The 230,686-nt window shown below is 52.2% G+C and carries 203 protein-coding genes, 2 tRNA genes, 2 other RNA genes and 7 pseudogenes (1 of these 214 running past the window's edge); 159 read left to right on the forward strand and 55 right to left on the reverse strand.

The annotated features are described in order from the left end of the window. The 22 genes and pseudogenes from nac to AAIE03_RS05400 all read left to right on the forward strand — a co-directional run. Nucleotides 1-252 carry the end of a nitrogen assimilation transcriptional regulator NAC gene (gene nac, locus AAIE03_RS05295; RefSeq protein ID WP_013026297.1) on the forward strand. It extends 666 nt beyond the left edge of the window, so the window shows 252 of its 918 coding nt (coding positions 667-918); its start codon lies beyond the left edge, outside the window; it ends in the stop codon at nt 250-252. A 210-nt stretch (nt 253-462) separates the two neighbouring features. Next, on the forward strand, nt 463-1,422 hold the full coding sequence (cbl, locus tag AAIE03_RS05300) for an HTH-type transcriptional regulator Cbl (RefSeq protein WP_013026296.1): 960 nt from the start codon (nt 463-465) through the stop codon (nt 1,420-1,422). 779 nt (nt 1,423-2,201) lie between these two features. Further along, nucleotides 2,202-4,295: an NUDIX hydrolase gene (locus AAIE03_RS05305; protein WP_498562850.1), complete on the forward strand. Its 2,094-nt coding sequence runs from the start codon at nt 2,202-2,204 to the stop codon at nt 4,293-4,295. Between the two features lie 1,499 nt (nt 4,296-5,794). Next, nucleotides 5,795-6,031 (forward strand): hypothetical protein, encoded by a 237-nt coding sequence (locus AAIE03_RS05310; RefSeq protein WP_145033552.1) that lies wholly within the window; start codon nt 5,795-5,797, stop codon nt 6,029-6,031. A gap of 104 nt (nt 6,032-6,135) precedes the next feature. Beyond that, complete coding sequence (locus AAIE03_RS05315; protein WP_194761342.1) at nt 6,136-7,416, forward strand: HlyD family secretion protein; 1,281 nt, start codon at nt 6,136-6,138, stop codon at nt 7,414-7,416. Then, entirely contained in the window at nt 7,403-9,508 is a 2,106-nt protein-coding gene (locus AAIE03_RS05320) for a peptidase domain-containing ABC transporter (RefSeq protein ID WP_410447985.1), read from the forward strand. Before AAIE03_RS05315 ends, AAIE03_RS05320 begins: the two co-directional genes overlap by 14 nt. Before the next feature lie 402 nt (nt 9,509-9,910). Continuing rightward, nucleotides 9,911-11,230: a PTS sugar transporter subunit IIC gene (locus tag AAIE03_RS05325; RefSeq protein ID WP_042677258.1), complete on the forward strand. Its 1,320-nt coding sequence runs from the start codon at nt 9,911-9,913 to the stop codon at nt 11,228-11,230. Nucleotides 11,231-11,401: 171 nt separating this feature from the next. Continuing rightward, a pseudogene (locus AAIE03_RS05330) lies at nt 11,402-12,223 on the forward strand (LysR substrate-binding domain-containing protein); the annotation flags it as partial. 151 nt (nt 12,224-12,374) lie between these two features. Further along, nucleotides 12,375-13,832: an NAD-dependent succinate-semialdehyde dehydrogenase gene (locus tag AAIE03_RS05335; protein ID WP_105076853.1), complete on the forward strand. Its 1,458-nt coding sequence runs from the start codon at nt 12,375-12,377 to the stop codon at nt 13,830-13,832. Between the two features lie 354 nt (nt 13,833-14,186). After that, on the forward strand, nt 14,187-15,656 hold the full coding sequence (locus AAIE03_RS05340) for an aldehyde dehydrogenase family protein (RefSeq protein ID WP_022623358.1): 1,470 nt from the start codon (nt 14,187-14,189) through the stop codon (nt 15,654-15,656). A gap of 32 nt (nt 15,657-15,688) precedes the next feature. Continuing rightward, complete coding sequence (locus AAIE03_RS05345) at nt 15,689-16,357, forward strand: haloacid dehalogenase type II (RefSeq protein WP_013026293.1); 669 nt, start codon at nt 15,689-15,691, stop codon at nt 16,355-16,357. A gap of 10 nt (nt 16,358-16,367) precedes the next feature. After that, nucleotides 16,368-17,645, forward strand: coding sequence for an NAD(P)/FAD-dependent oxidoreductase (locus AAIE03_RS05350; RefSeq protein ID WP_498562851.1), 1,278 nt, complete (start codon nt 16,368-16,370; stop codon nt 17,643-17,645). Nucleotides 17,646-17,790: 145 nt separating this feature from the next. Then, complete coding sequence (locus AAIE03_RS05355) at nt 17,791-19,398, forward strand: ABC transporter substrate-binding protein (RefSeq protein WP_022623356.1); 1,608 nt, start codon at nt 17,791-17,793, stop codon at nt 19,396-19,398. A 26-nt stretch (nt 19,399-19,424) separates the two neighbouring features. Further along, entirely contained in the window at nt 19,425-20,378 is a 954-nt protein-coding gene (locus AAIE03_RS05360; protein WP_014594019.1) for an ABC transporter permease, read from the forward strand. Further along, nucleotides 20,378-21,226, forward strand: coding sequence for an ABC transporter permease (locus AAIE03_RS05365; protein ID WP_014605501.1), 849 nt, complete (start codon nt 20,378-20,380; stop codon nt 21,224-21,226). The genes AAIE03_RS05360 and AAIE03_RS05365 overlap by 1 nt, the downstream gene beginning before the upstream one ends. Then, a complete protein-coding gene (locus AAIE03_RS05370) occupies nt 21,223-22,887 on the forward strand; it encodes an ABC transporter ATP-binding protein (protein WP_013026288.1) in 1,665 nt (554 codons plus the stop codon). The genes AAIE03_RS05365 and AAIE03_RS05370 overlap by 4 nt, the downstream gene beginning before the upstream one ends. Nucleotides 22,888-22,976: 89 nt before the next feature. Next, nucleotides 22,977-24,308, forward strand: a complete 1,332-nt coding sequence (locus AAIE03_RS05375) for an NAD(P)/FAD-dependent oxidoreductase (protein WP_498562852.1) — start codon at nt 22,977-22,979, stop codon at nt 24,306-24,308. Nucleotides 24,309-24,318: 10 nt separating this feature from the next. Then, on the forward strand, nt 24,319-25,161 hold the full coding sequence (locus AAIE03_RS05380) for a GNAT family N-acetyltransferase (RefSeq protein WP_014594017.1): 843 nt from the start codon (nt 24,319-24,321) through the stop codon (nt 25,159-25,161). Beyond that, nucleotides 25,161-26,087 carry a 2-hydroxyacid dehydrogenase gene (locus AAIE03_RS05385; RefSeq protein ID WP_498562853.1) on the forward strand — a complete coding sequence of 309 codons (927 nt, stop codon included), beginning with the start codon at nt 25,161-25,163 and terminating at the stop codon, nt 26,085-26,087. Before AAIE03_RS05380 ends, AAIE03_RS05385 begins: the two co-directional genes overlap by 1 nt. A gap of 1 nt (nt 26,088) precedes the next feature. After that, nucleotides 26,089-27,222 (forward strand): M20 aminoacylase family protein, encoded by a 1,134-nt coding sequence (locus AAIE03_RS05390; RefSeq protein WP_498562854.1) that lies wholly within the window; start codon nt 26,089-26,091, stop codon nt 27,220-27,222. Between the two features lie 113 nt (nt 27,223-27,335). Next, on the forward strand, nt 27,336-28,652 hold the full coding sequence (gene gabT, locus AAIE03_RS05395; protein ID WP_013026283.1) for a 4-aminobutyrate--2-oxoglutarate transaminase: 1,317 nt from the start codon (nt 27,336-27,338) through the stop codon (nt 28,650-28,652). A 251-nt stretch (nt 28,653-28,903) separates the two neighbouring features. After that, a complete protein-coding gene (locus AAIE03_RS05400; protein WP_014605506.1) occupies nt 28,904-29,416 on the forward strand; it encodes an Lrp/AsnC family transcriptional regulator in 513 nt (170 codons plus the stop codon). 69 nt (nt 29,417-29,485) lie between these two features. Here the strand turns inward: AAIE03_RS05400 and AAIE03_RS05405 are convergent, their stop codons facing one another. After that, nucleotides 29,486-31,411 (reverse strand): phosphatase PAP2 family protein, encoded by a 1,926-nt coding sequence (locus AAIE03_RS05405; protein ID WP_042676558.1) that lies wholly within the window; start codon nt 31,409-31,411, stop codon nt 29,486-29,488. Between the two features lie 492 nt (nt 31,412-31,903). Here AAIE03_RS05405 and AAIE03_RS05410 point away from each other — a divergent pair, with 492 nt between their 5' ends. The 16 genes from AAIE03_RS05410 to phnE (AAIE03_RS05485) all read left to right on the forward strand — a co-directional run bounded on the left by AAIE03_RS05410 (nt 31,904) and on the right by phnE (AAIE03_RS05485) (nt 45,443). Then, nucleotides 31,904-33,208: a purine-cytosine permease family protein gene (locus tag AAIE03_RS05410; RefSeq protein WP_014594013.1), complete on the forward strand. Its 1,305-nt coding sequence runs from the start codon at nt 31,904-31,906 to the stop codon at nt 33,206-33,208. Continuing rightward, nucleotides 33,201-33,890 (forward strand): biuret amidohydrolase, encoded by a 690-nt coding sequence (gene biuH / locus AAIE03_RS05415; RefSeq protein ID WP_014594012.1) that lies wholly within the window; start codon nt 33,201-33,203, stop codon nt 33,888-33,890. The genes AAIE03_RS05410 and biuH overlap by 8 nt, the downstream gene beginning before the upstream one ends. Nucleotides 33,891-34,054: 164 nt before the next feature. Then, nucleotides 34,055-34,768, forward strand: coding sequence for a phosphonate metabolism transcriptional regulator PhnF (phnF, locus tag AAIE03_RS05420; protein ID WP_015700005.1), 714 nt, complete (start codon nt 34,055-34,057; stop codon nt 34,766-34,768). Beyond that, nucleotides 34,768-35,217, forward strand: a complete 450-nt coding sequence (gene phnG / locus AAIE03_RS05425) for a phosphonate C-P lyase system protein PhnG (RefSeq protein ID WP_013026277.1) — start codon at nt 34,768-34,770, stop codon at nt 35,215-35,217. The genes phnF and phnG overlap by 1 nt, the downstream gene beginning before the upstream one ends. Further along, nucleotides 35,214-35,798 (forward strand): phosphonate C-P lyase system protein PhnH, encoded by a 585-nt coding sequence (gene phnH, locus AAIE03_RS05430; RefSeq protein WP_013026276.1) that lies wholly within the window; start codon nt 35,214-35,216, stop codon nt 35,796-35,798. Before phnG ends, phnH begins: the two co-directional genes overlap by 4 nt. Beyond that, nucleotides 35,789-36,865 (forward strand): carbon-phosphorus lyase complex subunit, encoded by a 1,077-nt coding sequence (locus tag AAIE03_RS05435; RefSeq protein WP_022623348.1) that lies wholly within the window; start codon nt 35,789-35,791, stop codon nt 36,863-36,865. Before phnH ends, AAIE03_RS05435 begins: the two co-directional genes overlap by 10 nt. Continuing rightward, nucleotides 36,858-37,706, forward strand: a complete 849-nt coding sequence (locus AAIE03_RS05440) for an alpha-D-ribose 1-methylphosphonate 5-phosphate C-P-lyase PhnJ (RefSeq protein ID WP_013026274.1) — start codon at nt 36,858-36,860, stop codon at nt 37,704-37,706. Before AAIE03_RS05435 ends, AAIE03_RS05440 begins: the two co-directional genes overlap by 8 nt. Then, nucleotides 37,696-38,457: a phosphonate C-P lyase system protein PhnK gene (phnK, locus tag AAIE03_RS05445; protein ID WP_014594006.1), complete on the forward strand. Its 762-nt coding sequence runs from the start codon at nt 37,696-37,698 to the stop codon at nt 38,455-38,457. Before AAIE03_RS05440 ends, phnK begins: the two co-directional genes overlap by 11 nt. After that, nucleotides 38,457-39,176 carry a phosphonate C-P lyase system protein PhnL gene (phnL, locus tag AAIE03_RS05450; protein ID WP_013026272.1) on the forward strand — a complete coding sequence of 240 codons (720 nt, stop codon included), beginning with the start codon at nt 38,457-38,459 and terminating at the stop codon, nt 39,174-39,176. Before phnK ends, phnL begins: the two co-directional genes overlap by 1 nt. Next, nucleotides 39,173-40,309, forward strand: coding sequence for an alpha-D-ribose 1-methylphosphonate 5-triphosphate diphosphatase (gene phnM / locus AAIE03_RS05455; protein WP_022623346.1), 1,137 nt, complete (start codon nt 39,173-39,175; stop codon nt 40,307-40,309). Before phnL ends, phnM begins: the two co-directional genes overlap by 4 nt. Next, entirely contained in the window at nt 40,309-40,845 is a 537-nt protein-coding gene (gene phnN / locus AAIE03_RS05460) for a ribose 1,5-bisphosphokinase (RefSeq protein ID WP_014594005.1), read from the forward strand. Before phnM ends, phnN begins: the two co-directional genes overlap by 1 nt. Beyond that, on the forward strand, nt 40,842-41,612 hold the full coding sequence (gene phnP / locus AAIE03_RS05465; RefSeq protein WP_498562855.1) for a phosphonate metabolism protein PhnP: 771 nt from the start codon (nt 40,842-40,844) through the stop codon (nt 41,610-41,612). The genes phnN and phnP overlap by 4 nt, the downstream gene beginning before the upstream one ends. Before the next feature lie 173 nt (nt 41,613-41,785). Then, nucleotides 41,786-42,616, forward strand: a complete 831-nt coding sequence (gene phnC / locus AAIE03_RS05470; RefSeq protein WP_498562856.1) for a phosphonate ABC transporter ATP-binding protein — start codon at nt 41,786-41,788, stop codon at nt 42,614-42,616. A gap of 25 nt (nt 42,617-42,641) precedes the next feature. Further along, a complete protein-coding gene (phnD, locus tag AAIE03_RS05475) occupies nt 42,642-43,571 on the forward strand; it encodes a phosphonate ABC transporter substrate-binding protein (RefSeq protein ID WP_013026267.1) in 930 nt (309 codons plus the stop codon). Between the two features lie 130 nt (nt 43,572-43,701). Then, complete coding sequence (gene phnE, locus AAIE03_RS05480; RefSeq protein WP_013026266.1) at nt 43,702-44,556, forward strand: phosphonate ABC transporter, permease protein PhnE; 855 nt, start codon at nt 43,702-43,704, stop codon at nt 44,554-44,556. A gap of 2 nt (nt 44,557-44,558) precedes the next feature. Then, nucleotides 44,559-45,443, forward strand: coding sequence for a phosphonate ABC transporter, permease protein PhnE (gene phnE / locus AAIE03_RS05485; RefSeq protein WP_498562857.1), 885 nt, complete (start codon nt 44,559-44,561; stop codon nt 45,441-45,443). Here phnE (AAIE03_RS05485) and AAIE03_RS05490 read toward each other — a convergent pair. After that, nucleotides 45,397-47,997, reverse strand: a complete 2,601-nt coding sequence (locus AAIE03_RS05490) for an ATP-binding protein (RefSeq protein ID WP_126843525.1) — start codon at nt 47,995-47,997, stop codon at nt 45,397-45,399. The two genes, phnE (AAIE03_RS05485) and AAIE03_RS05490, sit on opposite strands and share 47 nt — an antisense overlap. A 144-nt stretch (nt 47,998-48,141) precedes the next feature. On the opposite strand from AAIE03_RS05490, the gene AAIE03_RS05495 reads away from it, so the two are divergent. From AAIE03_RS05495 to AAIE03_RS05520, 6 genes are all read left to right on the forward strand, one after another. Further along, nucleotides 48,142-49,656 carry a sugar ABC transporter ATP-binding protein gene (locus tag AAIE03_RS05495; RefSeq protein WP_014605513.1) on the forward strand — a complete coding sequence of 505 codons (1,515 nt, stop codon included), beginning with the start codon at nt 48,142-48,144 and terminating at the stop codon, nt 49,654-49,656. Nucleotides 49,657-49,666: 10 nt separating this feature from the next. Next, entirely contained in the window at nt 49,667-50,647 is a 981-nt protein-coding gene (locus AAIE03_RS05500) for an ABC transporter permease subunit (RefSeq protein WP_028715287.1), read from the forward strand. Nucleotides 50,648-50,718: 71 nt separating this feature from the next. Then, nucleotides 50,719-51,657: an ABC transporter substrate-binding protein gene (locus AAIE03_RS05505; protein ID WP_013026261.1), complete on the forward strand. Its 939-nt coding sequence runs from the start codon at nt 50,719-50,721 to the stop codon at nt 51,655-51,657. A 48-nt stretch (nt 51,658-51,705) separates the two neighbouring features. Continuing rightward, entirely contained in the window at nt 51,706-52,398 is a 693-nt protein-coding gene (locus tag AAIE03_RS05510) for a D-lyxose/D-mannose isomerase (RefSeq protein WP_028715286.1), read from the forward strand. Further along, nucleotides 52,398-53,258, forward strand: a complete 861-nt coding sequence (locus AAIE03_RS05515) for a ketose 1,6-bisphosphate aldolase (protein WP_014593996.1) — start codon at nt 52,398-52,400, stop codon at nt 53,256-53,258. The genes AAIE03_RS05510 and AAIE03_RS05515 overlap by 1 nt, the downstream gene beginning before the upstream one ends. After that, entirely contained in the window at nt 53,259-54,311 is a 1,053-nt protein-coding gene (locus tag AAIE03_RS05520; protein ID WP_042676784.1) for a carbohydrate kinase family protein, read from the forward strand. Here the strand turns inward: AAIE03_RS05520 and AAIE03_RS05525 are convergent. Beyond that, on the reverse strand, nt 54,248-54,991 hold the full coding sequence (locus tag AAIE03_RS05525; protein WP_207806633.1) for a response regulator: 744 nt from the start codon (nt 54,989-54,991) through the stop codon (nt 54,248-54,250). The two genes, AAIE03_RS05520 and AAIE03_RS05525, sit on opposite strands and share 64 nt — an antisense overlap. A gap of 447 nt (nt 54,992-55,438) precedes the next feature. On the opposite strand from AAIE03_RS05525, the gene AAIE03_RS05530 reads away from it, so the two are divergent. Together AAIE03_RS05530 and AAIE03_RS05535 are read left to right on the forward strand one after the other, a co-directional pair. Further along, nucleotides 55,439-56,737, forward strand: coding sequence for an NCS2 family permease (locus AAIE03_RS05530; protein WP_014593993.1), 1,299 nt, complete (start codon nt 55,439-55,441; stop codon nt 56,735-56,737). Nucleotides 56,738-57,061: 324 nt separating this feature from the next. Further along, nucleotides 57,062-57,847 carry a hypothetical protein gene (locus AAIE03_RS05535; protein WP_498562858.1) on the forward strand — a complete coding sequence of 262 codons (786 nt, stop codon included), beginning with the start codon at nt 57,062-57,064 and terminating at the stop codon, nt 57,845-57,847. An 82-nt stretch (nt 57,848-57,929) separates the two neighbouring features. Here the strand turns inward: AAIE03_RS05535 and AAIE03_RS05540 are convergent, their stop codons facing one another. Further along, nucleotides 57,930-59,384 (reverse strand): AMP nucleosidase, encoded by a 1,455-nt coding sequence (locus AAIE03_RS05540; protein WP_014593991.1) that lies wholly within the window; start codon nt 59,382-59,384, stop codon nt 57,930-57,932. Between the two features lie 394 nt (nt 59,385-59,778). On the opposite strand from AAIE03_RS05540, the gene AAIE03_RS05545 reads away from it, so the two are divergent. The 10 genes from AAIE03_RS05545 (at nt 59,779) to tssC (ending at nt 73,553) form a co-directional block, all read left to right on the forward strand. Then, on the forward strand, nt 59,779-61,194 hold the full coding sequence (locus AAIE03_RS05545; protein WP_024470994.1) for an EmmdR/YeeO family multidrug/toxin efflux MATE transporter: 1,416 nt from the start codon (nt 59,779-59,781) through the stop codon (nt 61,192-61,194). Nucleotides 61,195-62,305: 1,111 nt separating this feature from the next. Then, nucleotides 62,306-62,905 carry a hypothetical protein gene (locus AAIE03_RS05550; RefSeq protein ID WP_105088259.1) on the forward strand — a complete coding sequence of 200 codons (600 nt, stop codon included), beginning with the start codon at nt 62,306-62,308 and terminating at the stop codon, nt 62,903-62,905. 23 nt (nt 62,906-62,928) lie between these two features. After that, nucleotides 62,929-63,432, forward strand: coding sequence for a type VI secretion system lipoprotein TssJ (gene tssJ, locus AAIE03_RS05555; protein WP_013026251.1), 504 nt, complete (start codon nt 62,929-62,931; stop codon nt 63,430-63,432). A 21-nt stretch (nt 63,433-63,453) separates the two neighbouring features. Continuing rightward, a complete protein-coding gene (tssK, locus tag AAIE03_RS05560; protein ID WP_110286603.1) occupies nt 63,454-64,794 on the forward strand; it encodes a type VI secretion system baseplate subunit TssK in 1,341 nt (446 codons plus the stop codon). Nucleotides 64,795-64,810: 16 nt separating this feature from the next. Beyond that, nucleotides 64,811-66,052, forward strand: a complete 1,242-nt coding sequence (locus AAIE03_RS05565) for a DotU family type VI secretion system protein (RefSeq protein WP_013026249.1) — start codon at nt 64,811-64,813, stop codon at nt 66,050-66,052. Nucleotides 66,053-66,055: 3 nt separating this feature from the next. After that, nucleotides 66,056-69,682: a type VI secretion system membrane subunit TssM gene (tssM, locus tag AAIE03_RS05570; protein WP_013026248.1), complete on the forward strand. Its 3,627-nt coding sequence runs from the start codon at nt 66,056-66,058 to the stop codon at nt 69,680-69,682. Between the two features lie 14 nt (nt 69,683-69,696). Then, nucleotides 69,697-70,410: a type VI secretion system-associated protein TagF gene (tagF, locus tag AAIE03_RS05575; RefSeq protein ID WP_029570221.1), complete on the forward strand. Its 714-nt coding sequence runs from the start codon at nt 69,697-69,699 to the stop codon at nt 70,408-70,410. A gap of 10 nt (nt 70,411-70,420) precedes the next feature. Continuing rightward, the gene (tssA, locus tag AAIE03_RS05580) at nt 70,421-71,443 is read left to right on the forward strand and encodes a type VI secretion system protein TssA (RefSeq protein ID WP_014593987.1); all 1,023 of its coding nucleotides are present in this window, start codon (nt 70,421-70,423) and stop codon (nt 71,441-71,443) included. A gap of 80 nt (nt 71,444-71,523) precedes the next feature. Beyond that, nucleotides 71,524-72,054, forward strand: a complete 531-nt coding sequence (tssB, locus tag AAIE03_RS05585) for a type VI secretion system contractile sheath small subunit (RefSeq protein WP_028715281.1) — start codon at nt 71,524-71,526, stop codon at nt 72,052-72,054. Continuing rightward, nucleotides 72,054-73,553, forward strand: a complete 1,500-nt coding sequence (tssC, locus tag AAIE03_RS05590; RefSeq protein WP_014593986.1) for a type VI secretion system contractile sheath large subunit — start codon at nt 72,054-72,056, stop codon at nt 73,551-73,553. Before tssB ends, tssC begins: the two co-directional genes overlap by 1 nt. Before the next feature lie 270 nt (nt 73,554-73,823). Here tssC and AAIE03_RS05595 read toward each other — a convergent pair whose 3' ends face one another. Continuing rightward, the gene (locus AAIE03_RS05595) at nt 73,824-74,063 is read right to left on the reverse strand and encodes a hypothetical protein (RefSeq protein ID WP_155270043.1); all 240 of its coding nucleotides are present in this window, start codon (nt 74,061-74,063) and stop codon (nt 73,824-73,826) included. Nucleotides 74,064-74,132: 69 nt separating this feature from the next. Here AAIE03_RS05595 and AAIE03_RS05600 point away from each other — a divergent pair, with 69 nt between their 5' ends. From AAIE03_RS05600 to AAIE03_RS05830, 47 genes and pseudogenes are all read left to right on the forward strand, one after another. After that, nucleotides 74,133-74,615, forward strand: coding sequence for an Hcp family type VI secretion system effector (locus tag AAIE03_RS05600; RefSeq protein ID WP_013026243.1), 483 nt, complete (start codon nt 74,133-74,135; stop codon nt 74,613-74,615). A 68-nt stretch (nt 74,616-74,683) separates the two neighbouring features. Then, nucleotides 74,684-75,514, forward strand: coding sequence for a glycoside hydrolase family protein (locus tag AAIE03_RS05605; RefSeq protein ID WP_145394086.1), 831 nt, complete (start codon nt 74,684-74,686; stop codon nt 75,512-75,514). Next, on the forward strand, nt 75,511-76,326 hold the full coding sequence (locus tag AAIE03_RS05610; RefSeq protein ID WP_194761350.1) for a lysozyme inhibitor LprI family protein: 816 nt from the start codon (nt 75,511-75,513) through the stop codon (nt 76,324-76,326). Before AAIE03_RS05605 ends, AAIE03_RS05610 begins: the two co-directional genes overlap by 4 nt. Nucleotides 76,327-76,890: 564 nt before the next feature. Continuing rightward, on the forward strand, nt 76,891-78,786 hold the full coding sequence (gene tagH, locus AAIE03_RS05615) for a type VI secretion system-associated FHA domain protein TagH (RefSeq protein ID WP_089517219.1): 1,896 nt from the start codon (nt 76,891-76,893) through the stop codon (nt 78,784-78,786). Further along, nucleotides 78,783-79,574 (forward strand): PP2C family protein-serine/threonine phosphatase, encoded by a 792-nt coding sequence (locus AAIE03_RS05620; protein ID WP_013026239.1) that lies wholly within the window; start codon nt 78,783-78,785, stop codon nt 79,572-79,574. The genes tagH and AAIE03_RS05620 overlap by 4 nt, the downstream gene beginning before the upstream one ends. A gap of 10 nt (nt 79,575-79,584) precedes the next feature. Continuing rightward, nucleotides 79,585-80,598: a hypothetical protein gene (locus tag AAIE03_RS05625; protein ID WP_033770454.1), complete on the forward strand. Its 1,014-nt coding sequence runs from the start codon at nt 79,585-79,587 to the stop codon at nt 80,596-80,598. Nucleotides 80,599-80,614: 16 nt separating this feature from the next. After that, nucleotides 80,615-81,442, forward strand: a complete 828-nt coding sequence (locus AAIE03_RS05630; RefSeq protein ID WP_019106469.1) for a type VI secretion system accessory protein TagJ — start codon at nt 80,615-80,617, stop codon at nt 81,440-81,442. Then, nucleotides 81,432-82,007: a type VI secretion system baseplate subunit TssE gene (gene tssE / locus AAIE03_RS05635; RefSeq protein WP_013026236.1), complete on the forward strand. Its 576-nt coding sequence runs from the start codon at nt 81,432-81,434 to the stop codon at nt 82,005-82,007. Before AAIE03_RS05630 ends, tssE begins: the two co-directional genes overlap by 11 nt. Before the next feature lie 2 nt (nt 82,008-82,009). Next, a complete protein-coding gene (gene tssF / locus AAIE03_RS05640) occupies nt 82,010-83,887 on the forward strand; it encodes a type VI secretion system baseplate subunit TssF (protein WP_498562859.1) in 1,878 nt (625 codons plus the stop codon). Then, entirely contained in the window at nt 83,884-84,933 is a 1,050-nt protein-coding gene (tssG, locus tag AAIE03_RS05645) for a type VI secretion system baseplate subunit TssG (protein ID WP_013026234.1), read from the forward strand. The genes tssF and tssG overlap by 4 nt, the downstream gene beginning before the upstream one ends. A gap of 53 nt (nt 84,934-84,986) precedes the next feature. Next, entirely contained in the window at nt 84,987-87,596 is a 2,610-nt protein-coding gene (tssH, locus tag AAIE03_RS05650) for a type VI secretion system ATPase TssH (protein WP_498562860.1), read from the forward strand. A gap of 29 nt (nt 87,597-87,625) precedes the next feature. After that, entirely contained in the window at nt 87,626-89,089 is a 1,464-nt protein-coding gene (locus tag AAIE03_RS05655) for a serine/threonine protein kinase (RefSeq protein WP_014605527.1), read from the forward strand. An 11-nt stretch (nt 89,090-89,100) separates the two neighbouring features. Continuing rightward, the gene (locus AAIE03_RS05660) at nt 89,101-91,308 is read left to right on the forward strand and encodes a type VI secretion system Vgr family protein (RefSeq protein WP_498562861.1); all 2,208 of its coding nucleotides are present in this window, start codon (nt 89,101-89,103) and stop codon (nt 91,306-91,308) included. A 9-nt stretch (nt 91,309-91,317) separates the two neighbouring features. Further along, nucleotides 91,318-91,692: a DUF3592 domain-containing protein gene (locus tag AAIE03_RS05665; protein WP_028722773.1), complete on the forward strand. Its 375-nt coding sequence runs from the start codon at nt 91,318-91,320 to the stop codon at nt 91,690-91,692. A 206-nt stretch (nt 91,693-91,898) separates the two neighbouring features. Further along, nucleotides 91,899-92,279 (forward strand): annotated as a pseudogene (locus tag AAIE03_RS05670) (DUF2169 domain-containing protein); the annotation flags it as partial. Between the two features lie 49 nt (nt 92,280-92,328). Continuing rightward, the gene (locus AAIE03_RS05675) at nt 92,329-92,706 is read left to right on the forward strand and encodes a hypothetical protein (protein WP_058707449.1); all 378 of its coding nucleotides are present in this window, start codon (nt 92,329-92,331) and stop codon (nt 92,704-92,706) included. Nucleotides 92,707-92,811: 105 nt separating this feature from the next. Further along, nucleotides 92,812-93,192, forward strand: a complete 381-nt coding sequence (locus tag AAIE03_RS05680; RefSeq protein ID WP_145033866.1) for a hypothetical protein — start codon at nt 92,812-92,814, stop codon at nt 93,190-93,192. A 201-nt stretch (nt 93,193-93,393) separates the two neighbouring features. After that, nucleotides 93,394-93,768 carry a hypothetical protein gene (locus AAIE03_RS05685; RefSeq protein WP_089529281.1) on the forward strand — a complete coding sequence of 125 codons (375 nt, stop codon included), beginning with the start codon at nt 93,394-93,396 and terminating at the stop codon, nt 93,766-93,768. A 94-nt stretch (nt 93,769-93,862) separates the two neighbouring features. Beyond that, nucleotides 93,863-94,255, forward strand: coding sequence for a DUF3592 domain-containing protein (locus tag AAIE03_RS05690; protein ID WP_058707276.1), 393 nt, complete (start codon nt 93,863-93,865; stop codon nt 94,253-94,255). Between the two features lie 365 nt (nt 94,256-94,620). Beyond that, complete coding sequence (locus AAIE03_RS05695) at nt 94,621-97,161, forward strand: DUF2169 family type VI secretion system accessory protein (RefSeq protein ID WP_058707448.1); 2,541 nt, start codon at nt 94,621-94,623, stop codon at nt 97,159-97,161. Further along, entirely contained in the window at nt 97,158-98,228 is a 1,071-nt protein-coding gene (locus AAIE03_RS05700; RefSeq protein ID WP_206116808.1) for a pentapeptide repeat-containing protein, read from the forward strand. The genes AAIE03_RS05695 and AAIE03_RS05700 overlap by 4 nt, the downstream gene beginning before the upstream one ends. Nucleotides 98,229-98,240: 12 nt before the next feature. Further along, complete coding sequence (locus tag AAIE03_RS05705; protein WP_498562862.1) at nt 98,241-98,846, forward strand: DUF3540 domain-containing protein; 606 nt, start codon at nt 98,241-98,243, stop codon at nt 98,844-98,846. 9 nt (nt 98,847-98,855) lie between these two features. Beyond that, entirely contained in the window at nt 98,856-99,248 is a 393-nt protein-coding gene (locus tag AAIE03_RS05710; RefSeq protein ID WP_014605535.1) for a DUF4150 domain-containing protein, read from the forward strand. A 47-nt stretch (nt 99,249-99,295) separates the two neighbouring features. After that, complete coding sequence (locus tag AAIE03_RS05715; protein ID WP_498562863.1) at nt 99,296-101,860, forward strand: type VI secretion system Vgr family protein; 2,565 nt, start codon at nt 99,296-99,298, stop codon at nt 101,858-101,860. Further along, a complete protein-coding gene (locus tag AAIE03_RS05720; RefSeq protein WP_227008708.1) occupies nt 101,835-102,353 on the forward strand; it encodes a hypothetical protein in 519 nt (172 codons plus the stop codon). Before AAIE03_RS05715 ends, AAIE03_RS05720 begins: the two co-directional genes overlap by 26 nt. Nucleotides 102,354-102,476: 123 nt before the next feature. After that, the gene (locus tag AAIE03_RS05725) at nt 102,477-103,292 is read left to right on the forward strand and encodes a hypothetical protein (protein ID WP_498562864.1); all 816 of its coding nucleotides are present in this window, start codon (nt 102,477-102,479) and stop codon (nt 103,290-103,292) included. A gap of 12 nt (nt 103,293-103,304) precedes the next feature. Further along, the gene (locus tag AAIE03_RS05730) at nt 103,305-103,745 is read left to right on the forward strand and encodes a DcrB-related protein (RefSeq protein WP_498562865.1); all 441 of its coding nucleotides are present in this window, start codon (nt 103,305-103,307) and stop codon (nt 103,743-103,745) included. Between the two features lie 3 nt (nt 103,746-103,748). Further along, entirely contained in the window at nt 103,749-108,188 is a 4,440-nt protein-coding gene (locus AAIE03_RS05735; protein WP_498562866.1) for an RHS repeat-associated core domain-containing protein, read from the forward strand. A 4-nt stretch (nt 108,189-108,192) separates the two neighbouring features. Continuing rightward, complete coding sequence (locus AAIE03_RS05740; protein WP_024472462.1) at nt 108,193-108,519, forward strand: hypothetical protein; 327 nt, start codon at nt 108,193-108,195, stop codon at nt 108,517-108,519. 102 nt (nt 108,520-108,621) lie between these two features. Further along, nucleotides 108,622-109,281: pseudogene (locus tag AAIE03_RS05745) on the forward strand (RHS repeat domain-containing protein); the annotation flags it as partial. 329 nt (nt 109,282-109,610) lie between these two features. Next, entirely contained in the window at nt 109,611-109,859 is a 249-nt protein-coding gene (locus tag AAIE03_RS05750; RefSeq protein ID WP_104933453.1) for a hypothetical protein, read from the forward strand. Nucleotides 109,860-109,933: 74 nt separating this feature from the next. Beyond that, nucleotides 109,934-110,026, forward strand: a pseudogene (locus tag AAIE03_RS05755) (RHS domain-containing protein); the annotation flags it as partial. A gap of 86 nt (nt 110,027-110,112) precedes the next feature. Continuing rightward, nucleotides 110,113-110,205, forward strand: a pseudogene (locus tag AAIE03_RS05760) (RHS repeat-associated core domain-containing protein); the annotation flags it as partial. A 198-nt stretch (nt 110,206-110,403) separates the two neighbouring features. After that, nucleotides 110,404-110,667, forward strand: a complete 264-nt coding sequence (locus AAIE03_RS05765; protein WP_024472304.1) for a hypothetical protein — start codon at nt 110,404-110,406, stop codon at nt 110,665-110,667. Between the two features lie 43 nt (nt 110,668-110,710). Continuing rightward, the gene (locus AAIE03_RS05770; protein ID WP_104933451.1) at nt 110,711-111,031 is read left to right on the forward strand and encodes a hypothetical protein; all 321 of its coding nucleotides are present in this window, start codon (nt 110,711-110,713) and stop codon (nt 111,029-111,031) included. Between the two features lie 635 nt (nt 111,032-111,666). Continuing rightward, nucleotides 111,667-112,128, forward strand: a complete 462-nt coding sequence (locus AAIE03_RS05775) for a PTS sugar transporter subunit IIA (protein ID WP_022623317.1) — start codon at nt 111,667-111,669, stop codon at nt 112,126-112,128. Next, nucleotides 112,125-112,448, forward strand: coding sequence for a PTS fructose transporter subunit IIB (locus AAIE03_RS05780; RefSeq protein WP_028722723.1), 324 nt, complete (start codon nt 112,125-112,127; stop codon nt 112,446-112,448). Before AAIE03_RS05775 ends, AAIE03_RS05780 begins: the two co-directional genes overlap by 4 nt. Before the next feature lie 13 nt (nt 112,449-112,461). Next, a complete protein-coding gene (locus AAIE03_RS05785; protein ID WP_047714092.1) occupies nt 112,462-113,565 on the forward strand; it encodes a PTS fructose transporter subunit IIC in 1,104 nt (367 codons plus the stop codon). Between the two features lie 25 nt (nt 113,566-113,590). Next, complete coding sequence (mngB, locus tag AAIE03_RS05790) at nt 113,591-116,224, forward strand: mannosylglycerate hydrolase (protein WP_498562867.1); 2,634 nt, start codon at nt 113,591-113,593, stop codon at nt 116,222-116,224. 41 nt (nt 116,225-116,265) lie between these two features. After that, nucleotides 116,266-118,134, forward strand: a complete 1,869-nt coding sequence (locus AAIE03_RS05795; protein ID WP_498562868.1) for a BglG family transcription antiterminator — start codon at nt 116,266-116,268, stop codon at nt 118,132-118,134. 42 nt (nt 118,135-118,176) lie between these two features. Beyond that, the gene (locus AAIE03_RS05800; protein ID WP_047714089.1) at nt 118,177-119,349 is read left to right on the forward strand and encodes a carbohydrate porin; all 1,173 of its coding nucleotides are present in this window, start codon (nt 118,177-118,179) and stop codon (nt 119,347-119,349) included. A gap of 218 nt (nt 119,350-119,567) precedes the next feature. Further along, complete coding sequence (locus AAIE03_RS05805; RefSeq protein ID WP_221611821.1) at nt 119,568-120,056, forward strand: Hsp20 family protein; 489 nt, start codon at nt 119,568-119,570, stop codon at nt 120,054-120,056. A gap of 79 nt (nt 120,057-120,135) precedes the next feature. Continuing rightward, nucleotides 120,136-120,432, forward strand: coding sequence for a hypothetical protein (locus AAIE03_RS05810; protein WP_028722729.1), 297 nt, complete (start codon nt 120,136-120,138; stop codon nt 120,430-120,432). A gap of 258 nt (nt 120,433-120,690) precedes the next feature. Beyond that, entirely contained in the window at nt 120,691-121,491 is an 801-nt protein-coding gene (locus tag AAIE03_RS05815; protein ID WP_480279627.1) for an ABC transporter ATP-binding protein, read from the forward strand. Between the two features lie 31 nt (nt 121,492-121,522). Further along, on the forward strand, nt 121,523-122,455 hold the full coding sequence (locus AAIE03_RS05820) for an ABC transporter substrate-binding protein (RefSeq protein ID WP_221611933.1): 933 nt from the start codon (nt 121,523-121,525) through the stop codon (nt 122,453-122,455). Further along, complete coding sequence (locus AAIE03_RS05825) at nt 122,452-123,462, forward strand: FecCD family ABC transporter permease (RefSeq protein WP_221611823.1); 1,011 nt, start codon at nt 122,452-122,454, stop codon at nt 123,460-123,462. The genes AAIE03_RS05820 and AAIE03_RS05825 overlap by 4 nt, the downstream gene beginning before the upstream one ends. Nucleotides 123,463-123,624: 162 nt before the next feature. Next, nucleotides 123,625-124,050, forward strand: coding sequence for a pentapeptide repeat-containing protein (locus tag AAIE03_RS05830; RefSeq protein WP_498562869.1), 426 nt, complete (start codon nt 123,625-123,627; stop codon nt 124,048-124,050). Nucleotides 124,051-124,336: 286 nt separating this feature from the next. Here the strand turns inward: AAIE03_RS05830 and AAIE03_RS05835 are convergent, their stop codons facing one another. Beyond that, nucleotides 124,337-125,575, reverse strand: coding sequence for an MFS transporter (locus AAIE03_RS05835; protein ID WP_498562870.1), 1,239 nt, complete (start codon nt 125,573-125,575; stop codon nt 124,337-124,339). Nucleotides 125,576-126,320: 745 nt separating this feature from the next. Between AAIE03_RS05835 and hemH the strand changes: the two genes are divergently transcribed. From hemH to AAIE03_RS05860, 5 genes and pseudogenes are all read left to right on the forward strand, one after another. Continuing rightward, the gene (gene hemH / locus AAIE03_RS05840; RefSeq protein WP_041930826.1) at nt 126,321-127,283 is read left to right on the forward strand and encodes a ferrochelatase; all 963 of its coding nucleotides are present in this window, start codon (nt 126,321-126,323) and stop codon (nt 127,281-127,283) included. A gap of 253 nt (nt 127,284-127,536) precedes the next feature. Next, nucleotides 127,537-127,788, forward strand: a pseudogene (locus tag AAIE03_RS05845) (hypothetical protein); the annotation flags it as partial. Further along, on the forward strand, nt 127,785-127,991 hold the full coding sequence (locus AAIE03_RS05850; RefSeq protein WP_210523690.1) for a helix-turn-helix domain-containing protein: 207 nt from the start codon (nt 127,785-127,787) through the stop codon (nt 127,989-127,991). The pseudogene AAIE03_RS05845 and the gene AAIE03_RS05850, both read left to right, overlap by 4 nt. Before the next feature lie 347 nt (nt 127,992-128,338). Further along, nucleotides 128,339-128,596 (forward strand): AbrB/MazE/SpoVT family DNA-binding domain-containing protein, encoded by a 258-nt coding sequence (locus AAIE03_RS05855; RefSeq protein ID WP_498562871.1) that lies wholly within the window; start codon nt 128,339-128,341, stop codon nt 128,594-128,596. Then, nucleotides 128,597-128,929: a type II toxin-antitoxin system PemK/MazF family toxin gene (locus AAIE03_RS05860; RefSeq protein ID WP_015700048.1), complete on the forward strand. Its 333-nt coding sequence runs from the start codon at nt 128,597-128,599 to the stop codon at nt 128,927-128,929. Between the two features lie 72 nt (nt 128,930-129,001). Here AAIE03_RS05860 and AAIE03_RS05865 read toward each other — a convergent pair. From AAIE03_RS05865 to AAIE03_RS05875, 3 genes are all read right to left on the reverse strand, one after another. Then, nucleotides 129,002-129,077, reverse strand: a tRNA-Asn gene (locus AAIE03_RS05865). Between the two features lie 112 nt (nt 129,078-129,189). Beyond that, nucleotides 129,190-129,957 carry a DgsA anti-repressor MtfA gene (mtfA, locus tag AAIE03_RS05870; protein ID WP_498562872.1) on the reverse strand — a complete coding sequence of 256 codons (768 nt, stop codon included), beginning with the start codon at nt 129,955-129,957 and terminating at the stop codon, nt 129,190-129,192. Nucleotides 129,958-130,128: 171 nt separating this feature from the next. Next, nucleotides 130,129-130,806, reverse strand: a complete 678-nt coding sequence (locus AAIE03_RS05875) for an ASCH domain-containing protein (protein ID WP_013026204.1) — start codon at nt 130,804-130,806, stop codon at nt 130,129-130,131. A 611-nt stretch (nt 130,807-131,417) separates the two neighbouring features. On the opposite strand from AAIE03_RS05875, the gene AAIE03_RS05880 reads away from it, so the two are divergent. Further along, nucleotides 131,418-132,122 (forward strand): phosphohydrolase, encoded by a 705-nt coding sequence (locus AAIE03_RS05880; RefSeq protein ID WP_022623305.1) that lies wholly within the window; start codon nt 131,418-131,420, stop codon nt 132,120-132,122. 73 nt (nt 132,123-132,195) lie between these two features. Beyond that, nucleotides 132,196-132,450, forward strand: coding sequence for an Arc family DNA-binding protein (locus tag AAIE03_RS05885; RefSeq protein ID WP_013026202.1), 255 nt, complete (start codon nt 132,196-132,198; stop codon nt 132,448-132,450). 78 nt (nt 132,451-132,528) lie between these two features. On the opposite strand, the gene AAIE03_RS05890 is transcribed toward AAIE03_RS05885, so the two are convergent. Next, the gene (locus AAIE03_RS05890; RefSeq protein ID WP_498562873.1) at nt 132,529-134,145 is read right to left on the reverse strand and encodes a methyl-accepting chemotaxis protein; all 1,617 of its coding nucleotides are present in this window, start codon (nt 134,143-134,145) and stop codon (nt 132,529-132,531) included. Between the two features lie 111 nt (nt 134,146-134,256). Beyond that, complete coding sequence (gene dcm, locus AAIE03_RS05895; RefSeq protein WP_014593957.1) at nt 134,257-135,636, reverse strand: DNA (cytosine-5-)-methyltransferase; 1,380 nt, start codon at nt 135,634-135,636, stop codon at nt 134,257-134,259. A gap of 237 nt (nt 135,637-135,873) precedes the next feature. Here dcm and AAIE03_RS05900 point away from each other — a divergent pair, with 237 nt between their 5' ends. The 5 genes from AAIE03_RS05900 to AAIE03_RS05920 all read left to right on the forward strand — a co-directional run bounded on the left by AAIE03_RS05900 (nt 135,874) and on the right by AAIE03_RS05920 (nt 138,224). After that, nucleotides 135,874-136,353 carry a very short patch repair endonuclease gene (locus AAIE03_RS05900; protein WP_014605558.1) on the forward strand — a complete coding sequence of 160 codons (480 nt, stop codon included), beginning with the start codon at nt 135,874-135,876 and terminating at the stop codon, nt 136,351-136,353. Between the two features lie 65 nt (nt 136,354-136,418). Continuing rightward, nucleotides 136,419-136,694, forward strand: coding sequence for a hypothetical protein (locus AAIE03_RS05905; protein WP_498562874.1), 276 nt, complete (start codon nt 136,419-136,421; stop codon nt 136,692-136,694). A 97-nt stretch (nt 136,695-136,791) separates the two neighbouring features. Beyond that, on the forward strand, nt 136,792-137,694 hold the full coding sequence (locus AAIE03_RS05910; RefSeq protein ID WP_013026196.1) for a DUF808 domain-containing protein: 903 nt from the start codon (nt 136,792-136,794) through the stop codon (nt 137,692-137,694). A gap of 44 nt (nt 137,695-137,738) precedes the next feature. Then, on the forward strand, nt 137,739-137,870 hold the full coding sequence (locus tag AAIE03_RS05915; protein ID WP_014605559.1) for a hypothetical protein: 132 nt from the start codon (nt 137,739-137,741) through the stop codon (nt 137,868-137,870). Nucleotides 137,871-138,041: 171 nt separating this feature from the next. Next, a complete protein-coding gene (locus tag AAIE03_RS05920; RefSeq protein WP_019106597.1) occupies nt 138,042-138,224 on the forward strand; it encodes a YodC family protein in 183 nt (60 codons plus the stop codon). Between the two features lie 83 nt (nt 138,225-138,307). Here AAIE03_RS05920 and AAIE03_RS05925 read toward each other — a convergent pair whose 3' ends face one another. From AAIE03_RS05925 to AAIE03_RS05935, 3 genes are all read right to left on the reverse strand, one after another. Then, a complete protein-coding gene (locus AAIE03_RS05925; RefSeq protein WP_014593955.1) occupies nt 138,308-139,528 on the reverse strand; it encodes a glycosyltransferase family protein in 1,221 nt (406 codons plus the stop codon). 40 nt (nt 139,529-139,568) lie between these two features. Next, complete coding sequence (locus tag AAIE03_RS05930) at nt 139,569-140,357, reverse strand: mannosyl-3-phosphoglycerate phosphatase-related protein (protein WP_064352462.1); 789 nt, start codon at nt 140,355-140,357, stop codon at nt 139,569-139,571. A 353-nt stretch (nt 140,358-140,710) separates the two neighbouring features. Beyond that, nucleotides 140,711-140,935 carry a DUF2525 domain-containing protein gene (locus tag AAIE03_RS05935; protein WP_064352463.1) on the reverse strand — a complete coding sequence of 75 codons (225 nt, stop codon included), beginning with the start codon at nt 140,933-140,935 and terminating at the stop codon, nt 140,711-140,713. A gap of 309 nt (nt 140,936-141,244) precedes the next feature. On the opposite strand from AAIE03_RS05935, the gene AAIE03_RS05940 reads away from it, so the two are divergent. Continuing rightward, the gene (locus AAIE03_RS05940) at nt 141,245-141,403 is read left to right on the forward strand and encodes a YqaE/Pmp3 family membrane protein (RefSeq protein ID WP_014605562.1); all 159 of its coding nucleotides are present in this window, start codon (nt 141,245-141,247) and stop codon (nt 141,401-141,403) included. A gap of 62 nt (nt 141,404-141,465) precedes the next feature. Further along, nucleotides 141,466-141,660: a protein DsrB gene (dsrB, locus tag AAIE03_RS05945; RefSeq protein WP_064352464.1), complete on the forward strand. Its 195-nt coding sequence runs from the start codon at nt 141,466-141,468 to the stop codon at nt 141,658-141,660. Nucleotides 141,661-141,790: 130 nt separating this feature from the next. On the opposite strand, the gene AAIE03_RS05950 is transcribed toward dsrB, so the two are convergent. The 15 genes from AAIE03_RS05950 to fliF form a co-directional block, all read right to left on the reverse strand. Then, nucleotides 141,791-143,497 carry a methyl-accepting chemotaxis protein gene (locus AAIE03_RS05950; protein WP_112900209.1) on the reverse strand — a complete coding sequence of 569 codons (1,707 nt, stop codon included), beginning with the start codon at nt 143,495-143,497 and terminating at the stop codon, nt 141,791-141,793. A gap of 135 nt (nt 143,498-143,632) precedes the next feature. After that, complete coding sequence (rcsA, locus tag AAIE03_RS05955) at nt 143,633-144,268, reverse strand: transcriptional regulator RcsA (protein WP_014593952.1); 636 nt, start codon at nt 144,266-144,268, stop codon at nt 143,633-143,635. 628 nt (nt 144,269-144,896) lie between these two features. After that, a complete protein-coding gene (gene fliR / locus AAIE03_RS05960) occupies nt 144,897-145,682 on the reverse strand; it encodes a flagellar biosynthetic protein FliR (RefSeq protein ID WP_015700054.1) in 786 nt (261 codons plus the stop codon). Further along, nucleotides 145,682-145,951: a flagellar biosynthesis protein FliQ gene (gene fliQ / locus AAIE03_RS05965; protein WP_014605563.1), complete on the reverse strand. Its 270-nt coding sequence runs from the start codon at nt 145,949-145,951 to the stop codon at nt 145,682-145,684. The genes fliR and fliQ overlap by 1 nt, the downstream gene beginning before the upstream one ends. A 25-nt stretch (nt 145,952-145,976) precedes the next feature. Beyond that, nucleotides 145,977-146,708: a flagellar type III secretion system pore protein FliP gene (gene fliP / locus AAIE03_RS05970; protein WP_033765984.1), complete on the reverse strand. Its 732-nt coding sequence runs from the start codon at nt 146,706-146,708 to the stop codon at nt 145,977-145,979. Then, nucleotides 146,708-147,106 carry a flagellar biosynthetic protein FliO gene (fliO, locus tag AAIE03_RS05975; protein WP_014593949.1) on the reverse strand — a complete coding sequence of 133 codons (399 nt, stop codon included), beginning with the start codon at nt 147,104-147,106 and terminating at the stop codon, nt 146,708-146,710. The genes fliP and fliO overlap by 1 nt, the downstream gene beginning before the upstream one ends. A gap of 1 nt (nt 147,107) precedes the next feature. Beyond that, nucleotides 147,108-147,521 carry a flagellar motor switch protein FliN gene (fliN, locus tag AAIE03_RS05980; protein WP_013026182.1) on the reverse strand — a complete coding sequence of 138 codons (414 nt, stop codon included), beginning with the start codon at nt 147,519-147,521 and terminating at the stop codon, nt 147,108-147,110. Beyond that, nucleotides 147,514-148,521: a flagellar motor switch protein FliM gene (gene fliM / locus AAIE03_RS05985; protein ID WP_013026181.1), complete on the reverse strand. Its 1,008-nt coding sequence runs from the start codon at nt 148,519-148,521 to the stop codon at nt 147,514-147,516. Before fliM ends, fliN begins: the two co-directional genes overlap by 8 nt. A 4-nt stretch (nt 148,522-148,525) precedes the next feature. Next, nucleotides 148,526-149,011 carry a flagellar basal body-associated protein FliL gene (gene fliL / locus AAIE03_RS05990; protein ID WP_013026180.1) on the reverse strand — a complete coding sequence of 162 codons (486 nt, stop codon included), beginning with the start codon at nt 149,009-149,011 and terminating at the stop codon, nt 148,526-148,528. Nucleotides 149,012-149,140: 129 nt separating this feature from the next. Next, nucleotides 149,141-150,409, reverse strand: a complete 1,269-nt coding sequence (locus AAIE03_RS05995; RefSeq protein ID WP_194761368.1) for a flagellar hook-length control protein FliK — start codon at nt 150,407-150,409, stop codon at nt 149,141-149,143. Next, a complete protein-coding gene (gene fliJ, locus AAIE03_RS06000) occupies nt 150,406-150,849 on the reverse strand; it encodes a flagellar export protein FliJ (protein ID WP_013026178.1) in 444 nt (147 codons plus the stop codon). The genes AAIE03_RS05995 and fliJ overlap by 4 nt, the downstream gene beginning before the upstream one ends. A gap of 28 nt (nt 150,850-150,877) precedes the next feature. Then, nucleotides 150,878-152,239: a flagellar protein export ATPase FliI gene (gene fliI / locus AAIE03_RS06005; protein ID WP_014593947.1), complete on the reverse strand. Its 1,362-nt coding sequence runs from the start codon at nt 152,237-152,239 to the stop codon at nt 150,878-150,880. Continuing rightward, nucleotides 152,239-152,937 carry a flagellar assembly protein FliH gene (fliH, locus tag AAIE03_RS06010; protein ID WP_014593946.1) on the reverse strand — a complete coding sequence of 233 codons (699 nt, stop codon included), beginning with the start codon at nt 152,935-152,937 and terminating at the stop codon, nt 152,239-152,241. Before fliH ends, fliI begins: the two co-directional genes overlap by 1 nt. After that, on the reverse strand, nt 152,930-153,922 hold the full coding sequence (gene fliG / locus AAIE03_RS06015; protein WP_013026175.1) for a flagellar motor switch protein FliG: 993 nt from the start codon (nt 153,920-153,922) through the stop codon (nt 152,930-152,932). The genes fliH and fliG overlap by 8 nt, the downstream gene beginning before the upstream one ends. Continuing rightward, nucleotides 153,919-155,637 carry a flagellar basal-body MS-ring/collar protein FliF gene (gene fliF, locus AAIE03_RS06020; RefSeq protein ID WP_014593944.1) on the reverse strand — a complete coding sequence of 573 codons (1,719 nt, stop codon included), beginning with the start codon at nt 155,635-155,637 and terminating at the stop codon, nt 153,919-153,921. The genes fliG and fliF overlap by 4 nt, the downstream gene beginning before the upstream one ends. 234 nt (nt 155,638-155,871) lie before the next feature. Between fliF and fliE the strand changes: the two genes are divergently transcribed. Both fliE and AAIE03_RS06030 read left to right on the forward strand, forming a co-directional pair. Then, nucleotides 155,872-156,183: a flagellar hook-basal body complex protein FliE gene (gene fliE, locus AAIE03_RS06025; protein WP_013026173.1), complete on the forward strand. Its 312-nt coding sequence runs from the start codon at nt 155,872-155,874 to the stop codon at nt 156,181-156,183. A 963-nt stretch (nt 156,184-157,146) separates the two neighbouring features. Then, the gene (locus AAIE03_RS06030) at nt 157,147-157,314 is read left to right on the forward strand and encodes a hypothetical protein (protein ID WP_019106601.1); all 168 of its coding nucleotides are present in this window, start codon (nt 157,147-157,149) and stop codon (nt 157,312-157,314) included. 291 nt (nt 157,315-157,605) lie between these two features. On the opposite strand, the gene AAIE03_RS06035 is transcribed toward AAIE03_RS06030, so the two are convergent. Next, entirely contained in the window at nt 157,606-157,806 is a 201-nt protein-coding gene (locus AAIE03_RS06035; protein ID WP_019106602.1) for a hypothetical protein, read from the reverse strand. A 285-nt stretch (nt 157,807-158,091) separates the two neighbouring features. Between AAIE03_RS06035 and AAIE03_RS06040 the strand changes: the two genes are divergently transcribed. Further along, a complete protein-coding gene (locus tag AAIE03_RS06040) occupies nt 158,092-158,358 on the forward strand; it encodes a hypothetical protein (RefSeq protein WP_013026170.1) in 267 nt (88 codons plus the stop codon). Nucleotides 158,359-158,396: 38 nt separating this feature from the next. Here the strand turns inward: AAIE03_RS06040 and AAIE03_RS06045 are convergent, their stop codons facing one another. Beyond that, on the reverse strand, nt 158,397-158,636 hold the full coding sequence (locus AAIE03_RS06045) for a DinI-like family protein (protein ID WP_013026169.1): 240 nt from the start codon (nt 158,634-158,636) through the stop codon (nt 158,397-158,399). Nucleotides 158,637-158,811: 175 nt separating this feature from the next. On the opposite strand from AAIE03_RS06045, the gene iraP reads away from it, so the two are divergent. Continuing rightward, complete coding sequence (iraP, locus tag AAIE03_RS06050) at nt 158,812-159,108, forward strand: anti-adapter protein IraP (protein ID WP_014605567.1); 297 nt, start codon at nt 158,812-158,814, stop codon at nt 159,106-159,108. Nucleotides 159,109-159,243: 135 nt separating this feature from the next. Here iraP and AAIE03_RS06055 read toward each other — a convergent pair whose 3' ends face one another. Further along, nucleotides 159,244-159,567: a DUF6388 family protein gene (locus AAIE03_RS06055; RefSeq protein WP_014605568.1), complete on the reverse strand. Its 324-nt coding sequence runs from the start codon at nt 159,565-159,567 to the stop codon at nt 159,244-159,246. A gap of 243 nt (nt 159,568-159,810) precedes the next feature. On the opposite strand from AAIE03_RS06055, the gene yedD reads away from it, so the two are divergent. Next, nucleotides 159,811-160,269, forward strand: coding sequence for a lipoprotein YedD (gene yedD / locus AAIE03_RS06060; protein WP_013026165.1), 459 nt, complete (start codon nt 159,811-159,813; stop codon nt 160,267-160,269). Between the two features lie 82 nt (nt 160,270-160,351). Here the strand turns inward: yedD and amyA are convergent, their stop codons facing one another. The 4 genes from amyA to fliD all read right to left on the reverse strand — a co-directional run bounded on the left by amyA (nt 160,352) and on the right by fliD (nt 164,119). Continuing rightward, nucleotides 160,352-161,833: an alpha-amylase gene (amyA, locus tag AAIE03_RS06065; protein WP_014593942.1), complete on the reverse strand. Its 1,482-nt coding sequence runs from the start codon at nt 161,831-161,833 to the stop codon at nt 160,352-160,354. Between the two features lie 104 nt (nt 161,834-161,937). Continuing rightward, a complete protein-coding gene (gene fliT, locus AAIE03_RS06070) occupies nt 161,938-162,297 on the reverse strand; it encodes a flagellar protein FliT (protein WP_013026163.1) in 360 nt (119 codons plus the stop codon). Further along, entirely contained in the window at nt 162,297-162,707 is a 411-nt protein-coding gene (gene fliS, locus AAIE03_RS06075) for a flagellar export chaperone FliS (RefSeq protein WP_014605569.1), read from the reverse strand. Before fliS ends, fliT begins: the two co-directional genes overlap by 1 nt. Nucleotides 162,708-162,721: 14 nt before the next feature. Then, nucleotides 162,722-164,119, reverse strand: a complete 1,398-nt coding sequence (gene fliD, locus AAIE03_RS06080) for a flagellar filament capping protein FliD (RefSeq protein WP_014605570.1) — start codon at nt 164,117-164,119, stop codon at nt 162,722-162,724. Nucleotides 164,120-164,372: 253 nt separating this feature from the next. Between fliD and AAIE03_RS06085 the strand changes: the two genes are divergently transcribed. The 17 genes from AAIE03_RS06085 (at nt 164,373) to AAIE03_RS06165 (ending at nt 187,706) form a co-directional block, all read left to right on the forward strand. Further along, the gene (locus AAIE03_RS06085; RefSeq protein WP_014593940.1) at nt 164,373-165,302 is read left to right on the forward strand and encodes a flagellin N-terminal helical domain-containing protein; all 930 of its coding nucleotides are present in this window, start codon (nt 164,373-164,375) and stop codon (nt 165,300-165,302) included. A 307-nt stretch (nt 165,303-165,609) separates the two neighbouring features. Next, a complete protein-coding gene (locus tag AAIE03_RS06090) occupies nt 165,610-166,542 on the forward strand; it encodes a flagellin N-terminal helical domain-containing protein (protein WP_072138847.1) in 933 nt (310 codons plus the stop codon). A 353-nt stretch (nt 166,543-166,895) separates the two neighbouring features. Further along, a complete protein-coding gene (locus tag AAIE03_RS06095) occupies nt 166,896-167,828 on the forward strand; it encodes a flagellin N-terminal helical domain-containing protein (protein WP_014593939.1) in 933 nt (310 codons plus the stop codon). A gap of 864 nt (nt 167,829-168,692) precedes the next feature. Next, on the forward strand, nt 168,693-169,598 hold the full coding sequence (locus tag AAIE03_RS06100; RefSeq protein ID WP_014593938.1) for a flagellin N-terminal helical domain-containing protein: 906 nt from the start codon (nt 168,693-168,695) through the stop codon (nt 169,596-169,598). 189 nt (nt 169,599-169,787) lie between these two features. Then, nucleotides 169,788-173,480 carry a glycosyltransferase gene (locus tag AAIE03_RS06105; RefSeq protein ID WP_013026156.1) on the forward strand — a complete coding sequence of 1,231 codons (3,693 nt, stop codon included), beginning with the start codon at nt 169,788-169,790 and terminating at the stop codon, nt 173,478-173,480. 125 nt (nt 173,481-173,605) lie between these two features. Next, a complete protein-coding gene (locus tag AAIE03_RS06110; protein WP_238494082.1) occupies nt 173,606-177,061 on the forward strand; it encodes a glycosyltransferase family 2 protein in 3,456 nt (1,151 codons plus the stop codon). Between the two features lie 85 nt (nt 177,062-177,146). Continuing rightward, complete coding sequence (locus AAIE03_RS06115; RefSeq protein WP_013026154.1) at nt 177,147-178,292, forward strand: DegT/DnrJ/EryC1/StrS family aminotransferase; 1,146 nt, start codon at nt 177,147-177,149, stop codon at nt 178,290-178,292. A 404-nt stretch (nt 178,293-178,696) separates the two neighbouring features. Further along, nucleotides 178,697-179,347 (forward strand): acetyltransferase, encoded by a 651-nt coding sequence (locus AAIE03_RS06120; RefSeq protein ID WP_019105013.1) that lies wholly within the window; start codon nt 178,697-178,699, stop codon nt 179,345-179,347. Between the two features lie 26 nt (nt 179,348-179,373). Continuing rightward, on the forward strand, nt 179,374-180,477 hold the full coding sequence (locus tag AAIE03_RS06125) for an FkbM family methyltransferase (protein WP_014593935.1): 1,104 nt from the start codon (nt 179,374-179,376) through the stop codon (nt 180,475-180,477). Nucleotides 180,478-180,511: 34 nt separating this feature from the next. Continuing rightward, nucleotides 180,512-180,748: a hypothetical protein gene (locus tag AAIE03_RS06130; RefSeq protein WP_013026151.1), complete on the forward strand. Its 237-nt coding sequence runs from the start codon at nt 180,512-180,514 to the stop codon at nt 180,746-180,748. Between the two features lie 8 nt (nt 180,749-180,756). After that, entirely contained in the window at nt 180,757-181,500 is a 744-nt protein-coding gene (locus AAIE03_RS06135) for an SDR family NAD(P)-dependent oxidoreductase (RefSeq protein ID WP_019105012.1), read from the forward strand. Between the two features lie 10 nt (nt 181,501-181,510). Next, entirely contained in the window at nt 181,511-182,254 is a 744-nt protein-coding gene (locus tag AAIE03_RS06140) for an SDR family NAD(P)-dependent oxidoreductase (protein WP_014593933.1), read from the forward strand. Beyond that, nucleotides 182,251-183,078 carry a transketolase gene (locus AAIE03_RS06145; protein WP_014593932.1) on the forward strand — a complete coding sequence of 276 codons (828 nt, stop codon included), beginning with the start codon at nt 182,251-182,253 and terminating at the stop codon, nt 183,076-183,078. The genes AAIE03_RS06140 and AAIE03_RS06145 overlap by 4 nt, the downstream gene beginning before the upstream one ends. Continuing rightward, complete coding sequence (locus AAIE03_RS06150; RefSeq protein ID WP_014593931.1) at nt 183,072-184,037, forward strand: transketolase family protein; 966 nt, start codon at nt 183,072-183,074, stop codon at nt 184,035-184,037. The genes AAIE03_RS06145 and AAIE03_RS06150 overlap by 7 nt, the downstream gene beginning before the upstream one ends. A gap of 4 nt (nt 184,038-184,041) precedes the next feature. Then, the gene (locus tag AAIE03_RS06155) at nt 184,042-185,451 is read left to right on the forward strand and encodes an AMP-binding protein (protein ID WP_013026148.1); all 1,410 of its coding nucleotides are present in this window, start codon (nt 184,042-184,044) and stop codon (nt 185,449-185,451) included. Beyond that, a complete protein-coding gene (locus AAIE03_RS06160; protein ID WP_013026147.1) occupies nt 185,435-186,514 on the forward strand; it encodes a LuxE/PaaK family acyltransferase in 1,080 nt (359 codons plus the stop codon). Before AAIE03_RS06155 ends, AAIE03_RS06160 begins: the two co-directional genes overlap by 17 nt. Continuing rightward, on the forward strand, nt 186,504-187,706 hold the full coding sequence (locus tag AAIE03_RS06165; protein ID WP_019105011.1) for an acyl-CoA reductase: 1,203 nt from the start codon (nt 186,504-186,506) through the stop codon (nt 187,704-187,706). Before AAIE03_RS06160 ends, AAIE03_RS06165 begins: the two co-directional genes overlap by 11 nt. Before the next feature lie 259 nt (nt 187,707-187,965). On the opposite strand, the gene AAIE03_RS06170 is transcribed toward AAIE03_RS06165, so the two are convergent. From AAIE03_RS06170 to rfbA, 4 genes are read right to left on the reverse strand one after another with little or no spacing between them, the layout of a single operon-like run. Further along, a complete protein-coding gene (locus AAIE03_RS06170; protein ID WP_014593929.1) occupies nt 187,966-188,808 on the reverse strand; it encodes a WcbI family polysaccharide biosynthesis putative acetyltransferase in 843 nt (280 codons plus the stop codon). Between the two features lie 12 nt (nt 188,809-188,820). Further along, nucleotides 188,821-189,687, reverse strand: a complete 867-nt coding sequence (gene rfbD, locus AAIE03_RS06175; RefSeq protein WP_019105010.1) for a dTDP-4-dehydrorhamnose reductase — start codon at nt 189,685-189,687, stop codon at nt 188,821-188,823. Continuing rightward, entirely contained in the window at nt 189,687-190,220 is a 534-nt protein-coding gene (rfbC, locus tag AAIE03_RS06180; RefSeq protein WP_014593928.1) for a dTDP-4-dehydrorhamnose 3,5-epimerase, read from the reverse strand. The genes rfbD and rfbC overlap by 1 nt, the downstream gene beginning before the upstream one ends. Before the next feature lies 1 nt (nt 190,221). Further along, a complete protein-coding gene (gene rfbA / locus AAIE03_RS06185; RefSeq protein ID WP_019105009.1) occupies nt 190,222-191,088 on the reverse strand; it encodes a glucose-1-phosphate thymidylyltransferase RfbA in 867 nt (288 codons plus the stop codon). Between the two features lie 334 nt (nt 191,089-191,422). Between rfbA and AAIE03_RS06190 the strand changes: the two genes are divergently transcribed. The 8 genes from AAIE03_RS06190 (at nt 191,423) to AAIE03_RS06225 (ending at nt 198,669) form a co-directional block, all read left to right on the forward strand. Next, nucleotides 191,423-192,391 carry an HNH endonuclease signature motif containing protein gene (locus tag AAIE03_RS06190; protein WP_014593927.1) on the forward strand — a complete coding sequence of 323 codons (969 nt, stop codon included), beginning with the start codon at nt 191,423-191,425 and terminating at the stop codon, nt 192,389-192,391. Between the two features lie 143 nt (nt 192,392-192,534). Then, nucleotides 192,535-193,257 (forward strand): RNA polymerase sigma factor FliA, encoded by a 723-nt coding sequence (locus AAIE03_RS06195; RefSeq protein WP_006118887.1) that lies wholly within the window; start codon nt 192,535-192,537, stop codon nt 193,255-193,257. Nucleotides 193,258-193,308: 51 nt separating this feature from the next. Beyond that, nucleotides 193,309-193,812: a flagella biosynthesis regulatory protein FliZ gene (gene fliZ / locus AAIE03_RS06200; RefSeq protein WP_013026139.1), complete on the forward strand. Its 504-nt coding sequence runs from the start codon at nt 193,309-193,311 to the stop codon at nt 193,810-193,812. A gap of 203 nt (nt 193,813-194,015) precedes the next feature. After that, complete coding sequence (locus AAIE03_RS06205; RefSeq protein ID WP_019105008.1) at nt 194,016-195,002, forward strand: D-cysteine desulfhydrase; 987 nt, start codon at nt 194,016-194,018, stop codon at nt 195,000-195,002. Nucleotides 195,003-195,135: 133 nt separating this feature from the next. Next, nucleotides 195,136-195,936 (forward strand): cystine ABC transporter substrate-binding protein, encoded by an 801-nt coding sequence (gene tcyJ / locus AAIE03_RS06210; protein WP_014605583.1) that lies wholly within the window; start codon nt 195,136-195,138, stop codon nt 195,934-195,936. Next, entirely contained in the window at nt 195,936-196,604 is a 669-nt protein-coding gene (gene tcyL, locus AAIE03_RS06215; RefSeq protein ID WP_013026136.1) for a cystine ABC transporter permease, read from the forward strand. Before tcyJ ends, tcyL begins: the two co-directional genes overlap by 1 nt. Continuing rightward, the gene (gene tcyN / locus AAIE03_RS06220; RefSeq protein ID WP_013026135.1) at nt 196,601-197,353 is read left to right on the forward strand and encodes an L-cystine ABC transporter ATP-binding protein TcyN; all 753 of its coding nucleotides are present in this window, start codon (nt 196,601-196,603) and stop codon (nt 197,351-197,353) included. The genes tcyL and tcyN overlap by 4 nt, the downstream gene beginning before the upstream one ends. 236 nt (nt 197,354-197,589) lie before the next feature. Further along, nucleotides 197,590-198,669 carry an acyltransferase family protein gene (locus tag AAIE03_RS06225; RefSeq protein ID WP_015700083.1) on the forward strand — a complete coding sequence of 360 codons (1,080 nt, stop codon included), beginning with the start codon at nt 197,590-197,592 and terminating at the stop codon, nt 198,667-198,669. Between the two features lie 184 nt (nt 198,670-198,853). On the opposite strand, the gene AAIE03_RS06230 is transcribed toward AAIE03_RS06225, so the two are convergent. Further along, the gene (locus AAIE03_RS06230; RefSeq protein ID WP_013026133.1) at nt 198,854-199,462 is read right to left on the reverse strand and encodes an NUDIX domain-containing protein; all 609 of its coding nucleotides are present in this window, start codon (nt 199,460-199,462) and stop codon (nt 198,854-198,856) included. Nucleotides 199,463-200,398: 936 nt separating this feature from the next. On the opposite strand from AAIE03_RS06230, the gene AAIE03_RS06235 reads away from it, so the two are divergent. After that, the gene (locus tag AAIE03_RS06235) at nt 200,399-201,478 is read left to right on the forward strand and encodes an acyltransferase family protein (protein ID WP_210511778.1); all 1,080 of its coding nucleotides are present in this window, start codon (nt 200,399-200,401) and stop codon (nt 201,476-201,478) included. A gap of 97 nt (nt 201,479-201,575) precedes the next feature. Here the strand turns inward: AAIE03_RS06235 and AAIE03_RS06240 are convergent. Continuing rightward, nucleotides 201,576-201,809 (reverse strand): annotated as a pseudogene (locus AAIE03_RS06240) (respiratory nitrate reductase subunit gamma); the annotation flags it as partial. Between the two features lie 74 nt (nt 201,810-201,883). Beyond that, on the reverse strand, nt 201,884-205,828 hold the full coding sequence (gene putA / locus AAIE03_RS06245; RefSeq protein WP_028715244.1) for a trifunctional transcriptional regulator/proline dehydrogenase/L-glutamate gamma-semialdehyde dehydrogenase: 3,945 nt from the start codon (nt 205,826-205,828) through the stop codon (nt 201,884-201,886). Nucleotides 205,829-206,271: 443 nt separating this feature from the next. Here putA and putP point away from each other — a divergent pair, with 443 nt between their 5' ends. The 5 genes from putP (at nt 206,272) to phoH (ending at nt 212,600) form a co-directional block, all read left to right on the forward strand. Continuing rightward, nucleotides 206,272-207,756, forward strand: a complete 1,485-nt coding sequence (gene putP, locus AAIE03_RS06250) for a sodium/proline symporter PutP (RefSeq protein WP_064373926.1) — start codon at nt 206,272-206,274, stop codon at nt 207,754-207,756. 190 nt (nt 207,757-207,946) lie between these two features. Next, nucleotides 207,947-208,774 (forward strand): iron uptake transporter permease EfeU, encoded by an 828-nt coding sequence (gene efeU, locus AAIE03_RS06255; protein WP_013026128.1) that lies wholly within the window; start codon nt 207,947-207,949, stop codon nt 208,772-208,774. 49 nt (nt 208,775-208,823) lie between these two features. Further along, nucleotides 208,824-209,945 carry an iron uptake system protein EfeO gene (gene efeO, locus AAIE03_RS06260; protein ID WP_210511776.1) on the forward strand — a complete coding sequence of 374 codons (1,122 nt, stop codon included), beginning with the start codon at nt 208,824-208,826 and terminating at the stop codon, nt 209,943-209,945. After that, nucleotides 209,945-211,234 carry an iron uptake transporter deferrochelatase/peroxidase subunit gene (efeB, locus tag AAIE03_RS06265; RefSeq protein WP_014605589.1) on the forward strand — a complete coding sequence of 430 codons (1,290 nt, stop codon included), beginning with the start codon at nt 209,945-209,947 and terminating at the stop codon, nt 211,232-211,234. The genes efeO and efeB overlap by 1 nt, the downstream gene beginning before the upstream one ends. A gap of 577 nt (nt 211,235-211,811) precedes the next feature. Beyond that, the gene (gene phoH / locus AAIE03_RS06270; RefSeq protein ID WP_013026125.1) at nt 211,812-212,600 is read left to right on the forward strand and encodes a phosphate starvation-inducible protein PhoH; all 789 of its coding nucleotides are present in this window, start codon (nt 211,812-211,814) and stop codon (nt 212,598-212,600) included. Nucleotides 212,601-212,668: 68 nt separating this feature from the next. Here the strand turns inward: phoH and AAIE03_RS06275 are convergent, their stop codons facing one another. From AAIE03_RS06275 to AAIE03_RS06300, 6 genes are all read right to left on the reverse strand, one after another. Further along, nucleotides 212,669-213,871 (reverse strand): acyl-CoA dehydrogenase family protein, encoded by a 1,203-nt coding sequence (locus AAIE03_RS06275; protein WP_498562875.1) that lies wholly within the window; start codon nt 213,869-213,871, stop codon nt 212,669-212,671. After that, complete coding sequence (locus AAIE03_RS06280) at nt 213,864-215,324, reverse strand: MFS transporter (RefSeq protein ID WP_498562876.1); 1,461 nt, start codon at nt 215,322-215,324, stop codon at nt 213,864-213,866. Before AAIE03_RS06280 ends, AAIE03_RS06275 begins: the two co-directional genes overlap by 8 nt. 233 nt (nt 215,325-215,557) lie before the next feature. Further along, the gene (locus AAIE03_RS06285; RefSeq protein ID WP_013026122.1) at nt 215,558-216,967 is read right to left on the reverse strand and encodes an LLM class flavin-dependent oxidoreductase; all 1,410 of its coding nucleotides are present in this window, start codon (nt 216,965-216,967) and stop codon (nt 215,558-215,560) included. Nucleotides 216,968-217,036: 69 nt separating this feature from the next. Further along, entirely contained in the window at nt 217,037-218,449 is a 1,413-nt protein-coding gene (locus tag AAIE03_RS06290) for an FAD/NAD(P)-binding protein (protein ID WP_498562877.1), read from the reverse strand. A gap of 15 nt (nt 218,450-218,464) precedes the next feature. Further along, nucleotides 218,465-219,637, reverse strand: coding sequence for an FMNH2-dependent alkanesulfonate monooxygenase (gene ssuD / locus AAIE03_RS06295; protein ID WP_013026120.1), 1,173 nt, complete (start codon nt 219,635-219,637; stop codon nt 218,465-218,467). Between the two features lie 101 nt (nt 219,638-219,738). Beyond that, nucleotides 219,739-219,891: a hypothetical protein gene (locus AAIE03_RS06300; RefSeq protein WP_370606670.1), complete on the reverse strand. Its 153-nt coding sequence runs from the start codon at nt 219,889-219,891 to the stop codon at nt 219,739-219,741. Nucleotides 219,892-219,911: 20 nt separating this feature from the next. Between AAIE03_RS06300 and AAIE03_RS06305 the strand changes: the two genes are divergently transcribed. The 4 genes from AAIE03_RS06305 (at nt 219,912) to AAIE03_RS06320 (ending at nt 223,900) form a co-directional block, all read left to right on the forward strand. After that, nucleotides 219,912-221,798, forward strand: a complete 1,887-nt coding sequence (locus AAIE03_RS06305) for an aliphatic sulfonate ABC transporter substrate-binding protein (RefSeq protein WP_072138116.1) — start codon at nt 219,912-219,914, stop codon at nt 221,796-221,798. 94 nt (nt 221,799-221,892) lie between these two features. Then, nucleotides 221,893-222,840: a sulfonate ABC transporter substrate-binding protein gene (locus AAIE03_RS06310; protein WP_015700094.1), complete on the forward strand. Its 948-nt coding sequence runs from the start codon at nt 221,893-221,895 to the stop codon at nt 222,838-222,840. A gap of 324 nt (nt 222,841-223,164) precedes the next feature. Further along, on the forward strand, nt 223,165-223,557 hold the full coding sequence (locus tag AAIE03_RS06315) for a type II toxin-antitoxin system RelE/ParE family toxin (protein WP_089517249.1): 393 nt from the start codon (nt 223,165-223,167) through the stop codon (nt 223,555-223,557). Next, entirely contained in the window at nt 223,547-223,900 is a 354-nt protein-coding gene (locus tag AAIE03_RS06320) for a helix-turn-helix domain-containing protein (protein WP_089517250.1), read from the forward strand. Before AAIE03_RS06315 ends, AAIE03_RS06320 begins: the two co-directional genes overlap by 11 nt. Nucleotides 223,901-223,990: 90 nt before the next feature. Here AAIE03_RS06320 and AAIE03_RS06325 read toward each other — a convergent pair. The 6 genes from AAIE03_RS06325 to pmrA form a co-directional block, all read right to left on the reverse strand. Beyond that, nucleotides 223,991-224,115, reverse strand: a non-coding RNA gene (locus AAIE03_RS06325) — RtT sRNA. A gap of 41 nt (nt 224,116-224,156) precedes the next feature. Further along, nucleotides 224,157-224,281: non-coding RNA, RtT sRNA (locus AAIE03_RS06330), on the reverse strand. Nucleotides 224,282-224,323: 42 nt separating this feature from the next. Continuing rightward, nucleotides 224,324-224,411 (reverse strand) — tRNA-Ser (locus AAIE03_RS06335). 206 nt (nt 224,412-224,617) lie between these two features. Next, entirely contained in the window at nt 224,618-225,157 is a 540-nt protein-coding gene (gene msrA, locus AAIE03_RS06340) for a peptide-methionine (S)-S-oxide reductase MsrA (protein WP_288494293.1), read from the reverse strand. Between the two features lie 362 nt (nt 225,158-225,519). Beyond that, on the reverse strand, nt 225,520-226,587 hold the full coding sequence (gene pmrB, locus AAIE03_RS06345; RefSeq protein WP_013026114.1) for a two-component system sensor histidine kinase PmrB: 1,068 nt from the start codon (nt 226,585-226,587) through the stop codon (nt 225,520-225,522). Then, nucleotides 226,584-227,270, reverse strand: coding sequence for a two-component system response regulator PmrA (pmrA, locus tag AAIE03_RS06350; protein ID WP_014593911.1), 687 nt, complete (start codon nt 227,268-227,270; stop codon nt 226,584-226,586). The genes pmrB and pmrA overlap by 4 nt, the downstream gene beginning before the upstream one ends. An 885-nt stretch (nt 227,271-228,155) precedes the next feature. On the opposite strand from pmrA, the gene otsB reads away from it, so the two are divergent. Together otsB and otsA are read left to right on the forward strand one after the other, a co-directional pair. Further along, entirely contained in the window at nt 228,156-228,944 is a 789-nt protein-coding gene (gene otsB, locus AAIE03_RS06355; RefSeq protein ID WP_089517295.1) for a trehalose-phosphatase, read from the forward strand. After that, complete coding sequence (otsA, locus tag AAIE03_RS06360) at nt 228,941-230,377, forward strand: alpha,alpha-trehalose-phosphate synthase (RefSeq protein ID WP_013026111.1); 1,437 nt, start codon at nt 228,941-228,943, stop codon at nt 230,375-230,377. The genes otsB and otsA overlap by 4 nt, the downstream gene beginning before the upstream one ends. The last annotated feature ends 309 nt before the right edge of the window (nt 230,378-230,686 follow it).

Here is a 230,686-nt window from a genome sequence, read left to right on the forward strand (position 1 = left end):
TCCACGCTGACCGCCGCGATATCCAGCGGGATGGGCGTCACTGTATTGCCGGAATCCGCCGCCCGGGCGCTGGTGGGTTCCACCCAGGCATGGATGGCGCGTATTACCAGCCCGACGATCAGCCTGCCGTTATCGCTCAACCTTTCACATCGGTTACCTTTATCGCCCCCGGCGCAGGCCGTTAAAAATATCCTGCTGTCGCTGCTGAACAAACCGCTGACGGAAAAACGGGAACTCACCCTGGTCAGCTAGAACGCCTGTCCTGACCCACTTTCTCTGAAGCAGGGCGCGTAGATATCGCGCCGCTGCCCTTTCTGTGACTGTCCATCAGAATGCAGCTCAACGTCTCCCGCCCTGTTCTATATGCTTCAAATGCATAAATAAAACTTTTTTAGTATTTCCAGTTATCGAAAATCCTTTTTACCCTCTGTTTATCAGATTGTGTAAAGAGAGGTAAATAGTGTGAATTTCCAGCAACTTAAAATTATCCGCGAAGCGGCACGACGGGAGTTCAACCTTACAGAGGTCGCAAGCACGCTATTTACTTCGCAATCGGGCGTCAGTCGCCATATTCGCGATCTTGAAGATGAGCTTGGGGTTGAAATCTTTATCCGGCGCGGCAAGCGGCTGCTTGGCATGACAGAGCCCGGGAAAGCGCTATTAACCATTGCGGAGCGCATTCTGGACGAAGCCGGTAAAGTCCGCCGTCTGGCTGACGTGTTTACCAATGAATCCAGCGGTATCCTTTCCATCGCCACCACGCATACGCAGGCGCGTTACAGTCTGCCGCCCGTCATCAAGGCGTTTCGCCAGCTTTATCCCAACGTCAGGCTTGAACTGAACCAGGGCTCGCCGCAGGAAATTGTGAACATGCTGCTGGCAGGCGAGGTGGATGTCGGAATTGCCAGTGAGATGCTGGTGAATAACAGCAGCCTGGCGGCGTTTCCGTGGTTTAGCTGGCATCATGCCCTGCTGGTGCCGCACGATCACGAACTGGTGCAGCAACAGCCGGTATCGCTCAATGCGCTCAGTCACCATCCGCTCATTACCTATCGCCAGGGGATCACCGGGCGTTCACGTGTGGATCGGGCCTTCCAGGGGGCAGGCTTAAAGCCGGACATCGTGCTCAGCGCACAGGATTCCGATGTGGTGAAAACCTATGTCAAACTTGGCCTTGGTGTCGGTATTCTGGCCGATCAGGCCTGTGAAACCGAACCGGGCGGTGAGCTGGTCAGGCTGGATGCCACGCATCTGTTTGAGGCTAATACGGTGTGGCTGGGGCTGAAACGGGGCCAACTGCAGCGCAACTATGTCTGGCAATTTCTGGAGCTGTGCAACGCCAACTTATCGCTTGAAGAGATTAAAGAGCAGGCACTGTCCTCCGCGGGTGACGATGAGCCGGTCATCGATTTTCAGATTTAGCGACCCTGGGCATCCTGCGCCCTGGCGCAACGGCATAAAAATTTTTTTGATCGTAATTTGCCGTAGTGAACCCTATCAGGCTCAAATAACATAATGAGCTGACAAACACCCTCATGAGTTAAAAAGTAACGGTGTGAGGACATAACGTCACCGTTAATAATCCAGTCACAGGCAAGACCGATCTCACTGACTACTTTAAAGTCGGTCAAGCTAGCCGAATAGGCTCGTATCACTGCAGGTATTTACTGGTATCAACAAATATTTCAACAGAATGCTCGAAGGGCATCTGGCGCTGTTTAATTTCTCTGACAGGTTCAACGCGCAGTGTGGCTGTTCAGTAAGCAGGCGCTGGCAGTATCGAATTCGGATGCAAACATGCAGTTAATTTTGTTTGAAGGCGCTATAATGGAAGTTGTTATCGATGGGGAACTGGCCAATTAATTCTGCGAAATTAAGGGTGGGTTCTAATATCAAGCACTCCCTGCATGACTTTATGCTTCCTTGTCTAATGTCTATTAAATAAACCCAAGCTTACTAAAGCTGAACGAGAGAAATAAATGATAAAATCGAGTTTTAAATATTTTTTACATCATAAAGAACGGGGGGGGGTTAACTTTATTTAGAATATAAAACATATCATTAAAATAAAAACAACCCTCCACATTGTGAGGGATGGGTTCCTTATTTTTTACAATTTAACTTATTAGTGTCAATAATTAAAATTATCTAAGATGGAACTAGTGTTAGTAATTTTCCACTTAATTAAAAAGGAGAATGCTATGTTTTCAACGTTCAAAAGTAACATGATTAATAATTTTAAAAGTTTAGGCAGAAGTAATGATGGCGGCTATCCGTTAGATAGATTCAATACTCGGGAAGAAGGAAGGTTGTGTAAAAAGCAATATGAAAAAGTTTTTAATTTAAAACATAAAAATCCAACAATAGTGGAAAATTTTTTAGACTTTATGGGGCGGGTTAGACTTTATCAGTCAGAAAATACGAGTCCCGAAGTTATGAGCGAACTCAGGAAAACAATACCCATTTATTCATGTGAAATTGCTGATATCTACAACAGCAAAGTGGTATTTCGGGGAATGCATTTATCGAAAGAATTTACTGATATCATTAAAACTGGACCACGTGGGCAGAAAAGTCAGTTTTTGGCACATAGCATAATGCATGGGTTCAAAAAAAAAGATGGGTCATATTTTGGTCGTGGCGTTACGAGTGTTTCAACATTAAAGGCGGTTGCATTGAAGTTTGCGACCAATCTCAAAGCGGGAGAGGAGGCTGTATTAATTAATTTAGAAATGCTGGGTGACAGACCGAAAGAATATAAGTCTGGTGCAAAAGGTATCGTTCCTGAGTATAGCACTCTCCCTCACGATATTCAGAACCCGCAAAGTGAGCATGAAATTATTCTCGATATAACAAACCGCTACGAAATAAGTAATGTCACCTACAGATATGGTGTTATGAACATCGATATGAAAGCTTTTGGGGCGGACAGAAGCGGTATAGACGACTTTTCTTCTTCGACCAACAGGTGGAGTCGCATCAGCAATACAATGGGTAGTACCCCGGGAGGAGTATTTAAAAATGAAAATAACAAACTAATTTATGTAAAAGTGGTCAGTAGTGAGAGTCGGGCGCGCAATGAAATTTTAGCCTCAAGGCTTTACGCTCTAGCTGGCGTTGATGCGGTTAGTTTGAGAGGGGTAATGCACAACTCTCAATATGCAGTGACGTCACTTTTCGATAGCAATTTAAAGAAAATTAATTTCGATTCGAATTATGCACATGTGAAAGGATTGCATGAAGGATTTATAACTGATGTGTGGTTGGCTAACTGGGACGTTGTAGGTGAAGAGAAAGATAATATCTTGATGAAAAATGGCTTGGCCAAGCGTATTGATGTAGGAGGAGCTCTTCTTTTCAGAGCGCAGAATGGGTTGAAAGGAACGGATTTTAATATTGTTCCAAATGAAATAACTACCATGCTAGATGCTAAAGTAAATTATGCGGCCGCTCAGGTTTTTTCCTCTGTATCCAGAAATAAAATCATCGAGGGCATTAAACGTCTCAGTCATATTGATAACGAAAAAATTATCAAAGAATGCTTGACTCATGGGCCGGGTAAGAGAAAAGACAGGTTTACATTGGCGAAAATTCTGATTGAAAGAAAAAATTGGCTGATAAAAGAATTAAATAACGACTTACCGCATATTCATATCAAGAAAAATGATAGTAATCGAATTGTCGGTATCAAATCTCCTTCAAAGCCAAGTCCTCTGCTTTTGTGGGAAGGAAAAAAAGATATACTTTTAGACACAATACTGACTATTACGCCTGGCACAATGCTGCCCCTTTCACTGAACCATGCTGTGTTTCGCCCTTGGCAGCCACCATCCACGAGTGAGGGTTGGAGTAAAATACAAACTTCTGATGTAAAAATTAAAGAGCCTAAATTTATCCCTACTGAAGGGAAGAGAATTGCTGCCGGCGCTGTCATCATTGAACCTGATCTGCGAATTTGGCTTTGTGAGCCCACTAACCATTTTGGCGGACAAACGTTAGTCATTCCTAAAGGAACTATTGATAAGGCCTTACCAGATTTGCAAGTGACAGCAGTAAAAGAAGCATTTGAAGAAACGGGTTTACATGTAAAACTCACTGAGTTTATCGGAGATTATGAAAGAACGACTACAAAGGTAAGATATTATCTTGCAAAGAGAATAAGTGGCACACCTGCAGATATGGGATGGGAATCACAAAGCGTAAAGCTGATGTCGCTTAAAAATGCGTATCTTAAGACTGATTCCGATGTCGAAAGAAAAATATTCAAAAAGTTATATGACTTGCTGTTAAAATAATGCTTGGATGAAAAAATAGAATGTTAATCTATAGCATTTTACTATACTTATCATACGCGAAATATCGTGTGGTTTTTTATTCCTTTGTATCTTGAATTAATACCTTGAACGCACTCTGTTAGTAATGCGTGATCATACAGATTGATAAATTACTTAAACCTGAATGCATAATTGTGTACATAATTTTTTTAATATTTGGAGTGTAATGAAATTCTACAAAAAGTAGAAATTCCTAATAGGGTAAATTCATCATCAAAAGGCCATGAGTTCCGCAAGATAAGAAATCATCTGGATAATAGGTTAATTAGGCTGCATACACAGCTGGTAAATCTAGACCACCTCGGTGTTCTTTATGTCAGCGGAACACTTATCGACAACATCTTTTTTATTTAACTGAAGAATTCACACTTTATTGCTGTTTTTTTTAAATTTTGCAATGACGTTTTTGAAGGCGATATTTTCAAAGTACAGACCGGCAGACATTTATTTGAGACAGCGATCCTCATCCCCAAGTCCTTTAATCTTTTTAATAGCAGAAGTATCCATCAGGCCATAGTTTAGTTGTGTAACGAGGTCTTATGGATCTTTGCTTCGCTGCAGCCATCTTTGTGGGTGTATCCAGCTTAGCCGGACATCTGAAGGGGAATTAGCGGATGTTCGGTTGACAGGGCTTCTCGCATGGCAATCTTCTCTCGGAAAATAATCAGTATGTAGGAAGATCTCTAAACGTAAATTACACGATTATACGGGATGCTCACGGCAACAATGTGCATGCATTCTTACTACGTGGTAAAAAGCAGCATCAAATACAATTTTGTTTGTGCTGTGCTGTGCTGTGCTGTGCTGTGCTGTGCTGTGCTGTGCTGTGATGTGCTGTGCTGCGTCAGCGCAAAAGCGAGCCTCACAGAGGAGATGACAGGATATTAAATAAATATTATCGTTTTTTTTGATAAAATTATTTTATAGATAGATGTGTTACATGAGGCGATAAATTACGTGCTGTCCTACATTAATTCAAAAAAAATTATTTGAACATTCGTTAAACACTGAACATTTCAAGCATGCGCATGAGTAGCAAGCTAATTATTAGTCTTTTATTTATATATTAAGAAATGATGCTTAAGATCTTTATAAGAATTTTCTTATCACAATGATTTATGATAATAGATTAATTATTTTTTTCTATGTGTAGTCTAATTCCTACAATATAATTCTCTTAATTCCCTGCTGTGTTTTTTAAATTTAACAGAGGAGGTATTGAATATTGAAAAAAAGGGATAAATCGCATTTACTCTATTATAAATATAGCTTTTGTTTTTTTTACTAAACGCAGTGGTAAGTAAAAGCATTAATTATTTTTCACCTGAAGTTTTTTCTATTAAGTCCAATAAAGTTGGACTTATCGATTTAAGTTATGTAGCTTTATTAAAGGTTGATGAATAAGTGTCAGCCTACTCAAGAAGTTATTAATCTACGTTATGGATAATAGGGGTATTAAAATGAAAGAACTTTCTAGTGTTGAAGTTGAAATGGTAAGTGGTGCTGGTGCTATCGCTGATACAGGCGCTTCAATTGGTTCTGCAATTGGGTCTATTGGCGAGCAGTTTGGTTTAAAAGGTTCAGCGAACTTTGGTAAAGAGATTGGCGCTCTTTGGGGTTCGATTGCTGAAAAAGGACTCCAGACTTTCACTGGTTTCCTGGGCGCTGGTACCGGTGCTAATAATACTGGTAAATAATTTCAATCGCTGTTAAGTCGATTGGATGATGACTGGCCCTTATTTTGGGGCCAGTCGAACTCACAATCATCTAATATTTTTAAATATAAAGTTAAGGATGGAAATTGTTCCGCCAGGAAGCATTAGAAAACAGGAAAAGAAAATGGACAGGAAGAGCGATGTTACTTAAAGGTGCACCTGTCTGGCTTTCTCTGACAGTTACCTTATTTTTTATCATCGCATTTTTCTCTCTTATTATTTGTGGGAGTTTTACTCGACGTATTAATGTTTCTGGTGAAGTCACAACCTTCCCAAGACCCGTCAATGTTTATTCTCCTGCTTCAGGATACGTCGCCAAACAATATGTTAATGCAGGTGATTTAGTTAAAAAAGGAGATTCAATATACTTGGTTGATACGACGAGATTTTCTCTAGATGGCACCGTTGATACACAAAAAAAAATTGAAATTAAAAGTCAGATTAATCGTATCAACGATATTGTCAATCATATGCATGAAAAGAAGATGATCGTATTACAAGAGCTTTCTAATCAAAAAAAACAGTATGAAAATGCACTAATTTACTCTTCCTCATTACTTAAAGATGCACAAGAGGGAATGAAGATATTTAAAAAAAACATGACCTCTTACGAACTCTATCAGCATAAAGGGCTCATTAATAAAGAACAGTTAAATAATCAAGTTGCTATGTATTATCAGCAACAAAGTAATGTGTTGTCTCTTAGCTCTCAAAACAAACAGAACATGATTGAGGTGGGTGAAATTGAAAGTAAGATGCACATTCAATCAGTTGAGGTTGATAATGAAATATATCAAATGGAACTCAAGCGTATCGAACTCCAGAAGGAATTAATCGGTGCTGAAGCTGATAACTCAACTTTGATAAAATCTGCTTCTGATGGAGTAATCGATTCTATGAACATCACCAGAGGACAAATGGTGCATTCTGGTGATAGTCTTCTTCAAATATTACCGTCTGACGCAAAGACATTTTATGTTGTCATTTGGGTCCCTAATAGCGCTATTCCTTATATTACATTGGGTATGAATGTTAATATCCGCTATGAAGCTTTTCCCGCACAAAAATTTGGTCAGTTCGCAGGTAAAATAATAACACTTTCTAAAACACCCGCTACTCAGCAAGAAATCCTGTCATATCATTCTGGACCCGATCGTTCTCAATTAGAAAATCTTCCTTATTATAAAGTTATCATCGAACCTTTAAATCAAAAAATATTTTTCGAAAAAAAAATGTTACCTCTTCAAAATGGAATGAAGGCGGTAATTACTCTTTTTCTTGAAAAAAGAAAGATTTATCAGTGGATGGCAACGCCATTTTATGACATGAAAAACAGTATTTCGGAACAGGTCAATAATGGAAAATAAACTTGAATTAATTTTAAGTAAATTAGGATTGCGGTTTTTTAGCGGAATTCCTGTGATTCATCAGGCAGAGTCATCAGAATGTGGAATTGCTTCCCTTGCGATGGTCTGTTCCCACTTTGGGAAAAATATTAGCATGCTCGACCTCCGACGTAGATTTAGCCCTTCAACACGCGGAGCGACATTAGCTCATATCAAACAAATTGCCCAACAACTCGGTTTAAATTCACGAGCGCTATCGCTTGACATTAATGAACTTACACAACTCAAAAAACCATGTATTCTTCACTGGAATTTTAATCACTTTGTTGTGCTTGTAAAAGTAAGAAAAAATCAGCTTATTATACATGATCCTGCAAAAGGCAGAGTCACATTATCGTATGGTGAGGTGAGTAAATTTTTTACAGGAGTGGCTTTGGAGTTATGGCCCGGAAATAACTTTGCACAGATAAAGAAAACAAAAAAAATTGATCTTGCTGTCTTTATTAGTGGTGTCGAAGGTATTAAAAAAGCAATAATAAAAATATTTTGCTTATCTTTAGTTATCGAAGCTATCACTCTCTTGCTTCCCATTGGTACCCAGATAGTTTTGGATCATGTCATTCCGTCGTTTGATAGCGGATTATTGGAACTTATTTGTCTTTCCTTGTTTTTACTAATTTTGTTAAGAACAACGTTAAGTATGATCAGAACCTGGTCGTCTTTGGTAATGAGCACACTGATTGAAATCCAATGGAAAACAGGCCTTTTTTCTCACTTGCTAAATCTGCCATTAGCTTTTTTTGAACGTCGTCGTATAGGGGATATTCAGTCAAGATTTAATTCACTAGATGATTTACGTAATAACTTTACTACAAATGTAGTAGGGGCCATTATGGATTTTATTCTGGTGCTTGGTGTCTCCGGTATGCTATGGCTTTATGGTGGTGGTCTTTTTTTTGTAGTAGTAGGTTTTTCCTTAATTTACATTGTAATTCGAGTGTTAAGCTATAATTATTACAGACAGCTTTCTGAAGAGTCTATGGTCAGTCAAGCTCGTGTAAATTCATATTTCGTAGAAACGCTTTACGGTATTGTTACGATAAAAACCCAAGGCATGGTTGATAACAGAACGAACAGCTTAACTAATGTTCTTATTGAGAAAGTTAATACTGGCATAAGGCTCAAAAAACTGGATATGCTTTTCAGTGGCATCAATACGTTTGTCACTACTTGTGAACAAGTTATTATATTATGGTTAGGTGCCAGTATGGTAATAGACAATCGACTAACTGTTGGAATGTTTATTGCATTTAGTTCATTCAGGGAGCAATTTTCTGATCGTATTGCATCATTGGTCAATGCGCTTTTGCAACTTAAAATGATGAGCTTGCACAATGAACGGGTTTCCGATATTGCGTTGAATGAGGTGGAGGCTAAGAAAACTGATTTTGACTATAATACACAAATGCAGCCTTTGTCGCTTGTCGCAACAGGTATTTCATACAGATATGACGTGTTTTCGAAATTTCTTTTTGAGAATGTAAATCTTTCTATTCGCAAAGGAGAATGTATCGCGATTATCGGCCCATCTGGATCAGGGAAGACTACTTTTCTTAAGATTTTGATGGGGTTGTTTTCACCAACGGAGGGTGTAGTAAAAATAAATGATAATGATATCGCTGCGATTGGTGTGAATAATTACAGGAAAATGATTGCGTGTGTAATGCAAGAAGATAAAATATTCGCTGGAACTATTAGAGAAAATATATGCGGATTCGCAGAGGAGATTGATTCAGATTGGATGGAAAGATGCGCACGAATCAGTTATATCCATGATGATATTATGGATTTTCCAATGGGATACGACACTTTATTAGGGGAATTAGGAGAGGGAATGTCAGGAGGGCAAAAGCAACGAATTTTTATCGCCAGGGCAATTTACCGAAAACCTGGAATTCTTTTTATGGATGAAGCGACTAGCCATCTGGATAGTGAATGTGAGGCTCAGGTGAGTAACGCGATTAAAAAGATGAAAATTACGCGTGTCATCGTTGCTCACAGAGAAACTACCATTTCCTCTGCCGATCGTATTGTCGATCTGTCTACGCTTTGAGTGTTCAGGTATCAAGTGATATAAAATTTCTCGATTGGAACAGCCCTGACAGTTAATGTTATTCAATCTTATATAGAAAAAACCATTTAGTGCATTTAGTTTAGATTTAAATGCTAACTAATTTTTTTTTCTGGTTTTTAAAACTACCAGTGACATACTTTAGTTCACAGTACATAAAATCGATTCTGCTATGATAACTTTTACATAAAAAGGCGAGAACGATTGGCGTGAGGCACGTCGATGAGTAAGAGTGTATGGCATTCTATAAAGCTTCATGAAAGATATGAAACTTTTTTGATGTTTTTTTTAGTTATTGATAAATTTGATGTTATTGTGATTGGTTGACTGTAGTGATTGTTTTTACCTCAGAATTTCTGATAATGTATTTAAGAGGAAAGGTGAATGTCTCTGCAAGAGAATGCGATTGATTTCATTGAAGGATGTGCCGTCCGTTTAGATAGCCTTCGTTATGTAAAAGCGATTAAAGCTTCTTTTGTTACATTAATGCCGGTAATTATCGTTGGCGCGTTTTCAGTACTTATTTCAGGCATGGTGCTTGAACCAAAAAATGGACTTACAAGTTATCCCGCACTTACGTTTTTAATAGATCTAAAGCCAGTCATGACAAGCATTTACTATGCTACACAAGGCTTTCTTAGTATTGGTGCGGTGTTCATGGTAGGCATTGAGCTGGCCCGGATTAATGGGAATCAAAAGTTGTTGCCTGGTTTGTTAGCCGTCGTATGTTTTATCTCTGTTATACAAACATCACTTCCTGTAACGCTTGACGGGCATTCAATTATTATACCTGATGTACTTGCAAAAGAGTTTTCTGGTAGTAAAAGTCTGTTTTTGGGTATACTTATCGCAATTTTTTCAGTTGAAATATACTGTAAGTTGGAAAGCTTTAGCTGGCTAAAAATTAAAATGCCAGATACTGTTCCTTCAAATATTTATGATTCCTTTACTGCGCTCATTCCTTCTGTCATCACAGTTTTAATCGTTGCATCGATTGGTGCTGTTTTCCATCGGCTGACGGGAGTTTATTTATATGATGCTATTTATTTACTTATGCAGAAACCCCTCGAATCCGTTACCCAAAGTCTATGGGGAGTAATGCTACTTGTCGTATTTGCGCAACTTTTTTGGTTAATTGGTGTACATGGCGATCAGATGATATTGGCAATCCGTGATCCACTTCTCCTTGGCGCGGTTATGGAGAATATGGACGCCTATGGACAGGGAAAAGACGCACCCAATGTCATTACTATGCCTTTTTGGGACGTATATATGGGTATTGGTGGCTCGGGCGCTACTATTGGTCTGATTATCGCAGTTCTTATGGTGACTAAAAGAAAGGATATGCGAGAAATTGCACGACTCTCACTTGGCCCGGCTATTTTTAATATCAATGAACCTGTTATTTTTGGTATGCCTATCATTCTCAACCCTGTTCTTGCTATTCCTTTTGTTATTACTCCTGTAGTTACAGGTACAATAGCCTATTTCGCTACTCTATATGGCTTTGCTGGCAAAGCAGTATTGATGGTGCCATGGACGACGCCTCCACTTATTAATGCCTGGGTTTCTACAGCGGGTTCCATGGGGGCCGTTATGACACAGTTAGTTTGTATAATTATTTCTGTTTTTATCTATCTTCCCTTCGTTAAGGCTACGGCCAGAAAAAACAACAGTGTTCACCTAAAGTTTAATTCTCAGTAATGATTTTTTTGACAAGGGAAACATCATTTTTAAGACATTTTATTATGGTTGTGAGTCTGTTTTCGTACTGATTATTAATATGTGATTATCGTAAACTCTACTGATTTATTAATCAGCTTGAGGTATGTTTTTTTATTTAGGTAAACTATTTACGCCTCGCACAAATTTTTTGAAATTTATGTTCGATACAGTAAACGTCTGCTCGACATGACGAAACCAGACAAGGTACTTCTCACCATTACCGAGCGCATTTTGGGCGAAGCTGGTAAAGTCCGCCGTCTGGCTGACGTGTTTACCAATGAATCCAGCGGTATCCTTTCCATCGCCACCACGCATACGCAGGCGCGTTACAGTCTGCCGCCCGTCATCAAGGCGTTTCGCCAGCTTTATCCCAACGTCAGGCTTGAACTGAACCAGGGCTCGCCGCAGGAAATTGTGAACATGCTGCTGGCAGGCGAGGTGGATGTCGGAATTGCCAGTGAGATGCTGGTGAATAACAGCAGCCTGGCGGCGTTTCCGTGGTTTAGCTGGCATCATGCCCTGCTGGTGCCGCACGATCACGAGCTGGTGCAGCAACAGCCGGTATCGCTCAATGCGCTCAGTCACCATCCGCTCATTACCTATCGCCAGGGGATTACCGGGCGTTCACGTGTGGACCGGGCCTTCCAGGGGGCAGGCTTAAAGCCGGACATCGTGCTCAGCGCACAGGATTCCGATGTGGTGAAAACCTATGTCAAACTTGGCCTTGGTGTCGGTATTCTGGCCGATCAGGCCTGTGAAACCGAACCGGGCGGTGAGCTGGTCAGGCTGGATGCCACGCATCTGTTTGAGGCTAATACCGTGTGGCTGGGGCTGAAACGGGGCCAACTGCAGCGCAACTATGTCTGGCAATTTCTGGAGCTGTGCAACGCCAACTTATCGCTTGAAGAGATTAAAGAGCAGGCACTGTCCTCCGCGGGTGACGATGAGCCGGTTATCGATTTTCAGATTTAGCGACCCTGGGCATCCTGTGCCCTGGCGCAACGGCATAAAATTTTTTTTCTGCCGTAAATCCTCACAGCGAACGCTTTCTGGCCGGCAATAACAACATCCTGCGCTTCTCCCCTCCCGATAAAGTGGAAAGATCTGAACAAAGGGGGATGCGATGTCACGTATACAACTAAAAGATCACACGCTGTTGCGTCAGCAGGCGCTGTTTGCGGGTCAATGGCAGAACGGTTATCAGGGCGAAACGCTGCCGGTTATCGATCCGGCAACCGGTGAGACGCTGGCGACGGTTCCGGCGCTGGGGCGGAAAGAAACCGAGGCGGCGATCGATCATGCGGAGTCGGTACGCCATGACTGGGCCAAAACACCCAACGCCACACGCGCCGCACTGCTGGAAAAGTGGTATCAGTTGATTGTCGATAACGCCGACGATCTTGCCATCATCATGACGGCCGAGCAGGGCAAACCGCTGGCGGAAGCCAGAGGCGAAGTCCTGTACGGAGCCAGTTTCGTTAAGTGGTTTGCCGAAGAGGCGCGTCGCATTTACGGCGATACCATTCCCGCGCCCACGTCCGACCGCAGAATCATCGTGTTAAAACAGCCGGTCGGCGTAGCGGCAGCCATTACGCCGTGGAATTTTCCCATTGCCATGATTACCCGCAAGGTGGCGCCTGCGCTGGCGGCGGGTTGTCCGATTATCGTTAAACCTTCTGACCTGACGCCGCTGTCTGCCCTGGCGCTGGCGGTTCTGGCAGAGCGCGCCGGTTTTCCGTCCGGTGTTTTGCAGGTGATAACCGGTATGCCAACGGAAATTGGCGCCGCACTGACCGAAAGCCGCCTGGTGCGTAAAATTTCATTCACCGGCTCAACCCGTGTGGGTCAGTTACTGATGAAACAATGTGCCGACAGCGTAAAACGGTTGAGTCTGGAACTGGGCGGCAACGCGCCGTTAATCGTTTTCGATGACGCCGATATTGAGATCGCGGTGGCTGGCGTCATGACCAGCAAATTCCGTAACGCCGGGCAAACCTGTGTCTGCGCCAACCGGATTCTGGTACAGCGCAACATCTATGAACGCTTTTCCGCCCGCTTACTGGAAGCCGTGGCCACCCTCAAGGTGGGCGACGGATTTGCGGCCGGTAGCACCCTCGGGCCCCTGATCAATACCGCCGCGGTTGAAAAGGTCAATGCACATATCGACGATGCCTTACAGAAAGGGGCGACGCTGTTAACGGGCGGCATCAGCAGCGGAGCGGGAACCTGGGTTCAGCCTACCATTCTGGGGCATGTGACGAGTGAGATGCGCATTGCGCAGGAAGAGACCTTTGGCCCGGTGGCACCACTGTTTGTGTTTGACGATGAGGCGCAGGCATTGGCGATGGCGAACGACACGCCTTATGGCCTGGGCGCGTATTTCTTTACGGAGAATATTCGACGCGCCTGGCGGGTAGCGGAAGCGCTGGAATTTGGCATGGTAGGATTTAATACAGGCGTGATCTCTTTAGAAGTGGCGCCCTTTGGCGGCGTTAAATTATCGGGAATCGGTCGTGAAGGTTCACGTTACGGAATTGATGAATATCTGGAACAAAAAACATTCCATCTCGGCAGTTTGTAATTTAAGACGTAATACCTGAATTCAGGCGCCAGCATAATCGTTATGCTGGCGCTTTTTTTTGTGCGTCAGATCTGGTTTTTGCGTCTTTTCTCCTTTTTAGTGCAAGTTTCATGCGCAATGCACCAAAGCAAGGCGGGTTTTTTGTGAGGTAAATCATCTGTTTAACGCTTCGGCAATTCCGCAATAAATCCGTCATTAATACGGCAGAAAAATTTTTTTGCGTCGTTTTAAACGCATTTTTATTTTTTTAACGGCTGGCATACTTTCTGCATTACCTAATTACTTATTCAGAAAAGCATTGCCGAAATTTAACCAATCCAGAGTGTGATGGGTGTAACAAATAAGGATTCTTCCATGTTGAGTTTCGACCCGGAAAGCGTGCCACTACCGTTAGGCCATTATATCGGCGGGAAACATGTGCAAACACAAGGCGAATCTTTTGCCGTTAAACGCCCCTCAGATGGTCGTGTTTTTGCCACCCTGCATGAAGCGCAGGCGGAGGATGTTGATCGTGCCGTGATGACGGCGCATCAGGCACTAAAAACCAGCGGCTGGTCAGGTTGTTCCCCCCGTGAACGCGGTCGGGTTTTGCGCCGCTGGGCGGACTTAATCGAACAGGATCTGCTGCTGGCCCAGCTTGAAGCACTTGGCTCAACGCGTCCGATCGCCGACGTGGTGCAGCATGAAATTCCCTTCACCGCCGAAGCCATTCGTTTCTATGCCGAATGTGCTGACAAATACAGCGGTGACCTGTTTCCCACGCGGGATAGCAGCCTGGGAATGCTGATTGCCGAACCCTATGGCGTGATCGGGGCGATTACGCCCTGGAATTTCCCCCTGTCGATGGCCTCGTGGAAATGCGGGCCGGCCCTGGCGGCAGGAAATGCGGTGGTGCTGAAACCCTCTGAACTCACGCCGCTTTCTACCGTGCGCATGGCAGAGCTGGCGGTTCAGGCTGGTTTACCCGCTGGCATCCTGAATATCGTGCAGGGCAGCGGGGCGGTAACGGGCAGCGCGCTCGTCAGACATCCGCGAGTGCGCAAAGTGTCTTTCACCGGTTCCACCCTGACCGGCGCGCGCATCATGAGCGATGCCGCACAGTTTGGCATGAAGCCCGTTACGCTGGAGCTGGGCGGTAAAAGCCCCCAACTGGTTTTCGATGATGCAGGGGATATTGAGGTGCTGGCGCAGCGTATTCTACGCGGCTTCACCGCAAATGGCGGCCAGGCCTGCGTTGCGGGTACGCGCTTAATCGTGCAGCGCGGCATTGCCGATGCGCTGACGGAACGGCTGGCGGCGTTATGTCGTGAGGCCAGGCCAGGGGTTACATGGCAGGACACCTCGCGTTATGCACCGCTGATTGATGCGCGCCAGGGCAATAAAGTGCGTTCGGTCATTGAAGATGCCAAAGCGCAGGGCGCTGAGGTGCTGGTGGGCGGCGAGCGCTTCGCGGACACCGAAGAGGGCTGGTTCTGGCAACCCACGCTGTTAAGCCAGGTGAAGCAGGATAATCCGGCGGTACAGCAGGAAATTTTTGGTCCGGTACTGACCATTCAGACCTTCGACGATGAAGAGCAGGGGCTGGCGCTGGCAGCACATGATACGTACGGCCTGTGTGCCGGTGTGCATACGCTGAGCCTGCCACGGGCCATGCGGGCGATACGGGCGATTGACGCCGGTACCGTGTGGGTCAATCGCTATGGACGCTCCGGCGATTTCATCATTCCAACCGGCGGTTTTCTGGGCTCGGGTATTGGTAAAGATTTGGGACGCCAGGCGTTCCAGGCCTGCCAGCGCCAGAAAAGCGTACTTATCGATTTTTAAGCACCACACCTGACAATAACGAGGTTAATTCCATGGCACTGTTTAAACCCAAATTCATCACTTTTGATTGTTACGGCACGCTGATCTTTTTTGATATGGCAGGTGCAGCAAAGCGCTGTTTTGCGGAGCGGGTGGACGCGAATGCCATGGATGCCTTTGTCGCTGACTTTTCGGGCTATCGTCTGGATGAGGTGCTGGGTGCCTGGAAGCCTTACTACGACGTGGTGAGCAATGCGATTCAGCGCACCTGCAAAAAATGGGGCGTGAAATGGGAGCAGGCAGACAGTGATTTTATCTACACCGACTGCGCCACCTGGGGACCGCATCCGGATGTGCCCGCCGGATTAGCCAAAGTGGCGAAAGAATTTCCGCTGGTGCTGCTGACCAACTCGATGAACGACCTGATTCCGCATCACATTCCTCGTCTTGGCGCGCCTGTGCATATGGCGATTACGGCGGAAGAGGCCGGTGCCTATAAACCGCAGATGAAAGGCTTTGAATACATGCTGGAAAAACTGGACTGCCGTCCGGACGAAATTCTGCATGTGTCATCCAGTTTCCGTTATGACCTGATGACCGCGCACGACCTGGGCATTAAGCATAAGGTCTGGGTCAATCGCGGGCATGAACCGGCCAATCCCTATTATCAATACACCGAAATTAAAGATATTGGCGGCCTGCCTGGCGTCGTCGGTCTTTGAGGACACCGTCATGAAACTGGAATCGTACTGGCAAGCCACCGCCCCGTCGTTCAGCGCCGCCGCTAAAGCCCCCTTACCTGCACAGGCCGATGTGGTCGTGATTGGGGCGGGTTTTACCGGTGTGTCCGCAGCGCTGACGCTGGCGCGTAGCGGAATTAATGTGGTGGTGCTGGACAGCGGAGAGGTGATGAGTCAGGCCTCGTCACGCAACGGCGGCCATTGCAACACCGGCGTGGCGCAAAACTTTGCCTCGCTGGTTGGCAGCCACGGACTTGACCAGGCCAGTCGCTTCTACAAGGCATTTGACGATGCGGTGACCTATGTTGAGCAGTTAATTAAGCAAGAGCAGATCGACTGCGATTTTCGTCTGTGCGGCAAGCTCAAACTGGCCAGCAAGGCATCCCACTTCTCCGGCCTGCAGGACGCCTGGACACTGATGCGCCGCACCGTGGATCCCGATATCCAGTTACTGAGCAAAGATGAGGTTCAGCGTGAAATTGGCGGTGGCGACTTCCATGGTGGACTCTTGCAACAGCATGGCGGCCAGATGCACATGGGCATGTTTGGTGTGGGCCTGGCCGAAGCTGCGGTGCGCAGTGGCGCAAAAATCTATACCCATCATCACGTCACTCAGCTGGTACGGCTCGACGGCTATCGTCACCGGGTGGTCACCAGCCAGGGCGAAATCCTGGCCGACAAAGTGCTGATGGCAACCGGCTGCTCCAGCGAAGGCCCGTTCCCGTGGTTTCAGCGTCGTATTGTGCCGGTGGGCAGTTTTATTGTCGTCACTGAGCCACTGGATAACACGCTGCTTCATGCGCTGCTGCCCGAAAACCGCAACTACGTGACCTCGATGAACATCGGTAACTACTTCCGTACCACGGCGGATAGCCGTCTGGTGTTTGGTGGCAGGGCGCGCTTCGCCATCAGCAATCCAACGTCGGATTCACGCAGCGGCGACATCCTGCATGCGGCAATGGCGAAAATGTTCCCCCAACTGGCTAACACGAAGATCGACTACTGCTGGGGCGGCATGGTGGATATGAGTGCCGATCGTCTGCCACATGCCGGTGAACAGGACGGGGTGTTTTATTCGCTGGGTTACAGCGGGCATGGCACCCAGATGTCGGTATGGATGGGCCGGGTGATGGCCGATCTGATAAGTGAGAAATCTCGCGATAACCCCTGGCAGCGCGAGGCATGGCCTGCACTACCGGGCTATCACGGAAAACCGTGGTTTTTGCCGCTCGCCGGGCTCTACTACAAAGCAAAGGATCGCCTTTCATAAATTCACACTGTTTTTCAGGCCGCTCTGGGCGCGCAGTGAATGACGACTCGCCAGCCCGGCAGCGGAACGGCCAGCCAGCATGCGCCGTCTGAATGACGCAGGGGATGTTTCCATGTTCTCTCGAACACGTAATGAGGGTGTACAGATGAGTAAAATTGATAATAAAGAATCTGACGTAACCAATCCTGCTCTGACGCGGATGATCACGGAGGGCACGCTGTCCCGTCGCAGTTTAATGAAGCTGCTTTCCGCCGGTGCAGTGATGAGCACCGGACTGATCGGCTTTCCCGGCGTGGCGCTGGCAGAAAGCAAACCGGTTCAGGGCGGAAAAATACGTGTTGGCATGTCTAACGCGTCTGCGACTGATACGCTTGATCCGGCAAAAGGCAGCAACAGCGCCGACTACACGCGCCAGTTTATGTTTTACAGCTGTCTGACAGAGGTCGACAAGTCAATGTCGGTTAAGCCCGGCCTGGCTGAGTCGGTGGATTCGGACGACGGTATCACCTGGAGCATCAAACTGCGCAAAGGCGTCACGTTCCACGACGGTAAGCCCTTTACCGCAAAAGACGTGATTTTCTCGCTTAACCGCCATAAAGATCCCGCCGTGGCCTCAAGTGCATTCAAGCTTGCCGAACAGTTCAAGACCCTTACAGCTGTCAACGACAATGAAGTTCAGCTTGTTCTCGTGGCACCTAACTTTGACCTTCCTTACATGCTGACGACATCTCCCTTCCTGATCGTTCAGGATGGCACCAAAGATTTCAGCAAAGGGATCGGCACCGGCCCCTTCGTGTGCAAAAGCTTTACGCCCGGGGTCAATACCGTGGGCACCAAAAACCCCAACTACTTTAAACCGGGGCTACCGCATCTGGATGAAGTGGAACTGCTGGGTGTGACCGATCAGGCCGCCCGCGTCAACGCGCTGCTGTCGGGCGATATCCAGGTGGCCTCGGGCCTGAAAGCGCCGGACAGTATGCGCATCAGCCGTACGCCGGACCATGCGGTGCTTGAAACCAAAGGTGGCATGTACACCAACCTGATTATCCGCACCGATATCAAACCCGGCAGCAACCCGGATTTCGTGCTGGCGATGAAATATCTGCAGCCCAGAGAAATCATCGTGAAAACCGTGCTGCAGGGCTTTGGCGACGTGAGTAATGACACGCCGGTTCCACCCTGGCATCCGCTGTTTAACGCCGACCTTAAACCGCGTCCGCTCGATCCCGAAAAAGCCAAATTTTATATCAACAAAGCGGGCATGACCGGGCAGACCATTGAGATTGTGACCTCTCCGCCGCTGGAAGGCGCAACGGAAGGGGCACAGCTGATTCAGCAGGTAGGACGCAATGCAGGCCTGAACGTCAACGTGCGTCGCGTGCCTTATGAAGGCTACTGGGGCACCCACTGGATGAAAGATCCGGTGGGCTACGGCTCGATCAACCCGCGCCCAACGCTCGATATGCTTTTCTCACAGTTCTACCTGTCAAGCTCATCCACCAACGAGAGCGGCTGGAAAAACCCTCAGTTCGATCAGTTGGTGATTGCGGCACGTGGCGAACGTGATAAAGCCAAACGCAAGCAGATGTACGGCGATATGCAAACCCTGATCTATGACCACTGCGGTACGCTCATCCCGGCATTTATCAGTTCCATGGACGGTTACAGCAAGAAGGTTAACGGACTTGAAGCCTGGCCATCGGGCATGCTGATGGGCTATCGCTTCCATGAGTTCGCCTGGCTTTCAGCCTGATAATCGTCTGAAGAAGGAGTTCGCCGATGAACCGATACATGATGTTCCTGATTGCCCGGCGCATTGGCGCTGGCATCCTGACCTTGCTTATCGTCTCGGCGGTGGTGTTTTTTATCACCAGCCTGCTGCCGGGCGATGCGGCGCAAATGATCCTGGGGCAAAACGCCACGCCGGAAACCGTGGCGGCCCTGCGCCAGCAGTTAGGCTTAGATCAGCCCCTGCTGGTGCGCTATTTCACCTGGCTTGGCGGTATGCTGACAGGGAATTTTGGCACCTCATTTGCCAGTCATCTGCCGGTAGCACAGCTGGTGGCGCAGCGCTTGCCTGCCACCTTTGAACTGGCTGCCACCACCACGGCGATTTGTGTCCCGCTGGCGCTGATTATTGGCATCGCGGCGGCCATGAATCGTGGCTCAAAACTCGATCGTGCCCTGGTGATTGGCACCATGGCAACGGTTGCGGTACCGGAGTTTCTGGTTGCAACCGTCGCGGTCCTGATTTTTGCAGTGAAGCTGCACTGGGTTTCGGCCATGTCGCTGGGCAGCCCCAATATGGACTTCGCCAGCTACCTTAAAGCCTATGCGCTGCCGGTGATGACGTTATGCTGCGGCCTGGTGGCACAAATGGCGCGCATGACCCGCGCGGCCATTATTAACCAGCTCGACAGCCCTTATCTGGAAATGGCCTTGCTGAAAGGCGTTTCCCCGATGCGGGCGGTGCTCCGTCATGCCTTACCGAATGCCGTTGGCCCTATCGCTAACGCCATTTCCCTCAGTCTTTCTTACCTGTTTGGTGGGGTCATCATTATCGAAACCATCTTCAGCTATCCCGGCCTGGCCAGTCAGATGGTCGATGCGGTCAGCAACCGCGATCTGCCGGTAGTTCAACTCTGTGTGATGCTGTTTGCCAGCTGCTATCTGCTTCTGCTGCTGGCGGCCGATATCCTGACTATCGCCTTTAACCCGAAATGGAGGAGCTGATGAAAATATTGCTTCCCTGGCGCATTTTTCAGTCACTGTCTTTATCGGGCCAGTTAGGCCTGGTGGTGACCTTGTTCTGGCTAATTATCGCGCTCTTCGGCACCTGGTGGGCGCCCCACAATCTCGACGACATTGGTGCGGGCCCGTTAATGGGGGGATTTACGCATGAAAACCTGCTGGGTACGGATTACCTGGGGCGGGATATGCTCAGCCGCATTATGTACGGGGCGAAATTTTCCCTTGGCCTGGCGCTGGGTGCTGCGGTGCTGGCCAGCCTGATTGGCACCCTGCTGGCGCTGTTAGCGGCGGTGACCGGACGCTGGCTGGAAGAGCTGCTGGGCCGTATCAACGACGCCATGCTGGTGTTACCGGGGAAAATCCTGGCGCTGATGATCGTGGCAGTGTTCGGATCTTCGTTGCCGATGCTGCTGATTACCGCGGTATTCACCTACTGGCCTGGCGCATTTCGTATCGCCTTTGCCCTGGCCAGCAACTTGCGCAATATGGATTATGTCCGCGCCTCCCGACTGCGGGGAGAAAGCCGCTGGTACATCGCCATCCACGATATTCTGCCCAATATGGTGCACCCGGTCCTGGCCGATTTTGGCCTGCGTTTTGTGTATATCGTTTTACTGCTGAGCGGGCTGAGCTTCCTTGGCCTGGGCGTTCAGCCACCTTATGCCGACTGGGGAACATTAGTGCGTGAAAATATTCAGGGGCTGTTTGATGGTTCACCGGCCGTGTTGATGCCCGCGGTGGCCATTGCCAGCCTGACCATCGCCGTTAACCTGTTTATTGACAGCTTGCAAAGCATGCGTCCGTTGACGCTGGCAAAGGAGGGGGCATGAACGTGACGCAACATACGGCAATGCCTGTGATATCTGTCGATAACCTGCGCGTAACGGCGCATAACGACAACGGGGATGAACTGGATATCGTGTCCGATATTCGCTTCACGGTGCAAAAGGGCGAAGTGCTGGCGCTGATTGGCGAATCCGGCTCGGGTAAAACCACCATTGCGATGGCGCTCATGGGCTATGCACGCCACGGATGTAAAATAGCCGAGGGCAATATTCATGTTGCGGGGACCAACATCATGAATCTTACCCCCGCACAGTTGCGCGTTTTTCGCGGCAACAAAGTCGCCTACATTGCCCAGAGTGCGGCTGCCTCTTTTAACCCCGGCATGAAAATTATCGATCAGGTCATTGAACCGGTCGTGATTCACGGCACCATGACGCGCAAGGCGGCGAAGGCCAAAGCGCTGGCGTTGTTTCGTGAGCTGGCGTTACCCAACCCGGATACGATTGGCGATCGCTTCCCCCATCAGGTCTCGGGCGGGCAGTTACAGCGTTTGATGACGGCGATGGCGCTGATCAGCGATCCGGACGTGGTGATTCTGGATGAACCCACGACGGCGCTGGATGTCACCACCCAGGTTGAAGTGTTGAAAGCCTTTCGTCGGGTGGTCAAACAGCGCGGCGTAACGGCAATTTATGTCAGTCATGACCTGGCCGTGGTGGCACAAATGGCCGATCGCATCCTTGTTCTGCTGCAAGGTAAAATCGCTGAGTACGGCACCACTGCGCACCTGATTGGCGCGCCGCAAGCGGACTATACGCGCCTGTTGATGGATGCGGCTCAGCAGAAAGAGCGCCCCAGCCACTGGTGCCCGGCGAAAGCCGGTGAACTGCCGCTACTGGAAGTGCGCGATCTGTCTGCCGGTTACGGCCCGAAAGGCAGCGATGGCTTACCCAAAGTGCGCATTCTGGAAAACATCAATCTGACGCTCTGGAAAGGTCAGGCCATCGGCATTATTGGTGAATCCGGCTCGGGCAAAACCACCCTGGCTCACGCTATCGCTGGCCTCAATCCGGCCTGCCAGGGGCAAATCTTGTTTAATGGCTACACGGTGGCCGATCAGATGCAAAAGCGCACGGATAACGAGCTGCGCCGTATTCAGTATGTTTTCCAGATGGCGGATACGGCGCTCAATCCGGCGCACAGTGTGGAGCGGATTCTGTCTCGTCCCCTGACGCTGTTTCATGGTCTGAGCGGCATCGCCCGGCAGAACCGGCTGTATCAACTTCTGGATCTGGTGAAGTTGCCGCGCACGGTACTCTCGCGCCGTCCCTGGTCGTTGTCCGGTGGGCAAAAGCAGCGTGTGAATCTGGCACGTGCCCTGGCGGCAGAACCGGATGTCATTCTCTGTGATGAGGTGACCTCGGCGCTCGATACCGTAGTGGCCTCGGCGGTGCTGGATCTGATCAGTGAACTGCGCCGTGAGCTGGGATTGTCGGTAATGTTTATCAGCCACGATATGCACGCCGTGCGTGCCGTGTGTGACGAGATCGTTGTGATGCGCAATGGTGCTATCGTGACCCAGCTGGCACGCGGTAACTACGATCAACCGACCAGTGAGCTCTATTTCGAACGCCTGAAACGTGCGGTTCCTGAGCTACGTCAGGGCTGGCTGGACGAGCATGAAGAGATTCTGAAAGCCGAATAACCGGCACCGCCATTTTGGCAAGCAAAACTCATTTTGGGGCAGCTGAACCAGGGTCATTCTGCCCCAATACACGACGAGGTTGTGACGTCATGCCTGCACCGATTCGTTATGTACAGGACAGCCCGGACTTCCCGGATGCCGCTGATGTGGTGGTGATTGGTGCCGGTATCGCCGGTGCCGCTGCCACCTGGTATCTGGCAAAGCAGGGCCTGAAGGTGGTGCTGATTGAGAAGGGCCTGGTCGGGGCTGAACAATCCAGTCGCAACTGGGGCTGGTGCCGTCAGCAGAATCGCGATGAACGTGAACTGCCGCTGGTGATTGAAGCCTTACGAGGCTGGGAAGAACTCAGTGTGGAAACCGGTGAAGAGCTGGGTTTTCGCCGCAGCGGACTGGTTTACGCCACCCGCAGTGAAGCGGACATCGCCGCCTGGGATACATGGGGCCAGATGGCCAAACAGTACGGCGTACGCAGCGACATATTAAATGCGCAGCAGGCGAAAGCCCTGACGCCGGGCAGCACTACAAACTGGCTGGGCGGCGTTTCGGCCCCCACCGACGGTGCAGCAGAGCCCAGACTGGCCGCGCCAGGTATAGTGATTGGCGCACAGAAAAAAGGGGCGCTGGTGTTTCAGCAATGTGCGGTGCGCGGGCTGGATATTTCAGCAGGACGCGTCAGCGGCGTGATAACCGAACGGGGAGTCGTCAAAGCCCCCCGCGTGATCTGCGCAGCGGGTGCATGGACCTCGATGTTTTGCCGTCGGCACGGCGTCGATCTGCCGCTGGGGAATGTGATTGGCACCGCCTTTCGGACTCAGCCCATCGAGCAGGCCATTGCCGTTCCTTTTTATACCGAAAGCTTCGCCTGTCGGCCGCAGCTGGATGGCAGCTATACCGTTTCCGTATCGGGCCGTGGACGGCTGGAGCCCGGTGCTCAGGGCTTGCGATATCTGCGTCAGTTTTATCCCACGTTCAAAAGCCGCCGTAAAAATCTTACCCTGAATCTGGGGGTGAAGCCGTTTTTTCACGGGCCTGAGGCGTTGGGGCGCTGGGATCTGGATGCCGTTTCGCCTTTCGAACGGATGCGTATTCTGGATCCGGCTGCCGATGCCTGGGTCGTGGAAAGCGGACTGGCCGCCATGCGCCGCGAATTTCCTGCCCTGGCGAATCTCAAAGTCGCCCAGGCCTGGGGGGGAATGATTGACAGTACGCCGGATGCCATTCCGGTTATTTCAACGGTGGCAAAACTGCCTGGCCTGGTGCTGTCGGCGGGGTTCAGCGCACACGGTTTTGGTATTGGCCCCGGCGCGGGCCGCCTCGCCGCTGAACTGGCGACGGACGCGACGCCGGTGGTGGATCCCACCCCTTATCGTTACAGCCGTTTTATTGACGGCAGCGAACTTGATGCACCTGGCATGATGTAAGGAAAGCAAAATGACATTTGATATTCGTAGCATGACGACCGAAGACATTCCGCAGGTTTATGCGATGAGCCAGGCGCTAAACTGGCCGCACCGCCATGAAGACTGGGCGATCGGCATTGAGCTTGGCGAAGGCGTGGTGATTGAAGATCAGGGTGAAGTGATTGGCAGCGCGATTCTCTGGCGCTGGGGCGACAAAGCCGCCACCATCGGTCTGGTCATTGTCGCAAACTCACATCAGGGGCGCGGGCTGGGCAAGCAGCTGATGCTGGCCTTGTTAGAGAAAGTTCCTGGCTACAATGTGCGTCTGCACGCCACCGAGATGGGGAAAGGCCTGTATGAAAAGCTCGGCTTCGTTGCCTGCGGTAAGATCCTTCAGTACCAGACGCCATCCCTGACGACGCTGCCCAGGGTCGCGATCCCGGCTGGGTTGACGTTGCGCAGCGCCACCCTTGACGACCGGGATGCGCTGGTAAACATGGACCAGGCCGCCCACGGGCTTTTCCGCCCGTCGCTGGTGGCGCATCTGATTACCGACAATCAGACCGTGATATTGCAGGATGATGAGCAACGCCTTAAGGGCTTTGCCAGCCTGCGCCGCTTTGGCCGTGGCTGGGTCATTGGCCCCGTTATTGCAGAAGATTTTCCGGTTGCGCAGGCCCTGACGGCTGCGCTGATGCAGGGCATGAAGGGCGAGTATTTGCGCATGGATACGGATGCGGCTTTACCGCTGGCTCCCTGGCTGGAGAGCCTGGGCCTCACGAATGTTGATGCGCCCGTCACGATGGTGCGCGGTGAGGTCTGGGTAGCGCAAGGTATGCAGGCGTTTGGTCTGACCACGCAGGCCATGGCCTGATGCACGTTGTCTATAAATCTGAACCCCAGCGCGGCCTTTACTGGCAGCGCTGGCTGGCTGAACAGGCGCCCGATATCCACTTACATCTCTGGCCGGAAACCGGTGATGCGGCTCAGGTTGATGCACTGGTCGCCTGGTTGCCGCCGGAGGATCTTGCGGCCTGTTTTCCCAATCTGAAAATCCTGTTTTCTGTGGGCGCAGGGGCTGAGCAGTTTGATCTGTCCACGCTGCCTGGCCACATCCCGCTGGTCAGAACGATTGAACCTGGCCTGACGCAGGGCATGGTGGAATACGTCACCTTTGCGGTGCTGGGGCTGCATCGCGACATGCCACGCTATTTCCAGCAGCAACGCCACCAGCAGTGGCAGGCGCATCTGGCGATGCCCGCCAGTCAGCGTCGCATCGGCATTATGGGCCTGGGTGAACTGGGCCGCGCGGCGCTGGCGCAGCTTCAGTCGATGGGATTTGACTGCGGCGGCTGGAGCCGTACGCCGCACCATATTGCGGGCGTGCCGTGCTGGCATGGTGACGATCAGCTGTCCGACTTTCTGGCGCGCAGCGATATTCTGGTGTGCCTGCTGCCGCTAACGTCCAGCACCCAGGGACGCCTGAATGCCGGGCTGTTCGGCCAGTTGCCTGCGGGAGCCGCACTGGTTCAGGTGGGACGCGGCCCTCAGCTAAATCATCAGGACCTGTTGGATGCGCTCGACAGCGGCCAGTTACGGGCTGCGGTGATCGATGTCACCGATCCCGAACCTTTGCCTGCCGGTCACGCATTTTGGACGCACCCGGCTGTGTGGTTGACGCCCCACATCGCCAGCCAGACGCAGAATGACAGCGCGATTAAGGCGCTTCTGGCTAACCTGCGTCGCTTTCAGCGCGGCGAGCCGCTGGTCGGCGTCGTTGATCGTTCACGAGGATATTGAAATGGACCCTTTAGTGGCATTGCGCCGTGATCTGCACCGTCATCCGGAGCTGGGCTTTCATGAAGCGCGGACCAGCGATATTGTCGCGCGGTTTTTAGAGGATCTCGGCATTGAGGTGCATCGCGGCATCGGTAAAACGGGCGTGGTGGGCGTACTGAAAAAAGGCAGCGGTTCACGCATGATTGGACTGCGGGCTGATATGGATGCGCTGCCCATGCAGGACAACGGCGAGGTGCCCTGGACCAGCCAGACGCCGAACTGCAGCCACGCCTGCGGTCACGATGGCCACACCATTATGCTGCTTGGCGCGGCAGCAAAGCTGGCGCGCGAGGTCGAGTTTACCGGCACGGTCTGCTTTATTTTTCAGCCAGCAGAAGAGGGCCTGGCGGGCGCGAAGGCCATGATTGACGACGGTCTGTTCCAGCGCTTCCCCTGCGATGCGGTGTTTGCCCTGCATAACTGGCCTGAATTACCCTTGGGTGAAATTCAGACTCGCCCCGGTGCCATCATGGCCGCGGCAGACCGATTTGATATCACCCTGAAAGGGCCTGGCGGCCATGCCGCACAGCCTCATCTCACGCACGATACGCTGCTTGCCCTCAGTGAACTGGTGGTGCAGTTAAACACCCTGGTGCCCCGGGCGCTTGATCCCTGCGAACCGGCGTTGCTGACCGTGACGCGCATGCAGGGCGGATTTTCTCACAATATGATCCCTGCGGAAGCCAATATCACCGGCACGGTACGCACGTTCAACCCGGCGGCACAGGACATCATCGAATCACGTCTGCGGCACATGGCCGGGCACATCGCGGCGGCGCATGGATTGGACGCCGAGGTGAATTATTCGCGTTATTACCCGGCCACCATCAACAGCGAGTCTGAGGCAAGTCAGGCCCTCGCGGCCTTGCAGGCGGCAGGCATGACAGCCCGGCTGGCCCCTCAGCCTGCGCTGACCTCAGAAGATTTTGCTTTTATGTTACAGGCAAAGCCTGGCGCTTATTTGTGGATAGGATCGGCACCCAGCAAGCCGCTCCATCACGCCGCCTATGATTTTAACGACGCGCTCATACCCTACGGAATCCAGGCCTTTGTCACGCTGGCCTGTTATGCAACAGGGGCAACATTTCCCGGCTGAAATCCGTGGGATTTTGACACGAAATGCCGCGGCTGACGGAATTACGGCAGCGTCATTGACCAACAGATTGCGATACTTAAGCCAACCGAACACGACGTGGATGAGGTATAAAAATGCAGAATGTCCTGGCAGAGCAGCAAACCTATGCGGACAACAGCCAGTTGCTGGATGTCCGAGATCACAATGTGCCGCGTGGCATTATTACCGCTCATCCGCTGGTGATTGAGCGAGCCAAAGGCAGCGAAGTATGGGATGTGGAAGGCAACCGCTATCTGGATTTTGTGGGCGGTATTGGCGTCCTTAACGTAGGCCACAACCATCCGGCCGTGGTTAACGCCGTCACCCGCCAACTGGGCATGGTGTCCCATGCCTGTTTTCAGGTGGCGGCCTATCCGGGATACATTGAGCTGGCCCAGCGCCTGAATAAGCTGGTGGGCGGTGACGAGCACTATAAAAGCGTGTTTTTCACCAGCGGTGCAGAAGCGGTAGAGAACGCGGTGAAAATCGCCCGTTCTTATACGCAACGGCCGGGCATCATTGCGTTTGACGGGGCTTTCCACGGACGTACCCTGCTTGGCGTGACGCTGACGGGCATGTCTGCGCCATACAAACAGAATTTTGGTCCGTTCCCGGGGGATGTTTATCGCCTGCCGTTCCCGAATCCGTTGCACGGAGTGACTGAGGCCGACTGTCTGAAGGCACTTGATCAGCTGTTTTCTGTGCAGATTCTGCCGGAGCGCGTTGCCGCGATTATCATTGAACCCGTTCAGGGCGATGGCGGCTTCTTACCTGCAGGCCCGGCATTTATGCAGGCGCTGCGTCGTATTACTACCCAGCACGGCATTATGCTGATCTGTGATGAAATTCAGAGCGGCTTTGGCCGTACCGGTACCATGTTTGCCTTCCAGCAACTCGGCATCAAACCCGACATGATCACCACGGCGAAGAGCCTGGCCGGTGGCTTGCCGATTTCCGGCGTGGTGGGCAAAGCCGAGATCATGGACAGTCCGGCCCCGGGCGGGTTGGGCGGCACCTATGGTGGTAATGCGCTGGCCTGTGCGGCGGCACTGGCTGTACTGGATATCTTTGAGCAGGAAAACCTGCTGGCGCGTTCCTGCCAGTTGGGCGAGCAGTTAAACCAGCGTCTGCGCCAGCTTGCGGATAAATATGCCTGCATCGGCGATGTACGCGGCGTGGGCTTTATGCAGGCAGTAGAAATTCTGGATGTGGATACCCATAAACCCGACAGCGCGCTGACACAAAAGATCCTCGACAGCGCCTGTCAGGAAGGCCTGCTGCTGATCAAATGTGGTTTGCATCGCAACACCATCCGCTTCCTTGCACCGTTAGTGACCACCGATTCGCAACTCGAAGAAGCGCTGCATATCTTTGATATTGCGCTGGCGCGTGCGACCGGACGCTTAGGATAGCCGCTCTCTCTCATTGGAAAGGCATCATCCCGGCAGTGCCGCCAGCGTGCGCGCAGCCGGGGTCAACGCTGGCGCATTTTTTGCAAAGCGTGACAGGCCGGGAATTTTTTGTGTTACAAAAAAGTGGCGTACTTGTTATTTTAAAGTGGCGTATTTTAAGTATTGCTAAAAGTGCGCTTTACGCTCGTGTACGCAGATTATCGCCGGGTAGGAGCGAACATCCAGTACAGCTGTAAACAATGAGGGGTGCTATGAACGGCTTAATGAAACTCGACCGCATCGATATCAATATTCTGGTGCAACTCCAAAAAGATGGCCGTATCAGCAACGTCAATCTCGCCGATGCAGTGGGGTTGTCCCCGAGTCCCTGCCTGCAGCGGGTAAAACGGCTGGAGCAGGCCGGCTTTATTACCGGCTACGAAGCGCACGTTAATATCACCAAAATTACCGATTCCGTCACCGTGTTTACCGAAGTCACCCTGAACGGACATCGTCGCGAAGACTTTATGAAGTTCGAAGCTGCGATGCGTGAAGTTGATGAACTGATGGAGTGCCACTTGATTACCGGCGGCTACGATTACCTGTTGCGCTTTATTACCCGCAGCATTGAGCATTATCAGGATGTGATTGAGAAGATGCTGGATGCGCAAATTGGTATCGATAAGTACTTCAGCTATATCGTGATTAAATCACCCGTCATGAAAAGCAGCGTGCCGCTGCGCTCACTGATTAGCAAGCATAACCCGATGGAGTTCGGCGTCTGACTTTTGGTTAAGCGCGCAGGAATCTGACAACCTCATTCCCTGCGCGCGCCTTGCCAGGGCTTATCAGGTTCAGAGCAGCTTAATACTGAGTCGTGTCGCGCTGCTGACAGGTCGAGCCTGATAGCCTTCGACAACGATGCGACTAAAGTGCGCCGCAAGTGAGCCTGCCTGCATCAACGGGATCAGATCGCCCGCTTCGGGACGATAGCCTTTGACAAACTTCACCAGCAGCGTCCCCCCCGCCACTAAAGGCCCGTTCACGATGAGACGGCCACCGCCCTGACCATCAATATCCAGTTCAAGACTGGCTTCGGGCAGCGCCGTGTAGCTTTTCACCTGTACCGGCGACAGGGCAGCAATGCGCACGCGGCCCTGATTGCCCACATAGAGATCACCCACGCCAAAGGCGCGGGCTGAACCGGCTTCCAGAACGCCACCCTGAACCTCCGTACCGCCGCTGTAGCGGTTCGCGCCAGTCAGCCTCAGGGTACCTGAACCCTGTAAGGTCAGCTTTCCCTGACCGTCGATCGCATTCCGCCAGCTGTCGGACTGATTAAAACCGCCTTTAGCGGCGTCCATTGCTACTTTAACGTTGCCGGTAAACTGACCATATCCGTCGGCGGCGGCCACAATGTTCAGGCGTCCCCAGCCCTCAGCATCGTCCATGATCGGGTAGCCTGAGGCCAATGCGGTAGTTTTTAATACCACGCGCCGTTGCAGGGCGCTCAGATAGGGAAACCGGGTTTCCAGCAAAATCTCGGCCCCTTTGGGCACCACGGGGGAACGGTGGCGAGGGCCGATGGGGGCGAAACCAAAGGTCATGCGCCGCAGCGCCTGAAGGCGGTTAAGGGTGGGATCGGCGAAGCGATCGGCGCTCGGCGGCGCGGCATGGGCATAGGCAAAGAAGGTGGCCGGTTGCGTCGCGGTGCGTTGCCATAATGCCTGATGCGCCTGGGTGAAGGCACGCCTGGCATCCTCATGATAAGCCGTTAGATTTGCGGTGGTCACCGCCAGCGCCAGCATGCGCCCGCCGATGACGTCCAGAGGCGAGTGCATTCCGGCCATGATCCGGTTTTCGCCCAGCTCCATACCGCGGCTGACCATCTCCTGATAGCGCTCCGGCACCAGCCACGCCATGGTAAGGGCATCTCTGACGGCTTCCGCCGTGTGGCCGCTGATAAATCCGCCGTCGGTGGCGGGCTGTGGATTCTCCGCAGGCACAAGGGCAGGAACAACCTCCACCGCCGAACGCCAGCGATACGGACGCGCATATTTATAGAAGCGCTTCACCGGTTCGGTCGAGGCGTTGTTGCCCATTTCATTGAGAAAATCCACCACCAGACCGAAGTCGCGATTGCCTTCCTGACTGCCCACGCCGGTATTGTTGCCCTTATCCACGTACAGCACGGTGGTGGCATCAGCCGGAATGCGTGTCAGGGTTGTGACCTGCTGGGCCGCACTGCGCCATGCGCCCGTCAGTGGCCCCATGCCATCTGTGACGCTGTAGCCTTTGCCACGACGGTCGTCGTAATAGGCCGCCTCAGCCTGGGCTGCCGTGCGGCGTCGTGTCGTTGTCACCACATACTGAACATTCGCGGCCAGGACATGAGAATTAAGGATTGTGCCGCATACGGGGGCTTTGTCAGGCAGTCCCGTACAGTCAGAAGGCGTAATGGCTGCAAAACCCTCACGGGCCGGCGCGGTAACTCCCGCATCGACCTTCAGCGTGCGTGGGCGCCACAGGGCAAGAAAGCCGGATACCACGCGCACGCCGGCATTGGTGTCGAGCGTCGCAAACCGGGCATCACCACGTTGGTTCGTGGCGATATTGTCGATAAAAGCGGGCACGTCTGCCGCAGGCGCGCTGTCGGTGAAGCCCGGATCCCTCGGCGGGACAGGCCGTGTGGTAGCGGGCCGATCCTGACCCAAAACAGGCGTCGAAACCATGCCAGAAAACAGCGCCAGATAAATGCCAAAACGAACAGCAGCAGACATGATGAAAACCTTCAGGGCGAATGATGGCCCGGTATTTTGGCCGCAAAGCGTTAATGACACATGACAATCCCGTGACGATCTGACGTGAAAATTGCTTTCCAGATGGTGTTATAAAGTTTCCCATTTGTTGTGCAGTCTGCCCCACAAGCGTGCCCTGAACCGCCGTGACGCTGCCGGGGGTTCAGCGCGTCTTATCATAAGAATTCGATCTTGTATCCAAGGCCGTATCCCGACAGGCATTCACGCCCCATGACGTCGCGGTGGCGATTCCTGGCATGCTTCATGCAGTTTCTGTCCTGTAAGCCCTATCCAGTAGAACACAGGCGTGGAAAACGGATTAACACCCCGGCAAGGCGGCACATCAACGCCACGCAATGCACACATGTCGGCGGCGATACGGCACGTTTTTCGTCATAACGATGGCGAGTACAGGATGAAAAACAGTGCCCCAACGCGGCTACCCGTGGACTGACATTGACCAGGAACTGACAAATGAAAAAACAGGCTTCCCCAACGTTAGAACAGGAGTTTGAGCACGAACCCGTGCCGCTCTCACATCGCCATCCGACCCGGTCGGTTTCGGCCGTCTGGTTTGGTTTTCCTATGATCCTCACGAATGCGCTGTTTGGCGGCATCATCACCTGGCACCTTGGCTTCTGGCCTGCGCTGCTGGCGATTGTGATGGGCAATCTGGTGCTGTTTGCCTACGTCGGTGCGCTGAGCTGGTTTGCCGGTAACACCGGTATGAACTTTGCCCTGCAGGCGAAAAGAACCTTTGGCAGCAAAGGTTACATCCTTGTGTCGGGCTTCCTCTCGACCGTGGTGATTGGCTGGTACGCCTTTCAGACCGGACTGACCGGTACGGTGATTCATGAGACCTTCGGCTGGAATGCCCTGTCGGTGACAGCATTTGCCATGGTGCTGTTTACGGCCGTGACCTTCCTGGGCGTGCGCGCCTTGTCGGTGTTGGGCATGATTGCTGCGCCGATGTTTGTGATTCTGGGGTTTGTCGCGCTGTACTTCGTGGGGCAGACGCATGAATTTTCCAGCATGTTTCACTGGAAAGGCAGCCCGGCGGTGGCGGGGGCCATGAGCATGGGCACGGCGGTCACCATGGTGGTGGCGGGTTTTGCCGATTCCGGCACCATGACCGCCGATTTCACCCGCTGGTCGAAGAGTGGACGTGCTGCGGTCATTGCCGCCTTTTCGGCCTTTCCGGTCGCGAATCTGATCGCCTATCTGTTTGGCGTGATTATCGTTTCGGTTGGCGCGGCGGTCGATCCGCTGACCAACGGCGGCAACTTTCTGCCCATGCTGATGGGCCATGGTGATGTCCTGACCCTGGTGGCTTTCCTGTTTGTGTTTATCAACCTTGGCTCGGTATGTACGCACTGTCTTTATAACGGTGCAGTCGGGTTTAGCCATCTTTTTAACAGCAAGATGCGCCGCTGGACCCTGATTCTTGGCGCCATCGGCGGTCTGCTGGCACTGGCAGGCGTCTGGTCATATTTTCTCGAGTGGCTGAGTCTGCTGGGCGTGGTGGTGCCGCCGTTTGGTGCGGTCATGATTGTTGATCTGATTTTTATGGCAAAGCTGAGTGAACAGCGCCCGGCGCAACGCTTCCATGGCGCGGCTTTTGCGGCCTGGGCGCTGGGAAGCCTGTGCGCGGTCGTCGCGCATCTGGCGTTCCCCCAGTTTGGCGAAGCGGTCATCGGTCTGGTGACGGCCGCACTCAGCTACACCCTGATTATTAAATTACGTTCCCCCACGCCGCGACTGGAGAAGAACAATGCCTGAGTACAGTGTGAATTCCACCCCTTATGCCTGGCCGTTTGATGGCCATTTTAGTCCGGCCGACACGGCTCTCCTCGTCATTGATATGCAAACCGATTTTTGCGGCCCGGGGGGCTACGTTGACAGGATGGGCTACGACATTGGCCTGACGCGTGCGCCTGTCGAACCCCTTAAAGTGTTACTGGCACGTATGCGTGCGCTTCAGTTTCCCATCATTCACACCCGGGAAGGGCATCGCGCGGACCTGAGTGACTTACCGGCAAACAAGCGCTGGCGTTCGGCCAGGATGCAGGCGGAGATCGGCAGTGCAGGGCCGTGCGGCCGTATCCTGGTGCGCGGTGAGCCGGGCTGGGAGATTATCCCCGAGCTCGCCCCCTTAGCAGGAGAAGTGATCATTGATAAGCCCGGTAAAGGATCCTTTTATGCCACAGACCTTGAGCTGGTCTTACGCAGTCGCGGCATTCGGAATTTAATTATTACCGGTATCACGACGGATGTATGTGTTCATACGACACTGAGAGAGGCCAACGATCGCGGATATGAGTGCCTGGTTTTGTCCGACTGTTGTGCCGCCACAGAGCAACGCCATCATGAAGCCGCGCTGAGCATGATCCACATGCAGGGCGGCATCTTTGGTGCCGTTGCCACCTCTGCCGCGCTGCTGGACACGCTCGGTCAGCCTTAACGGGCTGTTCTGCCAGCCTGTCGCCCTGCGCGGGACAGGCTGGCGCAAATTCATTTTTACGTCACCGTCTCGTCACCTCGCTGTCATCTGATCCCGTCACTCTGTTTCCATCCCGCAGCATCTTCGCTGTGAAATCCCTCTACTGATGTGAGGATTTAATTGTGATGGAGTTATCCAGACATCCGACCACTGTCTATCAGGCTGTTGCCGCGCAACTGGAGCAGGCTGTTCAGGAACGTTACCGCAGCGGTGACTATTTACCCTCTGAGCAGCAGCTGGCCGATCACTATGCGGTGAACCGCCACACGCTGCGTCGGGCGGTAGACGAATTGGTGAACAAGGGCCTGCTGCAGCGTCGCCATGGCGTCGGCATTTTAGTGCTGATGCGCCCCTACGACTATCCGTTACACGCTCAGGCTCGCTTCAGCCAGAACCTGATGGAGCAGGGCAGCGATCCCACCAGTGAACGTCTGCTGGCGGTGCTGCGCCCGGCCAGTGCCGACGTGGCCGCCGCGCTTGGCGTCAGTGAAGGCGATAACGTTATTCACCTGCGAACCCTTCGCCGTGTAAATGGCCTGCCGGTCTGCCTGATCAACCACTTCCTTGCCGATCTCAGCTGGTGGCCACAGCTGCAGCGCTTTAACAGCGGCTCACTTCATGACTATCTGCAGCAGCACACCGGTAAGCAGCTGGTACGCAGCCAGACGCGCATCAGCACCCGCCGGGCCCAGGCCAAAGAGTGTAAGCAACTGGAAATCGCGCTGCACTCTCCACTTTTGTGCGTGCGGACGCTGAATAAAACCACCGATGGCGCGATGGCGGAATACTCCGTCAGCCTCACGCGTGGCGACATGATCGAACTCACTCTGGAGCATTAATGAAACAGCAAACGGCCCGCCAGCACTGGCTTTCGGTGTTGGCACACAGCAGCGCAGCCGAGCTTGACGCGTACTGGCAGCCGCTCAACCTCAAGCCCGAATTTACCCTGATTCGCCCGGCCGAGATTGGCCTGACGCGTCTGCAGGCCCGCATGGGCGCCACCGGCAAACGCTTTGTGGTGGGCGATGCCACCGTGACGCGTGCGGTGGTGCGGCTGAACGACGGCACCCTGGGTTACAGCTATCTGCTCGGCCGGGATAAAGCCCATGCCGAACGCTGCGCCCTGATGGATGCCCTGTTGCAACAGGCCGACACCGCTGAACTGCTGCAGGAAAAAATGATTATCCCGCTGGCGGCCTCACGTGAAGAGCAGCGTCAGCTGCGCGCACGTGAAATCGCCAGCAGCAAAGTGGACTTCTTTACGCTGGTACGCGGAGACAATGAATGACTTTACTGGCAAGTTTTAATCACCCGGTTGCGGACGCGCAGCACGCCTTCCGCCGCATCCTGAAAGCCATGAGCGAGCCTGGCGTGATGGTTTCCCTGCCGCTGGAACAGGGCTGGGGCGCACTTTCGCCTGCCGCCACCGCCGTGCTGCTGACGCTGGTGGATCAGGAAAGCCCGCTGTGGCTGGATCCCCAGGTCGATAATCAGGAACTGCGCGATAACCTGCGTTTCCATACTGGTGCGCCCCTTACCGACAGCAATGACGCAGCCTTTGCGCTCAGCCACGCGACCGCTCAGCCCAATCCTGCAGACTTCGCCGCAGGCGACAATCTGGCACCGGAAAAAAGCACCACGTTGATTATTGAGGTGCCCGCACTGAACGGTGGGCTGGCGCTACGGCTGTCTGGCCCGGGCCTGCGTGAAGCGCGCGCCATTGCGCCCCAGTTGCCGGAAAGCGTGCTCGAATACCTGCGCGCCCGACCGCATCCGTTCCCTCAGGGCGTGGATCTCATCTTTACCTGTGGCGAAGCGATGATGGCGGTGCCACGGACAACCCATGTTGAGGTGTGCTCATGTACGTAGCGGTTAAAGGGGGCGAAAAAGCCATTGCCAATGCCCATCATCTTCAGGCCGATCTGCGTCGGGGCGACCGTGCGGTCGCGGAGTTATCCTGCGACCAGATCGCGCAGCAGCTTGGCCTGGCGGTAGATCGTGTGATGACCGAAGGCGGCATTTACGATCCCGCGCTGGCGGCGTTAGCCATTAAACAGGCCAGCGGCGATCTGGTTGAGGCCATTTTTTTACTGCGCGCCTATCGCACAACCCTGCCTCGCCTGGCGCAAAGCACGCCGCTGGACACCGGCAACATGCGGATCGAGCGGCGTATCTCCGCGGTTTATAAGGATTTGCCTGGCGGTCAGGTTTTAGGCCCAACCTATGACTACAGCCACCGGCTGCTGGACTTTACCCTGATGGCTAACGGGGAAACGCCTCTGCCGCCGCGCAGCGAGCAGGCGCTGCCCGAACACTGCCCGCACATGTTCAGCATGATGAGCGACGAAGGCTTAGCAGCGCGTGAAAGCGACGACGGCAGCGAACCCACCGACATCACCCGAGAGCCGATGGGCTTTCCCGCCTCCCGTGCCGCACGACTGCAACAGCTGGTGCGCGGCGATGAAGGTTTTCTGCTGTCGCTGGGCTATTCCACCCAGCGCGGCTATGGCCGAACCCATCCGTTTGCCGGAGAAATCCGGACCGGTTATGTCAGCGTCAGCGTTTGCCCGGAAGAACTGGGATTTGAGCTGGAGATTGGGGAAATGCTGCTGACCGAGTGTGAAATGGTCAACGGCTTTACCCACGATGGGGAAAGCGCCCCGCACTTCACGCGCGGCTATGGACTGGTCTTTGGTCGGGCAGAGCGTAAAGCCATGTCCATGGCGCTGGTGGATCGCGCCTTACAGACGCGCGAGCACAATGAACGTATCACCAGCCCGGCGCAGGATGAGGAATTTGTTCTGTCGCATGCGGATAACGTTGAAGCCGCGGGCTTTGTTTCCCACTTAAAACTGCCGCACTACGTCGATTTCCAGGCGGAACTGGAACTGCTGAAACGTCTGCGTCAGGACTATCAGGAGCAGCAAAATGGCTGAACTCAGCGGCTATAACAACGGCTACCTTGACGAGCAAACCAAACGCACGATCCGGCGCGCCATCTTAAAAGCGGTGGCGATTCCCGGCTATCAGGTGCCCTTTGCCGGACGCGAAATGCCGATGCCTTACGGCTGGGGCACCGGCGGGATTCAAATCACCGCCAGCGTCATTGGCGACAAAGACGTTTTGAAAGTCATCGACCAGGGCGCGGACGATACGACCAACGCCGTCTCCATCCGCCGTTTCTTCCAGCGAGTGAGCGGCGCGGCCACCACGGAACGCACGGTGGATGCCACGCTGATTCAGACGCGTCACCGTATTCCGGAAACCCCGCTGGAAGAAGATCAGATCCTGATTTTTCAGGTGCCAATTCCCGAGCCGCTGCGCTTTATTGAGCCGCGCGAGACGGAAACCCGCACCATGCATGCGCTGGAAGAGTACGGCATCATGCAGGTCAAACTGTACGAAGATATCGCCCGTTTCGGCCACATCGCCACCACCTATGCCTATCCGGTGAAGGTCAACGATCGCTATGTGATGGATCCGTCGCCGATTCCCAAATTCGATAACCCGAAGATGCACATGATGCCCGCCCTGCAGCTGTTTGGTGCCGGACGCGAGAAGCGCATCTATGCCTTGCCGCCTTACACCAAAGTTGAAAGCCTCGACTTCGACGATCATCCCTTCACCGTGCAGCAGTGGGACGAACCCTGTGCGCTGTGCGGATCGCGTCACAGCTATCTGGACGAGGTAGTGATGGACGATCAGGGAACGCGCATGTTTGTGTGCTCAGATACCGATTTTTGCCACCAGCAGCAGGAACAACAACATGCACAGTGAACAACCGCTGCTCGCGGTCAATAACCTCACGCACCTTTACGCACCGGGCAAAGGTTTCGAAGAGGTCAGCTTTGATCTCTACCCGGGCGAGGTGCTGGGGATTGTGGGAGAGTCCGGTTCGGGTAAAACCACGTTGCTGCGCAGCCTGTCTGCCCGGCTGGCCCCGCAGGCAGGCGCAATTCATTACCTGCAGCGCGATCTTTACCAGATGAGCGAAAGCGACCGTCGCCGCTTACTGCGCACGGAGTGGGGCGTGGTACACCAGCATCCGCTGGAAGGACTGCGTCCTCAGGTCACGGCGGGCGGCAATATCGGTGAACGTCTAATGGCCGTCGGCCACCGTCACTATGGCGAGATCCGCGCCGAGGCGAGTCACTGGCTGCAGGCGGTGGAAATCGCAGCGAACCGTATCGATGACCTGCCGACGACGTTTTCCGGCGGCATGCAGCAGCGTCTGCAAATCGCCCGCAATTTAGTGACCCAGCCGAAACTGGTGTTTATGGATGAACCCACAGGCGGGCTGGACGTCTCGGTGCAGGCGCGACTGCTGGACCTGCTGCGTACGCTGGTGCGCGAACTGAATCTGGCGGTGATCATTGTGACCCACGATCTGGGCGTGGCGCGCCTGCTGGCGCATCGGCTGCTGGTCATGAAGCAGGGCCGGGTCGTGGAAAGTGGTTTAACGGACCGCGTGCTGGATGATCCGCATCATCCTTATACGCAACTGCTGGTTTCATCGGTGCTTAACTAATGGCGACAGCGACTATGAAGACGCAACTGCGCGTGGAAAATTTGTGCAAAACCTTTGTGCTGCACAATCAGAACGGGGCGGCTCTGCCGGTGCTGCAGGATGCCAGCCTGGAAGTCAGTGAGGGCGAATGCGTGGTGCTGCACGGGCATTCGGGCAGCGGAAAATCGACTCTGCTCCGTGCCCTGTATGGCAACTATCAGGCCAACAGCGGCAGTATCTGGGTGCAGCATCTGGGCGAATGGGTCGATATGGCACAGGCACCCGCCCGCCAGATTATTGCCATTCGCCGGGATACCATCGGCTGGGTCAGTCAGTTTCTGCGGGTCATCCCGCGCGTGCCGACCCTGGAGATCGTCATGCAGCCGTTACTGGAACGCGGCGTTGAGCGCAGCTTCTGCGAAGCGCGCGCCAAAGATCTGCTGACCCGGCTCAATGTCCCGCAACGCCTCTGGTCCCTGGCACCCTCGACGTTCTCCGGTGGAGAGCAGCAGCGCGTCAACATCGCCCGTGGCTTTATTGCCGATTATCCCGTGCTGCTGCTGGATGAGCCTACGGCATCGCTCGACAGCGTTAACAGCGCCGCAGTCGTGAGTTTGATTGAACAGGCGCGCGCGCGTGGCGCGGCCATTGTCGGTATTTTTCATGATGAAGCGGTGCGGGAGCGTGTGGCCGATCGCCTGCACGTGATGCAGCCCTTCAAAACAGGGGCAGAAGCATGATCATCAATAATGTAAAGCTGGTGCTGGAAAACGAAGTGGTAGAGGGATCGCTGGAGTTTCGTGAAGACCGCATTACGAACTTTAGCGAAACCGCCAGCCAGCTCGCCGGCGCGCTGGACGGAGAGGGCGCGTTTCTGTTGCCCGGCCTGGTCGAGCTGCACACGGACAACCTGGATAAGTTCTTCACCCCGCGGCCTAAGGTTGACTGGCCGGCCCATTCCGCCATGAGCAGCCACGATGCGCTGATGGTGGCCAGCGGCATCACCACCGTGCTGGATGCCATCGGTGTAGGTGATGTACGCGATGGGGGGCACCGGCTGGAAAATCTCAGCAAAATGATTGGCGCGATTCGTGACAGTAACCGCAAGGGGCTCAACCGCGCCGAGCATTTATTACATCTGCGCTGCGAACTGCCGCATCACACCACGCTGCCGCTGTTTGAGGCGCTCATCTCCTCACCAGAATTGTCGCTGGTGTCGCTGATGGACCATTCACCGGGGCAGCGCCAGTACGCATCGCTAGAAAAGTATCGCGAGTACTATCAGGGAAAATATCAGCTCAATGACGAGCAGATGGACGAGTTTGAGCGCGATCAGCTGGCGCTGGCTAGAGAGTGGTCACAGCCCAACCGCCTGGCGATTGCCGCGCTGTGCCGGGATCATGGTATTGCGATTGCCAGCCACGATGATGCGACCGAAGCGCACGTGGAAGAGTCGCACGGCGTGGGCAGCGCCATAGCTGAATTCCCCACCACGCTGGAGGCGGCGAAGGCCTCACGTTATTGCAACATGCAGGTGTTAATGGGCGCACCGAATATTGTTCGCGGTGGTTCGCACTCTGGTAACGTAGCCGCCTGGGAGCTGGCATCACACGGAATGCTGGATATTCTGTCATCGGACTATTATCCCGGTAGCCTGTTGGATGCGGCCTTCCGCTTAGCGGCGGATGAGCGGAACACGCTGTCACTGTCCCAGTCTGTTGCGCTGGTCACCTGTAATCCGGCGCGCGCGTTGGGGCTAGAGGATCGTGGCGTGATTACGGAAGGCTGCCGCGCGGACCTGGTACTGGCGCATACCCAACATGGTCATCCCCACATCCGCCATGTCTGGAGCAAAGGCCGGCAGGTGTACTGATGGCCCGGCTTATCTGGCTCATCGGCCCGTCCGGCTCAGGAAAGGACAGCCTGCTGGACCTGCTGCGCGAGGCGCCGCCTGACGGCCTGCTGATTGCGCACCGCTATATCACCCGCCCTCACGATGTGGGGGGCGAAAACCACGTGGCTCTGACGGAAGCGGAGTTTATCCGGCGCAAGGCGCTGGGGTTATTTGCGGTCAGCTGGCAGGCCCACGGTTTTCATTACGGTATCGGGAGTGAAATCGATGGCTGGCTGGCGTGCGGGCAGAACGTGCTGGTAAACGGCTCCCGTCAGCATCTGGAACAGGTTCGTGCGCGTTACGGCGCACGGCTGTTGCCGCTGTGTATTGAGGTTTCGCCATTGGTGCTGGCCGCGCGTTTACGACAGCGGGGACGTGAGAGTGAAGAGGAGATCGTTCAACGACTGGCGCGCGCGGCACAACATCAGCCAGAGGGCTGCCTGCGGCTAAACAATGATGGTGCGCTGGTGGATACGGTACAACAGTTACGACAGTTGCTGGCGGAATTCCCATGAAACTGACCTTGCTTGGTACCGGCGGTGTGACAGGCGCGCCGGTGTTCGGTTGTGACTGTCATGCCTGTTTGCGCGCCCGCGACGCTTCCCGCTATCGCCGCGCGCCCACCAGCGCGTTAATTGAGGCCGGACGCGAACGTATTTTACTGGATGCCGGTTTGCCATTGCTGGCCGAGCGCTTTCAGCCTGGCGAAATTAACCGAATTTTGCTGACTCATTATCATATGGACCATGTGCAGGGGCTGTTCATTCTGCGCTGGGGCGAAGGCGAATCTATTCCTGTGTGGGGACCGCCGGACGACAAGGGCTGCGATGACCTGTTTAAGCATCCCGGACTGCTGGATTTCCGCCCCGCTTTAACGCCTTACGTGGCACATCAGTTCGGTGAATTACAGGTGACACCACTGCCGCTCCAACATTCACGACTGACCCACGGCTATCTGTTTGACTGGCATGGATCGCGTCTGGCCTGGCTGTGCGATACCTGCGGTCTGCCGCCGGACACCGCCGATTTCCTGCGTGGACAACGGCTGGATCACCTGCTGGTAGACTGTAACGATCCCCCCGGGCAGGGCGGACGCAATCATAACGATTTGACCGCCGCGCTAAACATCATTGATGAACTGAAACCGCACCAGGCCTGGCTGATTCATCTGAGCCATCACATGGATAACTGGCTGGCAGAGCACGCCTTACCCGATGGGGTTCGGGCAGCCTGTGACGGCTTGTCGCTGTCTCTGGGTGCCGATTTGCCTGTCACAGTTTAATCATCTAACCGTAATACAGCCTTCATCCCCCGTGTTCTTAATATAGCGGTCTCTCGTCAGGTTCCGGCGGCGTGAGCCACAAACGCAAGATAATGACTCTCGCCAGACAGTACCGACCAGATGGGTTAATGGGGCGCGGGTACAGAACGTAAACTGCAATAACGGAGAACATCATGGCACAGGCACTGCTTAAAACGGTGGTCGATAACGTCTCGTCATTGACCCAGTCAGGCGGGCAAAAAGTGTTATCTGTTCAGGGACTGAGCAAAGCTTACGGTAACAACAAAGTCCTCGATAATGTCAGTTTCGATTTGCATGCGGGTGAACTGGTGGCGGTAATCGGTCGCTCTGGCGCAGGCAAATCGACGCTGCTGCACATGCTGAATGGCACAATCTCCGCCTCACAGGGCGCCATCGTCAGCCTGCACCACAGCGAAGCCGATCGCGATGTGGTGAATCTCAGCAGCCGCCAGATGCGTGAATGGCGCACCCAGTGCGGCATGATCTTTCAGGATTTCTGCCTGGTGCCTCGCCTTGATGTGCTGACCAACGTGCTGTTGGGGCGTCTCAGCCAGACCTCTACGCTGAAATCGTTTTTCAAAGTGTTCTCTGACACCGATCGCGCCCGCGCCATTCAACTGCTTGAGTGGATGAACATGCTACCGCAGGCGTTACAGCGCGCCGAAAACCTCTCCGGCGGTCAAATGCAGCGCGTAGCGATTTGTCGGGCGCTGATGCAGAACCCCAAAATTCTGTTAGCGGATGAACCCGTTGCCTCGCTCGATCCTAAAAATACCACCCGTATTATGGATGTATTGCGTCAGGTCAGCGATCAGGGCATCAGCGTGATGGTGAATCTGCACTCGATTGAATTAGTAAAAAGTTACTGCACGCGCGTGATAGGTATTCAGCGCGGTGTGGTGCTGTTCGACGGTCATCCTTCCGCACTTACCGACGGCTTGCTGCATCAGCTGTACGGCGACGAATTTAACCAGATCCACTAACTATCACAGCAAGAGAACAAGGCTAATGAAAATGAAAGCTTTCGCGTTATTGACTACAGCATTGCTTACCTTTGGCGTTAACGCAGCGGACGCACCAAAAGAGCTGAATCTGGGTATTTTGGGCGGTCAGAACGCGACTCAGCAGATTGGTGATAACCAGTGTGTGAAAACGTTCTTTGATAAAGAACTGAACGTGGATACCAAAATCCGCAACTCTTCAGACTATTCCGGCGTGATTCAGGGGCTGCTGGGCGGTAAAGTGGATCTGGTATTGAGTATGTCTCCCTCCTCGTATGCGTCCGTGTATATTCAGGATCCTAAGGCCGTCGATTTAGTGGGCATTGTGGTGGATGACAAAGATCAGTCTCGCGGTTATCACTCCGTGGTGATTGTGAAAGCCGACAGCCCTTATAAGAAGCTGGAAGATCTCAAAGGCAAATCTTTTGGTATGGCGGATCCCGATTCCACGTCCGGTTTCCTCGTGCCAAACCAGGCGTTTAAGAAAATGTTTGGCGGCAACATCGACAATAAATACAACAACTTCTTTTCAAGCGTGACCTTTTCAGGTGGTCATGAGCAGGACATCCTGGGCGTGCTGAATAATCAGTTCGACGGCGCGGTGACCTGGACCTCTATGGTCGGTGATTACAACACGGGCTACACCTCGGGTGCCTTTGGCCGCCTGATCCGCATGGACCATCCGGACCTGATGAAACAGATTCGGATTATCTGGCAGTCGCCGTTAATTCCTAACGGTCCTATCCTGGTGAGCAATAAACTGCCAGCGGATTTCAAAGCGAAAGTCATCGCCGCGATCAAAAAACTGGATAAAGACGATCACGCCTGTTTCACCAAAGCCGTAGGGGGCCAGCAGCACATTGGCAAGACCTCGGTAGCGGACTTCCAGAACATCATCGATATGAAACGCGAGCTGATGAAAGGCGCGCGCGGCTAACGGCAGGGCAGTTTGCTTGCAGCCATCGTGCCGCCCTGAATAAGGGGGCGGCACGACCTCACCGGCGGGCTAGTCTGCGCGTCAACCTTGCCTGGATGGCTTTGTAACACATCAATCTGAGACACCTCACGTGACCGACTTCGAACGCTATTATCAACGTATCCGCCGCCAACAGAAGCGTGACTCGCTCATCTGGTCTTTGGTGCTGGTCGTGATTTATCTGGCGGCGGCCAATATGGCAGAGTTCAATCTGGTGACCATCTGGCAGTCGTTGCCGCACTTTTTTGATTATATCCGTGAAATCATGCCCGTTTTGCATCTGCCGCTCCTGTTTGCCGATGGCAAAACGGAAGGGTCGCTGGCCTACTGGGGCTATCGTCTGAATATTCAGCTGCCGCTGATCTGGGAAACCCTGCAGCTGGCGTTGGCCTCCACGCTGGTTGCCGTGGTGATTGCCGGTATCCTGGCGTTTTTTGCGGCCGATAATACGCAAACGCCCGCCAGCCTGCGCATGGGCATTCGCGCCTTTGTCGCATTTTTACGCACCATGCCTGAACTGGCATGGGCGGTAATGTTTGTGATGGCGTTTGGCATTGGGGCGATTCCCGGCTTTCTGGCCCTGGCCCTGCATACTATCGGTAGCCTGACCAAACTGTTTTATGAAGCCATCGAATCGGCGTCGGATAAGCCGGTACGCGGGCTGGCGGCCTGCGGAGCCAGCAAGCTGCAACGGATGCGCTTTGCGTTCTGGCCCCAGGTCAAACCCACCTTTTTGTCTTACAGCTTTATGCGCCTGGAGGTTAACTTCCGCTCATCGACCATTCTGGGGCTGGTCGGGGCAGGCGGGATCGGCCAGGAGTTAATGACCAACATTAAGCTGGATCGCTTCGATCAGGTCAGCATGACGCTGCTGTTGATTCTGATTGTCGTGTCGTTACTGGATACGGTTTCTGGCCGCCTGCGCCGCCGTGTCGTGGAGGAATAAATATGGTTACTCTCGCGCCGAATATCACGGCGATGAAGCAGCAGCATCATGAACTCTTCGCTGCGCAGCACCGCTATCTGCGCCGTCTGGCCATGCTGGCGCTGGCGCTGGTGCTTTATTACGTCTTTTTCTTTATGGTCTACGGTATCGAGTGGGGCCGCCTGCTGGTTGGCTGCCAGCAGCTGGGACGCTATTTTTTGCGTATGTTTGTCTGGCAAGACTTTGCCAACTGGCCCTTTGGCTACTATTTCTCTCAGGTCGGGATTACGCTGGCGATCGTGTTTGCCGGCACGATAACCGCCACGCTGCTGGCGCTGCCGCTGTCCTTTCTGGCGGCGCGTAATGTGATGCACGATAAAGTTGCCAGACCGATTGCTTTCCTGATGCGCCGCCTGTTCGACATGCTGCGCGGCATTGATATGGCGATCTGGGGCCTGATCTTTGTGCGTGCCGTCGGCATGGGGCCGTTAGCCGGGGTGCTGGCGATTATCCTGCAGGACGTTGGCCTGTTAGGTAAGCTCTATTCGGAAGGACATGAAGCGGTGGAGCGTTCCCCGAGTCGTGGGCTGGGTGCACTGGGGGCGAACAGCTTGCAGAAACACCGTTTCGGCATCTTCACCCAGTCGTTTCCGCAGTTTCTGGCGCTCAGCCTTTACCAAATCGAGTCGAATACTCGCTCAGCAGCGGTGCTCGGCTTTGTTGGCGCAGGCGGTGTCGGCCTGGTTTATGCTGAGAATATGCGTCTGTGGAACTGGGATGTGGTGATGTTCCTGACGTTGATTCTGGTGGTCGTGGTGATGATCATGGATGCCATCTCAAGCCGCCTGCGTAAGCGTTATATCATTGGGAAACCGGTGCCGTTGTGGCAGCCTGGCGGGCACGATTAAGCCTTGCACTCCGCTGCCAGGCGCGCTGCAGCGCCTCCACCAACTGTGCCGCCTGCCAGGGTTTCGCCAGCCGCTCACACAGCGGCAGCGTAACGGGCTGGTGGCGCAGGTCCTGGCCGCTGATCAGCAAGGTTGCCAGCTGTGGCCACTTTTGCTGCGCCTGACGAATGACCTCTGCGCCGTTTATCTCACCGGGCAACATCAAATCGCTGATTAACAGATCGATATCGGGTGTCTGGTGCAACAGCGCCAGCGCCTCTTCGCCGGTCGCGCACTCCAGCGTCAGATAGCCGAGTTGATGCAGGTGCTCGCACAGGGTTTGCCGCACCGCCGGTTCATCATCCAGTACCAGAATCAGACGATCGTCTGCAGCCGCGGGGTGAGACGGGGCAGGGACGGGGGGCCGGGCGGCTGCGGCATCGGGCGCGCGCGGCAGCAACAGCCGCACCGTTGTGCCCTGACCGGGGGCCGTTTCCAGCTCCACCTGTCCACCCGACTGGCGGACAAAGCCGTACACCATCGACAGTCCCAGCCCGCTCCCGGTTCCGGTGGTCTTAGTGGTGAAGAAGGGTTCGAACACCTGAGCACGCACCTCGTCGGACATGCCGCAGCCGTGATCGATCACTTCGATGGTCACCCGGTCACGTTTTTCCCCTTGCTCGCTTCGCCGCTGATTCCAGATGCGCAGGCGGATTTCGCCGCTTTGGCCACCCATCGCATCCCTGGCATTGACCACCAAATTCATCACCGCATTCTCCAGCTGGCTGGCATCTATCCAGGCCGGCCAGCCGGGGCGCTGGGCGTCAATGATCAGATGCTGACCGGGCAGCAGCGAATGCTGAAGCAGCCCCTGCAGATTCTCGATCAATGTCACCACGGAAACCGCGTGGGGATTCAGGGTTTGTTTGCGTGAAAAGGCCAGCAGCCGTTGGGTCAGAAGTGCCGCTCTGTCCGCCGCCTGGCGGGCTCGTTCAATCCGGCTGGCGACGGGGCCGGGTGCCAGTTGCCCCTCGGTTAACGCCAGGCTGCCGATGATAACGGCCAGCAGGTTATTAAAATCATGGGCGATGCCGCCGGTCAACTGGCCCACCGCTTTCATTTTCTGACTGTGCACCAGCGCCTCTTCCAGCACCTTACGCGAAGTGCGCTCCAGCACCGTATTGACCATTCCGCGCCGTGGTACAGGGCTGAAACGCAGTTCCAGCGTGCGGCCGTCTGCCAGCCTCACTTCCTGGGGTTCCGCTAAATCGTGCAACTGCACATTAAGCGGCGCCAGCAAGTGCTGATAGTGCAAACCGCGATGCAGATCGCGGGGAGCGATGCCCAGCAGCGTCGGATACTGCGCATTCCATACCACGAGTTCTCCGCTGTTATCAAACAGGGCAAAACCGTCACGCATGGCCAGGAAGGTTGACTCCAGTTGGGTGCTTTTTTCTTTTAGCAGGCGAGAAGTCTGGGCCAAAGAGGCGGTATTTCGCGCAAAAACGTTAAACGCGCGCGCCAGTTCACCCAGTTCGTCCCGACGCTGTAATCCCGGCACGCTGACGTTCTGCTCTCCCTGTGCCAGCCGGGTCATCGCACCGGCAATGGCGGTAAGACTGGAGCCCAGATTGCGGTAAATGTAGTACCCGGTATAGAGGGTGATGGCCAGCGCCAGCAGGGCAGACAGCATGATAAAGCCGCTAACCGAGTCGAGTTGATGATGGGTGGCGATGTTACGCCTTTCCGTTTGCTGCGCGACCTGCTGGACGTAAGCGGTAATGTCATCATTCAGCGCCGCCACCAGCGCCTTGATACGGTAAGTCGCATAGGCAATCGCCAGGTCACTCTCCTCCAGCTCTGCGGCCAACGGGACCAGGCCGCGCTGTGTTTCCAGCAACTGCTGTACATTGTCGCCCAGTGCACCTGGCGCGACCACGCTGCGCCATTGCATCATCACCTGTTGCAGGTGCTCGATGACCGCCGTCGATGACGGCGTGCGAATCGCGATATCCAGTAGCCTGCCGGTTTGCTGGCGCAGCGTTAAATCGGGTGCGTTGATGCCGTCGCGCTGTGTCAGATCATTAATGCGTTCAAGCAGCAGTTGTGACTGCCACAAGCCGCTTAGCACCCTGTTGCGCTGTAAATGGCGTTCATGGCCTTGACGCAACAGCATACTCACCGACTGCTCAAGCATCAGGCTACGCGCACGCAGGCGCGCCACGCGCTCAGGCTCACGCGCGGCAAGTGGCGTGCTCGCCAGTAAAGAGAGTGAGTGCTGCAGGGCCTGTTGGTTCTGCTGTAAACGTCGTGATTCGCTCTGATACTCAAGCGCACCGACCACCTGGGACAACCGCACTGCCGTGATGGCCACATTGGAGGTATCGCGCGCCAGGGCAAGGCTGCCGTTCATATCAGCCAGCGTCTGCGCCTGGGCCTGGGCCTGAATGGTGCCCGCATGGCGAAAACTGGTCACCGCCACCACGCTCACCATTAAGGTGACGCACACCACCAATAAATGAGACAGCAACAGGCGACCGCGCGCCCCGACCTGCCACGGTGAACTGCGTTGCATAAAGACTCTCCGCTCGTGCGACGATGAGCCGAGTATAGGAGTGAGGGCGAGGCGAAATATGACAAATATGAATGGCCTCTGACATTTTCCATTTATCTGACACTGCTTAACTCGCTGCTATCCATAACCAGCAGGAGCGGGTAGATGACAGCAAAGCCGATACTCGAAATGCGCGAGATCACCCGACGCTTTGGTAATTTTTACGCCTTGAAAGGGGTGGATCTCACGGTGTATCCCGGTGAGGTCCATGCCCTGATGGGCGAAAATGGCGCGGGTAAAAGCACCCTGATGAAGATCCTGGCGGGGGCCTATGCTGCCAGCAGCGGCGAGGTGCTAATTGATGGCAAACCCTGGCAGCTGAAAGGCCCTAAAGAGGCGTTAGCCGCCGGAATCACGCTGATCTATCAGGAAATCAATCTGGCGCCCAATCTTACCGTGGCGGAAAACATCTTTCTGGGCAGTGAAATTACCCGTGCAGGCATGGTGAAACGTCATCAGATGGCGGATGAGGCGCAGCAGGTGATCAACCGGTTGGGCGCGCAGTTTAGCGCCACCGACAAAGTCAGCAGGCTGAGTATTGCTGAGCAGCAGCAGGTGGAAATTGCGCGCGCCTTACACCGTAACAGCCGGATTCTGGTGATGGATGAGCCGACTGCCGCACTCTCGAACCGTGAAACCGAACAACTGTTTGCCCTGATCAAGCGCCTGCGTAGCGAAGGCATGGCCATTATTTACATCAGTCATCGTATGGCGGAAGTGTATGAGCTGTCAGATCGCGTCAGCGTGCTGCGTGACGGGCAGTATGTCGGCAGCCTGACGCGCGACAATCTGAATGCCAGCGAGCTGGTGCGCATGATGGTGGGGCGGCCGCTCAGCGACTTGTTCAATAAAGATCGCACGATCGCGCGCGGGGCCGTCCGGCTGGCTGTCAATCATCTGTCCGACGGCGACAAAGTGCATCCCAGCAGCCTTGAGGTTCGGGCGGGCGAAATCGTCGGCCTGGCCGGCCTGGTGGGCGCGGGACGGAGCGAGCTGGCGCAGCTGATCTTTGGCGTGCACCGGCTTAAACAGGGCGACGTCTGGATCGATGGTCAGAAGGTGGATATTCACTCGCCACGTGAGGCGATTGCGCACGGCATTGGTTTTCTTACCGAGAACCGTAAAGAGCAGGGGCTGTTTCTGGAGATGGCCGCGCAGGAAAACATCGTCATGGCCACGCTGGAGCGTGATGCCCGCTACGGCATGCTTAACCGCGGGAAATCGCGGAAAATTGCCAGCGAAGCGATCTCCTCGCTCAATATTCGCGTGCCCCACGCGCTGGTGCGTGCGGGGGGCCTGTCGGGGGGCAACCAGCAAAAGCTGCTGATTTCCCGCTGGATCGCCATCGGTCCCCGTATTTTGATTCTGGATGAGCCAACGCGCGGCGTTGACGTCGGCGCGAAAAGCGAAATTTATCGCATGATGCAGGAAATGGCGCGTCAGGGCGTAGCCATTCTCATGATCTCCAGCGAATTACCGGAGGTTGTTGGCATGAGCGATCGGGTTTATGTGATGCATGAGGGGGCCATCGCCGGAGAGCTGGCGGGCGATACGATCACTCAGGAAAACATCATGACGCTGGCAACCGGTGCGCACAGCGCATCACCGCTTGAAGTATGAGGATAAAACAATGACACAAACGGCACGTGTTAATCCACCGACGGCCAAACGCGCTCTGATGGGCGACATCATGCAGACCGTGGGCATTTTACCGATTTTGATTTTAATCGTGGCGGTCTTTGGTTTTGTCACGCCTAACTTCTTTACCGAAGCCAATTTGCTCAACATTACGCGTCAGGCCTCCATCAATATCGTGCTGGCCGCAGGCATGACCTTTGTCATCCTGACGGGCGGTATCGATTTGTCCGTGGGCTCGATGCTGGGCACCACGGCGGTGGTGGCGCTGCTGACGTCGCTGGACCCGATGCTGGCGTCGCTTACTATTCCGATGGCGCTGGGCGCCGGGCTGGTGATGGGATTGTTTAACGGCATTCTCGTGGCCTGGGCCGGACTGCCTCCGTTTATCGTCACGCTCGGCACCTATACCGCACTGCGCGGGGCGGCCTATCTGCTGGCCAACGGCACCACGGTGATCAATTCCGATATTAACTTTGAGTGGATAGGCAATGGCTACCTGGGGCCGGTGCCCTGGCTGATCGTCATCGCGTTCGCCGTTATCGCGATTTGCTGGTTCATTCTGCGTCGCACCACGCTGGGCGTTCATATCTATGCGGTGGGCGGCAATATTCAGGCCGCGCGACTGACCGGCATCAAAGTGGGCCTGGTGCTGATATTTGTGTACGGCATGAGCGGATTGCTGTCGGGGTTGGGCGGGCTGATGAGTGCTTCGCGCCTCTACAGCGCCAACGGCAATCTGGGCGTGGGTTATGAGCTGGATGCCATTGCCGCGGTGATTCTGGGCGGCACCAGTTTCGTCGGCGGCATCGGCACCATCACCGGCACGCTGATTGGGGCGTTGATTATCGCCACGCTGAATAACGGCATGACATTAATGGGCGTCTCCTACTTCTGGCAGTTGGTTATTAAAGGTGCGGTCATCATCATCGCCGTCCTGATCGATAAATATCGTACTCGTCATCATGTGGGCTGACAGCCCCCATGCGCAGAGCAAACAAAGCGCCATTCAGCAGTTGGCAGATAAATCACAGCAGGAGAAGATCTATGCGTTTTAATCCGATTGTAACCGGGCTGCTGGCGGCAACGCTGCTCAGTGCCGGTGTGGCTCAGGCAAAAGAACTGAAATCGATTGGCGTAACGGTAGGCGACCTCGCTAACCCATTCTTTGTGCAGATCACCAAAGGTGCAGAGATGAAGGCGCGTCAGCTGGCCGGGGATAACGTAAAAGTCACGTTGGTGTCGAGTGGCTACGATCTCGGGCAGCAGGTGGGACAGATTGATAACTTCATTGCGGCAAAAGTGGACATGATTATCCTGAATGCCGCCGACTCAAAAGGGATTGCCCCTGCGGTCAAGCGCGCGCGTGATGCGGGTATCGTTGTGGTTGCGGTCGACGTCGCCGCAGATGGCGCTAACGCCACCATCACCTCTGATAACACCCAGGCGGGTGAAATGGCCTGTAAATACATCGCCGATCGCCTGAAAGACAAAGGCAATGTGGTGATCATCAACGGCCCGCCGGTCTCTGCCGTACAAAACCGCGTGGAAGGCTGCATGACCGAATTGAAACGCCATCCGGACATTAAGCTGCTTTCCTCTAATCAGAACGCCAAAGGCAGCCGTGAAGGCGGGCTGGAAGTGATGACCGGCCTGCTGTCAGCCAATCCAAAAATCGACGCGGTATTTGCCATTAACGATCCGACCGCGATCGGTGCCGATTTGGCGGCAAAACAGGCCCAGCGTAACGAGTTCTTTATCGTCGGCGTGGATGGTTCGCCGGATGGTGAGGAAGCGCTGAAACGTAAGAACTCGCTGTTCGCCGCTACGCCAGCCCAGGATCCGCAGGTGATGGCAGCCAAAGCCGTCGAGATTGGTTACGACATCCTTCAGGGCAAACCGGCACCGGATAAACCCGTGCTGATCCCGGTTAAATTAATCGATCGCAATAACGTCAGCAGCTACAAGGGCTGGACAGTGAAATAAAACCGGCGCGCGGCATCGTCGGGTGCCGCTTTAACGGGAGAGCTGACGATGCAACGCTCCGAAGTGAATGTGTTTTTGCAAAACACGCGGGACTTTTTTACACGCCAGGATATCCATCTGCCGCCCTGGGCTGATTACGACCTCAGTCAGTGGCGTCAGCAGCAGGGCGACATTGAGGAAATTATCGCGTTACGGCTGGGCTGGGACCTCACAAGCTTTGGCGCCGATGATTTTCTGCAAACCGGCCTGACGCTCTTTACGCTGCGCAACGGCTCGCCGGGCGGCAAGCCCTGGCACAAACCTTATGCTGAAAAAGTCATGCACGTGCGTGAAGGGCAGGTCACGCCGATGCATTATCATCCCCGCAAAATGGAAGACATCATCAACCGCGGGGGCGGCAATCTGATCGTCGAACTGTATAACCGTGAAGGCAACGAGAAGGCGAACTCGCCGGTGACGGTATCGCTGGATGGCATCACACAAACCCATGCGGCCGGTTCGCAACTCAGGCTGTCTCCGGGCGAAAGCGTGACGTTAATCGCCGGCGTCTGGCACAGCTTCTGGGGCGAAAACGGCTTTGGCGATGTGCTGGTTGGCGAAGTCTCGATGCCTAACGATGATGACAACGATAACGTATTTTTAACGCCGCTGGCGCGCTTTAACGCCCTTGATGAGGATCAGGAACCGCACCGGCTGCTCTGTAACGACTATTCCCACTGGCTCAATCTGAGGAGTGAATAATGGCTTTGATCTCTCTGGCACAGGGGCTGGCCCATGCGCAGAAGCAGGGGTACGCGCTGGGCGCCTTTAACGTTCTGGACACGCATTTTCTGCGCGCGCTGTTTGCGGCCGCAGAGCAGCAACGCTCGCCTTTTATCATCAATATTGCGGAAGTGCATTTTAAATACGTCACGCTCGACCAGCTGGTTGAGGCGATAAAGTTTGAAGCGGCGAAGCACGCGATTCCGGTGGTGCTCAACCTGGATCACGGTTTGCACTTTGAGGCGGTGATGCAGGCGATTCGTCTGGGATTCACCTCGGTAATGTTCGATGGCTCAACGCTGAGTTATGAAGAGAATATTCGCCAGACGCGTGAAGTGGTCAAAGCGGCACATGCCGTCGGCGTGTCGGTTGAGGCAGAACTGGGCGCGGTGGGCGGAGACGAAGGGGGCGCGTTATTTGGCGAAGCCGACAGCGAAAAATTTACCGATCCACGGCTGGCTGCTGAGTTTGTGCGTGAAACCGGCATTGATACGCTGGCGGTGGCTATCGGTAACGCCCACGGGAAATACAAAGGGGAGCCTAAACTCGACTTTGACCGGCTGGCGGCTATTCGCGAGCAAACCGGCGTACCACTGGTGCTGCACGGTGGCTCAGGCATCAGCGACGCGGATTTCCGGCGGGCGATCTCACTCGGCATCCATAAAATCAACTTCTATACCGGCATGTCGCAGGCGGCACTCGACGCGGTGGAACGCAGTCTGGCCTCACGCAACACCCGCTATGACGAGTTTGCCGAACTGCTGATGGCGGTGGAGAACGCAATTTGTGAAACCGTGATGCAGCAGATGAAGATTTTCGGCAGCGTAGGGCAGGCGTAAATGGAGGCGCGGCGCGGCATTCTGGCCGCTGGCGTGATGCTGGTGGATTACGTTCATCGTATTAGCCACTGGCCGGAACAGGGCTGGCTGGCTGAGGTTCAGCATAGCGAAAAGGCGGCAGGCGGCGCACCGCTGAATGTTTTACTTACCCTTTCGCGCATGCAGTGTCAGCTTCCGCTGGTGGCGATTGGCCTGCTGGGCAATGACGCCGACGGTGATTACCTGCTGGCTATCATGCAGGCGTCGCAGATCGATCATCGCTGGGTTCAACGTACCTGCGATAAACCCACCGCGATGACGCAGGTGATGACCGCACCGGACGGGCAACGAACGTTTTTCTTTTCCCCTGGCGCAAATGCCCTGCTGGACAGAACGCATTTCGCCGCTGTAGACGATGCGCAGCGCATCTTTCATCTGGGCTATTTACTGTTGCTTGAAACGCTGGACGGCGCGGACAGCGAATTCGGCACGCGCAGCGCCCGTTTGCTGGCCCAGATGCAGCAGCGTGGTTATTTTACCTCGCTCGATCTGGCGTCCCGTGCCGGGGATTACCGACCACAGGTATTGCCTGCGTTGCGCTGGTTAGATTACCTGGTTATTAACGAACTGGAAGCCCAGGCGTTGTCTGGCGTCGTTTTGCGGGATGATAACGGTATTCAACCACCCGCAGCCTTTTCCCTGGCTGCGCAGTGGCTGGCCGGGCAGGGGGTACGTCAGCGCGTGGTGATACACGCGCCCGAAGGGGCATGGGGGCAGGAAGTCGGCGGCGAAGGCATCTGGCAGCCTGCGTGGCAGCTGGCACCCGACGAGATTGTGGGCAGCGTTGGCGCAGGTGATGCATTTTGTGCGGGCGTACTGTATGCCAGCCATGAAGGGGATGACATGCTGGCAACGCTGCAACTTGCGCACACCTGCGCCCGGTTTAATTTGCGCGCGGCCAATGCAATCGACGGTATTCGCCCGTTGACCGACATGCGGCAGTGGATGGCTCAGGCCGTTTGCGTCGAGAGCCGCAAACCTTCAGGTTTGACCACGTCCGCCGAGAAAACATAACCCAGCCCACGAATCGTGCGGATCAGGCCGGGCTGATGGGGATTTGCTTCGATTTTGCGCCGCAACCGCATAATCAGCACATCGATGGTGCGGTCAAACACGTCCATCGTTTCGCTATGGGTGAGTTCCAGCAACTGGTCACGCGTCAGGACCTTACGCGCGTGCCGCACCATCGCACGCAGCAAGGTATATTCACCCTGCGTTAACGGCACGGTTTCTCGCTGCGGATTAAGCAACTGGCAGCGCGTTTCATCAAGCAGCCAGCCATTAAAGCGCCATCCCTCATGGTCAGTTTCCGGCAACACCACGCGCCCGCTGCGCCGGAGAGCCGCCCGCGCCCGCGCAACCACAACGCGTGGATTAAAGGGCTTGGCAATATAATCATCCGCCCCCATCTCCAGGCCTACCACCATTTCCGATTCCGAACCCATACCCGTCAACATAATCACGAGAATATCAGGCCGCAGTCGCTGCAGCTGCTGCAAAACCAGTAAACCGTTGGTGTCGGGCAACATCATATCAAGCATAACCAGGGAAATATCCGGATGTTCGCGCACCCTCGTCAGGGCATCTTTCCCCTGATGGCAGCGATAAACCAACAACGCATGTTCACTGAGTGCGTCCTGCAACAAATCGCAGACGGCATGATCGTCATCCACCACCAAAATTGCTGGCTTCATCTTGTGACCTCAATGTTACTGAAGGGTTAAATGCGAGTTTACACATTCCAGCATGGCCTGCTGATTGATGCAGCTGAAACGTGACCAGCGTCGCCTGACAAATTGCTGAAGCGTGCGGAAACGCATAATTTTGCCGGGCAGGGAGGTAAAAGGAAAACGATTGCGCATTTAGGGGGCAATGCACCATAATCGCGCCCTGATCTGGTTCAGAATTATCTTAAGGCTCGCTGACGCGTATCCAGGTAATCGATTGCGTATCGGGCTGGCACAGCAATTGCTTTAGCCTTTGCAATTGCTCATGTGACAAAGGAAAGCGAAAACCGTATTTCGGGTGGTCGGGCTGGCATGCGACAGCACTGGCGGCCCCTCAGTATCACAACAAACAGCATGACCATAACCTTGGCAAGAGAACGCGCACCTGAGTGACGTCTCTATCATCGAGAGATAATGATGTTAGAAAAACTATTTAAATTAAAAGCGCACAACACAACTGTACGCACTGAAGTCATCGCCGGTATCACCACCTTCCTGGCGATGGCCTACATTCTGTTTGTTAACCCCAGTATTTTGGGTGCAACCGGCATGGATAAAGGGGCTGTTTTTGTCGCGACCTGTCTGGCAGCCGCAATTGGTTCGGTGTTAATGGGACTGATTGCCAACTACCCGATTGCGCTGGCACCGGGCATGGGGCTGAATGCTTTTTTCACCTATACCGTTGTCTTGCACATGGGCTACAGCTGGCAGATTGCGCTGGGCGCGGTATTCCTGTCCGCAGTGATTTTTTTCGCCTTATCGATATTTAAGATTCGCGAGTGGATTATCAAGAGCATTCCGCTGCCGCTGCGCGCCGGTATTGCCGCAGGGATCGGTCTCTTCCTGGCGATTATCGCGTTGGAAGGCGCGGGTATCGTTGTGGATAATCCGGCTACCCTGGTGGGGATTGGCGATCTGACGAAGCCGGGCCCCTTACTGGCGATGTTAGGGTTTATCATCATCGTGGTACTGGAAGCACGTCGCGTCACGGGCGCGGTCTTAATAGGCATTCTGATCATCACCTTTATCTCGATGGGCATTGGTCTGACGAAATTTGGCGGTGTATTTTCTGCACCGCCTTCAATCGCACCAACGTTCATGCAGTTGGATATTGCGGGTGCATTTAACGTCGGCTTAATTAGCGTGATTTTCGCGTTCTTGTTCGTGGATGTGTTTGATAACACCGGCACGCTATTGGGTGTAACCAAACGCGCCGGGCTGGCTGACGAGCAGGGCAATGTGCCCAAAATGGGACGCGCGCTGGTTGCGGACAGTGCGGCTGCGCTGTTTGGTTCGCTGCTGGGCACCTCTACGACCACCAGTTATGTCGAGTCTGCCGCCGGAGTGAGCGCAGGCGGTCGTACCGGCCTGACGGCGATTGTGGTTGCGGTGCTTTTCCTGCTTGCGCTGTTCTTTTCTCCTCTGGCGTCAAGCGTGCCGGTTTATGCCACCGCGCCAGCATTGCTGTTTGTTGCGGTTTTGATGACGTCCGGGCTGGCCGAAATTGACTGGAAAGACATCACCACTGCTGCCCCGGTAACCGTGACCGCGCTGACGATGCCGCTGACCTACTCCATTGCTAACGGTATTGCCTTTGGCTTTATTACCTGGACCGTGGTGAAGTTGCTCAGCGGACGCACCAAAGAGATTAATGCGGCACTGATTGTTCTGTCTGTATTATTTGTGATTAAGCTCGGCTGGCTGAGCGCCTGATTAATCCAACCGTTACAGCATATTGAATATGCTGTAACGGTTTTAACATTAGAACTTAAAAAGCGTTTGCGGTTGTTTTCTCTGTTATTTTCCATCATTGTGCGCACCCTTCCAGAATATCGATCTACGCCCTTTTCTTCGCGCGGCCGTGCTTTTATTCTTTGACTCAACATTGTGAATAAAGGAAAAGAACAATTCCCATTTTATTTTTCCTTTTTATTCAATCAGGTAATGTTTATTGCGCAAGACTTTGCTTCAATAATGCTGAAGCAGGTTGCGACTTACGTTAATGGATTAAGTTAATCCGCCTGTCAGGAAAAGCTCATGGGCAATCTGTATGGAAAACGGAATCGCGGTAATCCGCATTTGACCCTCAGTCATCGCTGGACAGGAGGCAAAAAAATGGAAAATTTTGAGACGCGCTTTGAGCGGCTTGAAGAAGACAACCATCAAATAAAAATCGACCTGGCGCTTTTTAGCGGGCAGGCTATGGCTTTTGCGACCAAAGCCGATCTTGAGCTTCTGCGTGCGGAACAGGCGGTGTTTCATGTTGAAATGGTTCAGCGATTCACGCTGCTGGAAGAGAAAGTCCAACAGTTTAGCATCCGGTTTGACGATGTTGATGGCAGGTTGGTTAGCATCGAAGGCAAACTTTCAGCAATCGATGGCATCTTATTCAATTTTACTAATAAATTTAATGCTATCGAGGTAAGTTTTAACATTATCAATGCGAAGTTTGATGATGTTTACAAAGAATTCGCTGCTAATGAAGTGAGATTTAACGGCATTGACGCTCGGCTCGACGCAATGGATATACGGTTTGATGGCATCGATAAGAGACTCGACGGCATCGACAAGAGACTGGACGGCATTGATATGAGACTGAATGGTATTGATCTCAGGCTTGATGGTATCGATCGGCGACTGGATGCGATGGACAGGAGAATGGATGCCATGGACCAGCGATTCGACAGGATTGATGAACGATTCGATAAACTGGATTTACGCTTTGAAAGCCTTAATAACCGCCTTATCTGGACGCTCATGGTACCGGCTATTCTTGCGGTGTTTGCCTGGTTCATCAATACCGCCGTTCTGAACGCGGCCTGATTCGTAATATCGTCTTAATTAACGAGACGGTATTAACGGGAAGGATTTTCGCATTAATACCGTCTTTTTCATTCATTATTGTTTAACGGAAAGGCGGTTCGTTAAACGTACGTAACTTACGTGAATGCAACTTATCACCTTCGGCGCGCAATAATTCAACCGCGCGAATACCAATCTGTAAATGCTCTGAAATCGCGCCGTCGTAAAAGCGGTTTGCCTGGCCCGGCAGTTTGATTTCACCGTGCAGCGGCTTGTCCGAAACACACAGCAATGTGCCATAAGGCACCCTGAAACGGTATCCCTGAGCAGCAATCGTTGCACTTTCCATATCGACAGCCACGGCCCGGCTCAGATTAAAACGCAGGGCAGAGGCTGAATAGCGCAGCTCCCAGTTACGATCGTCTGTTGTCACAACGGTTCCGGTGCGTAGCCGTTCTTTTACCTCCTCGCCTGGCATACCGCTCACGGACTTGGTTGCGTCATACAAAGCCCGCTGAACTTCGGCAATGCTTGGAATCGGAATGTCGGGCGGCAGAACGCTGTCCAGCACGTGGTCGTCGCGCAGGTATGCATGAGCCAGCACGTAGTCACCAATGCGCTGACTCTCGCGCAGGCCGCCACAGTGCCCTATCATCAGCCAGGCGTGAGGACGAATGACCGCCAGATGATCGCAGATTGTTTTAGCATTGGACGGGCCCACGCCGATATTGATCAATGTAATTCCCCGGCGATTGGGTGAGGTCAGGTGCCAGGCTGGCATCTGATGCTTTTTCCAGGCCAGATCAGACAGCATGGCTTCATTGTCTTCTGTACTCGCCGTCAGAACGACATCGCCCGCACACACAAGGCTGTCGAAAGGGGTTGAAGGATCGCGAACCTGTTCAATGGCCCAGCGTACGAATTCGTCTACGTAGCGCGTGTAGTTGGTAAACAGGACAAAGGGTTGAAAATGCTCAACCGCCGTGCCGGTATAGTGGCGCAGGCGGGCAAGCGAAAAATCTGTGCGCAACGCGTCAAAGTGAGACAGAGGAAAGGTCGCATCGGCATGAAATAAACCATCTGCCGTTTCATCACCAATCTGCGACAGTTCAGTCGTTGGAAAGTGACGCGCAATCCCCGCACTCATGGTGCGATCCAGCGACAGATCGGACCCGTCTATGACATAAGGATAGGGAATTTCCTGACGCGAAGGACCGACGTCGATCGTCACCTCGTACTCTTTTTCCAGCATGGCCAGCTGTTCAGAGATGTAATGGCGCAGCAGAGCAGGGCGCGTCACCGTGGTGCTGTAACTGCCAGTATGGGTAAAGCGGCCCCAGGCTCGGGTGCGATTCTGCTGAGGCCCGTCGCCCTGCCACGTAATGCGTAGTTCAGGGTAAACAAACAGACCTTGCGCGCGGGCAACGGGATCGGGTAGCGAGCCTTCTTCCGTATAGGCCTTAATTGATGCGCGCAGAGCGTTGACGGCTTCATCATACATCTGCTCAAGCGTATCAAGTGCCTGCTGGCGTGTCAGATTTTTCCGTTGGGCTGGCATAACCTCTCCTTTAACGTTCTTACGACAATTTCCCCAAGCTTAGCGGGTTTAACGCAGGATTTGGTGAAGAATCTATGATCAAGCGCATTTTGCTGCCGCCAGTTATAGGCGAGGCTTAGCGCTGGTGCGTGGGTTTACATCAAAATGCAGATAAACCTGACGCCTGCCTTCGCTTTTTGGTAAAGAAGAGGGCCGCTTCCGGGCATGATCGTGCGATGACATCGGCAACGCGATGATTCAACGAGGTGAGGAAAAAGGTAAAAAAAGTGTGTAACGATGATTTAACAGGAATGCAAAACGTTTTGCATATTTGCCCGCAGGCTACCATCATTAGAACTCTTTCCCCGACTTCTTCATATTTGGTACTCCTTTGCAAAATCCCGGCGTAGCAGTGGTGCAGGCGATTAAGCGCACGGCGTGGTATCCCAAACGTCGTTCTTACCGCACGCTGTACTGGCGTGAAATTTCGCCTCTTGCAGTCCCGATCTTTTTTGAAAATGCCTGCGTGCTGTTAATGGGCGTGCTCAGTACCTTCCTGGTCAGCTGGCTAGGTAAAGAGGCGATGGCAGGCGTTGGCCTGGCTGACAGTTTTAACATGGTCATCATCTCCTTTTTTGCCGCCATCGATCTGGGCACCACGGTGGTGGTCGCTTTCAGTCTGGCAAGGCGTAATGGTAAACGGGCGCGTGCCGCTACGCGGCAGTCGCTGGCGATGATGACCATTTTGGCGCTAATTCTGGTCATTGCGATTGAGTTCTGGGGCCATCTGATTATTGACGCCATTGCCGGCGCTGCCGAACCGAAAGTAAAAGCGCTGGCGCTGAGCTATCTCCAGGTTTCGGCATGGAGCTATCCGGCAGCGGCCATCACGCTAATCGGCAGTGGCGCGCTGCGTGGGGCAGGGAATACCAAGATCCCGATGCTGATTAATGGCGGGATGAATATCCTCAATATCATGATCAGTAGCGTACTTATTTACGGCTGCTTTTCATGGGATGGACTGGGGTTTGTCGGCGCTGGATTAGGGTTAACCATCACCCGCTACATCGGCGCTTTCGCCATTATTTATGTGTTAATGATTGGATTTAATGCTTCGCTTAAAATCACGCTGTCCAGCTATTTTCGTCGCTGGAACAGCAGCATACTCTATGAAGTACTGAGCATTGGCGTGCCTGCCAGTATCGAATCTGTGCTGTTTAACGGCGGTAAATTGCTGACCCAGGTGTTTGTGGCTGGCATGGGCACCAATGAGATCGCGGGTAACTTTATTGCGTTTTCTGTTGCCTCGCTGATTAACCTGCCGGGTAACGCGCTTGGATCGGCTTCAACCATCATCACCGGAAAGCGGCTGGGTAAATACCAGGTATTTCAGGCTGAACGACAGGCGAAGCATGTTTTTTGGCTGGCAACCATTTGCCTGTCGTGCGTTGCGGCCCTGACCGTTCCGCTGGCGGGCTTGTTGGCACGTTTCTATACCAGCGATCCTGAAGTGATAAATGTCACGAAACACCTCATCTGGCTCAATGCCTTGTTTATGCCGATTTGGGCAGCGTCGTGGGTTTTACCGGCTGGGCTGAAAGGCGCGCGTGACGCACGTTACACGATGTACGTCTCTATGTTTAGCATGTGGTGTGCAAGGGTCGTGGCTGGCTATTTGCTGGGCATTGAACTGGGAATGGGCGTCATCGGCGTCTGGCTTGGCATGTTCCTCGACTGGACAGTGAGAGGGCTGTTTTTCTGGGGAAGGTTCACCAGCGGTAAATGGCTGAATAATTACCGTAAAATGATCGCGAAAGCCGGGCCATCCTAATTCCTTTTCCTGATTTGTTATCTCTGTCGCCGCTTTAACCCAGGTGGCGACGATAAATACTGTGCCATTCAATGCCTGAGTGATTTCAGCCCATACCGCTGTTCACATCGGGCCATTGGCACGTCCTGCGCTTGTGCAATCCACCGCGGCTTAGTCTCTGGCTGTATTAAAATCACTCACATTGCCTTTTATTGATCCAGCTTGCGGCTAAAACCAACACTGCTCCCCGATATATTACTTAAGATAATTCTTAATTTAGCAATGCTTTAAATATTTAACCTGTTGTATTTATTGGTTTTTTAATAAATGACACGCTTCGTGTTTTCTAAAAATTTGACTTAATTACGATCTCAGACTTAAGAAAATCAGCTTCAGGGCGCTTCGCTGGCCGTTTTATCCCTTTTTACCATGATTAAATATTCATACTACTAATGTTTAATTATCTAAACGAAGCGGCTGGCAGGGCTAAATCGGGGTTTTTTATCGCGTCGATAGCATTTGGTTAACAAGTGCCTGAAGTTTGAGATAATACTATACATTAATATTTTTACTATTTAAGCTCGCTCGGGGCTGTGTTGAATTTTTTAAGGCATTATGTAAAGCTGTGTAAGATGTTAAGAAATGGAAAAGAACTTTACACAGGCGAGCAGGATGTTGAGGCTCGTGCGGTAGCTATGGTGCTGCAGTTTAATTTGTAAGCCATTGATTTATTGCTATTTGTGTGAGATCGACTGGAATTTAAGCAGGATGTTGCCATTCTCCCCACACTTATAACGATTAATCAGCCTTATTAAACTTAACGATTCAGCTTTGTGAATCGGTTTTGCGCAACGCTTAACCAGGCTGCCTTAATGACGTTTGCGTTTAGGAATTTGTCAGTTTGCTGAATGTTTAACCGCGAATTCAGCCGTCTTGTTCCGGTCATCAGGTTTCATGGGCAGTTTCACACCTGCTCACTCTCATCGAATAGAAAATTTTAAACTCACTACCTCATCTCATTCAGGCAAATTGTGTTGTTAATCAGTGTATTGGCTCCAGATGGCAGCCAGCATCGCTCGTTCTGCAACAGGGTTTGCTTAACACCGGCCAATGGCCACTTGTTTGGGTATTAATGGAACTAAATATGAAGAAAATGGTGAACTTTCGAATTGCATTAAGCCTGATGTTTGTCTTTGCTGTTGCAGGCTGTAAAACACCGCCAAAAATGACTGATGACACAATGGTGAGCAGCACCGTTGATGGCACAACCCTGATCCATCGTCATGCCGTTGCTGCGCCGGCGCAGTTCTCCGCATTAAATGAATCCTATCGCGCTTTATATCCTGCATCGGTGATGACGCGTCCGGACTTCGGCGGCAAAGTCGTCGAAACCCTGAAAACCGGCGAAACCTACACCGTTGTGGGTCAGGTTGAAAATAACTGGCTGGCATTAGGTGAAGAAGCGCAGGCTGAAGCGCCAGCAGCAGCCAGCGATGCCAAAGCCACAGACAGCAAAGCGGCACCGGCTCAGGCCACAACCAGCGCGATAAAAGTTGTTGGTTATGTGCCTTTCCGCGCCGTGGTGAAAAGCGATTTGTACGATCAGACCGTTAAAGCCGATCAGCCGAAACGTCGTGCGCGTGCCGCCGCCAAGAAAAAAACCTGTGTTTCTGTAGATGGAAACAGCCAGGCGTGCCAGAACAAGAATAACGGTACCTGGATCATTAACTAAGTCAGGGGCAGGGAGGGACAGAAATGGCACAAACTTACTTTCGCGTTGGCCTGGCAAAATGGATCTGGCCCTTCCTGCTGCTTCTGCTAACGGCATGCAGTAGCAGTAAGCCTGATATTGCGCGATACAACCTGCACTTTCAGGCACATCCTTCCATCAATTCGGGCGCACCACTCAAAGTCCGGGTGATGTTGCTGACGTCTGATGCAGAATTTATGTCCGCCGACTTCTTCACTTTGCAGAATCAGCCCGCTACCGCACTGGGAAATACGCTGCTCAACAATCAGCAGTTTTTCCTGATGTCCGGTCAGCTCAGTAAAACGCTGAGTGCCAAAAGCCTCCCCGACGCGCGCTTTATCGGCATCATGGCGGAATATCAAAAGCTGGATGGCAAGGTGTGGCGACTTGCGCTGCCTTTCCCAGACAGTGACAGCAGCTCGTTCTGGCAGTTCTGGAAAAGCAATGATGGTGAATTAAACGCCAACATTATCGTTGACGATGCCGGCATGCGTCCCGTTAAGCAATAAAACCGTCTTCAAAGGATGATTATGAACAGAGCCGAAAAGGTTGTTTGGGCGGAAGGGATGTTTTTACGTCCTCACCATTTCCAGCAGGCAGAAAACTTTCTGCAAAGCTCGCTGCGTGAATGGGGCCAGTCGCAACGCCCTTATGTTTGGGGATTTTTCGATCTCGAATTTGATGAAGCGCTGTTGCGGCAGGGTAAACTGGCACTGATCGCCGCCAGTGGATGCCTGCCGGATGGAACGTTTTTTGCCTTCAGTCAGCCACAACACGGCCCTGCGCCGCTGGACGTCCCCAGCAATACCGACCGCGCCAAAGTGGTTTTGGCCATTCCCGCTCGCCGCAATGGTCGCGAGGCGGTGACGTTTCAGGACGCGCCTGATTCGCTGGCTCGCTATCTGGCCTGGGAAGCGGAAGTTGAAGATGACAATGCGCAGGCTGTCGGAACGGCCACCGTTCAGTTTGGCAAGCTGCGCCTCCGCTTGATGCTGGAGCAGGATCTCACGGCGGAATGGACGGCGATGGGCGTTGCTCAGATCGTTGAAAAGCGCAGCGACAACCATATCCGTTTAGACAATGATTATATCCCTCCCACGTTAACCCTGGCTGGCAGTCGTCCGCTTCAGAGCATGATGACCGACCTGCACGGCATGATTCAACAACGTAGCCAGCAGCTGAGCCAGCGCGCACCCGGAACGGGCCGCTTTAACAGCGCGGATATGGTTGATTTTATGCTGCTGGCGTTGCTTAACCGCCAGTTGGGCCTTCATGCGCATCTGCAGCATCTGCCGCTATTACATCCCGAAACCCTCTACAGCCACTGGCTGCAGCTGGCTGCTGAGCTGGCAACGTGGACAGAGGCGCGCACGCCGGATGCTTTCCCTCTCTATGACCACGACGACCTGCAGGGCTGCTTCTCCCGCCTGACGCTATTACTCCGTCAGGGCCTGTCGCAGGTGATGGAAGAGAGCGCCATTCAGTTGCCGCTGACGCAACGCTCACACGGCCTGAATGTGGCGACCGTGCCGGATAACAGCATGGTGCGTGAATTCGGTTTTGTGCTGGCCGTAAAAGCAAACGTCCCGGCCGACGCGCTGAAAACGCATTTCCCGGCGCAGATGAAAGTCGCCCCCGTCACCAAAATTCGCGATCTCGTCCAACTGCAGCTACCGGGCCTTGCCCTGAAAGCCATGCCGGGTGCGCCACCGCAGATCCCATGGCACGCAGGATACAGCTATTTTGAGCTGGATAAGAACAGCGAGCTATGGCAGGAGATGGAGCGATCGGGTGCCTTCGCGCTGCACCTTGCCGGTGAGTTTCCGGGCCTGAACATGGAGTTCTGGGCCATTCGCAGTCAGTCAGAATAATTCAAACTGAGCAGGCATGATGCAGGAACAAAATAAACCGAACAGTGATGCTTTTCAGCAGGATCTTAGCCACCAGAATAGTTTGGTGGCTGCAGCGAATCCGCTGATTAACGCGATTCCACAGATTCGTCACTCCGTCTCCCATGACGATCCCGCACGTTTACGTCAACAGCTTATTGACCAGATCCGCCGTTTCGAGCTGGCCTGCCAGCAGTCCGGACTGAGCTATGAGGTGATCGTTGGCGCGCGCTATTGTCTGTGTACGGCGCTTGATGAAGCCGCAGCACTGACGCCCTGGGGAAGCCGTGGCGTGTGGACCAGTAATGGCTTACTGGTAACCTTCCACAACGAAACCTGGGGCGGGGAGAAATTCTTCCAGTTGCTGGCGAAACTGTCGCAGAACCCGCGTCAGCACATCCTGTTACTGGAGCTGATCTATTTCTGCTTACTGCTTGGTTTTGAAGGGCGCTATCGGGTTCTGGATAACGGACGCTCGCAACTGGATACGATTAAACAGCGTCTGTTGCAGATGATCAGGAGCGTCAGGGGCAGCTTTGCCGCCGCCTTGTCGCCGCATCCGACCGATCAGCCGGTTCTGCGTAAACTCTGGCGCCCCATGATTCCGCTGTGGGCCTGTGCGGCTCTGGCGGGCCTGGCTGCCTGCCTGTTCTATATCGTGCTGAACTGGCGTCTGGGGGATTACACCTCGCCCGTGCTGGCCAAAATCTACCAAACGACGCTGCCAGAAGTGCAGATTCGTAATCCGGCACCGCCGCCGCCGCCGTCACTGAACCTGAAGTCATTCCTGAAACCTGAAATCGACGAAGGCCTGGTGGCTGTGCGCGATGAGGCAGATCAAAGTGTGGTGACGCTGAAAGGCGATGGCTTGTTCGCATCCGGTTCGACAGAGGTTCGCGGACGTTATGATGCCGTTATCCAGCGCGTAGCTGAAGCCATGAATAACGTCAGCGGGAAAATCCTGGTGGTGGGCTACAGCGATAACGTACCGATTCGCAGTGCCCGATTTGCCTCCAACTATGAGCTGTCTCTGGCCCGTGCCCAGTCTGTTCAGACGCTGTTACAAAAACAGCTGGCAAAACCATCACGCGTTAAAGCGGAAGGGCGGGGTGAAACGCATCCGTTGGTGCCGAATACCAGTGCAGAAAATCGCGCGCGTAATCGTCGTGTTGAAATTACGCTGCAGGTTGCACCTGATACGACGCAAGCTGAAGTTAACGGCCTGGCGAGAGGGAACTAATCCATGCTGAATGTACTATTTGCGGTACTGACCAGCCGTCTGGCCTGGGGCTTTGTCGGTATCACCGCACTTTCGTTTATTATCTGGGTCATTGGCCCAGTGTTCTCGATTGTGGACTCCCGTCCGTTGGAGTCAGAACAGAACCGCGTAATCAGTATTGCGCTGCTCTATGTTGTCTGGGGCCTGAGCCAGGCGATTCCGCGTGTCTATAACTACTGGCTCAACCGTAAGCTGATGTCCAGCCTGGAAACCAGCAAATCGGATACGCCGGAAGAAGACCGCAAGCGACTGACCAGTGAAGATCAGGTGCTGGCCAGCCGCTTCTCTGAAGCGACTGAGATGCTGAAAAAAGCACACTTCCAGCGGCAGAGCAGCAAAGGTGCGCCTTTCTGGGCGCAGCGCTTCAGTCATCAATATCTCTATCAACTGCCCTGGTACATGATCATCGGCGCGCCAGGTGCCGGTAAAACCACCGCTCTGGTGAATTCCGGCTTGCAGTTCCCACTGGCGGACAAGTTCGGTAAGGCTGCGCTACGTGGGATCGGCGGGACGCGTAACTGTGACTGGTGGTTTACTAACGAAGCCGTGCTGCTGGATACGGCGGGGCGCTATACCACGCAGGAGAGCCAGCAGGAGCGCGATGCCGGCGAATGGCATCAGTTTCTCGACCTCCTGCGTAAATACCGTGGCCGTCAGCCGGTTAACGGCGTCATCGTCACCTTGAGCGTGGCAGACCTGTTATCACAGTCGCCCGAGGCCATGCGCAATCAGGCCGTGGCGCTGCGCCAGCGTCTGATGGAGTTACACGATCGGCTCGGTATTCGCTTTCCGGTGTATGTCCTGGTCACCAAAACCGACCTGTTAAAGGGGTTCCGCAGCTATTTTGCCAGCCTGGATAAGGCACAGCGCGAGCAGATTTGGGGTTTTACCTTTCCGTGGGCCAAAGCATCAACGGCTGAATTTGAACTCAGCAGCCAGTTTCAGCAGGAATATTCGCTGCTGCAGCAGCGCCTGGATGCCGGACTTGCCGATGTGCTGCTGGCGGAAAGTGATGCCCAGGCACGTGCCGAAAGCTACCTGTTTCCACAGGAGTTTGCGGCATTGCGCCCTCAGTTGGCTGAGGCGCTGGATATTCTGTTTGCGCGTTCCGATTTCGAAACGCAGTTCGCTCCGCGCGGCATCTACTTTGCCAGCGGTACGCAGGAAGGCTTACCCTTTGACCGCGTAATGGGTGAACTGACGCGCGCCCTGCATTTGCCAGGCCAGCAGCAGAGTGAGTCGGGCAGTTGGGACAAAGTGGATAAAGACGCGCCGATCCCTCAAAACAAAGGCCAGAGCTTTTTCCTTAAGGGCGTGCTGGAAAATGTCATCTTCCAGGAGTCCGGTCTGGCCGGCAGTAACCGCTGGTGGGAGCTACGTAACCGCGTGGGCCTGTGGTCGGGTTATCTGGCGTTACTGGTTATCGTACTCATTGCCGGTGCACTGTGGCTGGTGAGCTATAACAAAAACAAAACCTACCTGCAGGAGATGGCGGCGAAAAGCCCCCAGGTTGAGCAGCTCGGTGACAAGTTACAAAAAGAGGTGAACGGCAACCTCTTTGCACTGGTGCCTTACCTCAATACGCTGCTGCACCTGCCTGAAAGCGCCTCCTTTTCTCTGGAGCATCCGCCGCTCACGCGCCGGATGGGGCTATATCGCGGAACGGAAGTCAGTGATGCGACCCAGGCCTTGTACGAAAGGGCGCTGAAACAGCTGCTGATGCCGCAGGTTGCGCAGAATATCACCCGCTGGTTACGCAATGATACGGGAAGTGACGCTGACTACAGCTATGAGGCGCTTAAGGCTTATCAGATGCTGTACCAGCCAAAACACTATGACGGTAAGTTTCTTCAGGCGTGGATGATGTTAAACATCTCGCGTGAATTGCCGCAGGACGTGACTCAGGCTGAGGTGAAACAGCTGGCGTGGCACCTGCAACAGCTACTGGAAACGCAGATTCAGTCCTCGCCCTATGCGAAGGATGATGCGCTGGTAAAGCGCGAGCAGGCGCTGATTAGTCAGATGCCGCTTTCACAGCGCGTTTACGGACGCCTGAAACGCCTGCTGGAACGCGATGGCTCAATGTCACCGGTTACCTTGTCCGCGCTGGGTGGACCGCAAAGTGAACTGGTGTTTTCCCGTAAAAGCGGTAAGTCTGTCAATGAAGGTGTTTCCGGGCTCTTTACGCCAGACGGCTACTGGAACCATGTGGATAAACAGATCGCGCCGGTCACGGATGCGCTCTACAAAGACGATATCTGGGTGCTGGGTGCAGAGACGGCCCATGAAGACAGCAAACAAACCGACCTTGCGGTGCGCCAGCTCTATATTCAGGATTACATCCGCCAGTGGGAGCAGTTTCTCAGCGATATTCAACTCAACAGCAGCGCCGATTTGACCCAACGTATTAATACGGCGCGCCTGCTGTCAGGGAATCATTCGCCGCTGCGGCAGTTAGTGATTAACCTGAGCAAACAGCTCACGCTCACCCGGGCGCAGCCTGAAGACAAGAATGCCAAAGATACGGCCGCGTCATCGGATAACAGCGCCACACGAACGCTGCAGGCACTGTTTACCTCTCCGCGCGCAAACGGCGAGCAGGCGGTGGTGCAGCAAACGCCTGAGCAGGCGGTGACCGCGCACTTTGCACCTGTCATCGAGCTGGCACAGCCGTTACAGCAGGGCAGTAAGGTCCTGGCCGTTGATGATTTTCTTAAGCAGATCGACGATCTCTATCGCTATCTCACTGCCGTGCAGGATGCCGCGAATAGCGGTATGCCACCGCCGGCGAGTGATGCCATTAGCCGTTTGCAGGCCAGCGCCGGACGTTTGCCCGGTTCACTGCAAAATATGGTGTCAGGCATGGCAGTGGGCGCCAGCAGCGATGCACAGCGTCGCGACATGGATAACGTTCGCAAGCGCATCACCATGGAAGTCGGCAGCTTCTGCCGTCAGGCGATAGCAGGCCGTTACCCGCTGGTCCGGAATGCACGCAGCGAAGTCACGCCTGATGACCTGGCGCGCATGTTTGCGCCGGGCACCGGACTGATGGACAGCTTCTTCCGCGATAATCTGGCCAGCAAAGTGGATACCACCCGTGCGGCATGGCGCTTCACGCCCGGCATTGATGGCAAAACCTTGCCAGGTGGCGAAGCCTTGCTGCGTCCTTTCCAGCAGGCGCAGTCGATTCGCGACGCCTTCTTTGCCAATGGAGCCACTACGCCATCCTTCCGCGTCACGTTACGGACGGTGAAGATGGATAACGATATCCTGAATATGACGCTGGATGTCGATGGACAGATTTTGCGCTACAGTCATGGACCACAGGCAGTGCAGTTAGTGAGTTGGCCCGGACCAGGTGGAACCAGCCAGGTGCGCATGCAACTGGGGCTAACGAACGGCACGACCTCAACCCTGACCACCAGCGGCCCATGGGCGCTTAATCGCTTCTTTGATCGCGCCCGGGTGACGTCGGTAGGTGGACTGACTCGCGAAGCCAGCTTTAGTGTGGACGGCCATAATGTGACGCTGTCATTCACGCCAGGCAGCATTCGTAATCCTTTCCAGCTACCCGCATTTAGCTGTCCCTGAAACAGGACCTGACTATGACCCATTACGCAGCACCTGGCTGGTACGGCAAACTGCCTAGTTCGGGTGATTTTGTTAAACGACGCTTTCCCGATACCTTGCAGCGCCAGTGGTCTAACTGGTTTCAGGTGGGATTGCACCACTGGAAGACCAGTGCTGAAGGCGAAAATGCGCCTTCTCGGGCTTTTCTTAAAGCCCCGGTGTGGAATTTTGTGGTACCACCGATGTTGGGCACGCAACTGATTCAAATTGGCTGTCTGACGGCCGCACGCGATAGCGTGGGTCGCCATTATCCCCTCTGTGCCCTCCGCTATTTTACCCCAGCGGAGTGGATGCCTTTGTTGCTGACGCGTTCAGGCGACTGGTATCACCAGATGGGAAATACCTTATTGCGGGCGGTTCAGGATGGCGGTACGCCCGAACAGTTTGATCAGGCGTTGTTGAGCATTCCACTGCCGCAGCCTCAGCAGGATGAGGCGTCATCAGATATTCTGGCGGTGATCGGCAACGGTGAACAGGATTCAACACTGAGCTGGCATCTGCCGTCCCAAAGCTTTGATCCGCAGTTCCAGACCAGTTTCTGGTGGACGAATCAGAGCGACGGTTTTCCGCTTTATACCCATGTCCACAGTGGAAACTTAACCGCGCAGTTATTTTCCCTGTTGTTTGATCCGGCAGGCGGTGCGAAGCCGGGACGAAACGGACTTTATCCCCCGATGTTTGAATCCTGAGGCGAAGCGGATGAGTATTGATATTGACACGTTGCTGATACCGGTAAGCCACGATAATCCGTGCGGTGAAAACCTGGAGTACGACGCGGACTTTCAGGCGATGGAGCAGGCCAGCGTGGGAAAAGCCGAACAGCAGTTCGGTAACACCATTATTCCGGCTGAGCCAGCGGACTGGAACAAAGTTGAAAAGCTTGCGCTGGAACTGATGAGCCGCAGCAAAGACCTGCGTGTCATGCTGACCCTGACACATGCCTGGACGCGCCTGAAAGGGTTACCGGGCTATGCACAGGGCCTGCAACTGATTGAACAGGCGATGTTGCAGTTCTGGGAACCGCTCTGGCCTCGCCTTGAAGAAGACGGCGAGCACGATCCGTTTTACCGCATCAACGCGCTGGCTGTGCTGGGCGATCAGTCGGCACTTACGGCCGCCGTTCGTCAGTCATGGCTCATGCGCTATGCGTCCGACGGTATTACGCTGCGTGATGCTTCGGCGCTGTGTGACGGCAGTAAAACAGAGGTGCCAGATTATCCGGGTGGACTGCCGCGTCTGAATGACGAACTGGCACGAGGGGAACAACCGGGCATCGCAGCGATTCAAAACATTGCCGAGCGTTTGCAAAATATTCGCCGCATCGTGATTGAAAAGCTGGATGAAACGGCCTTGCCGGATATGAGTCAGCTGCAACGCAGCATGGCAATGCTGAATGAGCGCTGTCAGGCCACGGATATGGAATCGTTACACTCCCTGGCGGCGGCGATGCAATCCGCACCCGCAACGGAGCAGCAGCCCAGCGTCGCTGCACCACGTGCGGCTACCGACTGGCGCAGTGCCCAACTGAATTCGCGGGCAGAAGCCCAACTTATGCTGGAAAAAGTTAAACAGTACTTTAGTCAGCATGAGCCGAGCCACCCGGCACCGCTGATGATTGACAGGGTACAGCGCCTTATCGAACTCGATTTTATGGACATCATTCGCGATCTCGCGCCCGATGGTGTGCATCAGTTAGAAAACATTTTTGGACGCCGCGACTAAGCTAACAGTCAAGCCTTTACGCAGCGAGACCTGCGCGCCTCCTGCGAGCCTATACCCGCGCATTATTTATGGAGAGAACCATGCCAACAATGAAGTCCAGTGGGCAGAAATTTATCGCCCGCAATCGCGCGCCACGCGTTCAGATTGAATATGACGTGGAAGTCTATGGCGCAGAACGTAAAATTCAGCTGCCATTCATCATGGGTGTTTTAGCCGATTTAGCCGGTAAACCGCTGGAGCCGCAGGCCAGCGTTGACGACCGTAAATTCATGGAAATCGACATCGACAATTTCGATGAGCGTATGAAAGCCATGAAGCCACGTGCGGCATTCCAGGTAGACAATACGTTGAACGGTGACGGCAAACTGAACATCGATCTGACCTTCGAAAGCATGGACGATTTTTCTCCTGATGCCATTGCCCGCAAAGTCGATCCACTAAACAGCCTGCTTGAAGCACGTACCCAGCTCTCCAACCTGCTGACCTATATGGACGGCAAAAACGGCGCCGAAGAGCTGATCGGCAAGATTTTACAGGATCCGACACTGCTGCAGGCGCTGTCACACGTGCCTAAGCAAACGGATACCCCTGAAGGTAAGGAGGAGCAGTAATGAACCAGACTTCTCAACAACCACAATCGCAGGGCGGCGCCAGCTTTAGTCAGGATGAATTCAGCGCGTTACTGAACAAAGAATTTCGTCCTAAAAGCGACCAGGCACGCGAAGCTGTAGAAAGCGCGGTAAAAACCCTGGCGCAGCAGGCGCTGGAAAACACCGTGACCATGTCCAGCGATGCCTACCGCACCATTCAGGCACTGATCGCTGAGATTGACGAAAAGCTGTCTCAGCAGGTAAACCAGATTATTCACCACGATGACTTTCAGAAGCTGGAAAGCGCCTGGCGTGGTCTGAGCTATCTGGTGAATAACACCGAAACTGATGAGATGCTCAAGATTCGCTTTATGAGCATCTCCAAGCAGGAATTGAGCCGCACCCTGAAGCGCTATAAAGGCGTGGGCTGGGATCAGAGCCCGCTGTTCAAGAAAATCTACGAGCAGGAATATGGCCAGTTTGGTGGTGAACCTTTTGGCTGCCTGGTGGGCGACTACTATTTCGATCACAGCCCGCAGGATGTCGAGCTGCTGGGCGAAATGGCGCGTATCGGTGCTGCAGCACACTGTCCGTTTATCACCGGGACAGCACCAAGCGTAATGCAGATGGAATCCTGGCAGGAACTGGCAAACCCACGCGATCTGACCAAAATCTTCCAGAATACCGAATATGCTGCCTGGCGTAGCCTGCGCGAGTCTGAAGACGCGCGCTATCTGGGCCTGGTGATGCCGCGCTTCCTGTCTCGCTTGCCTTACGGTATTCGCACCAACCCCGTGGACAGCTTTGATTTTGAAGAGCAGACCGACGGTTCCGACCACAGCAACTATAGCTGGACCAACGCGGCTTATGCCATGGCGACTAACATCAACCGTTCCTTCAAGGAGTACGGCTGGTGTACATCCATTCGCGGCGTGGAGTCGGGTGGGGCGGTTGAAGATCTGCCTTGCCACACGTTCCCAAGCGATGACGGCGGCGTAGACATGAAATGCCCAACGGAAATCGCCATCAGCGATCGCCGCGAAGCCGAGCTCGCGAAGAATGGCTTTATGCCGTTAGTTCACCGCAAAAACTCTGACTTTGCCGCCTTTATCGGCGCCCAGTCGCTGCAAAAACCTGCGGAGTACCACGATGCTGACGCCACCGCCAATGCGCGTCTGGCAGCGCGGCTGCCTTATCTGTTCGCCTGCTGCCGTTTCGCTCACTATCTGAAGTGTATTGTGCGCGACAAGATTGGTTCCTTCCGCGAGCGCGACGAAATGGAACGCTGGTTGAACGACTGGGTGATGAACTATGTCGATGGTGACCCGGCTAACTCTTCTCAGGAAACCAAGTCTCGTAAGCCGCTGGCTGCTGCAGAGGTGAATGTGGAAGAGCAGGAAGACAACCCAGGTTATTACGCCGCGAAATTCTTCCTGCGTCCGCATTACCAGTTGGAAGGGTTAACCGTTTCGCTGCGTCTGGTATCGAAACTGCCTTCGCTGAAGTCGAACGAAAACTAATCGTTGAAACGCTAAGCACGCTCTTCGGAGCGTGCTTGTTGCGAGCAAATGCACTAAAGCATGAAAACATGCCGTATATAAAACAATGGCTGATGTATGTCGTCCCTCACACTTTGATTATGCTGATGAAGCGGAATAAACCTTTTCCTAAAGTGATGTCTTTGGCGAATGGCTGGAAGCTTTCATCATAGATTTATCAGTATAATGATCGACCTGTGTTTAAAATATAAAAACGTCGACTTTGGCGAGCTGAAAATTATTTGGGCTTCTTTAATCGTTTTTTTTGACTTTGTTCCAGCAGAGTAATTTTCTTGAAACAAAGTGCGCAACATAATCGGGTTGCCCCATAATTGTCATGGCTTTTTGCACAATGACATTAATTTGAAATACGAATACAGCAAAAAAATCTCCTGCTATAGCGGTTAATTGTGGTGGGATACTTCGGAGAGCCTGTAGCAACCTCCCGAGTCGAGGCAAAAGTAAAATATGGACTGTTTTATTCAGCCCCATGCTTTTCTCTTTGCCATATAGATGCTTTTTCGAAAGCGACAACTTTTTCCATAACGAAGAGTAAATATTATGGCTATTGATATGTATTTGAAGGTAGACGGTATTACTGGTGAATCTAAAGATTCAAACCATACCGGCTGGATTGATATTACCTCTTTCTCCTGGGGCGCTAATCAGCCGGGTAATATGAGCGTGGGCGGCGGCGGCGGTGCTGGTAAAGTAAACTTCAACGACCTGCACATTAATGCCAAAATCGACAAGGCTGTCACTGCGCTGTTGAAAAACTGTGCCAGTGGTAAGCACGTCACTAAGGTTGAAGTTTCAGTTTGCAAGGCTGGCGGTACGCAAATCGAGTATACCCGCATCACCCTGGAAGACGTGCTGGTCACCAACGTACAGTTCGTGGGCTCTGAGCACGACGATACGCTGGGCGTAACCTATGCATTCCAGGCTGCGAAAGTGAAACAGCAGTACTGGGAGCAGAGTTCTTCCGGTGGCAAAGGTGCAGAAAGCAGCGCTGGCTGGAATATCAAAGAGAATAAAGAAGCGTAATGATATGGCAGCCCTGAAAGGGGCTGCTTTTTTAAATAAACTCAATTGCATGCAAAAGGAATTTTGATATGACGCTCTTACGCTTAGGCGATCGAGGTGATGCTGTTGCAGTTTTACAAAAAATGCTTGGAGAGAAAAATTATAAAGTCTCAATAGATAAGGTTTTTGGTAAAAATACAGAGTTAGCCGTAAAAAAATTCCAAACTGATAATAAATTATATGCAGACGGCATTGTTGGAAGAAAAACCTGGGAAGCACTAGGAAAAAGAGTTGTAGCTCCCGTTCCTCCGCCTCCGTTAAAAGGTGTTCAGGGACGGCAGTATGTTAGCGGAATGAAACTGTCGGAAAGTGGGATTCAGGCACTTTTTAAATTAGAGTCTTTGCGCGGCGTCAGTAATCACTTGCATTGGCCTGGAGGTAAAAGCGGTGTGACTTTAGGTGCTGGCTACGACATGCTTGAAAGAACACAAAGTGAGATAAAGCAAAAACTTATTTCTATCGGCATTGATGCAACTTCTGCTGCTAAAGCGGCTGAGGGGGCAACTAAAAGTCATAAAGACGCGTCCGATTTTGCTGTGCAAAACAAAAATCTTATAGATTTAACAAGGCAGCAAGAAACTGATTTGTTGAGATTGACTGTTCCACATTATGAAACATTAATAAAAAACAGGATTACAGTCCCCTTAACACAATATGAGTTTGATGCACTGGTTTCGTTTGCATACAACTCTGGCGGTGTTTTAAATAAAGTGACCAATGACATTAACAACGGAAATGTTGGTGATGCAATGGCGATGATTAAAAAAATAATCTATAGCGGTGGTAAAGTCTTTAAAGGTCTGGTTAACAGACGTAACTCTGAAGTTAAACTTTATCTAGAAGGGATTTATGACGTATGAACAATAATAAAGGTTTGCTTGTATCTACCCTTTTAGGTGGTTTAGTGGTTATGACGTCTTGCCACGCCAACGGAAATATAGAAAGCGATACAAATGGGCAGTGGGTTGTTAAAAACGTCTATGTGAACAGTAATAACGCCTCACGACCTGATATTATTAGTGATGATCCAAATCTAGTTGGCCGAATCATAAATTTCGACAAAAAAGGTATTTCTGGATCAATTCTGGTGGCGAAGGGATGTGATTCACCTTCTTATAATAAAAAAGAATCTGTTACGGCAGGTCAGTTGCTTAATCTTACTGCAGGTGAGGATGAAAAGTCGAACAATAATCTTGCAAGTGATTACGGATTACCTTTATCGGCTAAAGATCCAGTAAGTGCTTATGAAGTCACCTGTAAATCAGGCATGTTTGGCCCTTCAGGTGAAAAAGTTGGTAACTGGATTATTGAGAAAAACAATAATGAACTTCTTACCAACTGGAATTCACAAACTTATTTGTTGTTAAAAAAACTGCCCTCTAATCCTAAACCAGCACCCTCATTCGACTGTGCGAAAACCTCATCAGATACAGAGAAGGCTATTTGTAGCAACGTTGAGCTTTCCGGCTGGGATAAGAGTGTTGCACAAGCCTATAGCATCGCTGTAAAACAAATAAAAAGTATTGATGTTGATGTCAAAGACAAACTCGCCACGCTTCGTTCTGCGCAAAGTAACTGGATCAAAAAGCGCAATGAATGTGGCGGTGACGCGTCGTGTCTCTCTGAAAAAATGCAGAGTCGGGTTTCTGAACTGGTTGAAGCCTCAAAATAAAGTATTAATCATTTCTTTACTCTCACATCATGCAATCATGATGACATTAAGGCTAAAATGATTTATTCATAAATGAAAAGGGTGTATTGCAAAGCTACATCCTTTTCATTTTTATTGCCGGTTTTTAAAGTAATAATCTTAATGTCTCATGATTGAATGTTTTGCTTATCAAAGAGCCTTTTCTTAAATAATGTCACGGCAAGATTTAAAAAAGAGCATGAGATGACAGGGTTTAATATTGACTTCCATTTGAAAAGTGAAAAATTGTAATGAAGTTTGAGGTGAAATATTCGGAATGTAGCTTCCATTTATCTGCTTTTTTTAATTTCATCTTATGCAGAAGTTATGCGCACACCGTATTTAATAACGAGTGCGTCGCCAGGCTTGATGAGTTACGCACGAAAGAATTATCAGAAATGCCCTACGATTAACTTTCACGGATGGCTATCTGCAACATTAGGGTTGCGTTTATCTTCCGTACCATTGACTACGCTTCTATATCCCGCCTTTCTCCCCGAGAGACGCGCGATATAGATGTCGAACAGCTAACCGCAGGAATCCGTGATGCGCTTTACGATAATAACCGCTAAACCCGGCCATGAACCGCCGCAAATCAGTTTCGATTTTCTTCCTCCAGGCGGCACTATCGGTCGAGGCGTGGATAATAATCTGATATTGCCCGACGACGATCGCACTATTTCTCGCCTGCAGGCTATCGTGCATATTACTGCAGAGGGCGAATGTCGCCTGACCAACCGCGGTAACGTTACGCGCGTGCTGCTGAATGACATCCCGCTTGAGCGTGGACGTCAGGTGGAGTTGCAGGACGGAGATATTCTCGGCATCGACGACTATCGCCTGCTGGTTAACGATCTTAATGGCGAGCAGCAATCGCAGCAGCCTCCGTTGACCGCTGCAGCCGCACCTAAGCCGCAGCCCGTACCCAATGCGGTCCCTGTACAGGCGCCGGCTGCCAGCACGGCTGCCATTCCCAGCGAGATCTGGGACAGCCTTGCCAAAGAGTTTTCAATTTCTGATGACTTATCGAAACGTAAAAGTGCTGCGCCAGAAATGCCGGAGGCAAATCCGTTAACCTCTACAGCGGCAAACCGTAATCCCGAAGATCCGCTGGCTCAGTTAATGAGCGATAAACCGCTGGATATCGGTCAGCAACCTAAGACAAGTAGCCTGTTTGATGAAGAGGATGCACTGTTTGCTCAGGAAAGCATTTTTGATGACCGCACGCCCAGCACCTTGTCGGCAAAACAAAATGCGCAAGGGCAGCCCAAAATAGAGGAAACCTCCACGGACGTGGACCCGTTAAATCTGTTTGGCAGCCAGGCCACGCCGGACCCGCGTCATCATGACGATCCGCTGGGGTTAATGATGAGCGGTGCAGTGCCGCTGGCTCAGCCAGATATGCCGGTTTCGCAACCTATGGCTGCGCCATCGCAGCCGAAAGAAAACCATCAGTCTGCACCCTTACAGCAGAAAGAGCCCCATCAAGCGGCGCCATTACAGCAGAAACCTCATCACCAGCCGATGCCTGATATCCTGGATACTGCACCGGTTGAGTTGGCTGATTTAAGCAGTTCACCGCTGTTTGATCACACGGAAACGCAGGTCACTCACGATCCCGCTTTCGATCCTCAACCGCAGCCTGCCCAGCCTGAAGGAGCGCAAAGCCCGATTGATTACGGCGGCATTACCTTGCCAACACCGCAGGCGGTGCAACGCACGCCTTCGCCCACGCCAAAAGGGCGGCTGCGCATCGATCCGGTTGCCTCGCACAATAACAGCGGTGGGACCGAGCAGAGTGGCAACGCCAGTAGCGGTGATGCCTTAAAGGGCGAGTTGCTGGATGCACTGCTGGAAGGTATGGGCCTGCAGGATCTGCAACCGACACCGCAGTTCGATCGTGAGCAGATGCGGCAGTTCGGCCAGATGCTCAGCATGTTCTCGCAGGGAACGGTGGCACTGCTGTCTTCCCGGTCGATTTTAAAACGCGGTGTAAAAGCCGACATGACCGTGATCCTGGATGATGCTAACAACCCGTTTAAGCTCCTGCCGTCGGGTAAAACCGTATTGATGCAGATGTTTGGCAGCCGTATGCCAGGTTTTATGCCGCCACGCCAGGCCGTGCGTGACGCGCTAATCGATCTTCAGGCGCACCAGCTGGGCATGATTGCCGGTATTCGCGCCATTATTGCTTCCATGCTGCAGTCCTTTAACCCCGATCAGCTCGAAGAAGAAGCGCGTCAAAACGGTTCCGTATCGCGCATTGGACTACCCGGCAGCCGTAAAGCCGCGCTGTGGGAGCATTTTATCCAGCGCTATGGCGAAACTGCCGGTGAAATTGAAGATGACTTCCATACCTTGTTTGGTGAAGCCTTCTTGCACGCGTACGACATGGAAGTAAATCAGTATAAAGACTCACAAACCCACACGGATGACGCATGAATATCTCTACTGCTTCCACGTCGAATCAGGGCGACCGCGCCAGCAATCAGGATCAAACCGGTGAGAGCATCGGCGAGCGTTCGGCTTGCTTTGTGGTGTGTGATGGTGTGGCAGGGTTTCCCGGCGGTGACGTTGCAGCAAAAATTGCACGCAGTAGCCTGATGGAAGCCTTTGATGGCAATGCGCATCTCGATGCGCAAACCATTCGCGATTACGTGAATTATGCCAATGGCGCCATTCGGCAACAGCAAAAGGCAAACAGTCAGCACAGCCGGATGGGCACCACGCTGGTGAGTTTGTTTATCGACAGAGACTATGAACTGGCCTACTGGGCGCATGCAGGCGACAGTCGGCTTTACCTGTTTCGTCGGGGCTATCTCTACCATGTGACCACCGACCACAGCCTGATTCAACAAATGAAAGATGCCGGGCACCAGACAGAAGGCATTAACAGTAACCTGCTCTATTTTGCATTAGGCATGGGCGATGAACAGCGGGATGCCAGTTACAGCGATGTGGTGCCTATTGAGGATGGGGATGCCTTTTTGCTGTGTACGGATGGTTTCTGGCATGGCGTGACGCTGGAACAAATGCAGCAATCATTGCATATGGTGAATACGCCAGAAGAGTGGCTGACCCTGATGCAACAAATTATCAAAAACAGCCAACCGCAGGGGGGTCAACAGGACAACTTCAGCGCCATGGCTGTGTGGGTAGGTTCACCAGAAGACACCACCTTATTGCACTCGCTGTCTGATGCGGCGCAGTTTTTCCCTCTTCGAGATTGAGAACGCCAACATGAAATATGGATTAGTGGGCCTGACTGCATTGCTGTTGAGTACACATGCCTTTGCAGAGAACTATCGCATTGTGCAGTCGCCAACTCAGAAACTGGATGTCTGGATTGATGATGTAAAAGATAACCAGCTGTCGAGCTGGTGTAAGAGCACCGTAAACCTGCGCATTGTGACGCATGGCGATAAAGATGCGTCGGTGCTGAGTGATTTCCTGCCGCGCGTTGCGGGCTTGATGGCCTCACAATGTAAGCCGTTACAGCAGCTGCACTGGCAATTAACCGATACCGAGGGCGCCGCACTGGCCAATGGTACGGCCGCGAAAGCGCAGCAGTGGAAATCGGTGGTGACTCCGCCTGCCGCTGCACAGCCCGTTCAACCGGTTCAGCCCGCCCAACAGGCGCCGGTGCAGCAGGCGCCCGTCAGCCCGCCCGCCGCGCCTGTCGTGCTGAATTCGCCAGCGGCGGATACCACACCGTGGCTCCAGTTTAGCTTGCTGGACGGTTGCCATTTCCGCACCTGGTGGCATCAGCCCTCGCAGGCCAGCGCCCTGTTTGTGCCGGCTAAGCAGGGCGTCACCTGCGGGAAAGATGGTTGGTTAAGCGGGCACAGCACACTGACCCAGACGGGCAAAGACGCGACCAAATCCGTTTCCGTGAGTTTTCTGCAGGGGTTCCCGGTTGCGGGCCTGAACGATAAACAGCAGGTTGATGAACTGACCATTACCACGGTTAACAGCGAACGCATGGTGCTGAGTGATGAAAAGTCACCCGACAGCTGGCTGGTGTTGCCATTTAGCCAGCAGTTTAACGGCTGGCAGGCGATAAACCAGGTGGTGGTTGAGATGCCCGCCAGTGAAGCGGCAGACGAAAATGCGCTGCGTGCGCGCCTGCAGGAAGTGCGTAAGATCTGGTCACCCTGGTTAAGCAGCCCTGCATCCATTAAGGTGCAGTTGGTGGAAAAACTGCATCCGGAACTCAAAGATCCGGCCGCAGCCGTGTATCGCACCATCAACTAAGGCATAAGGAGTTTGAATGGACTCATTACAACAGCGACTGGCCAATGCCACCCTGGCGGAAAACCTGTCCAGCATCACTGCACAAATCCAGGCGAATCCGGCTGATGCGGATTTACGGGCGGCGTTTGTGCAACTCCTTTGCCTTGACGGTAACTGGAGCAGGGCGCAGACACAGCTGAAATCCTGGCTGGCCATGCTGCCTCAGGCGCAGCCCACCGTGACCTTGCTGCAACAGGCCATTGAGGGCGAACAGAAACGTGCAGCGGTTTTGCGCGGTGAAGCCGAGCCGCAACTGCCGGGAAGCGCCTGGCCGTGGTGCCAGGTTTTACTGGCCGCGCTGAAAGCGGACATAGCGGGCGACAAGGCCGTCGGTGCGGCATTGCGTGCTCAGGCGCTGGAAAGCGCAGAGGCGAGTGCCGGTACGGCCACAACCCAGGAGGGGGAAAGCCAGTTCGCCTGGATAATGGACGGTGACAGTCGCTTCGGACCGGTCTGTGAGGCCATCGCCAATGGACACTATTACTGGATCCCGTTTGCTGCCATCAGTGAAATAGAGTTTCAGGCTCCGGCAAGCGTCACGGATCTGGTCTGGCGCCATACTCGCCTGCAGCTGGTGGACGGAAGTGAGCAAATTTGTCAGATTCCGGTGCGCTACCCGCTTCAGGACAAGGCTGATGAACGCTTCCTGCGGGCAAGCGTAACGGAGTGGCAGGAATCAGGCAGCGATGACGGTCAGTTTATCGGTCACGGGCAAAAGATGTGGCTCAGCGATGAAGCAGATTATCCCTTACTGACGCTGCAGCAGCTTATTTTCAACGAAACTGAGTTACCTCATGAGTCGTAATGACAATTCGTCCGGTGACGGCTATTCGCAGCTGCATGGCGGCTATCGTGCGCGCAAAAATCGCGACACGCTGACGGCGCGTGACAAACTGCAGTCGTCCCTGCTGGACAGGCTGACAGACGACGCGCCAGATAAAACCACCGAGTCAGGCAACAGTTCGATTATTACCCACAGTACGCTGCGACGTAATGTTCTGCGCGATCTCCAGTGGTTATTCAACACCATCAATAACGAGGCGCAGCACGATCTGAGCGACCTGACGGAGGTCCAGCGTTCCGTGCTGAATTTTGGCGTGGCCCCCCTGGCCGGACAGAATATCTCGGACATCGAATGGCAGGATATGCAACGGAAAATGACCGATGCCATTCTGCACTTTGAGCCACGCATTTTACCCCAGGGCTTACAGGTTCGCTGCGTAAGCGACCTGACCTCTCTGAGTCTGCACAACGTACTATCGATTGAGATTAAAGGCCGGTTATGGTGCGTGCCGTACCCGCTGGAGTTTCTGTTCCGCACTCAGGTTGATTTAGAGAGCGGCCATTTTGAACTACAGGATGCAGGTTAATCATGGACAGCAAGCTGCTTGATTACTACAACCGTGAACTGGCCTATCTGCGCGAGATGGGCGCGGAGTTTGCTGCCCAGTATCCCAAGGTCGCCGGGCGGCTTGGTATGCGCGGCATTGACGTCGCCGATCCTTATGTCGAAAGACTTATGGAGGGTTTCGCGTTTCTGACGTCACGCGTGCAGTTAAAGATGGATGCCGAGTTTCCACGCTTTTCTCAGCGGATGCTGGAAATGGTGGCACCGGGCTACCTTTCACCTACGCCGTCGATGGCCATCGCCCAGCTCACGCCGGACAGCCGCAAAGGCGATATCAGCAACGGTTTCTTAGTGCCGCGCGGCACAATGATGGAAAGCCAGAACCTGAAAAAAACGGGCGTCACCTGCAGCTATACCACCGCGCACGATGTGATGTTACAGCCCCTGCGTATCAGCGATGTGTCGTTAGGTGGCGTGCCAGCGGATATCCCGTTAGGCGAGTTGAAAGCGGGCGGCTCGACGGCGGCGTCCAGCGCCCTCCGTATCCGCATCACCTGCGAAGGCATTTCATCGTTAAGCCAGCTCAGTCTCGATGACGTGATGTTTTTCCTGAGCGGACCCGATATCCAGGCCCTGAAACTGATGGAGCTGCTGATGCAGCATCGTGTCGGAATCATCCTGCAGTCCGTGGAAGCAAAACCGCAACGTCAGGTTCTGCCGGATGACGCGCTTCAACAGGAAGGCTTTTCGACCGAGCAGGCCCTGCTGCCCGACGATCTGCGTAATTTTGACGGCTACCGCCTGCTGCAGGAGTATTTTGCATTCCCGGCACGCTTCCAGTTTATCAGCCTGCGTCAGCTGGCGCCTTTCCTGCAGCGCTGCGATAACGCCCTGTCGTTTGATATCGTCATCCTGCTGGATAAGGCCGATGCGGCGCTGGAAAGCGTTGTCGACAGCGCCCATCTGGCCCTGCACTGCACGCCGGTCATTAACCTGTTCCCGAAAACCGCCGAGCGGCTTAAGGTCAGTGACAGTCAGCACGAGTATCACCTGGTGGTCGATAACATTCGTCCGCTGGACTATGAGATCCATTCGGTGAAGCGCTTGTTTGCCTCTGTCGAAGGACAGCGCGAAGAGCAGATCTTCCGGCCGTTCTGGAGCACCTTCAGCCATGACGGCGGGGATTATGGCGCGTATTTCTCCCTGCGTCGTGAACAGCGCACGCTCTCTGAGCACGCGTTGCGCTATGGCACCCGAACAGGCTATATCGGTTCTGAAGTGTTTCTCTCCCTGGTGGATCAAAATCATACGCCGTGGAACAACGATATCCGCTATTTGTCTGCGGAAGTGATGTGCACCAGCCGTGACCTGCCTTTGATGCTGCTACAGCAAGAGCAGGCCAACTTTGTAATGCCGGATTCCATTCCTGTCGGGCTACTTAAATTGTGCAAAGGCCCGACGCCACCGCGTCCGGCGCTGGCTGAAGGGCTTTCAGCATGGCGACTCATCAGTCATCTGCAGATGAACTATCTGAGCCTGATGGACAGCAGCGATGGCGAAGGGGCTGCGGCACTGCGCCAGATGCTGAGCCTGTATGCCAGCCTGGCCGAAACGCCGCTAACGCGTCAGATTGACGGAATTCGGCACTGCAACCTCAAAGCCGTTCACCGCCGGGTGCCCGAGCCGGGCCCCGTGGTGTTTGCGCGCGGGGTCAGCATTGCGCTTGAGGTGGATGAGCAGGCGTTTTCAGGTGCCAGCCCCTGGCTGTTCGGCAGCGTGCTGGAGCGGGTCTTTTCTCGCCTTGTGGCGCTTAACAGCTTTACCGAATTCACCCTGAGCAGCCAGCAGCGCGGCGAAGTGGGCTACTGGCCGCCGCGCATGGGCAAAAAGGCGCTGCTATGAGTGAGACGGCGCACGTTATTCCCCTACAGCGGGCGGTGCGTCTGCCTGACGGTTTCTGGCAGGCCGTGATGGCCGCGCCCTGGCGCTATGATCTGTTTCAGCTGCTACGCAAGCTGGACGCCCAGAGTGGGCAGCGTTATGCCTTAGGTAAAGCGCCACTGCCCAAATTTGAGGCCGTGCGTCTTGGGCAAAAGCCATCCCTGGCCTTTGCACCGTCGACCGTATCACAGGTTAAAGCGCGTGAGCAGGACGAACGCTACGACGTCTCCATTTACAGCTTTGGGCTGTTTGGTCCCAACGGTCCTCTCCCTACGCACCTGACGGAATATGTACGCGGACGTATCGATCACCATCAGGATCACAGCCTGAGCGCTTTCGCCGATCTGTTTCATCATCGTGCCACGCTGCTGTTCTACCGTGCCTGGGCTAATTCACAGCCAACCAGCTCCCTGGATCGCCGCGACGATCGGCGGTTTCAGGATTATCTGGCCTGCGTGGCCGGTATTGGGTTACCGGCCCAGCAGAAAGCCAGTTCGCTGAGTCTGCATGCGCGCCTCATGCTGTCAGGGCATCTCAGCCGCCACGGTCACGATGCCGAAGGGCTGGTACGCATTTTGCGTCACTACTTTGCCGTTCCGGTTAAGCTGCAACAGAACGTGCCGCAGTGGTTATCCCTGGACAGCCGCGATCAGGCCCGTCTGTCGGCCGGTCGGCATATGCCGCGCCTGGGTGAATCGGCCTTTCTCGGTGTGGCCGTTCGTGATGTACAGCATCGTTTTCGTCTGCGTATCGGTCCACTGAGCGCCGAGCAGTACGAACGTTTTTTACCCAACGCGCAGGGCGCTTGCGAAGTGCGTGACTGGGTGCGCCACTATCTGGGTATTGAGATGCAGTGGGATCTCAGCCTGATTCTGGCAGCCGATGCCGTTAAGGGCGTAACCCTTGGCGGTCAGGCGCGGCTGGGCTACACCAGTTGGCTTGGACAGCAACCGCAGCCTGTCGATCGTGAAGATTTTGCCTTTGAGGTTGAAGCTACGCCGTCATAGCCCAACCGCTTTCCCCGATAGTTAGCCCGCTTCTTTCAATAAAGAGAACCGATATGTCAGAGATCAGCCGTGCCGTGCTATTCGGCAAACTGGATACGCTGTTATTTACCTCGCTTGAGAGTGCGACCGCCTTTTGTAAACTGCGTGGCAACCCCTATGTTGAACTGGTGCACTGGTTGCATCAGCTCATGCAGCAGCAGGATGGCGATCTTCAGCAGGTGATTAAGCATTTTTCACTGGATGAAAACGCGCTGACGCGGGATATCGTCGCTGCACTGGACCGCCTGCCGCGCGGTGCGGGTGCGGTGTCCGATCTCGCAGAACACATCGACAGCGCCGTTGAGCGCGCCTGGGTTTATGCATCACTCAAATACGGTGCGACCCGCATTCGCGGTGGTCACCTGCTGATAGGTATGCTGAAGACCTTTACGCTCGCCAGCGTCCTGAAAGGCATTTCACCCCAGTTTTCACGCGTGAACGCCGATGCTTTACTGGAGCAGTTCGATACCTTGCTGGCGAACAGTAAAGAAGTTCAGCAGGCGCTGGTTCAGCCCGCAGGCGATGCTGCCGCCACTCCGGCGGCGGGCGACAGCACGTTAGCGCAGTATGCGCAGGATCTGACCGCGCGAGCGCGCGACGGCAAAATCGACCCGGTTGCGGGCCGTGATGAAGAGATCCGCCAGATGGTGGATATCCTGATGCGCCGTCGCCAGAACAACCCGTTACTCACCGGTGAAGCTGGCGTGGGTAAAACGGCGGTGGTAGAAGGGCTGGCGCTGCGCATTGCCGCCGGTGATGTACCGGCACCGCTTCGTGACGTGCAACTGTGGCTGCTGGATATTGGTATGTTGCAGGCAGGCGCCGGCATGAAAGGCGAATTCGAAGCGCGTTTACAGGCCCTGATTAACGAAGTGCAATCCAGCCCTACGCCGATTGTGTTATTCATTGATGAAATTCATACCCTGGTCGGTGCAGGCGGTCAGCAGGGCACAGGCGATGCCGCCAACCTGTTAAAGCCGGCCCTGGCGCGCGGACAGTTGCGCACGATTGGCGCAACGACCTGGGCAGAATACAAGAAATACATCGAAAAAGATCCTGCATTGACCCGCCGCTTCCAGACCGTTCAGGTGCAGGAGCCGGATGAAGCAAAAGCGATCCTGATGCTGCGCAGCACCGTGAGCGCGCTGGAAAAACACCATCAGGTGCTGTTACTGGATGAAGCCGTCAGTGCCGCCGTTAAGCTCTCTCACCGTTACATTCCTGCCCGCCAGCTGCCGGATAAAGCCGTAGCCTTACTGGATACCGCCTGTGCACGCGTTGCCGTCAGCCAGGGCGCACAGCCTGCCGCGCTGGAAGACTGCCTGCACCGTCTGGCCGCGCTGGAAATCGAAGCGGAGATCGCCGAACGTGAAGTCAAAGTGGGGCTGGGTGATGAAACCCGCCAGGCCACGATTGCCGCCCAGCGCGCTGCCCTGGAAGCAGAGCGCGATGCGCTGGACGCCCGCTGGCAGCAGGAGCGTGAGCTGGTCGAACAGCTGATTGCCCTGCGCGCGCGTTGCGTGACCGAAGGCGAAACTTCCCTGCGCGAGCAGCTCGATGAAACCCGACAAAAGTTGCATGCGGTTCAGGGTGAAGCCCCGTTACTGTTTGCTGCCGTTGACGCCAGCGTCGTTGCCGCAGTGGTATCCGACTGGACCGGCATTCCGCTGGGCCGGATGGTGAAAAACGAAATTGACGCCGTGCTTAACCTCGCGGACACGCTGAATCAGCGCGTAATTGGGCAGCGTCATGGGCTGGATCTGATTGCCAAACGCGTTCGCACCTCACGCGCCCGACTGGACAATCCCAATAAACCGGTCGGTGTGTTTATGCTCTGTGGCCCGTCAGGCGTCGGGAAAACCGAAACCGCGCTGGCGCTGGCCGAATCGCTTTATGGTGGAGAGCAAAACATCATCACCATCAACATGAGCGAGTTCCAGGAAGCGCACACCGTTTCAACGCTGAAAGGTGCCCCTCCAGGCTATGTAGGTTACGGTGAAGGCGGTGTGCTGACGGAGGCCGTGCGTCGTCGTCCTTACAGCGTCGTGCTGCTGGATGAGATTGAAAAAGCGCATCCTGATGTGCATGAGCTGTTTTTCCAGGTATTCGACAAAGGCTGGATGGAGGATGGAGAAGGGCGCCACATTGATTTCCGCAATACCATTATCATCCTCACCTCTAACGTCGGTACGCAACTGATCAGTGCGCTCTGTGCCGATCCGGAACTGATGCCGGATCCTGACGCGCTCAGCACCGCTTTACGTAAACCCTTACTGGAGGTGTTCCCGCCTGCACTGCTGGGCCGTCTGCTGGTGGTGCCTTACTATCCCCTCAGTGACGAGATGCTGGCAGAGATTGTTAAGCTGCAACTGGGGCGCATTGTTCGCCGCCTGGAAGAGAACCACGGTATTGAAGCCATTATTGACGATTCGGTCGTTAGCCAGATCGTGCAGCGTTGTACGGAAGTGGAGTCTGGAGGTCGCATGGTCGATGCCATCCTGACAAATACCCTGTTGCCGCAGATGAGCCAGATACTGCTCAGCGCCCATGCTCGTGATGAACGTTATCGTCGCGTGCAGGTCAGCTGTGATCAGGGCGAGTTTGTTTGCCAGTTTGCTGTCTAAAGCCGTTTGTTATCAGAGAGCTTTCGAATATGTCGGAAAATGATAATCACCAGAATGTACCCAATGCCCTCCCGATTGGTTACCGGTTTAATGAGTTTGAAATCAAAGATGTCATCGGCGGTGGCGGTTTCGGCATTGTCTATCGTGCCTGGGATCACCAACTGGAGCGCGATATCGCGATTAAAGAGTTTATGCCCGCGTCGCTGGCCGTGCGCAGCGACGACCTGAACCTGGTATTGCGGAGTGAGCGATTCAGTAAAACTTTCCATGCGGGCCTGAACAGTTTTATTCAGGAAGCCCGTCTGCTGGCACGTTTTAATCATCCGAACCTGCTTCACGTTCTGCGCTTTTGGGTGCAAAACGATACGGCCTATATGGGCACGGTGTTTTACAGCGGCACCACGCTGTCTAACATGCGTGAACGCCATCCCCATCTGATTGATGAGAACTGGATACGTCGCCTGCTGCCACCGCTGCTGGGTGCCATCAAGACCATTCATGATGCGGGCTATCTGCACCGCGACATCTCGCTGGATAATATTCAAATCCAGAGCAATGGCGATCCGGTATTACTGGATTTCGGCTCCGCGCGCAAAACCATCGGTAACCTTTCTGATGAAAGTGAAACCATGCTGCGTCCGGGCTATGCGCCGATTGAACAGTACAGCGATAACGATGAAAGCGAACAGGGCGCGTGGACGGACATTTACGCGCTGGGGGCCGTGCTGCACACGTTAATCACCGGCGCACCGCCGCCGGTCAGCGTGGTGCGCAGTATTGAAGATAATTATCAACCGCTCGTGCAACGCGCACCTGCGGGTTACAGCGCAACGCTGCTGGCAGCGGTCGATAGCGCCTTGTCCCTTAAGCCGGAAGATCGCCCGCAGAGCATTGATGCCTTCGCGGCCTCAATGGTACTGCCAGAAAAAGCGCCTGAACCACTGCCTGAAATGAAGCAGAGCGGGCCGGGGACCATGTTGGTACCGGTTCAGGAAGAGGATGAGGCGGCTGCCACTCCGGCAACACCGCTGAAAAAGCTGATGCGTCACCGCTTTGCTCTGCCGGGCCTGGTGGCTGCAGGTGTGTTGGTGGGGGTTTGCGTCGGTGTCCTGATGGCGGGCGGCGACAAAGAAGGTGATCCACCTGCCAATGTCGCACAGACCGAAACGGCCCCAGCCACTCAGGCACCGGCTGAACAACCTGCTGCAACGCCTGTGCAAACCCAGACCGCCCAGGCCGAGCCGGAAAAACCTCAGGAGCCGGTTGCACCACCGCCTGAACCTGTGGCGCAGGTTTATATTAAGCTCCAGCCCGGCGAGCGTGTTCAGGTGAATGGTAAACCGCAGGCAGTGGTTCCGGCAGCCAATGGTTTTGCGGCACTGCAGCTGGCACCCGGCAACTACACGTTTTCTGTAACAGGTCAGGGTGGCGAACGTGAACAAACGTTGACCATTAATCAGCAAGGCGTCTGGTTACTTGATCCCCATAGTTAACAGGTATGTCTATGTTCTCACGTATTACTGTACAACTTCCCGCACAAGGACTGCTGTTCCGACGTCTGAGCGGCAGCGAAGCGCTGTCCCAGTCGTTCGTGCTGCAAGCGGAGCTGCTCTCCACCGACGCGCGCATTGATCGTAAGTCGTTGCTGGGCAAGCCGGTCACGTTCACGCTGCCGACGGACGGCCTGCTGAGCGCGGCGAGCCCGCGCTACATCAACGGCAAAATTACGCAGATAGGCGTGCGCAGCGAGGAGCTGGGCGGCGTGCGTTACGCGGTGTACGGGCTGACGGTGGAGTCGGATCTGTGGCCGATGAAGCGCGACCGCAACCTGCGCATCTTCCAGAGCCAGACGGTGCCGCAGATTGTGCAGACGCTGCTGAAGGAGTACGGAGTGAACGTGGAAACGCGCCTGGCGGGAAGCTACCGGGTGTGGGAATACTGCGTGCAGTATCAGGAGAGCAGCTTCGACTTTATCAGCCGGCTGATGGAGCTGGAGGGGATGTACTACTTCTTCCGGCACGAGGCGGACAAGCACACGCTGGTGCTGTGCGACGCGCCGGACCAGCATCAGGCGTTCCCGGGCTACGAAACGATAGCATACCACGTGACGCCGTCGGGCGGCAGCGTGACGGAAGAGGGCGTGAGCCAGTGGGCGCTGTCGGAAAGCGTGACGCCGGGGATGTACAGCACGGACGACTACGACTTCCGCAAGCCGAACGCGTGGATGCTGCAGGCGCGGCAGAACCCGGCGTCGCCGACTCCGGGCTCGGTGGACGTGTACGACTGGCCGGGTCGCTTCGTGGAGCACGGTCACGGCGAATACTATGCACGCGTCCGCCAGGAGGTGTGGCAGGTGGAGCACCACATGGTGAGCGGGAGCGGCACGGCGACGGGCATCGCGCCGGGCTACACTTTCGCGCTACTGAACGCACCGCACTTCAGCGACAACGGCAAATACCTGGTGACGTCGGCGCACTACGACTTTGAAGAGAACAGCTACGCGAGCGGCGACGTGGGCGCCACGCGGCACAACATCGACTTCAGGGTGCTGCCGGCGGCGGTGACGTACCGTGCGAAGCCGGAGACGCCGTGGCCGAAGACGCACGGCCCGCAGACGGCGAAGGTGGTGGGGCCGAAAGGTGAGAGCATCTGGACGGACAAATACGGCCGGGTGAAGGTGAAGTTCCACTGGGACCGCCTGGCGAAGGGCGACGACACGAGTTCGTGCTGGGTGCGCGTATCAAGCGCCTGGGCGGGTCAGGGCTTCGGCGGGGTGCAGATCCCGCGCGTGGGCGATGAAGTCGTCGTCGATTTTATCAACGGCGATCCAGACCGGCCAATTATTACTGGCCGTGTCTACAACGAAGCCAGCATGCCACCCTGGGATCTCCCCGGCGATGCTACACGAATGGGCTTTATGACACGGAGTAAAGACGGACATCAGGCCAATGCCAGCTATCTGTTCTTTGAAGATAAGCCGGGCGGGGAACTGCTGAATATGCATGCTGAGAAAGACATGAATATTTCGGTGGAGAATGATAAGACCGTTGCTATTGATGGGTCGCGTACAACTACCATTGGCAAAGAGCAGAGTGATGAAGTAACAGGTGATGCGACTTTTCATTATAAACAGAAGCGGACTACCTTCGTTGATGGCGCGGAAATAAAAACATTTAAAGATGGTGAGGATGTTACTGTCATAAATGGTCGAAAGTTAAATATTAAAAATAAAGGCGACGAAATTGACATAACTGGCGGGCGAATAACCAAAATTCGCGGTGGAGATGATTTAACCGTCCTCGATGGCGGCTATATTAAAAAGATCAAAGCAGGCGGAGTAGATTTTACAGTTAATTCTGGTGGTTGGACTCAGAAAGTGTTGGGTGGCGAAACTCTAATTACATCACCTAATAAAATCACCATTCATAGTGATACAGAAGTAAATATTGATGCGCCATATTGGGTGACTAATGCCCATGGACATCAGGAGAGTTATGTTGGTATTTCATTGGGGGTTGCTGTTCAAGGTACTGATTTCAAAGGCTTGAGTATGTCATTTACACCCTTAAGCTTTGGTATGACAGGTATAAAATTAGAAAATAATCCAGTTACCTTACATTTCGACAATGGTATGAAAACACGTGTAGCTGGAGTGGAGTTTGATTCTTTGGCTTTGAGTTTACGGGCTGCGGCCGCGTTTATGTTTATCTGAGAGGAAGTTATGAGAATTTTTGCAAATATTATTGCAATTTCTGGGTTTGCTATTTTTGTTTATATTATTTCATCAATGCTTATTCGCGACATTAGAAATAAAAAAGAAAAAGAAAATATTCTTACTAACGGTGTTGATACTCAAGCTATAATAACTAATGCATACGGTCGATCAGGAGGGAATTCGGGGTTTATCAATGTTACATTAACGTTGGAGTTTAGGGCGGAAAATGGTGAGGATATAATAATTAAAAAGGATTCCGTCATAAATTCCATGGATGTGAATAAGTACCAGCCTGGTTCTAAAGTTAAAATAAGATATTATAAGGCTGATCCTAAAAAAATCATTGTGGATATTCCTAACCCTCTTGATTTAAGAAAGTGACCTCAAATCGCCTGGATAGTGAGAAGAGAGTTGTAGGGCTACTCTCTTTTTTAACTTAGAATAGCCTCCAGGTTTTAATAAGTTATTTTTTAAAACCTGATTTGATTCATTAATTTAATCGCAACCGAGATTTCACCATCTTATTTGTTACCAACCAGTATTAGGTTTGGTACTTTTTAATATGTTATTCATAACGAGGCCCAGGCATGAAAATTATCAAACCTCTCCGCCTGAGCGTACTTAATCGTCCTTTTCGCTGGCAGGGTAAAAACCATCTTGGCGTTACCGTGCTGGCGTTAGCCGATATGAGTGATAACCCGAAGCTCCGCCCGGAAATGGAGCTTTGGCAACTGGCTGCCAGCGAGTTACAGACCAGTGGCGGCGTCCTTGATTTGGCCATCCCGAAAGTGTGTGCTGAGTTTCTGGCGACGGGCAATGCCTATACACATCATCAAAGCGATAAAACCGCCTGCGCGGCAAAGATTGAAGTCGATACGCTAAGCAAGTCGCTGGCGGTATTTGGCGATCGCTACTGGGTTGGAAATAACATCACAGCGCCGCAGCCCTTTGAACAGATGCGGCTTGATGTCGCCATTGGTTTGCTTCACATGTTTATCTAAAAGAGGTTTTGTGAGAATGATTCCTGATAATTTGTCTTTGTTAGCCATTGGTGTGACTGTGTTGCTTATTGTTGTCTCACTAAAGGGAATTAAAGGGCAAAAAGAAGATTCTTTAGAAGTTAAATACTGGTTGTCCAGAAATTCATGGCAAGGAGAGTTAGAGACAGGAACATTACAGTCATGGAGACAGACATCGATAGTTAATAACTATGATCATTATTATTTGCTTGCTTTTGAAGCTGATATTGGTGGGTCTCAAGGGATTTACAAGGCTGCTACTGTATTAAACGCATCAGAGGTAAGTAAATTGAGAAAAGGTCTCAGTTTGACTTTTAAGTACCAGGGAGTGCCACCAAAAAAAATTGCAGTTATTGATGTTTCTTTTGGAAATTGATTTTTTAGAGTGAAATTTGAATCTTTTGCATTTAATAAATATCATTGAGAACACACATATATAGAAAGAATTTTTTCTCTTCATGTTATTTAATAAGATTGATTTATGTCAATATTAAGTGTTCTAAATGTTGTTTTAACTATTTTGATTATTTTTATATCTTATTATTTTGCGAATAAAATAGTACGATGCTCTCATCAGTTTGAAAAAGCTGTCACCAAGAATGGCAGTGACGTGCAGATAATTATATTGTCAATGAAGCAAAACGGTCTTTTTCTCAATAATAATCCAGTAGTGGAAATGAGCTTGAGAGTAACGGACTTACATGGGAAAAGTTGGTTAGTCGAAAAACACGAAGAAACAGTATTGCTAATTGCGCTTGATAAATATCAGGTTGGCGATGTGTATGAAGGTAAGTTCGATATAAAAACCAGTAGCATTTTATTTGTTAAAGATGAGAGCGGGAAACCAGTAAGGGCTAAATAATAATATTAGGCTCTGGTTTTATTGATGCCTGTGTATCTTTAACTGGTGATGTATAAAAGCAGATTATGACTGCTTTTATATGATTTTGCGCTGATGTCTTTAATTTTTAAATGTTGTAATCATATTAATTTTTGTTTTTAGTGAATTATACCTTTTGATTAACGTAACGCTCATAATGGCTGAACTAATCAGGTTATATATATGACTTTTTTAACTGAGGCCCCTTTTTTGATTGGCGTTATCATTACGCTTTGTGCGATTGCGATATCATTCTCTGTGTTGAAGCCTGATAAATCACAATTGAAAGGGATTAAAGAGTGGGTTACTCGTGACGATTGGTCAGGTGACGTGATCATCGTGACTGCGTTAAATTGGTGTCAAAATGATACCAAGTACGGCGATGAATATTTTTATACTTTTTATTTTAATGCTACCATTTATGGTGTTAAGAAAAGATATTCTGCTATGTGTGCCGTTAAATCCAGTCAAATACATAAAATAAAAAAAGGAATTAAGATTTCTGTGAAGTACAGTTGTGGTGATCCACCTAAAATGGCTGTGATTAATCTCGAATAAGATTTATTGCCCTATAATTTTGACGGCCTTCAAGAATAATCTTCATGCGGTGAATGACTATGTTTAGGTATAAAAATATGCTTCAGAGGTTGTTATGAGTGCATCAGAGAAGGGATGGGCAATTTTTGCTGCAGCCGTTTCAGTCTTTGTTCTGTTTCGTATGGTAAACGTTTTCACCAGAATTTTTTTGCCGCTTATTAAAAATGGTTTCGTGCAAGCTAATATTATCAAAACAGGTATTGCCGCTAATGCTGATATTATTTCCACACAACAGACTACGGTTTGGAGTGGTGGTCAACCTGTTTATACAATTTGTGTTAAATTTAGAACCTTAGAAAATAAACAGATTGAGGCCAGTATAATGCGGAACTTAACGCTTGAAGAGATTGAACGGTTTAAACCAGGAAATGGTACGATCATAAAATATGATCCTAAAAATCCCAAGCGAATTGCGCTCTATGATAAACCTCTCATATTGGAAAGGTAACTTTCATCAGGTTTTAAGCATTTTTTGTAATTAAAAATTCGCGTTTGTTTCCTGATTTTATAGCATGCTGTGGGGTTGGCGTAAATTATGCAAAGACGCATAATGTTAGTGCGAGTTTGCCTTAGGTATAGGGCGTTGTGTTATTTGAGCGGAAAACTAACCGCTATAGAAATTTGGTAATGAATTTAGCCTTATTGTAATGAAAAACAGCCAGGCATCATCAAACTGAATACCGTCGGGTCAACAGAGTAACAAAAATATCTTGATTAGTTTTTGACTGACATCTCGTCCTGTTCTTTGACTGAAATCTTGGCCGGGATAGCCGGGTCTTAGTTCTACACGCTTTATATAAAGGAAACCCAGGCATGAAAATTATTAAACCTCTCCGCCTGAGCGTACTTAATCGCCCTTTTCGCTGGCAGGGTAAAAACCATCTTGGCGTTACCGTGCTGGCGTTAGCCGATATGAGTGATAACCCGAAGCTCCGCCCGGAAATGGAGCTTTGGCAACTGGCTGCCAGCGAGTTACAGACCAGTGGCGGCGTCCTTGATTTGGCCATCCCGAAAGTGTGTGCTGAGTTTCTGGCGACGGGCAATGCCTATACACATCATCAAAGCGATAAAACCGCCTGCGCGGCAAAGATTGAAGTCGATACGCTAAGCAAGTCGCTGGCGGTATTTGGCGATCGCTACTGGGTTGGAAATAACATCACAGCGCCGCAGCCCTTTGAAGAAATGCGACTGGACTGGAGCCGGGCTTTTGGCGGCGAAGGGCACGATGACAATCCCTATGGCATTGGCATTCATCCCGAAATACATCAGGGCCATGAGTTCGTCCGCCTACCTAACATTGAAGCGATGAGCGGACGTCTTACGCAGCCTAAACAAAAGCCTGAACCTGCTGGATTTGGTCCGCTGGATATTAGCTGGCCACGACGTCTTAGTCGTATGGGAAAAAAATACGATTCCAGTTGGTTACAAAATGATTTTCCCGGTTTTGCGCGCGATATCGACTGGAAAGTCTTTAATGCTGCCAGTCCTGATCAATGGTGGGCAGATCGCGATACCTTACCTGAACAAGCCGCCTGGCGAATCTGGAATATGCATCCGCAAAAGCCGGTGCAGGAGGGCAAACTCCCTCCCTGGCAGGCACGCTGCTTTATTAATCGTCAGCGCGAAGATGAAACACTGTTTGAGGAAATTTCACTGCGGGCAACCACGGTGTGGTTCTTTCCTCATCTGGAGCAAATGGTTCTGTTATGGCAAGGGAACACGCGCATCAATGAAGATGACGCGGCTGATGTCTTGCAGTTGATGCCCGCGCTGGAAAAACGGGGTTCGCCACGCTCGGTCAACCATTACCGCAAGGTGCTCACGCAACGCCTGGACAAGGAAAACGGGGCGCTCTTTTCATTCCGCGAAAAGGATCTTATTCCAGATGACACGATCGGCCCCTGGATTGATAACCAGATTGAGCAAACGCCCAGTCCGATGCGGGATAATATGCAAACGCGGGCAAAACTTCTTCGTGAGCAACACCGTGCGCGTATTGAGGCATCCGGTGGAGATATAGGTGACTTACTCAACGAACCCGATGAGCCCGAACTGCCGAAGCTGGAAGACCTGCCGGAGTTTATCGAAAAAATGGAGCGCCAGGCCGAGGAGATGAAGGCACAGGCAGAGCAACGTAAACGCGATATTGAGGCTCGTTATCCGCAAAATGGAGGTGACGAACATCAGCCGCGTGGTCCGGAAACGCTTTTTCGTATGCAGGAAATGCTCCAGCGCAACAAAGCGAGCTTAAGTGAGAAAAAGCTGGCACAGATGCGTGATGCTCTTCATCAAATGTACCTCCTGTCCGTCAACAGTCAGCCACCCGCCCTGCGCCTGAAGGGCGACCTGGCACAGATCATTCGTCAACGTGCGGAAAGGACGCTTGCTCAGGGTGGAAACTTTAGCGGCATGGATCTGACCGGCGCGGACTTTACGGGTATGGATCTTCGCGGTGCCGACTTTAGTAAGACGCTGCTGGAATGTGCCGATTTAAGTCACTGCCAACTGGACGGGGCCAATTTCAACAGCGCAATGTTGGCGCGAACCGAATTGCACCATAGTACGCTACGCAACTGTAATTTTGAACGTGCCAGCTTTGCTTTAGCCCAGTGTTGCCAAAGTGATTTCTCGGGATCGTACTTTAAAGATACCCAGTTGCAAGAAACGCTTTTCGATAACTGTACCTTTAATGAAGCGACCTTCTGTGAATTATTGTTCCGGGAAACCTGGTTTACCCAATGCCGTTTTCAGCGCGGCATCCTTCAGGCTTGCGTGTTTATGGAACTCGATTTGCCGGGTCTTGATTTTACAGAGGCGAAACTCAGTAAAACGACATTTATAAAATCCACACTGGAACAGGCTGTTTTTAACCGTGCTGAATTAGAGAGCTGCTCATGGGTGGAAACGCAGGCTGATGGGGCAACTTTCAGCGGCTCAATCTGGTTGACCTGTGCGGTGGCTTCCGGCAGTTCCCTTAATGATGCAGATTTCACCCACGCCACGCTGCGGCAAAGTAATCTGCGCCAGACACCGCTTAACGCTGCGGTGTTTACCCAGGCAAAACTGGATAACAGTGATTTGAGTGAGGCAAGCTGTAAAGGGGCTAATTTTCAGCAAGCGAACCTGGCAGGCAGCCTGTTTGTGCGCACGGATTTTCGCGATGCTGACTTCACTGATGCCAATCTGATGGGCGCGATATTGCAAAAAAGCCAGTTAGGTGGTGCACGCTTTTCTGGTGCTAATCTGTTTCGTGCCGATCTGTCTCAGGCTTTTACCAGCGAAACCACGGAACTTGATGGCGCCTTTACAAAGCGTATCAAAACGTTGCCGAAGCGTGATGGAGAAATTGTATGACAGCGCTCACTCCAGCGGAGCTGCATCGGCAAATCAAACAAGGTGAGGTCGTCAGCGAGTTAAACCTGAATGGCCTTAATCTGCAGGGATACGATCTTTCTGGTGGGATCTTTCAGGACGTGTCCTTAACAGGGGCGAATCTGCAGGGGGCCAATTTAAAAGAAACGGTTTTTACTGAATGTCAGCTTGACCAGGCTGATTTGCGCCAGGCAAAAATTGAGCAGACTGTCTTTAACCAGTGCGAAATGTCGGGGTTAATGGCAGATGACTCAAGCCTGAGCGAAACCGTATTTAACCAGTGTGCGCTTACCAATAGCAGTTTTGCGCGTAGTACCTTGCTAAGCACGCAGTTTATGCAATGCCCGCTCGCGCAAGCTCAGTTTACACAGGCACAGTTTGATCGCTGCGTCTTTTTTGAATCAGTACTGGATGGAACAGACTTTGAGGGCTGCAAAAGTCTGCTGACGACCTTTTACAGCATTGACCTACGCCAGACAGTCCTGAGTGCGGGTGAGTTTGAACGTACGGTATTTTTTAAATGCGACCAACGCGAAAAGAATTATGCACATCAACGGTTTATTGGTTGCCAGTTCATGGACTGCGCGCTGGATAAAGCGCTGTTTAATGGTGCTCAACTTTCGCAATGCAATTTTAAAGGCGCTTCGCTTAAAGCCGCTCAGCTTAATCAGGTAAACGCCAGCCAGGCCCTCTTCATGGAGGCCGATCTCACTGGCGCACACTGCAAAGGAAGCCTTTTCGATCAGGCCATTTTCGTTGGTGCCGTGCTTGAGCGCACTGATTTTACAGGCAGCCGTTTTTTCCAGAGCATCCTGCAACAGGTAAAGGCCTCTCAGGCGCTCTTTATTCGTTGCGATTTAACGTACAGCGACTTTACCGCGGCCGATATCAGCATGGCAGACCTACGCGGTGCAACCTTTTCACGAACGCGCATGCACCGGGCGCGCCAGGAGAACGCGCAGTTCTCTGGTCGTCAGGGCATTCTTGAATTTGATGAAGAATTACTGGCAGCTGAAGCCTGGAGCGCGCAGCGCCAGAGCCGCAGTTGAGGAGATCAAGCAATGAATAATGTCAATCATACGCTGGCAAAAGCCATTTTACCGCCGGTGCAGGCTGCGGGGGTTGTCACGCACTGCTTCGTCGATGGCAGCCTGACAGTTGAATGTGAAGGGCGAGGCTGGCATTGTCGCCGGGCAGCAAGTTGCGTCATTGTGCCGCAAACGGGTGACACAGTATTAGTCACCAGCGTCGAAAACCAGATTTGGCTACTGGCCGTGCTGGAGCGTAGCGATCCGCTAAAGGCCGAACTCAGCGTACCGGGCGATTTACATATCAATAGCGCCGGTGAGCTGAGCTTAAACAGTGCCGCGCTGCGCGTCAGCGCTGAGCAAGGGGATTGCCATATCAACGAGATGAATTACAGTGGTGACAAACTGTCTGCATGGGTCAGTCTTTCACGTATCGTGGGCAAACGGGCAGAATCCGTATGGCAAACCATCACGCAGATTAGCCATAACCTGCTGCGTACCACGCATAACACAGAGCAGGTCCGTGCCGGGCAACTGGATATGAAAGCCGAGGATTACGCACGTTTGCACGCTCACAATACGGTAATCACCTCGAAAGCAATAACCAAAGTGGATTCTGAACAAATCCATATGGGTTAAGGAGTCAATATGTTTGCAAACTGTCAGCTTTTTGGTGTGGATCTGGCTTTCCCGGATGTGTGCCTGACGCCGACGCCCGCACCGGTGCCGATTCCTTATCCCGATATTGCGCTGGGGCCGACAGCAATCCCAAATGCGCTAAATATCCTTTTCATGGGAATGCCTGCGCATAATATGGCAACCGTAACGCCACTCACCAACGGCGATAACCCAGGCGTCGCAACCGGTGTGGCATCGGGAACGGTCATGGGACCCTCGCGTCACCTTACCGGTTCATTCACGGTGTTATTGAAAGGCACACCGGCAACGCGGCTTACGAGCATGAGTCTGCAAAATTCAACGAATGCGATCGGCATGCGTATTGTTCCCAGCCAGTTCAAAGTATTGATGCTTGCGCCTTAACGCGTTAACCCTTTTTACCAACCCCTTTTCTGACAGGGATGAATTTTATGTTTTCACGTATTACAGTCCAGTTACCCGCACAAGGACTGCTGTTCCGACGTCTGAGCGGCAGCGAAGCGCTGTCCCAGTCGTTCGTGCTGCAAGCGGAGCTGCTCTCCACCGACGCGCGCATTGATCGTAAGTCGTTGCTGGGCAAGCCGGTTACTTTCACGCTGCCGACGGACGGTCTGCTGAGCGCGGTGAATCCGCGCTACATCAACGGCAAAATTACTCAGATAGGCGTGCGCAGCGAGGAGCTGGGCGGCGTGCGCTACGCCGTTTACGGGCTGACGGTGGAGTCGGATCTGTGGCCGATGAAGCGCGACCGCAACCTGCGCATCTTCCAGAGCCAGACGGTGCCGCAGATTGTGCAGACGCTGCTGAAGGAGTACGGAGTGAACGTGGAAACGCGCCTGGCGGGAAGCTACCGGGTGTGGGAATACTGCGTGCAGTATCAGGAGAGCAGCTTCGACTTTATCAGCCGGCTGATGGAGCTGGAGGGGATTTACTACTTCTTCCGGCACGAGGCGGACAAGCACACGCTGGTGCTGTGCGACGCGCCGGACCAGCATCAGGCGTTCCCGGGCTACGAAACGATAGCATACCACGTGACGCCGTCGGGCGGCAGCGTGACGGAAGAGGGCGTGAGCCAGTGGGCGCTGTCGGAAAGCGTGACGCCGGGGATGTACAGCACGGACGACTACGACTTCCGCAAGCCGAACGCGTGGATGCTGCAGGCGCGGCAGAACCCGGTGTCGCCGACCCCGGGCTCAGTGGACGTTTACGACTGGCCGGGTCGCTTCGTGGAGCACGGTCACGGCGAGTACTACGCGCGTATCCGCCAGGAGGTGTGGCAGGTGGAGCACCACATGGTGAGCGGGAGCGGGACGGCGACGGGCATCGCGCCGGGCTACACTTTCGCGCTGCTGAACGCGCCGCACTTCAGCGACAACGGCAAATACCTGGTGACGTCGGCGCACTACGACTTTGAAGAGAACAGCTACGCGAGCGGCGACGTGGGCGCCACGCGGCACAACATTGACTTCACGGTGCTGCCGGCGGCGGTGACGTACCGTGCGAAGCCGGAGACGCCGTGGCCGAAGACGCACGGCCCGCAGACGGCGAAGGTGGTGGGGCCGAAAGGCGAGAGCATCTGGACGGACAAATACGGCCGGGTGAAGGTGAAGTTTCACTGGGACCGTCTGGCGAAGGGCGACGACACGAGTTCGTGCTGGGTGCGCGTTTCAAGCGCCTGGGCGGGCCAGGGCTTCGGCGGGGTGCAGATCCCGCGCGTCAACGATGAGGTCGTCGTGGACTTCATCAACGGCGATCCAGACCGTCCGTTGATCATTGGCCGCGTTTATAACGAAGCCAGTATGCCGCCATGGGCACTACCGGCTGCCGCCACACAAATGGGCTTTCTGAGTCGCTCGAAAGACGGCACTGCGGATACCGCGAACGCATTACGCTTTGAGGATAAGGCGGGCGAGGAGCATTTGTGGATCCAGGCGCAGAAGAACATGGATACCAACGTCAAAAATGACGAAACGCACAGCGTTGGTGGAGAACGAAGCCACTATGTTGCTAAAAATGAGCTGCATAGGGTTGAAGCCAATCAGAGTCAGGCTGTAAAAGGCGGAACCGAAATCCTGACTGGCCAGGGTAAAGTTGATGCCGTAGTTGAACAGTATGTTCTGGCGTCGGGAACACAGTTGAGGCTTGTTTCTGGTGAAAGTGCTATCGAGCTCAATGCCAACGGAACAATAAATCTTATTGGAAAAGATTTTAACTTCTTTGTTGAGAACGATGGACATATTACGACAGGTGGCAAACTGAATCTGAATACGTCGGGGGCTAAACCTGGCACAAGTGCGCCGGGTGCAGGCCACAAAGGCGATATTGATGCGGCCGTACAGGAGAAATTTACGCCGGGAAAGCCTGATACGGCAGGTGCGCTGGCAAGCGCACCTGCCGACGCTTCAAACAATGTTGCTAATCCCACTCGTGTTCAAACATCCTCTTTTAGCGGTTATGGCAAAGATGTCGATAATTTGGTTGAGAAATCACCTACCATGAAACAGGATATCACTACACTGAAAAAGCGCGGATGGGTTTTTAAAGAAGGTGAGGCGGGCAAGGGGACTTCAGCGGATCGTCAGGGCCGCATCATAACCGTCGATAAAAGCCAGATGAATAATGCCGCTAAAGTCGTCCAGTCGCTGTCACATGAGAGTGGGCATGCACTTTATAAACCCTATATTGATCTGAGTTCTAAGAATAGTTATCTGAACAGTACACTCAGTGATGAAGGCGCTGCCACACTAAATAATATTCGTGTACAGCGTGAAATCATTGCTAATCAGGGGGGAGACATCGGTATAGCCGGTAATGCTGCGAATCAGAAGGATTACAACAGTATCTTCGACTCCTTGCAAAAAGGTGACATAACTGAGAGTGACGCAAGAATGAAAATTGGGCGCATCTTTGGAAAGGGTGAACAGACCTCCACCACTAAGGAGTTTTACGAAGATTATTATGGAGGTTGGTATGATAAAAATTACCCGTCAAAGTAAACTATCAGTCATATTAGTGGCAGGTTTTTTTATAAGCGGATTAGTGGAAGCAAAGATGCAAGCAAATGATATATGGAGTTTTGTCACTCAGATGAGTTCCAGTGTGAAAAGTTTGTCTGTGCAAGCTATTCACAATGCCCCAATGGCGTTCACATTAAAAAGTCAGAATGAATATATCAATTTTTACAGCGCTGACCGGGTCAGGCTTAACGATGCTTCCTTGATTAGCGATATTGAGTTGCGCTTGAGTAAAACCCCTGACGGAATGGCTCCCTTTCTGAGTTTTTCGCCACAAGGGAAATGCATTACACTTAATGACATAAAAGAACATTATCAGGCTATCCGGTTAACGGATTATCCACGCGGACAGTCTGAAAATGAGCTCACCAGCTACACATCATCCCCTGATGCCAACGGGCAGGTTATCACCTTTTCGTTTACGGCTAAAAATCCGGACTGCCTGAGTAGAGTCATTATTACCACTGACGACTAAAGAGACTCGTTCTCAGTAATAACCGTTAGGCACAACACTCAGCAGCAATTTTTTCCCTGTTCGATTATCTTGCTCGAATGCCCCTCTCTCATTAGAAGATATATGACGTTAATCAGGTTTTTTTTGGCACTGGCGTTTTTGCTAACATCCGTTGTAAGCGAGGCAAATACGGTGCCGACAGTATCAGCGCCTCCACTTAGCAATAACGATTTCTCGGTCCTGCTCAACGACTACGCTTTCACCCCCGGCGACGCATGGAACAACCAAAGCTTCATACGCGCAGGCAAAGCCCTGAGTTCCGTTGTGGCCGGAGAAGTCGTCATCAATGAGCAGCGGTACAACTATTACCAACATACCTATGAAGGCTTTCAGTTATTCAGCGCGACAGCGGTAGGAAACGCCAGCCATGCAATTCTGGCAGAGATCCTATTGGACGGTGCCAGCGTGCCGACGGCTCGTAACATAATCGTCGGCGATAGCGTGGAACAGGTTCAGAAAGCCTATGGACCCGGAAAAGAAGAGAACAGTGATAATCAGCACTGGCTTATCTATAAGATGGGTGAGAAGCAGTTGATGTTCGAAATTGACCAGCAAAAAGTCAGCCACATTATGTTGAATACCACCATGAGTGCAGAGCAACATGAAGTCAGCGCTGATCAGGCTATCGCCTTAGCGACGAACGCGATTCATACTTATCACCTCACAGCGCTTGATGATCAATGTCTGAGATACGACCTGGATGACACCAGTGAGAAGGCGTTCTACATCATCACGGTTCGTGAAGACAACCATGACGTCAGTTGCGGCGGGGACCCGGATATTTCTCCCCGGCTTTTTGATATCAAAGTTGCACGTGATAACACACAGATACTCACAAATGCCGATAACGCGGATGGCGATTATCGTAGCCTGGTTCCACCCGCCACAAACAATCAATAAAACGGACATCCAATGAATTATCAGTTTAATGAAGGCGCTTTTGCGCTGTTTCCTGCTGCCTGGCAGGACACGACCATGAATATTTTGCGGGATGACGCCAGCGGACTGGCATTAGTGGTGAGTCGTGGTGTGATTCCTGAGGACAGCGATGCGGAAAAAGAGTTTCAGCGCCAGTGGGACACGTTGCGCAGCCAGATGGGCCACATTCAGCAGACGGAATTTGTTCGGGTTACGGCTGGCGCGGATAACGCTTTGCGTGCGCTAGAAGTTGAAACCGCCTTCGATCGTAACGGACAAGCCGTGTGGCAGCGACAGTTGGCGACCCGGGTTCCGGATAGCAACATCTTAATGATTTTTACCCTCTCCGCGATGCGCGCTTTCAATGAAGAAGACGGCCAGTGTTGGAATGCCTTCAAACAAAGCCTGAGTCTGAACAATCCACGGAAAGCATAAGCTATGGATAACCGTGCGGCCCGCGTGGGCGATGAAATCATTCATTCCAGCATTTTCGCTGATATCACCAGTATTGTCGCTGAGGGCGCAGCCTACGCCGTGATCGGTGCGGCGGTCGGTGTGGCGGCAACAGCAGCAGCACCATTGCTGGGTGCAGGAATGGCTGCGGCAGGCGTGGCAGCCATTGGTTCCAGCTGTCTGCTCAGCGGCATTATTGGCGGTGTATTAGCGAACGCTGCGGGCATTTCGGATGACATCACTAAAGCGGCCGATGGGCTGGGAGACATGATATTCCCGCCTTCTCCAGCCGGTGTGATCGCCAGCGGATCAGAGAATGTTCACGTTAATGGTCTTTTAGCTGCACGCGCAGCCGGGATGCTTACGCCCGGAGATACGCCGCCACCGGAGCCGCAATCGCCCAAGAGTTTCGCAGACTATGGCGGCATGCTGCTCTCTGCGGTGGGCCAGTTTGGCAGTGCAATGTGGCAACCCACGGTAGCCTCCGCCGACGCGGGCACCTCTCCGCTGGAACAGGACAAAGTGGCCTGTGAAAAGCACAGCGCACCGCAATATCTGGCGCAGGGATCGAAAAGCGTCTTTATCAATGGCCAGCCTGCGGTGCGCGCAAAGGATAAAACCACCTGTGATGCCACCGTGAGTGACGATGTTTCCCCCAATGTCATCATTGGTGGTGAAACCGTCACAGTAAGAGAGATTAAAAGTGGCAAGGTGCCAGGTCTGGCCGTGATGATGATCGGCCTTTCCCTGATTCGTGGTCGCCCCAGCCAGATCCTGAAAAACATGCCCTGCGCACTTGCTGGCGCGGTCGGTGGGATGATGGCGGATATGGCGATCAACGCCGCCTTCTCCTCGCTTTTCCCCGTTCATGCTTCCACCGGCGTCAAAGTGCTTAATGATGATGCCGAGCGCGACTTCTCCCTTCCAGGCCGTTTTCCGCTCAGTTTCCAGCGTAGCTATAACAGCCTGACCCAGCGCTGCGGATTATTTGGTCAGGGCTGGGCGACGGTGTTTGACAGCTATTTAACGCTGGATGGCAATCAGGCGACCTGGTTTGATGACAACGGGCGCGAGCTGAGCTTTGCGGTTCCCGGTGAAAAAGAGGTGCTCTACAGCATCAGCGAAGGGCTGATGGTAAGGCGCAACGAACTGGGTGATATCGCCATTGCCGACGACGACGGTGCGGTATGGCGTCTGTACAGACGCACGGCCGCCGATCCGCAAGTGCTGCGGCTGGCTTCTCTGAGCGACGAGTACGGCAATGCGCTGGAGATGGGATGGGATGAGCAGGCTCGCCTGGTGCGCATTCATGACGCGCCGCTGGCCATTGACGTTACCCTGCATTACGACGACAAACAGCATGCACAGCGCCCGACCTATGCCAGCCATTTTGATGGTGAGCAGCACTGGCCATTAGCGCACTGGACTTACAATGAACAGGGCCAGCTTGCCAGCGTCACCGATGCCGCAGGCGTTGTCTCGCGGCGCTTCCGGTACAACGATGACGGGTTAATGGTCTGGCATCAACTGCCCGGCGGGCTGGAAAGCGAATATCGCTGGCAGAAGCTGGATCACTGGCGCGTTGTTGAGAACCGCACCAATACTGGTGACGGCTGCCATATGCATTATGATCTGGATGCTGGCATCACGCGCGTATCGACCTATGACGGTCAGCAGCGCGAACATCACTGGAATGCTGCAGGGCTCATTACCTGCTTTATTGATGAGCGGGGCGAGACCTGGCGCTATGAATGGGATGAAAACGAACTCCTGACGCGCCGTATCGATCCGCTGGGTAATGCGGTGAGCTTCACCTATGACGATCTCGGCAACCGCGTTGAAGAGAAAGATGCGGACGGCGGTGTACAGGCGGTGCAATGGCTGTCACACCGTTCTCTGCCCACGGTCGTTGCCGGGGCTGACGGTGCCACCACGAAATACTATTACGATCCCCATCATGGCCTTGAGCGCGTGGTTGATGCGCTTGGGCAGAGTACCTTCTATAAGCGGGATGAGTTTGGGCTGGTTGTCGAAGAGATTGACGCGGCAGGCAACAGCTACCGCCGTGAATTCAATGATGCCGGCCAGGTTATCCGCGAAACAGACTGTTCAGGGCTGACGACGCGCTACCGCTATCATCCCCTTGGCTGGCTCAGCTGTGTGACTGCGCCGGATGGTGAAGAAACCCGGTATCACTATGATGCTGCGGGCCGTCCTGTTCTGCTGGAGCGGGCAGAGGGCTGGGAAGAGCGGTTGCGCTGGAGCGACAACGGCCTGCCACTGGCCCACGAGTCAGCGGATGGTAAACGTAGTGAATTCCGCTACGACAACGTCGGACGATTGATTGCCAACCGCAATGCCCAGGGTGAGACGGTTCAGCGCAGCTGGGACAGCCGTGGTCGGTTGACGGCGCTGCAAAACGAGAACGGCGAGCAGTATCAGTTCGAGTGGGGTGCAGATTCCCTGTTGCTGGCCCAAGTGGGGCTGGATGGCGTTGCCACGCGATACGAGTATGACGCGACAGGACGCACGTTATCTCGCACCTTTGCCGCCGGGCATCCTCAGGCGATTACCCATCGCTATCACTGGAGCCGGGCGGGACAACTGCTGGCACGGACCACGCCGGAAGGCCAGACGCGCTATCACTACAGCGGGGGTGGGCAGTTAAGTAAAGTGTCGCAGCATCTGCCGCTGTCTGACAGCGCGTGGAGCCAGCAGGCTGAGCAGGAGATTGCGTTTACCCATGATGCGCTGGGCCGCATCGTAGGTGAGCAGGGTGAACAGGGCGCGCTGGCCTGGGATTACGACGCGCTGGGTAACTGCACGGCCTTAACCCTGCCGGATGGTCGCAACCTGAAGCAGCTCTACTATGGCAGTGGCCATTTACTGAGCATCGCGCTGGACAACCTGCCGGTCACCGAGTTTACCCGTGACACCTTGCATCGGGAACTCAGCCGCACGCAGGGCGGCCTGACCACGCGCAGTGAGTACGATCGCTTAGGCAGGCTGCGCCGCCGTGACGTTTTCAAAGGGGAAGCACAGCGTCCTGCACCGCGCGTCTGGTCCCGCCGTCGCGACTTCGATTACGGCAACAACCTGATTCGTGAAGAGCGCGACGATAACCCGTTCAGCCAGACATTATGGCACTACGATAACGCCGGTCGGCTGCTGTCTCAGGAAGGCGCGCAGCCGGGTAATGAGCAGTGGCGCTGGGATGGCGCAGGCAACCCGCTGGATCGCCATGCCGCTTCCCATATCATGCATAACCGCGTAACTGAACTGAACGGTATCCGCTGGCAGTACGACATTCATGGCCGTACCACCGAGAAGGATGACGGCCAGACCCGCTGGTGCTACCGTTACGATGGTGAGCACCGCCTGACGGATGTGATCAGCGAACCGCGGGACCGCAATAAGCCATGCACTAAGGTAAGCTTCCGCTACGATCCGCTGGGACGTCGCATCAGTAAAACCCGCCAGCAGCTGTTACAGGGCAGGCCGTCTGCCAGGGCCGTCACAACGCGCTTTGTCTGGGAAGGCTATCGTCTGCTGCAGGAGATCCACGACGATACTCCACTTACCTATGTGTACAGCGACAGCCAGAGCTATGAGCCGCTGGCCCGTATTGATGGCATGGAAAGCCCGGAGATATTCTGGTTTCACTGCGCGGCAAACGGGACGCCGGAACTGCTGACCGACATTGAAGGCCAGAAGACCTGGGAAGGTGTGAACAGCCCATGGGGCAAACTGCTGCGCGAGTCTAACCAGCGAATTCCGGTGGTGGAGCAGAACCTGCGTATGCAGGGCCAGTACCTGGACCGTGAAACCGGGCTGCACTATAATCTGTTTCGCTACTATGACCCGGACAGCGGCCGGTTTACGCAGCATGACCCGATAGGGCTGGCGGGCGGGATTAATTTATATAGCTACGCACCAAATGCTTTAAGCTGGACTGATCAATTAGGTTTAAATCGATGTAAAAATGATTATAAATATGACATGGTTAACAACCCTGGTCCTTTGGCAAAAATAAATGGGAATCCAGCCGCAAACTTTGCGGGTGGGAAATATAACGTTCATGTTTTGGAACATGATTTAGTACTTTACAGAGCAGGTAAAGCTGGCGGTGGTAAAAATGCTTTAGGACAATGGTTTACTAGAAATCCTGCTGATTCTGTAGCAAAAGTACATATAGACTTAGCTGTAAAGCCGCAGTGGATAGATAAGAATGGTACATTGACAGGTACTTCTCCAATCGAGTCTGTATATAAGATAGTTATTCCTAAAGGAACTACTATTTATGAAGGACCTGTCGGCTATCAAGGTGGGGCCTATCTCGGTGGGCAAAATATAACTCAAATATTTGTTGAGCAACCATGGCGACTAAGTGGAGTAGAAGTGCTTGATAGTTGGCCGTTGAGGTAATTATATGGATTATAGAAAGATATCTGCCGATTTATTGATTGAATTTGGAATTCTGAAAAAAATCCTTGAGAAAGAACATGAAAAAAATTGGATGAGAGGAGTGTTGGCAATAATTGAAAAACTTGATATTTGCTTAAACAAGGAAGGTGCTTCTGAAAAAGAGAGCTTAGAGGAAGCTTGTGATACATGGAAAACAATGGAGCAGGGGAATGGTTCTTTTACTGATTTTTATATTTGGCGCGATGATGAAAAAGAAAGGAGTGAAGCTAATAAATTTTTGGATTCTGTAAAGAGCAAAATATGGAAAATAATAAATGATAATAATCTTTAAGTTTAAATGAGTAAAAAAATTGTAAAGCCTAAAGTCAGACGTAAGTTATTATTGTGAGTGCTGATAGTGAGGAATACCCAGCAATATTAAAATGTTATTTGGCTATTTTCTCAGGATGGCGTGCAACTTGGTAAAGGTCACTGCTGCTGGGACAGTGCTGGCAACCCGCTGGATCGCCATGCCGCTTCCCACATCATGCATAACCGCGTGACCGGGCTGAACGGAATCCGCTGGCAATATTACATTCATGGTCGTACCACTGAAAAGGATGACGGCCAGACCCGCTGGCGCTACCGTTACGATGGTGAGCACCGCCTGACGGATGTGATCAGCGAGCCACGTGACCGTAATAGGCCGCGTACTAAGGTGAGTTTCCGCTACGATCCGCTGGGACGTCGCATCAGTAAAACCCGCCAGCAGCTGTTACAGTGGAGACCATCTGGCAACGCCGTCACGACGCGCTTTGTCTGGGAAGGCTACCGCCTGCTGCAGGAGATCCACGACGGCATTCCGCTGACCTACGTCTACAGCGACAGCCAGAGCTATGAGCCTTTGGTCCGTATTGATGGCGTGGAAAGCCCGGAAATATTCTGGTTCCACTGCGCGGCTAACGGCACGCCAGAACTACTGACCGACGCTGAAGGTCAAAAGACCTGGGAAGGTGTGAACAGCCCATGGGGCAAACTGCTGCGCGAGTCTAACCAGCGAATTCCGGTGGTGGAGCAAAACCTGCGTATGCAGGGCAAGTATCTGGACCGGGATTAATTTGCTTAAGCAAATTTGAATATCGCTTCAGTGATGGCCCCAAGGAATGAGGCACCGCAGGTGCCGATTTCAAGGAGTTTACATTTTATTTTTTGATATTAATCTACAAATCATAGAGTTATTTCAGATTTAGGGGGGTACGTTGCAATTTTTTGGAAACGGCGTGCCACAAGTGCGTCATCCTCGAATGTTTGGTGATAGAGAGGGAGCCCCCTCTTGACCATTCATCTAAGCCTCCCCAGAATATGGTGCTGGAGAAATCAAAAAATGCATGCTAATTCAAGTGTAATAGAGTTCGATAAAGTTGATATTCTACCGGAGAGAGAATGATAGATTTATTTTCCTACAATGAAGTTTTAGATTTTCTTGAGATTTTTTTTCAAAAAATGATTAAAGATGAAGCATATCGCGAGGAGATGAAATTTATCATTGATGGAAGTCGCAAGAATAAAACAGTTTCCATTCGGGCCATTGACGTTTGTTTCATGAATTATCGAAAGGTTACTGGCGATTATAGTCTTGCTACAGATGAAGAGATGGGAATCTGGAAACAGTTATTTAATATTTGGCAGTGAAACTTGAATTAATTAAATTTAATTTGAATTATGCATTGATTTTTCGGTAGATATTATGACGAACTTAATAAAGGCAAAAAGTATGGGAAGGTGTGAACAGCCCGTGGGGCAAACTGCTGCGCGAGTCTAACCAGCGAATTCCGGTGGTAGAGCAGAACCTGGGCATGTAGGGCCAGTACCTAATTTGCTCAAGCAAATTTGAACATCGCTTTAGCGATAGCCCAAGGGGTGAGGCGCCACAGGTGCCGAATTAACCAAGCTGCACTATAATTTGTTCCGCTATTATGACCCGGACAGCGGCCGGTTTACCCAGCATGACCCGATAGGGCTGGCGGGTGGGATAAACCGTTCAATAAAATTCGACATTAATAATAGCAGCGAGCTCAAATTTCTGGTTTATATGAGTATTAAGGTCTGTGGTTATTTGGCGGTTTATTATCAATAACAATGGAATGTTAAATTCTAAATGGCGATTAAGAAATTCACTAGAGAGTAGCGAATAAACTTCACAGGTGATGAGTATCAAAGAGGCACCAAAAACGCCATGAGTATAGATAAAACTAGTTTGAAAATATACGAAGCATTGATGTTTGCTTCTTACGTAGATGAAGCGAATGAAATAAAAAGTCTAATGGGTAAGGTATTGACATTAAGTAAAAGCGACTCTGAGAGGTTGAGCGCTATCGAAAGTTTACTTTCACGTTGTCATCCAAAATGGTTGGGTGATTGTTATGTTAAAAATAATTCATATAACGAATGGATGGAGTTGATAGCAAAGTTTAAAAAGGAGTTATCTAAGCTTAAGTAAATATTGGTGAAAATAAGCTGATTGAGATTATTTAAGGAGTGAAATGTTAAAGGCTATTGTTGTGACTATATTGGAAGATAAAATAGTTGTGATTAAATCAGTAGGTTGCGGTCATGACATTTCTATTTTATCGATGCGTAGTTATCTTGAGGCGGGGTGTTCTTACTGTGTTAATTTTAAAGATGGAAATGATAAGATTACTGTATTGAAAAAACTTATTGAGATGGGCGCGTTGTTTTCATACGGACAGGGTTGGGCTCCATCTCAGGTTATGGATTACCTTAAGGAAAGAGGTGAAATTAATATGCCTTATAAGGAGATAGCCTGGAATAGACCGGGAGATTTCGTAGTAAGGGAAAGGTAAGAATTCAGTTGCCAACTTTTTATAGCGCTACTTTAATTGAATTTTTTGAAGGGGTTTTTGAAATATCGTTTTTCCTAGAGGTTATTAGCGCACTTTCAAGTGGTGTGCGAAGAGGTTAATTGCAGGTGCTGTGGTTTTAATAGCTAAATAATTATGGGTTTTCCGGTTGTATCAGGAAGTTAGAGTGTATGCTCTCTAATGATAATTTCAAGAAAGAATCTATAAAGTTGGTATTTAAGACTTCTTTATCTATATAGGGTTTCAATCAATCTTGATTGTAAGTACTACTTCAATTTTTTATTACCTTTCAGGGGGGCTACATAAGATTATTTAACATATAACAAAACACCATTCCCTCTTGCCATAATCACTCAGCTGAATTCTTTTATTCCCTCCAACCTCCTTTTCAAATATCCCTATTCTTTACCACCTTACAAACACCTCTAAAACCTGTCCTTATTCCTCCACGTGATCCATATCTCAAAGAAAGTTATTATTTAGACCTGCCTCCCATTTCTGGCCCGCTCTGCCGCAGACATCTTCCGCACCATACCGGAAACCGCTTGTGTTTACATACCTTAGGTTTCGGTTAGGATTTTCATCAAGGTACGGAACAATCCGGCAAGAGGGAAAACATGCTTATTGATCGCGAAAGCATATTCTTAAATAAAGCATTTACCAGCAAAGACGAGGTCTTTGATTTTATTGCTTCGCACGCGGTTGCACAGGGATGGGCGGTGAGTGCAAATGACATTAAAACGGATCTCTGGCAGCGCGAGCATGAATATTCCACGGGTTTTGAAAGTCAAATCGCCATGCCTCATGCCAAAACGGACAACGTAATAAAAGCCGGCGTGATTTTTATTCGGCTGAATGACGCAATTGAATGGCAAAGTCTGGATGGCGAACCCATCAAAATAATCTTCGCACTTTTGGTACCAAAATCTGGCGCCAGTCTTCTGCATTTAAAAATCATTAACGCGCTGGCAAGCCAGATTGTTGATGATGATTTCAGGCGAGCCTTATTTACGCTCGAAAACAGGGATGCCCTGTTCCAGTTTATGGTGCAACGAATCCAGTTTAAGGAGGAAGCATGAATATCGTAGGCGTCACGTCCTGTATTGCGGGCTTAGCCCATACGCCAATGGCAGCCAAATCGCTTGAGAAAGCGGGAAGAACGCTGGGCCATCAGGTGCATATCGAACAGCAAGGGGCGATGGGGATGATCGATAAATTAACCCCACAACATATTGCTGAAGCGGACTTTGTGCTGATTGCCGCCGATCGCTCGATTGAAGAAGAAGAGCGCTTTGCCGGTAAGACCGTCATTAGGGTGAAAATCAGTCAGTGCGTCGGACATGCCGCCGAGGTCATTGCAAAATGCGTGGCGGCTGTCGAGGCGCGCCGTAACCCGTGATATTGGTGACACTATGAAAAAAACTATGGTCAATATCAAAAACCATTTAATGACAGGGATCTCTTTTGCGCTGCCCGTCATTATTGCCGGCTCGTTAGTCGTCGCCGTGGCGAAGATTATCGGCATCATCCTGGGTGAACCCAATCTGGACAGCTTTGCCCACAGTAGCGGGCTGGAAAAATGGCTGTATCTTGCCCAGGATATCGGCTTCAAAATCATTGGATTAATGAATTACGTATTAGGCGCTTACGTTGCCTATTCAATAGCCGGGAAAAAAGGGCTGGCGCCAGGTTTTGCGGCGGGTTTGATTGCCTCTGTCACCGGATCCGGTTTTTTGGGGGCCGTACTGGGCGGCTTGCTTGCAGGCTACTCTGCGGAATGGGTATCACGAAAAATCCGCATCACCGGTTCTGCCGCTTCGTCCGTGCCCCTCATCATCCTGCCGTTTATTACCGTTGGGCTGCAGGTTGTCGTGATGCTGTTGCTGCTGGGCGATGTCCTGCACTGGCTCAACAGTTCGCTGATGGCCTGGGTGCAGCGCATGACCGAAGACGGTACCAATACCGTTGTGCTGGCTGCGGTACTGGGCGGCATGATCTGTTTTGACCTTGGCGGGCCAGTTAATAAAGCGGCATGGGGCACGGGAAATGTGCTGTTTATGAGCGGCGTTTATTTACCAGCTATTTTGGTTAATGTTGCGATTATTATTCCGCCATTAGGCTATGCCGCTGCCCGCTTTATCCGGCCACATAACTTCAGTGAAACCCTAAAAGAAGCCGGTAATGGCTCGGTGATTATGGGCATTCTGGGAATATCCGAAGGGGCAATACCGTTTACGTTGAAAAATCCCGCGCGATTAATTCCGTTAAACATACTGGCGGGCGCGATGGGCTCAATGACGGTGGCGCTGTTTAAAGCCTATCCCATTATGCCGCCGTTGGGGGGCTTGTACGGTGGTTTCACCGTCGGGAATCCGTGGGCCTATTTTCTTGGCGCGCTGGTGGGCACCTTGGTGATCGCAATAGGCGCTAACGTTTTAGTGAATTTTAATGAGACGGATGCGAACAGCGAGAGCATCAATACTTCCCCGGACGATATTGAAATTAAATTCGACTAAAGCGGTTTTTAGTAAGGTTAATAATATGAAAAAGCGGACAGTTCATCTCTATACGCACACGCACTGGGATCAGGAGTGGTATTTTACGTCTTCACGCTCGCGGATTTACCTTTACAACCATATTAAAAATCTTATTCAGGTACTGGAAACCCATCCTGAGTTTCCCTGTTATTTATTAGACGCACAAAGCTCACTTATCGAAAGCTATCTTCAGTGGGCTCCTGAGGATCGCGCCAGACTCACGAAACTGATCGCCGATGAACGTTTGCTGACGGGGCCGTGGTTTACCCAAACGGATCAGTTGGTGATTCATCAGGAGTCTGTTGTCAGGAATTTGTTTTACGGTATGGAAGTGGCTCAACGCCATGGCAACGTAATGAAACTGGGCTATGTGCCGGACTGCTTTGGGCAGGGCGGCAATATGCCGCAACTCTATCGCCAGTTCGGTATCCATCACGCCTTATTCTGGCGCGGCATTGCTGACAACACGCTGCACGAAACAGAGTTCTTCTGGCAGGGCGATAACGGCGACCGGGTTTTTGCACTGCAGATGCCGTGGGGTTATCACTACGGCGGCTTGCTGGATGAAACGCCTGAAACCATGAAAGCCTTTCTTGATGAGAAGATGGCTGCTATAGAAGCGCGCAGTCATCGCCAGCACCTGCTGTTTCCTCATGGCTTCGACCAGGCTCCCGTGCGCCGCAACTTGCCAGAATTGGTCGGGCAGTTTAATGCCTGTGATGATAGCCGCCATTATCAAATCAGCAACCCGCTGACATTTATCAAGGCGCTGGAGCAGGAGGTGGGCACCGACGCGCGAACATTAGAAGGTGAACTCACCGAAGCCAAACATTCACGGGTACATAAAACAATCTTCTCCTGTCGTGCCGATCTGAAGCTACTCAACAATGAAATTGAATCGCTGCTGGTGAATACGCTTGAGCCTGTGCTGGCGATAAGTCAGAGCCTGGGCAATGCCTATCCCAAACATATTGTCGCAACGATATGGAAACTGATGTTTTACAACGCCGCCCATGACAGCATCGGCGGATGTAACAGCGACGAGACGAATCAGGATGTCTTGTCTCGTTATAAAGAAGCCAAAGGGCTGGCGCAGAATTTACTGGAGTTACATACCCGACTGATCACACAGCGCATTCCGCGCCAACATGATTTTACCTTCACCGCTTTTAATCCACTGCCGTGGAGTGTTGCTCCAGACATAACCTTCGAGGCCTGGCTGCCGGGGCTGCCGTTTACCTTGCGTGACGGCAACGGCAAAGCAATCCCCTGTGTTATCGAGTCTGAAGAAGATCTGACGCAATACGTACTTAATCAGACGATTCGCCTCGATCCGGGTAAAGCCTGGCATAAACCTGAAAAAGTCTGCCGTACGCGTCTGACCGTTAACAGCCCGGTATTACCGGCACTGGGCTATGACCGCTGGTACATTGATTTCAGTGAGGATAACGCCGCAAGGCCAGCGCTGAGCCAGGAGACAACGGCTGAAAATGACGTTTACCATATTCAGGCGGAAGTCGATGGCCTGTTAACCATTACTGATAAACGGAGCGGTAAACGCTATCCGCGACAAATGCTCTTTGTGGAAAACGGTGATGATGGGGATTCATACAATTATTCGCCGCCTCGGGCCGATTGGATGATTACGTCTGAGGGCGCCATGACGACCGTCCAGAAACAAAAGAGTAGCGTCAGTCAGGGCCTGATACTTCGCTACGCGCTCAAGGTTCCGGCTGATTTAGCCGAAAGGGCGGCAGGCACTGCCACGACAACCCTGAACCTCAAGGTAAACGTCGTTCTGCAGAATGACGATCTTATTCGTTTTAATGTGGAAGTGGATAACAACGTTCTGAGTCATCGTCTTTGCGTGCACTTTGCCACAGATATTGCGGCCCGTGTTTCCTGTGCCGATCAGCTGTTTGGCGCGGTCACCCGACCGGTTCAACTTGGCAAGGCGCTGCAGTGCTGGGAAGAAGAGCGCTGGCAGGAAAAACCGATCTCGATTGAACCGATGCAAAGCTACGTCAATCTCCACGATGAGCAGCACGGCTTTACGCTGCACACCAATGGTGTGCGTGAATACGAAATCGTCGGGGATGATTTCAATACGCTTTCGCTGACGCTGTTCCGCACATTTGGCTTTATGGGTAAAGAAAATCTGCTTTATCGGCCGGGCCGTGCGTCCGGTGAAAGTATCGTAGAAACGCCCGATGCCCAACTGTTGAAAACGTTGTCATTTGCTTTTGGCTGGCGAACTTACCGCGGCACATTCGATGAGGCCCAACATGCGCGCGTGTCGAAAACGTGGCTGACCGGGTTTCCCGTTTATCAGGACAGCGACTTCCTGAACGGACGACTGCGTTTTTGTCTGAATGACGAGGTGCGGGATTATCCCGAAACTTACAGCGCGCTCAACCTGCCAGCAACACACCGCGATGCTCTGGTCAGTGCGGTGAAATGTGCGGAAGACCACAGCGGAATCATCGTCAGATTTTATAATCCCCATCTGGAAACCGATGTCGTGATTCCGCCTCTGCAGGACGCGCGCTGCGTAATGCTCGATGAGATGACGCCCATGCAGGCACGGCAGACGCTCAAGCCTGACGATGTGCAGACGGTGCTGATTAGACGGATATAACCATGAGACTGTTCACCAGCAAACGGGTCAGGGACATCTTCATGACACTCGCGCAGGGCGATATCACGCAGGCCGCCCTGGCAAAAGAGATGAAGGTGTCAACAAGAACCATCCGTACTGACCTCAAAGAAGTGGGTGACATCGTCAGCCAGTCTGGTAACCGTCTTATCTATTCGCGAAAAAACGGCTTCTCATTACAGATTAGCGAGCCTGAGGCTCTGCAGGCTTTACTGAATCAGTGCCAACGGCCATGGAATGAAACACGTTCGGGGGCACAGCGTCGCGCTGCCATGCTGGAGGCACTGCTGTTTGATGAGCAGGGCGTGAGGCTTGCTGAGCGGGAAGCCGAATGGTTTATCAGTATCTACAGCTTGAGAAATGACATTACGTTACTGAAGCGTCACGTCTCTCTCTATCAATTGCGAATTGTGTCGGAGGGTGAAGACATCTTTACGCTTAAAGGCAGCGAAATTGCCTTTCGGCGTTGTATTTACGACCACCGACTGCGCCTGACTCAGGCCACTGACGAGGAGAGTTATGTCGGCCCGGTTACGGCATACCCGGACTGTAAAAACGCATTGAGCCAGTGCCTTGCAGAGAAAAGGATCGCGATAAGTGATGCAAATCTTCGCTTTTTAAGCCTGATCACAGGGATTGCGCAAGAGAGGATGGCGCGAGGCAAATGGCTACGGGATTTTGAATTTTGCGATGCGGAACCTGGCTGGAAAACGCTGGCTGAAGCTGTACTCCAGTCTTTATGCGTTAACCCGGCGATGCCGTTTTCGCAAAGTGAAATTGACTTCATGGCCATGAATCTTGTCGCCTTTTGTACCACAACCTCCAGCCACAATCTGGTCTCTGAACAATACGCTGTTGAACGCACGATAATGAATCACTTCCTGAGCTACGTGAGCACATCGTGGTTTATTGATGTGAATTATGACGCGCTGCTCCAGGCGACGCTGCTAAGCCATATCAGAGCCATGCGCATTCGCGTCAACAACGCAATTACCATTGTTAATCCCTTACTGGAACAAATAAAACGCCACTATCCATTAATGTATGAATTAACGCTGAGTGCGTTCAGTGAACTGGATCAGTTCTTCAGGGCGACCGTCAGTGCCGATGAAATCGGTTATCTGGTTATGCATATTGGCGCCATTCTGGAAGACAGTATCAGCCATCAGAGTGGGCAGGGGATGCGGGCGCTGGTGGTTAGCGATCAGGGGATGGCCTCGACGCGAGTCGTCTGTCAAAAAATTCTTAGCATGTACCCGGGGTTAGATATCGTCAGGCAGATCTCCGTTGAGCAATATAGTCTGCTGCCTGAGGTTGACGAAGATATTGTCATCAGCCTGGTCAATATTGTTGAGAAGAATAAACGTATTATTCTATTGCCCCCGTTTCCAGAGAGAGGGCAGCTCGAAAATATAAAATATTATTTGGTGTCTGAAACACAGCCTGTCAACGCGATGCTGACGTATTTTTCTGCTGATAATTTTTTTGTATTACATGCGGGAGATTATACCCGTTCATCATTAATTACGTTTCTTTGCGACAGGTTAACCGCGCAAGGGCGGGTTACCGATCATTTCTTATCGTCGGTATTAGATCGTGAAGCGCGGGCGTCAACGCTGCTGGATGATAAAATCGCCATCCCGCATCCGTTAGGGCCTGTTGCGGTACGCACCGCAGTCTCTGTCGCCATCTTTCCCGAGGGCATTGAGTGGGATAGTGGTAAACAGGTAAAACTTGTTTTCATGTTGGCCATCAGTGAGGACCAGTTCATTGACAGTATGCTGATATATGATTTCCTCACCAATATTCTGGATGACGATATTATAGAAAAAATAAGTCAGTGTGAAAATTATAACGAATTTATTACAGCTTCAAAAAAGTACTTCCTTTAAGAAATTTATTCACTCAGGGTTATTTAGCATAAGGAGTTGGCTATGAAATACCGGCATTATGTCTGGGGCATGATTTTTATCTCTTCCGCTTCATTTTCCTCGATAACATTTGATACAGAACAAGGCGCGCTGAAACTCTATGGTGATGTTGAGTTCAATCTCGATGGCGCAAGCAGAACGGGCCAAATTACCTCATTAAAAACCCGTGCCGATAAAAACTGGAAGGCAGGAGAAGCGGAACGCTGGGACGTCAATGGCCGCATCTTAATCGGGTTGGACGGTTACCGAAGCATGGCGGATCAATCCTTCGCAGGCTTTACCGTGCAACCGCTGGCCGATCTCTCTGGCGGGCTTGAATTAGACGACGCGGCTTTCTTCTTTGGTCAGGAAAAAGACTGGAAAGTGCAAGTGGGCCGCTATGAAGCCTTCGATATGTTTCCGCTCAATCAGGACACGCTTATCGAATATTCCGGCAACACGGCCAACGATCTCTACGAAGATGGCTATGGCTATATTTATATGATGAAAGAGGCGCGCGGACGGGGATCGGCGGGGGCTGTTCAGCTAAGTAAAACATGGCAACGTTTTTATTTTGAACTCAATGCCATGGCGAATGACGGCACGAAGTTGTTCCAGAATGGGGAATACCATGGGAATACACTGGAGCATAAAAAGAATGTTATTTATTTGCGCCCGGTTATCGCCTGGCGCCATAGCGACGTCACGGCGGCTGTCGGCATGGAAAGCAACGTGGTGAACAACGCCTATGGTTATACCGATAACCGGGGGCAGTTTAAGGATCAGTCTAAGCGCAATGGATATGGCGCCACGCTGAGCTGGGACGGGCAACGTGCGAATCCAGATTCAGGAACGGTCATCAATCTCAGCACGGCCTATATGGATGCGACGGAAGAACAAAACTTCAGTGCTGGCCTGAATGGACTATGGCGCGACTTTCAGCTTGGCTATATCTACGCGCGCAACGATGTGAAAGCCTTTACGATGCAGTATATCAGCGGGGCCAGCCTGAGTGACTTTATCTTAGGCAAGTATGATCTCCATACCATCCACTCCTCATACCGTTTTCGCAATGTCATGAAGATGCAAAATTTCGATATTTACCTTGGCGCTTACTGGTCGCAGATTAATGCTGAACGGCACAGTGGCGATAACGAACGTTACGGGGCGCGGGTCCGGTTTAAATACCATTTCTGATAAACATCAAGCCGCTCCCGGTTGAGATAACATGGCATTTTTACAGGGCGCGGCGCGTCACTCAACATCGTCAAAAAGGTGGCCCGCCAGCTACCAAAAAATTTCATTTTCATCCCTTGAAATCATCCAAAAAGATCCTATAAATTTTTGTGAGCAACGGGGAGGGTCCCCACTCAGATGAGCTTTTGAATGAACGATTAATTCAGGAGGTTATCACCATGGCATTACGTCATTTTCCACTGTTTCCTTCTGTTGCAGATTCTGCATTCTCAGACCGGTTTAACCGTATCGATCGGCTTTTCAGCCAGTTGACCGGTGATGCGCCCGTGTCGGTTTCACCCTCTTATGACCTCAGACAAACGGATATTGAGCACTATGAGCTCACCGTCAGTGTCCCCGGCTGGCAAGAACACGAGCTGGAGATCGAGGTGGCGGGCGGTCGCCTGACGGTGACCGGCCAGAAAGAGGAGGTCACGGATAATGAGGCGGACAAAGAAGGCCAGAACAGCGGCTGGCTGCATCGGGGCATCAGTCGTTCAGACTTCCGTCTGAGCTACAGCGTGCCTGAACATATGAAAGTCACCACCGCACGGCTGCAGGATGGACTGCTGCGGGTCGGTTTGCATCATGAGGTGCCAGAAAGCGAGAAACCTCGCCGCATTCCGATTGAACACCGCACCTCAGAGGCGATTGAACATCAGGCCTAATGGCAGTTTGACCCGACAGCGGGGAGCGTGAACAGCGCTCTCCGCACTCTGTTATCAAGCGAAGAATCAGGAGGCTGTTATGAGAGTCATCAGCGTGCCCGAAGATCGTAGCCTGTATCCTAAACTGGTCGGCGAGACCGTCATGGCTGCCAAACTGCAGCTGGGCAGGACCCGCCTGTCGGTGAATTACAATAAAGTGCCAGGCGGAATTCTGCCTGTGCTGGTGGTGGATTTTTACAACGAGAAGGGCAAGCTCTACACCCTGCGCTACAACCTGCCACCGGATACGCCAGAGCGTACCGATCGCCGGGTATCGTTGCTGATGCGATTGATTGAGAAAGAGGCCCGCGAGGAGAAGTTGGCTGAAGCAGTATGATCGCTCAGGACAGCGGTAAACGCGAGGAAGTCGTTATGTTGAATACATTGATGCTGCATAGCGCTCTGGGGGCAGGCATGTTAGCGATGACGGCCAGCCTGTTGCAAAACCGATTTAAATAGCCTGTTCTGTTATTCGTTATCCCTGTCTTTAATCTAAGTGCCGCGTCGTCGGCACTTTTTTTCATGTCACCTGGTCGCTTGTTATTTCACTCTGTAGTTGTTATGTTATAACGTAACATAAAATTGAGGTGATCTGATGCAGCCAGAAATACTACATGCCAGTGAATCAATATTGCGGGTGGGCATTGGGACGCTGTGCAAACCTGATGGCGGCTGCCTGCTCAATAACATCACTTTCGGCATCGGGACAGGGGAGCGCCTGGCAATTATCGGGCCGAACGGCAGCGGCAAAACCTCATTGCTGCGGGCGATGAGCCGTGAGCTGGCGGTGCAGAAGGATGAGATAACGCTAAACGGTCGCTGCCTCAAAACTTACACACGGCAGGAATTAGCCACATGTATCGCCGTCATGGCGCAACACGATGTGCCTGACCTGAGGCTGTCGGTTGAGGATTACGTTGCACTCGGTCGTCTTCCTCATGTGCGCGCCTGTCCAGATTCTGTTAATCAGCGCGTTGTCAGTGAGACGCTAGAGGAAACAGGGCTGGCGGCGTTACGGCGACGTTCGTTAGAGGCGTTATCAGGCGGTGAACGACAAAGAGCGGCCCTGGCGCGCGTTCTGGCCCAAAAGCCACAGCTGATTCTGCTGGATGAACCGACCAATCACCTTGACCCCCTTGGACGACATGCGCTGCTGACCTTAATCAAAAACAAAGGCGTCACGGCCGTGGCGGTCTTGCACGATTTATCACTGGCAGATACGTTTGCCGACCGCGTGCTGGTTCTGTCACAGGGGGAGCAGGTAGTCTGTGATGCCCCCGCTCGCGCCCTGTCATCCCGCTATCTCCGGCCGGTATTCGGTTTAAACAGTTTTACCGTATCGCATCCCGCCAACGGGAGCCATTTACGCATTTTCGAGGTGCCAGACTGTGCCTGATTCGTTGTTAACTCTCTGCTGCGCGGCATGGCTGGCGAGCATTCCTGTTGGACAAACCCTCGCGGCCGATTTCCCTGTCACCATTGAGAGCTGTGGTCAGCCGGTTACCTTTAATGCACCGCCCGAGCGGGCGGTCATTAACGACCTCAACATGTCAGAAATGGCCTTTGCGCTGCATTTGCAGGATCGCATCGTCGGGCTGACGGGCATCAGTGGCTGGTACAAGATGACACCGGAATTTAAGCAGGCGATGGGGGCCATTCCTGAGCTGGCGCCTAAGTATCCCTCTCTGGAAACGCTGGTGGCGGTGAATCCTGACTTCTTTTTTGCCGGCTGGAATTATGGCATGAAGGTGGGCGGCGACGTGACGCCAGCCTCGTTAAGTCGGTACGGCATTAAGACGCTGGTGCTGAGTGAAAGCTGCGTTTTTACCCAAAAAGACAAGCATAAAGCCAGCATGGATCTGCTTTATCACGATGAGCTGACGTTAGGTAAAATATTTGGCAAAGAGGCTGAGGCGCAGGCTTTAGTTAATCACTGGAAGCAGCGCCTGAGAATGATTCCTCAACGGCCCAGCGCGGTCCGACCGTTAAAGGTCTTTGTTTACGACTCCGGGGAAGATAAGCCGTTTACCAGCGGAAAATATGCCATGCCTACCGCCATCATCGAAGCCGCTGGCGGAACCAATGCGCTGGAGGGGCTGGATATCAGTTGGGGCACCACGTCATGGGAAAGTGTGGCGGCAACCGAACCTGATTTCATTATCTTGCTGGATTATCAAACCGGCGGCGGGGCGGATGCTCTTCGGCATTTCCTGGAAAGTCATCCGCTGATGAAACTCACGCCAGCCGTCAAGCATCATCGTTATCTGAAGCTGCAGTATGCTGAGCTGACGCCAGGCCCGGCTAATATTGCGGCGGTAGAGAAACTGGCGCGCGCCCTGTATTCAGGAAGCGCGCCGTGAATGCTGCATCTTACCGTTTTTTTTGCATCCTCTGCTGTTGCGTCCTTCTGCTGGCGGTGCTGGTGTTAATCAGCGTTGCCAAAGGCACGGTCGCGTTATCCCTGACGCAGGTGTTGGGTGCACTGGAACTGATCTCCCTGCCTCAGTCAGAAATGATTAGCCGGATTGTGATCGATCTCCGCCTGCCGCGCACGTTGCTTGCAGCCCTGACCGGTGCCGGGCTGGCGATGGTGGGAGCGCTACTGCAAACCACCACCCGTAACGATCTGGCCGATCCTTTTCTTTTTGGTCTCTCTTCTGGTGCTTCGGCAGGTGCGGTGCTGGTCATCACCCGTTTTGGTAACGGGTTGGGTGAGCTGACCTTGCCGGTTGCCGCCTTTGCGGGCGGGCTCTGTTCTGCCGCTGCGGTCATGTTGCTTTTCTACTTCAAAAAACTGCGCAGCCCAGCGCACCTCATCATCTGTGGGCTGGCTGTGTCTTTTCTGTTTGGCGCGCTCACCAGCTATTTTATTTTCTCTGGCGATCAGCGAGCGGCCAGTTCGGTGATGTTCTGGTCGCTGGGTGGCCTGGGGCTGGCCAGTTGGCAAAATCTGCCTGTTGCGCTTGCCGGTGTTGTGCTGCTGAGTGGCTTTGCTCTGATGCGCCACCGCTCGCTGGACGGTCTGCTGGCGGGCGATCAAACGGCGCTGTCGCTGGGGATCAACGTCAGTCGTTTGCGGATTGAAGTCTTTCTTTGTTGCGCGCTGACGACCTCAATGCTGGTCGCGCTCACCGGGGTGATTGGTTTTGTCGGCCTGATGGTACCGCACCTGTGTCGACCGGTCACAGGGGTAAAGCACCGTCTGCTGTTGCCGCTGTGTGGCCTGGGCGGCGCGGTTTTGCTCTGTGGCGGAGATATCATCAGCCGAACGCTGCTGGCACCGCAGGAGCTGCCGATAGGGATTATTACGGCAGGCATCGGGGGCGTTTTTGTGATTCTGCTGCTGACCCGTGCATCGAACACCTAAAGCAAAACGAGGCCAGTTCAGCCCGGAACATACGGATGCTCACCGCCTGTCACTAAGTGGCAAAATTTCACTCTTCTCTCAGGTGTGACAATTGGCCCCTTTGCGCTATTGAATGAATTAAAAGCTGTATACCTCTTCGAATCAATGATAGAGACTGCTGATATGTCTTATTCGAAAGTATCAGGAAGTATTAATAATAGTATTCAGACAAATGTAGACTTTGAAAACGCATGTTTAGATAGCGCTCTTTTGTGCAAAGCAGAAATAAAAAAATGCAATTTTTCAAAAAGTAAACCAGTAATCAATGTGGATGATGCAGTGTGTGAAACAAGTCATTTTGCCAAAGCAAAGTTTGTGGCTGAATCCTCCGGAATTGAGTACGGTGGTCGTCGCGTAAAATTTGTAGACTGTGATTTTACCGGTGCTGTTTTTGATCGCGTTGAGTTTAGAGCAACGAAATTTATTAATTGCACCTTTACCGATACGAAATTTAAAAAATGTGACTTTCGTGGCGTTAAGTTTGAGGGAGGAATTTTACCAACAACAACCCAGTTTGAAAATATGGATATACCTTCTCAGTTTGTTTGATTTCGCAAATAAAGCCGAGAAAGAGAACTCAGCCTTACTCGGTCTTATAATTTAGCGTGATTGGATCCTTTGAATATACCTGAACTTAATCTACTTAATCATCTGCTTAGTAAAATTAAAATATTCGCACACTTCATTGTTACCCACCACTACGGAGTGTATCGGCTAATATTTTAGCCGACTTGCGGTTGGGCTATAGCGATAAAGCCTGCAGAATTCAATGTTGCAGCCAGGCTTTGCCAGTCAGTAAGCGTATTTCTCAGTGCTGCAGCCTTTAACATCCCAATCACTCCACCGTTTCATTCTCAAGCTTCTGCCTCTTGCGCAGATTCGGAAACAGCGTCATCCAGAGCCCGACCACCACCAGCGTCCCGACGCCGCCAATCACCGCGGCGGGCACCGCGCCCATCCATGCCGCGAGCAGCCCAGATTCAAACTCACCCAGTTGATTCGACGTGTTGATAAAGATGGCGTTAACCGCATTGACGCGGCCGCGCATCGTATCCGGTGTATCCAGCTGAACCAGCGCGCCGCGAATCACCATGCTCACCATATCGAAACCGCCCAGCGCCGCCAGCGCCAGCAGTGAAAGCCACAGTTTGGTGGAAAGGGCAAACAGCAGCGTTGCCAGGCCAAAACCCGCAACGGAGCCAAACATAATCATGCCGACGTGCTTTTCCAGCTTGTGGCGGCTCAGCCAGACACCGACCAACAGCGCCCCTACCGACGGCGCACCACGCAACAGGCCAAGGCCCCATGGCCCGGTGTGCAGAATATCCTGGGCGAAGATAGGGAGCAGGGCGGTAGCACCGCCCAGTAGCACGGCAAACAGGTCGAGCGATATCACCCCGAGCACGTCTTTGCGTTCGCGAATAAAGCGCACGCCCATAAACATGTTCGACAGGGTCATTGGCATACGTTCCTGGGGAGGACGTTCGTAACGTAAGCGACTGACTAAGATCAGCGACAGCAAATAAAAGAGCGCTGAAACCCCGTAAACAACCTCGGGACCGGCCACGTAAAGCAGTCCGCCTAACGTCGGCCCGATAATCACCGCTGCCTGGCCGCCAACGGAACTGGCGGCCATGGCGCGCGCCAGAATCGATGGTGGGACCAGCGCAGGCAGCATTGAGGTAATAGCAGGCCACTCAAGTGCTTTAGCCAGGGCGATCAGGAAGACCAACCCCCAAATTTCAATCTTATCTGCCCAGTGCAGTAGCGTCAGCGCCACCAGGGCGAGCAGCGCGGCCCATTCAATGAGTTGCCCAATCACCACGATACGACGACGGTCGAATTGATCTGCCAGATGCCCTGCGGGCAAGGCTAATAGCACCGAAGGCAGAAACTGCATCAGGCCAATCATGCCCAGTGCCATGGCGCTGTGGGTAATCGCATAGATTTGCCAGCTGACGGCCACGGAAAACATCTGAAAGCCAAACGAAGAACAGGTACGGGCCAGCCAGAAGGCCACAAATGACCTGTGTTGCAGCAACGCATCTTCGCCTGTACAAACCCCTTTATGCATAATGATTCCTGTCCCGAACCGCCTGTTGGCGAAAGTGGTGCATCAGTCTGATTCATGACCGTATTCGGTCTTATTTTGTCCTGGCTGAAGCACAGTGAGTGTGCTGCATGATCCGACTCGCTCGCCAGACCTTTCTGAACTTAAGCGGAATCGGGCAGCACGAGCATAGACGTCTAAATATTAGCATGCTCAATATTCACTTTGATAAATCGAAATATCGACAAGATGTGATAGTTCCCCCTGAATAGTCAGGGGATTACCCGATCGTCTTGTCATCAGTTATGGCGATAAAAAGCACGAACCGGCCTGGAGGGCGACAGGACTTATCAGAGCTATTGGTCGTTTACCAGCAGGGCGATGGTAAGATACGACCCACTGTTTTTGACTCGTCAGGCAACGCAGAGTTAAAAACTAAAAAAGGCGGTGTTGCTGCGCGTGGTGGTATTCACTGCCTGAAAATGTATTGAAGCGCGGCGAGCCAGATTGACTTTTTTGCAAACTGTCAGGTGCGCTTGCGTGTTTTCATTGATGGCCTGTACCGACAGCCCGAGGCATATGGCCGTGTCGGAGACAGCAAAGGGCGTTGAACGTTGACTCAGCGGTCGGCGCCGATCCGAAGGCTGAGTTAAGCCGGTTTTCGTTTCGCCTCCGCACACGCCAGCGGCAAGGGCGGAGGTGATGATGTCCTCGAGTGTGCTACAGTGTTCAGGCACTTTTTTCCATGGGTTTTCAGAGGTCCCAGCTAATGACGAATAAACAGGGTGTTTTAATTGTTAACCTTGGAACACCAAAAGAACCCACAACTGCTGCGGTTAAAACGTTTTTATCTAAATTTTTGCACGACTACAGAGTGGTCGATTTACCCAGGATCCTGTGGTGCCCAATCCTGCATGGCGTGATTATTCCGCTGCGCGCCAAACGCGTGGCCAAACTGTACTCCTCTATCTGGATGGACGAAGGTTCACCGCTGATGGTTTACAGCGTTCGCCAGGCTCGCGCACTCGAAGCGCTGACGGGCATGCCTGTCGAGTTAGGAATGAGCTATGGCGAGCCCAGCATTGGCGGCGCCATTGACAAACTGCTGGCCAAAGGTGTCGATAAAATTATCGTCATCCCGTTGTATCCGCAGTTTTCCTCGTCCACCGTCTCTTCCGTCTGGGACAGCGTCAGCCGTCACCTGCAGACGATGAAAAATCGTTACACGCCAGCGATCAACTTCATAAACGATTATGCCGATCATCCTGCCTACATTGAGGCGTTGAAAGCCTCTGTGCTGGAATCATTCGAGGCCAATGGCGTGCCGGATACGCTACTGGTCTCCTACCATGGCATACCGGTCAGGTTTTCTAACGAAGGGGATAAGTACCAGGATCGCTGTGCGTTGACCACCAAATTGCTCACCGAAGCCCTTAACATGCCATCGTTGAAGATTGTAATGACCTTCCAGTCACGATTTGGCAGAGAGCCCTGGTTAACGCCGTACACCGATGAAACCATCAAAAATCTTCCTGCGGAAGGCGTAAAAAGCCTGCAGGTGATTAGCCCGGGTTTTGCGGCAGACTGCCTGGAAACGCTGGAAGAACTGGATGAGCAGAACAGGGAAATCTTCATGCATGCAGGGGGAACGTCCTTTACCTATATCCCTGCGCTCAACGACAAGCCTGTTCATATTGAGATGCTGCGACAGCTGGCAGAGGGCGCGAAATAGCCTCCGGCGCGTGCTGACATCAGCCCTCCGGCTCATAACGCCAGCCGTGACGGGGCCAGAATGTGTGCATTCTGGCCCCGTCTTTTTAAACGCGCCATGCTGGCCGGATGCAGGCCGCCGGTTCGTACCGGAAACGCAGTGCTGGACGGTTCGTAACAAACCAGAACTTGAGTTTAGTGCGTAACGTTTCTACCGGTATTTTTTGTATAGGTGTTTTATAACGCGTGGCAAAACCTTCGATGGTTTTTTGTAAATGGTTGAAAGCCTGACCGTTGACACTCTCCCTGCGACCACTCCCCGTTTCGAGCCTGAATGTACGGAGCTTTGTCGTTACTGCCTTGCTATCACGCAAACTCTGTCGGGGCTGGGATTTGCCTCTGAAACGGAGAAGCACCTTAGCTGCCTGCTGTATGAACTGATCAACTATTTCGCTGCGGAAATGAAAGCCCCGCGCTGGCTCCGCACAGCCGACGGCGTGAAGTTTATCGACGAGGTGACGGCATGACGCAACAGGACTGGCATCCCGCCGACATTATTGCGGCCCTGAAAAAACGGGGAACGTCGCTGGCGGCGGTTTCCCGTCAGGCAGGGCTGGCGTTCTCCACGCTGGCTAATGCGCTTACCCGCCGCTGGCCCAAAGGCGAAAGATTGATTGCTGAAACGTTAGACGTCGAGCCTGAAAAAATCTGGCCTTCGCGCTATCGCTGATGTTCCTCCGGCGCAGCCCTGATACGGAAGCTGCGCCGCATTTCGTTTATCTGATCCGTCATAATCCTTTGAACCGCAAAAACAGTTTTCTATTATCGGCCTTCTTACCACGAACTAAGTTCCTGACTGCACGAAGTGCTTCATGATCTGAAAGAAGCACCTGATGTATCAGGATGGTCGCCGTTTTACCGGCAATGCCGCCTTTGAAAACTGCCGGATCTGTCCTCTGATAGATTAAGGCTTTCTTCACGCTTTACTACGTTAAGGAAATCACAATGAATCTGATGAATAATTGTGCATCGCCTGCCGCAGATGTTATATTAAAATATAATATTCGGAGGTGCTCTATGTATACCACTCGTCTGAAAAAGGTTGGCGGATCTGTCATGCTGGCGGTCCCTCCCGCCGTGCTGAAAACGCTGGGGCTGTCGACGGACAGCGAAGTGGGCATGACCATTGATAGTGGCTGCCTCATAATTGAACCTCAAAAACGTCCCCGCTATTCACTCGAAGAACTACTGGCGCAGTGCGATCCGCACGCTGAAATTAGCGAAGAGGGTCGGGAATGGATTGATGCGCATGCGGTGGGCAAGGAGCTCCTGTAGATGGAAAGAGGGGAAATCTGGCTCGTTTCACTAGATCCGAATGCCGGGCATGAACAAAGCGGAAGGCGTCCAGTACTGATTGTTTCTCCGGCGTCCTTTAATCAGTTTACGCGGCTACCTGTGGTTGTTCCCGTGACCAACGGCGGAAACTTTGCCCGCGCAGCGGGGTTTACTGTTTCACTGGATGGCGCAGGAACGAAAACAACGGGGGTAATTCGTTGTGACCAGCCCAGAACCATTGATATGGAAGCCCGGAACGGCAAATATCTTGAACGAATACCTGAAGTTATTGTGAATGAAGTGGTGGCCAGACTGGAGGCCATTCTGAGCTGAGAGTTTAGATGTAAAAGGTAAACGCAGAAAAGCAAAAAACCTGCTCAGTTTCCTAAGCAGGCTTCTTAAATCTGGCTCCTCTGACTGGACTCGAACCAGTGACATACGGATTAACAGTCCGCCGTTCTACCGACTGAACTACAGAGGAATCGTGTGAACGAGGCGAATAGTAACGAGGTCGCCTCAAGGTGTCAACTGTAAAAAAGCGTTTAGCATTCAACTGGCTAGCTTTAATGCAAAGCGTTCGCGAAGTAAACAAATCACCGATCAGTCATCTGGATTCTGCTTAACGGATCCTGCTGGTAAAATTGCTGGAGATGCCCATACATCGCGGGAAAGCGTTCAGCTAACAGAACCGGCGCGGTAAAAAAATACTCGGATAACACCGCGAAGCATTCCGCAGGATCGCTGGCGGCATAAGGATCGATACTGGCGGCCTGTTCCCCGACCAGCTCAACCTCATTTTCAACCTCAGCCATGGCCTCACGCAGGTCTTTTTCCCACTGGGCGACGCCACGCAGAGGAATCAGTGGAACGCCGCTGGTGTAGCCGCTACCGCGGGCATCCAGCTTGTGTGCCACTTCATGAATGACCAGGTTATACCCTGACAGATCGAAGGAATCCTGAATATCCAGCCAGTTAAGGATCACCGGGCCCTGCGTCCAGCTCTGGCCCGCATGAACGGCAGGCGCGTGATGCACAAGGCCGTTTTCATCCTGCCACTCATCCGCCACATTAAAGGGCTCAGGATAGATGAGCACTTCATGAAAGCCATCCAGCCAGTCGAGACCCAGTTTCAAAACGGGTAAGCAGAACAGCAGGGCAATACGCACGCTACGCAGCGCATCAAGTTGACAGCCTTCAAGCGGAACCAGCTTTGTTTGCTGCAGAAAGCGCTGGGCCAGTTCTGTCAGCGACTGCTGTTCATCCTGTGTGAGAAGGGTAAAGATGGGCTGTGCCAGACCGGCCTGCCAGGGCAATTCGGTGACGGCGGTATCGCTATGCGTTTTCCATGGCCATTTTAACATCGTAAGTTCCGCACTGAATGCTGCTGTCGCAGAATCCTGAGAGACCAGACAGGAAAATGCCAGCATCGAAACGTCATGCTGGCATTGTCGGGCTTCAGGGATGAAGACGGTATATTCAACCCGTTAGCGAGGAGATTGTCTGTGATTTAGCCCGCAAAGCCTAGGCTAAATTTACTCACGCCCGGCGCGCTCAAACTCAATGACCCACACCCACGGGTTTACCTGCCAGCTGGTTGCACCGTACTGTTTCTGCCATGCCTTGCGATAGGCTTCTTTTGGCATTTCTGAATTCACATTCATGGTGAAAAAGTTATTCAGAAAGTGCGAGTCGGTTTGGACCCCTTCAGCCATGATGTCATCTTCACTGATATCCTGAATCTGCTCCACACGCACATCGGTAATGAGCAGATTGATACGGCTGGCCCAGCGCGGCATATGAATGGCCGTCTGCCAGCCAAACTGCTCGTCATCCGGGCCGCTCAGCGTATGCTGACCCAGTTCATTGCTGTCAGCACGGTACTGGCAAAATTCCGGCGTGCGGAACGGTACGGGATCGCGCTCGTAATCCGCCAGGGCATCCTGCGGCACAATCGGCCCACGCCAGGTTTCGCGCACCCAAAGCACGTCGCCCGGCATACCGTACGGGCAGTGATAGCGAATGTCATTCATCGACATCATTTTGTCGCCATGCAGGTGGTTAGCCTGAACGTCAAAAGCATGAACCCCTTCGTGGTGATCCTGACCCGGGCCAAAAGCCTGCGTTTTCATTATGCGCCGGGTTTGCGTTTGTTGGCCAACTAACAGGGCACGAACCCGCTGTTCGGAAAAAAGAATCGGCCGCTCTTTCATGGATTACCTCTTTTTATTAGTAGAACCCGGTTACTGCTAAAACAACAAGGGCATCTAAATGGTGGCAATATCATAAAAACTATAAATCATTACCCTTAACAATTTGCCGTCTTATAGTCATCTGAGCATTGGTGATTTTTGTCCCGAAAAACGGGGGCGGATAAAAAATCAACAATGCTGTTGTCAATGCGCGTTCCGGGACATCTGATAGTGAGAATACAGTACGTTATATCGGCAAAAATAGGAACCTTTTCAGATTTATCTGTGTGTAACTTTCGCCGATTTTAATGATAAGTGCGAACAGGTTATGTCATGTTTTTTGTTACTCCCCGAGAAAATGCCTATCATTAATCATTACATTTATTAAACTAATTAACCTGCCCGCAATTAAATCAGTCAAGGCTGAAAAAGCAGCAAACTGACGTTTTAAGTACGGCAAAATGCTATAAAAATGATCAGCGTCGCATTTTTTTTCGAATTTATCCTGGGGCAAGGGCGATATTCCTCTGCTGTGTAAAGAAAATGTCATTAGCCATTCGCTATGATGGTCGGGCCTGAGCGCGTAATTCATCGTCAGTCAGGACGGACGTCAACCCAACAGGAAAGAGAATATGTCACTTACGCTTTGGCAGGCTCGCTATGAGACCTGGTTTGAAAACAACTGGATTCATGATGATGGCGCGCACGATATCGCACATTTACGCCGCGTATGGATGAGCGCTCAACGCATTATGGCCGGCACCCAAGCCGATCCGCTGGTGGTCCTGACCGCGTGTTATTTTCACGATGTGGTGAATTTACCGAAAAACCACCCTGAGCGTCACAAGGCATCCACCTATGCCGCCAGTGAAACGCAGCGCATTTTACAACAGGATTTCATCGATTTTCCTGAGGAATTGATGGAGCAGGTCATGCATGCGGTTCAGGCGCACAGCTTCAGTGCCGCCATTACGCCAAAAACGCTGGAGGCAAAAATTGTGCAGGATGCCGACAGGCTGGAATCGCTCGGTGCTATCGGTCTGGCGCGGGTGTTTTATACGGCAGGTTCCATGAATCGCCCCTTGTTTAACAGCGAGGATCCGCTCGGTAAAGATCGGGAACTCAATGATGTTAAGTGGACGCTGGATCACTTTCAGACCAAGCTACTGCGGTTGCCAGAAACCATGCAAACCGAAGCAGGGCGCAGGCTGGCAGAACACAATGCGGACTTTCTGGTGCACTATATGGCCAAGCTGTGTGCGGAACTGCAAGGCAACTTAGTCAGTCTGGATGAGTCAGTACTCCACGACTTTAGCCCTATACACGCTGAATATTAAATTTTTATGACAGTATAGGAATCGATACAGTCATCCGGTAGCGTGGCAGTAATAACAATAAAGGAGTGATGAAATGACCGAAACTGTTAATTTAACGATTAAAATTGATCCTGCACTGAAAGAACACATCAAACAGTTGGCGCTGGAAAATCAGGTGTCAATGAGTCAGGAAATCGTGCAACGGCTTCAGTCCAGCCTCAATGCGCCTGCTCAGCCTGTCATTGACAGCCAGAATACAGAGGAAGACACATCGGATGCATTAAGCTCCAGCGAAATCAAGCAGCTGCGCACGCTGCTGAAGAAGCAGAGCAAGAAAAAGAAATCGTAAAATTCGGTGTTTGTCCCCGCAAAACGATCAAAAGCCGCCTTTAACACTGGCGGCTTTTTTACATCCCAAGCTTAACGGCTACAGGGTGATACGGAACTGCTGCACGCTTTCGGCCAGGCGCGCGGCCTGCTGCTGCAGCGTATCGACCGTGCGGCCCTGGCGGGCGGTGAGGCTTTCGTTCGTCTGAAGCTGTTTATCCAGCGCCACCACTTCTGCAGCAATGCCCGAAACGCGGCGGCTTTGTGCGGTGGCGTTTTCCTGCAGCTCTTGCAACTGTGTCACAACGGCGCTGACCGACTGGCTTATCTGGTTAAACAGCGCCTCAAGCGATTTCACCTTATTGAAGCCCTCTGAAATGTGCAGTTGCGTATGATTAACGAGACCGTTTATCTGCTGCGCCGATTCGCCACTCTTGTTTGACAGGTTGCCCATCTCTTTCGCGACCACGCCAAAACTTCGTCCATACACGCCCGCATGAGCGGATTCGATGGCGGCATTGAGCGCCAGCAAACGCGTTTGCAGTGACAGGCCGTCCAGCATCTCAACGATACCCGCGATTTCGCCGGAGGAGGCGACGATATGGCGCATCTGAACCTCCATCTCATCCACCTGAAGCGTACATTGCTGCATCAGATCGTCGGCGAAATGCGCCTGTTCAGAGGCCTGCTGAGAAAACAGAGTGCTGTTTTCGACTTCTTCAGACACGCGATGCAGGCGCTGGGAAATATGGCTAAAGCTGCTGTTTTGCGCTTGATACTGTTCGCTGACCTGCTCATTAGTATGCTGCATTTCGCGCGTACCTTCGGCCACGCTTGCCGCAATCGTGTTAATTTCAGCCACGATGGTGCGCAGCCCCTGGCGCATCTCCGCCACTGCGTTGAAGAGTCTGGACGTTTCCAGCGATTGCAAACGCGGTGGAACCGGGCAGTTGATTAAATCACCGGTTGCGATGTCCTGTAACTGTCGACTGGCCAGACGTAAGGGAACGATCACACCACGCAGCAGCAATACGCCGCCGGTCAGCAGCAGGACAAACAGCAGTCCTGTCACCATTAGCGCCAGTTTGCGGCTTTCCATGAGTGTCTGAAGGGTCAGGCTGTTAACCGCAGTGAGCTGTTTATTGGTCTGCGTAATCTCGTTAAACCAGGCGCTATTGAACTGCTGCTGGTAAGCCTGCATCGGTACCATAAAGAAGGCGTCAATGTTATTCCCCTCCAGACCTTTTAGCTGCTCCTCCAGTCCCTGTTTCAGCAACGTAAAGCCCTGCTGCAGTTCGCCGCCGGGTGCGGCGTGATAGCGAGCAAAAAGCTGTTCAGCATGAAGCAAAGACGATTTGGCTGTTTCTGCCAGACTTTTCCAGCTGTCAACCGATCCACTTTTCTGATCTTCCATTAAATACAGCCCGGCGCGGTGGCTGTTATCACTGGCCGTAAGCAGCTCGACGCGTGCGCGGTCCAGCAAGGCCAGCCGGTCACGCATGGCGCTGGCCTGGGTGAGGTTGACTTTGTTCTGGCTCACCTGAGCGGTCAGCAGAACAATCCCGATGGACTGCAGCAAACAAAACAGCACCACGAACAAAATAAAGTTCCCGCGCAGGCTGGTTAGCCAGGTGGGGATCGCCGGAAACCTAAAGCGGGAACGTCTTTTCAGCACGTGCCGCGACAACAAAGTGAGAGGTGACATCATTCTACCCATCCATTGAAAAAGCAGCAGTATTCTGGGCTTGCATGACGGCGTTGTGACAATCCCGCCGGACGGCAGGAAAAGAGAGGAATTGTTGCGCCTAAGCGCAACTTTTAGCGGAAATTATGCGTTCAACTGGCGGATATAGGGCGAAAGCAACTGTGCCACGGCGGCAAACACCGGTACCACCACCGAATTGCCAAACTGTTTATAGGCCTGCGTATCGGATACCGGGATGCGGAAGGGATGGCTGTCTGCACTATCAAATCCCATCAGTCGCGCGCATTCTCGCGGCGTTAACCGACGGGGACGCCGCGCCATATTGGCGGCATCAAGAAAATCGGCTTCCCCTTTTTCCCGATCCCAACCGCGATCGATTAAAATTTCTGAGCCATCTTTATAGTATCGGGCTGACAGGGTGCGCACGCAGCAATGCACATTGTGTGGATCATTCAGGCCAAAGCCGAACCCGTTACCCCGTGCTTTATGCTTCTTAGCGTACTGGTAGAGGTAACGCCACAATACGGGCGACAGGATGTATTTGTCATCGGGCTGCGGCTCCAGCAGGCTCTGTAGGCTGGGCACCTGGGCGGGGAAAAATTGGCGAATGTCGCGCAGGCTAAACTGCGCTGAGCCAGCAATATCCCGCCGGATGCCGACCAGAACGATACGTTCACGATGCTGCGGCAAAAAAAAGCGTGCATCAATCACCTTCGGATCGGGCGCGCCAGCCTGGGCATCCGCCACGTCATAGCCCAGCTCGTCCAGGGTTTCCATAATCACCGCAAACGTGCGGCCTTTATCATGGCTTTTGAGATTCTTCACGTTTTCCAGGACGAAGAATGGCGGTTTCTTTGCCGCCAGAATGCGGGCGACGTCAAAAAACAGTGTGCCCTGCGCCTGACATTCAAAGCCATGAGCCCGGCCCAGCGCATTTTTTTTACTGACGCCCGCCAGAGAAAAGGGCTGGCAGGGAAAGCCCGCCAGCAGCACCTGATGGTCGGGAATGGCCGCATCAATCGACTGATAGATCGCCTGTTCGTCAGTAAGGCCGGCTGGCTGCGTGACCTGGCGAATATCCGTATTAAAGTGGTGCTCTGCCGGATCGCTGTAGTGATTCGCCCGATAGGTGCGAATCGCCTCTTTATTCCACTCACTGGTAAATACACATTTACCGCCGATGCGCTCGAAGCCACGTCGAATACCGCCGATGCCGGCAAACAGATCGATAAAGCGGAAATCGGGAGAATCATAATGGGCAGGACGTGCAGGCAACAAATCCTGCAACAGCGACAGTTCTGCGGCGGCCAGCGAGGGTAACGCGCGCTTGCCCTGACGAATAGCGTTCAGCAGTGGCGGCGTCCAGTGCGGAAAGCCTGCCTGATGCAAACGTGCGACAACGTCCTTAACGGAATAGATCGACAGCACCTGTTGTAACATGTTCAGTTCATCGGAATGCAGAGCAGCAGGGAGAAGAGGTTCAGCGGTTGCGACAGCGTGCATGCAAATATCCTTAACAGTGAAGCGCGTATGCTAACACTCCTTGCCCGAGGAGGAAATCTGCGGGCGCAGGTCAGAATAGTGTTTCAGTGTGCGCCAGCGTCAAAAAGGCACAATTGCCCGGGTCAGATCTAAACGGCGCGGTCTGGCGGTGAAAATATTTTCTCTGCTTTTATCTGGCCGACTTTCACTTTTCAGGGTGACGACTAAAGTTGAATAAGTCGCTATTAAGGAGGTGCTATGGCCGACGTTCACTCCAGCGAAACGCGCAGTAAAAATATGCGCGCAATTCGTCAACAGGACACTGCCATAGAGCAGCGAATCGCCTTGCTGCTCAAAGATCGTGGATTCAGCTATCGGGTACAGGACAAAAACCTGCCAGGCCGCCCTGACTTTGTCGTGACCTCGCATCAGGCGATTATCTTTGTGCATGGCTGCTTCTGGCACCGCCACCACTGTTATTTGTTTAAGATCCCCGCCACGCGCACCGAGTTCTGGACGGGCAAAATAAACAGTAATGTAGAACGGGATCGGCGTTATGTCCGGCAGCTGCGGGAGAGTGGCTGGAAGGTGCTGATTATCTGGGAATGCGCGCTACGCGGTAAACTCAAACTGGACGATGAAGCCCTGCTTGAACGTCTCGAAGAGTGGCTGCTGGCGATGAATGACAGCGCTGAAATCGATCATCAGGGAATTCATCATTACCGAGAGGATGAATGATCCCACCTTGCTAATCAGTAACATAAAATGTTAGATAGACGCTTTTCCGTGACCGGGAGCCCGCAATGAGCAGCATAAAACTGACGGTTAAACGCCTGTATCAGATTCGTGATGAGCGCATGGTGAATACCAAAGCGACCGCCAGAATCTATGCTGGGGAAATGCTGGTGGCCACGGAAGAGATAACCGGCATGACGGAAAGCCCGGTCAGTAAATATCTGCACATGGATGGACTCGCAGGACAAGCGGTGCGCGTCGAATGGGATTGTGAGGGCATCGCTGATATGACCGTGACAGAAATTGAACGATGCCCATGTTGTCAACATAACGAACCGGAATAGGCACGACGGGCTGCACTGTCACGCGCTTCGTCGAGGATGACGCGTTGCGGCTGATGCAGACATAACCCGTTGCTGATGACCGAATAAGGGAAATACTTTGGCAGGAACCAGTTTATTAACGTTGCTCGATGATATCGCCACGCTGCTGGACGATATCTCGGTAATGGGAAAAGTCGCCGCGAAGAAGACGGCAGGCGTGCTGGGTGACGATTTGTCACTGAATGCGCAGCAGGTGAGTGGCGTGAAAGCCAATCGCGAACTGCCGGTCGTATGGGGCGTAGCCAAAGGCTCGTTCCTCAACAAACTGATACTCGTGCCGCTGGCATTGATTATCTCTACGTTTGCCCCCTGGCTGATTACGCCACTGTTAATGATTGGCGGTGCGTACCTCTGTTATGAAGGGGTGGAAAAGGTCCTGCACAGTCTGCAGCATGATAAACAGCAGAACTCGCCAGAGGCGCGTCAGCAACGCCTGGATAAGCTGTCAAAACAGGACCCGCGCGATTTCGAAAAGAAAAAGATCAAAGGCGCAGTGCGCACCGATTTTATTCTGTCGGCTGAAATCGTGGCCATTACCCTCGGTATCGTCTCCGAAGCGCCCTTGCTGAATCAGGTGCTGATCCTGTCAGGTATTGCGATTCTGGTCACGATTGGCGTATACGGCATTGTCGCCGGCATCGTTAAAATCGATGATTTAGGGTTCTGGCTACGTGATAAATCGTCACGCGTGGCCCAGGCGCTGGGCGCAGTATTACTAGCCGCAGCCCCCGTATTGATGAAAGTGTTGACCGTTGTCGGTACGCTGGCCATGTTCCTGGTCGGGGGCGGCATTATCGTCCACGGCCTGACGCCGTTGCATCATCTGATTGAAAATGCGATCGCACCTTTCAGCGGCCTGGTTGCTGGCCTGCTGAGCAACGGCGCAAACCTGGTGATTGGTTTTATCATTGGGTCGATCGTGCTGTTAGTGGTTAACCTTATTGCCAAACTGCGTGAGTAATCGGTATAAAAGCGCATTCTTTAACGCGTTCAGGGGAGAAAACGATGAGCGATGACATGTTTGAATTTGATATTGATGCTCAGTTAGAGCAGGCCGAAGCGAAGGCAGAAAAAAAGGCGGGCGAAGTGCCAGAAGACCTGATTGATGATGCCGATTGTGAAGGCTGCAAAATCTAATCCACTCAGCGCCCCAGGCGGATAATTCTTATCCGCCTGATTTGTTTTCGACATATCTCTCTACGTTATTCTGAATTCGCCATTTTTATGCGCGTCTTAACAGCAGCAACTCTTTTACCATGCTATAAAGAAATGGTTTCAATGACAGTCATTTCTCAAAGAGGGCGCAACATGGTTTTTGCAATCAGTGATGAAGTACAGCATAAGGAAGGCGGGCAAACGATGGTGGTGACCGGACATGCCAGCGGCATGGTTGAATGTCGATGGTACGATGGTTATGCGGTCAGGAATGAGGCTTTTCGCACCGATGAGCTCAGCCATTCCAGCGAATCGCAGCCCCAGTTTACTTCCTGATTTCTGTCAGTCAGGCCGTTAACGACGGCGGCCTGACTGGATTTATTACACTCTCCATCCTCACTGGCGCGATGCCTGCAGCGTTATACGTTGCCGTCGTTGTCCTCTTCTACCGCTTTATAAATACGCTGCAGGATATCCGGAAAGGCCGACTGAACCCGACTCCAGCTGGGAATAAACGGCTTGTCGTTCGGGCGCTCGATAAAGGACTGACCGGCATCCAGAATCGACTGGGTGAACATTTCGACGGCCGCTTCTTCAACATGCTGGTCGAATTTCAGGCCGTTCATTGCCGCCTCATGGTTATAGATTTCCATCATATCCAGCGCATTACGGTAATAGGTCGCTTTCAGTACCCGGAATGAGTCACTGGTCAGCGGCACGCCCATGGTTGCCAGCTTACGCAGCAGCGACTGGACAATATCGTTGCTCATGCGCTTAAGGCCACCGGTGCCATCATCTTCTGCCAGCGGCTGATGCTTGTGATCATAGTGATCTGCAATCTCCACCTGACACGACTGGCGCGTGGTGTAGTTACGGTAAATTTCAGAGAGCACGCCAATTTCCAGTCCCCAGTCGCCGGGGATTTTAATTCCGTTGAGCACGTGCGTGCGCATCGCAAACTCGCCCGAGAGCGGATAACGGAAGCTGGACAGGTAATCGAGGTATTCGGAGTGGCCATAGACTTTTTGTAACGAGCGCAGCAGCGGGCCTACCAGCAGGCGGCCCACGCGGCCATTGAGTTTACCGTCAGCGACGCGTGCGTAAAACCCTTTGCAGAATTCATACTGAAAAGCGGGGTTAGCCAGCGGATAAAGCAAGCGTGCCAGCATGCCGCGTTCGTAGGTAACAATATCGCAGTCGTGCAGTGCAACACAGCTGGTGCGATCCGAGGCCAGCGTATAACCGGTACAAAACCACACGTTGCGTCCTTTGCCCGGATGGGTGGGCGACAACCCCTCTTTATCCAGTTCCGCGTCAATGGCTTTGAGTCTGGGGCCGTCATTCCACAGGATGCGGTGCCGTTGCGGCAGTCGGGAAAAAAACTCGCGGGCATGCAGAAACTGGTCACGGTCAGCCCGATCTAACCCGATAACGATTTCATCCAGATAGGGGACCTTAGCCAGTTCATCAACAATTTTTGTCAACGCCGGACCTTCCAGCTCGGAAAAGAGGGAAGGCAGGATCAATCCCATTTTGCGCTTACGGGCAAAACGCACCATTTCTTTTTCCAGCGACTCAACGCTGCGGTGCGTAAGATTATGAAAGTTAGTAATTACGCCATTCTGAAAGAAATCACTCATTGCATCATCCTTATGGTTTTGCGAGAGGAACAACAGCCTTTCATGGCTGAGTCAAAAAATGGTCCAGCCCTTCACGCCAGCCTTCAGGGCCGTGATGTGTCGTGCGGAATACGTTGGCATCCTCCGCGCGCTGTAAGGTCACCGGTGTTTTACTGAAGCCTTTGATCACCACGGCATAGTCAACTGCATCCAGCATCGGGGCATCGTTCGGGCCATCGCCCAGGCCAAGGGTGGTAACGCCTTCCCGGTCGGTGTGAGACAGTAGCCAGCGCAAGGCTTCTCCTTTGCCGCTTCTGGCAGGCATGACATGCCAGAAGCGGCCGCCCTGTGTCAGGGAAAGATGATAGTCGGCCAGCGCCGTGCGAAAGCGGCCAAAGGCCTCATCGGTATCCCGCCAGACAATCACCTCTGAGGCATCACGCTGACGGGCGAGGGCGGCATCCGCTTCACTCAGGCCGGTCATGGCGGAAACATCGACATCGCTGAAGTCATGGAAGCCGGTAAAGCGAAACTGCTGTTGTAACGCTGCCAGCACCCGGCAGATTGCGGCATAGTTCATCTTGTCGTCCGGAATGCGCACGCTTTTACTGTCGTTGAGGTACAGCACGGCGCCGTTTTCAGCAATAAAGGCGGTGCCGGCAATACCGAGCTTACGCTGCAGTGGCAGAATCTCAGCGGCTGTTTTGCTGGAGCAAATAATTAAGGGAACGGCGTGCGCGTTGAGTGTATCAAGCCAGTCTGCTGCGGCATCCCAGTTATAGTCGTGGTGGTCAAGCAGCGATCCATCGAGGTCGGTCACTATCATTAGCGATTCATTCAGATTCGGCATCCTGATCTCCTTCACTCCAGTTCGACATTAGTTTTAGTGTAGTTGAGTCTACAGCAGGCTTAGCATTGCGCACCGTAACCCCTATAACCAGGAGGATTCCTAAAACCCGAAGGATAAAATCGGCGATGCCGTCATTTCGTGCAGCGAATATCGCTGAAATAACAAGGCTCAGGGTGAAAGTGGCCAGTTTGAGATAGGGCGAAATGAGTGAAACGCGCACGGGAAAGGCTTGTTTTGGCGAACGGGAAGCGTACTCTGAACGAGCAATATGAATTCCCTGGTGTAACGAATTGACTGCTTACCTGGCTCGCGCCGGGTATTTTTTTGCGCCGAATTCAGTGCGGCTGCGCTGCCTATCGGTTTATCTCTGTATAACGACAATCATGAATATCCATTTCACACTGCTCCGCAGGTTCACGGCACAGCCCTGGCCGAGAGGCATCCGCCCCCGTCACTGACTGCGAGTGTGGGGAAAAGTAGTCCTGCAGTTCACCGGTGCTACCGGGTTCAATAGCCTGCAGCAGGGCGTCCATTTCTTTATCCCGCTCATGCTTTTCGGCTGGGTGGGGAAGCGACATCGCAAACCTCCATCGGCTGGATTGGGTAATAAATATACAATTTAGCGGAAAATGAGAGGGCGGGACAGAAAAAAAAAGCCCGCGCTGCGCGGGCAAATGATCCTTGTTACTTTGGGTGTGTTGTATTTCCTGGGGAGGAAAGCAACGAAAAAAAGTTTACCTGTTGTTCCTGTTAAACGTCTCGCAGTGAAGTGTCAGGAAACTGAAAATGCGTATTACTCAGATTTACCTGACTTTCTCAGTAATCTGCTAAAAAGGGACTATATTTGATAACAAAACGGTTTTTTATCAATACCTAAAGGAATGGTTATGGACTTACTTCGAATTCTAATCGCAATCTTACTCCCCCCGCTTGGTGTTTTTATGCAGGTAGGTTTTGGGGGAGCATTCTGGCTTAACATCCTGCTGACCCTGTGTGGATACATTCCAGGCATCATTCACGCCGTGTGGGTCATCGCGCGTCGCTAACGCCTGCATTACCCAGGCTCTTCGATTAAACTGTTAACAGGAATGTATCGGGAGAGTGGTAAATGAAGGTAGACGATCGCGTCAGTGTGAAAACGGATGGTGGGCCCCGTCGTACAGGCACCATCCTGGCTGTTGAGCCATTTAGTGAAGGCACCATGTTTCTGGTGGCCCTGGAAGATTACCCGCAGGGCATCTGGTTCTTTAACGAGAGCGGTCATCAGGACGGTGTGTTTGTCGAGGCTTATCCTGCCGACTGACCTTCATATTTAACTGCCAGACCATCACAAAATCGCCCTCTGGCCTGTTTGGCTCAGAGGGCGAGTGTTATTGACAGCGCCGTCAGGCAATGCGCTTCAGCGACGTCGCTGGCTCACCGGTCTGCTTTGGCTAAAACGTTTCCCAGTTCTCATTGCCGCTTGTGGCGGCAGCGGGGCGCAAGACAGGCGCAGGCGCCTTAGGTGCGCTATCGGACTGATGAACAGGTTTTGCTGCTGGCGTATCCTGCAAACGGAAAGCCGCAACCGCCTTGGTCAACTTACCAGCCTGATCTTCCAGAGAGGCAGCCGCAGCCGAGGCTTCCTCAACCAGTGAGGCGTTTTGCTGCGTCACGTTATCCATCTCTGTAACGGCCTGGCTGACCTGCTGGATACCGCGGCTTTGTTCGTCGGACGCGGCGGCAATTTCCGACATGATATCGGTCACGCGACGCACGGCCTCAACAATTTCGCTCATGGTCGTCCCGGCCTCACCTACCTGATGTGAACCGCTGCTGACTAACTTCACTGATTCAGCAATCAGCGATTCAATTTCTTTTGCCGCCTGCGCACTGCGCTGAGCCAGGTTACGGACTTCGCTGGCGACCACGGCAAAACCGCGGCCCTGTTCGCCCGCGCGGGCAGCCTCGACGGCGGCATTCAGCGCCAGAATGTTCGTCTGGAAGGCAATGCTGTTGATCACGTTAGTGATCTCAGCAATTTTCTTCGAACTACCGGAAATATCGTTCATGGTTTTCACCACGCCGCTTACCATATCGCCGCCGCTGCGCGCCTTGCCGGACGCATCTGCTGCCAGTTGGCTGGCGTGATGGGCGTTATCCGCGTTCTGTTTCACCGTCGCGGTGAGCTGTTCCATGCTGGCCGCCGTCTGCTCAAGCGCGGCTGCCTGTTGCTCGGTACGCGATGACAGGTCGGTGTTACCCGCAGAAATCTCACTTGATCCCTGGTAAATGGCGATAGCCCCTTCACGCACCGTGCCAACCGTTTTGACTAGCGATTCCTGCATGCGCTGTAAATTGTCCAACAGTAAGCCAATTTCGTTTCGCCCGTGCGCTGCCGGAGGCGCGGTCAGGTCACCCTGCGCGATACGCTCAATATGGGCCACCGATTTACGTAAAGGATTGATCACAACACGACGGAGAAAAACAAAGGTTATCAGGACCAACACTAGGGAAGCCACGAACGCACAACCCATCGCAATAAAGCCAATTCGGGACTGCTCAGCTGCTGTACTGTTTATCGATGCAGAACGTGAGTCTCGATACTTTATTGCCTTTAAAATCAATATCTTGTAAGCGTTGTCTAGTTTTCGAGTATTGTCGGTTTCCTGCGCGATTATACTTTCAAAACTTCCTTGCTTAGCTGCCTCTATTGCCGGCATAACACCCTTTTCAAGGTACTCCTTAAAACTGGTTTTTAACGGCTCATCTAGCTTAATATCTTCTTGCGTTTTAACACTACGGTTCAAATAAGTGTTAAGGCCACTTTTCGCGTCTTTGATTCGCGCATTAGCTGAATCAAGATTGGCAGCATATGCATCCATTTCTCCAATGCGAGCAGCTGCACCAGCCTGAATGATATTTAATCTTGCTGAACGCATGTGAGATGTACTATCGAAAAGACCGTTACGAACCTGAATTTCATTGGTTGCATCTTTAAGCGATTGATTGCTGAGAACCAGAAAATAACTGGCCAAAGCTATACAGAGCGCGAACAGAAAAAGTATGCCGCCGAAAATCAAACTAAAGAGCGGGACCAGTCTGAGATTTTGCCAAAAACTGACGTTGTGATGTCCTTCATTAACCAGCGTTGTCTTCATTTCCTTGCTCTCTAAAAGGGGCCTGATGAAAAAAACATCGGCAGGAGCAGGAAAAGGTTTACCTCAAAATTGAGATCTGGATCGCTAATCCATAAAAAAACCGGCCTTTTGGGCCAGTTCTTAGAGGGGAGGAGGTTACCTTACGTTGACATAGATACCGGACGTCACATTATCGGTTAAACGCACCACATGATAGATCACTTGCTTATTATGCGTTTTAATTTTTCGCTTTATATTGCCTTTATGCGACGAAACGGTTTTCGCTTTAATTTGCATTTTATCTGATATCTGAATGGTATCATGGCCTGACATCCACATTTTCAGCATATTTGACTCTGTCTGACTTAGCGTAAGAGGGTGGACATCAAGACCCGAAGAAATACGCGGCGACATATTGAGTTTTTTCTGCAAATAAGTACTTAACAATGAATCCAGCGTCGAAGGCTTAATTGCTTTGGATGTAATAATCAAATTTTTTCGAACATACAAATATTCTTCAAAATGAATATTACTAATGGCCATAAAAATAAAAAACAGTGTTTCGGGATGCTGGTTAATAACGCTGCGAATGCGTTCACTGGAGTCGGTTTCATGAATGAAACAGTCTTCGTTAATAAAGACGACGCCAGGTTTTAACTGCTCACATCTTTGCTGTAATTGCTCAATGTCAGATACAGAAGTAATATTTTTCTTCTTAACTCCCTTAGAAGACATATAATCTGATAATCCCAGGCGTGTGTAGTTGCAGGAATCCATAATAATCGTTGGCATGTTAGCGACCCTCACCAATTTGTTATCCGTTTAAATCAACGATGAATTACGCGTTGCGGTACGAGAAGATTTCCAAAGCGCTTTTTTTTATTCTGCTGATGCAGCGTTGCAATGGGCAATAGCCCATAAAAGTCCTCTTCCCTGACCCGGTCTGCAAAAAATTTGTGTTGCTCTGACCTCACACCTGACCTGATATCAACATGATAAGTCGATACAAAGTCGGACTGAGCGAAATGCAGTTTTTTGGGAGCGCTGTCACTATCGCTGAAAACCCAGAGTTTTCTGATAGGACAAATCTTAAAAACATTTATTTCACGAAAGTGTGAAGTCGGTTAGCGAGTTGACAATGCCGGAAAAAACATTTTCTGACAAGAAAAATCACATAAAAATTTTTCTTTAGTAATTTCAACGCATTGCCGATTTTGTCACCAAAACAACCTTGTTGATGACTCGGTTAACCGCCTGACTAAAATACGCGAAGCGCGGTTTAATAAGAATAATTTTAAGACTTTCCGCACGTTTATCAGAATATCCTTAGTTGATTTCTGGGAAATGTGGTTTGAAAAATGTGCGGATAGTTATGCGTTTCTTAAGTATCAAATCAGGATAATAGTTAGATACTTAATGTTCAGGCAGGGGACAGTTCTGTCAGGAACTGGGCCAGAAGATCGAATATTTCGCCGAACAGGTGCTCGCAGAAGGGGGCAAGGAGAGGCATCAGCAGGCTGATGGTCAGAATGCCTACTGATAAGGTAATCGGGAAGCCGATCGCGAAGATTGATAACTGTGGTGAAAGACGGTTTAACAAACCCAGGACCATATTTATCGTGAGTAGCAAAACGATCAACGGCAGCGCTAACATCATGCCATTAAGGAAAATCATGCTGCCGGATTTCACCAAAGCCATAAAGGCATTTGCCTGAAGAGGCTCGCCGCCGATAGGCAACGTATGAAAACTGTCCGACAGCAGGGAAATAAGCCACAGGTGACCGTTGAAAGTCAAAAATAAAAGCATCGCCAGCATGTCGAGAAAGCGCGCAAGAACGGGCATATTCAGTCGACTGGCGGGATCGAAAAAGGTGGCGAAAGACAGACCCATCTGCAATCCAATCAGTTCACCGGCGGTACGAACCGCGGCAAAGGCGAACTGCATGGTAAAACCAATGGCAATCCCAATCAGCATCTGCTGAATCAGCAGCATAAAGCCGGCAGGTGAAAACAGCGTCACGTTCACCGGGGGTAAATTTGGGATCAGTATCCAGGTGATCATGGCGGCAAGACCAATCTTCACCCGTTTACTCACCGCTTTTTCACTCAGTACCGGCGCGGTAGCAAGCAGTGCCAGAATACGCACCAGTGGCCAGAAAAACTGACTGACCCAGTGTACGAGTTGGCTACTGTCGAGAGTGATCATCAGCCGATGATATAAGGCAGATTAGAAAAGACGGTGCGGATGTAATCCAACAGCACGTTCAGCATCCAGGGGCCGGCAATGATACCCGTGGTGGCCACTGCAATAATTTTTGGAATGAAAGACAGCGTTTGTTCGTTAATCTGGGTCGCTGCTTGCAGCAAACTCACCAATAAACCGCTGACCAGCGCGGCCAGAAGCATAGGGGCAGCCAGCAGCAGGGCAACGCGCATGGCTTCCTGTCCCATTACCATTACCGATTCAGGTGTCATGAATTTCTCCTGTGCAATAGAGAGGTCAGGAATAGAAACTTTGTGCCAGCGAGCCAACCAGCAATTGCCAGCCGTCCACCAGAACAAACAACATTAATTTAAACGGCAGCGCAATTGTTGCCGGGGGAACCATCATCATCCCGAGTGCCATTAACACGCTGGCAACCACCAGGTCGATAATTAAAAAAGGAATAAATACGGTAAAGCCAATCTGGAATGCGGTTTTTAATTCACTGGTCACGTAAGCCGGCAACAGAATACGCATAGGCACGGCTTCCGGACCCGCAATCGGCGCTGTATTTGCCAGGCGGGCAAATAATGCTAAGTCAGCCTCACGGGTTTGCCGCAGCATAAATTCCCGCAGCGGCTGTGCGCCTTTATCAATCGCCACATCCATGCTGATTTTATCCTGGCTAAACGGCAGGTAGGCATCCTGATAAATTTTATCGAAGGTTGGCGCCATAATAAAAAACGTTAAAAATAAGGTCAGGCCAAGTAATACCTGGTTAGGCGGAGCGGAAGGCGTGCCCAGCGCATTACGTAGCAGGCCGAAAACAATAATGATGCGGGTAAAGCTGGTCATCATTAACAGAATGGCTGGCAGGAATGTTAACGAGGTAATAAAAACCAGCGTTTGTACCGGCAGTGACCAGCTTTGGCCACCGTTAGCTAATGGCTGACTAACCAGACCCGGCAACTGGGCATGGGCAACCGGTGCCAGCAACAGCAGCGGCAGAAGAGGGAGCAGTCGACGCATCATGGATTTTTTCCGGGACGTTTAACCAGATTTTGTAATAGCTGACGAAAATCCTGCGGCGCAGCTTTTACCGGTGCGGTTTCATCAGGTGCACCTGGCGGCAACGTATGCAGGTGAGTAATTTGCTGAGCTGTCACGCCCAGTACCAAACGCGCATCCGGCGTATCAACAATCACAACGCGTTCGCGCTGGCCGACCTGCACACTGGCCGTGAGTGTCAGCTCACGGCTGCCCACTTTCTTAGGGGCAAAACCCATGCGGCGTGCCAGCCAGGCACATGCCAGAATCAACAGAATAATGACGACCAATACGCCACTGACCTGGGTCAATACTGAACCTGCCGAAATGGGCGGTGCCTGAGGTGTGGCAGGTTGCAGCGTATGATTCTGGTTATTCATCTTAACGGCTCAGACGACGCATACGCTCTGACGGCGTAATGATATCGGTGATGCGAACGCCATATTTATCGTTGACCACGACGACTTCACCCTGTGCGATCAAATAACCATTGATCAGGATGTCCAGCGGTTCACCCGCCAGCCCATCCAGGGAAACCACGGAGCCCTGCGTCAGACGCAGCAGTTCTTTAATGGTCATTTTGGTGCGGCCAAGCTCGACGGTGAGCTTCACCGGGATATCCATAATCAGGTCGATATCCTGCAACGAACCTGACGCATTACTCGTTTCAAAGCTTTTAAAAACGTCATCACTCTGTGAGGCAGTCGTAGCGGAGCCAACCTGCTCATTCATTGCTTCAGCCCACAGATCGTCCGCAGAGATAGTATCATCGGACGGTTTCTTGCTGTCAGTCATGGGGCTGTTCCTCGTTAAGCGAATTCAAAATCGGGTTAATCAAATGTTCAACACGCAGGGCATACTGGCCGTTAAGCGTGCCATACTGACTGGTTAAAACGGGCACACCGTCCACATGGGCAATAATGCGCTCTGGCTTTTCAATCGGCAGAACATCACCGGGTTTCAGCTGTAAAACGCGCGACAGGCGCAGCGACGTTTCGGCGAAATGGGCAATCAGTTCCAGCTCAGAGTGCTGAACCTGCTTCACCAGATTGTCGCGCCAGTGTGTATCTTCTGACCGCGAGTTTTCGAGCGGTGGATTCACCAGCATTTCACGCAGCGGTTCAATCATCGAAAACGGAATACAGATGTTGAACTCACCCACAAGGTTACCGATTTCAACCTGGAAAGGCGTATTCACAACAATATCGTTAGGTGATGTGGTGATGTTGGTGAATTTCACCTGCATTTCCGAACGCACATACTCCACATCCAACGGATAAATGGCTTTCCACGCATCGCTGTATCCGTCAAGCGCCAGCTTCAGCATGCGGCGAATGACACGTTGCTCGGTATGGGTAAACTCCCGTCCTTCAACTTTAGTCGGAAAGCGGCCATCACCGCCAAAAAGGTTATCGACCGCAATAAACACCAGGCTTGGCGAAAACACGACTAATGCCGTACCGCGCAGGGGCTTCAGATGGATCAGGTTCAGGTTGGTTGGCACCGGCAGATTGCGTGCAAACTCATGGTAAGGCTGAATCTTGATCGCGCCTACGCTGATATCCGGGCTACGACGCAGCAGGTTAAACAGCGCCATACGGAAACTACGGGCAAAACGCTCGTTAATAATTTCCAGCGCCTGCAGACGCTCGCGCACCACGCGACGCTGGGTATTCGGATCATAAGGGCGAATATCGCCCTCAGGTCCGTTTTGTTTCTTTTCTTCTTCCGCGCTGCCGCTGTCGCCGTTAAGTAGCGCGTCAATTTCAGCCTGGGAGAGAATGCTGTCGCCCATTGATTCACCTCAAAATGAAGGCAGTAAACAGTACGTCGTCTACGACCTGCGGAGGTTGACCTTTTACCAGTGGTGGTGCCAGCGCCTGTTTGATTTGATCAACAAGCGCTTGCTTTCCTTGCTCCGTCGCCAGTGCAGCTGCGTTCTGACGAGACAGCAGCAGTAACAGACGACTGCGAACCTCAGGCAGGTAGTCACTCATCCGACGACGCGTTTCTTCATCCGGCAGACGTAGCGTAAAGCCTACGTACAGTACGCGGTCTGGGTCGTTGTCGGGATTGACCAGGTTAACCGTAAATGTATCAAGTGCAAAAAAGACCGGGGCGGGAGGCGGTTCAACTTTCGCGACCTCCGGCTTATCACCCTCATGTTTATTCATCATTCGCCAGACTGCATAGCCTGCCACGCTGCAAGCGGCCAGCGCGACAATCAGTAACACTGGTATTAAAAGTTTTCGTTTGCGGCCTTTGGCTTTCGCGTTATCAGACATTTTTGCAGTAACTTCCTGTGAATTATGGGCAAGCCTCTCGGCTTGCCTGAACAGATTATCGCGTGTCTTAAGTCAAACAATGGCAAGAAAAGACACGGGTTTTACGCTTACCTTCAGCGTTTGTCGCTGTCAGGCAAATGTGTCGACTGCGCCTTTGCCGGTTAACCGGGCCTGAAGAGACTGCGGTACGGCAATGGGCGTAATGTCGTTATCACTGTCCTGGGTGAGGGAGAAGCTGCCGTGCTGTCCGTCGCGACGCGCCTCCTGTTGCTGCTGGAAGCTCTGTCCCTGCGAGAAACTCTCACTGCTTACCTGACTCTCACCCAGGTTAATCCCGCTTTCCGCCAGGGCATGACGCAACTGGGGAAGCGCAGCTTCCAGCGCGGCCCTGACATGGCTATGGCTGGAAACCATATTTAACTGTGCCTGATCGTTATTCAGTTTCAGGCTGATCTGAATCGCCCCCAGGTCTTCAGGATGCAATCGCAGTTCTGCATTCTGCTGGCCATTACGGCTGAACATCACAATTTGCTGCCCCAGTGCCTGCTGCCATTCGTTGCTGCCCAGGTGGGCATTCAGCGTCGGCGTTGACGGTGAGTTCATCGTCGCTGAGGCGCCAGATGACTGCAGCAAGCTACTGGTACTGCTCACCGGCGCGCTGAGAATGGCCTGGTTATCGCTGGCTGCCGCTAACGGACGATCGTCCTGCTTACTGACGCTGCTCAGTATCTGCTGAAAACTGCCGTCGGTGGTCAGAGCCGCAGGCGTCACCGCGGTGTTATGACTTGTCGCGGCGGTTGAGCCGGTCATGCTCTGGCTAACCAGACTGGCTTTATTGGCCAGGTTGCCGTCCTGCACCTTCGTGTTTTGGCTCTCTTTGCCATCACCTGTTAGTGCCGTAGTGACCGCCTGCGTCAGCGCTGACAGCGCTGAACGGGGCGCATCCCCTTGCAAATCCGCACCACGGTTCGCTGCGTTGTCTTTCACCGCCTGCTGCAGTCCCGTCGCGGGTAGCATGGCAAAGAGCGCCTGTATATTCTGCATGTCGCTATTGTTAAGGACGGTGGCTGTCAGCTCATCTTTATCATCGGCTGATTTTGTGCCGGCTTTAATCTTTTCCGGTGTAAACAACGCACTAAGCGCAGTCGGCGTTTCCAGCGAAGAGAGTAATGCATTCAACGAGGTGGCCGTTTTATTCTCGGTCTCTGTCGTGACATTTTTATCTGTAGCCGCAGGGGTTTTACCGTGCAGCTTCGCCAGGGAAAGCAGCTGATTTCCCAGGGCGGTGATAAAGTCCTGTGGCAGCGTCTCACCACTGCTTAACAGGTCTGTGGAGCCTGATGTGTCAGCAGTGCCGATGGCTTTCGTCGTCAACGCGGTGTTTGGCAGCGTAATCATTCGCCTTTCCTCAGTGCGGCCCGTTGGGCAAATTCATCCATCCGTTTCTGGTCGAGACGGTTTTCTTGTCGTAATGCATTTTCCTCTGCCCGGGTGATCAGAGTTTGATAGGCGTTCAGGCGCTGCTGTTTCTCACGCCAGTTGACCAGCGCCTGTTCCAGCCGTTGGTTCCATTGCTGTAGCTGGCTGCGGTGTTGCTCAATCGCCTTCTCCAGCGTCTGGATAAACTGGTGATAGTTGGTCCAGCGATTGCTGGCAATTCCGCTGGACATGTCACTGTTCAGCTTATTGCGGTACTCGTCCTGGTAATCGAGCAACATGGAGAGCTGCTCGTTAGCCGCCTGCTGACCCCGGCGCATATCGCCCAACAACACGGCGGCGCGCTCCAGGTCCTGCTCCGCTAAATCGCGAAGCGTGTCAATAGCATTGGCTGTTTTCATTACGATGTCCTCGTATCAAACGCGCTGACTAGCCAAACAAGGCGTGCAAATGCAGGCAGGCGTCGTCGTACTCACTGCGTTCAAAAATGCCTTGTTGCAGGAAGGCTTCCATCTGCGGGTAAAGCTGAATAGCTTTGTCCAGCATGGGATCGCTGCCTGCGGCATAGGCGCCGACGCTGACCAGGTCACGGTTGCGCTGAAAACTTGAAAGCAACTGCTTGAACTGGCGTACGCGTGCATAGTGGTTTTCATCAATCAGTGATGTCATGGCACGACTGATTGACGCTTCAATATCAATAGCCGGATAGTGTCCGGCCTCCGCGAGGCGACGTGACAACACGATGTGTCCGTCGAGGATTGCGCGGGCAGAGTCTGCAATCGGATCCTGCTGGTCGTCGCCTTCGGTCAGAACGGTATAAAAAGCCGTAATGGAGCCGCCGCCATCGATACCGTTACCGGCGCGCTCAACCAGGGCCGGGAGCTTAGCGAAAACAGACGGTGGATAACCTTTAGTGGCCGGTGGCTCACCGATTGCCAGGGCAATCTCACGCTGGGCCATGGCGTAACGCGTCAGGGAGTCCATGATTAACAGGACGTGCTTACCGCGATCGCGGAAGTCTTCTGCAATACGTGTGGCATAGGCTGCGCCCTGAAGACGCAGCAGCGGGGAGACATCGGCCGGCGCCGCAATCACCACGGAACGGGCACGGCCTTCCGCGCCTAAAATGTTTTCAATAAAGTCTTTAACTTCACGACCACGCTCACCGATTAACCCGACAACGATCACGTCGGCCTGGGTGTAACGCGCCATCATGCCGAGCAGCACGCTTTTACCCACGCCTGAACCAGCAAACAGGCCCATACGTTGACCACGGCCAACGGTGAGCAGGGCGTTGATAGCCCGAACGCCCGTATCCAGGACATCAGTGATGGGCGTGCGCTGTAAGGGGTTAAACGGCGGAGTATTTAGTGCCGCACGGTAGCCAGTTTCCGGTGACGGTAAGCCATCGAGCGGCCTTCCGCTGCCGTCAAGGACACGGCCCAGCAGTTGTGGTCCGAGTAAAAGCTGCTTTCCGGCCTGCGGGTTTTCACCGGTAGCCCGGGCATAAACGCGCGCCCCCGGCAGAATGCCGTCCACTTCTTCCAGCGGCATCATCAGCAGTTTCTGACCGTTGAAACCGACGACTTCACTTTCGATTTCGCTGATGCTCTTCCCGTCGTTGCGCTCAATCACACAGGTTGAACCCAGGGGCAGCTGCAGGCCGGTCGCCTCCAGTACCAGGCCGGTGGCACGGGTCAAACGCCCATAACGACGAATCGGTTGTACCTGAGAAATACGACTCTCAAAGGCATCAAGCGAGCCAAGCCAGCGGTTCAGACGTGTGGTCATTAAAATTCTCCCGGCGCCGCCAGGCGACACAGTTCCTGCCAGCGAGTGGCGACGCTGGCGTCGAGATCGCCATCTTCGGCGCTGAGCTTGCAGCCGCCAGGGTGCAACGTGTTATCTGCCAGTAAACGCCAGCCGTGAAGATCGAGCGTCGGACCTAAGGTTTGTTCGATTCTCAGCAGATCGTCCGGATGAACGCGCAGTTGAGGTTTACCGCTAAACATCGGCTCCTGCTGAAGCAGGCCCTGGATCTGCCGAAGCAGGGCGCTGCCATCCACCGTTGTTGCCTGCCCAATGACTGAGCGTGCGGCTTCCAGCGCCAGCTGCATCAGACGGGCGGCGATCACGCTGTCCAAAGACTCCAGCGTGTTCTGGAATTCGGTGACCAACTGCTGCATGCGTGCCTGTAAAGGCGCCTGCTGCTGCTGTGCATCGGCCAGACCTTGCTGAAAACCCGCGTCGTAACCGGCCTTCTGGCCTTCAGCAAACCCCTGCAGATGACCTTCGCTATAGCCTTGCCCGTGCGCCTCTTTACGCAACTGCTGCTGCATATGTTCAAACTGCTGCTGTTGCTCATCTTCTTCAGATTCAAAGATGGTAACCTCGGCTGGCTCTGCTGACATGGCAACGGGCTCTTCTGGACGCCCCAGCTCAACCGGCTGCCACAGCTGCCATGGACGGGCAGAAAATGCATCAGACATAGGTTTCCTCGCCACCACCGATTACCATCTCGCCGGACTCTGCCAGGCGACGAACCACCAGCAGGATCGCTTTCTGTTCGTTCTCGACCGCAGACATACGCACCGGGCCACGGTTGGCAAGATCGTCGCGCAGAATATCTGCTGCACGTGCCGACATGTTTTTGAGGAACTTCTCGCGCAGAGGCTGCTCTGCACCTTTCAGGGCGATCAGCAACTGCTCGGACTCCACTTCCTGCAACAGACGCTGGATACTGCGATCGTCCACTTCCACCAGATTTTCGAACAGGAACATCTCGTCGATGATTTTCTGTGCCAGCTCGCCGTCGAAGTCGCGAACCGCTTCGATGACCGCTTCTTCCTGCTGCGTTTTCATCAGGTTGATGATTTCTGCCGCCGTTCTTACGCCGCCCATCTTCGCGCGCTTGAGGTTGGTGCCGTCGAGCAGGCTGTTCAGCACTTCGGTCAGTTCTGCCAGTGCGGCAGGCTGTACGCCACCAAAGGTCGCAATACGCAGCATGACGTCATGGCGCAGGCGTTCATCAAACAGCGCCAGGATATCTGCAGCCTGACCGCGTTTGAGGTGTACCAGAATGGTCGCGATAATCTGGGGATGCTCGTCGCGAATAAGGTCGGCAGCCGCCTGCGGCTCCATGAAGTTGAGCGTTTCCATCCCGCTGGTGGTATCACGGGTTTCAAGGATATCCTCCAGCAGGCTTGAAGCACGTTCTTCACCCAGCGCACGGGTCAACACGGAGCGCAGGTAGTCGTTGGAGTTCAGGCTCAGCGCCGCGAACTGCTCGGCATCGGCTTCGAACTCACGCAGCACTTCAGTCAGCTGCTTATGGGATACCTGACGCATGCTGGCCATTGCCGAGCTCAGGTGCTGCACTTCGCGTTGGTTCAGATGCTTAAACACTTCCGCCGCGCGTTCTTCGCCAATGGTCATCATCAGAATGGCGCTTTTTTCAGTACCGGTCAGACTCATAGTTCGTTACCCATCCATTCACGAATAACCAGCGCCACGACGCGCGGATCGTTTTCAGACATGTCGCGGATACGCTGGCTCATGACTTCAGCGCTCATGCGGTTATTAGTTTTGCGTTCCTGCTCCATCTCATCTTTGCTGAGCTGGACGCTGTAAGCTTCCTGATCGTTTTGCTGTGCAGCACGGGCAGCCATCGCTTCTGCAGCCGCTTTCTCAGCTTCTTTCTTACGCAGTACGTGTGGACGAACCGTTTTGCGGTACAGGATGAAGGCAACCAGTGCCACCAGCAGCCACTTACCTGCACTTATCAGCTGGTCAAAGAAGGACTGCTGTTGCCAGAAGGGCAGTTCGCTGACAGTAGGTTCGGTGGTATTGAACTGCGAGTTCACCACGTTGACGCTGTCACCACGTTGTTGTGAATAGCCCATGGCTTCACGCGTCAGGTCTTCAATCTGCTTCAGCTGCTGCTCGTTAAGTGCAAGCGCTTTGCCTTTATCATCTTCGCGATAGTTCACCACCACGGCGACGGACAGACGCTGCACATCTCCCACATTCATTTTGGTATGGCGAATGGTGCGATCCAGCTCATAGTTCACTGTGTCATCGCGGCGAGAGTTGGTTGGCACGCTGCTGGCCGAGGCGGTACTGGTACGCTGGCCATTCGCGGCATTGTTCTGGCCATTCGCATTCTGCCCGTTGGCCGCGTTGGTGTTCGGCGCATTGACCGGCGCAGTATTCGCGGGCGCTGGCTGATTAGACAGCGCGCCAGGCACGCCGCCAGGATAAGGGCTGCCAGACTGCTCGCTGGTGCTTGTCTGCTGTGAGCGGATTGACGCATTTTTGGGGTCGCCATTTGGCTGATACTTCTCGTCTGTCTGCTCGCTGGTATCAAAGTTAATCTGCGCGGTAACCTGTGCATGCACGTTGCCCTGGCCCAGAATCGGATTCAGGATAGCTTCAATGCGTTGCTGATAACGGGCTTCCACTTCGGCAGCATATTTAAGTTGTGCGTCATTCAGGTCACGACCCACCGCATCAGAACGCGTTAACAGATGACCGCTCTGATCCACGACGGTGACGTTGCCCGGAGGTAAACCCGCCACGCTGCTGGAAACCATGTGGGTAATCGCCTGAATCTGACCTTCGTCCAGTGCGCGACCCGGTTGCAGCGTTAAAGTTACGGACGCAGAAGGGGCCTTTTGCTCACGCACAAACAGAGTAGGTTTAGGCATGGCCAGATGCACGCGTGCGGTTTTAACCGGCCCCAGTGATTCGATGGTACGTGCCAGCTCGCCTTCGAGTGCGCGCTGGTAGTTAACCTGCTCACTGAACTGGCTGATACCGAACTTCTCTTTATCCAGCAGCTCAAAGCCGACGTTGCCACCCTTAGGCAGGCCCTGTTCAGCCAGACGCAGACGCAGTTCATGCACTTTGTCTTCAGGGACCATCAATGCGCCACCGTTATCGGCAAAACGATAAGGTACATTCATCTGCGTCAACTGCGTGACAATGGCGCCGCCATCCTCGTTTGAGAGATTGCTGAACAGCACGCTGTAGTTAGGTGTCTTGGCCCAAAGGACCAATGCAAACACCACTGCAATAGCAGCGGCGGCGGCGACGATTAAAGGTATGCGTGGATTAGCACGCAGGCGAGCGAGAAGGTCACCGAAGCCTTTCTTGTCTTGATCTTGTGTGGCGGCTGCACTCGCATTCATGACCGATTCCTGCCTGACGTAATTGACCGGGTTAGTTGTGATGGCAAAACAGACTCCCTGACCTGCATAAATAAAATTTCCACTTCAATGCCTGGCATTATTTGATGAAACGCAAAATTCGATGGGTGAATAAGCCACGGTTTTTAGCGCCATTTAGGGGCTTTGTCTTATTGACAATGTGTTAACTTCTCCGCACATCAAAAATCTTCATCTCTTTTCAGTGAGGTAACAGCCATGTCAGTGCAGGCAATCGAGGGTGTTTTACAGCAGTTACAGATGACGTCGCTCCAGGCCAACAACAAGAGTAACGACGTCACCAGCCATATCGACTTCGGTGCGACCATGAAGGCCGCGCTGGATAAAATCAGCGAAACGCAGACGTCTGCACGCACCCAGGCGCAGGATTTCGAGATGGGTAAGCCCGGGATCGCGCTGAATGATGTGATGGTCGATCTGCAAAAATCATCCATCTCGATGCAGATGGGGATTCAGGTCAGGAACAAGCTGGTTTCGGCTTATACCGACATCATGAATATGCAGGTGTAGTCACGTCACTGACGGGGGAATATCAGGTTCGTGCAAGGTGGACTTTGGGTTGTGGTAGAGCCAGGGCAGAGTGCGTGTTTGTGATAGGGCATCCAGCGCTGCTTTTTCTTATCCTTATTCCTTATCCACGCCGTCATACACCTGATAACCCCTCAGTGAAGGAGTTTGCCGCGTCTGACTGGCAAACAAGTTCAAAAGTGTAAATCGATAAAAACAGACTGACCGCCCCTTATACTGGCCACTAAGCCGGTTAACTCACGTCTGACAACCCGCCAAACGTACGCCTTAAAATTTATTGCCTCCGTAAGAGATAACCTTTATTTACATCACCGGTGTTATCGCAAAAAAAGAATTTTTATCCTGACTGGAATTAACGCGCCTGAGTGAAAACAATTATCCTTCACAGGGTTTTGTTTAATTTTCATTTAACTTCCAAACTATTTTTCAAGAGTGTTGCCGCGGTGTCTCGAACAGCAATATAAGGTTTTCTTCAGTTTCAATCCGATGATATCGCTGATAAAAGAAAGATATTTTTCGATAATAAATAAGAAGGGTCGCGGCGGTACGAATGAAAGATGGCTTTGTTTATCTAAACTCCTTTCGATAAAAACGCCGTGTTAATGTGGGTGGCGCTATAGAGGTAAGGCTGTGAACATGTTGCCTCATCCCGCAGTGAAGGCACCTCTGGCAGGGCGTGAGCAGCAAGCCAGGCAAGGCCTGTCAGCATAAAGTGAGAATGAGCAGGTTTATAAGAAATAATATCTGATTAAAAGATTTAACTTTTTAAAAAAAGTGCTCCGCGTTAATGTAATATCCTTGTTTACCCATCCTTTGGTTAAAATGAAATACTTAATTCAAACTCTGCTCGCTAACTCAAATAGCGGTGGGCAGATTAAATATGAGATTTATTCTGACGTTCAAGGCTCTGACTCTTTAAGCAAGATCCCTGAAGGCACATGCAGGGTGATTTCATATAAGCTGGTCAAGGGCTCTATTCAGTTACTGGATGACGATCTGGATTTGCAGGCGTTATTTGATGCTAACCGACCGGCGCAGGGCGTGTTTTATCCAGATGGGCCTCACCGGGTTAATCTTGAGATGCTGGTGGACTACCTTCATAAACAATCCTGAGTGACGGCGAGCCGTATTTACTTAAAAAGGCGTGATGGCATGTTAACGGGATGCAAACACATCGTTGCGCTGTTTTTTGGCTTTGTAATCTAAATTGCATGCCTCACTCTTCATGCATTTCCTGGCGATAAGGATTACGTCAGGCGAAGTTAAAAATGATACAGGTCTGTTACTGCAGGGACGATACGGATGTAAATATAGGGTATTCGATGACGTGCTTTTTAATGATGAGGCATTGATTGAGCAGGTAAAAGCATGCCCCGGCGCGGAACATGCTCGCGATAAAACCACTCAGGACGCTTTAAAAGGGTCTTTTTTATCATCCTGACTGTCATCATTTTTTCTCGGGACTTCCCCGTGATCCTTAGGTGCATCCTTAGCGGGATGATCGTCTTCCTCATAGGCATTGCCTGCATGAGGTGCCGCTTCGGGTAAACCTTTGCTGACATCGCCCTCATGTTTACGCTGTTCGTTACTGTGATGTGTATGCATGCTTCGCTCCTTTTTGAGTCTGTTAAGTCTAGTCCAGCTAAACCAGACCGTCACAATTCCCCTCAATCAGTGGGGCTCGCTCAAAAATGGGCACCCTTACTTATAGCGACTAAGCTTACGCATTGACGCTTTGCTTTCATGGTGCTTACTCATCCTACCGTTTTCCGCTCATGTCACTCACGCTAGTGAGTTCCGATTATTCCTAATGCAAAGTCGCTATATTGTTCTACCTTTAAATCTCCAGGCGACATTTTCATTGGATAAACAACCATAAGGAAACACAGCATGACTGATTCAATCGAAACCAAAAGCAAAACAGATTATCTGCGTGACGTGGCATCTCAGCTGAAAGAAATGCGTCACTATGCACAGACGAACACTGAGACGCTTTCTGCACATTGGTTAGCCTTTGACGCCGGCGAGTATAAAGATGAAGGAAACGCAGCCCGCATTGACGCGCTGCTGAACAAACAGGGTACGTTACTGGAAGATCTGGAGACGGCCATTCAGGATATCGAAATCGAAATTAACCACAGCGAGCAGGAGAGTTAAGCCATCCCCCGCTGACTGAGGCGGTGGCGGTTAACGGATTAATCAGCCACCAGCCAGAATTCTGCTTCATCAAACATCTCTTCCACGAGGCGCGCTATTGTCGCCTTCTCGTTCTTACTGAGATCGGTCTCTATCGCATTCCGCTCCATAGGCTTGACCTTAACCTCAATGTCAGGGAACACGCGATGCACCCGTTTCTCTAGTTCTGCTAAAATCATCTCACGCGCTCCTGGCAGGCCCGCGACATTACGTTTATCGTAAATTAACTCTACAAACATGTTAACAATCCCTTAAGGGCAAAATCGCCTCGCCATTTTACTGTAAATAAAAACAGTATCAAGCTGATGTTTATCTTAATTCGTTTTTTCCGCGTCGCGTAGAAAAGCACCGTCATCTGGTTTACTCTGAGTGCGTTCACAACACTAAGTGCGCTCACTCACCAGGAGAAGTGCAATGCGACAATTGGTTATAGATATTCTGCTCAAACTAGCAAAAATGGATGTCGACGCTAAGGAACTGACTGCGCAGATAGAAGCACAGTCATTGTTGGTGGCAGCTTTATTGGTCCAGGCGAAACAAGATAACGCATTAACCATCTCCGAAACGGTTCAGGATGCGATAGTGACGGCTTCACGTTCATCATCTGAATTTATGCAGTCGGATATTGATTTACTGCTTACTCACATTAACCGGCTGCTGGCCGTCGCTAAGTATGTTGAAGTGAGAGGCAAAATGGCGCAGGAAGAGTAATGGCAAACGCTGGCGATAAGTGTGTTGTCTGTCGCCAGCGACGCCGTAAAAAGGAGAGGCTCAGCGAACCCATCCTGATCATTAACAGGGCGACGAGATCCGCGGTATTTTCATTGTCCCGTTAAGACCTGCTCACTACAGTTCATTTTTAATACAGAATTCTTCCCAGCTCATTCCCAGTGATTCCGCATGCGATCTGAGATAACGTTCTATGGCCTCGGCAGCGACGGCTTTATCCGGTTCAGCCAGCTGGATCGAGAAAATCATACCATCAAGGTTCTTCTGGCGTAAAAAAGCCGCGTAGATGCGTTCAGCATGCCATTCACGTAGTTCACGCAGTGACATATTGGCGGCGCGGGCATCGCTTTCTGTGAGTTCGTCTAATGCTGCCTGGAAATCCGCGTGGGCGGTAAAAAACAGGGCGCGAGCCTCGGCGTAATAAGCTTCTGGAGTTTTCATTGCAGGTTTCCTGATAGGTAGTGCAGGGCGACAGTGTAGCCTGTTGCGTCTGGCTTGTCAGGCTAAGTGGGGCAGGATGAAAAACGGTCAGTTCGCGGTGCTGATATTGATAAATGTTGCCCGTGCGCGATGAAAGCGTCATAAAATGCAGTTTTACGCTTAGGGCAGCATTCAGATAGCTTGCGCACCTTACCGTAAAAATTATAACGTAGCCGCCATTGACCGGATTTTAGGGATTAAAAAATGAAAAACTGGATGCTGATTGCCACTCTGGCGCTGAGTGGCTGCGCACAAATCAATAGTTATGAGAGTGCGGTGCAAACGCCTGCTCCGGCAAATTTGCAGGGTAACTGGCAGACAGTAGGGCCACAAAGCGATCTGATTAGCGATAAGGCGATTGCCAGTCTGATCGTCAATGCCGATGGCAGCACTCTGGATTGCCGCCAGTGGCAGCGTGTCATTGCAAAACCAGGCAAGCTGACCCAACTCAATGGCGATTATGTCAATGTGACGCGTCAGGTGCGGGTGATGACGCTGGACGTCGATAACGGTGAGCTGGAATACGATGGTCTTACCCTGCGCAAGGTCGAAAAGCCGACCGTTGAATGCCAGAAAGCAGAGCAGGAAGTGGCAAAACAGCCTAATGCCGACGTTATTCAAAATATCGAGCCTGAAATTATGCGGCCGGCATTAGCAAAATAATTGGCTGAATGCGGTCCAGAGACCGCACTCAGCATAGTCTCACGGGTGAATCAGTCAATCTGGTGGCGTTGGCAACCTCTGTTTATGCTTCAACAACCCAGACGCTCACGCTGCCACCATTACAGCTAAACAGCGCGCTGCCATTATCATCGGTGGTAATGGTCTCTGACTTATGCCCAAGATAGTCACGCCACACTTTTCCGGCATAGCCTTCACCCATCGCAATGTGTTTTTCTCCCGCCTCACCGTTTGACATGATCACCACGCAACCGGGCTTTTCCGCCGTGCCGCTTCGGCTAAAGGCTACACAGTTTGGATGATCGAAATAATCGGTTTGTGCGCCCCAGCCAAATAGCTGGCGGGCTCGGATCAGACCTTCGAGTTCGGGAATAACGGGCATATCGACCTGGTGAACGTCGCCATCACCGCCCTCATCCTGATAGCTGGCACCGAAAAGATCGGGATAGAACACTGTCGGTACACCTTGCTCACGTAACAGAATAAGCGCGTAAGCGAGCGGTTTAAACCAGGCTTCAACAGGGGCTTCCAGCGACTGTAACGGTTGCGTATCGTGGTTTGCGACGATGGTTACGGCATGCCAGGGATCGGCCAGAACCAGTGAGTTATCAAAGATTTTGCTCAAGTCGTAGGCGCTGCCCGCTTTAGAGGCCTGATGAAAGTTCATATGCAGGGGTGCATCAAAGAGCATCGTTTTGCCGTCAACCTGGTGGATATATTCCTGCAGTTTGTCGGTTTCAAAAGACCAGTATTCCGCCACGATAAATAAAGGTTCGTTGGCGACTTCCTGAACGTGGTCGATCCACGCTTTATAAAACCACGCCGGGATATGTTTTACGGCATCCAGTCGGAATCCGGTGCAGGGCACCTGTTCCATCACCCAGCGCGCCCAGTATTTAAGCTCTTCGCTCACGGCATTATTACGGAAGTCAATATTGGCACCCATCAGGTAATCGAAATTACCGAGCTCGCTGTCTACCTGGTCGTTCCAGCCCTCTGCGGTGTAATCGTTGATGATCTTAAAAACGCCGTTTTCATCGGGGTTTTCAATATGATCGACACCGCTGAAACATTTATAGTCCCAGATGAATTTAGAATACTGTCCTGCCCGGGCAGGGAAGTTAAATCGTGTCCAGGCTTCACACTCTATAACATCAGGGTATATTTCATCGCGATTATCGGGATTAACCCGATTGACCCGAATCTGCTCTTTTTCGTCAGCGCCCATTTTATGGTTCACCACAACATCCAGCAGTACGCCGATATCGTGACTGCGTAACGCATTTACCGCATCCAGTAATTGCTGTTTATCACCGTATTTTGTGGCTTTACTGCCTTTTTGTTCGAACTCGCCTAAATCGAACAAATCATAGCTGTCATAACCCACCGAGTAGCCACCGGATTCACCCTTATAACAGGGGGGGAGCCATACCATGTTGATGCCTATATCATTGAGCAGTGAGGCTTTTTCCGTAACTTCCGGCCACAGTTTGCTGCCATCGGGATAATACCAGTGGAAAAACTGCAATAGGGTTGGGTTGTGCATGACGCGTTTCCAGTCAGAGGAGAGGGAACTGGAAGTATGGGATAAGAGGGGAGAAATTACGCGGGTGAATTAAAAATATAGTTTCCACCCGCTAAAGCCGGGCTTTACTGCTCTTTAGGATAAAGAATATTGCCTGCCATATTACCGTAAGAGGTCATGATGTTCTGTTGCTGCGTCGACGTCGTGACCAGAGAGCGCAGCTCTTGCATGCGCTCACCTAATAAGGTTTTCAGCGTAGTTTCGTTATTGAGAATTTGCTCAAGTACGGGGCGAATCTGTGCCCGTTGTAACGCCGAAAGCACACCGGCATCGTTATCACGAGCCACACGCTCGACGCTGCTAACATAGGTGGATTCACAACTCAGTAATGCCTCCCATTGCCCTTGTCTGGCATTTTCCAGCATAGCATTACTGAGCGTGAGTAATTCCTGATACTCTTTTAGCAGCGCGAGTGGGTGACTCATTAAAACGTATCCTGCTGTGGCTGATAGTTAGGACCAATCTGTTTCCAGGCATCGGCGATGTTATTCAGCAAGCCTTCGACTTCCGCAATGGCTTCAACGTCATTATTGAGGTTGGCCTGTAACAAACGGCGGGTCATATATTCATACAGGTTATCAAGGTTGGCAGAAATCTCACCGCCTACTTCATGATTCAGGCCTGCACGTAAGCCATTAGTGATGATATTAATGGCTTTAGATAAGGCGTTTCCTTTACCCGGGATATCGCCTTGCTCAATTAAGATAGCTGCTTTTTTCATGGCGCTCAGCGCGCCATCAAACAGCATCACAACCAGCTGGTGCGGGCTGGCGCTTAACACCGCGCTCTCCACGCCGACCTGGGCATAGGCCTGGGTACCGGACTTAGCGTACATGCTTACCACTCCTGTTATAGTTTAGCGAACTGCTGGGTCAGATAGTTGCCGGTCTGCGTCATAGAGCTGACGAGCGTTGACAGGCTGGTGAACTGCGTTTTATAACGCGCCATCGTTGCAGCGATTTGGCTGTTCACATTGTCATATTGATCCGACAGCTTTTTCAGTGACGTATTAATGCCGTTGGTGGCATTTTGTACCTGTCCGTCGCTGGCCAGAATTTGTGTCAGCTTGTTATTGGTTTGGGTTGCAAAACCGGTGGTTTTACCGTCACCCGTCAAAAAGTTCAGAACATCTGTTGGCTGATTGGTCAGGGCGTTGTTCAGCTTAGTGCTGTCTACGGTCAGCTTGCCGTTGACATCCTGCGTGATGCCCAGCTGTGACAGGGTGGTCAGGCTGCCGCCAGACTGTGCGCTGGATAACTGACTGCGCAGGCTGGTCTGAATATTACGCAGCGTGTTATCCCCTAACAAATCCCCATTGCCCGTACTCTGCGTCTCACCCGCTTTAACGGCAGTATATTTCGTTTGGTTACCGATCGTGGTCTGCAGCGAATTGTAAGCATCAACGTAGGCCTGAATCGCCGCGGTCATGGGCTGATTATCCGTGGCCACCGTTAAGGTTTCTGGCGTATTCGCTGCGGTGGTTTTCGTCAGGTTGAGCGTGACGCCTTCGGGGGCATCAGTAATGGTATTGCTGCTGCGTGTGATGGACACGCCATTAATCTTTAACTGTGCATCTTTTGCGGCAACCTGTTCGGTCATCGCGTTACTGCTGCCGCCCTGACTGTAATTAATATATTGCGACAGACTGCCATCATTTGAGCTTACCGTCATGGCATTCGCCGTGCCGCTGTCACGCGCAGTCAGGGACAGATAATAGGTATTATCATCGGCTTTAATGATGCTCGCGTTTACGCTGCCTTGCTGCTTATTAATCGCATCGCGAATATCAGCCAGGCTGGTTTGATCCTTCGTCAGTGTCACGGTTAGCGGTGATTTTTGACCGGACTGCGAGATGGTAATGGTGCGTGAAGCCAGGCTCTGATCGCCCAGATCGGTATCTTTACTGGTGGCAGCTTTAGACAGCAGGGACTGAGAAGAGGCCAACTGGCTCACTTCTACAGAATAGTTACCTGCGGAGGCTTTACTCGCCAGCGTGGCAGTAAACGCGGTGTTTGTGCTGGTCACTTTAGTGGCGGCAATAGTCGATGCATTTTGCAATGCCGCAGCAGCGGTCTGGAATTTTGACAGGCCTGTTTTCACCACGCCCCAGGCGGTAAGCTGGGCATTGTAAGAGGACTGTTGCTTAGTAATTGGCGTCAGCTTAGTCTGTTCAGCTGTTTCCAGACTATTGTACAGAGTATTGAGATCGAGGTTAGTACCAGCACCGAGTGAACTTATACTTGCCATGGGTTAATCCTTTACGGGTTATACGCTAAGTAGATTGGGTATCGGCAGCGAGTGGCAAAAGATTAGCCTGTTTTTGATAAATTTAATGCGCCAATAAAGAACGCTTCTTTAATTGTCTTCGCGGGTTTGCCTGCCAGAAAATTCCTGAAATTTTTCCCTAAAGGTTGCTCAGAGGCTGACGATAATCAGGTTGTCGGTGAGCAAACCGAATTCAGACGCCTTAATCTGGCTCAATTTTTAAAGGAAAAACATCATGGCAGTGATTAACACTAACACCCTGTCTCTGGTTACTCAGAACAACCTGAGCAAATCTCAGTCTTCACTGGGTACTGCGATTGAGCGCCTGTCTTCCGGCCTGCGCATCAACAGCGCGAAAGACGATGCAGCCGGTGAAGCGATCGCTAACCGCTTTACGTCTAACATCAACGGCCTGACCGTTGCTGCCCGCAACGCCAACGACGGTATCTCTCTGTCGCAGACCGCTGAAGGCGCGCTGACCGAAGTCAACAACAACCTGCAGCGCGTACGTGACCTGACCGTTCAGGCGCAGAACAGCTCTAACTCAGCGTCTGACATCGACTCGATTCAGGCTGAAGTTAACCAGCGTATGCAGGAAATCGACCGCGTCACCAAGCAGACCGACTTCAACGGCATCAAAGTGCTGAACACCGGTTCAGGCAGCAGCACCTACAACTTCCAGGTTGGTGCCAAAGACGGTGAAACCATCGGTATCACCATCAGCGCTAGCGACGGTTTTGACCTGGCCGCTGCCGGTCAGTCTGGTACTACTCAGAACACCAGCGTGACGACTGGCCAGACCGTAAACGGTAACGCGCGTACCACTTCAGCGATCGGTTTCGACGTGCTGAAAGGTGCTGTCACCGGTGGTACTGGTGGTACTGCAGCAGGCACCACGCCGCTGGCCGATATCGATAAAGCGATCAAAGCGGTCGACAACCAGCGCAGCCTGCTGGGTGCGTCTCAGAACCGTTTTGAGTCCACCATCAGCAACCTGAACAACACCGTAACCAACCTGACCGCGGCCCGCAGCCGTATCCAGGATGCGGATTACGCAACGGAAGTGTCGAACATGTCCCGCGCGCAGATCCTGCAGCAGGCCGGCTCTTCTGTACTGGCCCAGGCCAACCAGGTTCCACAGACCATGCTGTCTCTGCTGCGTTAATCGCCGCAAAACCTGTATTAATAAAAACGCCCTCAGCAATGAGGGCGTTTTTTTTATTGCCGCGGCAGGCTGATCACAACCTCAACGGATTTAGGCGCGCGGTAAGGTATTGAACAGCGTTTTGAGGCTCTTTTTGTACGAAGTGATGTCCGCTTTAGCAGCAAAGACTTAGGTTTTTACGGCAAAGTAATAAAAAAACGATACGAAGAATTAAAGTTTCAACCAGAGCGGGCGATAACAATATTGAAGGCGATAAAGCCGCAGGCCAAATACCTGACCCTGACTTTCTTATTAAAGGACATTCATCATGGCAGTCATTAATACCAATACCCTGTCTCTGGTTACTCAGAACAACCTGAGCAAATCTCAGTCTTCACTGGGCACTGCCATTGAGCGTCTGTCTTCCGGCCTGCGTATTAACAGCGCAAAAGACGATGCAGCCGGCGAAGCGATCGCTAACCGCTTCAGCTCTAACATCAACGGCCTGACCGTTGCTGCCCGCAACGCCAACGACGGTATCTCGCTGTCACAGACCGCTGAAGGCGCGCTGACCGAAGTCAACAACAACCTGCAGCGCGTACGTGACCTGACCGTTCAGGCGCAGAACAGCTCTAACTCAGCGTCTGACATCGACTCGATTCAGGCTGAAGTTAACCAGCGTATGCAGGAAATCGACCGCGTCACCAAGCAGACCGACTTCAACGGCATCAAAGTGCTAAACACCGGTTCAGGCAGCAGCACCTACAACTTCCAGGTTGGCGCGAAAGACGGTGAAACCATCGGTATCACCATCAGCGCAAGCGACGGTTTTGACCTGGCCTCAGCCGGTCAGTCTGGTACCACCCAGAACACCCGCGCAATGACCACGGGCGACACTGTAAACGGCAACGCGCGTACCACTTCAGCGATCGGTTTCGACGTACTGAAAGGTGCCGTTACCGGTGGTACTGGTGGTGCAGCAGCAGGCACCACGCCGCTGGCCGACATTGATAAAGCGATCAAAGCGGTCGACAACCAGCGCAGCCTGCTGGGTGCGTCTCAGAACCGTTTTGAGTCCACCATCAGCAACCTGAACAACACCGTAACCAACCTGACCGCGGCCCGCAGCCGTATCCAGGATGCGGATTATGCAACGGAAGTGTCGAACATGTCCCGCGCGCAGATCCTGCAGCAGGCTGGTTCTTCTGTACTGGCCCAGGCCAACCAGGTTCCACAGACCATGCTGTCTCTGCTGCGTTAATCGCCGCAAAACCTGTATTAACAAAAACGCCTTCAGTTATGAAGGCGTTTTTCATTTGTGTCATATAAATATTCTTCTCAAACGTGTTTGCTCCCGTTTTGCTTTTCCCTCATCCATTGCTTTTTGTGTCGGACATTCATAGCCCAATGCGAAACAGCGCAATGGCCTTTATGTTGCTGATGAGGTTATTCAGCTACGCCTGAGATTCCATCTGAACAGGTTTTCCAACAGACGATTAAAAAAAACCGTGTCCTGCGTAAAGTTTTGCTCATGACGGGCGATAACAATATTGAAGGTGATGAAGCCGCAGGCCGAATCCAAACCCTGTAATTTTTATATAAAGGATAATTATTATGGCAGTTATTAATACCAATACCCTGTCTCTGGTTACTCAGAACAACCTGAGCAAATCTCAGTCTTCACTGGGTACTGCGATTGAGCGCCTGTCTTCCGGCCTGCGCATCAACAGCGCAAAAGACGATGCAGCCGGCGAAGCGATCGCTAACCGCTTCAGCTCTAACATCAACGGCCTGACCGTTGCTGCCCGCAACGCCAACGACGGTATCTCTCTGTCGCAGACCGCTGAAGGCGCGCTGACCGAAGTCAACAACAACCTGCAGCGCGTACGTGACCTGACCGTTCAGGCGCAGAACAGCTCTAACTCAGCGTCTGACATCGACTCGATTCAGGCTGAAGTTAACCAGCGTATGCAGGAAATCGACCGCGTCACCAAGCAGACCGACTTCAACGGCATCAAAGTACTGAACACCGGTTCAGGCAGCAGCACCTACAACTTCCAGGTTGGCGCCAAAGACGGTGAAACCATCGGTATCACCATCAGCGCAAGCGACGGTTTTGACCTGGCCTCAGCCGGTCAGACTGGTACCACCCAGAACACCCGCGCAATGACTACGGGCGACACTGTAAACGGCAACGCGCGTACCACTTCAGCGATCGGTTTCGACGTACTGAAAGGTGCCGTCACCGGCGGTACCGGTGGTGCAGCAGCAGGCACCACGCCGCTGGCTGATATCGATAAAGCGATCAAAGCGGTCGACAACCAGCGCAGCCTGCTGGGTGCGTCTCAGAACCGTTTTGAGTCCACCATCAGCAACCTGAACAACACCGTAACCAACCTGACCGCGGCCCGCAGCCGTATCCAGGATGCGGATTACGCAACGGAAGTGTCGAACATGTCCCGCGCGCAGATCCTGCAGCAGGCCGGCTCTTCTGTACTGGCCCAGGCCAACCAGGTTCCACAGACCATGCTGTCTCTGCTGCGTTAATCGCCGCAAAACCTGTATTAATAAAAACGCCCTCAGTGATGAGGGCGTTTTTTTATTGCCTGAAAACATGATGTCTTCATGGCTGTGGGTGAAAAAGTGAAACGCTTGCTTGAATGTTAGAGGGATTCATACGGCATTTCACGTCGGTGAGTCTCTGGCAGGTCAGCTCACAGCGTTGAGTATCGAACGCTGACGTAAGGCAATAGACAGAAATATGCTGCGTTGAGGGCCTGGGCTAAAACAGGTGCATATCCTGATGCTGATTCGTTCCTGAAAGTGGTTCTGGCAGGCACGGCTATGACATCTTGCGTTATATCCGTTCATGTTCAGGCCGACTGGCTTTTAAAAGGGAAGCGGTTTGACATGAGATGATGAATAGCAATTATTAACGCAATGTTATTATCACGCCTTTCTGGGAATGGATTATTGAAGATGGAATGCTGAAACAGGTTGCCCGAACAGGCACTGAGATATCACGATGTTTCTTTATGGCAGAAATAACATTTTGTCTCGGTGGTGGCATCATATTAAAGCGGAGACACTTTTCAATAAAACCGGTAAGTGAAAGGTTTTAATACGGAATAAATAGGCGAAAAAATATAACCGCCTATTTAATAACGTTTTTTAATACAGGGGAAAGTGAGCAGGGGAGCGCCTGCTGCCAGGAATACGGTAAGTTTACGCTTCAGTACGGCCCGACCTTGACCTGGAAAGCCTTTTGTAAACAAATTTCAGTTGTCCTCTTTGGTAAAAAAAAAGACTAAAGCATAAAGTTTTAAGCCAGGAGGGCGATAACAATATTGAAGGCGATGAAGCCGCAGGCCAAATCCGAACCCTATAATTCTTTTATGAAGGATAATTATTATGGCAGTTATTAATACCAATACCCTGTCTCTGGTTACGCAGAATAACCTGACCAAATCTCAGTCATCACTGGGTACTGCGATTGAGCGCCTGTCTTCCGGCCTGCGCATCAACAGTGCAAAAGATGACGCAGCGGGTCAGGCGATTGCCAACCGCTTCAGCTCTAACATCAACGGCCTGACCGTTGCTGCCCGTAACGCCAACGACGGTATCTCTCTGTCACAGACCGCTGAAGGCGCGCTGACCGAAGTCAACAACAACCTGCAGCGCGTACGTGACCTGACCGTTCAGGCACAGAACAGCTCTAACTCAGCGTCTGACATCGACTCAATCCAGGCTGAAGTTAACCAGCGTATGGAAGAGATCAACCGCGTCACCAAGCAGACCGACTTCAACGGCATCAAAGTGCTGAACACCGGTTCAGGCAGCAGCACCTACAACTTCCAGGTTGGCGCGAAAGACGGTGAAACCATTGGTATCACCATCAGTGCAAGTAACGGTTTCAACCTGTTCAATACCTCTGGTGCGACGTCTCAGACTACAGGTCAGACTATCAATGGCAACGCCCGTACTACCGCTGCAGAAGGCTTTGACGTACTGAGCGGTACCGTAACAAGCGGTGGCAGCACTGATGGTGCGCCGCTGGCCGATATTGATGCTGCCATTAAAGCAGTCGATAACCAGCGCAGCCTGCTGGGTGCGTCTCAGAACCGTTTTGAGTCCACCATCAGCAACCTGAACAACACCGTAACCAACCTGACCGCGGCCCGCAGCCGTATCCAGGATGCGGATTACGCAACGGAAGTGTCGAACATGTCCCGTGCGCAGATCCTGCAGCAGGCCGGTTCTTCTGTACTGGCCCAGGCCAACCAGGTACCACAGACCATGCTGTCTCTGCTGCGTTAATCGCCGCAAAACCTGTATTAATAAAAACGCCCTCATTTCTGAGGGCGTTTTTTTGCTTAATCGCTTTAATTAGCCCGGTTTACTGTAGCTAATGTCCCGCTAAGTTAGTCGCTTACACTTCTACAATAGTCTGATATGGGTGATCTATGTGCGTGCAGATTTTGCTGATGCACAACCAGAGGATATCAGATGAGCAGGCTTTTAATTAGCATCGACAGATTCGAGCACTTTTCCATTCACGTTAATGAAGCGCTCGATATCATTGATGTTTTTTTGTCCTTAGGATGGCAGGTTGACGTCGTTACCAGTACGTACGGTAAGACGGTGTCATTTGAACTGGAAAGGCTCAGACAGAATCCAGACTTTCGCATCATCAGCGAAAAGCTGGGCACTTTGGCCGATGAGTATGGGCTTATCCTGGTTTACAAAGGTTTTTTTAGCCAGAAACTCCTGTCTTCTGTTGGGTTATTTTCCAGAACCGCGCCCGTTATTTTCCGGCATTTTTACGACTATCACGATGTTTATATGCCATGGGGCGTTGAGCTTGAGAATCAGCTTGCTTCACTCTCTCTCAGCCTGTCGCCGGCGATCTCTGAGCGATTACTCCAGAACGGCCTTCTACCCGGTCAGGTAGAGGTTTTACCCTATACTTTCTCCCCTGCATTCAATGCATTCGGGCAGCGTAGGATTCGCACAGAATTGAAAAAGGTGCTTTATTTTGCGCCTGATATTTCTGCCGAAATGTATGAACTGCAGCAGCAGCTCAAAGCACAAGCAATCAGCCTGGAATGGTTCGATTGCAGCCAGCCTGTTAGCCGTATTGAGCCTGAGTGGCTCAATAATTATGATGCCGTTATCGGTAGTGATGAGATTGTGGCGAAATCACTCATCCTCGGTATTCCTGTGTTTCTCGCCTCTACAAATTATGTTGAAGGCTATTTAGGCGAGCATAATTTTAGTGAGTTCGATAAATCACATTTTACTGTCGTTAACCTGCAGTTTTGTCCTGATGCGGATGAATGGATTGAATTACTCAAACGTGGCTTCAAGGATGCACTGCAGTGGACGCTTGCAAATGAAGACCGCTTCCGGAATCAGTGGGACCTGTCTTGTGCCATCGACAAAATCATTAGCCTGCCACTTGTAGCCAAAAAATGGTCCATGGATGAACGCGCGCATCACGCTTTGCGTTTCCATAGCCAGTCAGTGTTGTCATGGGTAGACAAAAACTATTCTATAGAGCAGTGGCTTAAAGAGAGGCGTATTACGGACGCCCGTCGGGCAGCATTACTCTCGTTTATTGGAGCCGTTCCAGAAAGTGGTCACATCGGCGTCGTCATCGTTAATGAAAAAGGCAACGCAGCTGACTGCAAACGTTCTCTGGCTGCGGTCAGGGAGCAAACACTGCCGCCCTCGACAATAAGCTTATTAAGCGATGATGATGTCGTTTTAGATGAAGGAACTTTTGCGCGATGTGAAAAGGGCTGGCTGGCTGAACTTAACCACTTGCTCAAAGACACAAGCGCGCCTTCCGCATTTATTGTTGTCATGGCGGGAGATGAGCTTTTACCGGATGCCTTGTTGCTCATGGCTGAACACCGTTTGCGCTATCCGGATACCGCCTTCTGGTATTGCGATGAGAGCTTTAACGATGAAAACAATGAACCCGGCGTCATACTGCGACCCGCGCCTAATATCGATCTGTTAAGAAGCACGCCTTACGTGGGCCGCACGCTGATGTTTGACAAACATAAGGCGCAGGCAGCAGGGGGGATCACCGATGAAATGAATCCCCTCGGACTTTATCAACTGCTTTGGCAATGCATTGAACAGCAAGGGCCGGGTGCACTTGGTCATCTGTCAGAAGTGGTGGTAAAGAGCAGTAAAGATAACGGCCGCTGGTTCGAGGAAAGCCATTACAGCGCAGCCTATCAGGACGTTGTTAAAGCACATTTACAACGTTTAGGGATTACGGCATCACTTGACGCCGGGATGAATCTGGGCACGATGCGGGTGCGTTATCACTGGGATGCTAAACCGCTGGTTTCAATTATTATTCCCACCCGCGACCACGCCGCCTTATTACGCACCTGTATTGATACGTTGATGGAGAAAACGCGCTATCCCTATTATGAATTGCTGATTGTTGATAACCAGTCAGTGGACGAACAGGCGTGTGCATTTCTTAACGATCTTGAAAAATTAAATATCGAACAAATCAAGGTCCTACGCTACGACGCGCCGTTCAACTTTGCAGCCATAAATAATCGTGCTGCGGAACAGGCACGAGGCGACATACTGCTGTTTCTCAATAACGACTGCCAAATTACCCATCCGGACTGGCTTGATGCACTGCTCGAACATGCCTTGCGTCCGGAAATTGCCTTGGCGGGCGCTCGTCTGGAGTATCAGGATGGCCGGATACAGCATGGCGGCTTTCTGCTCGGCGTACAGAATGGTGTAGACAGCCCCTGGGATGGTGTTGATGGTGAAGCCAGAGGCTTCCAGCGTTATCTGCAAACTGAGCACAATCTCGCCGCGGTAAGCGCATCTTGCATGATGGTTCGCAAATCGGTCTTTTTTAGTCTGGGTGGATTTGCTGAACAAGAGTATCCCCTGTATTTCGCGGATGTTGATCTGGGCCTACGCGCTTTACAGCAAGGTTACCTGAACGTCTGGACACCATGGTCGCGCGTTCGTCATATGGGCGGAGCAACCCGACTGATGACGGAAAAATTCCATGTGCAGGAAAGACCTTTTCTTCACGATTACAGCAAGCTTCGCAGCCAATGGCGATCGATGCTCTTGCGGGATCCCAGCAATAATCAACAAATGCAGCGGGCAGGTAAAGCGTTCACGCTTGGCGCAGGAACGGCGCGTTTCCAGCAGCCGTTACCGGGGCGCCCCTTGCCGGTTGTGTTAGCGCATCACGTTGACTGGCAGGGATGTGGCAATCACCGTATCGTCCAGCCATTTAAAGCGCTGGAAAGTAATCTGCTGTTAGAAGGCGGTATGACCCAGCAGATTCCCGGCGTCATGGAAGTGGCGCTTCTGCAACCAGACATCATTTTGCTGGAGTCATTAAGTGGAAGCCGCTTCCCTTCAATTATGAAGCAGTATCGGGACGTCAGCGACGCGAAGATCGTGGTGGAATATGATGATTTCCTGCTGAACGTGCCGTTAAAAAATGGCAACCGCAACCACTTTCCCCAGCAGATCGTCAAAAATCTTCGCAAAGTGATGGAGTCCGCAGACTGGGTTGTCGTTTCCACGGCGCCACTGGCTGAGGCTTACAGCCGCTTTCACGCCGATATACGGATCGCGCAAAACCGACTGGCGGAAGCACAGTGGGGACACTTATTGAGTCAACGTGGTGTCGGGCGTAAGGTGCGTATCGGCTGGGCAGGCGGCAGCACGCACACGGGCGATCTGCAAATTTTATTGCCAATTATCAAGGAGCTGGAAGATAAGGTTGAATGGGTGTTCATGGGGATGAAGCCCCGGGGCGTTCACTGTGAATTCCATCCAGGCGTGCCTTTTGAGATGTATCCAGAAAAACTCGCCAGCCTCAACCTGGATCTGGCGCTGGTTCCTCTCGAAATCAACCAGTTTAATGAATGCAAAAGTAACCTTAGGCTGCTGGAGATTGGCACCTGCGGCGTGCCCATTATCGCGACCAGTATCGAGCCTTATCGCTGTGGATTGCCTGTGACCCTGGTTGAAAACCGCTTCAAAGACTGGATGGGCGCCCTACGCGCGCACCTTGCGGATATGGATGCCACTCGTCGTCTGGGCGATCAACTTCGCGCGGCGGTCCATCAGGACTGGTATTTGCGAGAGCATGGACTGAATGAATGGCAAAAGGGTTGGTTAACGCAGTAGCGTTTTAACATCCGAATAAACAGGCACCGCGTTATCGCCAATGACAGAGTCAGCAAGCGTCATTGTGCTTTAGGTGCCTTCAATATCGTTAACAGTGTTACCGCGCCGTACAGGTTGAAACCAGAATGGATAAATTTACCTACCCTTACTTGTTATTGTCCCCTGATTATCGTGAATCTTCACTGGGTATTCAGGTCATGCATCGACTCTGTCATATGATAAATGAGCAAGGCGGTAAAGCCTGGATGGTGAACTGTGAAGTTAATCCTGAATGGAATACGCCGCGCCTGGACGAAAAACAATGGAATGATATTCAGAATAGTGGCCAACCCTGGATAGCCGTTTATCCAGAAGTTACCTCCGGAAATCCGTTATCTGCCCCAGTTAGTGTTCGTTATATGCTGAACAGGGAAGGGATCATCATGAAAAACAGGCTGGAAGCCGGCCCAGACGATCTTTTTTTCTGGTATCGCAGTGAATTTGCAGAGAAAGCTGTTAATCCTGAAATTCTGTGTCTTGAAGCTTACGATCTTGATGTGTTCCGTGACGATAATCCGCATAAAGATTTGAACGTTCTTTATTTGAATCGCATCCCGAAATCGGCTGTTGATTTCAGCCAGCTTCCAGCAGACATACAGATTTTGTCAATGGAAAACCCGCTCACCCTGTCGGAACTTGCAAAGTTACTAAAACGGACCAACGTTCTCTACTCTTATGAGTCGTCTGGAACCTGTGCGCTGGCGATTTTGTGCGGAAGCCCTGTTGTAGCACTGAGGGCTGCAGGCTATGAGCACCTTGCTATCAATACGATCACGATACGTGATAATGATGGTGCTGGTATCACGCTAGAAAACTCAGCGGAAGGGATTGCCCGTGCGCGTCAAACCCTCGGCAAAATGCGGGAAAATATATTGGCGCGCCGGGAGACGGGGCAGCGTCAGTTTGAGCGTTTCGTCGCATTGACGCAACAGCAGGCCGCGCAAAAGGATGCAGAAAAACAGCAACTCAGTTTGACTCACTGGTTACAGCATCGCAGCGTGCCGCAAACATTATGGCCGGCAACACCTGAGAACATCCCCCGCCTACTGATTGTTATACAGCAGCATGAGGGCGGTGACATACAGCAAACACTTAATACCTTGCTGCCTCAATTTGAACACGCTATTGGCAGTCAGATAGTGATAGTTTCCTCTGATTCAGCTAATACTAAACCGAACTCGCCCTTAAATTATTGCCCTCCTGAACGTTTACTGTCCGTCGTTAACAGCCTGGCAGAGCAAAACGCATTTGACTGGGTTCAGTTCATTCCCGCGGGATGTGATTACAGTGCTCAGGGTATAAGACTGGCTATTGATGCATTACAGGATATCCATCATCTGGCCCTGGTCTATGCCGACGAAGCGATTAAAGAAGTCAATGGTGTGCTGAGCCCGCACTTTAAACCTGCTTTCAATCTGGATCTTTTTTTAAGCGCCCCACATCTCTATTTGCAACGCGGCTTCTTTCATCGTGAAGCCCTTATGGCCATTGGCGGTCTGGACACCGACTATCAGCGTTGTTTTGAACTTGATGCGATTTTAAAGCTACTCATTCGGTTTGATATTGGCGCTATCGGACATTTATCGGATGTCATAGCGCTGATACCGAAAGAGGTCTGCACTGCTACTGCGTCTCAAGAGCAACAGCAACTGCTTCAGCGTTACCTTTTGCAGAGAGGATTTGATCAGGGAAGTGCTACTGCTCAGCCAGGCAAACCGTGGCAGATACAATATGGTAGGAACATCACGCTCTCACTGTCAGTGATTTTGGTAGCGGGAGATAATTTGCCCGCTCTCCAGCGCTGCTTCACTACACTTTATCAGCAAATGCCAACCCAGGCATTTGAGATGCGCGTTGTCGTTCAACCGCACACGTCTGATGAGATTCGAGCCTGGCTCGACTGGCTGGTAAAAAACAATACGGCCGTAATCCACATTGTTGAAAGCCATGAAAGGTCAGACATGATGGCGATTAACAGGGCGAGTCAGCATGCAACGAGTGAATACCTGCTCTTGCTCAATGCCAATACCGCCTTCGTCAGCAGTACCTGGTTTACGGGACTGGTAAACCACGCTCTTCGTCCAGAAGTCGGTTGCGTGGCGCCACAACTGATCAATTTTGATAATCAGATAGTCTGTGCGGGTTATCTTTTAGGGATAAATGGCCTTGCTTTTCCGATGGGATATGGTGAGAACTGGGGCCGTGCAGGTAACCTTTCGCGGCTGCTCAGCGATTGCGATTATTCGGCACTGAGTAAAGATTGTTTACTGATCCGCAACAGCCTGTGGCAACAAACTGGCGGATTTGACACACAGTTTACTCAGCCCTTGTTAGCCAGTCTTGACTTAGGGCTGCGCATTCGCGAAACCGGGCATCTATCGATCTGTACGCCTTACAGTGTGGTAGCAAAAGATCATGTCATCACAGGCTATCCGTCCGAGTGTTTGCCTCAACCTTCATCAGAACTCACTCTTTTTTACCAACGCTGGTTGGCGGTTATTGCCCAGGATCCCGTTTACAGCCTTGGGTACAGCTTGAGTCAACGGCTCTTTCAGCCAGATACAACGTTGAGTGCCAGCTGGAATCCGTTGCATCACCACGGCGTACCTAATGTGGTCTTGATTGTCGGTGGGCAACAAGATGCTACTGTGCAACGTCTGATTTTAACGCTGGAAATGCTTGCGTCAGCGTGCGCACTTCATTTATTACTGCTTGAACGTGTTCCAACGGCACCTGAGTTGTACAGATTAAAGCCCGATGTGCTGCTGATCGCGGGAGAAGTGAATAACGATCTTTGCCAGTGCGTAAAACAGTTCAAACAGCATAGCGCCTGCCAGATAAGCTATGCCCTCAGTGATGACATCAACAGATTTAATCTCAAAATTCTATTTGAAAATGAACTCATCAGCACCTGGCTGACGTCAAGTAGCGCTTATGTCAATTGGCTCAAAAAGCGGCATAAAATGGCCGTTATTCTGCCTAATATTCTTTCAGAGCAATGTCATGATAGAGAAAACCAGCAACATAGCGCAAAACCGCGTGTGCTTTGTATCACCCATTATCTGGAAGAAAAAGATTGCCAGCTGCTTGATGCTGCGATTGTAAGTTATTCAGACCAACTTGACTGGATAATACTGGGCGACTCGCCCAAGGCGTGGTTGCCCTATATTGCTGAAACACATCGTTATTTTGATGAGCGTCGTCTGGTTAAGCAACTGGCATCGCTTTCGATTGATTTCGCTGTCGTACCGCGAAGTAGCATTGATGAAAACCGTTTTAAAGATAATTTTTGCCTGATGCAGTTAGCCGCGTGCTCAATTCCAGCTGTAAGCAGTGATGTGCCTTCTTTAGCGTGTTCACTACCGGGCTGGAAAGTTAAAAACAATGCAGATGCCTGGAAAAAGGCGATTCATTTGCGATGTGAGGCGCCAGACGAAACCATACAGACTGCAAGCCAGTTACAGGCCTCACTTTCTGCGCTTATCGACAGCGAGGACGCTAAAGCGTGCTGGTTTAAAGCATTAGGGTTGAGCAAAAAATAACGGATAACAAGAACCTGTGCCACAGCGGTAAGTCAGCGAGGCGGGTTCTTTATATGAAGCAAAATTAACAGCGGGTGCTTACAGTATGCAAAATAATGGCCAATCGAAAAATGTACTCGTAACAAGCCCGCTTTTGCCGCCGCTTGAAGAGTTTTTACCCTATCTGGAACAAATTTGGCAGAGCAAACAGCTAACGAATGGGGGGCCTTACCATCAGGAGTTAGAAAAAGCGCTCGCCGAGTATCTGGGTGTTGAACATATTTGCCTGTTTGCTAACGGTACACTTGCGCTGGTCACCGCCTTACAGGCGTTACGTGTGACGGGGGAAGTGATTACGACACCCTATTCGTTTGTTGCGACATCACACTCGCTTTTGTGGAACGGCATTAAGCCCATTTTTGTCGATATTGATCCTGTCACCTGCAACATGGACCCGGCAAAAATTGAGGCCGCCATTACACCTAATACCAGTGCGATTCTTCCCGTTCACTGCTATGGCATTCCTTGCGATGTAGAGGGTATTCAGCGTATCGCGGACAATTATGGCTTGAAGGTGATCTACGATGCTGCTCACTGTTTTGGCGTTAAGCAGGATGGAGTAAGCGTTCTGAATCATGGTGATTTATCTATCCTTAGTTTCCATGCCACTAAAGTATTTAACACATTTGAAGGTGGGGCGATCGTTTGCCCTAATGCAAGTGTTAAACGCCGCATCGATTTTCTTAAAAATTTCGGTTTCGCTGACGAAACTACGGTAGTGGCTCCGGGTATAAACGGCAAAATGAATGAAGTTCAGGCCGCATTTGGGTTGTTACAGCTCAAGCATCTTGATAATGCATTTGCTCGTCGGGCTGATGTTTACGAAAAATATGTCGCGGCATTGGGTTCGGTGGAAGGGCTGTCGTTCAGTCATCTTCCGCAAGGATTAACATGGAACTACTCATACTGTGCCGTGTTTATCGACGAGCAGTATTTTCCAATGAGCCGCGATGCGCTGTATCAATTATTTAAGCAACAAGATATTTATGTTCGTCGCTATTTCTACCCACTCATTTCAGAATTTCCAATGTATAAAAGTTATGCTTCATCACATCCTGGCAATCTGCCTGAGGCAACGCGCCTGTCTCATCAGGTGCTTTGTTTGCCGATACATCCGAGCCTCAGTGTCGACGATCAAAACAAAATTATTGAGATCATCCTGTCTGTTAGCCAGATGAAAACGGTGGCCTGATTCAGCAGCAGTTATGGATGTTAATAAATAAACATGCCAGAGGTGCGCGTATCTGGCATGTTTGTCTCCTTTACCCCAACTGAGCAACAGGGCCGGCTGGAGATTAGATACCTACGTCCAGACTATTTTTAAAGGGGACAGACAGAACGTTGACCCTCTTTCTCACATGCCAGATGCGACAGCACAACACCATTTTCTGAGCAGCACGATCATTCTGTTCAGCATCACAGCACTCTTTCCCCAGCCTTGTCAGCAAAGCCATGCATTGAGTACCTGCTTTTCACTGCCTCCTGAATTATTCAATGTCTTAATTAACGACAGAAAACGTACGGTATTCCCAGCCAGAAACTTGAATCTGGTCTGGTAAATTAGTGCTATTCAGTTTGAGTTAGGTAAAGCAGACAGTGAAATTAGCGATCTATGGTGCGGGTGGACTGGGAAGAGAAGTCTTACTTCTTGCTCAGCAGATTGAAAAACAGGCTCATCGTTGGGATGGTCTGATTTTCATTGATGATATTTCGCCCAATCGTGATGTTAAAGGTATCCCGGTTGTTAGTTTTGACCAGGCGCTGACGCAGCACATTGAAGTGGTTATTGCGGTGGGCGAGCCGTCACTCCGTGCGCAACTCGCTGATAAAACTGCCTCTCATCACCTGGCACTTGCCACGCTTATTCATCCCGATGTTACCGTTACCGAATGTACCCGCGTTGGGCCTGGTTGTGTGCTCGCAAAAGGCGTTTATCTTTCCTGTGATGTGACGCTTGGCAGTAACGTTTATATGCAACCTAACGCCAGCGTGGGGCACGACGCTCAGGTGGGCGATCACGTTGTGATATCTACGTTTGTTACGACTGGTGGCAATGTCGTGATCGGCGATCGCGTATTTATTGGCATGAGTGCGGTCTTACAGCAGAAAATTACTGTAGGCAATGACGCTATTATCGGTATGGGTGCCGTCGTCTTTAACGATATCCGTGAAGAAGGTATTGCGTTGGGGAATCCAGCTCGGGTGATGCGCAATAATGATGAAAAGCGGGTTTTTAAATCACTGTGAACTGCGCTACAGACTCTGAGGTAAGAATGAATTTTTTGTCAGAAATTACAGAACGAGAACACTATTTTTTATCTGCTATCGCGCGGTTCCGCAAAAATGGCCTTCCTGTTGTGCTTTGCGGTAATGGGTATGTCGCCAATGTTTTTAAGAAATTTTTAGATAAGCAGGGTGTGAGTTTATATTGCTCAGCGCTAACGCTTGAGTATATGCCTAACGAAAAACATGAACACATTGAAGTCCGCGCTATTGAAGAGCTGGTTGACCTACCCCAGCGATTTAATTATATAATTGGTTTTCAGACCTGTACTGATTTTTTGATAGAAAAGCTACAAAAAAATGCTGAAGAATTGATAATTTGTGATCCTTCTTCAATCGAAATGTTCAGTGCAGGCATGATTGATTACGATTTTTGTTTTGATAATCGTGACAGCCTTCAGGCTTTATACGACTCGTTCGGTGATGATTTTTCACGGAAAACATTTACAGCTTACCTTAATCAAAGAATTTGCGGTCAGGTTGGTCATCTGCTCCCTTATCATAGCGATAATGCTTACTTTAATGATGAACTCGTGACACTTGGGAACGATGAGATTTTTGTTGACTGCGGTGCTTATGATGGCGATACAGTCCTTTCGTTTGTAAAGAATTTACGCGAACTCAACCTTGCACCAGCGAGAAAAATTTATGCATTTGAACCTGACTCAAAAAACTTTAAGAAATTGGTGAGCAATACTAATCATCTGTCAAATGTTTCGTGTATTCATTCTGGCGTGTGGTCGAAGAATGACGAACTGAGTTTTAATGAAAGTGGTGACCAGAATTCAGGGATTGTTGAAGGGGGCAGTCATCATAAAATTTCAGTCTCGAGTATTGACCGTGTTGTAAATGATGAACCTGTTACATTTATAAAGATGGATATTGAGGGTGCTGAACAGCAAGCGCTTAAAGGTGCCGAGGCCACGATTTTAAAGCATAAACCATTACTTGCACTTAGCTTTTATCATCGGCTGGACGACTTGTTTATTATCCCGTCCTACATTAAAGCTTTGCATGACGACTATCGTTTTTGTTTGCGTTGGCATCACCGTAAATATGCATATGACCTTGTTCTTTACGCCTTGCCATATTAACAAAGTACGCTAAAAAGATAATGAGAGAAATACTATGTCTAATATCGAACGTTACAATGCTATTTTTGTAGAAACCTTTGAAGTCGATGCATCCATCCTGCCGGATTACAAATATCAGGATACACCATCCTGGGATTCCGTTGGGCACATGAGCATGATCGCCGCACTCGAAGATACCTTCGATATCATGCTGGATACCGAAGATATTATTGCCTTCTCTTCCTGGTCTGAAGGCAAAGAAATCCTGAAAAAATACGACGTAGAATTATAGGAGTTATTATGCTTCTTGCTGGAAAATGGGCAGTCATAACGGGATGTCTGCAAGGTATCGGCAAGGCAACGCTTGCGACGTTCGCCGCGTCAGGCGCATCAGTTTTTGCCTGTTGCCAGCATGAAGATCCTGATTTCATGTTTTTCATCAAGCAGTTAATGGATGAAAACGACGTTGAGATTGTCCCTGTTTATTTTGATTTACTGAGTGATGAGTCGGTTAAGGCCGCGGCACAACAGATTCAGAAAGCCAAAAAGCCTGTTGAAATATTAATTAATATTGCCGGTGCTAATTTTGATGCGCTTTTTCCCATGATGACGAACGAGCAACTTCATAAAACATTTAGCATCAATTTGTTTTCTCAGCTTGTGTTTACCCAATACATCACGCGTCTGATGCTGCGTAATAAAAAAGGCAGCATCGTTAATATTTCCAGCATTTCAGCACTTGATGGAAATGTCGGCCAGTTGGCGTATTCCGCTTCAAAAGCGGCGTGGTTAGCAGCAACGAAAACACTCTCGGCGGAGCTTGGTCCACAGGGTATAAGAGTGAATGCCATTGCGCCGGGCGTCATCAGCACGCAAATGACGTCAACATTACCGACAGAGGTCATGGCGCGTCAGATGGCCCGCTGCGAATTAAAACGTCCCGGACTGCCTGACGAAGTTGCCAATACATTGCTATGGCTTGCATCCGATAATGCAAGCTATGTAACAGGACAGGTCATTCGTGTCGACGGCGGAATGGGTTGAGGGCACTAGCATGTTGATGAAAAATAAAACGGTATTAATTACCGGCTGCCGTCGCGGTATGGGACGTGCAATGGTTGAAATTTTTGCGGCCAATGGCGCAGACATTTATGCGCATGCCAGAGCAGAAACGGCTGAGTTTCTGGCTGACATGGCGCAATTAGCCGAGAAGTATCAGGTGAACATATGGCCATTATGTTTTGATATGACAGACCATGTCGCAATGAAGCTAGCTGTAAAGCGGCTGATTGCTGATAAATGCTGCCTGGATGCCGTGATTAACAATGCCGGTATTACCCATAACAGCCTTTTTCAAATGACAACTGAAGCACAGTTACGCCAGCAGTTTGAAGTTAACTTCTTTGCGGTGTATTTGTTCAGCCAGTTTATGGTCAAGCTGATGATGCGCCATAAAAAAGGCAGTCTGGTGAATATCGCGTCTACGGCCGGGGAAGATGGCAACCCAGGCAAGTCAGCCTATGGCGCCTCTAAAGCGGCATTGATCGCGATGACAAAATCTGTGGCCGCCGAATTGGGTGAGCATGGCATTCGCGCGAATGCTATCGCGCCCGGTATCACCGATACCGACATGCTGCTAACCATGCCCGAACATATCGTTGAAGCAGCACGTCAAAGCACCGATTTACGCCGGCAAGGGTTGCCTGCCGAAATCGCTGAAACGGCGTTGTTCCTCGCTTCCGATTTATCCAGCTATATCACCGGGCAAACGCTTCGCGTTGATGGCGGTCTGAAATGAATATGTCCATCCAGCAGCTAAAAAAAACCGCGACGGCTACCCGCATTACTATTCTTAAAGCCGCGTATCAGGCACCAAGTGATGGCGTACATATTTCCCCAGCGCTGTCTATGACGGACGTGCTCACCGTGCTGTTTAGCACTGTTATGCGCTATCAACCCGATCGAATCACAGATAAACAACGCGACACCTTTATTTTGAGTAAAGGCCATGCCGCACTTGGGCTCTATGCCACTTTGCACCATCATAAAATCATTACTGAACAGCAGCTGAATAGCTTTGAAATCAATGGTTCCGTGTTACAGGTCCATCCTACCCGGCATGCAGCCTTTGGTATTGATTTTTCAGCCGGCAGCCTGGCGCAGGGAATGAGTTTTGCTATAGGTTTGGCGTTAAGTCGTCGCTTGCAACAGCAGCCGTGGCAGACGTTCGTCGTCGTGGGGGATGGTGAGTGCAATGAAGGGGCGATTTGGGAAGGCGCTTTCATGGCTGCACAGCAAAAGCTGGATAATCTGACGGTCGTTGTTGATCAAAATGGCCTGCAGTCAGATGGATTCACTGCGGATATTATGCGAATGAACCTTCCTGCCTTGTGGTCCGCCTGCGGCTGGCAAACGCTGGAATGTGATGGTCATGATTATCAGGCGCTTATTGATGCTTTTAATGCTCCTCATGAAGGTAAGCCCAAAGTGATTATTGCCCGAACACTGAAGGGTAAGGGCGTTTCATTTATGGAAAATAATAAAGACTTTCATCGCAACCGTTTAAATGAGCAACAAATGCAGCAGGCATTAAGCGAACTTGAACAGGAGGCACCATGCTGAACATTAAACCCGTCTCAGTGCGTTCATGGGCCATGCTAGGTTCCCGCGGTACCTTTGGTCTTGCTCTGCTTGAACTGGCAGCCGACCATCCTAAAATCGTCGCATTATCAGGCGATCTCTGCAAATCGTCTGGGCTTGATCGTTTTGCAAATACCTATCCTGACCGTTTCTTTAATGCCGGCATCGCTGAGCAAAATATGGTTGGTGTGGCGGGTGGACTTGCTGCGGGTGGATACGTACCTTTTGTCACCTCATTTGCGAACTTCCTGACTTTTCGTGCCGCTGAACAAGTGCGACTGAATCTTGGCTACATGGAAGAGAATGTCAAACTGGTCGGACTGGCCTCAGGCCTGGCGACAGGTATGTTCGGAGCCACGCATCATGGTATAGAAGATCTGGCGGCTCTACGCGCTGTCTCAAATATCACCATTCTGTCACCTGCTGACTGTACTGCAACCGCGAAAATGACGGAAGCCGCTTTGCACCATCCGGGCCCTGTCTATCTCCGACTGACCGGCAATATGCGTGCACCTATTGTTTATAAAGAAAATTTTGACCTGAAGATTGGGCGCGCCATTACCTTAAAAATGGGTGATGAGGTAGCGCTGGTTGCCACGGGCACGATGGTGAGTGTTGCCTTGCAGGTTGCAGATGAACTGCAAGCGAAAGGGATTAATACGGCCGTTATTGACATGCATACCATCAAGCCGTTGGATACTGAAACACTTGATCATTTATTGAATAACAAGCTTGTTGTTACCCTTGAAGAGCACAGTGAAATTGGCGGTTTAGGCAGTGCCGTTGCTGAATATTTCGCACCTAAAAGCACGAAACCCGCTCAACTTATTATCGGTATACCGCAGGGTTATCCACATGCAGGGGATTACAACTGGATGCTTGAGCAGGCCGGACTGACGGCAGCACAGATCACTGACCGTATTCAGACGGAACTGAGGTAAGCCAATGTCTTTCTGGCGTATTGAACAACATGATCCCCGGCAACTCGCTGTGATTGACGATAGCGGTTTACGCTGGCGTTACGCTGAGCTGTTAACGGAAGTGACGCAAATGGAAGGCAGACTTAAGTCTGGACTGCTGATATTCATTCTGTGTCGGAATACCACTGCAACGCTTATTGGCTATCTGGCTTGTCTGCGATGTGGGGCGGTTCCTTTACTGCTTGATGCGGACCTGGATAGCACGCATCTTGCTGAGTTGATTACCACTTACCGGCCGGCGTTTCTTTGGGCTCCCACTGGTCAAGTTCAGGGTGAAAGCCATTATCAAACGCTGGATTATCAGCTCACTGCGACAGGTAAGGCCCCTCAGCAATTACATCCTCAACTCGCCCTGTTGGTTACGACCTCAGGCTCAACAGGAAGCCCTAAACTGGTTCGTCTGAGTCAGCAAAACCTGCAAAGCAACGCCACCAGTATCAGTGAATACCTGGCACTGGATGAAACTGAAAAGCCTCTGGTCCATTTGCCGCTCAATTACGTATTTGGTTTATCTGTTGTTAATAGTCATTTACTGGTGGGAGCGACGCTGATACTGACGCGCTATGGTCTTATGCAGCGTGAGTTTTGGCAGCAGATGGCGTCTGAAAACGTGACTTCTTTGTCAGGGGTTCCCTATACGTTTGAAATGCTGCATCGCTTGCGCTTTTCGCGTATGTCGTTTCCTGCCTTACGCACGCTGACTCAGGCAGGTGGTAAGCTTTCAACTGCGATGCATCAATTTTTTGCCGATTATGCACAGCAGCACAGTAAAAAGTTTGTCGTGATGTATGGCGCGGCAGAAGCGACAGCGCGTATGGCATGGTTGCCTGCTGAGCTTGCACAGTCAAAATGTGGCTCAATTGGTCTTGCCATCCCGGGAGGGAAATTAACACTTCATCGCGAAGATGGGAGTCTGATTACCACTATGGGTGAACAAGGTGAGCTTTATTACCATGGCGATAATGTGATGATGGGATATGCTTCGGACGGAGACGACCTTCACCGAGGTGATGATCTCAACGGGCTGTTAATCACAGGTGATATTGCCACCCAGCACGCGGATGGTTGCTTTTATATTGTGGGGCGAAAAAAACGGTTCCTGAAAATATTTGGTAATCGCGTTGGCTTAGATGAGATGGAGCAGCTCCTCAAAACGCATTTTATTGGACTTGATTGCGCCTGCGTGGGACGTGACGATCAACTTACCGTTTTCATTACCCAACCCGATTTGGCAGATGAAGTAAAACGTTTTGCCTCACAGGTGACAAAACTTCATACCTCTGCCTTCAAAATCAATGTCGTCGACACCCTGGTAAAAACATCCTCAGGTAAAACCCATTACGAGAGGCTCATGGCTGATGAAACCGGGATTTGAAGAGGGATTTATCCCTGCGCCGTTTTCATTACCCAAAGCGGAGAAAAAGGCGTTACTCTTTAAGCGACTGCATGAACTAAGCGTCCATCATCAACGAGATTGTCTGGCCTATCAGCGCATCCTGGCCGCGCAGCAGTGCGATCTCGCATCATTATCTGAACCCGATGCTTTGCCTTTTTTACCCGTTTCACTCTTCAAACAACTTACTCTGAGTAGCGTGCCAGAGGACCATATCGTTAAAACGATGACCTCTTCTGGAACCAGTGGCCAGCAAGTATCACGCATCTATCTCGATAAAAGCACGGCGGCACTTCAACAGAAGGTGTTGATAAAGATTGTCAGTGATTTCATTGGCGCCGCCCGTTTACCGATGCTGATAATTGACTCACCTGCTGTGATGAAAGATCGCGCCATGTTCTCGGCTCGAGGGGCCGGCATTCTGGGGTTTTCCATGTTTGGAGCAGACAGGGCCTACGCGCTGGATGAAGAGATGAATCTCAATCACGATGTGCTGGCTACCTTTCTGCAGAAGCATGCCGGTAAGCCGTTGTTGCTGTTTGGCTTCACGTTTATGATCTGGCAGCATTTTTATAAAGCGCTTGAGGCCTGCGCTGGCCGTTATGATTTATCTCAGGCCACACTTATACACGGTGGGGGATGGAAAAAGCTACAGGCCCAGGCCATTTCTGCGTCCGCGTTTGCGCAGCGCTTAAATTCAGTGTGCGGCATTACCCGCGTTAGTGACTATTACGGCATGGTTGAGCAAACAGGCTGTATCTATATGCAGTGTGAATACGGTCATCTTCATGCCAGCCTTTTTTCCGACGTTATTATTCGCGATCCGCAGGATTTTTCAGTGTGTCCTGTTGGGCAGGCAGGCATTATTCAGGTTCTGTCTGCGCTGCCCGAGTCCTACCCGGGACACTCTTTGCTTACGGAAGATGAAGGCATTTTGCTGGGCGAGGATGATTGTTCCTGTGGTCGTATGGGGAAATATTTTCAGGTATTAGGGCGTCTTAAAAATGCTGAGATCAGAGGATGCAGTGATACCTATGGCGGATAAATTCGAACAGGTCACATTCCTGATTGGCGATGCCCAGCGGTTGGCAATGCTTAATAAAGTGCCGGCCTATAAGCCATTCGCGCCAGAAATTATGGGGTTTATTGACACCTTCTCTCAATATCTTTTTCAGTTACCGGACGTTAAGCAATGGAGTGATGTCGCAAGCCTGGCATTCTGGTGTCGACCGGCCTCGCTACGTCAAATGCAATCCCGCTATGCCGGCCTTGAGCACCGGTTAGGCAGAGGGGCGGCATTTCACATCGCGCCGGCGAATGTTGCAGTGAATTTTGCTTATTCACTGCTTGTGGGCTTACTGGCGGGAAACGCCAATGTCGTTCGTCTACCAGGTAAAGATTTTGTCCAGATTTCGATGATCTGCACGGCCCTCAGGCAGGCGCTAAATGACCATCCCCATATTGCCCCCTATATCGTGCTGGTGCGCTACGATAAACAGAAAGACGTGAATGATGCGCTTTCACTGCTCTGTCAGACAAGGTTAATTTGGGGAGGGGATAATACGATAGCGATGCTGCGTCAGTCCCCTTTAGGCCCAAGAGCGCTGGACATCACTTTCGCCAATCGACACTCGTTTTGTGTTATTGGAGCTCAGGGGTATCTTGATGCTGTCAATAAAGAACGCATTGCTAGTGATTTTTACAATGACACATTACACAGCGATCAAAATGCCTGCTCTTCACCTGGATTAGTCGTCTGGCTGGGTGAGAATGCAGAGATTCGCGAGCAAGCTCAACGTATATTCTGGAAACATTTTGACCGAATAGTACAAGAGCGATACACATTGCAAGCGGCGAGTGCAGTTCAGAAGTTGACGCAATTCTGCCTGCTCAGCGCGCAAGTTGACGGGGTAAAACGCTACCCGTTGAGCCATAATCGGTTGATGCGTGTTGAGCTTCCTGCGTTGTCTTCAGAAAGTTTATCTCACAGCGGGACGTGCGGCTATTTTCTTGAATATCAAATTAACACGTTGTGCGAGATTTTACCGTTGTGTAGCGGGACCTGCCAGACGCTGTCATATTATGGAATGGAATCTGCAGCACTGGCTGAATTTATCATGGCGTACAGGCCAGCAGGCGTAGATCGCCTTGTCGAAATAGGTCAGGCTCTTCAATTCACCTTGCAGTGGGATGGCTTTGATTTAATCTATATGCTTACACGCATTGTTAATGTTTGAATCTTTTATATTGTGGGTTCATTCATAACGTACGTAGCCAGATGACAAGACTGCGCGGGTTGTATGATAAAAAGGTGCTAATAAAGCACCTTTTATATTATTAACAATGGCGTGTTGTAGTTACCCATATTTTTTGAATCTGTTGTTACTCAAAGGGCGATTATTCAATTCGCCCCAGGGCAGATATTCTTATGCAATGGCCTGTAGTGTGCAACACGCGAACTACGCTAAAACATTATCGAATCAGGGCAAGCCGTAATTAAATATTCTGGAATTCAGCCTGTAATCCCTGGTAATAGGCAGACTTCAGCAAAGATTTTTTCAATATCTCATCGTTTTGGGAAGAGAAAAATGAGTAGTTGATTTTACCCGCCAGAGAAAGTCCTGTGTCGCGCATCATCAGATAACTCTGGTCACCACTTCCAATCTCAGGGGCATAATAATTATTGAGTAAATCGTTACCATTGAGATCAAAGTTTTTATTTTCTTTGAAAAGATCATAAAAGATAGCACTCAAAAAAACGCTCAGATGCTTATTGTTTGGATGACTAACGGTACTATAGCACTGCTTATTTTTAAGCATTGATTCCTGATAAAAGTGGGAATAGTCAAATGCGACTTTCTCTTCCTGAAAAAGTTTGTGATAACGCTTTGCGTCTTCAATGACCATATTATGCTGCTTCTGATTATCATAACTCACTTTATGATATTGAGAAACTGCATCCCCGTGCTGATGGCCTGTTAAATAAAGATGCAGGAAGCGATAATCTACATAGACCATTAACTCCGGGACAGGCGCAGGAAAATAACCTAGTTGAGGGGTGGATACACGGGACTCCATCGTCGGCAGAATACGGATGTCGAAATACGCTGCCAGCTTATCAGTTGAAAGCATCCCCCAGCGTTCTGAGTGATACTGCATATAGATATGATCACAACTTTCAAGTTCATGCATAAGATTGATAACATCCCGTTGCGCATCAAGCTTATAAATGGGCGTATTTACCACCTGCTTAATGGCACCGCGATGAAGATCAGAATAATTACTTAGCAACTGGCCGACAATTTCAAGTTGGCAGTTGCCAATGGTGGCGACTTTCATTGGCTTTAATCCTTACAAAATGCTGGCATATGAAAAAGGAGTTGACTGAGGTTTTAAACAGGTTATCAGTTGCTCCTGCCAGTCGGATGCAGTTATTCCTGCAGAGGTAATATGTTCTGTGTTCAATATACTCCGTGCGGGCCGCGTTGCTGCGGAAGGATATTGTGAACTGGTTATTCCGCGTACGTTAACCTCTTTTTCTGCCGCAACAAAGATGGCTTGAGCAAATTCACACCAGCTCACCGCAATATCGCCACAGTAATGATAAATACCCATATTTTCTGGCGAACCAGCAAGGTGAATCATCGCCTCCGCTAAATCACCCGCGTAGGTCGGACAGCCATACTGATCGTTCACCACATGTAACTCGGAACGCGTCTGCGCCAGACGAAGCATGGTACTGACGAAGTTATTGCCATACTCGCTGAACATCCATGAGGTTCTAATCACAATGGCTTCTGGCAATACCTCAAACACACGCTTTTCACCTTCCCACTTGCTTAAGCCATAGAAATTAATCGGGCAGGGCGGATCATTTTCGCTATAAGTCGTTTTCTTTAACCCATCAAAAACATAGTCAGTCGATATATGAATCAGGCGTGCGTTGACCAGTTTTGCTGCTTGTGCCAGATTTTCAGGACCAATCGCATTCACCTTCAGCGCGCGGGTACGATCGGTTTCTGCTTTATCGACGGCCGTGTAGGCCGCAGCATTCATGATGACATCAGGTTTGAATTTTTTGACGACGCGCATAACCGCACAGCGGTCAGTAATATCCAGCTCTGCCGAACCACACGCCAGCGTGATCCAGTCAGCGGGAAAACGATCCAGCAAGCAACGCCCTAATTGGCCATAAGCCCCTGTAAGTAAAACGCGCATTACACCAACTCCTGCAGTGATAGTCCTTGTTGATCTTTTACCGACAATATCGGCTGTTCTACAGGCCATTGAATTGCAACATCAGGGTCATTCCACATCAGGCAGGCTTCATCCTTAGGGTTGTAATATTGAGTACATTTGTATTCAAAGTCAGCGACGTCCGAAAGGACGACAAAACCGTGCGCGAGTCCGGGGGGAATCCACAGCTGCGTTTTATTTTCTTCAGAAAGCAGAATACTCTCCCACTGACCAAAGGTCGGAGAACCGGGACGGATGTCGACTGCAACATCGAATACTTCGCCCCGCACGACGCGCACCAGCTTGCCCTGGGGCTCTGTTTTCTGAAAATGTAAGCCGCGTAATACATGTCGGCCTGAGCGCGAATAGTTGTCTTGCACAAATTCGAGGTGGGTTTCAAGTAACTCCTGATAGCGACGTTTTTCAAACGTTTCCAGGAAAAAACCACGATCGTCACCATAAACCGCTGGCTGGATGATTTTAACATCGGCAATTTTAGTGGCTTTTACCTTCACGCTATTCCTCCACCAACATTTTTAAATACTGGCCATACTGCGTTTTCCCAAGATATTGGGCGCGTTTTAACAGGGCTTTGTGATCTGTCCAGCCTTTACGCCAGGCAATTTCCTCAAGACAGGCAATTTTAAAGCCCTGACGCTTTTCAATGGTGTGGATGAAGTGTGACGCTTCAAGCAAGCTTTCATGCGTGCCGGTATCCAGCCAGGCAAAACCACGGCCCAGTATTTCGACGTTTAATAATCCATCGTCGAGGTACATTTGGTTTAGCGTAGTGATTTCCAGTTCGCCGCGTTCAGAAGGGCGAACCTGTCGGGCCATGGCGCTCACATTGCTGTCGTAAAAATACAGGCCCGTCACCGCATAGTTTGATTTTGGCGTTGTGGGCTTTTCTTCAATAGAAAGTGCACGGAATTGTTTGTCAAATTCGACAACACCAAAACGCTCAGGGTCCATTACCTGATAACCAAATACGGTGGCACCGAGCTCAAGAGTAACAACATCTTCTAGCTTTTTACCGAAGCTTTGACCAAAGAAAATGTTATCGCCTAACACGAGTGCGCAGCGTTCTCCAGCGATAAACGACTCACCAATAATAAAGGCCTGCGCCAGACCGTCTGGCGATGGCTGCACAGCATACTGAAGATTGACGCCAAAATGTGAGCCATCACCGAGTAAGCGTTGAAACCCTGCGAGGTCTTCTGGAGTGGTAATGACCAGGATATCTCTAATCCCTGCGAGCATAAGCACCGAGAGCGGGTAATAGATCATGGGCTTATCGTAGACGGGGAGTAACTGTTTGGAGACGCCGCAGGTTACAGGATGTAATCGAGAACCTGTTCCACCAGCCAGCACTATGCCTTTCATCATTCACTTCCTCTATACCCGATCTGCATCTGCAGAGTGATGGTGAAAGAATACGAGTGTGCAAGTGAAATTAATGGCAAGAATAACCGATAAAAAAGCAGGTAAAGTAAAGGATAAGAACGCCGCGCGCCCCTGAACAGAGAGGGAGATAAAACAAACAGGCGTGTTTTGTGTTGCACTAATGCAAATGTAGCAGGGCAAAACGAACGGATTTTGGTCTGGGCCGTAAACAATAAAAAAGTGAACTCAGCGTTACAGTTCATCTCCGCTATGCCGATAATTCCCTTCAGAATGGCTCTAATTTTGATATTACTTTTCATGTTCTGGGGTGGTTATGCGCTTTAACTATGACCTGCTACCGGGCGAACGTCTCTCATTTGAAGAGATCGCCCTACGTTATGCACAACAATACCCTGATGAGAAAGAACTGACCGCGCGTGCGTTGCTGAGTCCTTCAACCAGCTATCGGACGTTAAAAATTCGCGCTGTCTTTGCTCAGGAAGAGAGTAACAGTCCGCTGGAAGACCTGTTGTTCATCGCCAACGATAACGAACGAAAAAATTATCTGCGCCGTTTTGAGCACTATCTGAAACAGCAGCAGCCTTTTCACTATTTTCGTCGGGGACACGAGGATAAAGAGAACAACCGGTGGAAAGTGATTGGGCAGAGCTACGTCTATGCGATGGTCGATCCGCACTCCGCTCAGGCGCAAAACCTGATCAACAGCCGGGGCTATAAGCTGGTTCTGATGCGCGAGGACGAAGAGGATGCCTGGTGGCAGCTGTTCAACGTTCAGTCTAATCCTTGCTTTCCACAGTCACGCCGTATCCAGTTTATTGTGGTACTAAGCACGCCTGAGCACAGAACGCCCGCTGCAGTTATGCCTGGTACGGAAGTCGGGCGGCGGGTGAAAGCCAAAGTGTTGCAGAAGGCCAGCCAGTCAGAGTTTATGGCGGCGGTTAAGGCGCGCTATGGGGCCTGTATCATTACCGGAACCAGCCTTCTCGATCAGCATCAATGGCCCTGGGTCGAAGCCTGCCATATCGATACGCGCGAAAACGAAGAGGGATTTCTCGCAGACAATAGCGTGGATAATGGGCTGTTCCTACGCAGCGACTTACAGCGGCTTTTCATCAACAGAATGATTAGTATCGATGGTGATTCCGGGCAGGTCCGTTTTCACACGGATGATAAAACACGTGAAAGCATTAGCCCGTTTTATCAGGAGATGGAAGGCCGGGTTTGCGCGCTATGGGAAAACGTCCCCGTAGCCACACGGCAGCGTTTGCTGACATTACGTTAGCCTTCCTGTTCAGAGCGGAGACTTCCGCTCTGAAACATCACAAATTTGAAATAACCTCGGTTTATCCCGCCTATTCTGCCAATCAAAAGCCCTACAGAATTGCATAATCATGCCGATAACTTCATTAACGCAGGGTAGTCAACGTGAACGATCTCTATACCGCCGAAGGCGTGATGGACAAACATTCGCTCTGGCAGCGCTACGTACCACTGGTACGTCATGAAGCACTGCGCTTGCAGGTCCGCCTGCCAGCCAGTGTTGAACTTGACGATCTGCTTCAAGCCGGGGGCATTGGTCTGTTGAATGCGGTGGAGCGCTATGACGCACTCCAGGGTACCGCCTTTACCACGTATGCAGTACAGCGCATCCGTGGAGCCATGCTTGATGAGCTTCGCAGCAGGGACTGGGCACCACGTAGCGTCAGACGAAATGCTCGCGAGGTTGCGGGAGCCATGCATCAGGTTGAACAGATGCTGGGCCGCGCTGCCTCTGAGCAGGAAGTCGCGCAACAGTTGAATGTTTCGATAGAAGAGTACCGGCAGATTCTGTTGGATACCAACAACAGCCAACTCTTTTCGTACGACGAGTATCGGGAAGAACACGGTGACAGTGCGGAACTGGTGACGGAAGGGCACGAAGAGGCCAATCCACTTCATCAGTTGATGGAAGGGAGTCTGCGTGAACGCGTCATTGAAGCGATCGAGGCCTTGCCCGAACGCGAAAAGATGGTGCTGACACTGTACTACCAGGAAGAACTGAATCTGAAAGAGATTGGCGCGGTTCTTGACGTGGGGGAATCCCGAGTCAGCCAACTGCACAGTCAGGCGATAAAACGCTTGCGTGCCCGACTTACGGGAGCGCGCTAGAAGGCTCAGTTCCTGGCGATCTATAAATAATAAGAAATCGGGGACTCAACAGTGGGAGCCAAAACCAAAGCCAGACCTTTAAGTCGTTATCTTAAAGACTACAAACACAGCCAAACCAATTGTTCACACTGTGGCAAAGTTTTAGATCGTATGGCGCTGGTCTTCCGAGGTCAGATCATCAATAAAGAGGCCATCGCACGCATGGACCAAATGATTGATGAGCCGCTTTGGCTAAAACTTCAGCCTGAATTAACGGCGCTTTGCCGTTTTTGCAGCGATATTTTTTGTAATACACATCCTAACTACTTTGACATTATGGCGTTTAAACAATATCTGTTCGAACAGACGGAAATGAGCCCGAGCACGATTCGTGAATACGTGGTTCGCTTACGTCGGCTTGACGATATGCTGAAAGCCAGAAACTTTCCGGCTGAAAAACTGACAGGCAATAGCTGGCATCAATGCCTGGAAGAAGACTTACCTGATGCTGGCAATAATAATTATCGTATTGCGCTGCGAAAGTACGACCAGTTTTTAGGCTGGCAGCAACGTTAAGGGACACAGTGAAATGTCAGAGAGCGTTGCCACTGACATGATGTCTCCCACCCCCATTTTTCCCACTTCGCGGGGGAAAATGGGGATGTTGCGCTGCAGCAGGCTGACCTCTCTTTTCCCCCGCATTTGAATTCAGGATGATCCTTTCCGCATCTTCTGTAACACTGTAAAGATCACTGCCTTGTGCCCAACGGGAGGCCGCATTGTCCTTACATCTTATCCATCAGTTTCCTCGTATCGAACTTCTGGGCGCGCCCACGCCGCTGGAATATCTGCCCCGTTTATCTGACTATCTTGGTCGTGACATCTTTATCAAACGTGATGACGTGACACCGCTGGCTATGGGCGGTAACAAGCTGCGCAAGCTGGAGTTTTTAGCCGCGGATGCCCTTCGTGAAGGCGCTGACGTGCTGCTGACCGCCGGCGCCATTCAGTCTAACCATGTGCGTCAAACGGCGGCCGTTGCAGCCAAACTCGGCCTGAAATGTGTGGCCTTGCTGGAGAACCCGATAGCAACGCACAGTGAAAACTACCTGACCAATGGCAACCGCCTGATGCTGGATCTCATGGATGTCGAGGTGGTGATGGTCGATGCGCTGACCCAACCTGCCGTGCAACTGGCGGAACAGGCGGAGCGGCTTGAAGCGCAGGGCTTCCGGCCTTACATTCTGCCGGTGGGCGGTTCGAATGCGCTGGGGGCGCTGGGCTATGTGGAATGTGCCCAGGAGATTGCTCATCAGAGCGAAGGGGTGGTGGATTTTGCGGCAGTCCTGGTTGCATCAGGCAGTGCCGGAACGCATGCCGGTCTGGCGGTTGGGCTGGAACAGCTGCTGCCGGAAACTGAGCTGGTTGGCGTAACTGTATCGCGTAACGTCGCTGAGCAACGGCCTAAGGTTGACGCACTACGCCAGGCCCTGGCAACGCAGTTAGCCGTAGAGGCGAAGGCACCGGTCACGCTATGGGATGACTATTTTGCTCCGCGCTACGGCCAGCCGAATGAAGAAGGCATGGAGGCGATCAAACTGCTTGCGCGTCTTGAAGGGATTTTTCTCGATCCTGTTTATACTGGTAAAGCCATGGCGGGCCTGATCGATGGTATCAACCAGAATCGTTTTCGCCGGGAAGGGCCGCTGTTGTTTGTGCATACAGGCGGCGCGCCCGCGTTATTTGCTTATCACCCTTCGGTCTGAGACGCAGCGCAAAAAAGGGTTATAATTCAGCCGTTATTTTAACGCCTTAGGTAAAATAACGCCCATAATGACAGAGCGGCAGGCCGTGATGCGCCGCTCAACAGCTCACTTACAAATAATAAACGGGGTAAACATGGCTTTCTCACAGATTCGTCGCCAGGTGGTGACGGGAATGATGGCGGTTGCGCTGGTGGCAGGCTTCAGCGTTAAAACGTTTGCGGCAGACGATTTACTGGCGCAGGTTAAAAGCAAAGGCGAGCTGCGCGTCGGTCTGGAAGGCACCTATCCTCCTTTCAGTTTTCAGGATGAAAAGGGCAAGCTGACGGGCTTTGAAGTGGAGTTTGCTCAGGATCTGGCCAAACACATGGGGGTTAAAGCCGTCCTGAAGCCAACCAAGTGGGATGGCATGTTAGCGGCGCTGGATTCGAAACGCATCGATGTGGTCATCAATCAGGTGACGATCTCCGATGAGCGTAAAAAGAAATATGATTTCTCTACGCCGTATACGATTTCTGGCGTGCAGGCGCTGACGCTGAAGAAAAACGCGGGCAGCATCACTAAGCCAGAAGACCTCGCAGGGAAGAAAGTCGGTGTGGGCCTGGGGACCAACTACGAGCAGTGGCTGCGCGCGAACGTAAAAGGTGTGGATATCCGCACTTATGATGATGACCCAACCAAATATCAGGATCTGCGTTCTGGTCGCGTTGACGCGATTCTGGTGGATCGCCTGGCTGCACTGGATCTGGTGAAGAAAACGGGCGATACCATGGCGGTAGCCGGTCCGGCATTCTCGCGTCTGGAAGCGGGCGTTGCGCTGCGTAAGGGCAACGAAGATTTACTGAAGGCGATCGATCAGGCCATTGCGGAAATGCAGAAAGACGGCACCCTTAAAAAGCTGTCAGAAAAATGGTTTGGCGCGGACGTTACTAAATAATGCAGGAAAGTTTACAACTGGTGCTGGACTCAGCACCCTTTCTTCTTAAGGGCGCGCTGTTCACGCTGCAGCTCAGTATTGGCGGTATGTTTTTCGGGCTGATACTGGGCTTTTTGCTGGCCCTGATGCGCCTGTCCCGCTTCTGGCCCGTGAACTGGCTGGCGCGTATCTACGTGTCCATCTTTCGTGGCACGCCGCTTATCGCCCAGCTGTTTATGATCTACTACGGTCTGCCGCAGTTTGGCATTGAGCTGGATCCCATTCCCTCGGCGATGATTGGGCTGTCGCTTAACATGGCGGCCTATGCCTCAGAATCGCTGCGCGGCGCGATTGCGGCCATCGAGCGCGGCCAGTGGGAAGCGGCGGCCAGTATCGGCATGACGCCGTGGCAAACGCTGCGTCGGGTTGTTTTACCGCAGGCCGCCCGTACCGCACTCCCGCCTTTGGGTAACAGCTTTATCAGTCTGGTAAAAGATACTTCGCTGGCTGCCACGATCCAGGTTCCGGAATTGTTTCGTCAGGCGCAGCTGATTACCTCACGCACGTTGGAGGTGTTCACCATGTATCTGGCGGCTTCGCTGATCTATTGGGTGATGGCAACCGTACTGTCAGCATTGCAGAACCGACTGGAAGCGCACGTTAATCGTCAGGATCAGGAGGCGAAATGAGTGCTATTGAAGTTCGCCAGTTGGTGAAAAAGTTTAACGGACAAACGGTACTGCACGGCATCGATCTTGATGTCGCCCCGGGCGAAATCGTCGCGATAATCGGCCCCAGTGGCTCAGGTAAAACCACGCTGTTGCGCAGCATCAACCTCCTTGAGGTCCCGGATGCTGGCCGCATTAAAGTGGGTGATATCACCATTGACGCCAGCCTGGGCATGAACAGACAGAAAGAGCGGGTGCGGCTGTTGCGTCAGCAGGTGGGTTTTGTCTTTCAAAACTTCAATTTATTTCCGCATCGTTCGGTGCTGGAAAATATTATTGAAGGTCCGGTGATTGTGAAGCGGGAAGCGAAAGCGGACGCGGTTGCCCGCGCGCGCAGCCTGCTTGAAAAAGTTGGACTCAATGGCAAGGAAGACAGCTACCCACGGCGCCTGTCCGGTGGTCAGCAGCAGCGTGTCGCCATTGCCCGCGCGTTGGCGATGCAGCCAGAAGTCATTTTGTTTGATGAACCGACCTCTGCGCTGGATCCGGAACTGGTGGGTGAAGTACTGAACACCATTCGCGCACTGGCTCAGGAAAAACGCACCATGGTTATCGTGACGCACGAAATGAGCTTTGCCCGCGACGTCGCCGACCGCGCCATTTTTATGGATCAGGGCCGTGTTGTTGAACAGGGCCCTGCTAAGGCACTCTTCAGCGATCCTCAGGAGCCGCGTACCCGGCAGTTTCTGAATAAATTTCTTAATCAATAAACCCGGTGCCGCCAGAAGTTGGCGGCGCTTATTGCGCTGTCTCCCACCTTTACTCTTCTCAGTTTCTTCCGAAAATTTACATTTTGCATAGATTTAATTAACTGATTTTAAAGGTGATTTGTCATCATCTCGCGTCCTGAGGTAACAGATTGTAACTTTTAAGAGCCGCCTGATTGAGACTTCCCGCTAAATATTAATAATTCTTCACAAATTCATTGCACGATCGGGAAGACATAATGAACCAACCCAGGAAGGAAATCCTCTGGATCAATACCCTAAAAGGGGGATGCATTTTACTTGTGGTACTGCATCACTCCATCATTACAACCTTCGCGCCAGCGCTTCATCATTTGACAGCCGGTATCGTACCGGCTCATGCGTGGGTGGCGTTTAATACCTGGCTTTCCCCCTTACGGATGCCGGCATTTTTCTTTGTATCCGGCCTGCTGGCCAGTAACTCGGTGATCAATAAACGCTGGAAAGCGGTCTTCACTAAAAAGTTCAGCAACATCGTTTACCTGTATCTGCTGTGGGGCGTAATCCAGTGGCTGAGTATCCACTACATTTCAACCCACCTGGGCGAGCGGCTGTCCAGCAGCAAAAACGCCGCCTATGCGGATTCGCCAATGGAGTTTATTAAACTGCTGATGCTGTCGATGACCAGCCTGTGGTACCTGTATGCTCTGGCGGGGTTTTTTCTGGTCACTAAACTTTTCCATCGGCAGAAGATGCTGCTGGTGGCTGCGGCAATAGCGGCAAACTACGCCGCGCAGTTTAGCCTGATCCCCGGATGGGGCCCGGCCAGCGTGGCACAGAACTATCTCTATTTCTTACTGGGCGTATTTTTTAGCGCAACGTTAATCGAACTGAGCGGTTTAAAAGGTCGTCACTGGCTCTGGTTGGGCGCAATCGCGGCGATCGGCATTGCCCATCATCTGGGCGGCATATATAAAAACCCGTTCTACAGCCTGCTGACCATCGTCTTTGGTATTGTGCTGTGCCGTTTTCTTAATGCGCATTTCAATATGGCGTGGCTGAACTATATAGGGCGTAACACGCTGCAGATTTATGTTTTGCACCGTATCTTTATCGAACTGGTGGGGCTGAGCGCCATCTCACTGGCGCTGCACTACGGCTGGTTTGGCAACGCGGGTTTTAGCTGGGCATGGGCGTTGCTGATGCCGTTAACCGGAGTGGCAGTCTGCACGCTCCTGTCTTTGATGGTCTGGTCGCTGCTGAACCGGGGGCCGGGACGGATGCTGTTTATTCATCCACGTTTAATCAGTAAACGGCAGCCAGAAACCCAAGCCTCATGATCCTGACGTACCGGGCCAGCATGCTGGCCCGTTTCGTATCCTTTCTCTGGCGGGCACCGCAGGGAGTAAGCATTTCTCCCCGGTTAGCCTGTTCCTGTCGCGTCAGCTGACAGGGCGAGAAGCATCAGTCGCCTCTGGTCGGGGAAGGGACACTTCATGTTGAGGCTGCTCTTTGCGTGCCGTGTTATGCCGGGAGACAAATGCCTTTGATGACCAGGTGCTGAATCAGAATAATGGTTTTCGCGTCAATGATGATGCCGGCATCAATCATCGCAAGCGCCTCTTGAATCGGCACCTCAATGACTTTGATATCTTCACCTTCAGCAGCAAGGCCTCCGCCCTCGTTAATCCGCATTTCGCGGGTAAAAGGGGCGATGAAAAAGTGCAGACGCTCAGTGACGGAACCCGGGCTCATGAATATCTCGCCAATCTTAGTGACCTCATTCAGCTTATATCCGGTCTCTTCTTCGGCTTCACTTCTTATTGCCTGAATCGGGTCCCGCTCATCAAGCAAACCGGCGCAGGCTTCAATCAGTTCATAGTGATGACCGATCAAAAACGCAGGCAGCCGGAACTGGCTGGTAAGGATGACCGTTCTGTCATCGCGGTTGTAGAGCAGAATAGTCGCACCGTGGCCGCGATCGTAAGCTTCACGCGTGAAACGCTGTTCTGTCCCATCGGAACGGACATAGGTCATATCGTATTTGGTCAGGGTGCCCCAGTCGTTTGCCAGTATCTGCTGGTTGTTAACGGTCGCGGTGGTGGAAACGGGCGTATAATGCGCATGCTTCATATTGAGATTCCATTGGTAAGTAAGTCTGGAAGAGCCATTCAGACACAGCGTGCCGAGTGGACATTAAAAAAATCACCCCTAAACCTAAACCTAAACCTAAACCTAAACCTAAAAATGCACTTTTCACCTGTCAGCGATATTTCCGAAAGGAACACCTAAGCGAATAACGTTTAGCGGTGTTTTATCCACGCCCTGTCTTTTTTAAGGTGATATTCGAACCTGAAATAAAGATACAGGCAATAATGCAGGGAAAAATTTAGCCGAAAAGGGCATAAACGAACGATTTTACCTGGCTGAATAAGCCACTCGCGCTAATCAAATACACACAGTAACGTTACCTGTACTTAAGATGAGTCACCTGAGCTAACATAAAGCCAGAAATAAGGTTAAGCAAGCGTTGAGTGTGAAAATTCGCCGGGACGTCATCGTGCGGTGAGGCATCGCGCGATGAAACGTTTATCTGTTGCCGCAACGATAAAGTCATGGCACTGCAGGGGCAGGATACGCGCGGCCTTGGGGCCTTTGCGGCAGGATGCCTGCATAGCGCGGCACGGCTTTTGCAGCGCGCGTTCACGCAACAGCGTAGGGCCAGGGAATAAAATACCTCGCCTGTCCTGCGCGACCCAGGCCAACTGATTTAATAACTGACCTGATTATTAACGGGCAGCAACACCTGGATATTTCTTATTTATTCAGATAAGAACACCTTATTTATTCCGTCGTCTGACAACAATTCCCTGCGTTGAAATTAAATCCGGGATAAATGTCAGAAAACATCCTGTATTGTAAAGTACGGTTTTAAACCCTTCCGGGAGGGGGACTTTAAGACTTTCGCTACATTCAGGAGTGCGAGCATAGGGAATACTTTTCGTATAACGATAACGTCGGCAGTTCGAATAACTTGTTTGTACATGACACAGCGACGGAAAAAGCCTGATGACGAAAAATGAAGAAAAAGATATTGCATGGATTAATACCCTAAAGGGAATCTGTATCCTGCTGGTCGTCCTGTATCACACGGTGTTACCCGGTTTTGAAAGTCGGGTGAAAGATCTGGCCGCAGGTGAATGGGTGGCAGAGATGTGGGTGCAGTTTAATACGTTATTATCGCCGCTGCGCATGCCCGCGTTTTTCTTTGTGTCGGGTTTACTGGCCAGAAATGCCATCATTGATCGCCCCTGGAAACGTATCGCGACCAGCCGGATGACAAATCTGTTTTATCTCTATCTGCTGTGGGGAGCCATTCAGTGGGGGGCCATCACGGGCATTTCAACGGAAATTACCGGGCAGCGTATTTCACAAAATATCAATGCGGCCTATGCGGGAACCTTTTCTGAGTTCCTGACGCTGACGTTTCTGGCGATGAGCACCTCATGGTATTTATATGCCCTGGGGATCTACTTTCTTCTTGCCAAACTTTTTCAACGTTACAACCTGCCTTTATTGCTTATGGCCGCAGTGCTTAATTATCTGGCGGTTGAAAAAATCATTCCCTACTGGGGCCCGCAGAGTCTGGCGCAGTATTTTGTTTTCTTCATGCTCGGCACGTTCTGGTGTTCGCAGATATTGCGTTTAAGCGAGTGGCGAAGGCAAAACGGACTGCCGTGGTTGTTACTGCTGCTGCTGGCGGGCCTGCCCGCTCTGTTCGATTTCGACAGAAGCCTCTTCTTATCTGTTCTTGCCATCCTCATCAGCGTAGCGGCCTGTCGCGGGTTAAATCAGGTCAGTAGCATGGCGTGGCTCAACTGGATTGGCCGTCATACCTTGCCTGTTTACGTCCTGCATCGCATCTTTATTGAGTATTTCGGCATGACGGCCATTTTGTTTGCGCAGCGCCACCAGCTCTTTGCGCTGGCATGGTTTTCGTGGCTGTGGGCCTGCCTCTATCCGCTGGTCATTGTCGCCCTCTGCTCACTGGCGTCCGTTGCCGTCTGGTCGCTGACAAATCATGGCGTCGGGCGCGCGTTGTTTCGCTTCCCGACGCTGATAAAACGGCCTGTGTACCCGGCGGCGTAACCGGGGCAGGTGGCGCAGGATGCGGGAACAGAAAAAGGCGTGGTGTAAAAAGCGCAATGAAGCCGGCCGCTGATAGCGGGCCGGATTGCGGTCAGGCTTAGTTACGCGCGCGCATCACCTGATAGCGGCGCGTGAAATACTCGACCGGCGCGCTCCAGATGTGCACAAGGCGGGTAAACGGAAACACCAGAAAAATCGTCACTCCCAGAATCAGGTGAATACGATCAATCCCTTCCACCCCGTCAAGCCAGCGTCAGACGTTGCTCCGCAACGTGATCACCGCCTGTGCCCAGCCGACCTGTTTCATCATGCCAGGGCCATCCATATATCGCCCAACGCTCAGCGCAAAAAAAAGGTTCATGCCCGGGCATGAACCTTTAACGTAAGCGATCGGTCTGAAGGACGTTACCCGATTGTCATCAGGCTGGCATTGCCGCCCGCGGCTGCGGTGTTAACGCTGAGTGAACGTTCAATCAGCAGACGTTCCAGCAGCAGATTAGTTTCGCCGCGCGCAAAACCCTGCACCGACACGATGGCACCTTCGCGCGCCGCAACCTGTTCGCACAGGTTGCGGAGCTGGTCGGCATCACCGTGATAGATAACAGCGTCAAAATGCGCAGACAGGGGATCGTTGGAGAGCGTAATGCGGCTTTTCACCGTCGCCGGTAAGTTGCCCAGCAGTGCGCGGTGCAGCTCATCGTCCTGCCACAGTGCCTGGCTGCCTACGCTGGTGACCGCCGCCAGTTGAATCAGAGCATCCTGCTCGTTATCCGCCAGACAGAGTACCTGCTCACGCGGCAGCAACAGGAAGGTATTGCGTTCGCCTGTTGGTCCGGGCAGCAGGCGTACCGTGCCTGCCTGAGCCAGCTCGGCATAATGCTGGCACAGTGAAGACAGCTGAGGCTTATCTTTTGCCCACTCGCTCAATGCCTGATGCGCTGCCAGCAGCAGCTGACGCTGGGCATGGTCGGCCGGGCGCTCAGCATCCTGACGGGCGAGGGTGGTGCTGAGTGCGTTGTCCGGGCGATTCGCCAGCAGGCGATACAGATAAAGCGGGCCCCCCGCTTTCGGACCGGTACCGGATAACCCCTCGCCGCCGAATGGTTGCACGCCCACCACCGCGCCAACCATGTTGCGGTTAACGTACAGATTGCCCACTTTGGCCGCTGCGGTGACCTGCATGATGGTTTCGTCAATGCGGGTATGGACGCCTAACGTCAGCCCATAGCCCGAGGCGTTAATCTGTTCGATCAACTGCGGCAGGCCACTGCGGGTGAAGCGCACAACGTGCAACACCGGACCAAATACCTCTTGCGTCAGATCGCTAACCTTATCCAGTTCAATCAGCGTCGGTTTCACAAAGGTTCCGGTTGCCCACTCTTTGCTGTCCTGTGGATGATCCTGCGCCGTTTGAAACACCTTAAAGCCTTTATTGCGCATGGCCTGAATATGGCGCTCAATGTTGGCTTTGGCCTCTTTATCGATCACCGGGCCGATATCGGTGGACAGGCGCTCCGGATTGCCCATACGGCACTCCGCCATCGCGCCACGCAGCATTTTCAACGTATGTTCCGCGACGTCCTCCTGAACGCACAGCAGACGCAGCGCAGAGCAGCGTTGACCCGCGCTGTCAAAGGCCGAGGCGACGATATCGATCACCACCTGTTCTGTCAGGGCGGATGAATCGACAATCATGGCATTCATGCCGCCGGTTTCAGCAATCAGCGGAGTGGGGCGGCCTTGGGGATCCAGCCGGCCTGCCAGATTACGTTGTAACAGGGTGGCGACCGCCGTGGAGCCGGTGAACATCACGCCACGAATGCGTTCGTCTCCGGTGAGCTGTGCGCCCACGGTTTCACCGAGGCCCGGCAGCAGTTGCACGACGCCAGCCGGGACACCGGCACTCAGTAAGATCTCAACGGCCTGCGCGGCAATCAGCGGCGTCTGCTCGGCAGGCTTCGCCAGCACGCTGTTTCCGGCCGCCAGCGCGGCTGCGACCTGACCGGTAAAAATGGCCAGCGGAAAGTTCCACGGGCTGATACAGACCACAGGTCCCAGTGGGCGGTGCGTTTCGTTGTCAAAATCAAGGCGGACGATGCCAGCGTAGTAATAGAGGAAGTCCACGGCCTCACGCACTTCGGCAATGGCGTTGCTGTAGGTTTTACCGGCTTCGCGCACCAGAATGCCCAGCAACTGCTGTAGCTGACCTTCCATTAACTGTGCTGCACGCTCAAGGATGGCCGCGCGCTCCTGAGGCGGAGTGGCAAACCAGATAGGACCGGCATTGACCGCCGCCTCAATGGCCTGGGAAACCTCCTGTTCTGAGGCATGGCGAACGGTACCGACGACGTCCGACGGCGCGGCCGGATTCACCACATTCTGGCTTTCTCCGCTACCAGCAGGGCCGTCAATAAGCGGTTGTGCCAGATAAGGCTCACTCGCGCCGCTCAGCAGAGCACTGGACAGGGAAGCAAGGCGGTGCTCGTTAGCCATATCCAGACCCGCAGAGTTAACCCGGTCGCTGCCATATAAGTCTCGCGGCAGCGGGATCTTTGGATGTGGCAGGCCCAGGGTGCCTTCGCTGGCACCCAGTTTTTCAATTTCACTCACCGGATCGGCGACCAGCTCGTCTATCGGCATGGACGTGTCGGCAATACGGTTAACAAAGGAGGTATTCGCACCGTTTTCCAGTAGGCGACGCACCAGGTAAGCCAGCAGGGTTTCATGTGTACCTACGGGGGCATAGATACGGCAGGGACGATTGAGTTTGCCGTCTGCCACTTTGCCTACCACCTGATCGTAGAGCGGTTCACCCATGCCATGCAGGCACTGGAACTCATACTGTCCGGGATAATAGTTATTGCCCGCCAGTTGATAGATCGCGGCCAGCGTGTGCGCGTTATGTGTGGCAAACTGCGGATAGATCAGATTGGGCACTGCCAGCAGTTTACGGGCGCAGGCCAGATAAGAAATGTCGGTGTACACCTTACGGGTATAAACCGGATAGCCTTCCAGCCCTTCCACCTGGGCGCGTTTGATCTCGCTGTCCCAGTAAGCGCCTTTCACCAGGCGAATCATGAGACGACGACGGCTGCGTTGGGCCAGATCTGTCAGCTCATCAATCACAAACGGGCAACGCTTCATATAAGCCTGAATCACGAAACCTATGCCGTTCCAGCCTTCAAGCTCGGGTTCAAAACACAACCGCTCCAGCATATCGAGAGACAGCTCTAAACGATCGGCCTCTTCCGCATCAATGTTAATGCCGATGTCGTAAGAGCGGGCCAACAGGGTCAGCGACTTCAGAATCGGATACAGCTCATCCATCACCCGATCATACTGCGCGCGGCTGTAGCGCGGATGGAGTGCGGACAGCTTGATAGAAATGCCCGGGCCTTCATAGATGCCCCGACCGTTTGAGGCTTTACCAATGGCGTGAATCGCCTGCTGATAAGAAACCAGATAGGCTTTGGCATCGCTGGCCGTCAGGGCGGCTTCACCCAGCATATCGTAGGAGTAACGAAAGCCTTTTTCTTCAAGCTTGCGGGCGTTGGCCAGGGCTTCGGCAATGGTTTCACCGGTCACGAACTGTTCGCCCATCAGGCGCATCGCCATATCCACGCCTTTCCGGATGAGCGGCTCGCCGCTCTTGCCAATAATTCGGTTGAGCGAGCGCGACAGGTTGACTTCATTGTGCGTTGAGACCAGACGGCCCGTAAACAGTAATCCCCACGTCGCGGCGTTCACAAACAGTGACGGGCTGCGGCCAAGATGTGACTGCCAGTTACCGTTGCTGATCTTGTCGCGGATCAGCGCATCGCGGGTGGGCTTATCCGGGATACGCAACAAAGCCTCGGCCAGGCACATTAATGCCACACCTTCCTGAGAGGAGAGTGAAAACTCCTGCAGCAGGCTTTGCACCATGCCGGCACGGCCGGTCGCCCCTTTTTGGTGCCTCAGCTTGTCGGCCAGCTGGTGCGCCAGCTGCTGCGTTTTTTCTGCCAGTGCGGCGGGAAGGCGCGCTTGCTCAAGCAACATGGGAACCGCATCAGTTTCAGGACGGCGCCAGGCGGCTGTCACCGCAGAGCGGGCGACCGACTGCGGCAAAATGTTTTCGGCGAATTCAAGGAAGGGCTGAACCATCTCTTCCGGGGCAAGCTCATCGGACGCTGAGTCGTTAAGCTGCAGGGGGATCTCATCCACCGTTTCACCCGCATCTAACTGGGTCAGATAATTAAAGATCGCCTGTTTAATCAGCCAGTGAGGCGTGCGATCGAGTTTCTGCGCCGCCAGTTTAATACGGTTGCGGGTGGCTTCATCCAGCTTCACCCCCATGGTTGTTGTTCCCATGATTTTCTCTTCCTTAAAACGGTTTTGACCAGAGCATGGGCTGCACTATTACCCATGTTGCAACTTTGTGCAACCAGGTTAAATGTGACCTCGGTTGCACACTTTGAAACCCCTTTTTTAATTAACATTTAAAAGCGGCACAAATCTTGCTGCAAAAAACTCGCCAAAGTTGCAACCCCATTCAATTTAAAGGGTGAAATCATTGCAAAGGTGCAACTTTATTGTGAGCGGGCGCAACCTGTGAGCATTAAAAAGGTATTGAGAGGTGAAACTGATGTGACGGATGTGTTAAATGCATTGTGTGCGCCGTGCCTTTACGGCAGGATACCGCGCCTTAAGGGAAATCGCTTTCTCTTGATGCGGTAACAGCCTGACGCCTTCACGTTCCGAGGGGGGCAGGAAAAAGATTTCTCTCAAGAGATCGGATAATAACGGAGAAACAAATGACAGTAAGTACGCCAATGTTGGTGACCTTTTTAATTTATATCCTTGGGATGGTGCTTATCGGTTTTATTGCCTGGCGCTCAACGAAAAACTTCGACGACTATATTCTGGGCGGGCGCAGCCTGGGCAGTGTCGTGACTGCGCTGTCCGCTGGAGCCTCCGATATGAGTGGATGGTTGCTAATGGGATTGCCGGGTGCCATTTTTCTTTCCGGTATCTCTGAAAGCTGGATCGCCATTGGCCTGATTATTGGTGCATGGTTTAACTGGAAGATTGTCGCGGGGCGCTTACGGGTTCAGACGGAACATCATGATAACGCCCTGACGCTGCCTGACTTCTTTACCAGCCGCTTTGAAGATCGCAGCAAAATCTTGCGGGTCATTTCTGCCGTGGTGATTCTGGTGTTTTTCACTATCTACTGCGCATCAGGCGTGGTGGCAGGCGCGCGTCTGTTTGAAAGCACCTTTGGTATGGATTACTCCACCGCCCTCTGGGCCGGTGCCGCCGCCACCATTCTGTATACCCTGGTGGGCGGATTCCTGGCGGTGAGCTGGACGGATACCGTTCAGGCCAGCCTGATGATCTTCGCGCTGATCCTGACGCCAGTCATCGTGGTCATCGCCGTGGGTGGCTGGAGCGATTCGATGGCGGTGATTGAGGCCAAAAATGCTGAAAACGTCGATATGTTCAAAGGCCTGAATTTCGTGGCCGTGCTGTCACTGCTGGGCTGGGGACTGGGCTATTTCGGTCAGCCTCATATCCTGGCACGTTTTATGGCGGCGGATTCACATCGTTCCATTCGTACCGCGCGCCGTATCGGCATGGCGTGGATGATTCTCTGTCTGGCGGGCGCGGTGGCCGTGGGCTTCTTTGGGATCGCCTATTTCCACAATAATCCTTCTCTGGCTGCGGGCGTTTCACAGAATGGAGAGCGCGTCTTTATTGAGCTGGCACGTATTCTGTTTAATCCGTGGATTGCCGGTATTTTATTGTCTGCCATTCTGGCGGCGGTCATGTCCACGCTCAGCTGCCAGCTGCTGGTCTGCTCCAGTGCGCTGACGGAAGATTTGTACAAAGGCTTTTTACGCAAGAATGCCAGCCAGAAAGAACTGGTTTGGGTAGGGCGCCTCATGGTGCTGCTGGTAGCGTTAGTGGCCATCGCGCTGGCGTCGAATCCCGAAAATCGGGTGTTAGGCCTGGTCAGCTATGCATGGGCCGGTTTTGGCGCGGCATTTGGACCGGTAGTCCTGTTTGGCGTGTGCTGGAAACGCATGAACCGCAATGGTGCGCTGGCGGGAATGATTGTCGGTGCGGTCACGGTACTGGTATGGAAACAGTATGGCTGGCTCGGCCTGTATGAAATCATTCCGGGCTTTATTTTTGCCAGTATCGCCATTGTGGTCTTCAGCCTGGCAGGCCGTGAACCTTCTGCAGCGGCCATTGAACGCTTCGATGCTGCCGAGACAGAATTCCAGACTAAATAAGGCGTGAACGTGTTGAAAAGCCTGCCCTGTAAAGGGTGGGTTTTTTTTTGGCCTGCGTCTGGCACAGACAGTTACGAAATTATTTCACGGAGGAACTTGTTTTTTTCTGAGTGGTAATGATAATCGGTATCGTTCGTTTTTACGTAAATTTACGTCCCATTGACGCTGCTTAACATTCAAGAGGTCGACGATGTTCGTTCCCTTTCTCATCATGCTGCGTGAAGGCCTGGAGGCAGCGCTCATCGTGAGCCTTATTGCCAGCTACCTGAAAAGGACGCAGCGCACACAATGGTTCCCTGCCATGTGGGCGGGTGTGTTTATTGCCGCTGCGCTTTGCCTTGCGCTGGGCATCGTCATTAACCAGACCACAGGGGAGTTTCCTCAGAAGCAGCAAGAGCTTTTTGAAGGCATTGTTGCGGTGGTCGCGGTCGTCATCCTGACCTCAATGGTGTTCTGGATGCGCCGGGTGGCGCGCAATATCAAGCTGGAACTGGAGCAGGCGGTCGATCAGGCTTTACAGAAATCAGCCGGGGGCGGCCTGGCCCTGGTCCTGATGGTGTTTCTTGCCGTCGCCCGGGAAGGGCTGGAGTCAGTGTTCTTTTTACTGGCCGCCTTCACTCAGGACGTCGGTTATGCGCCGCCGCTGGGTGCCGTGCTTGGCCTGGCGACGGCCGTTGTGCTGGGCATGTTGATCTACTGGGGCGGGGTTCGTCTGAATATGGCGCACTTTTTCCGCTGGACCAGCCTTTTTATTCTTCTGGTGGCCGCGGGGCTGGCAGCTGGCGCTATCCGTGCCTTTCATGAAGCCGGGCTGTGGAACCATTTTCAGCAGGTGGCGTTCGATATGAGTAACACCTTATCGACCCATTCACTGTTTGGCACGCTGCTTGAAGGCATTCTGGGTTATCAGGAAGCCCCCAGCGTAAGTGAAGTGGCCGTCTGGCTGCTTTATTTGATTCCGGCATTATTACTGTTTGTTATGCCTGCACGTGCTGGAACCTCAGCCGCTGCGCGCTAACGCGTTTACCAGGCGCGTCAGGCGCGCCTCTGACTGAATAGGGAAAAATATGAAGAAGCGTTTTCGTCGTCACGCGGTGCTGGCTTCGCTGCTGGCGGTTTCCGGCTCCACACTGGCTGCAGCCATTCCACAGGTTAGCGTGAGTGTCACGGACAAGCAGTGTGAACCGATGTCACTGACGGTTCAGGCGGGCAAGACTCAGTTTCTAATCAAAAACAACAGCCAAAAGGCGCTGGAATGGGAAATCCTTAAAGGGGTGATGGTGGTTGAGGAGCGCGAAAATATTGCGCCCGGCTTCAGTCAAAAACTGACCGCCAACCTTGAAGCGGGCGAATATGAAATGACCTGCGGCCTGCTGACGAACCCGAAAGGCAAGCTGATTGTCCAGGGCGGCGCGGGCAAAAACGTGCAGAAAGGTAAAACAGAACTGATGCAGCTGGCGGGTCCAATTAACGCCTACAAAGCCTACGTGACGGACGAAGTCAACCAGCTGGTGGCGGGAACCCAGGCCTTTACGGATGCGGTGAAAGCCGGAGATATCGAAAAAGCCAAAGCGCTGTTTGCCCCCACGCGCCAGCATTACGAACGTATAGAGCCGATAGCTGAGCTGTTCTCCGATCTGGATGGTCGCATTGACTCCCGTGAAGATGATTATGAGAAAAAGGCTGAAGACCCGAAATTCACCGGTTTTCACCGGCTTGAGAAAGCGTTGTTTGCCGATAATAGCACCAAAGATATGGCGGGCTATGCCGAGCAGTTAAACAACGACGTGCGCGATTTGCAGAAACGCGTTAGCGAGTTGGCGTTCCCACCGGCCAAGGTCGTGGGCGGCGCCGCAGGGCTGATCGAAGAAGTGGCTTCCAGTAAAATCTCCGGCGAAGAAGATCGTTACAGCCGTACCGACCTGTGGGATTTCCGGGCGAACGTGGATGGCGCGCAAAAAATTGTCGAGCTGTTGCGCCCCGTCCTGAAGCAGGCAAATCCAGCGCTTCTGGCAAAAGTGGATGCCAATTTCGCGAAAGTTGACGAGATTCTGGATAAATACCGCAGCGGTCAGGGTTATGAATCGTATGAAAAACTGACGCCAGCCGATCGAACCGCGCTGAAAGGGCCGATTACTGCCCTGGCGGAAGATCTTTCTCTGCTGCGTGGCACCTTAGGCCTGGATTGATGATGGATAAGGATAAGGCGTTAAGCCAGCCATCGCGCCGCCGTTTATTGAAAGGACTGGGAATGCTGGGCGGCGCGGCGGCCGTCAGCGGTGGGTGCCCGTTTCATGCCGCGGCCGCCGAAAACCCGGACAGCTTTTCGCCCGGCACGGTAACGCCGAACGCGCGTCAGCAAGTGCAGCCCTTTTATGGCGTGCATCAATCCGGCATTACGACGCCACAGCAGGCGTCAATGATGCTGGTCGCGTTCGATGTGCTGACCCGCGATAAGCAGGAACTGCAGCGTTTGTTCAAACTGCTTACGCAGCGCATCGCGTTTCTGACCCGGGGCGGGATGGCGCCCGCGGTGACCAACCCACAGCTGCCGCCGCTGGATTCAGGCATTCTGGGGGCCGAGATTGCCCCGGACAACCTGACGATGACGGTTTCCGTCGGTCATTCCCTGTTTGATTCGCGCTTTGGTCTGGCGGCGCTTAAGCCGGCCAAACTGCAGGCCATGAGCCGTTTCCCTAACGACTCTCTGGATGCAAATCAGTGCCACGGCGATCTGCTGTTGCAAATCTGTGCTAACACGCAGGACACGGTGATTCATGCACTCCGTGATGTGGTGAAACATACGCCCGATTTGCTCGGCATTCGCTGGCGACGGGAAGGGTTTATTTCAGATCATGCCGCGCGCAGCGCGGGAAAAGAAACGCCCATTAATCTGCTGGGTTTTAAAGACGGCACGGCCAATCCCGATACGCATAACATGGCGTTGATGGATAAGCTGCTGTGGGTAACGGAAGAGCAGGCGGAACCCGCGTGGGCCCGTCACGGCAGTTATCAGGCAGTAAGGTTGATCCGTTTTCATGTGGAAATGTGGGATCGCACGCCATTGGGTGAGCAACAAACGATCTTTGGTCGCGAGAAATTAAGCGGCGCACCACTGGGCATGAAAAACGAGCACGACGTGCCGGATTATCGCCAGGATCCTGATGGCGATGTCATTGCGTTGGATGCGCATATTCGGCTGGCGAACCCGCGCACGCCTGCGACCGAAAGCAGCCTGATGCTGCGCCGGGGCTACAGTTATTCTGCGGGTATTTCAGCGTCAGGCCAGATGGAAATGGGCTTGCTGTTTGTTTGTTATCAACATGATTTAGAATTGGGTTTTCTGACCGTACAAAACCGTCTGAATGGTGAAGCGCTGGAAGAGTATATACGTCCCTTTGGCGGCGGATACTTTTTTGTATTACCCGGCGTTATCAATGAAAATCATTATTTGGGCCAGTCCTTACTTGAAAGCTGATTAAATTTTAATCACGGCATTCTGTGCCTGACCGCCCAGTGTGCCGTATTTCTGTCTCAGGTTTTTTATCTCCCGCCTGTTTTTTCGCGCTCCGTTTTAAACCGTTGATGCCGCATTGAAAAATAAACTAACTCTCTGTAATACTTGCGTAATTTAATTTAAGTAAGGTTTGCGATAACGCACGGTTGAATATTTATTTTTCAATAAAGTGAAAATACTGTTGCAAAATACCAATAAGATGGTTCACTTTACTATGAAAGCGTAATCGGGCGTGTTGATGTCTCACACTGGAGTTCGCGCATGGATAGATGTTTTTACAGCCGTTCAGCAGTAAAAAATATCGCATTTACCCGTGAGGAGGTTTCTTCCTCAACCGCTTTTACACCGCAATGTGTTTTCTCTTTTCAACCTCACTCCTTTTTTACCGGTATACGGCCTGGCTGTTTTGCTGCCGGATATCAATCGTCATGGCCTGTCACGGCTCTAAAGGAAGCCAACTGAAACCTCTAAAGCGTTCACGTAATCGCATCGGGCTTGTTGCCTGAGCGGGAAATGAAACCAACTGTAAGGTGCCACTATGGGAAGACAGAAAGCAGTGATCAAAGCGCGTCGAGAAGCAAGACGAGTGCTTCGCAATGACTCCCGCAGTCATCGTCAGCGTGAAGAAGAATCGGTCACTTCGCTGGTGCAAATGGGTGGGCTGGACTCGATTGGCATGGCGCGCGATGTGCGCGATCGTGCTCCGATTGAAGCCCGCAATGAAGCTCAGGCGCACTATCTCAACGCCATAGAATCAAAACAGCTTATCTTCGCTACCGGCGAGGCAGGCTGCGGCAAAACCTGGATTAGTGCTGCGAAAGCGGCAGAGGCCCTGATTCATAAGGATATCGACAGGATTATCGTTACGCGCCCGGTGCTGCAGGCGGATGAAGATCTGGGATTCCTTCCCGGGGATATCTCAGAAAAATTCGCCCCGTATTTCCGCCCGGTTTACGACATTCTGGTTAAACGTCTTGGCGCATCCTTTATGCAATATTGTCTGCGTCCCGAAATTGGCAAAGTTGAAATCGCGCCCTTTGCTTATATGCGCGGTCGTACCTTTGAAAATGCAGTGGTGATTCTCGATGAAGCGCAGAACGTTACCGCTGCGCAAATGAAAATGTTTCTGACCCGCCTTGGCGAAAACGTCACGGTGATTGTTAACGGCGATATAACCCAGTGCGATTTGCCCGCTGGGGTGCCTTCTGGTCTCGCGGACGCGCTGGCGCGTTTTGAAGAGGACGAGATGGTGGGCATTGTCCGTTTTGGCAAAGAGGATTGCGTGCGTTCCGCGCTGTGTCAGCGCACTTTGCATGCTTACAGCTAGCGTTCGATTGAGTCATGTAGCGACCAAAACCCGGCTTCGGCCGGGTTTTTTATCTCCGTGATGGGGCGCTATTCGCCGCTGCCGATTTGCCAGATAAAGGTAGGATCGCGCCCGTTGACTTCCCAGTCGCCCACGTTACGGCTTTTATAGATCACCGGATTGTGCGAGCCAATCGTTCGGGCATTGCGCCAGTGACGGTCCAGCGCTTTACACACTCGCGTATCTGACGCGCCAAGCGCGTTAAACAGCTCACTGGCCGCACGCGTCACCCAATCCACGGCCACGACCTGCGCCTTCGCAGCCTCCACTTCTGCCTGGACGTTGGCGGCATGAATCTGCGTTTCATCTTGTCCCTGAACGTGCGTATCAAAAGCCTGTTGCAGCGCGTGCGTGGCCCGCTGCACGGCGGCATCGGTTGCCCATATCCAACTGCTGATCTGTCCCACCACCTGTAAGACCTGCACGTCCTGGCTGACCTGACGGGCATTACCGTGGCTGTAGATTCGTTTTCGGTTTGCTACGCCCTGTGACACGTCCCGCACGATAGCCCTGCCTATCCCGGCCAGCGTCGCCAGTAAGACATGCTGATAGAAGGCGGTTTGATATCGGAAGCGCTCGCTGAAATCATAGACATGGGCAGGTTCCACAACGGCCTGATGAAAACGCGTGGTTCCGCTACCGGTAAGACGTTGACCAAATCCGTCCCAGTCATCCTCTCGCACTACCGCATCCTGATGTGTACTGACCACCGCAATGACATCGCGCTGGTTGTCCGTACGCTTAGCGTAAACATCAATCCAGTCGGCATACAGCGTGCCGGTGCTGTAAAATTTTTCGCCCTCAAGCCGCCAGCCGTTGGCGGCGGGCGACACCTGCGTATTCACGTCTCCTAATCGAACGCTGCCTGTTTCACTCCAGCCGCTCCCGACAATATCACCGTCGATAAACCGATTAAACCAGCGCTGGCGCGCCTCACTGTCGGGCTGGTTAAGACGATCCTCGACAAAGGCCATGTGCGCGCGCAGCGCCTGAGGCAGGTTAGAATCCGCTTCTGCCAGCTCGGTCAGTAAGCGGAACAGTTGTGGCAGCGAGGCGCCCAATCCGCCGTTTGCTTGTGGAATACGCAGCGTGCCAAAACCCGCCGCCTTCAGCCAGCGCACCGGCTCGTGAAGCAGGGTACGATTCCGTTCGCGATCGGCAGCGCCTTCGGCGATGCGGGCAAATATGGGGCGGAAACGCGCCGCCAGTGAGGTGTAATCGGGCTCAGACATGGTGTTCTCCGTGTGTTGACTGGTCATCGATATCGTGACGAGTGGGTTCAAACCGGACGACTAACAGGAAAATGATGGGAATAAGGGCGGCCAGTGACACGATCCAGAACATATTGGTGCCATAAGCCGCCTGCAATATGGGCAGAATGAACAGCGCCAGCGCGCTCCCGATGCCCGAGACGGAACGACTAAAACCGACGCCGGTGGCCCGAATGTGCGTGGGATAGGAGAGGGCGGGATAGATCATTAACTGCGCTCCTGGCCCAAAGCCCTCAGCAAACAACCACAGCCCCAGCAGTAAAATGGCAAATACGACGCCGTAGGTTGCAACAGGATGGCCAATCAGAGCCAGTGAGATCAGCGCAATAAACTGCAGGGCAAATCCGGCAATCGCAACATGGCGTGACGGAAATCGCCAGGCCAGACGCATGCCAAGCAGGCCGCCGGTAAAGGCGAACAGCGCGTTAAGTCCTAGCGAGGCGGAGATCGTTTCAAAGACGCCCGCCCCCAGAAACTGCGCCAGGATAGAGGGCAGGAAAAAGGCGATCGCCGTATATTCGAATGAAATACAGGCGTTCATCACCGCCGCCACAACGGTGCGCTCCCGGTAAGGTTTTTGAAACAAGACGCTAAAACTGACCGTCTGGGCGACGGGTTTGGCCGCCGGCTCAGCGCGCTTATCTTCGTGCGCGTGAATGCCGTACGAATCGCGCAGGATTCGCACTGCGCCGCTTAAATCCCCCTGGTTTGCGGCCCACAGCGGAGACTCATTCATAAACCTGCTGCGCACAGCAATGATGAGCAGGGCAGGCACTGCGCCAAACAGCAATGAAGCGCGCCACAGCCAGTCGAGGTGCTCTGCAGGCAGCAGAAAGTAAAGGCCAAAAATAATCAGAAAGCACACCGAAGACGCGGCATACCACATGGGGCACCAGGCGGCGAGCCGCGACGCTTTATTCCCTTTTCCGGAAAATTTCGAAAATTCGGCCAGATAGGCCATCGCGACAGGCAAATCGATGCCCACACCAACGCCCATCAAAAAGCGCGCGCCAATCAGTACCCAGACGTTCGGCGCCAGGCCGGCCGCAATAGCGGACACCACAAAAAAAAGCATGTCCGCCATAAAGACGGAATAGCGGCCATATTTATCCGTCAGCCAGCCCCCGACCAGATTACCGACAATGGTGCCAATCATAATGGATGAGGTGACCAGTCCGGTTAATGTGGGCGTTAAGCTGAATGTTTTCACGACATCATCAATGCCGTAAGACAGGGTGGTCAGGTCGTAGGCATCCAGAAATACGCCACCTAACGCCAGAAACACGATCCAGCGTGCGTAGCTGTTTTTCTCACTTTGCGTATTAATCAACTTTGCAACGTCGCTGACGGAGCGAATGGGCGTTGAGTGAGGTAAGGGGATCGCGGCATCGTCATCGATATTTAATGTGCTCATTTTATCCTCGTTATTGTCTGTACAGGTGACGCCTTTATATGCAGGAATCGCGATGTAAACAAACAACAAAAAGTGATAACTATTACTTTAATTTCAATAAGTTAATTTGATTTTTGTAGATAAGGAAAATACCGGGTGCGCTGTGACGCATCCGGTAAAATAAGCGGGCAAGGGGACGTGATGTCAGTCTGCGCAGCGGCAGACGGGCTATCCGAACAGATCGTTAAATCCCTTCATGATGCCTCCGCAGGCACAACCCGGCCTGATACCGAGGTTGTGCGTCGATATCCTGCGCCGGGATGAGGATGTTCAAGGCGGGCGCCTTTGGCAAACAGCTTCTCTCTCAGCGTACCGGGTTGGTAATCCTGTTTATAAACGCCACGTTTTTGCAGTTCCGGCACCAGCAGATCGACAACATCAGCAAAGGTTTCATGCGTGAGGGCATAGGCCAGATTAAAGCCATCCACGTCCGTCTCCTCCACCCAGCTTTGCAGTTCATCGGCAACGGTTTCTGTGCTGCCCACCAGCAGGGGGCCAAAGCCGCCAATGCCCACCCAGTCGGCCATGTTTTGCACCGTCCATTCACGCTGCGGATCGGCTGTGGAGAAGCTCTCTACAACAGACTGAATGGCATCGGTATGCAGATGCTTAAAAACCTGATCGGGTTGGTACTGACTGAAATCGATGCCGGTCCAGCCGGAGATCAGCGCCAGTGCGCCTTCATGGCTGACATAGCGTTTGTAATCCTGCCACTTGGCCTGGGCCGCTTTATCGGTTTCCCCCACAATGACCGTTTGCATATTGAAAATCAGAATACTGCGCGGATCGCGGCCGGCCTCCTCTGCACGACGACGTATATCGGCCACGGTTTTCTTCAACAGCACTTTAGACGGCGCGGCAACAAATACGCACTCGGCGTGTTGTGCGGCGAAGGCTTTACCGCGGCTGGATGCGCCTGCCTGATACAGCACAGGCGTGCGCTGGGGCGAAGGCTCACACAGATGAATGCCCGGTACCTGGAAAAACGTTCCCTGATGATTAATGGGATGCACCTTATTGGGATCGCTGAAAATATGACGCTGGCGATCGCGTATCACGGCATCATCCTCCCAACTGCCTTCCAGCAGCTTGTATACCACCTGCAGATATTCGTCGGCGTAGTCATAACGCGCATCGTGGCTGGTTTGGCTGACCTGTCCCAGATTGCGGGCTCCGCTTTCCAGATAGGAGGTAACAATATTCCAGCCGATCCGACCTTTGGTCAGATGATCCAGCGTCGACATGCGCCGGGCAAACGGATAGGGATGCTCAAAAGAGAGTGATGCGGTCAGGCCAAAACCGAGGTGCTTTGTCACCATCGCCATCGGCGTAATCAGAGCCAGCGGGTCATTGACCGGTACCTGGGCGGCACTGCGAAGAGCAGCATCATTATTCCCGTTGAAAACATCGTAAATCCCCAAGACGTCGGCGATAAACAGGCCGTCGAACTTACCGCGTTCCAACAGGACCGCCAAATCTGTCCAGTATTCCAGATCTTTGTATTGCCACGAGCGGTCGCGAGGGTGCGCCCACAGGCCAGGTGACTGGTGACCCACACAGTTCATATCAAACGCATTAAGGCGGATTTCACGTTGTTTAGGCATAGCAAACTCCTGAGCGGATGCGGCACTGTCGGGCCGCCCACTTCGTTGGGATGAAAAAGGGGGGGTAAATTAATTAGTCAGAGAAAGGGGACATCGCTCATGACGCGTGTCATCAGTGAGGTTGAGCAACTGGCGCGCGACGGCCTCAGCATGTGTGGCAACCTGCGGCAGGCCCATTAATTCACCAAAACGTCCGCGCGCCGCAGGCCCGACCACATACAGATGAGGATTCGCCTGGCCCTGGGGGTTTAGCGTCTGTGACCGGGCATTGACATGAATTCCCAGCGCCAGCGGATCGGACTGAATAACGCCATCCTGAGCCAGCTGGTTGAGTAACGCATCGCGCTCAATCAACGCGCCATGCGCAGGACCGGTGGTGACGATGATCTTGTCCACCTCCAGCGCCTGTACGCCGCCGGAACGCGGTTGCAGGCTGAGCCTGACGGCAGAGGGCAACGCCGCCGCCGCGGTCAGTCGTGCGGCGAGCACGCTGAGTGTGCCGCTGCGTTGGTGGTGCTTTAACACCTGCCCAACCTGGGGGGCAATCCGATAACGGTGAACGTCCCACCATGGCCGCAGATGCCGCAGGAAACGCCGTTGTTCATCCAGCGACAGGCTTTGCCAAATCGCCTGACCGTTGTGACGGACCTCATCGAACACCACCTGCCACGGGATGTGCCTGGCCGCCGCCTGGCGAATTTCCTGTCTGATCCGGCGTAGCCATGCGCGAACGCCCAGAGGTTTGCTGAAATCAATACCAAGATGCCAGCTGAAATTGTCCTCAGTGAGGCTGGAACGCGGAAGCTGACCGCGTCGGGAAAAGACGGTGACTGGCCCGCGATGTCCCTGACGGTCCAGGGTCGCAACCATGTCTGACATGGTTAAGCCGGTACCCACAATGGCAACCCGATCGTCAGGCGCAATCTGTGACAGGGCACCTTCCCGCCAGGGATCGGCAATCAGTGCCGGGTGAGGTGCCAGCGAAGCCAGGGCTGAGGGAAGTTGAGGCGCGGGATGGCTGATGGCCAGTACCACGATATCAGCATCGAGATGCGCACCGGATGCGGTGCTGACCGTACCTTGTCGCAGCGCAACGGCGCGGTCCTGCACATGCAACAGCTCAACAGGAGAATGCTGTTTTACTGCATCAAACTGTTCACTGACCCACTGGCCAAACTGCCTGCGCTGCGGAAAAACCGTGCCGTCGTGCCATTCAGCAGCCGGATCCCTGGCAAATGCGGCAGAGGCACGGAACCAGCGCTCAAAGCTGCCTTCCTCGTCGCCGGCGAGTTGCATACGCGAGGCGGGGACGTTGGTGCGATGCGCCGGATCGGTGGTCGAGTAAGCTACGCCCTGGGCCAGCTGCGCGCGGGGTTCGATGACCGTTACGCGCAGGCCCGGGCCGCCCAGACGACCAAGATGAACGGCCAGCGCCGTTCCGCTGAATCCTCCACCCACAATGACAATATGCTGCTCGGACATACACTGCCTCTCTGATTAGCTTGCACTGGCCTGTTTTTCGGGACGACGGTCGCCTCCGATGGTTTCGCCAAAAGGACCGGTATTAACCGTGCGCTGTTTATTTCCCGCAGGGGTTGAAAGCGGCAACAGCGGCATCAGCAAATCGGCAACCCGGTGTGCTTCTTCGAGATGCGGATAACCGGACAGAATAAAGTTATCAATGCCCAGCGCCTGGTATTCCCGAATCCGTTCCGCGACCTGCTGCGGATTTCCCACCAACGCGGTACCCGCGCCGCCGCGTACCAGACCGACGCCAGCCCATAAGTTGGGACCGATGCGCAGTCCATCACGCGAGCCACCGTGGAGTGCGCTCATGCGAGCCTGTCCGGTCGAATCCATTCTGGCAAAGATTTTCTGGGCGGCGGCGATGGTGTCTTCATCCAGATGTGCGATCAGCTTATCCGCCGCGGCCCAGGCTTCTTCCTCGGTTTCCCGCACGATGACGTGCAGACGAATACCGTAGGAAAGCGTCCTGCCGCGTTCCTCTGCGCGCTTCCGCACCCCTTCAAGTTTAGCGGCAACCTGCGCTAAGGGTTCGCCCCAGGTCAGATAGGTATCAACCTGACGGGCTGCAACGTCAACCGCTTCATCGGATGAGCCACCGAAATAAAGCGGTGGACCTTCGGCCTGTACCGGTGGAAAGAGAATTTCAGCCCCTTCCACGTGAATATGTTCCCCGTGATAGTCCACTTTCTCTCCTTTAAGCAGGCGGGAATAGACATCAAGAAACTCACGGGTGACCTGATAACGTTCTGCGTGGCTGAGAAAAATGCCGTCGCCCTTGTTTTCAACCGGATCGCCGCCGGTCACCACATTGATCAGCAAACGTCCTTCAGACAGACGATCCAGCGTAGCCGCCATGCGGGCCGCCAGGCTGGGTGGCTGCAATCCCGGCCGGACGGCTACCAGATAACGAAGCTGTTTGGTAATCGGCACCAGCGCAGAGGCTACCAGCCAGGCATCTTCGCAGCTTTTTCCGGTGGGAATTAAAACGCCATAGAAACCCAGATTATCGGCAGCAAGGGCTACCTGTTGCAGATAGGGCAGGTCTACCGCTCTGCCGCCTTGGGTAGTTCCCAAATAACGCCCGTCACCATGCGTCGGTAAGAACCAAAAAAGATTGATGTTTTTTTCAGCGGTATCAGGCATTAGCAGATTCCTTTATAACGATATTTGAAATTGGCAATTAGAAAATTCATTTTCAGTTATATAGCCTTAAGCAGGATACGTGCCAACAGGTTAAGTGTTTTTTATTTTTTAATATCAATAAGATAGGTTTTTATTGCGACGGCGGGCACTGCTGCAAATGCAGCAATGTGTGACGGATACTGCTGTATTTGCAGCAATTCACGCTGGGCAGCGGCTCGTTTCTGGCCGCAACAAGGGATATCTTTAGCGCTCATTCACTCAGCAGGAACGCGCTATGCAGCACGCTGGCCCCGATTTAATTGACCCTGCTTCCCTGGCGTTCAGGCATATTCTGGATCAGCTGGCGCCCACGGATGCGACCGTATTAATCATTGGTGAAACCGGCACGGGCAAAGAGGTGATGGCGCGCTATCTGCATCATCACAGCCCGCGCCGCCATGCGCCCTTTATGGCAGTGAACTGCGGTGCGCTAACGGAGAGCCTGGCAGAATCAGAACTCTTTGGTCATGAGAAGGGGGCATTTACCGGCGCGACCGACCGTCATCGTGGCTGGTTTGAGGCCGCGCAGGGCGGGACGTTACTGCTGGATGAAATCGGCGAGCTGAGCCTGCCCCTTCAGGTCAAACTGCTTCGCGTACTGCAGGAAAGGGAAATTACCCGCGTGGGATCTTCTCGCGCAGTAAAGGTTGACGTCCGGGTGATTGCCGCGACGAACCGCGATCTGACGACTGCGATAGCCGAGCGGCGGTTTCGCGAGGATCTCTACTACCGGCTAAACGTCGCCAGCGTTGCCTTGCCGCCGCTGCGCCAGCGGTGTGAGGATATCCCGGTTCTGGCTAACTATTTTCTGCAAAGCTATGCGCGCCGATTGGGGCGACCGCAGCTGCGCCTGAGCGACGAGGCAATGGAAACGCTCAAGGCCCATTCCTGGCCAGGGAATATACGGGAACTGGAAAATACATTACACAATGCGGTGCTGCTCTGTGAAACACCGCAGGTAGAACCACAACAGCTGCGGCTGGGCACGGTGACGGGCACGGGGCGGGTACAAAAGCAGGATGCGCTTGATGACTTTATTCGCCAGCAGATCCAGTGCAGTGACACGCCACTTTATCCCCGCGTCATTGAGGCACTGGTGAGAAATGCCTATGAACTAAGCCAGGGCAACCAGTTACAGGCCGCGGCGTTGCTGGGGATTAGCCGTAACAGCCTGCGTACGCATCTTGGCCATTACGGCATCATCAAGCCGCGTCGCAGCCTGACGTCAACCCTTCGCACCGCGTCAACAACGGGCGCGCAGGAGCGCGAGTTGCGCATTGGTTATCAAAAGTTTGGCAACCTTGGCATCCTCAAAGCGCGCCAGCAGCTTGAACAGCAGCTGGCCGGGCAAAACGTCAGCATCCTGTGGAGCGAATTTCCCGCCGGGCCTCAGCTGCTGCACGCGCTGAGCCATCGGGAAATTGATTTTGGCACCACCGGCGAAGTGCCGCCGTTATTTGCCCAGGCCAGTCACTGTTCTCTGGTGTACGTTGCCTGGGAGCCGCCCGCGCCACAAAGCGTGGCGCTGCTGGTGGCTAAGCACAGTCAGATAAACCAGATGGCAGACTTAAGAGGCAAACGTATTGCCGTAAATAAAGGTTCCAACGTGCATTTTCTGCTGCTGCAAATCCTTGATGAGGCGGGGATGACGCCAGAGGACGTGCGGATTGTGTACGCGCCGCCTAAATACCCGCTCACGCCCAGCGATCTGAATGCCGTTGATGCATGGATGATGTGGGATCCTCTGCTGAGCGAGGCAGAAAAAGGGGAACAGCTCCGGGTCATTGCCGACGGCGTAGGGCGGGTGAATAACCATCAGTTCTATCTTGCCGATCGCCACTTCGCGAACCAGTCTCCAGACCTTTTAGAAATACTGGTAACCGCGCTGGAGCAGACGGGGCGCTACATTGATGCCCATCCTAAAGAGGCCGCCGGGCTGCTGGCCGGGGAGCTGGGGATGTCTGATCGCGCGCTGCGCCTGGCGCTGGCCCGGCGGAGCCACCAGACGCAACCAATGAATCTGGCGATCATTCGTGAGCAGCAAAGAATCGCGGATCGTTTCTACGCGCTGGGCCTGTTTCCCCGCGCGATTAACGTACGTGACGCGGTGTGGTCGCAATGACGTTTTATGACTAAAGATAGAAGTTTTACGCATTAAGGCGTTGAGGCCTGATTTGCTATGTTGCGCTGACGACAACACCACTCAGGAAAGAGACATGAAAAAAATCATATTCAGCGCACTGCTTGCGGTCGCGCACATTAGCAGCATCGTGACGGCACACGCAGAAGAGAAACCCAGGGTAGTGAATATCGGTTTTCAGAAAGCCAACATTTTTGCCTTACTGAAATACCGGGGCACGCTCGACAGTGAATTCAAAAAGCAGGGGATTGCCGTGCACTGGGTGGAATTTCCGGCGGGACCGCAAATGCTGGAAGGGCTCAACATAGGCAGCATCGATCTGGCCGCAACGGGTGATGCGCCGCCAACTTTTGCACAAGCCGCGCAGGCTGACCTGGTTTATCTGGGCCATTCACCGGCAAATCCACAAACCGAAGCCATAGTGGTGCCTGCGGATTCGACGATAAAAAGTGTCAAGGATTTAAAAGGCAAGCGCGTCGCCCTGAACAAGGGATCGGATGTGAATTATCTTCTGGTATCAGCCCTTGAGCAGGCGGGGCTAAAATACAAGGATATCACGCCGGTTTATCTTCCTCCTGCCGATGCGCGAGCGGCTTTCCAGCGAGGCGCTGTAGATGCATGGGTCATCTGGGACCCTTACCTGGCGGAAGTAGAAACCACCGCCGGCGCGCGGCTGCTTAAAAATGCCGAGGGGCTGGTACCGCACTACACCTTTTATCTGGCCAGCCGCAAATTTGCGGAAGGTCATCCAGACGAGGCCAAAGAGGTTCTTTCAGAGCTGCAAAAGCTGAGCAGCTGGGCCAATAAAAACCAGGGCGAAGCCGCGAAAATTCTGTCTGGCTCGACTGGCCTGCCCGAACCTATCTGGCAGCGCGCGCTGGCAAGAATGCCCTTAGGGGCCGAGCGCATGACGCCGGATGTTTTCAAAGAGCAGCAGGCACTGGCAGATAAATTTACACAAATCGGTTTATTGCCGGTGAAGGTCGATGTCCGCAGCGCGACATGGTCGCTGGATAAAAAGTAACGGGTGAATGTGTTAAAGGGCCTGCCGGGTAAACCGGCAGGCCTTTTGTATTGGTAGGGGATACATTTCGTAGCGCGTAATTTTTTGGGGAGCGGCTCGCACTTCGCGTACGCAAGGCGTGAACAGGTGAGTGGGGAATCTGAATCGCTGATAGTGTGGGCGGGTGTTATTCATGGCCAGCGGTAATGGCGATGCGCACCGATTGGATTTCTTGCTTTTTTACAAATAGCTTTAGATCCATTTGGACGTAAGACCAGGGGCCTTTGGCTTGTGAAGTGTAGTAATCATTACTATAATTCTCGCCATAACGAAAAGGGACTTTTCATGGGTTTTACGCTTTATGTTCATAAACGTTTTGACAGAGTGTTTAAAAAAACGCGTCTGACAGACAGCGTCCTGTGTTACGCAGCAGGTGACGTTTTTACTGGCGTGTTTGAGGCTGACTTAGGCGGTGGCGTTATTAAAAAGCGTCTTGCTCTTCACCAAGGCAAGCGTGGCGGCGCGCGAACGGTCATCTTCTTCAGACAAGGCACCAACCTGGTTTATTACGATGGATGGGTTAAAAACTTGTCGAGGAAATACGCTAAAGAAATCGATGAAGATCAGCTGGATACCTACAGGGATGTGGCAAGAATGTTTTTCCGTGCAAATAGTGAAGTGATGAGCCTGCTCGTCAGAAGCGGAATGGTCAGAGAGGTTAAATGTAATGAAAACTGAACCCGCCGAATTGAGTGAACTACTTGAAGATGCGAAAGCGTTTCACGCGTTAGGACTGGCAACAGATGAAGAATTGGAGTCCATAGCAAAGCGCGCAAAAAATCGTGAACTCCGTGCCCGTATTGCATCAGTAAAGCCCATGACAGCAAATGAAATCAAAGACGTGCGCATGCGTTGGGGAATGTCGCAATCGCTTGTGGCGCTCTCATTTGGCATGACGGTCGATAGCGTATCGAAATGGGAGCGAGGTGAAATCACACCGAGCCCACCGGTGATGCGGATGCTACAACTCCTTCGCGATAACGGCCCTGAACTCTTTACCTCTAAGCATCAAGGTATCTAGACGCCGAACCCCGGTCGGGGCTTCTTATCCCCCTCGGCGGAGAATATGTAAAAAAAAGCCTGAACGTGAGTTCAGGCTCTTCTTTGAAGATGGCGGTGAGAGGGGGATTCACTCGCTGCGCTCGCCCTTCGGGTGGCCTTGCGGCCATGCAAAACGGCGGGCCGTTTTGTCGAACCCCGGTCGGGGCTTCTCATCCCCCTCGGCGGAGAATATATAAAAAAAAGCCTGAACGTGAGTTCAGGCTCTTCTTTGAATATGGCGGTGAGAGGGGGATTCACTCGCTGCGCTCGCCCTGCGGGTGGCCTGACGGCCATGCAAAACGGCGGGCCGTTTTGTCGAACCCCGGTCGGGGCTTCTCATCCCCCTCGGCGCAGAATATGCAAAAAAAAAGTCCAGAGGTTAGTCTGGACTCTTCTTTGAAGATGGCGGTGAGAGGGGGATTCGAACCCCCGATACGTTGCCGTATACACACTTTCCAGGCGTGCTCCTTCAGCCACTCGGACACCTCACCGCAAATTGTTGCTGACCGCGCTGGGTCAACGGGGCGCTACTATAAGGAGTCGGCCTGAAACGGTCAAGCACTATTTTTCTCTTTTTTTCTATTCGCTTAAGCTCTGAACGAATCGCGTTAAGGCTGCGCAAATCGCGGTTTTTTGGCGCCAAAAACGCGATATTGCACAGCGTAACAGAAGGGGAGATTCGCTGAGTTGCCTGAGCTTACTGCGCGGTTTTTACGCGGTTGGCAAAACTCTTGCGCAGCTTTTGCAGTTTGGGGGGAATCACCGCCATGCAGTAACCGTTGCGCTGACCGGCGCCTTCCCAGTAATCCTGATGATAACCTTCAGCGGGATACCAGGCTTTTAACGGTTCAATGGTGGTCACAACAGGCTCAGCATGATCCTGTTGGGCACGCGCGATGGCCGCTTTGGCTTCGGCTTCCTGCTCCTGCGTCTCAACAAAAATCGCGGAACGATACTGTGTACCGATGTCATTGCCCTGACGATTGAGCTGGGTCGGATCGTGGGTCGCAAAGCTGATGTCCAGCAAATCGCCATAGCTGATCTTTTCAGCATTAAAACCAATACGAATGGCTTCGGCATGACCGGTTGCGCCGCTGCACACCTGCTCGTAGGTGGGATTAGGGCGCGCACCGCCGGTATAACCACTTTCCACTGACTCAACGCCGATCACATCTTTAAAGACCGCTTCTGTACACCAGAAACAGCCGCCTGCGATCACTGCATATTGGATAGCCATAAAATTACTCCTGTCTGGTCTGAAGGAAAGAGGTGGGGATGAGATCGATCGTTTTCAACGTCACACAAGGCATTTCAGGCCGTTGCCAGGTTTTAGCGGGGTGATGGCATGGCGTGAGACGAATGATTTAGCGTAGCAGGGATCGATCGCCTGCGCCTGGCGGGCAGCCTGAAAGCGCGGCAGGTTAATGTTTCCTTAATATAAGGAAGCGATACTGCATAAAACATCACTGGAGAGATCGATGAAAACCCCCACCGTATCCGTCAGTTCTGTTCCGTCTCGCAGCCTCAGCGAATATCTTGCCGTGCTTATTGCCGCCGGCACAGTGATTGCGTTTCTGGTCTGCTGGTTCAACGGCTAAATCACGCAGTAGCAAAGTTTACCCTGGCGCGGCAGCCTGAACGATCTGGGCGATTTTCCAGCAGGAATTGTCCGCCATGGAGCTGGACAATCCGGCTGACAATGCTCAACCCCAGGCCAATGCCGCCGTAGCCGGTATCCATGCGTACAAAGGCTTTACTCAGTTCACCGCGCATACTTTCATCAATGCCGTTCCCTTCATCCTCAATGATGAGCGACAGCCCGGCTGTTGCCTCAATACGCACCGTAATGTTTCCGCCCGATGGACTGTAGCGATGAGCATTCTCTACCAGGTTACGCAGTAGCATTCTCAGCAAGATGGCATCGCCCTTCACCCGGAACATGTCCTCGACCTCCAGGGTCAGTGTCTGCTCGCGCGTCTCCAGCATTGCACTCAACTCAGCCTCCATCGGCAGGATGACTTCCTCTACTATCTCAACATTCTGATAACTGCCAGAGGTGAACTGCTGACCTGCACGCGTGAGTTGCAACAGTTGAGAGACATTGCCAGACATCTGATCAAGCCGCTGTAATAACGGTTGTGTATCGACGGCCTGGTTGCGCTGTAACAGTTCAAGATGTAAACGCAGCCCAGCGAGCGGCGTACGCAGTTCATGAGCAACATCGGCAGTAAAGAGGCGTTCGCGTTCAAGACTGGCGGTTAACCGCGCAACAAGTCGGTTAATGGACTGCGTGACGGCATCAATCTCCTGAACGGAGCCTTCAAAGATAATCGGCTCGAGGTTCACCTCACTCCGGCTTTCCAGCTCATGCTGCAGTTGATAAAGCGGGCGAGTGATCCATCTTACCGCCTGATAGCACAGCAGTAGCGTCAGGCTAATCATGACCAGGCTGGGCAGCGCCAGGCTCAGGATGGCTTCACGGACCTCTTTATCCACGTGCTTATCCATGTTGCGGTTAAGCAGGTTGGCTTCCACCAAAAACTGCACCTGCTCTTTACTCTCATGCCAGAGCCAGGCCACGCTGATCAACTGAAAAAACAGCATGATCATGCCAATCGTGAGCATCAGCCGGAAACGCATGGTATTGCCAGAACGGTAGGGATTCATTCGGGTGATGACTCGTTTTCTGCGCGCGGCTGAGATAAGGCATAGCCAAAACCGCGAACCGTTCGGATCGTGGCTTTGCCCACCTTGTCGCGCAGGTTATGAATATGGACTTCCAGCGTATTGGTGGAGGGCTCATTATCAAAGTTGTAGATGTCCTGATACAGCAACTCACGGTGAACCGGATGGCCTGCTTTCAACATCAACCGGGATAGAATGGAAAACTCTTTGGGCGTCAGGTCGAGCAGCACGTCATCCAGATGAATCTGGCGGTGGGTCATATCCAGTGAGAGATTACCCACTTCGAGGCGGGAATCGCCCTGGTTGACGTGACGCCTGATCAGCGCGCGAATCCGTGCCAGCAACTCATCCAGCGCAAAAGGCTTAATCAAATAGTCATCAGCGCCGGCATCGAGTCCGGCTATGCGCTCTTCAATGGTATCGCGTGCGGTCAGGATTAAAACGGGCTGCATCTGCTTTTGACGACGTAGGCGTTGCAGTAAATGCAGGCCGTCTTCGTCCGGCAGGCCGATATCCAGCAGCACCAGGCTGTAAAGTCCGCTGGCAAGGTGGGCTTCGGCAGAACGGACCGTTGAAACACCATCGCACACGTAGCCTGCACCTTCCAGTGCCAGTACCAGCCCCTGAAGTAGCAGGGCATCGTCTTCAACAATCAATATTTTCATAAGTTCTGAAACCCTTTACGAATCGGCGCTGGCAGTGAGAAAGGCAGATAAAGCGTGTTTGAGTCCCCATCGCGGGGGTGAACAGGACAAGCGCCCCGGCTATTGTGACCGAAAGCAACGTAAACGCCTATTGCGTCAGGGAATCTCACCCTATTAATCGATGGCAAAAGACGCGTAACCTTTACCGAATGCCGCGATAACGCTGAGAGACTGCCTGACGCAATGCCACATTCAGACGAATGGCAACGCCGTATGACGAAAACCTTGCCAGGGCAATAAAGCTGTCGCGATATAGCAAAACATAAAATGCCGCATTGCCAAAAGGACGTAATCAGTAACAGGGGAAAGCGACGCCCAAAAAATGATTTCATACGGAAAGGAATTATTAATCCAGGACGGATGGAAAGTCATTAATTACTATTATCACCGATTAAAAAGCGTTCATGAAACCAACAAAATACCGCCCATCCGTGTACGCGCGAATGAGTTGACAATAATTTTAAACAGTCTGCTGATTAAAGATTAAGAAAACCTTAAACAGGGCCATTTATTACACTTTTATTTCACTGTTGAGCGCTTGATAAAAAGACGGTATGCGCTCAGGGATCGGTCCGGGCCAGTCCAGGGCATTGGAAAGCGAGACGGCTGGCACAGGAAATGCATATTCCTGGCAGAACGAAATTTAGCGACTACACTTTGTGGGGCGACAATAGCAGCCAGCGGATTCATCAGCATCAAAACACATTTGTTTTTTGAAAAAGGGTTGTTGAATTGCAGGGTTTTACCACGCAGTCTCCTTACTTCACATGGCCTTGAGCCAACCTCTTGCTGAAACGTCCTCTGCTGTGATGTCCTGATGATGAACCTATTTACAGGAGAAGACACGTGACCCAGATGGCAGATAGTGATGCCTCATTTCCGTCATTGAGCGGCGGTCTGTATGCCTTCTTTTTTGATGTCGATGGCACGCTGGCAGCGATTCAGTCCCAGCCCGATGCTGTTTTCATTCCAGAAAATGTCGTCGCAGAACTGCAACGGCTCTCATCGTTATGCCATGGCGCACTGGCGCTGGTTTCTGGCCGACCTGTCGAACAACTGGATGCGCTGGCGGCGCCTCTGCGGGCACCGGCAGCAGGCGTGCATGGTGCTGAACGGCGCGATGCGACAGGCGAACTGCATCGGGTGACTTTGCCAGATGATGTTGAACGTCCGCTCAAACGCCTGCTTGAGGAGGCGATGGAGCAGTGGCCGGGTACGCAGTTAGAAGCCAAAGGCATGGCTTTCGCGCTTCATTACCGTCGCGCGCCGCAGCACGAACAGGATGTCATGCAACTGGCTCAGGCTGCGGTGGCGCGTTTTGACGGCCTTGCGCTGCAACCCGGCAAATGCGTTGTAGAAATCAAACCCACAGGGATTGATAAAGGCGCAGCCGTCCATAAATTTATGCAGGAAGCCCCATTCTCAGGCCGTATCCCGGTGTTTATCGGGGATGACCTGACCGATGAAAAAGGATTCGCTGCGGTGAATGCCCTGCAGGGAATCTCTATAAAAGTGGGGGAAGGCCCCAGTCAGGCGCATTATCGTTTACATGACGTTACGGATGTCTATGCCTGGCTTGAAACAACACGATTACAATTAGAGCAAGACAACATTGGTAAGGAGTGTAGGTTATGAGTCGTTTAGTGGTTGTATCTAACCGTATCGCCATGCCAAATGGGAACAAAACCGGTGCTGGCGGCCTGGCCGTCGGCATTCTGGACGCGCTGAAGAGCACGGGCGGACTCTGGTTTGGCTGGAACGGTGAGATCAGTGAGTTTTCAGGTGAAGAAGAAAATCCGGTATCGGTAATGGAACATGACGGTATTGAATATGCCTCTTTCCCTCTGAGCCAGAACGAATACGATCTTTACTACTGCCAGTTTTCAAACACCGTTATCTGGCCCGCCTTTCACTACCGGTTAGACTTAGTTCAGTTCCAGCGCGAAGCCTGGGAAGGCTACTGTGAGGTCAATGATGCGGTCGCGCAGCGATTAAAGCCGCTGATTAAGCCGGATGACATTCTGTGGATCCACGATTACCACTTTTTACCTTTTGCCGCTGCATTGCGTCGGGCTGGCATTAACAACCGTATCGGCTTCTTCCTGCATATTCCTTTCCCTACGCCGGAAATTTTCAACGCGCTGCCTCCTCATAAGGAACTGCTGGAGATGCTGTGCGAATACGATCTGCTGGGCTTCCAGACAGAATCAGATCGTGTGGCTTTCCTCGACAGTGTCAGCCAGTTGACCCAGTTGCAGAATAAGGGTGACAAGAAACACCGCGCCTATGGCAATACCTTTATGACAGAGGTCTACCCGATAGGGATTGAACCCGACAGCATTAAAGAGATGGCTGAAGGGCCGTTGCCACCGAAGATGGCCGCGATGAAAAAAGAGCTGGGCGATGCCCGCAACATCATCGCCTGTGAGCGTCTGGACTACTCCAAGGGGTTACCAGAACGTTTCCTGGCTTACGAGGCGCTGCTGGAAAACTTCCCTCAGCATCACGGCAAAATTCGCTATTCCCAGATTGCGCCCACGTCACGCGGTGATGTGCAGGCTTACCAGGATATTCGTCATCAGCTTGAAACCGAAGCAGGGCGCATTAACGGTAAATACGGGACACTGGGCTGGACGCCGCTGTACTACCTTAACCAGCACTTTGACCGTCGTCTGTTGATGAAAATCTTCCGTCTGACCGACGTGGGGCTGGTGACGCCGTTACGTGATGGGATGAACCTGGTTGCGAAAGAGTATGTTGCGGCACAGGACCCGGATGACCCGGGTGTACTGGTACTGTCCCGCTTTGCCGGTGCGGCGAATGAGCTGACCTCGGCATTGATCGTGAATCCCTATGACCGGGATGAGGTGGCCGCTGCGCTGGACAAGGCCATTACTATGCCGCGCACGGAAAGAATTTCTCGCTATAACGATATGATGGCGGTTCTGCGTAAGAACGACATCACCGCATGGCGCGAAAGCTTCCTACGCGATCTCGAAAAGATTGCGCCACGTAGCGCCGATCATGGAATGGCGAATAAAGTGGCCACATTTCCAAAACTCGCCTGATGCCGCAGCAAGCCAGGGATGGCTTGCTGTTTGTCGTATTTGACCCTCGCTTGCCGTCTGCAAACTCTCCTTATGTTTTAATCAGTTACCCTTAACTCAAAGGCGGTCCTGTACCGCTGCAGGACACTATTCCGGCACTTTTGCTGTCAAAATGACCCATTAAAATGTCAAAACACTATTTTTACCTGGTTAAGCTAAAGTTTTGAAGATCCGGGCCGATACTCTTAGTGCACAAAACTATCTTGCCTGCAATTCATTCACGTTATTAATGTAACTCCTTGTTACATCGACGATCACCCTCTAAACACC

Source organism: Pantoea sp. Ae19-2 (assembly GCF_059801205.1).

Coding starts and splice junctions, on each gene's coding strand:
- AAIE03_RS05305 (WP_498562850.1), top strand. CDS start 2,202: ATGTTTTCAACGTTCAAAAGTAACATGATTAATAATTTTAAAAGTTTA.
- AAIE03_RS05310 (WP_145033552.1), top strand. CDS start 5,795: ATGAAAGAACTTTCTAGTGTTGAAGTTGAAATGGTAAGTGGTGCTGGT.
- AAIE03_RS05325 (WP_042677258.1), top strand. CDS start 9,911: ATGTCTCTGCAAGAGAATGCGATTGATTTCATTGAAGGATGTGCCGTC.
- AAIE03_RS05335 (WP_105076853.1), top strand. CDS start 12,375: ATGTCACGTATACAACTAAAAGATCACACGCTGTTGCGTCAGCAGGCG.
- AAIE03_RS05340 (WP_022623358.1), top strand. CDS start 14,187: ATGTTGAGTTTCGACCCGGAAAGCGTGCCACTACCGTTAGGCCATTAT.
- AAIE03_RS05345 (WP_013026293.1), top strand. CDS start 15,689: ATGGCACTGTTTAAACCCAAATTCATCACTTTTGATTGTTACGGCACG.
- AAIE03_RS05350 (WP_498562851.1), top strand. CDS start 16,368: ATGAAACTGGAATCGTACTGGCAAGCCACCGCCCCGTCGTTCAGCGCC.
- AAIE03_RS05355 (WP_022623356.1), top strand. CDS start 17,791: ATGAGTAAAATTGATAATAAAGAATCTGACGTAACCAATCCTGCTCTG.
- AAIE03_RS05360 (WP_014594019.1), top strand. CDS start 19,425: ATGAACCGATACATGATGTTCCTGATTGCCCGGCGCATTGGCGCTGGC.
- AAIE03_RS05365 (WP_014605501.1), top strand. CDS start 20,378: ATGAAAATATTGCTTCCCTGGCGCATTTTTCAGTCACTGTCTTTATCG.
- AAIE03_RS05370 (WP_013026288.1), top strand. CDS start 21,223: ATGAACGTGACGCAACATACGGCAATGCCTGTGATATCTGTCGATAAC.
- AAIE03_RS05375 (WP_498562852.1), top strand. CDS start 22,977: ATGCCTGCACCGATTCGTTATGTACAGGACAGCCCGGACTTCCCGGAT.
- AAIE03_RS05380 (WP_014594017.1), top strand. CDS start 24,319: ATGACATTTGATATTCGTAGCATGACGACCGAAGACATTCCGCAGGTT.
- AAIE03_RS05385 (WP_498562853.1), top strand. CDS start 25,161: ATGCACGTTGTCTATAAATCTGAACCCCAGCGCGGCCTTTACTGGCAG.
- AAIE03_RS05390 (WP_498562854.1), top strand. CDS start 26,089: ATGGACCCTTTAGTGGCATTGCGCCGTGATCTGCACCGTCATCCGGAG.
- gabT (WP_013026283.1), top strand. CDS start 27,336: ATGCAGAATGTCCTGGCAGAGCAGCAAACCTATGCGGACAACAGCCAG.
- AAIE03_RS05400 (WP_014605506.1), top strand. CDS start 28,904: ATGAACGGCTTAATGAAACTCGACCGCATCGATATCAATATTCTGGTG.
- AAIE03_RS05405 (WP_042676558.1), bottom strand. CDS start 31,411: ATGTCTGCTGCTGTTCGTTTTGGCATTTATCTGGCGCTGTTTTCTGGC.
- AAIE03_RS05410 (WP_014594013.1), top strand. CDS start 31,904: ATGAAAAAACAGGCTTCCCCAACGTTAGAACAGGAGTTTGAGCACGAA.
- biuH (WP_014594012.1), top strand. CDS start 33,201: ATGCCTGAGTACAGTGTGAATTCCACCCCTTATGCCTGGCCGTTTGAT.
- phnF (WP_015700005.1), top strand. CDS start 34,055: ATGGAGTTATCCAGACATCCGACCACTGTCTATCAGGCTGTTGCCGCG.
- phnG (WP_013026277.1), top strand. CDS start 34,768: ATGAAACAGCAAACGGCCCGCCAGCACTGGCTTTCGGTGTTGGCACAC.
- phnH (WP_013026276.1), top strand. CDS start 35,214: ATGACTTTACTGGCAAGTTTTAATCACCCGGTTGCGGACGCGCAGCAC.
- AAIE03_RS05435 (WP_022623348.1), top strand. CDS start 35,789: ATGTACGTAGCGGTTAAAGGGGGCGAAAAAGCCATTGCCAATGCCCAT.
- AAIE03_RS05440 (WP_013026274.1), top strand. CDS start 36,858: ATGGCTGAACTCAGCGGCTATAACAACGGCTACCTTGACGAGCAAACC.
- phnK (WP_014594006.1), top strand. CDS start 37,696: ATGCACAGTGAACAACCGCTGCTCGCGGTCAATAACCTCACGCACCTT.
- phnL (WP_013026272.1), top strand. CDS start 38,457: ATGGCGACAGCGACTATGAAGACGCAACTGCGCGTGGAAAATTTGTGC.
- phnM (WP_022623346.1), top strand. CDS start 39,173: ATGATCATCAATAATGTAAAGCTGGTGCTGGAAAACGAAGTGGTAGAG.
- phnN (WP_014594005.1), top strand. CDS start 40,309: ATGGCCCGGCTTATCTGGCTCATCGGCCCGTCCGGCTCAGGAAAGGAC.
- phnP (WP_498562855.1), top strand. CDS start 40,842: ATGAAACTGACCTTGCTTGGTACCGGCGGTGTGACAGGCGCGCCGGTG.
- phnC (WP_498562856.1), top strand. CDS start 41,786: ATGGCACAGGCACTGCTTAAAACGGTGGTCGATAACGTCTCGTCATTG.
- phnD (WP_013026267.1), top strand. CDS start 42,642: ATGAAAATGAAAGCTTTCGCGTTATTGACTACAGCATTGCTTACCTTT.
- phnE (WP_498562857.1), top strand. CDS start 44,559: ATGGTTACTCTCGCGCCGAATATCACGGCGATGAAGCAGCAGCATCAT.
- AAIE03_RS05490 (WP_126843525.1), bottom strand. CDS start 47,997: ATGCAACGCAGTTCACCGTGGCAGGTCGGGGCGCGCGGTCGCCTGTTG.
- AAIE03_RS05495 (WP_014605513.1), top strand. CDS start 48,142: ATGACAGCAAAGCCGATACTCGAAATGCGCGAGATCACCCGACGCTTT.
- AAIE03_RS05500 (WP_028715287.1), top strand. CDS start 49,667: ATGACACAAACGGCACGTGTTAATCCACCGACGGCCAAACGCGCTCTG.
- AAIE03_RS05505 (WP_013026261.1), top strand. CDS start 50,719: ATGCGTTTTAATCCGATTGTAACCGGGCTGCTGGCGGCAACGCTGCTC.
- AAIE03_RS05510 (WP_028715286.1), top strand. CDS start 51,706: ATGCAACGCTCCGAAGTGAATGTGTTTTTGCAAAACACGCGGGACTTT.
- AAIE03_RS05515 (WP_014593996.1), top strand. CDS start 52,398: ATGGCTTTGATCTCTCTGGCACAGGGGCTGGCCCATGCGCAGAAGCAG.
- AAIE03_RS05520 (WP_042676784.1), top strand. CDS start 53,259: ATGGAGGCGCGGCGCGGCATTCTGGCCGCTGGCGTGATGCTGGTGGAT.
- AAIE03_RS05525 (WP_207806633.1), bottom strand. CDS start 54,991: ATGAAGCCAGCAATTTTGGTGGTGGATGACGATCATGCCGTCTGCGAT.
- AAIE03_RS05530 (WP_014593993.1), top strand. CDS start 55,439: ATGATGTTAGAAAAACTATTTAAATTAAAAGCGCACAACACAACTGTA.
- AAIE03_RS05535 (WP_498562858.1), top strand. CDS start 57,062: ATGGGCAATCTGTATGGAAAACGGAATCGCGGTAATCCGCATTTGACC.
- AAIE03_RS05540 (WP_014593991.1), bottom strand. CDS start 59,384: ATGCCAGCCCAACGGAAAAATCTGACACGCCAGCAGGCACTTGATACG.
- AAIE03_RS05550 (WP_105088259.1), top strand. CDS start 62,306: ATGGAACTAAATATGAAGAAAATGGTGAACTTTCGAATTGCATTAAGC.
- tssJ (WP_013026251.1), top strand. CDS start 62,929: ATGGCACAAACTTACTTTCGCGTTGGCCTGGCAAAATGGATCTGGCCC.
- tssK (WP_110286603.1), top strand. CDS start 63,454: ATGAACAGAGCCGAAAAGGTTGTTTGGGCGGAAGGGATGTTTTTACGT.
- AAIE03_RS05565 (WP_013026249.1), top strand. CDS start 64,811: ATGATGCAGGAACAAAATAAACCGAACAGTGATGCTTTTCAGCAGGAT.
- tssM (WP_013026248.1), top strand. CDS start 66,056: ATGCTGAATGTACTATTTGCGGTACTGACCAGCCGTCTGGCCTGGGGC.
- tagF (WP_029570221.1), top strand. CDS start 69,697: ATGACCCATTACGCAGCACCTGGCTGGTACGGCAAACTGCCTAGTTCG.
- tssA (WP_014593987.1), top strand. CDS start 70,421: ATGAGTATTGATATTGACACGTTGCTGATACCGGTAAGCCACGATAAT.
- tssB (WP_028715281.1), top strand. CDS start 71,524: ATGCCAACAATGAAGTCCAGTGGGCAGAAATTTATCGCCCGCAATCGC.
- tssC (WP_014593986.1), top strand. CDS start 72,054: ATGAACCAGACTTCTCAACAACCACAATCGCAGGGCGGCGCCAGCTTT.
- AAIE03_RS05595 (WP_155270043.1), bottom strand. CDS start 74,063: ATGGGGCTGAATAAAACAGTCCATATTTTACTTTTGCCTCGACTCGGG.
- AAIE03_RS05600 (WP_013026243.1), top strand. CDS start 74,133: ATGGCTATTGATATGTATTTGAAGGTAGACGGTATTACTGGTGAATCT.
- AAIE03_RS05605 (WP_145394086.1), top strand. CDS start 74,684: ATGACGCTCTTACGCTTAGGCGATCGAGGTGATGCTGTTGCAGTTTTA.
- AAIE03_RS05610 (WP_194761350.1), top strand. CDS start 75,511: ATGAACAATAATAAAGGTTTGCTTGTATCTACCCTTTTAGGTGGTTTA.
- tagH (WP_089517219.1), top strand. CDS start 76,891: ATGCGCTTTACGATAATAACCGCTAAACCCGGCCATGAACCGCCGCAA.
- AAIE03_RS05620 (WP_013026239.1), top strand. CDS start 78,783: ATGAATATCTCTACTGCTTCCACGTCGAATCAGGGCGACCGCGCCAGC.
- AAIE03_RS05625 (WP_033770454.1), top strand. CDS start 79,585: ATGAAATATGGATTAGTGGGCCTGACTGCATTGCTGTTGAGTACACAT.
- AAIE03_RS05630 (WP_019106469.1), top strand. CDS start 80,615: ATGGACTCATTACAACAGCGACTGGCCAATGCCACCCTGGCGGAAAAC.
- tssE (WP_013026236.1), top strand. CDS start 81,432: ATGAGTCGTAATGACAATTCGTCCGGTGACGGCTATTCGCAGCTGCAT.
- tssF (WP_498562859.1), top strand. CDS start 82,010: ATGGACAGCAAGCTGCTTGATTACTACAACCGTGAACTGGCCTATCTG.
- tssG (WP_013026234.1), top strand. CDS start 83,884: ATGAGTGAGACGGCGCACGTTATTCCCCTACAGCGGGCGGTGCGTCTG.
- tssH (WP_498562860.1), top strand. CDS start 84,987: ATGTCAGAGATCAGCCGTGCCGTGCTATTCGGCAAACTGGATACGCTG.
- AAIE03_RS05655 (WP_014605527.1), top strand. CDS start 87,626: ATGTCGGAAAATGATAATCACCAGAATGTACCCAATGCCCTCCCGATT.
- AAIE03_RS05660 (WP_498562861.1), top strand. CDS start 89,101: ATGTTCTCACGTATTACTGTACAACTTCCCGCACAAGGACTGCTGTTC.
- AAIE03_RS05665 (WP_028722773.1), top strand. CDS start 91,318: ATGAGAATTTTTGCAAATATTATTGCAATTTCTGGGTTTGCTATTTTT.
- AAIE03_RS05675 (WP_058707449.1), top strand. CDS start 92,329: ATGATTCCTGATAATTTGTCTTTGTTAGCCATTGGTGTGACTGTGTTG.
- AAIE03_RS05680 (WP_145033866.1), top strand. CDS start 92,812: ATGTCAATATTAAGTGTTCTAAATGTTGTTTTAACTATTTTGATTATT.
- AAIE03_RS05685 (WP_089529281.1), top strand. CDS start 93,394: ATGACTTTTTTAACTGAGGCCCCTTTTTTGATTGGCGTTATCATTACG.
- AAIE03_RS05690 (WP_058707276.1), top strand. CDS start 93,863: ATGAGTGCATCAGAGAAGGGATGGGCAATTTTTGCTGCAGCCGTTTCA.
- AAIE03_RS05695 (WP_058707448.1), top strand. CDS start 94,621: ATGAAAATTATTAAACCTCTCCGCCTGAGCGTACTTAATCGCCCTTTT.
- AAIE03_RS05700 (WP_206116808.1), top strand. CDS start 97,158: ATGACAGCGCTCACTCCAGCGGAGCTGCATCGGCAAATCAAACAAGGT.
- AAIE03_RS05705 (WP_498562862.1), top strand. CDS start 98,241: ATGAATAATGTCAATCATACGCTGGCAAAAGCCATTTTACCGCCGGTG.
- AAIE03_RS05710 (WP_014605535.1), top strand. CDS start 98,856: ATGTTTGCAAACTGTCAGCTTTTTGGTGTGGATCTGGCTTTCCCGGAT.
- AAIE03_RS05715 (WP_498562863.1), top strand. CDS start 99,296: ATGTTTTCACGTATTACAGTCCAGTTACCCGCACAAGGACTGCTGTTC.
- AAIE03_RS05720 (WP_227008708.1), top strand. CDS start 101,835: ATGATAAAAATTACCCGTCAAAGTAAACTATCAGTCATATTAGTGGCA.
- AAIE03_RS05730 (WP_498562865.1), top strand. CDS start 103,305: ATGAATTATCAGTTTAATGAAGGCGCTTTTGCGCTGTTTCCTGCTGCC.
- AAIE03_RS05735 (WP_498562866.1), top strand. CDS start 103,749: ATGGATAACCGTGCGGCCCGCGTGGGCGATGAAATCATTCATTCCAGC.
- AAIE03_RS05740 (WP_024472462.1), top strand. CDS start 108,193: ATGGATTATAGAAAGATATCTGCCGATTTATTGATTGAATTTGGAATT.
- AAIE03_RS05750 (WP_104933453.1), top strand. CDS start 109,611: ATGATAGATTTATTTTCCTACAATGAAGTTTTAGATTTTCTTGAGATT.
- AAIE03_RS05765 (WP_024472304.1), top strand. CDS start 110,404: ATGAGTATAGATAAAACTAGTTTGAAAATATACGAAGCATTGATGTTT.
- AAIE03_RS05770 (WP_104933451.1), top strand. CDS start 110,711: ATGTTAAAGGCTATTGTTGTGACTATATTGGAAGATAAAATAGTTGTG.
- AAIE03_RS05775 (WP_022623317.1), top strand. CDS start 111,667: ATGCTTATTGATCGCGAAAGCATATTCTTAAATAAAGCATTTACCAGC.
- AAIE03_RS05780 (WP_028722723.1), top strand. CDS start 112,125: ATGAATATCGTAGGCGTCACGTCCTGTATTGCGGGCTTAGCCCATACG.
- AAIE03_RS05785 (WP_047714092.1), top strand. CDS start 112,462: ATGAAAAAAACTATGGTCAATATCAAAAACCATTTAATGACAGGGATC.
- mngB (WP_498562867.1), top strand. CDS start 113,591: ATGAAAAAGCGGACAGTTCATCTCTATACGCACACGCACTGGGATCAG.
- AAIE03_RS05795 (WP_498562868.1), top strand. CDS start 116,266: ATGACACTCGCGCAGGGCGATATCACGCAGGCCGCCCTGGCAAAAGAG.
- AAIE03_RS05800 (WP_047714089.1), top strand. CDS start 118,177: ATGAAATACCGGCATTATGTCTGGGGCATGATTTTTATCTCTTCCGCT.
- AAIE03_RS05805 (WP_221611821.1), top strand. CDS start 119,568: ATGGCATTACGTCATTTTCCACTGTTTCCTTCTGTTGCAGATTCTGCA.
- AAIE03_RS05810 (WP_028722729.1), top strand. CDS start 120,136: ATGAGAGTCATCAGCGTGCCCGAAGATCGTAGCCTGTATCCTAAACTG.
- AAIE03_RS05815 (WP_480279627.1), top strand. CDS start 120,691: ATGCAGCCAGAAATACTACATGCCAGTGAATCAATATTGCGGGTGGGC.
- AAIE03_RS05830 (WP_498562869.1), top strand. CDS start 123,625: ATGTCTTATTCGAAAGTATCAGGAAGTATTAATAATAGTATTCAGACA.
- AAIE03_RS05835 (WP_498562870.1), bottom strand. CDS start 125,575: ATGCATAAAGGGGTTTGTACAGGCGAAGATGCGTTGCTGCAACACAGG.
- hemH (WP_041930826.1), top strand. CDS start 126,321: ATGACGAATAAACAGGGTGTTTTAATTGTTAACCTTGGAACACCAAAA.
- AAIE03_RS05850 (WP_210523690.1), top strand. CDS start 127,785: ATGACGCAACAGGACTGGCATCCCGCCGACATTATTGCGGCCCTGAAA.
- AAIE03_RS05855 (WP_498562871.1), top strand. CDS start 128,339: ATGTATACCACTCGTCTGAAAAAGGTTGGCGGATCTGTCATGCTGGCG.
- AAIE03_RS05860 (WP_015700048.1), top strand. CDS start 128,597: ATGGAAAGAGGGGAAATCTGGCTCGTTTCACTAGATCCGAATGCCGGG.
- mtfA (WP_498562872.1), bottom strand. CDS start 129,957: ATGTTAAAATGGCCATGGAAAACGCATAGCGATACCGCCGTCACCGAA.
- AAIE03_RS05875 (WP_013026204.1), bottom strand. CDS start 130,806: ATGAAAGAGCGGCCGATTCTTTTTTCCGAACAGCGGGTTCGTGCCCTG.
- AAIE03_RS05880 (WP_022623305.1), top strand. CDS start 131,418: ATGTCACTTACGCTTTGGCAGGCTCGCTATGAGACCTGGTTTGAAAAC.
- AAIE03_RS05885 (WP_013026202.1), top strand. CDS start 132,196: ATGACCGAAACTGTTAATTTAACGATTAAAATTGATCCTGCACTGAAA.
- AAIE03_RS05890 (WP_498562873.1), bottom strand. CDS start 134,145: ATGGGTAGAATGATGTCACCTCTCACTTTGTTGTCGCGGCACGTGCTG.
- dcm (WP_014593957.1), bottom strand. CDS start 135,636: ATGCACGCTGTCGCAACCGCTGAACCTCTTCTCCCTGCTGCTCTGCAT.
- AAIE03_RS05900 (WP_014605558.1), top strand. CDS start 135,874: ATGGCCGACGTTCACTCCAGCGAAACGCGCAGTAAAAATATGCGCGCA.
- AAIE03_RS05905 (WP_498562874.1), top strand. CDS start 136,419: ATGAGCAGCATAAAACTGACGGTTAAACGCCTGTATCAGATTCGTGAT.
- AAIE03_RS05915 (WP_014605559.1), top strand. CDS start 137,739: ATGAGCGATGACATGTTTGAATTTGATATTGATGCTCAGTTAGAGCAG.
- AAIE03_RS05920 (WP_019106597.1), top strand. CDS start 138,042: ATGGTTTTTGCAATCAGTGATGAAGTACAGCATAAGGAAGGCGGGCAA.
- AAIE03_RS05925 (WP_014593955.1), bottom strand. CDS start 139,528: ATGAGTGATTTCTTTCAGAATGGCGTAATTACTAACTTTCATAATCTT.
- AAIE03_RS05930 (WP_064352462.1), bottom strand. CDS start 140,357: ATGCCGAATCTGAATGAATCGCTAATGATAGTGACCGACCTCGATGGA.
- AAIE03_RS05935 (WP_064352463.1), bottom strand. CDS start 140,935: ATGTCGCTTCCCCACCCAGCCGAAAAGCATGAGCGGGATAAAGAAATG.
- AAIE03_RS05940 (WP_014605562.1), top strand. CDS start 141,245: ATGGACTTACTTCGAATTCTAATCGCAATCTTACTCCCCCCGCTTGGT.
- dsrB (WP_064352464.1), top strand. CDS start 141,466: ATGAAGGTAGACGATCGCGTCAGTGTGAAAACGGATGGTGGGCCCCGT.
- AAIE03_RS05950 (WP_112900209.1), bottom strand. CDS start 143,497: ATGAAGACAACGCTGGTTAATGAAGGACATCACAACGTCAGTTTTTGG.
- rcsA (WP_014593952.1), bottom strand. CDS start 144,268: ATGCCAACGATTATTATGGATTCCTGCAACTACACACGCCTGGGATTA.
- fliR (WP_015700054.1), bottom strand. CDS start 145,682: ATGATCACTCTCGACAGTAGCCAACTCGTACACTGGGTCAGTCAGTTT.
- fliQ (WP_014605563.1), bottom strand. CDS start 145,951: ATGACACCTGAATCGGTAATGGTAATGGGACAGGAAGCCATGCGCGTT.
- fliP (WP_033765984.1), bottom strand. CDS start 146,708: ATGCGTCGACTGCTCCCTCTTCTGCCGCTGCTGTTGCTGGCACCGGTT.
- fliO (WP_014593949.1), bottom strand. CDS start 147,106: ATGAATAACCAGAATCATACGCTGCAACCTGCCACACCTCAGGCACCG.
- fliN (WP_013026182.1), bottom strand. CDS start 147,521: ATGACTGACAGCAAGAAACCGTCCGATGATACTATCTCTGCGGACGAT.
- fliM (WP_013026181.1), bottom strand. CDS start 148,521: ATGGGCGACAGCATTCTCTCCCAGGCTGAAATTGACGCGCTACTTAAC.
- fliL (WP_013026180.1), bottom strand. CDS start 149,011: ATGTCTGATAACGCGAAAGCCAAAGGCCGCAAACGAAAACTTTTAATA.
- AAIE03_RS05995 (WP_194761368.1), bottom strand. CDS start 150,409: ATGATTACGCTGCCAAACACCGCGTTGACGACGAAAGCCATCGGCACT.
- fliJ (WP_013026178.1), bottom strand. CDS start 150,849: ATGAAAACAGCCAATGCTATTGACACGCTTCGCGATTTAGCGGAGCAG.
- fliI (WP_014593947.1), bottom strand. CDS start 152,239: ATGACCACACGTCTGAACCGCTGGCTTGGCTCGCTTGATGCCTTTGAG.
- fliH (WP_014593946.1), bottom strand. CDS start 152,937: ATGTCTGATGCATTTTCTGCCCGTCCATGGCAGCTGTGGCAGCCGGTT.
- fliG (WP_013026175.1), bottom strand. CDS start 153,922: ATGAGTCTGACCGGTACTGAAAAAAGCGCCATTCTGATGATGACCATT.
- fliF (WP_014593944.1), bottom strand. CDS start 155,637: ATGAATGCGAGTGCAGCCGCCACACAAGATCAAGACAAGAAAGGCTTC.
- fliE (WP_013026173.1), top strand. CDS start 155,872: ATGTCAGTGCAGGCAATCGAGGGTGTTTTACAGCAGTTACAGATGACG.
- AAIE03_RS06035 (WP_019106602.1), bottom strand. CDS start 157,806: ATGCATACACATCACAGTAACGAACAGCGTAAACATGAGGGCGATGTC.
- AAIE03_RS06040 (WP_013026170.1), top strand. CDS start 158,092: ATGACTGATTCAATCGAAACCAAAAGCAAAACAGATTATCTGCGTGAC.
- AAIE03_RS06045 (WP_013026169.1), bottom strand. CDS start 158,636: ATGTTTGTAGAGTTAATTTACGATAAACGTAATGTCGCGGGCCTGCCA.
- iraP (WP_014605567.1), top strand. CDS start 158,812: ATGCGACAATTGGTTATAGATATTCTGCTCAAACTAGCAAAAATGGAT.
- AAIE03_RS06055 (WP_014605568.1), bottom strand. CDS start 159,567: ATGAAAACTCCAGAAGCTTATTACGCCGAGGCTCGCGCCCTGTTTTTT.
- yedD (WP_013026165.1), top strand. CDS start 159,811: ATGAAAAACTGGATGCTGATTGCCACTCTGGCGCTGAGTGGCTGCGCA.
- amyA (WP_014593942.1), bottom strand. CDS start 161,833: ATGCACAACCCAACCCTATTGCAGTTTTTCCACTGGTATTATCCCGAT.
- fliT (WP_013026163.1), bottom strand. CDS start 162,297: ATGAGTCACCCACTCGCGCTGCTAAAAGAGTATCAGGAATTACTCACG.
- fliS (WP_014605569.1), bottom strand. CDS start 162,707: ATGTACGCTAAGTCCGGTACCCAGGCCTATGCCCAGGTCGGCGTGGAG.
- fliD (WP_014605570.1), bottom strand. CDS start 164,119: ATGGCAAGTATAAGTTCACTCGGTGCTGGTACTAACCTCGATCTCAAT.
- AAIE03_RS06085 (WP_014593940.1), top strand. CDS start 164,373: ATGGCAGTGATTAACACTAACACCCTGTCTCTGGTTACTCAGAACAAC.
- AAIE03_RS06090 (WP_072138847.1), top strand. CDS start 165,610: ATGGCAGTCATTAATACCAATACCCTGTCTCTGGTTACTCAGAACAAC.
- AAIE03_RS06095 (WP_014593939.1), top strand. CDS start 166,896: ATGGCAGTTATTAATACCAATACCCTGTCTCTGGTTACTCAGAACAAC.
- AAIE03_RS06100 (WP_014593938.1), top strand. CDS start 168,693: ATGGCAGTTATTAATACCAATACCCTGTCTCTGGTTACGCAGAATAAC.
- AAIE03_RS06105 (WP_013026156.1), top strand. CDS start 169,788: ATGAGCAGGCTTTTAATTAGCATCGACAGATTCGAGCACTTTTCCATT.
- AAIE03_RS06110 (WP_238494082.1), top strand. CDS start 173,606: ATGGATAAATTTACCTACCCTTACTTGTTATTGTCCCCTGATTATCGT.
- AAIE03_RS06115 (WP_013026154.1), top strand. CDS start 177,147: ATGCAAAATAATGGCCAATCGAAAAATGTACTCGTAACAAGCCCGCTT.
- AAIE03_RS06125 (WP_014593935.1), top strand. CDS start 179,374: ATGAATTTTTTGTCAGAAATTACAGAACGAGAACACTATTTTTTATCT.
- AAIE03_RS06130 (WP_013026151.1), top strand. CDS start 180,512: ATGTCTAATATCGAACGTTACAATGCTATTTTTGTAGAAACCTTTGAA.
- AAIE03_RS06135 (WP_019105012.1), top strand. CDS start 180,757: ATGCTTCTTGCTGGAAAATGGGCAGTCATAACGGGATGTCTGCAAGGT.
- AAIE03_RS06140 (WP_014593933.1), top strand. CDS start 181,511: ATGTTGATGAAAAATAAAACGGTATTAATTACCGGCTGCCGTCGCGGT.
- AAIE03_RS06145 (WP_014593932.1), top strand. CDS start 182,251: ATGAATATGTCCATCCAGCAGCTAAAAAAAACCGCGACGGCTACCCGC.
- AAIE03_RS06150 (WP_014593931.1), top strand. CDS start 183,072: ATGCTGAACATTAAACCCGTCTCAGTGCGTTCATGGGCCATGCTAGGT.
- AAIE03_RS06155 (WP_013026148.1), top strand. CDS start 184,042: ATGTCTTTCTGGCGTATTGAACAACATGATCCCCGGCAACTCGCTGTG.
- AAIE03_RS06160 (WP_013026147.1), top strand. CDS start 185,435: ATGAAACCGGGATTTGAAGAGGGATTTATCCCTGCGCCGTTTTCATTA.
- AAIE03_RS06165 (WP_019105011.1), top strand. CDS start 186,504: ATGGCGGATAAATTCGAACAGGTCACATTCCTGATTGGCGATGCCCAG.
- AAIE03_RS06170 (WP_014593929.1), bottom strand. CDS start 188,808: ATGAAAGTCGCCACCATTGGCAACTGCCAACTTGAAATTGTCGGCCAG.
- rfbD (WP_019105010.1), bottom strand. CDS start 189,687: ATGCGCGTTTTACTTACAGGGGCTTATGGCCAATTAGGGCGTTGCTTG.
- rfbA (WP_019105009.1), bottom strand. CDS start 191,088: ATGAAAGGCATAGTGCTGGCTGGTGGAACAGGTTCTCGATTACATCCT.
- AAIE03_RS06190 (WP_014593927.1), top strand. CDS start 191,423: ATGCGCTTTAACTATGACCTGCTACCGGGCGAACGTCTCTCATTTGAA.
- tcyJ (WP_014605583.1), top strand. CDS start 195,136: ATGGCTTTCTCACAGATTCGTCGCCAGGTGGTGACGGGAATGATGGCG.
- tcyL (WP_013026136.1), top strand. CDS start 195,936: ATGCAGGAAAGTTTACAACTGGTGCTGGACTCAGCACCCTTTCTTCTT.
- tcyN (WP_013026135.1), top strand. CDS start 196,601: ATGAGTGCTATTGAAGTTCGCCAGTTGGTGAAAAAGTTTAACGGACAA.
- AAIE03_RS06225 (WP_015700083.1), top strand. CDS start 197,590: ATGAACCAACCCAGGAAGGAAATCCTCTGGATCAATACCCTAAAAGGG.
- AAIE03_RS06230 (WP_013026133.1), bottom strand. CDS start 199,462: ATGAAGCATGCGCATTATACGCCCGTTTCCACCACCGCGACCGTTAAC.
- AAIE03_RS06235 (WP_210511778.1), top strand. CDS start 200,399: ATGACGAAAAATGAAGAAAAAGATATTGCATGGATTAATACCCTAAAG.
- putA (WP_028715244.1), bottom strand. CDS start 205,828: ATGGGAACAACAACCATGGGGGTGAAGCTGGATGAAGCCACCCGCAAC.
- putP (WP_064373926.1), top strand. CDS start 206,272: ATGACAGTAAGTACGCCAATGTTGGTGACCTTTTTAATTTATATCCTT.
- efeU (WP_013026128.1), top strand. CDS start 207,947: ATGTTCGTTCCCTTTCTCATCATGCTGCGTGAAGGCCTGGAGGCAGCG.
- efeO (WP_210511776.1), top strand. CDS start 208,824: ATGAAGAAGCGTTTTCGTCGTCACGCGGTGCTGGCTTCGCTGCTGGCG.
- efeB (WP_014605589.1), top strand. CDS start 209,945: ATGATGGATAAGGATAAGGCGTTAAGCCAGCCATCGCGCCGCCGTTTA.
- phoH (WP_013026125.1), top strand. CDS start 211,812: ATGGGAAGACAGAAAGCAGTGATCAAAGCGCGTCGAGAAGCAAGACGA.
- AAIE03_RS06275 (WP_498562875.1), bottom strand. CDS start 213,871: ATGTCTGAGCCCGATTACACCTCACTGGCGGCGCGTTTCCGCCCCATA.
- AAIE03_RS06280 (WP_498562876.1), bottom strand. CDS start 215,324: ATGAGCACATTAAATATCGATGACGATGCCGCGATCCCCTTACCTCAC.
- AAIE03_RS06285 (WP_013026122.1), bottom strand. CDS start 216,967: ATGCCTAAACAACGTGAAATCCGCCTTAATGCGTTTGATATGAACTGT.
- AAIE03_RS06290 (WP_498562877.1), bottom strand. CDS start 218,449: ATGTCCGAGCAGCATATTGTCATTGTGGGTGGAGGATTCAGCGGAACG.
- ssuD (WP_013026120.1), bottom strand. CDS start 219,637: ATGCCTGATACCGCTGAAAAAAACATCAATCTTTTTTGGTTCTTACCG.
- AAIE03_RS06300 (WP_370606670.1), bottom strand. CDS start 219,891: ATGAGCGCTAAAGATATCCCTTGTTGCGGCCAGAAACGAGCCGCTGCC.
- AAIE03_RS06305 (WP_072138116.1), top strand. CDS start 219,912: ATGCAGCACGCTGGCCCCGATTTAATTGACCCTGCTTCCCTGGCGTTC.
- AAIE03_RS06310 (WP_015700094.1), top strand. CDS start 221,893: ATGAAAAAAATCATATTCAGCGCACTGCTTGCGGTCGCGCACATTAGC.
- AAIE03_RS06315 (WP_089517249.1), top strand. CDS start 223,165: ATGGGTTTTACGCTTTATGTTCATAAACGTTTTGACAGAGTGTTTAAA.
- AAIE03_RS06320 (WP_089517250.1), top strand. CDS start 223,547: ATGAAAACTGAACCCGCCGAATTGAGTGAACTACTTGAAGATGCGAAA.
- msrA (WP_288494293.1), bottom strand. CDS start 225,157: ATGGCTATCCAATATGCAGTGATCGCAGGCGGCTGTTTCTGGTGTACA.
- pmrB (WP_013026114.1), bottom strand. CDS start 226,587: ATGAATCCCTACCGTTCTGGCAATACCATGCGTTTCCGGCTGATGCTC.
- pmrA (WP_014593911.1), bottom strand. CDS start 227,270: ATGAAAATATTGATTGTTGAAGACGATGCCCTGCTACTTCAGGGGCTG.
- otsA (WP_013026111.1), top strand. CDS start 228,941: ATGAGTCGTTTAGTGGTTGTATCTAACCGTATCGCCATGCCAAATGGG.